Origin of the sequence: Kosakonia sp. HypNH10 (assembly GCF_029850615.1) — a bacterium.
Lineage (GTDB): Bacteria > Pseudomonadota > Gammaproteobacteria > Enterobacterales > Enterobacteriaceae > Kosakonia > Kosakonia cowanii.
On sequence record NZ_JAOTIU010000003.1, the window covers coordinates 461,372 to 647,824 of the forward strand.

A 186,453-nucleotide genomic window follows, 5' to 3' on the forward strand; every position below is an offset into this window, starting at 1 on the left:
CGCAGTGCGGATGGCAGAAGTCGGCCATCTGCTACGCTCTTATCTAAAATAAGCAACACCGTATACATAAAAAGGAAAGCGAGATGAAATCACGTGCAGCTGTAGCCTTCGGGCCAGGCCAACCCCTCAAGATTGTCGAAATCGACGTTGCGCCACCGAAAAAAGGGGAAGTGCTGGTACGCATTACGCACACCGGTGTTTGCCATACCGATGCCTTTACCCTTTCCGGTGACGATCCGGAAGGCGTTTTCCCGGCGGTACTAGGTCATGAAGGCGGCGGCATCGTTGTGGAAGTGGGCGAGGGCGTCACCAGCCTGAAGCCAGGCGATCATGTTATTCCTCTGTACACCGCCGAGTGTGGCGAGTGCAAATTCTGTAAATCGGGCAAAACCAACCTCTGCCAGGCCGTGCGCGCCACGCAAGGTAAAGGACTGATGCCGGACGGCACCACCCGTTTCTCCTATAACGGTGAGCCGATTTATCACTACATGGGTACCAGCACCTTCAGCGAATACACCGTTTGTGCTGAGATCTCGCTGGCGAAAGTCAACGAGGAAGCGCCGCTGGATAAGGTCTGCCTGCTGGGTTGCGGCGTTACCACGGGTATTGGCGCGGTGCACAACACGGCGAAAGTGAAAGAGGGCGATACGGTTGCCATCTTTGGTCTCGGCGGTATCGGGCTTGCGGCCATTCAGGGCGCGGTACAGGCAAAAGCGGGCCGCATCCTGGCTATCGATACCAACCCGGATAAATTCGCGCTGGCGAAAGAGATGGGCGCGACCGACTTTATCAACCCGAAAGATCACGATCGCCCGATTCAGGAAGTGATTGTGGAAATGACCGATGGCGGCGTTGACTACAGCTTTGAGTGTATCGGCAACGTCAACGTTATGCGCGCAGCGCTCGAGTGCTGCCATAAAGGCTGGGGCGAAAGCGTGATTATTGGCGTTGCGGGCGCAGGCCAGGAGATCAGCACCCGTCCGTTCCAGCTGGTCACCGGTCGCGTATGGCGCGGTTCCGCATTCGGCGGCGTTAAAGGCCGCAGCCAGCTGCCGGGCATGGTGGAAGATGCGATGGCGGGCAAAATCCGTCTCGACCCGTTTATTACTCACCGCCTGCCGCTGGATAAAATTAACGAAGCCTTCGATCTGATGCATGAAGGTAAATCGATCCGCACCGTTATCCATTTCGGCGAAAAGTAATCTCCCTTCGCGCCAGCAGGCCCTCCGCTGGCGCTACCAAACTCCAAATCTGTGACCGCCGTTGCGCTTTTCACCATAAGAAAAATCCAATTATTGCCGATGCCTATATATCATTCCTTTGTACTTAGCAGACTAATACGAGAGTCGACGCCATGGATAACAAAGCAGCAATGCAACAAACACAAGGCATTGGTTTTATGCACAATATTCGCCTGGTTCCCCTTTTTTCCTTTATCCTTTCCGGCATTCTGGTGCTATTTGCCTTAAGTTCCGGTTTGGCGGGTTACTTCCTGATGCAGGCCGACCGCGATCAGCAGGATGTGACGCAGGAGATCCAGGTGCGCATGGGATTATCTAACAGCTCCAACAACCTTCGCGTCGCCCGAATTAAATTGATTCACGCAGGTGCTGCAAGCCGTATCGCCGAAATGGAAGATGTGAAAACCAACATCGCCGAAGCGGAAAAACGCATTAAACAGTCGCAGGAAAACTTTAAACAATATATGGATCGCCCGGTGAAAACCGAGGCCGACCTGACGCTGGATAACGATCTCACTGCCCGTTTTGACGCCTACACCGCCGGGCTGCAACCCATGCTGAAGTATGCCAAAAACGGCATGTTTGAAGCGATTATCAACCATGAAAGCGAGCAGGCGCGCCAGCTGGATGACGCCTACAACGCCGTATTGTTGAAAGCGATTGAGATCCGCACCGAGCGTGCGCAGCACCTGAAAGAGCAAGCCCACAGCCGCACGCAGCTTGGCCTGATCTTTATGGCCGCCGCGTTTGCTTTTGCACTGGTGCTGACCATCATCACCTTTACCGTACTGCGTCGTGTGGTCATTAATCCGCTGCAACGCGCTGCCCAGCGTATTTCACGTATCGCCTCCGGCGATCTGACGCTGCCGGACGAACCAACAGGCCGCAGCGAGATTGGGCGTCTGAGCCACGACTTACAAGCCATGCAGCACTCTCTGGTTACTACCGTCGCCACGGTGCGCCAGGGTGCGGAAGAGATCTACCGCGGGACCAGCGAAATCTCCGCCGGTAACACCGATCTCTCTTCGCGTACCGAGCAGCAAGCGGCAGCGATTGAAGAGACCGCCGCCAGCATGGAGCAGCTTACCGCAACCGTGAAGCAGAATGCCGATAACGCGCATCACGCCAGCGGTCTGGCGCGCGACGCGTCGGGCAAAGCGACGAAAGGCGGCCAGATTGTCTCCGGCGTCGTGCAGACAATGGGCAATATCACCACCAGTTCGCGCAAAATCTCTGAAATTACCGCCGTGATCAACAGCATCGCCTTCCAGACCAATATCCTGGCGCTCAACGCGGCGGTGGAAGCCGCGCGCGCCGGTGAGCAGGGTCGCGGCTTTGCCGTCGTTGCCAGCGAAGTACGTACTTTGGCAAGCCGCAGTGCTCAGGCGGCGAAAGAGATCGAAGCGTTGATCAGCGAGTCCGTCAGCCTGATTGAGCAGGGCTCCGGCGAAGTGGTTTCCGCCGGGGAAACGATGGATGAGATCGTGACTGCCGTTAAACGCGTCACCGATATCATGCTGGAGATTGCCGCGGCATCGGATGAACAGAGCAAAGGCATCACGCAGGTAAGCCAGGCGATCACCGAAATGGATAATGTCACGCAGCAGAACGCCTCGCTGGTTGAAGAAGCCACAGCCGCAGCCACCTCGCTGGAAGAGCAGGCCGCACGTCTGACCCAAGCGGTTGGTGCATTCCGGCTGAATGGCGCAGAGGCGCAGCGCCAGAACAGCGCGACACCGACGGCAAAACCCTTTACCCCGCAGCGCCCGGCACTGGCGAGCGGTGATAACTGGGAAACCTTCTGACCTTGAGATAAATGTTGAGATAAAAAAAGAGGCCGGATAATCCGGCCTCTTTTATTACATCCTTTTCCAGCCTGACTTCAAACGAACATTAACACTGATTAAGATTCATCGTATTAATCATGTTGTTGAAGTTTTGCATCAAGTCTCTGGTGTCATTATTTATACTGTTATTCGTTGACATCCCAAATGGGTGCGCCCGTTTGGCTTCTTCTTCGTAGCGGCCCTCTTCAGTGTGCTTTATCACATCGCGACCTGTAGATAGATAAGCGTTCGCTTTAAAGATCATATTCGAACAGCCCACTTTATTTCTTTCACGCATTTTGGTGTCATACGAGGTCATCATGGCATTGAACTGATCAAGAGAGGTTTTAAAGGCCTCTTTCTTATCGCCCAGGCCCTCGCCGTTAAGAAAACCACTTGCGGCATCCATGCTCTCTTTAAGGTAATAGATAGAGCCGATCCGGTAGTACGCAAGGGAATCTTTTTCCGCTTTGTCAAATTCCGCTTTGATACGTGCGCGGTCTTTCGCGTCGATAGCATTCAGGTAGTTTGCCTGCGCAACCACAAGTTTTTCCATGCTGCTAAGATAAGCTGGCTGCAATTCGCGGCCTTTTGCCCCGTTGTCGCTACTATAGGATTTTGAATTGATATAGTTTTCTAAATCACGAATAACAGGCGTGGCTTTAGCCACTGCATCGCTGTAATCACGAGCAGGCTGATCCAGTTCAGGCATCGGCGGTTTCATTGCGATAGCTTTATCCAGGAAATCCTGAAGGGTCGTCATCGCGCTACTTGAACCGGATGAGTAGAGCTCTTCCAGCGGTTTTTTACCATCGAGTTGCGGCTGATTATATTTCTTATACTTTGCCAAATCTTCGCCGAAAGAGTATGTAACATAGTTCGCTGCTTCGACATGCGCATTGTATTTCGCGATTCCATCCTGCTCGGCAGTACTTTGTGACTCTTGTGGCTGTTCAGCCTTTTTGTTGTCATCACAGGCCGACAGTGCAAACAAGCACGCCGCAACGGCCAGTGAACGAGCGATCTGTTTTACGAACATCCCATTCTCCATGTCCAAAAAGTATAAAAGTTATTTTATTCTCACCGAAGCGTGAGAGCCGCGTAGCGTAGCATCAATATCCGTTGCACTTAATGCAGCCTACCCAATTTGGTAGGAATGGGAATCAAGCACAGAAACAGACAAAAGTGGAGTTTTCATATGAGATCGCCCGGCAACTTTTAGCCCAACTTCATCACAATGTTATAAGCAATAATGGCTAACTCAGAAGAGGCGAGCTGGCCGGATAGCTGCGGTGCTATCCGGCGCAGGAAGTGATTTAAGCGTTAAATAAAGCTGTCGTCATCGTTACTGAAATCGTCACTGCCGAAATCATCATTTTGATAATCGCTGACGCTGTCTGCCTGGTAAGGATCGCTATTGTCGAGAAAGTGCGTGTCGGAAGCGTTATTAAATGCATCGGAATTAAACGCATCATTTTGCGTGACGTCGCTTGCGGCGGCGGCTGGCTCTTCGATGATATTAACGATCTCTTGCGGCTGGGAGTGGTGAAACATACTGGTCAGCATATCGGCGATCACCACACCGCCCGCCACGCCCGCAGCGGTTTGCAGTGCGCCCGCCATAAATCCGCTCCCGCGCGACGCAGTAGGTGGCTGGGAAGCATACTGCTGCGGTTGTTGTTGCACCGGTGGCGCGCCCCAGTTTTGCGCGGGCTGAACAGGCTGGTTTTTATTACCGCCAAACAGACCGCTGAGGAAGCTGCCGCCGCCGGATGAGTGCTGGCTCTGCTGCTGCGCCAGCTGATTTTCCAGCTCCTGCACACGCGCCTGCATGCGTTTTAATGCCGCTTCCTGGATCAGCATCGATTGCGCCATATAGTAGGGCGCAGCCGGCTGCTGCCTGACCAGTTCGGCAATCTGGCGCTCGGCTTGCGCATCGCGCTGGCCGTTTTGTTGTTCAGCCTGTTTCAGGCGCTGAAAAAGCCCATTGATAAGCTGCTGTTCATCATATTGCATAACAATGATCTTCCTCTTGCTGTCGTGAGTACCTTTGAGTCTATCAGCGCCTTTCGCTGGCGTCCTCGTGCTGAAATGTTTGTTTAAGATTGGTTTCAGGTAAAGGTAAACAAGCCTTTTTCACAGCGAATTTAGAGCAGAGAAGCATCAATCGGGCAGCGTTTTACGGATATAGCTTATTAAGGTGAGCGCCGCCGGCGAGAGCGGGGCGTCAACGCGGGTGATAATGCCAATCGGATCGCCGATGCCCAGCGGTGGAATAGGGAGCGCCACCAGGGAGCCAAGGCGCAAATCGTCTTTCACCGCCCCGGATGGAACAAACCAGACATAGTCATATTCAACGGTCAGCTGCCGCGAAAGGGAGGCTGAGAGAGTTTCAATACAGCCTGTCGGCAGGGTGCAGTTCTGGCTGGCGAGGAGTTCCTCGGCGTTCTGTCGCGGCACCGTGCCCTGCGGCAGCACCACCACCGGCCACTCCAGCACCCGGCTCAGGGTGACGGTGCTCTGCAACAGCGGGTGGCGCGGGCGCACCACCAGTTTAAGCGACTCCAGAAACAGCAGCTCATAGTGCAAGCCGCACATCAGGTCAGGATCGGACATGCGCCCGATACCGACATCCAGCTCGCCGGTCTTCAGCCCGGCCAGCAGCATCGGGTTATTGGCGGTCGCTACCTGGATGGTGATATCCGGCTGCTGCTTGTGCAACTGACCAATCACCGCCGGTAAAATACCCAGCGCCGCTGTCGGCAGCGCGCCGACGCGAATCAACTCACAGTTTTTCTCTTCCTGATCGCTTAGCGACTGCCCGGCAATATTGACCGCGTCCAGCACCCGCACCGCATGGCTTAAAAACTGCTCGCCAACGTGGGTAAGCTGCGCGCCCATGCGTCCACGCTCAAACAGCCGTTTGCCGGTAAGCTGTTCAAGTTCGTTTAAGGTCTTTGAGAGAGCAGGCTGGCTCAGGTTAAGGGTTTCCGCAGCGCGACCCAATGTTCCTTGTTGCGCGACCGCGACGAAAGTATGCAGGTGGCGCAGTCGGATGCGCTGTGAAAAGAGAGCGTTTTTTTCCATAAGATAATGTTAAAACCGAGTGGCGAAGGTGGCTCGCAGATTTGTTTAATTTTGATAACCAGTTTGCAAAATATTATTAACATCCAATCCTTTTGAGTTACAAACACATTCTGCCCGCAATGTGACGAAACCAGCATGTTTCCAGGGTTTTGTCCGCGCTGCGTTCCATAATCTTTTGTTATGTTCGATTGCGAGCAGCGGACGCGCGTTTTTTGCCACGATCACACTTTGTAAATTTCCCCGCACGGGCGCGTGCAGGCTTCTCTACACTCCAGAGATAACAGCGTGGAGAGAGAAGACTATGACGTACAGCATCACGGCAGATGAGATCAGGGAACAATTTTCACAGGCGATGTCGGCCATGTACCAGCAGGAAGTCCCGCAATATGGCACCTTGCTGGAGCTTGTGGCTGATGTGAACATGGCTGTACTGGAACACAATCCACGTCTTCACGAACAGCTGGTGAATGCCGATGAGCTTGCCAGGCTGAACGTTGAGCGCCACGGCGCGATCCGCGTCGGCAGCGCGGAGGAGCTCTCCACCCTGCGGCGCATGTTTGCGATTATGGGGATGTTCCCGGTCAGCTATTACGACCTCTCCCAGGCCGGTGTGCCGGTTCACTCCACTGCCTTTCGCCCAATCGATGATGAAGCGCTATCACGCAATCCGTTTCGCATCTTCACCTCACTGTTACGCCTGGAGTTGATTGAAAACGAGACGCTGCGCGACCGGGCGGCCGCGATCCTGGCGAAGCGTGACATCTTCACGCCCGCCTGTCGGCAACTGATTGAAGTGCATGAACTGAACGGCGGCTTTACTGCTCAGCAGGCAGAGCTGTTTGTCAAAGAGGCGCTGGAGACGTTCCGCTGGCATCGCCATGCCACCGTCGATGAAAAAACCTATCAGGCGCTGCATGACGAGCATCGCTTAATTGCCGATGTGGTCTGTTTCCCCGGCTGCCATATCAACCATTTAACCCCGCGCACGCTGGATATTGATCGGGTACAGGCGCTGATGCCGGAGTATGGCATTGAGCCAAAAATCCTCATCGAAGGGCCGCCGCGCCGCGAAGTGCCAATCCTGCTGCGCCAGACCAGTTTCAAAGCCCTTGATGAGCCGGTGCTGTTCAGCGGCGAGCATCACGGTACCCACACGGCGCGCTTTGGTGAGATTGAGCAGCGCGGCGTCGCGCTGACGCAGAAAGGGCGCGAACTTTACGACCGGCTGCTGAATAGCGCCGGGACGGGCAAAGATAACCTCACGCATCAGCTCCATTTGCAGGAGGTGTTTAAAGCCTTTCCCGACAGCGAGATGCTGCTGCGCAAGCAGGGGCTGGCCTGGTTCCGCTACCGCCTGACGCCGACCGGGGAGGCGCACCGCCAGGCGATTCGCCCCGGTGACGATCCGCAGCCGCTGATTGAGCGCGGCTGGGTCGTGGCGCAGCCCATCATCTATGAAGACTTCCTACCCGTCAGCGCCGCCGGGATTTTTCAGTCCAATCTCGGGAATGCTACCCAGGCGCGCAGCCATGGCAACGCCAGCCAGCAGCAGTTTGAAGCCGCGCTCGGCTGCCCGGTGCTTGATGAGTTTGCCCTTTATCAACAGGCTGAAGAGCGCAGCAAACGCCGTTGCGGTCTGCTGTAAAAACGGTAATCTGCCAGAATTCAATATGTTCTGGATATGATTATGGAAAATGCATCAACCCCGATTGTGAATACCCGACAGGGCAGCGTAATGGGGTGTCGCGAAGAGGGGATTGACGTCTGGCGCGGCATTCCCTTTGCCGCGCCGCCCACGAGCGATCTGCGCTGGCGCGCGCCGCAGCCGGTTGAGTCCTGGCAGGGCGTGCGCGACGCGACGCGTTTTTCCGCCTCAAGCTGGCAAAATAAAGAGTTCTGCCGCCTGCTCGGCGGTGGCGATCCCGGCACCTTCTCGGAAGATTGTCTCTATCTCAACGTCTGGTCGCCTGTTTCTGCGCCACAAAAAAAACCGGTGATGGTCTGGCTGCACGGCGGCGGCTTTGCCATCGGCGCGGGCGGGTTGCCGCCTTACGATGGTAAAGCGCTGGCAGCGCGCGGCGTGGTGCTGGTGACCGTCAATTATCGTCTCGGTCATCTTGGCTTCTTTGCCCATCCGGCGCTGGAGGCAGAAGCCGGAGAGCGCATCTACAACTTTGCCTTGCTCGATCAAATCGCCGCCTTGCAGTGGGTTCAGGAAAATATCGCCGCGTTCGGCGGGGATGCCGACAATGTGACGCTGTTTGGCGAATCGGCCGGGGCGCGCAGCGTGATGTCACTCATGGCTTCGCCGCTGGCAAAAGGGCTATTCCATAAAGCGATCGTACAGAGCAACTACACCTTACCGGATACGCCGCGTAAGGCTGCGCTGGCAAAAGGCGAAGCGATTGCGGCGCACTTTGGCCTGGAAAATGCCAGCACGGAACAGCTGCGAGCGATCCCGGCGGAGGCGTTCTGGCCGCTCGATACCCCGTTTAAAATCGATCCTGTTCCTGTCGCGGGCGATATCGTGCTGCCGGAACCGGCGCTTGATACCTTCTTTGCCGGTCGTCAGCACCCGATGCCGGTGATCGTCGGTTCGAACAGCGATGAAGCGAGTGTGATGGCGGAGTTTGGCGTCGATCTGGCAGGGAAAATCGGCGAGTTGCGCCGCAAGCAGCGTTTCGGCCTCGGGCTTATCCGGCTGCTCTATCCGGGCGTGCGCGGCGACACCGAACTGGGCCGCCAGGTGTGCCGCGATATGGCGTTTACCACCCTTGGCCTGGTGGTGATGCAGGCGCAGCAGCAGGTAAATCAGCCATGCTGGCGTTACTGGTTCGATTACGTCGCCGAAGCGATGCATGACACCTACATCAACGGTGCCTGGCACGGAAATGACGTGCCTTATGTGTTCGACAACCTGCGTCTGTCGGAGCCGTCATGTGATTACGTCAATGAGCGCGATCTCGCCTTTGCCGCGCAGGTTGCCGATTATTGGGTCCATTTTGCCACCCATGCCGGTTCGGCAACGACAGCGTTGCCCGGCCCGGTGACGTGGGAAGCCTGTACCGGCGGGCGCGATCGCCTGCTGCGCATTGGTATTAATAAGCAGGCCGGTTTTCGCCTGGAGAAGCGCTTTATGCGCGCGCGGTTAGGCTTCTTTCGCCGGGTGATGCGCCATCATGTCAATCTCGATTGATCGCAGTGCAACATGTTCATACACAACTTTACGCACTTTTCAGGCTGCTCCTAAAGCCTGGGAAAATTTCGCGATTTGCTCAGATAATCAGCGGCCAACAATTGGATTCTCAATGAATTTTGTCTAGAGTGGTGCCTTCATCAGTCATACGCTTTTGCCGCTGTTTCGCGATATCGCGAAATGCCATTTTACGACCAGAAGGACGTGTTACCAGGCATGAACCGCAGACGATTTATTCAAGCATCCATGGCCCTCGCGGCAACTTACGGCACCACTGGCGTTGCCTCGCTCTTTTCGCGAGCGGCATCTGCAGCGCAGACCGACATCGCCGATGGTCAAAGCCGCCGTTTCGACTTCTCCGTGCTGCAATCCATGGCGCACGATCTGGCCGAACAGCCATGGGGAGGCGCGCCGAAAGCGCTGCCGCCGACGCTGGCTAACCTGACGCCGCAAGCCTATAACAGCATTCAATATGATGCGCAGCACTCGTTATGGAATAACGTTGAAGGCCGCCAGCTGGATGTGCAGTTCTTCCATGTCGGCATGGGTTTTCGCCGCCGCGTGCGCATGTTCTCGCTGGATCAGGCGACTCACCAGGCACGTGAAATTCACTTCCGTCCGGAGCTGTTCAACTACCACGACGCAGGCGTTGACACCAAACAGCTTGAAGGGCAGAGCGATCTCGGCTTCGCCGGTTTCCGCGCCTTTAAAGCCCCGGAGCTGGCGCGCCGCGACGTTGTCTCGTTCCTCGGTGCGAGCTATTTCCGTGCGGTAGATGACACCTTCCAGTACGGCCTCTCCGCGCGCGGCGTGGCGATTGATACCTTTACCGATACGCCGGAAGAGTTCCCGGACTTCACCTCCTTCTGGTTCGAAACGGCGAAGCCGGGCGATACCACTTTTACCGTCTATGCGCTGCTCGACAGCGCCAGCCTGACCGGCGCCTATAAGTTCGTTATCCACTGCGAGAAGAGCCAGGTGATCATGGAGGTGGATAACCGCCTCTATGCCCGTAAGGCGATTAAACAACTGGGCATCGCGCCGATGACCAGTATGTTCAGCTGCGGCAATAACGAGCGCCGCGTCTGCGATACCATCCACCCGCAGATCCACGACTCCGACCGCCTGGCGATGTGGCGCGGCAACGGCGAGTGGATCTGCCGCCCGCTGAATAACCCGCAGAAACTGCAATTCAACGCTTTCCAGGATGAGAACCCGAAAGGCTTTGGCCTGCTGCAGCTCGACCGCGATTTCAGCCACTATCAGGATGTGATGGGCTGGTACAACAAACGCCCGAGCCTGTGGGTAGAGCCGCGTAATAAGTGGGGCAAAGGCGCGGTGAGCCTGATGGAGATCCCGACCACCGGCGAAACGCTGGATAACGTGGTCTGCTTCTGGCAGCCGGAAAAACCGATCAAAGCCGGAGATGAACTGGCCTTTGAGTATCGCCTCTACTGGAGCGCGCAGCCGCCGGTGCGCTCACCGCTGGCAAACGTCTATGCAACGCGAACCGGCATGGGCGGCTTCCCGGAAGGCTGGGCACCGGGCGAGCACTATCCGGAGAAGTGGGCGCGTCGTTTCGCCATCGATTTTGTCGGCGGCGATCTGAAAGCCGCCGCGCCGAAAGGGATTGAGCCGGTGATTACGCTCTCAAACGGGGAAGCAAAACAGGTAGAGATCCTCTACGTCGAGCCGTTTGACGGTTATCGCATCCAGTTCGACTGGTATCCAACCAATGCGTCAACCGACCCGGTTGAGATGCGCATGTTCCTGCGCTGCCAGGGGGAGGCGATCAGTGAAACCTGGCTCTATCAATACTTCCCGCCCGCGCCGGAGAAGCGGAACTACGTAGACGACCGCATCATGCGCTAAGCTTTTTAATCGCCCCCGAATGGGGGCGATGTTTTTAAGGAGGAACGATGTTAGAGGAACCGACTTGCCCGGATGCGGTGATTAAGGTTGACGATCACATCACGCTTGAGATGATTGATGAGTGCTTTGTTCACGATCTGCACCAGTTAATTGTCAAAAACCGCGACAGCTTACAGCGCTATCTCGACTGGCCGCAGTATGTCACATCCATTGAAACCACCCGTAAAACCGCCCAGAGCAACCGGCTGTTACATCAGCGCGGCTACGCGAAGATGTTCCTGATCCTGCGCGATCACCTGCTGGTCGGCGTTCTCTCCCTCAATGCCATCGAGCCGACCAACAAAGCGGCCTACATCGGCTACTGGCTGGATGAAGCGGCGCAGGGGCAGGGGATTTTGTCCCGCGCGATGCAGGCGATGATGCGCTTTTACGCCGAACGCGGCGATATCCGCCGCTTTGTCATCAAATGCCGGGTTGCTAACGAGGCCAGTAACCACGTCGCAGAGCGTAACGGCTTTACCCTCGAAGGGTGCCAGAAAGAGGCCGAATTTCTCAACGGCCGCTTCGACGATCAGAATATCTGGGGCAAAATCGTCACGCTCAATGATGAATAAGCCTTAGCTGTTTGCCTGCGAAACCGCTTTTCGCAGCCCGTTTACCGCCGGGGCGTTCAGCGGCGTGACCAGCGCATAGTTGTAATGGTCATCGCTCCAGTACTGCGTCATCACATCCTCAGCCTTGCGCTCACCGTGGGGTAATTTCCCCGGGCTTAAGGGGCGGATATACCAGCCAACCCGCGTGCCGCGCGGATCCTGATACATAATCAGCGCCGCCGGGCCCTGCGCCGTGGCAACAAGCCGTGCGCCGACCAGCGTAAAGCCATACTGCTCCAGATTTGGCGGCTGATTGCCGTTAATAAAGTAGCGCCCGACCCAGTGGGTAAGCTCCGTTTGCTGCGTCGTCGCCACATCCATCGGGGTGATAGCGGTATTATCAAACAATTTGTAGGCCTGCACCGCGTCCTCCATCGGCGCGTGGGCCAGCACCATCTGAGACTCTTTCAGTTGCCAGCCGGTAAAACCACCGATGCCGAGCGCCATCACCAGCGCGAAGGCCGTTGCCAGCTTCCACTGCCGCAACTGACGCTGCTGGCGGCGCAGCGCGCGGGGTTCCGGCATCTCAAGCGAAACAGTATGGCGATCCATTGCCTGCCGCAGGCGCTGCGCATCCTGCCGCCAGCCTGCAACCTGGCGGGCGGCCTGCGGGTTCTGCGCCAGGTAATGTTCGATGCGTGCTGAGGTCGCCTCATCGGTCTCGCCATCAAGCCAGGCGTGCAGATCGTGTTCATCCGGTGGCAACGTCATTTCAATCTCCTTAACGCTAACGGCGTTGGCTGGCCTTCCAGTTTTTCATGCAGCATTTTGCGCGCCCGTGACAGGCGTGACATCACCGTGCCGGGCGGAATGTCGAGGGTTTGCGCCACCTCTTTATAACTCAGCCCTTCAACGCTCACCAGCAGCAGCACGGCGCGATACTCCGTCGGCAGCGTGGCAAAGAGGGCAAGCGTATCATCGGCAATAGCCAGCGACTCGGTGGTAAGCCCGCCAGGTTCTTCGCCGGTGAAAAAGGTGAGCACTTTCAGGTAGCGTTTGCGCCGCCGTTCACCATCGACAAACTGACGATAGAGAATGGTGAAGAGCCAGGCGCGCAGGCTCTGCCCGCTATCACGCTGCCGCGTCAGGGCTTTAGCCAGACAGCTTTGCACCAGGTCTTCTGCGGTGTGCGGGTTACGCGCCAGCCACAAAGCAAAGCGGTAGAGATGCGGCATCACCTCGCGGATTTCATCATCGTTCATCGTCTGCGGCTTCCCGACATGCTCTCAAACACCCCATCGCGCAGCACCAGCGCATGCAGCAGCGCGGCGGCGAGGTGTGCCATTACGGTGACAAACAGCGCCAGCGCTACCACAGAATGCAACGGACGCAGCAGCGCATACCAGTCATTATTCACCGGAACTATCGGTGGCAGCACAAATCCGCCGCCGAGCGTCACCGGATAACCGGCCGCCGAAAGCATCGCCCAGCCGATCAGCGGTTGCGCCAGCATCATCGCATACAGCGCCCAGTGCGAAAGATGCGCCATCGCGCGTTGCCAGACCGGCAGCGAGGCAGGCAACGGTGGCGTGGCGGTATAGAAGCGTAACCACAAACGCACCAGCGCCAGCACAAGGATCATCAAACCCAGCGGTTTATGGATCGTCAGCAGCAGGCTGTGCAGCGAGGAGACCGTGGAGACCATCACGACGCCGATAAACAGCATCGCAATAATGGCGGCGGCCATCAGCCAGTGAACCGCGCGCAGCAGCGGGTGGAAATAAGCGACCTGTTTCATCAGTGGGCTCCGGCTTGTTCGCGGGTGCGAAGGTTGTAGGATTTGGCATACGCGGATGAACGGGCATTCAGCAGCGGGTCGTTCGAGGCGGCGATACCGTCCGGCAGGATCAGCGGATCGTAATTGATGTCATTGCAGTCACCCTGCGCCTGCTCAACGGCGCGGTTCAGCACCAGCGTACCGGCATTGATGGTTTGCCGCCCGGCAGGCCAGGCCCGCGAGGCATCGCTGCCGTCATCCTGCGCGCTGGCGACGGTGATCACCATCTCCCACTTCAGCGGTGCCTGATCGAGGCGCTGGTGCAGATCGCGCTGTAAAAAGTTTTTATCCTGCTTCTGCTCTGCGCTGATGGGTTGATAAGGCGTCTGCGGCACCATGCTCCAGCGCACCAGTTTCTCGTTGCCTGTTTTATCGATCATGCGAAAGGCATTGAGGCTGTTAAAGCGGTCGCTGGCCCAACTGCCGGAGGGCACGTTCGCTTTTGCCCACGCGAAAAAAGGCGCGGCTTCCGGGTGCTTCTCAAGAAACGCTTTTACCTTTGCCGGGTCCGGTTTGCCGGTGGCCGGATCGGGGCGCGTTGCCAGCTGCATATCATAAAAACCGTCGACGCCACGTACCGGGAAAAAGGGCATCGCGTTCATGCCGGTGCGCCACTGCTCGCCGTCCGGGAGTTCAAAGGCCAGCGCCAGGCTGCGCACCGGCACGGCGTAATCTGGCGCAGCGGGGTTGCCGCCCGCAATGGCAAAACGGCCAATCACCGGCGTAGTTCCCGGCGCAAACAGCGCGGCGCGAGAGATCACGCTTGCCTTGCCGCTGGAGATAAACTCGCCGCTGACGCAGATCCCTTTGGCATGGTTGCGGCGAAAGCCGGGGTGCTCGCCACCGGACTGCTGTAACGCATTAACGAGTTTGTCCGAAGTGAGCCGTTCGGGCGTCAGCCAGCCGCCGCCCCAAAGAAACAGCAGCATAACCAGAAGTGGCACCAGGCCAATCAGCGCAAGGCGCACCGTTAGCTGCGTGGAGGTTAAAGGAGTGTTGTTCATCATTCGCTCATCCTGCTCATAGTGAGCAGATAAGACGAAGGGCGCGGCGCTTTATTCCCGGCGGATGAAAATAAATTTATGGGTGCTTGTCAGAGTGAGCCGACCAGCGGGGTGCGGGTGATGTGTTGATCGCCGTTAACTACTTTCGGGCCGCGCAGCAGCAGGCTGTCATCTTCTGTGGCAATAATCACAGCATTGTCGGCGATCTCCACCTCATGCGCGATAAGCACATTCCCTTCGATGCGCGCGTTGCCCTGAATCACCACCTTTTCATCGAGCTGTAGTGGCCCGCCGCGCAGCTGCGCATGGCCGCCAACTAATACGTGATGTTTCAGTACACAGTTGCCCTCGACGCGGGCATTTTCCGCCACCTGAGCGCTGTAACGAAGGGTGGGGATCTCATCCTCCTGGCGTCCGGCAATCACCCGGGCGTGCCCATAGACTTTCGCGCAGTCGCACACCCAGACATCGTTAATCTCATTGCCGTCGAGGAGGGCAAAATCAAACACCTCGGCGCGGTGCTCAATAAAGGCGTAATTGACGATGGCATCGCCATAGATTTGCGCCTGGTGAACCACACGCGAATGGCTGACCGTCGCGCGATCGTAAATTTGCAGCACCTGTTCGCGCTCCTGAGTTAATCCGCGCGCAGCGATGATATCGCAACCGCTAAGAATGCGTGCCTCACCGCGCAACTGGCAGACGCCGCGCACGGTAGAGGATTGCACCGTGACGTTGTCACGTAAAATCGCGCCGTGGCTTAGCTCGCAGCCATCTACCCAGGCGTTATCGCCGATCTCGACATTCAGGCAGATGACGCACGATCCCGTAATGCGCGCGTTGCCCCGGATACGGCAACCATCAAACACCATGCTGTTTTCATCGTAGATCCAGCAGTTTGCCTCCTGATCGAGCACCTGCTCATCATCAACCCAGCCGCCCGCGCTGCCGGCGGTGACATCATTAAAATCGCGCAGGGCGATAATCTGGCGCAGCGCAACGCTCTTTTTCTCGCCGCCCAACTGATAACTGAAGAGGCGCGTCTCATCACTGAGGCGGTATTTGCTCATGCTTATCTTCTCCGGGTGTCATCACTTAACCGTAGCAAATATTTGGGCGCTGGCTATCAACGGGTGAAATTCATAAAATGCATGCAAAATACCAATTAAAGGCTGTGAATAATGACCATGCGTGATGAGAACTACTTTACTGAAAAATATGGGATGACCCCGACGCACTCGGAAGTGCTGAACGCGATGAATTACATCACGCCAGGCAAGGTGCTCGATCTCGGCTGCGGTAACGGTCGCAACAGCCTCTACCTGGCAAATAAAGGTTTTGATGTCACGGCCTGGGATAAAAACCCCAACAGCCTGAGCAATCTCCAGCGCATCCGTGAAGCGGAAGGGCTGAATAACCTGCATATCGACAGCGTCGATTTAAACAACCTCACTTTCGACGGCGAATATGACTTCATTCTCTCCACCGTGGTGATGATGTTCCTCGAAGCGAAAACCATTCCGGGGCTGATTGCTAACATGCAGCGCTGCACCAAACCGGGCGGTCATAACCTGATTGTCGCGGCGATGGATACCGCCGATTACCCGTGCAATGTCGGCTTTCCGTTTGCCTTCAAAGAGGGTGAACTGCGCAACTACTACGCGGGCTGGGAGTTGCTGAAATATAACGAAGAGGTGGGGGAACTGCACCGCACCGATGAGCAGGGCAACCGCATCAAACTGCGCTTCGCCACGCTGCTGGCGCATAAACCTACGTGATAAAAAAAGCAGCCCATTGCCGGGCTGCATTATCTTAACGGGCCGCCAGCAGGCAGAGCTGCAACGCCACGTTGTAGGAGGCTTCAAACGCGCGCAGGGGTAAAAACTCAAAGCGCGAGTGGAAGTTGTGCGCGCCAGTAAAGAAGTTTGGCGTTAACAAACCCTTAGCCGAGAGCGCCGCACCGTCTGTACCGCCGCGCATCGGCGTCGGTTTCGGCGTAATGCCGAGCGTTTCCATCGCTTCGAACATCAGGTCGATGGCGCGGCGGTCCTCACCAATCGCGTTGCTGATATTGCTGTAGATATCGCTGACGCGGTACTCGACTTTTGCCGTCGGGTATTGCGCGCCAATCATCTCAGCTACCTCGCCAATCTGCGCTTTACGGCGGGCGAAACTCTCTTTATCGAAATCACGAATGCTGGCGCTCAGGCTGGCATGTCCCTGAACGGCTTCCATGCCGTTAAACCAGATATAGCCTTCGCGGCCTTCGGTATTTTCCGGCGTCTGCTGGCGGTCGAAATGGCTGATGTAATCCATCGCCATTAGCAGCGGGTTAACCAGCACGCCTTTGGCCGACATTGGGTGCGCAGTCACGCCGGTAAAATCGATCTGCGCGCTGGCGGCATTGAAGTTCTCGTAAACAATCTCACCCAGCTCGCAGCAGTCGATAGTCCACGCGAAATCGACGTCGAAACGCGCCAGATCCAGCGCTTTCGCGCCGCGCAATCCAACCTCTTCATCGGGAACAAAGGCCACCACAATATCGCCGTGGCGTTGCTCTGGTGTCAGGTTCTCCAGCAGCGTCATCACCACCGTTACTGCGGCTTTGTTATCCGCGCCGAGCACGCTGGTGCCGTCGCTGAAAATAATCTCCTCCCCGGGATAGGCGAGGATCTCCGGGTGCTCCTGCACGCGCAGCCAGATATCTTCTTTGGCATTGAGGCAGAGATCTTCTCCCTCAAAACGCAAGATCTGCGGATGAATATGCGGCGATAAACCGACATCAACGGTGTCGATATGGGTGATAAAACCGATGCGCGGCGCGCCTTCAACGTTACCTTTTTTCACGGCGGTAACGGTGGCGCAATCGTCGATAACAATCTCCTCAAGACCGAGGGATTTCAACTCGTTGGCCAACTCGCGGGCCATATCAAACTGGCCGGGCGTAGTGGGAAGGGTGGTGGCATTTGCGTCGCTTTGACTGGTGATACTCAGGTAGCGAAAGAAGCGCTGCGTTAATTGACTGGCTAGCGGCGAGGGCATAGTGATTCCTTCTTTATTCGTATTATCAGGTGTTTGCAATTTCACTTTAATGTTATTTATGAGCAGGCAAACAACAAGCATTAAAAATAAAACAACAGGAAACACTATGATTAGCAAACCGACAACACTTGCTCTGGCGTTGACCACGTTGATAGTCACTTCTTCTGTGGCGGCGAAAACACTGGTTTATTGCTCTGAAGGCTCACCGGAAAACTTTAACCCACAGCTTTACACCTCCGGCACCAGCGTGGATGCCAGCGCGGTTCCGGTCTATAACCGGCTGGTCGATTTCAAAGCCGGTACCACCGAGTTACAGCCGAGCCTGGCCGAGCGCTGGGAGGTCAGCGAAGATGGCAAGGTCTACACCTTTCATTTGCGAAAAAATGTGAAGTTTCAGAGCAATAAATACTTTAAGCCGACGCGGGACTTTAATGCTGATGATGTGATTTTCTCGTTTATGCGGCAAAAAGATGCGAAAAACCCCTATCACAACGTCTCTAACGGCACCTACTCCAACTTTGAAAGCCTCGAGTTTGGCTCACTGATTACCGCCATTGATAAAGTCGACGATCATACGGTTCGCTTTACGCTGGCGCACCCCGAAGCGCCGTTTGTCGCCGATCTGGCGTGGTACTTCGCCTCGATCCTCTCCGCCGAGTATGCCGATGCGATGTTAAAAGCCGGTACGCCGCAGCGCGTCGACAGCGATCCGGTCGGCACCGGGCCGTTCCGCCTGGCGCAGTACCAGAAAGATTCCCGCATTCTCTTCACCGCTTTCGATGACTACTGGCAAGGGCGATCAAAAATCGACAGGCTGGTGTTCAGCATCACGCCGGATGCCTCGGTGCGCATGGCGAAGCTGGAGAAAAATGAGTGCCAGGTGATGCCGTTCCCGAACCCGGCCGATCTGCCGCGCCTGAAAGAGAACAAAGATATTACGCTGATGAGCAAAGCGGGGCTCAACACCGGTTTCCTTGCCTTCAACACGCAAAAAGCGCCACTCGATAATGTCAAAGTGCGCCAGGCGCTGGCGATGGCAATTAACAAACCGGCGATCATCAAAGCGGTCTTCCAGGGCACCGGCACGGCGGCGAAAAATCTGCTGCCGCCGGGCGTCTGGAGCGCGGACAGCGAGCTGAAAGATTACGACTACGATCCGGAAAAAGCGAAGGCGCTGCTGAAAGAGGCCGGGCTGCCGCCGGGCACCACCATCGATCTCTGGGCGATGCCGGTTCAGCGCCCCTATAACCCGAACGCCAAACGCATGGCGGAGATGATCCAGGCGGACTGGGCAAAAGTCGGCGTGCAGGCGAAAGTGGTGACCTACGAATGGGGCGAATATCTGAAACGGGTGAAGGGCGGCGAACACCAGGCGGCGTTAATGGGCTGGACCACCGCCACCGGCGACCCGGATAACTTCTTCGGCCCGCTCTTTACCTGCACTGCCGCTAACGGCGGATCTAACTCGGCGAAGTGGTGCTACAAACCCTTCGATCAGCTGATTGCTGAAGCGAAGGCGACCACCGATCACGACAAACGCGTCGCGCTCTACAAACAGGCGCAGCAGATGATGCACGACCAGATGCCGGCGGTGATGATTGCTCACTCGACGATTTTCGAGCCGGTGCGCAAAGAGGTGCAGGGCTATGAGGTCGACCCGTTTGGTAAACACCTCTTCTGGCAGGTGGATCTGAAAAAGTAAACGTTTTGCCGCCTGTTCCGCAGGCGGCATTCGCTTAACAGAGTGACGGTTTGCGCCGCACGAACCACGTCTCCGGGCGGGTAAACATCACCAGGTTGCCCGTCAGGATCAGCCCCAGCCCCAGCACGCCCTGCGCATGCCACTGGTAGCCTTCATAAAAGGTTGAAACGGTCAGCGCCACCAGGGGAAAGAGCAGGGTGCTGTATGCCGCTTTGCCGGGGCCGATGCGGCCAACCAGCGTAAAGTAGGCACCGAAGCCAATCACCGAGCCAAACAGGGCAAGATAGACCAGCGCGCCAAGATAGCTGACGCTCCACAACGGCGTAAAATCCTCGCCGCGCAGCAGCGCAACCGCCCCCATAATCAGCGTACCGTAGAGCATCGCCCAGCTATTTGTGGTGGCGATCTCAAGCCCCTTACGTTGATGGCGCAGGCTGATCATATTACCAAACGAGAAGCCGAGCGTGCCGAGCGCCGACAGCGCAATGCCCAGTAACACGCTGCTGCTCCAGCCGCTGGCCACCAGATCCTGCCAGAAGAGGGTGACGATCCCGCCCAGCCCCATCAGCGCGGCGGCAAAAAAGCGCGCGGGCGGTCTCTGGCCGAAGAAGAGGAAGCTGTTGACGGCGTTAAACAGTACCGCCATCGAAAAGATCACCGACTCCAGCCCGGTGTTAATCCACGCCGCGGCGGTATAAAAGCACCAGAAGTTGAAACCAAAGACGCACGCGCCCTGCAACAGGCAGAAGAGGTGATCGCGCCGCGACAGCGCACGCAGTTTGCCCCGCGCCAGCAGCACCAGCATCATCACCGTGGTCGCCAGCGCAAAGCGCCAGAAGATCGACACCGGTGCCGCAACCGGCCCCTGCTGCAAAAATATGGCAATCCACGTTGTGCCCCAAATCACCACCACCAGACTATAAAGTAATGCGTTCATATCGCTTCCCGTTCGCTTTCATGAACGCCCATTGTCGTCAGGCACGGCAAGCCTTGCTTGCACCCGCTTGCGGGCGACTTGCATATTCTTGCGCTTTTCTTTACACAACGCTGGCTTCTGCGATTCGCTCTTCATAGACTGGGGTTCTGGTGGAGAAACGATAAGTGCCGCGAATGACTGATAGCTATGACGCCTTTGAAAACCTGCGCAAACACAACGCCGTGCTGCATAACTCGGTGGCGCTGCACGACGGGATTCAGCTGGCAGCATGGTCCAACAAGCGCGATAACATCACCCAGTATTGCAACCACCACACCCTCAGTCTTTATATTGCCGACGGCTATGAGAGCTACCACAAAACCGCCTCCGGCTGGAAAAACGGCGGCGGGCCGGATCGCTTCTGTTTGATGCCAAAAGAGAGCGAGTCGGTGTGGGATATTCGCGACAATCTCGCCTTTGTGCACCTTTACTGCACCGATGAGCATCTGCGCGAGGTGGGGGAGAAAGTGTGGGATCGCAGCCCGGCAACCTTCACCCTCGATGAAAAGACCTTCTCCCAGGATGCGCGCATCACCGCGCTCTACCGCCAGTTTCTGCTCGGCTGCGACTGGCAGCAAAACGCCAACCAGCTGACGCTCAGCACCGCCTCGACGCTATTGCTGACGCACCTGGTTCAGCACTACAGCAATGTGCAGTGGCAGTTGCCGACGGTCACCGGCGGCCTGGCGCCCGTCGCGCTGCGCAATGTGCTGGAGTATATCGAGTCGCACCTTGGCGAGCCGCTGCTGCTCTGCGATCTTGCGGCACAGGTTTCGCTCAGCGAGTACCACTTCGCGCGGATGTTTCGCCAGTCGATGGGCGTGGCGCCGCACCAGTTTGTGATGCAGCGCCGCATGGCCCGCGCGAAGGCGCTGCTGCTGAGCAGCAATCAGTCGCTAACTGATATCGCGCTGGCCTGCGGTTTCAACTCTGCCAGCCACTTCAGCAACCGCTTTAAAGCGGCGAAGGGCATCACGCCCTCGCAGCTTCGCGCGACGCAAAAGCGTTAATTAGCCTCCTGCGCTGCGGGCGTTAACCCGCGTCCCGGCAGCGTGCGGCAGGCTCCGCCTTGCGCAGACGGCGCAGTATCCGGGTAGATGCCATCTGGCGTGATATAGACCTGGCTTGTCGCCACAAATCCATCGCTGAAGGTCGCTTCCACAAATGTTGCCTGCCACCCATTTTCCGGTGGCGTCAGCGCTACGCTGAGGGTAGTGCCTGACATCGCGGGCGGCGGGGAGGCTTCATATCTGATGCCGCAGGCATAACGGAAATCCCGTGCCAGCGGGTTGTTCGCGCGCCAGACGACCACTTTTTCCGGCTGCCCGGAGAAATGGAGTACCAGCTTATCTGAACCCTGGCGGCGCTCGGCAATGGCGGGCAGGGATTTACGCGCCTGGAAACGGTTAACGAAGGCAATCAGCGATGGCTCGGCGACCGAAAGAACCGCCTCATGGGATGCGTTCGCCACCACTCTAAGCGACTTCTCGCCGGGTAAGCGCGGGTAGTAGAAGCGGCTGTTGTCCGGCGTGTAGAAGTCATCTCCGCTGGCATTAATCACGTACTTCTTAATTTTCAGCCGCTCGCCCGCTTTGCTGCGCAAATAGGCCAGCGGATCCAGCACGCGTATCAGCCGGGCGAAATTGTCGGTGTCGATCTGTTGATCGATTTGCTGACGATAGTAGGGATAAAACGCGACAGGCCAGTTGTTGCCATAGGAGCGATACATATGATCCAGCGCGGCGCGGGTGTTAAGCAGATCGACGGCAAACGGCACCACGGCGACCACATCCGGGTCGGATATCGCTGCAAGCCAGGCGGCCCAGCCGCGCTTTGACGCGCCGGTGACGATAAACCTGGCGATTTTCTGTTGCGAAAGCTCCCTTTTCACCAGCCGGAATGCCTGAGAGACCGACGCTGACATCGGGATCTGTAGCGGCGCATCGCCATTCTTAAGAAAGCGTTTCCAGCTGTAGGCAACGCTGTCATCTTCCGTCAGCGGCGTTGAATTGCCCTGATAGTGCAGCGGCTGATTCGGCACATTGCTGACCGAGACCACCACGGTGTGGGTGGCAAGCGCAATGCGTGCCAGCGACGCTTCATTGAAACTGGTCGCTTTACCGGCATCGTTATTCACTACCATCAGCGCAACGGTCGGTTTGGCGGCATCAGGAAGATAGATATCCACCTGGTGCTCCCAGCGTATCGGGCGTACCGCATCTTGCGGTGACCAGTTTTGCGAATGGAGCACATAGCGCTGCACCTTTACGCCGGGCAGTTCGCGGGTATCCATCCGCACATAATTGACCGGCTGAGACGCAAGTGACTGACGATAATCAGAGAGAGTATCGGCAAGCGACGAGGGAAGTGGGGTCGCAAGCGAGAGCATAAAAAACAAGGTGGCAATTTTCACCGCAAGACTCCTTTCATTAATTCATTACAGATCCGCTGTAGGGCGAGGTCATCTCATAACTTAACGGAATGCCTCTGTACGAATTATGATCAGGAGCGATTAAAAAGTCACCTGTTTCATTGCTCAGGCTTTAGGTGCACGGCTGAAGGTGAAATAGCATAGACCGCCGAGAACCAGCCCCCAGAAGGCCGATCCCAGCCCGAGCAGCGTAATGCCGCTGGCGGTAACCAAAAAGGTGACAATTGCCGCATCGCGTTCGCGCGGGGCGTTCAGCGCCTGGTGCAGGCTGCCGCTAATGGTGCCGAGCAGCGCAAGGCCCGCCAGCATCTGCAACCAGCTTGCGGGCAATGCCGCCAGCAGCGCGGTAATCGAGCCGCCAAACAGCCCGGCCAGCAGATAGAACACCCCGGCAGCGGCAGCGGCTAACCAGCGCTTGCTGGCATCCGGGTGCGCATCCGGGCTTTGACAGATCGCGGCAGTAATGGCGGCAATCGACACCGAAAAGACGCCAAACGGCGAGAGCAGCAGCGCCAACGCGCCAATAAAGATCATTAACGGCGACACCGCAAGCTTGAAACCTGCTGCCTGCATGGTGGCGAAACCGGGCGCATTCTGCGACGCCATGGTAACCAGAAAAAAGGGCAGGCCAATGCTGACCAGCGACGCCCAGTGAAAGACAGGTGCGGTAAACTGCGGCGCAACGGGGGCGAGACTAATGGCTTGCGGCGTCACGTTCCCGCTCAGCCAGGCGACCAGCGCGCCAATCAGCAGCGTGGCGACAATCGCGTAGCGCGGCGCAAGGGCTTTGGCGATAAGCCATGCCAGCAGCATCGATCCGCCGAGCACAATATCCCCCTGAAGGTGCGAGAACGCCTGCAAACCAAAACGCAGCAGGATCCCCGCCAGCATCGCGGCGGCAAGCGTCGGCGGAATAATCTTCATCAGGCGGGCAAACAGGCCAGTCACGCCGCACAGCACAATTAGCCCATTGGCGAAGATAAAGATGCCGACCGCCTCATTAAGTGAAACGCCCTGCAAACTGGTCGCCAGCAGCGCCGCGCCCGGCGTCGACCAGGCGGTTAACACCGGCATGCGATACCAGACGCTTAGCACCAGCGTACTGATACCCATCGCCACGCCGAGGGCGGTCATCCAGCCAGCGATCTGCGCAGGCGTTGCTCCCGCAACAGATGCCGCCTGCCAGATGATGGCTGCGGAGCTGGCATAACCGACCAGCACAGCGACAAATCCTGCCAGTAGGGTGTTAAAGGGAAGAGAGGAGGAGAGTGAGAGTGTGGCCGGGCGCATGTGGGTGCCTTGTGCGTTATAACATCCGCACAAAGTAGCACCGTGCGCTATAGCGCACAAGATAGTGGCAGGCATTTTGTCTATGCGCCAGAGGTAAAAATGTGAGCCATCTCCGCTCCTGAGGGCGATAGCAGATTTCTCAATGTTGCTAGCAGCTAATTTCATCCGGCCCGGAATTTTCTGCGTTATGTTTCCGGTAACAATGAGGAGAAGCTGATGGATAAATTACTGTTTGGTGCCGCCTATTACCGCGAATATTTGCCGATGGAACGCCTGCACGAAGATATTAAATTGATGAAAGAGGCGGGTATTAATTATGTGCGTATCGCCGAGAGCACCTGGAGCACCTTTGAGCCGCAGGAAGGGGAGTTTGATTTCAGTTCCGTGCTTACCGTACTGGATGAAATGCATAAAAACGGTATTGCCGTGATTATCGGCACACCGACCTATGCCTTACCGGCATGGCTGGCAAAAAAATATCCGGATGTGATGGCCACCACCAGTAGCGGGAAAAATGTCTACGGTCACCGGCAAAAGATGGATATTACCCATCCCGCTTTTTTATGGTACGCCGAGCGCATTATTCGCGCCTTATTAGCGGCAACCGCGAACCATCCGGCAGTCATTGGCTTTCAAATCGACAACGAAACGAAATATTACGACACCTGCTCAACCGGGGCGCAAATCGAGTTCGTGAAATACCTTAAAAAGCAGTTCAACAACAGTACAGAGGAGATGAATCACGCCTTTGGGCTGGATTACTGGAGTAACCGCATTGATGCCTGGGAAGATTTTCCGCCGATTGAAGGGACGATTAATGCCAGCCTCGGCTGCGCCTTTAAACAATTTCAGCGCTCGCTGGTGACGCGTTTTCTCGGCTGGCAGGCTGAGATTGTGAAAGGCTATAAAAGCGATGCGCAGTTTATTACCCACAACTTTGATTTTGACTGGCGCAACTGGTCGTATGGTATTCGCGCCGAGGTCGACCATTTTAAAACCGCCAGCGTGCTGGATATTACCGGCGTGGATGTTTATCACCCGAGCCAGTTTCAACTCACCGGTGCGGAAATTGCCTTTACCGGCGATCTTGCTCGGGTGACAAAAGACCAGCCCTATTTTGTGCTGGAAACCCAGGCGCAGGCCTTTAAAGAGTGGACCCCTTTCCCGGGGCAGCTGCGCCTGCAAGCCTGGAGCCATGTTGCCAGCGGCGCAAGGCTGCTGGGTTACTGGCACTGGCACTCCATTCACAACTCCTACGAAACCTACTGGAAAGGGTTGCTCAGCCACGATCTGCAACCCAACCCGGTCTATCACGAGGCCTGTACGATCGGCGCGGAGTTCAACCAGCACGCGGCAACCGTAACGCGCTTCGCACGCCGCAGCCGGGTGGCGCTGGTGATCAGTAACGAATGTTTAACCGCCATCGACTGGCACCCTTTCCACGGACATCAGTTTAGTCGCGATGCGCTGCACCAATATAACGACCTGTTCCGCGACTATTACGACACGCTCTATAAGATGAATATCGAAGTGGATATTATCGCCGTCGACGATGCGCGCCTGTTCCGTTATGAAATGCTGATCTTCCCGTTGCTCTACAGCGTTAGCGACGAGCGCTTACAGCAGATTAATCGTTATATTGAACAGGGCGGCCATGCCATTTTCTCCTTTAAATCCGCCTTTGCCGACGAGCATATGAAAGTGCGCACCTGCGTACAGCCGGGAATTATCAGCGAAGCGATCGGCGCTCACTATCAACTCTTTGTTGATCCTGACCGCACCTTATTGCATTCAGAAAGCCTCGATCTTTCTGTCGACGAGGCGCAAATCAGCGACTGGATGGAGTTAATCACTCCTGATGAAAACACCGAGGTGCTGGCGCGTTACGACCATCCTTACTGGCAACACTATGCGGCAATCACACACAATCGGTACGGGCAGGGAACCGCCACCTATATTGGCTGCCATATCACCCCCGCAGCACTGGCAAAAGTTTATCGCCATGTTCTGCGCGACACGCTTTATCAACACGACACAATGCCGACGGAAACCTTCCCGGTAATTATTAAGCGCGGCTTTGATAAAGATGAAAATATCCTCCTCTACTACTTCAACTACAGTAGTGAGCCGCAAGCCGTCACGTTTACTAAGCCTGCCGGGCGAGAGATGTTTAGCGGAAAAACCCTCAGGCAGAATGAGGTAATAACGCTCAAGGATTGGGATGTGCAAATTATTCTCGTGGAGAGTACAAAATGAGTGCATTAACGATTGAAGAGCAGCAAAGCGAAACCAGCACGCCCGGTTTTCGTGAGCGTTTCGCCTTTGGCCTGGGCGATTACGGTACGAATTTAACCTATACGCTGATGGTGACCTTCCTGGCCTACTTTTATACCGACGTGGTCGGTATTTCAGCGGTGCTGGTTGGTTCACTGATGTTTTTCGCCCGCGTTATCGATGGCGTTATTTGTGTCTTTGTCGGGATCCGCATCGATAAAACCGATACCCGGCTGGGTAAAGCGCGGCCGTGGGTATTATGGACCGCCGTACCGTTTGGATTGTCAGCATTTTTAATGGCAACGGTGCCCGGCATCAGCGATAGCGGCAAGATTATCTATGTTTGCGTCACCTATTTACTGGCGAACATCTTTTTCACCGCCAACAATATTGCCTATGGTTCGCTGCTGGCGTTGATAACCCGCGATACCTATCAGCGCGGTATTTTAAGCGTCTTCCGTAAAGGCTTATCAACCTGCGGTTCGCTGACGGTAGGCGCATTTACGCTACCGCTGGTCGCCGCCTTCGGAAATAGCCATACCTCATGGGTAATTGTGTTCGCTATTTTTGGTTTCTTTACTGCGTTGTGCCTGTTATTAACCGCCGCCTGGACGCGCGAGCGCATCAAACCGGTCAATAAGGAGAATCGCAACAATATCCGTGCGGGGGTGGTCGCCGCCTCGATGCTGAAAAACCGCTACTGGCTGATGATCTTCTTTTATCTGCTGATCACCTTTACCAGCTTAACGGCGCTCTCAACCACCAGCGTCTACTACTCGCGCTATATTTTGCAGGATGTCTCAATGATGTCGTGGATTAGCGTGGCGCAATATCTGCCGGGGCTGATCACGCTATTGGTTATTCCTTATCTCATCAAGCGGCTGGGTAAACGCAATTTAGCGCTGCTCGGGCTGACCATTTGCAGCATCGCCTATTTACTGCCGTTGATTGATAAAACCAGCTCGCTGTTTGTCATTCTCGCCACCGTGGTGCGCAGCATCGGTTTTTGCGGCATTGGTGCCACGATGTTCGCCTTTCTTGCTGACACCATTGATTACGGCGAGTGGAAAACCGGGCTGCGCATCGAGGGGATCTTATTCAGCGCCGGAACGTTAGGCCAGACGCTCGGCATGGGGCTGGGCAGCGCGAGCGTGGGCTGGATCCTCGGTGCGGCTGGTTTTGTCAGCGGCGGCAACGTCCAGCAGTCAAAACATGTGCTTGATATGATTGAGTTCTTGTTTATTTTCTTCCCGTTTATCCTCGCCATGCTGAATATGGTGTTGATCTGGTTTTATAAACTGGATGGTTTTTATGACCGCGTGGCGGCCGATCTCTCGCGTGGTGTATTCGCCAAATAAATGACTCGCCGCAGGCGGCTGCGGCTTTTCCTCTTTGCCTGTGCTAGCGTAAGGACGCTCAATAATGTGGCCGCAAACACTTCCCATGAATGACGTTGATGATGAATTGCTGATCTACTCGCCTTTAATGCGTAGTTTTACCTTTAACGCCTATCTGGTGGCGGGTTATACGCCTATCGTCAAAGGCAATAAGCTGGACTTTTTTATTAACCGCCAGCAGGGAATGAAAGGCTATATTTTAAATATCACCCTGCGTGGCGCAGGGGTAATTCACCGTAATAACGAGACGTTTATCTGCCGGGAAAACGATATTTTGCTTTTCCCACCCGGCTGCCCGCATCACTATGGCCGTGAAACGCAAAGCGCTTACTGGGATCATTTGTGGATCTATTTTATTCCACGACCTTACTGGATTGACTGGCTGAAATGGGATCGTAACTGGCATCAGATTGGCCTGACGCAAAGTGCCGATTTGCTTTTTGTCGAGCAGTTAAAAACAGCGGTAAAAGAGGTGATTCGGCTTAACTCCTCACCAGACCGCGTGGATAAGATCCTCGCCATGAATAGCCTGGAAAAAGCACTGCTTTACTGTTTCAAACAGCAACCGGCGAGTAATCGCGCCTCGGTCGACCCGCGCATTAACGCTATTTGCCAATATCTGGATGAGAATCTGGCGGCCAGACTGACGATTAGCGAACTGGCGGCGAAAGCCTATCTTTCAACCTCAAGGCTGGCGCATCTTTTTCGCCAGGAAATTGGCATGACGATTTGGGGCTGGCGGGAGAAACAGCGGATGAGCCGGGCGGCGATGCTATTACAGCATACGCAGCTGACTATTTCGCAAATCGCCCAGGTGGTGGGTTATGACGATGCGCTCTATTTTTCGCGTCTATTTCATCAGCAATACCATGTCGGCCCGCGCGAATACCGCAAACGTTATGAGCAGTTGCATTCGCTTTAGTTTCGCTCTCTAAAATAGAAACGCTGCGCTATACTCGCTGCGTTTTAATTTCCCGGAGGCGGTATGAATATCGCGGATTATCTGGCAAAAACCCTGAAAATGCTGCGTCAGGCGCGGGGCTGGAGCCTCTCAAAACTTGCAGAAGAGACCGGCGTGTCTAAAGCGATGCTTGGGCAGATCGAACGTAACGAGTCGAGCCCGACGGTGGCGACGCTGTGGAAAATCGCCACCGGCTTAAATGTGCCGTTCTCAACCTTTATTGCGCCGCCGCAGAGCGACACGCCGCAGGCCTACGATCCCGACAGGCAGGCGATGGTGATCACGCCGCTTTTCCCGTGGGATGAACAGCTCCATTTCGATCTCTTCTCCATCACCCTTGCGCCGGGCGCGCTGAGTGAGTCAACGCCTCACGAAAAAGGGGTGATTGAACATGTGGTGGTCATCAATGGGGTGCTGGATATGCAGCTTAACGGCGAGTGGCAAACCCTGGAAGCGGGGAGCGGCGTGCGTTTCGCGGCGGATCGGGCGCATGCCTATCGCAACAGCACCGCGCAAACCGTGCATTTCCACTCATTAATCCACTATCCAAAAGAAAAAGCCGCGAGCGAACCCGCGGCAAAAAACGACGACGATTAATACCCCATAACATCCACACCGTGACGATTTCTGTTCCTGTCACCACACTAACGCGCCAGCGACGCCGGGGGAAATAGCGATTTCGGCATAGCATTGTCGCCTGGCGCAAATTCCCGGCACGACAGGTGGTGTAACGCCCCGGTTCTGACTACAATAGCCGCCATTTTGCACATAATGGATAACGACGATTGTATGCGCCTGCACCCTCATCATCTTGAACTGCTCAGCCCGGCTCGCGACACCGCCATTGCCCGTGAAGCGATCCTTCACGGCGCGGACGCAGTCTATATTGGCGGCCCCGGCTTCGGCGCCCGCCATAACGCCGGCAACAGCCTGCGCGATATTGCCGAACTGGTGCCGTTCGCCCATCGCTATGGCGCGAAGGTGTTTATCACCCTCAACACCATTCTTCATGATGATGAACTGGAACCGGCGCAGAAACTGATCGGCGATCTCTACCAGGCCGGTGTTGATGCGCTGATTGTGCAGGATATGGGCGTGCTGGAGATGGATATCCCGCCGATTGAGCTGCATGCCAGCACCCAGTGCGATATCCGCAGCGTTGAAAAAGCCAAATTCCTCTCCGACGTCGGCTTCAGCCAGATTGTGCTGGCCCGCGAGCTGAACCTTGAGCAGATCCGCGCCATTCACCAGGCGACGGACGCGACCATTGAGTTCTTTATTCACGGTGCGCTCTGCGTGGCCTACTCCGGGCAGTGCAATATCTCCCACGCGCAAACCGGCCGCAGCGCCAACCGTGGCGACTGCTCGCAGGCCTGCCGCCTGCCTTACACTCTGAAAGACGATCAGGGCCGTGTGGTGGCCTATGAAAAGCACCTGCTGTCGATGAAAGATAACGATCAGACCGCTAACCTGGCGGCGCTGATCGACGCGGGCGTGCGCTCCTTCAAAATTGAGGGGCGTTACAAAGATATGAGCTATGTGAAAAACATCACGGCTCACTATCGCCAGATGCTCGATGCGATTATCGACGATCGCCCGGAGCTGGCGCGCGCTTCCGCCGGGCGCACCGAGCACTTCTTTATTCCCTCGACGGACAAAACCTTCCATCGCGGCAGCACCGACTACTTTGTTAACGCGCGCAAAATCGATATCGGCGCGTTTGACTCACCGAAGTTCGTCGGCCTGCCGGTGGGCGAAGTGCGGAAAGTGGGCAAAGATCATCTCGACGTGGAAGTGACCGAACCGCTGGCCAACGGCGACGGGCTGAACGTGCTGGTGAAGCGCGAAGTGGTTGGTTTCCGTGTTAACGTCGCGGAGAAAACCGCCGAAAACCGCTACCGCGTCTTCCCGAACGAGATGCCGGATGCGCTGAAAACCCTGCGTCCGCACCATGCACTCAACCGCAACCTCGATCACAACTGGCAGCAGGCGTTGCTGAAAACCTCCAGCGAGCGGCGCATTGGCGTCGATATTGAGCTGGGCGGCTGGCAGGAGCAGCTGGTGCTGACGCTGACCAGCGAAGATGGCGTCAGCGTGACTCATACGCTGGATGGTCAGTTTGATGAAGCCAATAATGCGGAAAAAGCGCTCGATAACCTGAAGGATGGCCTGGCGAAGCTGGGGCAAACCCGTTACTACGCGCAGAAGGTCGACATCAACCTGCCGGGGGCGCTGTTTGTGCCGAACAGCCTGCTCAACCAGCTGCGCCGCGAAACGGTGGAGATGCTGGAAGAGGCCCGTCTGGCGAGCTATCAGCGCGGCAGCCGTAAAGCGGTGGCGACGCCTGCGCCGGTCTACCCGGAAACCCATCTCTCGTTCCTCGCCAACGTCTACAACCATAAAGCGCGTGAATTCTATCACCGCTATGGCGTGCAGTTGATTGACGCGGCGTATGAAGCCCACGAAGAGAAGGGCGAAGTGCCGGTGATGATCACCAAACACTGCCTGCGCTTTGCCTTTAACCTCTGCCCGAAACAGGCGAAGGGCAATATCAAGAGCTGGCGCGCGACGCCGATGCAACTGGTACACGGCGATGAGGTGTTAACCCTGCGCTTCGATTGCCGCCCGTGTGAAATGCACGTGATCGGCAAGATGAAAAATCACATCCTCAAGATGCCGCTGCCGGGCAGCGTGGTGGCCTCAATCAGCCCCGACGATCTGCTGAAAACCCTACCGAAAAACAGATAACCCGCAGGGTGGCGCAATGCCACCCTGTTTTGTTTATGGCGCTGAGTTGTAGCGCCAGTAGGGGGGCGATCCGAAACTCGCCAGCAGAAAGTCGATCACCGTGCGCGTATTCAGTGACGGGTATTTTCCGCCCGGGTAGAGCATCCACAGCGACTGCTCGCCCGGCGAATAGGAGGCGGTGTACTCCGGCAGCAGGGCAACCAGCTCGCCGCGATTAAGCAACTCGCCCACCTGCCAGTCCGGAAAAAGTAGCATCCCCGCGTCGTTGCGCGCCGCCTGCAACAGCAGCTCCGCATTATCCGAGAGAATTTTCGCCTGCGGCGAGAAGGCGAAATCCTGCTCACCGCGCTGAAAGCGCCAGCGCTGCAACCCGGTTTTCCCGCGATAGGCCAGCAGGCGGTGTGTCAGCAGATCTTCGGGCGAGGCGGGCGCGCCGTAGCGGCGGAGATAGTTGGGCGTCGCCACCAGGTGGCAGGTCTGTTTTGCAATCAGCCGCCCATGCAGCTCCGAGTTTTTCAGCGAGGCGATACGCACCAGCAGATCGGTACCGTCGGCAAAGGGGTCGATATAGTCATCGTTAAGATTGAGTTCAATCTGCAAGGCGGCGTAGCGCTCGCTCAGTTCGCTGATGCGTGGCCCGATATGGTTCAGGCCAAAGGAGATGGGGGCATTGATGCGGATACGGCCGCCCGGTTCGCCGCGCCGCTCGCCGACCTGCGTCTGCGCATCGCTTAGCTGCTGCAACATCGCGCGGAAGGTTCGGGCATAAATATGCCCGGCATCGGTGGCGATCACCGCGCGGGTGTTGCGATAGAGCAACTGGGTTTCCAGCGCCTGCTCAAGTTGCTGAACCACGCGCGATAAGGACGAGGCGGCAAGCCCCTCGTTGCGAGCGACTTCCGAGAGATTGCCTTCGCGTACGATGGCAAGAAAGAGGTGCATCGATCGGGCGCTAATCTGGCTGAGGTTTTTCATCTGTGCGTAATCCGCAAAGGTCCATGGCGCATTGTACTGTTTTTACGCACGGAGTTCATCGCTAAGATACGCCGACACTCAGCACGGAGACTATTTATGAGTACGCCTGTTTTAGCTTTCGATGAAACCGTCCGCCAGCGCACCTCGGTACGCGCCTTTTTGCCCACGCCGTTGACGGATGAGCAGATCCACGCCGTCCTGGAGGACGCGCAATACGCGCCCTCCAACTGCAACACCCAACCCTGGCATGTGCATGTTGTCTCTGGTGAAACCAAAGATCGCCTTGCGCAGTTGATGATCGAGAACGATATTGCCGGCAAACAGACGCCGGATTTCACCTTCGCCTATGAGGATTTCCACGGCGACTATTTTGACCGCAGCCAGCAGCAGGCGAAGCTCTATTACGAAGCGCTGGGTATTGCGCGGGATGACAAAGAGAAACGCCGTGAATACTACCTGCGTAACTACCGCTTTTTCGATGCGCCGCACGCGGCATTTCTGTTTATGCCGACCTTTGGCGATAACGTTCGCGTGGCGTCGGATATGGGCATGTACGGGCAGACCTTTTTGCTCTCCTTAGCTGCCCGCGGCTTTGCCGGTATTCCGCAGACGCTGCTCGGTTTTCATGCCGATCTGGTGCGTGAAGCGCTGGGCGTGTCGGATGAGTACCGCCTGCTGTTTGGTATCTCGTTTGGTTACGCCGACACCAGCAATATCGCCGCGACGCTGCGCATGCCGCGTATTCCGGTGGAAAGCAGCGTGGTGATGCACAAGTAGGGGTGATTTGCCGGATGGCGCTTACGCTTATCCGGCCTACAACACCGCTCGATCCGCGTAGGCCGGGTAAGGCGGAGCCGCCATCCGGCAAAAAACCAGAAAAAAGGCCGGAAACATTAACGTGTTTCCGGCCTTTGTACTTAATGGGATTTAAACCCGGCGGCTGACATCAACAGCCGGAACACCATGCTGACGGCAGCCAGCGCCAGTACGCTTCCGCCCCAGATGACGACCAGCCACATCAGCCGTTTCCATAGCGGTTGTTTCATCAGTGATACCCCTCGCCATGCTGGATTTTGCCGCGGAACACGTAGTAGCTCCAGAAGGTGTAAACCAGAATGATAGGGATGATCAACAGCGCGCCAACCAGCATAAAGCCCTGGCTCTGCGGCGGTGCCGCCGCCTGCCAGAAGCTGATATCCGGCGGGATAATGTTGGGCCAGATACTGATCCCAAGGCCGCTAAAGCCGAGGAAAATTAACCCCAGCGTCAGCAGGAACGGGCGTCTGTGCACCTCTTCATTGCCGAGGCAGCGCCACAGCCAGATGCTAAGCGCAATCACCAGCAGCGGCACCGGCGAGAAGAAGAGCAGGTTCGGCATGCTGAACCAGCGATCGGCAATCGCGCCGTGGGAGAGCGGCGTCCACAGGCTGATAACGCCCATCACCACCAGTAACGCCAGCAGCAGTTTTTTCGCCGCCGCGCGCATTTTGCCCTGCAACGGTTCGCCACTCTTCATCACCAGCCAGCTTGCACCCAGCAACGCATAAGCGATCACCAGACCAAGGCCGCAGAAGAGGTTAAACGGCGTCAGCCAGTCCAGCGCGCCGCCGCTGAAAGTGCGGCCGGTCACTTTAAAGCCATTGATAAACGCGCCAACCACCACGCCCTGCGAGAAGGTCGCCAGCAGCGAGCCGGAGAGGAAGGCTTTATCCCAGAAGGGACGGTGCGCTTCGGTCGCTTTAAAGCGGAACTCAAAGGCCACACCGCGGAAGATCAAACCAATCAGCATCAGCGTCAGCGGAATGGTCAGCGCGTCGGTAATGACCGCATAAGCCAGCGGAAAGGCGCCAAACAGCCCCGCGCCGCCCAGCACCAGCCAGGTTTCGTTCCCATCCCACACCGGCGCGACGCTGTTGACCATCACATCGCGATCGTGGCCGTCACGCGTCACCGGGAAGAGGATGCCGATGCCCAGGTCAAAACCATCCATCACGATATACATCAGGGTCGCGAAGACGATAATGACAAACCAAATTAACGGAAGATCGATACCCATTATTTATCCTCATCAGCCGGAAGACGTTCACCTGCCGCTGAAAGCGGACGTGCCGGAGTGCCCTGCGTGGTGTTTTCATCGTGCGGCTGCGGCCCTTTGGTGATCAAACGCACCATATAGAGATAGCCGACGCCAAACACCGAGCAGTAGACGATAAAGAAGGCCAGCAGGCTGAGGCTCATCTGCAAATCGCCGTGACCGGAAACCGCATCAGCGGTGCGCAGCAGACCGTAAACCACCCACGGCTGGCGACCCACCTCGGTAGTCACCCACCCGGCGAGAATAGCGATCAGCCCCGCAGGCCCCATCCAGAGCGCAAAGTGCAGGAAAGGCCGCGACTCATACAGCCGCTTGCGATAACGCAGCCACAGCGCCATCACGCCAAGACCAATCATCAGCATGCCCAGCGCCACCATGATGCGGAACGACCAGAAGACGATCGGCGAGTAGGGGCGCTCATCTTTGGGAAACTCCTTCAGCGCCGGAACCTGCTTATCGAGACTGTGGGTCAGGATCAGGCTGCCGAGCGCCGGGATCTCCACTGCGTAGCGGGTGCGCTCCTGCTCCATATCCGGCAGGCCGAACAGCAGCAGCGGCGTCGCTTCTCCCGGCGGGTTCTCCCAGTGGCCTTCAATGGCAGCAATCTTCGCTGGCTGATGCTCCAGCGTATTCAGGCCGTGCATATCGCCGACCATCGCCTGAATGGGTGCCACAACCAGCGCCATCCACATCGCCATGGAGAACATTTTGCGGATCGCCGGCGTATTGTTGCCGCGCAGCAGGTGCCAGGCCGCAGAAGCACCGACAAACAGCGCGCTGCTGAGGAAGGCGGCAATCGACATATGGAACAGGCGATAAGGGAAGGAGGGGTTGAAGACAACCTTAAACCAGTCCACCGGGATCACCTGGCCATTCTCAATGGCAAAGCCCTGCGGGGTATGCATCCAGCTATTGGAAGCGAGGATCCAGAAGGTCGACATCAGCGTGCCGAGCGCCACCATACAGGTGGAGAAAAAGTGCAGCCCGGGGCCGACTTTATTCCAGCCAAACAGCATCACGCCAAGGAAGCCAGCTTCGAGGAAGAAGGCGGTTAACACCTCATAGGTGAGCAGCGGGCCGGTAATGCTGCCCGCAAATTGCGAAAATCCGCTCCAGTTGGTGCCGAACTGATAGGCCATCACTAGACCAGAAACTACCCCCATGCCGAAGTTAACGGCAAAGATCTTCGACCAGAAGTGGTAAAGGGTTTTCCAGTCCGGGTTCCGGGTTTTCAGCCACAGACCTTCCAGCACCGCGAGATAACTGGCAAGGCCAATGGTTATCGCCGGAAAGATGATGTGGAACGAAACGGTGAAGGCGAACTGTATCCTCGCCAGGTAAAACGCATCTAAACCAAACATGCACATCCTCAGAATCAATGGTGTGGCGTCAATGTTAATGACTACGCCCGCCGACTTGCAGAAACAGTTGACAGCAATTTACATATAACAGTCCCTTACAAGGGTACGGCAGGTTGCGGGATAGTCCAGGCGAAACGGGAAATATTCACCAGAAAGTCATGGTTGTAACTGTCTATAACAGTTCGGCGCATTGCGCACTTTTTCTAAACTGATATAGCGGGATCGCTATTAGCGTGCCATCATGACGTACTCTTCGGTCACGTGAACAACCATGAAAAAATATCAGCGCCTGGCGCAGCAAATCGTTGAACAAATTGAACTTGGCGTCTGGCGTCCGGGTGAAAAGCTGCCGTCGCTGCGCGAACAGGTGGCGAGCAGCGGGCTGAGTTTTATGACCGTCGGGCATGCGTATCAGCTGCTCGAGAGCCAGGGGCGGGTGATTGCGCGCCCGCAGTCGGGCTATTTTGTCGCACCGACGCCGGGGTTGACGCGCGCACCTGCGCCACAGGTGATGCGTGACGAAGCGGTTGATATCAACACCTATATATTTGATGTATTGCAGGCGAGCTGCGATGCCTCGGTGCTGCCGTTTGGCTCCGCGTTTCCCGATCCAAAACTCTTTCCGATGCCGCAGCTTAACCGCTCGCTGGCGAAGGTAAGCAAGAGTGCAGGGGCGATGAGCGTGATTGAGAACCTGCCGCCGGGCAACAGCCAGTTACGCCATGCTATCGCCCGGCGTTACGCCCGCCAGGGAATGAATATATCGCCGGATGAGATTGTGATTACCGCCGGTGCCCTCGAAGCGCTAAACCTCAGTTTGCAAGCCGTCACCGAACCGGGCGACTGGGTCATCATTGAGAGCCCCTGTTTTTACGGCGCGTTACAGGCGCTGGAGCGGCTGAAGCTGAAAGCGCTCTCGGTGCCGACGGATGTGAAAGCCGGTATCGATCTCGACGCCCTTGAGCAGGCACTGACCGAGTACCCGGTAAAAGCCTGCTGGCTGATGACCAATAGCCAGAACCCGCTCGGCTTCACTCTCAGCCCGGAGAAAAAGGCGCGGCTGGTTGAGTTGCTGACCGCGCACAACGTCACGCTGATTGAAGATGATGTCTACAGCGAGCTCTATTACGGCCGTGAACAGCCGCTGCCCGCCAAAGCCTGGGACAAGCAGGATATGACCCTGCACTGTTCCTCCTTTTCAAAATGTCTTGTCGCCGGGTTTCGCGTCGGCTGGGTGGCGGCCGGGCGTCACGCGCGGCGCATTCAGCAACTGCAATTAATGAGCACGTTATCCACCAGTTCGCCGCTACAGCTGGCGCTGGTTGATTATCTCTCCACCCATCACTACGACGCGCACCTGCGCCGCTTACGCCGCCAGCTGGCGGAGCGCAAGCATCTCGCCTGGCAGGCGCTGCTGCGCCATCTGCCGCCGGAGGTGAAAATCTACCGTAACGAGAGCGGCTATTTTTTATGGCTGGAGTTGCCGAACGGCCTGGATGCGGGCGTGCTCAGCCAGCAGGCGCTGGCGCACCACATCAGCATCGCGCCGGGCAAGATGTTTTCCACTTCCGATAACTGGATCTCCTTCTTTCGCTTTAACTGCGCCTGGGCGTGGGGCGAGAAAGAGGAGCGGGCGGCGATGCGCCTCGGCGAGCTGATACGCCAGATGATGCAATAGCCTTTTGCCGCTGCGCTGACCGCTATTCATAGGAAATGTGAATAGCAACACAGATCGGCACTGGCTGCCCACCCGTTCTCTCTGCGCGCCGTCTATTTTTAATAGAGTGGGGGCCTTGCGGCTAATCCGTAAACAGACTTATTGACCGGGCAGAGGGAACGCAATGCAACATCAACTGTTTATTAATGGCGAACTGGTTAACGGCGAAGGTGAAGAGCAGGCGGTCTACAATCCCGCCACCGGCGAGGTGCTGCTGTCGATCGCCGAAGCGTCACATGCGCAGGTCGACGCGGCCGTCGAGGCAGCAGACCGGGCCTTTGTCGAGTGGGGGCAGACTACGCCAAAAGCGCGCGCCGAGGCGCTGCTGCAACTGGCGCAGGTGATTGAGGATAACGCAGAGATGTTTGCGCGCCTCGAGTCTCTCAACTGCGGCAAGCCGTTGCACTGCGTATTAAATGATGAACTTCCGGCGGTGGTGGATGTTTTCCGCTTCTTCGCCGGTGCCGCCCGCTGCCTGAACGGGCTGGCGGCGGGCGAGTATCTGGAGGGGCACACCTCAATGATTCGCCGCGATCCGTTAGGCGTGGTGGCCTCTATTGCGCCCTGGAACTATCCGTTGATGATGGCGGCATGGAAACTTGCCCCGGCGCTGGCAGCGGGAAACTGCGTAGTCATCAAACCCTCCGAAATTACACCGCTGACCCTGTTAAAGCTGGCGGAGTTAGCGCAAGGCATCTTCCCGGCGGGTGTGCTGAATGTGCTGTTTGGCCGCGGGCAGAGCGTTGGCGATCGCTTAACCGGCCATCACAAGGTGCGCATGGTTTCGCTGACCGGATCGATTGCCACCGGTGAGCACATCATTTCTCATACCGCTTCCTCTATTAAACGCACCCATATGGAGCTCGGCGGCAAAGCGCCGGTGATTGTGTTTGATGATGCCGATCTCGACGCGGTGGTCGAAGGGGTGCGCACCTTTGGCTTCTATAATGCCGGGCAGGATTGCACCGCTGCTTGCCGCATCTATGCGCAAAAGGGCATTTATGATGCGCTGGTTGAGAAGCTGGGCGCAGCGGTGGCGAGCCTGAAGATGGGCGAGCCGAACGATGAGTCCACCGAGCTTGGGCCGCTCAGCTCGCAGGCGCACCTTGAGCGCGTGGCGCGCGCCGTCGAAGAGGCAAAGGCGCTCGGGCATATCAAAGTGGTGACCGGCGGCAACAGGCAGCCGGGGGCGGGTTATTACTATCAGCCAACCTTGCTGGCCGGGGCAAAGCAGGAAGACGCCATCGTGCAGCGCGAAGTGTTTGGCCCGGTGGTCAGCGTTACGGAGTTTGATGACGAAGCGCAGGTGCTCGCCTGGGCCAACGATTCCAACTACGGCCTCGCCTCATCGGTATGGACAAAAGATGTCGGACGCGCGCACCGCATCAGCGCGCGGTTACAGTATGGCTGCACCTGGGTCAATACCCACTTTATGCTGGTCAGCGAAATGCCGCACGGCGGGCAAAAACACTCGGGCTACGGCAAAGATATGTCGATTTACGGCCTGGAGGATTACACGGTGGTGCGGCATGTGATGATCAAACATTAATATTTATCGTCGCCAGGGACGATAGTAAATTACTTACAAATAATGTCATTACCCCGTCACAAAAAGCGGTAATAATAGCTGGCTTTTTGAATAATCAGGCAGGGGAATTAAATCATAATGAGTAAAATCGTAGTCGTACTGATTCCCGGGCGTGCTGCCGAGTTTCTGACGGTGGATGACGGCGACACAACTATCTCTTCAACACTATCAAATGGCGCAATGCCGATTGAAAGTTACTGGTGTGAAGGAGAGGAATTTTATTTTGCCCGCGCACAGCTGGCGCTAACAATGGAATGTGGCGTGGTGGCACAGTAATAAAAAAGGGCTCAGTTGAGCCCTTTTTTATCGCGTAATTTAACGGCGGAGAAACGCTTCATTTTCGCGCGGTGCCCAATCTTTCTCTGAAAAATCGTAGGTAGGTAGCGCCTCATCTTTAATGCCCTGCGAGCGCAGCACGGCGCGGACTTCCGTCGGTAAGTTTTCGTCGCGGAACAGCTCGGCCAGCACAAACAGCGTGTCGATAAAGGAGAGCTGTTTCACTTCAAATGGCTTCCAGCCGGTGCGTTTAAAGATTAAATGGTAGAGCGCCTCCTCACCGGCGAGGGGAACAAAGTTACAGGCATACTTTTCACGATGGCGCGCCAGCAGGACTTCGAGGATAAAAATTTGCGCGATGCGCTGCCTCGCAGCATGGCCCCGCACGCTATCCGTGGTCCAATCGTTAAGCGTGATGTCATTATTTTCACGCACCCGAACTTCAATGGCTTGCCACAGATCGTCATATTTCTGCATAAACTTACCTTGTTTCACCTTTTCTTTGCCTGTTAAAAACAATAACAGAGAAGATTCTGGCTCGCCAAATATAGCAGTACTAAATTACTGGCTTTCGCTATTAATAATCAGACTTAAGTTAAATCTCACGTGGAAATGCTCATGGATGGGTCGGGTTGTTTTTAATCAATATCCAACAGGCATAATAAGAATATTTTTATGATTCATACCTTCACGGGATACGAAAATGAAAATAGCGACGTGGTTGGCAGGCTTTATTGTGGTTTGCAGCGTGATGATGGCACCGCAGGGAGTGGCAAAAGGGCAGGCGCTAAGCGATGCGCAGGTGAAACAGGCGATTATTGAAGAGTCGATCGCTGAGTATCCGGGCACCTGCGCCTGTCCGTTCAATCGCGCACGGAACGGCAGTTCATGCGGGCGGCGTAGCGCATGGAGCAAAGCAGGGGGCTATGCGCCCATTTGTTACGCTAATGAGGTGACGAAGGAGATGATCAGGGCGTGGCGCGAGCGCCAACAATAACCAGAAAAGAGACGTCCGCTGACGCTGCGTTTATCCTCCCCATCAAGGATTACTCCTGGCGGACGTTTATCAGTAGATTCAGCCCGTTAGATCAAAATAGCGACATATAGCCTCTTTTGAGAAACTATTTAAACTTGATAAAGGTCAATTAAAAGAGCATATTGCGCACGTTTTGTTACTTCTGGGTTAATGTTTGTTATGTCCTTATACCAAAAAATGTTGGTGTTCTATTGTGTCATGGCGTTGATCTGCGCCTTTATCACCTGGTTTCTGTCGCACGATCGTAAACGCATCCGCCTGCTGAGCGCTTTTCTGGTCGGTTCCACCTGGCCGATGAGCTTTCCGGTGGCGCTGCTGTTCTCCATTTTCTGATCTCTGCCTGACCGCTAAAGCAAAGCGTGACCGCCCCGACAGCATGCGGGCAAAAAAGGGAGCAGCATAGAGAGTGCACGTTGGCCTATGGACAGGAGAAGGTGGATGGATCTCTACACAAAACTGCTGATTTTTTACGGGGTAATGGCGACGATTTGCGCGCTTGTCACCTGGTTTCTCACCAAAGAGAAGCGCACCATGCGCTTGTTGAGCGCGCTATTAGTCGGTGCAACATGGCCGATCAGCTTCCCGGTGGCACTTCTCATTTCACTCTTTTGAAATCGCTCGCAATCTTGCGCTGGAATGCTGTATAAAATACCAGTATCACGCAAGAGGGGGAGCAAATGGACGAACTCTATTCACATCACGCGCAGTGCCGCGTTCGCTGGCATGCCTTACCGGGCGAAGGCGATCCGGTGGTCTTTATTCACGGCCTGGGCTGCGCATCATCGTTTGAATATCCACGCATTATTACCGACCCGGCACTCGCCGGACGACGCGCAGTACTTATCGATCTGCCCGGCAGCGGCTACAGTGAACGACCCGCCAGCTACGCCTATCGCACCACCGATCAGGCAAACGTCGTAGTCGAAGTGCTCGATCACCTTGGACTGGATGCCTTCTGGCTCTACGGTCACAGCATGGGCGGCAGCATCGCCATTGAGGTCGCCTCACTTATTCAATCTCGTCTTAACGGACTTGCCGTTTCCGAGCCTAATTTTTACCCCGGCGGTGGGCAGTTCAGCCGCGAGGTGGCCAGCATGGACGAAGGGGATTTTGTCACCTGCGGCTATGCGGCGATGCTGGCGCGGGAGACCTCGCCGTGGGCGGGCAGTTTGCAGAGCACTGCGCCCTGGGCGATGTGGCGGGAAGCGAAAAGCCTGGTTGAGGACATCACGCCCGGCTGGATGAAGCTGTTTGTCGACCTGCCGCGCCCGAAGACGCTGATTTTCGGCGCACACTCGCTGCCGGATAACGACGCCGATGAAGTTCGCCAGCAGGGGATCGATCTGCGCATTATCGCCGACGCCGGTCACTCGATGTCGTGGGAGCAGCCAGCGGCGCTGGCGCTGGCGATAGGATCGTTTATCGCGCAGCACGAATAAAAAACCCGGCGGAGTTCGCCGGGTTGTGGGTTAAGGCAGCAGCGCTTTGAGCGCGGCGCGCGCCTCAGGGGTGACATCGAGCGGGTGGCGGTAGCCGATATTCTCAATCGCCCGGTTGTAGAGCGCGACCAGCCAGTCGTAGACGTAGCGGGTTGCGGCGTGCACCGGCTGATCGCCGAGACGCGTCAACCGCTCGCCGCCCACTTCAATCACCGCGGTAGCAAAAATGGTGCTGCCTTTCTGCACGCGGCTGGCCGGGCGGCTCTCCGGCGGAAGATCGGCATAGCCGAGCCAGGCAACAAAGTTGCCAATGGCCGCATGCAGCTGCGCTGCGCAGGCGGTGTCGCGCTGCATGATTTGTTGCAGGGTTTCCGGCAGGCGCAGGCGGTAGCTGCTGATAATCACAATCTCCGCCATCTGGCGCAGCGTCGCCGGGCTGACGCCCAGGCGCACGGCATTGTCATCGTTGCGGCTCCACTGGCGCACGTGGTTAACCCACAGCGCGTGCGCCTGCTGACCGACGTCTTTCGCCATTGCCTGCGGCTCGGCGTTCTCAGCCGATTCAGCAAACAGATCGATCGACTCGTTAAACAGGCCGCTCACTTTCTCTTCACGCGGCTGCTGTACCTTCCAGAGCGTATCGAACTGCTGCATATCCGGCATCAATCCTTCCAGCAGTTCACCGTGGCGTGAAGCCTGAACCTGCAATTCGCGTACCACGGACTCCGCCCGTTTACGCTGCTCATCCGCATCCTGTTCCGGGCTGACCACCCATGCCTGCAACAGATCGCGCAGGGCGCGCTGCTGGCGTTCGCTCAGCGCTTTCAGCCGCTGCTGGCGCAGGGCGGGCGCTGTGGCTTGCGCCAGCCACTCGAGCAGACGCTGCAAACTGCTGGCATCCAGCGCCTGCAATGTGCCCCAGTGCTGGCCCGGTTTGCCAATCAGTTGCTGGACGGTTTCATCCAGATTTTGCGCCAGCGTAAAGCGGGCATCCTGCGGGGTGATTGCCCAGACCAGGCCCGGCAGCGCCGACTCCTGGCCCGACTGCGTCTCTTTAACCCAGTTAAGCAGCGCGCGTGCGATTGTCGCAGTTTCCGCGCGTTCCAGCGTGGCGTTGCAGATCATCAACACATCCGGTTGCAGGCGCTGGCGGTAGTTCTCCAGCAGCCAGCGGCATTTACTGCGCCACAGCGGCTGGCCTTCACGCGGGCCGGGGGCGGGGATATCCAGAATATCGACGCCCGGTAACAGGCTGTTTTCCACCGGCAGCACCAGCTCGCGGGTGATCAGCGCCAGCGTCGCCAGCGGAATGCTGACCGCATTTTGCAGCTGCTCATTGGCCCACGGGTGGACTACGACTTCATCCTGGATCGCCTCTTCCTGCTCAACCGCCGGGGTTAAAAAACCGTCGGTCGGCAGCGCGAAGGTATCCACCAGAATGCTCAGTGGTGCTGCGATTTCGGTGGCATTACCGGTCTGGTGCAGGGTATGCGCAAGGGCAAACCACTGCTGGGTTAACTCTTGCTGTTCCCCCCACAGGAGCGACCAGGCGCTGGCGCGTGCAGTCAGATCAAGGGAGGGCAGCAGGGCGGCGAACTGATACCAGAGCGCATCATCCATCTGCTGCTGCGCAGCGGGGACGACCGAACGCCAGAAGCGGGCGATTGCGCCAATCTCCTCGGCGGTAATTCCCGGCACGGCGTTAGGCTGGCGCAGCGCGCGCCATTTCGCGACCCGATCCTCAATCACCGCTTTATCAACCGTACGCACATCCAGCTGCTGATGCGCATGGGCGATAAACAGCTGGACCAGCTCCGCTTCGCTGAGAATGCGCAGGCAGAGCGGGAAGCCCTCATCCATAAACGGCACGCGCTGGCTAAAACGCAGCGCCATGCTGGTCAGGGCGTGGCCAGGGTTAATGTGGCTGAAGTAATCCAGCGTCTTTTCGCCAGGACGCACATGCATGCGGCCATTGCCGCTGCCGCACAGGGCGGCAAGCAGATGCGCTTTTGCCGCCTGCGAGCGACCATACAGCCCGACGGTGCAGGGAGCATCAGCCACCTCCGTCAGCGCCTGTTCATCAGCCGCGGCGGCGGTAACGCGCGCCAGAAGGGCATCGGCGTCATCATCGAGCAGCGGTGAGTGCTGACGGTTGTTAGTGATCCATGCAGTTAAGGCTTGGGTGGTTTTTACGCTCGCACTCATTTCAGGTACACACTCCCGCTGTCGATCCAGTAATGGCTTCCGCTGTGTCGGCGGTCGGCCAGCGTATTCAATTTAAACGTTAACGCATCGGCAGGAACCGGGGTGCCATCCTGCAACCAGGCTTCGCTCAGGATAAACGCCTCCGGGCCGTGGTGTTTATTGCCGCCGCTAAACTGTAGCCGCACATTCAGCACCCCGTCACCGGCGATGGTTTTCGCCAGCTCCTGCGAGTTGATACTCAGCGTATAGAGCGGCGTCGCCGGCCAGCGGGCGTTCGCCAGTTGGCGGAAACCGAGCGTGACATTGCCGCGCAGCGGGAAGTGCAGCCGCGCATCCAGCTTGGCACCGGGTTTATCCAGATCGATATCGTGATACCAGATGTTCTCATCGCGCAGGGTGTTAACCACGTTATCGAGCACACCGAGGTAGCGCACCGTCGAATAGGCACCAATATCTGCCGCTTTAAAGTTGAAGCGCGGCAGGCGCAGATCGAGCGCCAGGCTGCACAGCATCGCGCCAACGGCGGCGGTCGATTTCGGGTTGCCGATTTTGCCCTGCTGGCTGAAGGGGTACCACTCATGCACGCGGTACTTATCCAGCCACACCATGCGGTTGACCGGCACCGGTTGCAGGTGGCGAATCAGCGCCTGCACGCCCGGCAAGCAGCCCGGGCGACCGGTGATCAGCAGCACGTCACAGTTGTAGTGGCTGATCGCTTCGCACACCGCATGCAGCGGGGCGGTAAGCGTAAACTGCCCAGCCAGCATCGCCTCCTGCAGATCGCGGAAGGTGATTTGCAGCGGGACCGACAGCACATCAAACTCCGCTGAACCGGCAGGCAGGGCGTGATCGATCGCCTGCTTCAGGTAGTTCATCACGTTGCGCGTCGGTGTCTGCTTCAGCAATTCGCCAAAGGTCGCATAGAGACCGGCCAGCGGATCGTTAATGTCGCTCTCTTCCCACGCCGCCAGAATCGCATGGCCGACAGGCATAAAGAGTTGCAGCGTGGTTTGCTGGCGCAGCACCGCCTGGGTGTCGATACGCCCGGAGTCGCCAAACAGCGTTGCCATGATCGCCGCCGCGTCGGTGATACCCGCTTTCTGCATATGCGTTTGCAGCGCAGGCAGCACGCAGCGCTGGATGACATCTAACAGAATGTCATCGCCCGCCACTTTAAACCCTTCACGGAAGAGCAACTGCGGGGTGATTTTGACATTGCTGCCGGTACCATCATCCAGCTGATAGTGGGTGATCGCCATATCGGTGGTGCCGCCGCCGATATCGACGGAGGCCACGCGCAGCGAGCGTCCCGGCACCGCGCCCGGCGCTTCGGTGCGATCCGGGCGGGCGAGGGAGGCAAAAAAGGTTTCGGTCTGCCCGGCAAAGCGGGAGATCGCTTCGTTATAGAGCCACACCAGCTGGCCGCAGCTTGCTTCGTCCCACTCCATCTGGATATAGGGCACCGGCACCACGCTCTTTTCCTGCTGCTTACGCTGGGCAAAATCCTCATCCTGCGGATGCCAGCCCATCGCTTTCCACACCAGGGCAATCGCTTCAAACATGCGGCGGCGGAAGATCTCGCGCTCCTGCTTTGGCATCGCCGACGGCAGAGTGAGAATAATGGTGCGCAGCTGGCGCGGCGAGGCCGGGAAGCCAAGGCGCAGGCGGGTCGCGACGCTGTTGATCTGCCCGAGCGCCTGCGAAAGCAGCTCGCACAGCATATGGGTCATCAACGTGCTGCGGCTGTACTGCGGCGAGAAGACCGGCAGACGCTCATCCAGCGGCAGGCTGTAAAGCGGCTGGCCTTCGTCATTCATCAGGTTCATCAGCGGGAAGGCGGTCGCCAGCGGTTCACGCTGCGTTTTGCTGTTCATCTGGCTGAAGCGCCAGTCCTGCAACACCGGGGTTTCATCCCACAGATAGCGACGCGGGCTGGAGATGCCGCTGTTGCCTTCGGTACCGATACGCTGCATCGCCAGCTTGCGTGCTTCATCGCCGACGCGAACAATCGACGGCCAGATAAAGGCATCTTCACGCCCGCTCTCGACCGAAAAGTGCTGCTTGCCGAAGCGCGCTTCGGAAAACTCAAGCCGGCTGGTAAACAGCGGCTCGTTAAGAAATTGTGGCTCGCTGAGCGAGCGGACTTGCAGTTCGGCGGTCTGGCGCAGGCCATCGTTGGCGTCGCCATGATCTTCAATAATCACGCCACAAGTGTGCGTATTACCGACATCAAGGATCAAATCAACCGGAATGGCCGGGGTGCTGAGCGTATGGGTGACGATTTTCACTTCCGGCACCTGAATCTGCATGCCGAGCAGCGACATCAGGTTCAGCCAGTGCGCCTGGTACTCAAAGCCGCGCAGGGCCTGATGGATTTCGCGCTCGCTGCGGCTTTCATGCTGGGTAATAAAGTGCAGAAACGCTTCACGCAGCCAGCCATCGACCCACGTTTGATCGAGAAAATCAGCCACTTCATCATCGCGCCAGGCGAGCGAAAAGCGGGTGCCGTTGAGAATGTCATTCTCCTGCGGCGCGAGTGCAGCAGGCGAGTTGCCGTTGATCTGGCTGTCGAGCGCCAGCGCTACGCGATGCGTATTGCCGGCGCTGTCCGGCGCCGGCAGTTTGCGGATCTGCACGCGCGCCCAGTTATCCGGGCCTTCAACGAAGGTACGCGGCGGGTTGAAGCGCAGAAACGGGATCGGCAACCAGACGCCGTCGAGGATCGATAAAGAGTATTGCAGCGGATGTGTGCTCTCGGGTTTGACCACTTCCGGCTGACCGCCTTCGCGGTTGGGCAGGGTGTAACGCTCATTCACTACATCGAAATCGAGGCGCAGCAGCGGCCCGTTCGCCGTTTTACGCACAAAACGGCCGCTGTTCGCCGAATCCTGCGGCGTCAGACCGAAATCGAGAAACTGCACGCCGCTATTGGCGATCAGCGTGACGCTCTGTTTGTAGTCGCAAAGATTAACCAACATAAATCAATCACCTGTGTTTCTGAACGTCACCGGAACGGTGGTTTTTGCGTCAAAACGCGCGCTGCACTCCGCCACGTCGTTGGTGCCTGCTTTACAGGAAATATCCGGCATCGGGTAGCGCGTCCCGTCGCTGCAACGCGCATTACCGCGGCTCTTGATCAGCAACTCGCCCGTCTGATGCAGGCCGGAGAAGAGATCGGCGCGGCAGGTGACGTTCTTGCCCATCACAATGCGGGCGCTGCCTTTATTATTCTGAATCTGATAACGCACGTTCGGCGCTTTGCCGGTGACCGGATCTTTAATATCCATCGCCAGTCGCCAGCTGCCGTTAAGGAATTTGGTCGAGCCCATTTTGACCTGCTGGGCATCCATCACCATTGCCCCTTTCGGGATCGGCATAATCACCACCGGCTCGTTTTCCGCCGTTTTTTCTTCTGGAGCTTTCACTTCAGCCGGTGAAACCGCGGCCTGATGCAGCGGCAGGTTGGCGGAAAGCGCCGGGATCGGTTCTGCCTCAATCGGCTTCGGTGCAATGGCGACCGGTTTTGCCGGCTCGGCAACCGGCGCGGAAGCGGTTTCTGCCTTCTGCTGCTGCTGTTTGAGCACAACCGGCACGGCAACCGCGGCGGCGACAGCGGCCGCTAATGGCAGCAGCCACAGCGCGGTGCGGCGACGTTTTTTCGTTTTCGGTGCGGGCGCGGCGGCGGGCTCTTTCGCCGGAGCAGGCTCCTGATCGGCATCCTGCACCGCCTGATAGATCGGCGCGACATTCACCGGCTGCGGTTTAACCGGCGGCGGTGGGGTTAAAAGTGGGGCATCGGCCTGGCTGAAGCTCGCTTCCGCGACAGGTTCACTCTGCGCTTCTTTTTCCGGCTCTGGCTCGGGTTGCGGCTCTGGCTCCGGTTCCGGCTCGATAATAATCTCCGGCACTTCCGGCTCAGGCTCGTAGAGACACTCAAGCACATTTTCGCGCGCGCTTTCATTCAGATTGACGAAGCCCCAGAAGGTGATGACCGGTTTGCCATCAACGAGAAAAACATGGTTTTCGCCGGGGAATTGCAGCGCTTTTTCCAGCAGCGAACCGAAGAGTTGCTGTGCGGTTTTTGGCGACTGCATACATTTACGGCTCAGGGCGGCCGCGCTATCGAGCGTGCTTTCAAGGAAGCGCAGGGCGCGGGCGCGCGCCTCCGGCTCAGCCGCTTTCCATGAGCGGGAGTGTCCGTCGATGGGCGAGTACCAGTCGACGCGATCGCCTTCATCATTAACCTGCGGTATTGCCAGGCAATCCACTAACGCCTGCTGTTTACGCAGACGCAGCGCTTCCCGAATTTGTAGTGCCGAATCGAATACGGCCTGACCGCCGCCGCCAACGGCCTGGAAATCATCCAGATCGCCGCTGCGCAAGAGTGTTTTTGCCACGTTTTCATCCCATAGACTTCTTCACGCGTCTACTATACGCGTTCCCGCCGCCAGTAAAAGGCAGAGGAAAGCGCAAAACCATTGAATTCTCGACGCATTGAGCGCATCGAGACCTTATGACGGTCAAAATACGCCCTACAGTAAATTTTCTTATTAAGCATGGTGGATATTTCAGCAAAAACAACCGCTTTAGCATAACTTGATAGAGATTGGTTATTTGCCAGTTCGCCCGGCCTGTGCTGAGATTAGAATTCCATATAAAAAAAGAAGGCTCCTGCACATGACCACAGGGAAAACACTGCTCGCGCTGGCGTTGAGCACACTCTTACCGGCAAGCGCCGCATTTGCGGCTTCCAACGACACACTGATCTACTGCTCCGAAGCCTCACCGGAGTCCTTCAACCCGCAAATTGCCAGCTCCGGCCCGTCGTTTGTCGCCAGCTCGCAGGTGCTTTATAACCGCCTTGTCACCTTCGATCCGGTAAAAAATACCCCGGTGCCGTCGCTGGCGACGGAGTGGAAAGTCTCCGACGATGGCAAAACCTGGACCTTTACGCTGCGCCAGGGCGTCAAATTCAACAGCAACAAATATTTCAAACCGACGCGCGACTTTAATGCCGATGACGTCATCTTCTCCGTGATGCGCCAGATGGATGCCAAACATCCGTACCACAACGTCTCAAAAGGCAACTACGAATACTTCACCGATGTCGGGCTGGATAAGCTGATTAAAGAGGTGAAGAAGGACGATGATTACCACGTTCAGTTCGTGCTCAATGAACCGAACGCCGCCTTCCTTGCCGACTGGGGAATGGATTTTGCCTCGATTCTTTCGGCCGAGTATGCCGACGCGATGCTGAAAAAAGGCACGCCGGAGAATGTTGATAACTGGCCAATCGGAACCGGCCCCTACGCCTTGCAGCAGTACAAAACCGATGCGCTGATCCGCTATATCGCTAACCCGAACTACTGGGATGGCCCGGTGCCGACTAAGCACCTGATCTTCTCCATCACCCCGGATGTGCAGACGCGTCTGGCGAAACTGCAAACCAACGAGTGCCAGATTATTCCCGCCCCGGCCCCAGTGCAGTTTGAGCAGATCAAAAAGAATAAAGATTTAACTCTTCACACGGTTGAAGCGCTGAACGTCGGCTATCTGGCGTTTAACACCGAGAAAAAACCGTTTGATAACGTGCTGGTGCGTCAGGCGCTGAACTACGCCACCGATAAAAAAGCGATTGTGAATGCGGTGTTCCTGGGCTCCGCCAGCGTGGCGAAATCGCCGCTGCCGCCCAACATGCTCGGCTACAACAAAGACCTGCCGGAGTACAGCTACGATCCTGAAAAAGCAAAAGCGCTGCTGAAACAGGCGGGGCTGGAGAAGGGCTTTGAAGCGACGCTCTGGTCGATGCCGGTGCAGCGCCCCTATAACCCGAACTCGCGCCGTATCGCCGAGATGATCCAGAGCGACTGGGCGAAAGTGGGCGTGAAAGCGAAGATTGTCTCCTACGAATGGGGCGAGTATCTTTCCGGCATGCGCAAAGGCGAGCACGATACCGCGCTGTTTGGCTGGATGTCCGATAATGGAGATCCCGATAATTTCGCCGATACGCTGCTCGGCTGCGACAGCGTGAAGACCGGCTCCAACGCCGCACGCTGGTGTGACAAGCCCTACGACGATCTGGTGAAAAAAGCGAAGCTGGTCAGCGATCCGGCCGAGCGCGCGAAACTTTACGGCCAGGCGCAGGAGATTTTCTATAAGCAGGCACCGTGGATCCCGCTGGCAAACGGCAAAACCTTCTACGCGACGCGCAGCAATGTCACCGGCTACAGCGTCAGCCTGATGGGCAGTGATTTTTCCAAAGCGAAGCTGAATTAAGGAGAGGATATGTCACATCTTGATGAGGTTACCGCCCGCGTCGACGCCGCCATTGCCGACGGGGCAATTATCGGCATGAACGAACTGCTGGTTATCCTGAGCGATGATGGCGAACTGAGCCGCGAAGCGCGTTACGAGCAGCAGCAGCGTCTGCGTAACGCCATCGCCCATCATGGTCGCCAGCATAAAGAGGATGCGGAAGCGCGGCGCGAGCAGCTCACCAAAGGTGGCGAGATTCTCTGATAGTGCACTGACAAAACGGGCCAAACGGCCCGTTTTTATATCCCTCAAAACTGCCGCCGGGCGACCAGCCAGGCACCGATCACCAGTAACACCGCGCCGCATACCGGGCCAATCAATGCCCGCAGCGCCACACCTTCGCTCTTCACCACATCCATCACCAGGCCGCCGATAAGCTGGCTGGCGATCAGCACGGCGATGGTGGTTGCCGCGCCGACATTTTGATAGCCGCTGATGCTGGCGAAAACAAAGAAGGAGCCGAGCAGGCCGGGGATCAGCGTCCACCATTTGACGCTGCTAACCAGCTCCTGAAAGCCGCCGACGCCCTGTTTGATCAGCAGAATAGAGACAAACAGCACAATGCCGACCAGCGAGTTGAGCAGCATGGCGATCAGAATGGTGGAGGAGGACTGGGTAATGCGCACCATCAACGTGTTCTGGATAACCAGCCCAATACCGGCGGCAACCAGAAAGGCGAGGGTCAGGGACTGGTTCATGCCGGGGCGTCCGGATCGGTGCGGTTATCGAGCTGAAGCTGCATAAAAGTAAGATCCAGCCAGCGGCCAAACTTAGTGCCGACCTGCGGCATCTGCCCGGTAATGGTAAAGCCGAGCTTCTGGTGGAGATGAATCGAACCCTGATTTTGCGCTTCGATACCGGCAACCATCACATGTTTACCGATGCGCCTCGCTTCCTCAATCAGCCGCACCATCAGCGCCAGGCCAAGGCCTTTGCCCTGGTGATCCGGGTGGATATAGACCGAGTGTTCAACCGTGTGGCGAAAGCCGTCGAACGCGCGCCAGTCGCCGAAGGAGGCGTAGCCCGTGACAACGCCATGCTCTTCGCTCACAATCACCGGATAGCCGAGCAGGGCGCGCGCCTCAAACCATGCAATGCGGTTATCGGCATCCACCGTTTGATCATTCCAGATCGCCGCCGTATTAATCACGGCGTGGTTATAAATAGCGGCAATCGCCGCGCAATCCTCTTTCACGGCATAACGAATCGACATGGTTGAACCCCTGATCTGTACACTATAGTATGACGTTATGAATACTATCTCAGACAATATAAATCAACGGATCAGTGCGCGAATTCGCCTTGAGCGCGAGTCGCGCGGCTGGTCGCTGACGGAACTCGCCGAACGCGCGGGCGTGTCGCGGGCGATGATCCACAAAATCGAGCGCGCGGAGAGCAGCCCAACGGCAACGCTGCTGGCGCGCATCTGCGGCGCGTTTGCCATTAGTATGTCGACGCTGATTGCCCGCGCCGAGATGCAGGAGGGCAAACTGCTACGCTTCGTCAGCCAGCCGGTGTGGCGCGATCCGCAAACCCACTATCTGCGCCGCCATGTTTCGCCGCGCAGCGACCTGCCGATCGATCTCGTGCAGATTGAGCTGCCGCCCGGCAGCGATATCCCGATGCCTGCCTCCTCTTATGCGCTGGCGCGTCAGCTTATCTGGTTACAGGAGGGCAGCCTGGTGTTTCTTGAAGGCGAGACGCGCCATGAGATGCAGCCTGGGGATTGTCTGGAATTGGGCCCGCCGAACGACTGCCGATTTATCAACGAAACCCTTGCGCCGTGCCGTTATCTGGTGGTGCGCCTCAACCATGCCGCCACGTAATGCCAACGCGCGGGGGACGTTAACCGTCTACTATCATTAGTCAGTCCATACTGCACAGGAGAGCAAAATGAACCAACATTCACACCGCAACCGCCGCTGGGTACTGGCTTCGCGTCCGCATGGCGCGCCAACCACAGAGAATTTCCGGCTGGAGGAGGATGAGGTCGCCTCACCGGGCGAAGGCCAGGTGCTGCTGCGCACGGTCTATCTCTCTCTCGATCCCTATATGCGCGGACGCATGAGCGACGCGCCATCCTACTCGCCGCCGGTAAAAATCGGTGAAGTGATGTGCGGCGGCACCGTCAGCCGCGTCGTCAAATCGCAGCACCCGGACTTCGCCGAGGGCGACTGGGTGCTCGCCGGTAGCGGCTGGCAGGATTACGACATCGCCAGCGGCGACGATCTGGTGAAACTCGACAGCAACATTCCGCATCCGTCCTGGGCGCTGGGTATTCTTGGCATGCCGGGCTTTACCGCCTATATGGGTTTGCTGGATATCGGCCAGCCGAAAGAGGGCGAAACCCTGGTGGTTGCCGCAGCTACCGGGCCTGTTGGCGCAACGGTCGGCCAGATTGGCAAAATTAAAGGCTGTCGCGTAGTCGGTGTTGCGGGCGGCAGCGAGAAGTGTCGTCATGCCGTGGAAGTGCTCGGTTTTGATGAGTGTATCGATCACCATGCCGACGATTTTAGCGAGCGTCTGGCGAAGGCCTGCCCGCAGGGCATCGATATCTATTATGAGAACGTCGGCGGCAAAGTATTCGATGCCGTGCTGCCGTTATTAAATACCTCAGCGCGCATTCCGCTCTGTGGCCTGGTGAGTGGTTATAACGCCACCGACCTTCCGGAAGGCCCGGATCGCGTTCCATTATTAATGGCGACGATTCTGAAGAAGCGTATTCGATTGCAGGGGTTTATTATCATGCAGGATTATGGTCACCGGCTGCATGAATTCCAGCAGGAGATGGCAAGCTGGCTGAAACAGGATCGCATTCATTACCGTGAGCAGGTAACGGAGGATCTTGAGCAGGCGCCAGAGGCGTTTATCGGCTTACTTGAAGGGAAAAACTTCGGCAAAGTTGTAGTAAAAGTAGCCTCAGAAAACTAAATAAAAAAATGGCGGTAAAAACCGCCATTTTAAATTGGGCATTTTTGTGAAAAACAGCTTTAATTATACATGCATAAGGAATTGTTGACCTTGTGGAGGCAGTTCCTGGTGGTCGTGCATAATAAATAACTTTTTGTTCTAACTTTACGCAATAACCCAATACCAGGCATGCACTTATAAAATATATCTTTAGGCATAACCATATGGACACGCTACCAGGCTGAGAAAATAAAGAATTTATACAGGATGCAAACATGCTTGATTTGGAGAAAGCGCAGCGAACGAGTCTTACCATGCAGGTCGAGGCAAGTTTAAAGAGCGCGCTTATTGTCGGTGCCCTGAGACCCGGCGCCAGACTTATCACGAAGGAAATCGCCGATCAACTGGGTACGAGCATTACCCCGGTTCGTGAAGCGTTGCTGCGATTGGTTTCCGCAGGTGCGCTGCATGCCACACCGGCGCAGGCTTTTCTCGTGCCGGAGGTCAGTGCGGAACGCTATAACGAAATCAATCAGATTCGTAAAAACCTCGAAGGCATGGCCGCGCGAGCTGCCAGCCAGAATATGACCAGCGATAAGCTGCGTGAGCTGCGTACGCTGGCAATTAATGTTGATGAAGCGATGAAAAGCGGCAACACCGAGCAGGCGTTACAGGCCAATCGCGTGTTTCGTTTTAGCGTTTATGCCCACGCTGGCATGCCGACGCTCAGCGCTTTAATTGAGCAGCTATGGGTGCGAATTGGCCCTTGCTATAACTACTTATATCCGTCATCTGAACACCTGATGCGCGTGCAGCATTACCACGATCTGCTCTGTGCATTAGAAGAGGGCGATGCTTTTGCCAGTGAGCGCGCCGTGTGGCGAGCCATTGATGAAGGCTCAACCATTGTGCACAGACAATTTGAACGCTAAGTGATAATTCTCTGACTCAATAATTTCATGAGAAATATTGATGCACCCCGGTAATAATTTGCGAATGGGGCGCATCAATATCACACTTTTAATCTATAACCTCTCCGCTACCTGAATCTGCTTATTTTCCTGCCGATAACTTGTCGCGTGCGCAGTCGGGCACTCACTATGGACGTTAGACAAGGGGAAAAAATGTCAATTAGCCAACGGGTAAGCAATATAAAAATTAGTCGAAAGCTGTCGGTCGGATTCGGTGTAGTTCTTTTTCTGGTCGCGTTTGCCACCATTCTCAGCGTGCTGCGCTTTAAAGAAATTCGCGACGTCTATGAAAAAACAAATTTGATGTACAACATCAATATTGAAGTATTCCAGGCAAAAATTAATCGGCTGAAATATTTTTATGGCGATGATAAATCAGGCCAGGTGATGGCGAACTATGTCCGTCACTCCTCCGAACTGACCGCCAGCGCCGACGCGCTCAGCTGGTCAAGCAACGAACGTAAAATCATTAATGATGTTGCCCGCAATTTAGCGACCTTTCAGGCCAGCATTGGCGAGATGCAAAAAGCGACCGGCGATCTGCGCGCCCTGCGTGAAAGCCTCGATAAACTGAGCACCGAAGATCTTTCCGCTCGCTATACCACGCTGGTACGTACCCCGGTGGCCGACCCGGCGGTAATGGCGCAAATCTACGAGCAACTTTTTGCCATCAGCAGCGTGCGCGATGCAGCGCTGGTCGTGCGTTACAGCCCGGACCCAGCCACGCGCGATCGCCTTGAGCAGCAGTTCGCCGCCACCGCAAGCCACGTGCAGGCGCTGAACAGCCAGTTGCCGGGCGAGCTGCAAGCGCCGTTACAAGCCATCTGGGACAACACCGTCAGCTATCGCAGCCAGGCGCTGAGCTACTTTACCGCCTGGCAAGCACTGAAAGCGGCGGAAGATAAAGTCAAAGTGGGCGGCGACGCCAGCAGCGCCTCGCTGCGTGACATCATCGCGCTGGTGAAAGCCCACAACGAAGAGCTGGCCTACACCTCCAGTTCGATTACCGCCATCACCGGCGCGATTGCCATTCTGCTCGGCATGCTGGTCTCATGGTGGGTCATTCGCCAGATCACCCGGCCGGTTCACCGCAACCTGGCGCTGGCAGAACGCATTGCCAGCGGCGATCTGAGCTCACAAATCCGCGCGCAAAGCCGCGACGAGCTGGGGCAGTTAACCGGCGCGATGGGACGGATGAATGATCGGCTGCGCGATATGATCCATGAAGTGCGCAACAGCGTTACGCAGCTCTCCCGTGCGGCAACCGAGATTGCTGATGGCAACACCGATCTCTCGTCGCGCACCGAACAGCAGGCCGCCGCGGTAGTGCAAACCGCCGCCAGCATGGAGCAGTTAACGGCCACGGTGAAAAACAACGCCGATAACGCGCGCAACGCCAGCAGCCTGGCGGCGCAGGCATCGAAAACGGCCAGCGAAGGCGGGACGGTGATGCGCCAGGTGGTGGATACCATGGGCGATATCAACACCAGTTCGAACAAGATTGCCGACATTACCGCGGTGATTAACAGCATTGCCTTTCAGACCAATATTCTGGCGCTGAACGCGGCGGTGGAAGCGGCAAGGGCGGGCGAGCAGGGGCGCGGTTTTGCGGTGGTTGCCGGTGAAGTGCGTAGCTTGTCCCAGCGCAGTTCGCAGGCGGCGAAAGATATTGAACAACTGATCAACGAATCGGTTTCGCGCATCAATATTGGCAGCAAACTGGTGGTCAAAGCGGGCGAAACGATGGATCAGGTGGTGCAGTCGGTCACGCGCGTCAACGATATTATGGGCGAGATCTCCTCCGCTTCCGAAGAGCAGAGCCGCGGCATTGAGCAGATTGCCCGCGCGGTCGGCGAGCTTGACAGCACCACCCAACAGAACGCCTCGCTGGTAAGCGAATCCTCCTCCGCCGCGGGTTCGCTGGAGGAGCAGGCGCGCCTGCTGGAAGAGCTGGTTGCCGCCTTCCGTCTCGCCAGTGATGAGGCAAAACCGGCGAAGGTTCAGGGCGGTAAAAGCACGCTTATCCCGCCAACGCCGCGTGCAGCGACACTCGCCGAAGAGGGCTGGACCACCTTTTGATGGCCTGAAGCGATAAAAAAGCCCGGCGCATGATGGCCGGGCTTTTTATTGCCTGCGGTGTGGCTTAATTAAACTGGTAGGCCACCGATAAGCCAACGCCGTAGTTACGTCCCGGAGCCGGTTCGTAGTAACGGTTATTGGATTCGTTGACGATCACCGACCCGACATAGTTACGGTCGAAGAGGTTATCGACGCGGCCAAAGAGATCCATCATCCAGTTGCCGTAGTTGAACTTATACCCGGTATTCAGCCCGGCGACGGTGTAGGAAGGGGCTTTGGCGCTGTTCTCATCATTAGCCATGATATTGCTCATATAACGCACGTCCGCGCCAGCATACCAGCCTTCCTCCGGCATCCAGCCGAGTGAAGCAAAGCCCATATTGCGCGCGATGCCCGGAATGCGATTGCCTTCGCAGGACGCGTCACCACACACTTCGCTGCGGTAGGTTGCGTCCAGCCAGGTCCAGGCCGCTTTCGCACGCCAGTTACCGGCGAACTGCTGATCGACAGAGAGTTCGACACCCTGGCGACGCGTTTTACCGGCGTTTTTATAGCTGGTGCGTCCGCCGCTGCTGCTGTCGGCAACAATTTCATTATCCGTATCGGTGCGGAACAGCGCCGCCGTCAGCAGACCGTTACCGATGCGGGTTTTGCTGCCGATCTCCAGCGTGTCGTTGGTGGCTGGTTTCAGCGCGAAGTTCAGCCCGCTCTGATCGCCGGAGCGGTAAGAGAGCTCGTTAATGGTCGGCGTTTCAAAACCGCGCCCGGCGGCGGTGTAGAGATTCCACGCCGGGGTGACGGCATATTTCAGCGAGGCGGCCGGGAGCCACTTGTGATAACTCGCATCACCGCTGTCATCGCCATTCTGCGCGGTGACATAGTGGTCGTTGGAATCAAACCAGACCGAGCTATAGCGCACGCCCGCATCCAGGGAGAGTTTGTCGGTGAGCTGCCAGGCGGTTTGCAGATAGGGATCGACGTTCCACATCAGGTTGCGCTCGTTACGACGCAGGTTGCCTTTCTGCCCGTACTCCGGCGTGGCGCCACTCATGATGAAGTTTTCGTAGCCTTTACGCTCTTCACTCATGTTTTCGTAGTTCAGCCCGGCGGTGAAGGTCATCGGCACGCCCAGTTCGCCTTTGTGCGTCCAGCGCGTATCAATGCCCTGGTAGTGGCGGCTCAGGTTGATCACTCCGCCAGCGTGGGTCGGTTTGAGCTGCGGCGCGCGGGGAATCGACTGGTACTGCGTAGTTTCGCGCTCACCGGCATACATCATCACGCTGAGATCGTCGCGCTCGGTCAGTTGACGCTCATAACGCAGGCCCGCCTGGGTCTGTTTGATGGTTTTGCGCGTGTGAAACGCATCGGCGCGCGGTGACTGGCGCGGATTGGCCCGCCACTCTTCGCGGCTCAGCCCGCCGGCATCGTCCGCTTTAATATCAACGCTGTTAAAGATGAGGTTCAGTTTGCTGGCCTCATCGATGCGCACGCCCAGTTTGGCGTTAGCCAGATTTTTGCGCGCGCCGCTGCGGTCGCGATAGCCGTGAGTTACAAAGCGAGTAGTCGAGGCTGTGTAATCCACATCGCCCGCGTGGGTGCCATCGCCCATTGCGCCGGTGGCTTTCATGCCATAGCGCCAGCTGCCAAAGCTGCCGTAATAGCTGCTCGCTTCGACGGTGGCCGGTTCGCGCCCGGTCTGCGTCGTCACGTTCATCACGCCGCCAGAAGCATTGCCGTAGAGAGCAGAGAAGGGGCCGCGCAGCACATCAATATGCTCGACGCTGTTGAGATCGATATTCGAGGTCTGCCCCTGGCCATCCGGCATGGTGGCGGGAATACCATCGACATAGAGGCGAATACCGCGCACGCCATAGGTTGAGCGCGAACCAAACCCGCGAATGGAGAGTTGCAGATCCTGGGCGTAGTTCTGGCGGTTCTGCACCTGTAACCCGGGGACACTGCCCATCGATTCAGAGAGATTGACGCGCGGCGCGGCCTGGCGAATATCGTCGCCCTGAACCACGCTGACCGCGGCGGGGCTATCCAGCTCCGAGACCGCCTGCGGCGCAGCGCTGACGATCATGGTTTGTTCACCAGAGGCCGCCCAGGCGGAGGTAGAGAGTGCAACAGGCAGCAGCAAAACGGGCAGCGTGACCTTTGTAACTGAAATGATTTTCATGACGGAACCGAGTTGAAAGAGGAGCAAAAAAAGAAAAATGCGGCAACATGTTAATGGATATGTAAATTATTTGAAAATGTTGAACGCACGTTAGGTTAAGAATGAGCGTACAGGGCGACAGAAATTTTGCCACACCCGGCGATTAAGGCTCCACTTTATGAACATTAATGATTATTATTCTCACCTAAAACAATAAACGAAACCACAGTTTCGTGCACTGGACGCGTGTGAAAACGTAATCATCATTTCAACAAAGGGAGTCGTTATGTCTTTAGCTCAATTTTCCCCGTCACGCCTGCACCGCGCGCTGTTCCTCGGTTCGCTGCTGCTGGCAGGCTCATTCAGTGCCCACGCTGCCGAAGAGATGCTGCGCAAAGCGGTCGGTAAGGGTGCGTATGAGATGGCCGTCAGCCAGCAGGAGAACGCCTTATGGGTTGCCACCTCGCAAAGCCGCAAAACCGACAAAGGCGGGGTGATCTATCGCCTCGATCCCGCCAACCTTGATATCACCCAGGCCATTCACAGCGATGTGAAACCGTTTGGCGCGGCGATCAACCAGCAGACGCAGACGCTCTGGTTCGGCAATACGGTGAATGGTTCAGTCACCGCCGTCGATGCAAAAACCGGTGATATCAAAGGCCGCGTAGTGCTTGATGCGCGTAAACGCTCCGACACGGTGCGTCCGCTCAGCCCACGCGAACTGGTAGTGGATGACACCACCAATACCGTTTACGTTACCGGCGTGGGTAATGAGAGCGCGATCTGGGTAATTGACGGCGCGGCGATGACGCTGAAAAACACGATCGCCAACACCGGCACGTACAGCACCGGTCTGGCGCTGGATGCAGCCGCGAAACGCCTTTACAGCACCAACGGCGATGGCGAACTGCTGACCATTGATACCGCGACTAACAAGATCATCGACCGCAAGAAGTTGCAGGATGACGGAAAAGAGCACTTCTACCTCAACCTGAGCCTTGATACCGCCGGTCACCGCGCCTTTATTACCGACTCGAAAGCGGCGGAAGTGCTGGTTGTCGATACCCGCTCCGGCAAGGTACAGCAACGCATCGCCGCACCGGAATCGCTGGCGGTGCTGTTTAACCCGGCGCGCAACGAAGTCTATGTCACGCACCGCGAAGCGGGTAAAGTGAGCGTTATCGATGCGAAGAGCTACAAGGTCGTGAAGACCTTTGATACGCCGACGCACCCGAACAGCCTGGCGCTGTCGCCGGACGGCAAGACGCTCTACGTCAGCGTAAAACAGGCGTCGAGCCGCGAAAAAGAGGCCACCCAGCCGGACGATATCATTCGTATCGCGCTGTAACAGCCAGATGCAAAAAAACTCCCTGCGGGGAGCTTTTTTATCATAGGGGAACAATGCGTAAGGCTGTCATCGCCGCTGCGGTGACTCTGCTCACTCTTGTAGCCGCCATTTACCTGCGGCTGACGGCGGTTGATATAGCTCGCGAAGCGCAGCACGTGCCTGTGCCCCTTAAACAGGACGCGCATCATTTAAGCGACACTCTGCTACTGCCAAAAGAGGTTATCTCCCAAATTGCCCGCACGGTTGGCTGGATAAATGACGGGAAATGTCTCCCTTAACCCATGATACGAGGAACAACTATGGCTATCGACAGAATGGACTGGCACTACGGCGGCGAATATCCGCAGGAGCTCCCGACCGAAAACGGCGGCACGCATATTGGTTTTTACCTTGCATGGATCATCAATAACCACCTCGAAGGCGAAGATCATCAGGATGAGTCTGCCGACGAACTGGCGGCGGTGCGTAAACGCACCCTCAGCGGACGCGAGTTTCTTATCGACATGTGCGATGAAAAATTTTGGGACCAGGATTTAAACGAAGAGGGACGGGCGTTTACCGCGCACTACTACCACACCGAGCCGGGCGGCTATTTTGACGATTATGAGCGCATCCTTGCGCAGGATCTGCCCTCGGTCTACCACGTTAAAGATAGCTGGGAAAATTACGACAAGCTTGCGCCAGCGATCGATGCCGCCTGGCAGCAGTGGAAAGCCCAGCGCTAAACTTACACGCCGATAAAATGGCTGACCCGCCCCTGCGGGCCGATGTCGTGAAGCATCAGCGAAACCGGATCGGTTATCGGCGGAACGTTTTTCTCATCCAGCAGAAGCGGATTCGCCGGGCAGATGGAGCCGCAGCAGTAGGCAGCCACGCCAGCGAAGGTCGCTGCCATCGCGCGGTGTACATGCCCGCAGCAAATCGCCAGCGGCGCGTGCGGCAGGCGGTGAATCAGCGCTGCCAGCGCCTTGTCGCCTTCGCACATTGCAACATCCAGCGGCGCAATACCGCTCGGGAAGAGGTGCTGATGCAAAAAGAGCATTGCCGGGTGCGCCGCCTCGCGCAAAGCCTGCTCCAGCCACGGCAGATGGGGCGTAATATCGCCGCCGCTCTTCCCGGCAACCGTCACATCCACACCAATCAGCGAAATTCCTTCAACCGTTTCATTGAAATGGAGTGGTTCATCGGCTGAATATCCCGCCAGCTGCGGCATCGTCGCGCACATCACCGCTTTATCATCGGCATTACCCGCCAGCAGCAGGGTGCGGCAGGGCAAACGGCTGAGCTGTGCAGCAATATCGCGATACCCCTCAGCCCAGCCATCGTCCACCAGATCGCCGCTTACCACCACGATATCGGGCGGGAAGGCGAGAAGCCACGCAATGGCGGCACGCAGGCGGGCAAGGTTGTCATTATCCGCTGCGGCGTGAATATCGCTAAGTTGAGCAATGCGCATCGTGTCCCCGGATGAGGTTAGTTATCAATCAGCAGTATGGCAGCGCTGCGCCATCAGGCATAATCCGGCAGATATAATATTCATTCCACGACAAGGATTATCGCTATGCATCTGCCTGCTAAATCATTTCTCGCGCTGCTGCTGCTCGGCGCCTCTGCCGCCAATGCCGCTACCATCGATGCGGCAACCCTCACCGCCATTGCCCGTTTGCAGGAGGAGAAGCTGCACGCGCGCATCGGTATCGCGGTGATCGACACCGCCTCGGGTAAGAGCGTCAGCTACCGCGGTGATGAACGTTTTCCGCTGAACAGCACCCATAAAGCGCTGCTCTGCGGCGCGCTGCTCAGCAAGGTCGACCAGGGCGAGTTCGCCCTCAGCGACACCACGCAGTTCAGCAAAGAGACACTGGTGGACTATTCGCCGGTAACCAGCAAATTTGTCGCGCCAAAAAGCATGAGCTGGCAGCAGGTGTGCAGCGCGGCGATTAGCTACAGCGATAATACCGCCGCTAATCTGGCGGCGCAGAAACTGGGCGGCCCGCAGAAGGTCACCGCCTTCTTTGCCGGTTTAGGTGACAACGTCACGCGACTGGATCGGAAAGAGCCGGAGCTGAACAGCGCCGTGCCCGGCGATCTGCAGGACACCACCACGCCGCTCGCCGTCAGCCGCACGCTGGAGAAACTGACGCTCGGCGACGCGCTCAAACCCGAAAGCCGTGCGCAGCTGGTGCAGTGGATGCGTGATGATAAAGTCGCTGACGCGCTGCTGCGCGCCTCTCTGCCGTCCGGCTGGAAAATCGGTGATAAGACCGGCGCAGGTGCCCACGGTTCACGCTCAATTATCAGCGTCGTGTGGCCGAAAAAAGGGCAGCCAATAATCGTCTCTGTTTATATTACGCAAACAGAAGCGACGCTGGTGCAAAGTAACGATGCCATTGCACGCATCGGTAAAAGCATATTTGAGGCAACGCGCTAAATAGACGGGCAGAGATAAAACCGGCTTAAGTTAAATCTTATCTCTGCCTCGACAAGATGAACGACGGCCCGTTCCCGACCCATCAAATTGCCGATTGGCACCTACCCGCTGCGCCCGCAAGTGGTTTCCAGCCCGCTGGCAAGGATCTTTGCCAGTGACCGAAACAAAATGGGCAACGCGGAAACATTTTCCTATGTCGCCACCACTTACTCGATTACCGAGCTGTTACGCCACTGGACGATGATGCTCGCCATCCTCGTGCATATCTACATGGCCTTCTGGGTGAAAGGCTCAATCACCGGAATGATTGAGGGGAGAGTGAGCCGCCGCTGGGCTAAGAAGCACCATCCGCGCTGGTACCGTGAGGTCGAAGCGCAGGAGGACAAGCAGAGACAATAACTCCTATCGCCCGGTATACAGTGCTGTACCGGGCGACGTACACCGCCGACCAGTGCCCATCGGGTTGCCAATTATCGTCTATGATTGTTCATCGTGGCATTGTGGAGAGGTAATTGCATGGCGACCAAAACGTTTTCAAAAACATGGGGTGCAGAACGACTGGCCGACGGCGCGGTTCGCTTCCGTTTGTGGGCCACCGGTCAGCAGAGCGTAACGCTGCGTCTTGACGGGCAGGAGAAGCCGATGACGCGCAGCGAAGAGGGGTGGTTTGAAACCACCGTCTCCCGCGTTAATGCAGGCGCGCAGTATCAATTTGTCCTCGCCGACTGTATGGCGATCCCCGATCCCGCCTCGCGCGGCCAGCTGGCAGAGGTTAACGGCCCGTCGCTGGTTGTCGATCCTGACAGCTATCAGTGGCAACACGCTGACTGGCAGGGCCGCCCGTGGGAAGAGGCGGTGGTTTACGAATTACACATCGGCACCTTTACGCCGCAGGGCACCTTTCAGGCGGCCATCGAAAAATTACCCTATCTCGCCGAGCTTGGCGTCACCATGGTTGAGGTGATGCCGGTCTCGCAATTTGGCGGCACCCGCGGCTGGGGCTACGACGGCGTGCTGCTCTATGCGCCGCACTCCGCCTACGGCACGCCGGATGATTTCAAAGCTTTTGTTGACGCTGCCCACGGCTACGGCCTGTCGGTGGTGCTCGATATCGTGCTTAACCACTTTGGGCCGGAGGGCAACTACCTGCCGCTGCTGTCGCCTGATTTCTTCCATAAAGAGCGGCAGACGCCGTGGGGCGCGGGCATCGCGTATGATGTCGACGCCGCGCGCGCCTATATTGGCGAAGCGCCGCTCTACTGGCTGCATGAGTACAACCTCGACGGCCTGCGTTTCGACGCTATCGACCAGATCGAGGACACCAACGAGCCGCATATTCTGGTTGAGATCGCCAAACGCATTCGCCAGGAGATCACCGACCGTCCGATCCATCTCACCACCGAAGACAGCCGCAATATCGTCTCGCTGCATCCGCGCGATGAGTCCGGCACCGCCACGCTCTTTACCGGCGAGTGGAACGATGATTTCCACAACGCGGTACACGTCTTCGCCACCGGCGAGACCCATGCTTATTACGAAGATTTTGCCGACAGCCCGGAAAAATGGGTGGCGCGCGTGCTGGCTGAAGGCTTTGCCTACCAGGGCGAAGTGTCGCAGCACGCGGGCGAAGCGCGCGGCGTCGACAGCACCCAGCAGCCGCCGGTGGCGTTTGTCGACTTTATCCAGAACCATGACCAGGTGGGCAACCGCGCGCAGGGCGATCGCCTGATCTCACTGGCCGGAGCCGATCGCACCCGCGTGATGCTCGCAACGCTGCTGCTGTCGCCGCATATTCCGCTGCTGTTTATGGGCGAAGAGTATGGCGAAACCAACCCGTTCCTCTTCTTTACCGATTTCCACGGCGATCTGGCAAAAGCGGTGCGCGAAGGGCGCACGCGCGAATTTGAAGGCCACGCCGGGCATGAAGGGGAAGATGTGCCCGATCCGAACGATCCGGAAACCTTTACCCGCTCCCAGCTCGACTGGACGCGTCCGCACAGCGTGGAAGGACAGCGCTGGCTGGCGTTTAGCCGTGAACTGCTCGCCCTGCGCCAGCAGCACATTGTGCCGCTGCTACGCGGCGCGACCCGCCAGCAGGGCGAGATTATCGCCACCGCGCCCGGTTTTATCGCCGTGCGCTGGGCGCTGCCGCAGGGCACGCTCTCCATGGCGCTGAATATCGGTACGGCCAGCCAGCCGTTACCGGAACTGCCGGGCGAAACGCTTTTTGCCTGGCCTGAGGCGGGTGCCGAACTGGCGCAGAATGCCATTATTGTTCGTTTATCGCAGGGAGAAGCCGAGTGAGCACGCCAACCGCAACCTACCGCCTGCAGTTTCGTAACGGCATGACCTTTGAGCGCGCCGTAGCGCTGGTGCCCTATATCAAAAAGCTGGGCATCAGCCATCTTTATGCTTCACCGATTTTTACCGCCACTTCCGGCTCCACGCATGGATATGACGTCACCGATGCTAACGAGATCGACCCGACCCTGGGCGGTCGGGAAGGGTTCGACAAGCTGGCGCAGGCACTAAAAGCCGCCGGGCTGGGGCTGATCATTGATATCGTGCCGAACCATATGGCGGCCTCGCTGGAGAACGCCTGGTGGCGCGATGTGATTGCGAAGGGCGAAAAGAGCCCGTGGGCGCGCCATTTTGATATCGACTGGTCGCGCCGCCTGACGCTGCCGTTCCTCGGCGACGATTTTGACGCCGTGGTGGAGAAAGGCGAGCTGAAAGTGGAAGCCGACCCGCAAACCGGTAAACCGGCATTTGTCTATTACGAGAGCGTCTACCCGCTGGTGGAAGAGAGCTGGCAGGGGCGCGAGCAGGAGATTATTGGCCTGACCGATGCGGCGAAAATCGCTGAACTGCACGCGCAGCAACCCTGGCGGCTGATGAGCTGGCGCGATGCGGCAAGCGATCTCTCCTATCGCCGCTTCTTTGAGATCACCGGCCTGGTCGGGATGCGCGTGGAAGATGATCAGGTGTTTGATGACACCCACAAACTGATCCTCGAACTGGTGCACAGCGGCGCGGTCGATGGCCTGCGCGTCGATCACGTCGACGGCCTTGCCGACCCGCGTGGTTACCTGATGCGTCTGCGGCAGAAAGCGGGCGATGAGTGCCATATCACCGTTGAGAAGATCCTCGGTAAAGGTGAGCATCTGCCCGAGGACTGGCCGGTCTCCGGCACCACCGGGTATGAGTTTATCGCTGCGCTCTCCGATGTGCTGGTTGATGATGAGAATCTCGACGGCCTGCGCGAGGCCTACGATCAGGTGGTCGGTAAACCGGTCGACATGAAAGCGGAGCTGCGCGCGGCGAAGCTGCTGATGGTCGATCGTAACTTTGCCGGTGAGTTCAGCGTGCTGCTGCGCCTCGCCGGTGAGATCGCCGCACATGAGGCCTCCGCGCCGACAGAAGGCGCGCTGCGCCAGGCGTTGCGCGAGTTGCTGATCGCTTTCCCGGTCTATCGCACCTACGGCACGGCGCAAGGTCTGCCGCCTGCCGACCTGGCGCTGCTGCAAAAAGTGGTCTCGAAGGTAAAAGCCAGTAGCTTTGCTCCGGAGCCGACTGCACTCGATTTTATCACCCGCATTCTGACCGGCGATCTGCCCGACAGCGCGCGTGATGACGCTGCGCGTTTCCGCACCCGCTTCCAGCAGTTAACCGGGCCGCTGATGGCGAAGTCGGTGGAAGATACGCTCTTTTTCCGCCAGAACATGGATCTCGCCCTTAACGAAGTGGGTGCCGAGCCGTTACGCCGTAACTTTTCTCTTGCCCGTTTCCATCAGGAGATGCAGACACGGCTTGAGAAACAGCCCGATGCGCTCTCCGGTACCTCGACCCACGACACCAAGCGCGGCGAAGATGCGCGCGCCAGGCTCTACACCCTGACGGAAGCGCCCGCACGCTGGGCCGAGTGCGTTACCCGCTGGCGTGAAATGAACAAAGAGAAAGTGAGCATGCTGGAGGATGGCCCTGCGCCGCGTCCGGCGGTGGCATGGATGATCTACCAGGCGCTGGCAGGCGTCTGGCCGGTGACGTTGCAGCCGGACGATGCCGAAGGGCTGAAAGCGCTGGAGGGGCGTTTTGTCGAGTTTGTCGAAAAGGCGCTGCGCGAAGCGAAACAGCGTACCGACTGGGTCGACAGCAACGATGCCTATGAAAGCGCGGTGCTGGACTACGTTCGCCACCTGCTTTCGCCGGATAATCAGCCATTTTTACAGGATTTCACCACATCTTTACTGCCATTTATCCGCGCCGGGCTGGTGAATAGCCTGACCCAGACGCTGATCAAACTGGCCGCGCCGGGTGTACCGGATATCTACCAGGGCAGTGAAGCGCTTAATTTCAGCCTCGTTGACCCGGACAACCGCCTTGAGCCGGACTACCCGGAACTGGAGCGTCTGCTCGATGCCCAGGAGCACGCCGACCCGCGTTTGCAGGAGGGGTGGTCGAGCGGTCAACTGAAGCAATCCTTTATCGCGCGCCTGCTGCACCTGCGTCAGGAGAAACCGGCGCTGTTCCGCCACGGTGAGTATTTGCCGCTGAACGCCGACGGCGAGCAGGCGGATAATGTCATCGCCTTCGCGCGAGTTGACGAGGACGACGCGCTGATTGTGCTGGCACCGCGCCTGCTGTTTGGCGCGCTGGATGGCAGCCTGAACGGCGCGGTGATCCCGTTACCGGAGCGGCTGGCGCATCGCCATTACCGGGATATGCTTAGCGGAGAGGATGTGTTGCTCAACGATCGCGTCAACTTGCGTTCGATTGGCGGTTTTACGTTTGCAGTACTGGTCAGCGCATAAAACGACTTTATGCGTCTGGTTGGGTTAAGTCAGGTGACGCTCTAAATAAGAGAAAGAGGGATCATGTCTAACGGTAAGCCTTATCACATCACGGCGGGGCACGGCCAGCAACTCGGTGCGAATTACGACGGTGAGGGCGTGAACTTTGCGCTCTTTTCAGCTCACGCTCATCGCGTGGAACTCTGCTTATACGATCCGAGCGGCAAACAGGAGATTGCCCGCCTGGAACTGCCGGAATATACCCATGAAATCTGGCACGGCTATGTGCCCGGCCTAAAACCCGGTGCCCTCTATGGCTACCGTGTGCATGGCCCGTACGACCCGGAAAACGGCCATCGCTTCAACCCCAACAAACTGTTGGTTGACCCGTATGCGCGTGAACTGGTTGGCGATATCGAGTGGAACGAAGCGCACTTCGCCTACGATCTGCTGCACGAAGATAAAGATTTAACCTTTGACGAGCGCGACAGCGCGCCGTTTACGCCGAAGTGCCGGGTTATCGATCCCAACGAGTTTGAGTGGCAGGATCAAAACCGCCCGGATATCGCCTGGCCGAGCGCCATCATTTATGAAACCCACGTTAAGGGCTTCACCCAGCTCAATCAGGCTATCCCGCAGGATCTGCGCGGCACCTTTGAAGGGATGGGGCACAAGGCGACGGTCGACTATATCAAGAGCCTCGGCATTACTTCTGTTGAACTGCTGCCGGTGCACTGGTTCCCGGACGATCAGCACCTGCTCGATAAAGGGCTGCACAACTTCTGGGGCTACAACACCCTCGGTTTCTTTGCGCCTGCCTCGCGTTACTACGGCCCGCGCGGCATCCAGGGTTTTCGCGACATGGTGCGCGCCTTCCACGATGCGGGCATCGAGGTGATCCTCGACGTGGTTTATAACCACACCGCCGAAGGCAACGAACTCGGCCCGACGCTCTCCTTTAAGGGCATCGATAACTTCTCTTACTACCGCACGCTGCCGGATCAGCATCGTTACTACATCAACGATACCGGTACCGGCAACACGGTGAACACCTCCCATCCGCGCGTGCTGCAGATGGTGACGGACTCCCTGCGCTACTGGTCGGAATCGATGCATATCGACGGTTTCCGCTTCGACCTCGGCACCATTCTTGGCCGCGAGCCGGAAGGGTTTGACCAGCGCGGCGGCTTCTTCGACGCCATCACCCAGGATCCGGTGCTCTCAAAGCTGAAACTGATTGGTGAGCCGTGGGATATCGGCCCCGGCGGCTACCAGGTTGGCGGCTTCCCGCCGGGCTGGGCAGAGTGGAACGATAAATACCGCGATACGCTGCGCGAATACTGGAAGGGCGATAACGTCTCGACCGATTTCGCCGCCCGTCTGCTCGGCTCCGGCGATCTCTACGATCTGCGCGGGCGTCGTCCGTGGGCGAGCGTCAACTTCATTACCGCCCACGACGGTTTTACGCTTAACGACCTGGTGTCGTATAACGAAAAACATAACGAGGCGAACGGCGAAGATAACAATGACGGTCACAACGACAACCGCTCCTATAACTACGGCGCGGAAGGCCCGACCGACGATGAAGGCATCAACGCCGTGCGCGAGCGCCAGAAACGCAACTTCCTCGCCACGCTGCTCTTCTCCCACGGCACGCCGATGCTGCTGGCGGGCGACGAGTTTGGCCGCAGCCAGTCCGGGAATAACAACGGATACTGCCAGGATAGCGAGATCTCCTGGATCCACTGGGACACCTTAAACGGCGCGAATGAAGCGCTGCGCGAGTTTACCCGCCAGGTGATTGAACTGCGCGCCGCGCAGCCGCTGCTGCGCCGCGAAAACTGGCGCGACGGGATGGAGATCAAGTGGTACAACGCCGGCGGCGGCGAGCAGCTGCCGGAGCAGTGGGAAGAGGGAACTACCCTCGGCGTCTATATTGGCCGCGCCGATCTGCAAGAGGAAGAGGGCATCTGGCACGACGTGCTGATGCTGTTCAACCCGTTTGAAGGCAACGTACCGTTCCGCATTCCGCAGTTTGGCGAAGGCGGCTGGGTGCTGGAGCTGACCACCTCCGATACGGTGAAACGCGGGATCGTTATCACCAAAGAGAAGGATTTCGAGTTGGAAGGCCGCAGCATCGCGCTGTTCCGCCGCCCGTAATCGTTTCCTGTTACTCCGCAATTTTTCAGGCGCACTCGTTGCGCCTGTTTTTTTATTTCACTTTTTTAGCAATATTTCCCGCGCTCATTCGTCTACTTCATCACAGGCATTTATTCGCTAATCTGATGAGGAAGAAAAACAATGAGAGATTTTCATATGAATGAACGGCAGCACGGTTTTGGTCGCCATCGCGGCGCGAAGCCGCTGATCATTGGCGCCGCGCTGTTTGTGGTGCTCGGTCTGGTGGTGATGTCGCTGTGGAACGCGCTGCTGCCAGCGATCCTCGGCGTGAAAAGCATCGGCTTCTGGCAGGCGCTCGGGATCCTGGTGCTGTCGCGCATTCTCTTTGGCGGTCTCGGTTTTCGCCCCGGCATGTTCGGCATGGGGCGCGCCCACCGTCGTATGCATGAGCGCTGGATGGCGATGACGCCGGAGCAGCGCGAAGAGTTTGTTGAGAAGCGCCGCGAAGGTTTTCGTCGCCACGGCCACTGCGGCTGGCACGAACGTCGCGGTGAGCCGGAGCAGCAGCGTCCGAACGCGGGTGAGCGCGATGACCCGCGTCATGACGACTGAGTCCGCACTTATCACGGCGCTGAACGCCTGCCGCTCAAAGCTGAAAGCCTTTATCCGCAGCCGCTCACCGGTGAAAGAGGAGAGCGAAGATATCCTCCAGGAGATCAGCTGGCAGTTAATGAAGGTCGAGCAGCCGGTGGAGAATGTCGCCGCCTGGCTGTTTCGCGCCGCGCGCAACGAGATGACCGACCGGGCGCGTAAAAAGCGCGAAGTGCCGTTATCGGGTCTGTTTGCTGACGGTGATGAGGAGTCAGACTTCGTTGAAGATGAGGTGGCCGAAACGCTGTTCGGCATCGCCCAGACGCCGGAGGAGGAGTATCTGAAGGGGCTTTTGTGGGAGGAGCTGGGCCAGGCGCTGGCAGAGCTGCCGGAGGCGCAGCGCGAGGTGTTCGAAAAAACCGAGTTGCAGGGTTACACTTGCAAAGCCCTGGCGCAGGAGCTGGGCGTCAGCGTGCAGACGCTGCTGTCGCGCAAGCATAAAGCGGTGCTCTATCTACGCACGCGGATGCAAACGCTCTATGACGCGCTGACCGGGGAGTAACTGAAGGCCACCAGTAAGGAGAAGGGCGTGACGAATGAGGAGCTCACTCGGCTCGTGCATGACAAAAGCGACTACCGCAAGCGGCTGGATCTGATTGCCCGCCTGCAACAGGAGCAGAGTGCGCGCAGCACACAAGCGCTGGTCACGCTGGCGAAAGAGGATTTTGTCTTCGCCGTGCGCCACGCGGCATGGGAAGTGCTAAGCGAGCGGGGCGTGGCACTCAAGGAGCCACGGCTACGCTCGCGCTTTGCGGACTGGCTGGAGAGGATTATCGACAAAACAGCACGTGTAATACGCTTTCTTGGCGATTTTTACTGGAAATGGATCCCGTAATTACCGCCCCCAGCGCCCCTGTAAATAGTCCACCGCCTGGCGGGTCTGCGGCTGCGTCAGGTAACCTTCGCGGAACAGGATCGTCCCCGCAATGCCCGGCAGGGTTTCATTCATCTCAATCTGCTTTCTCAGCTCCGGCACGCCGCCGTCGCGCGTCCACTCCGGCTCCATTCTGGACGGCTCACCCACTTTATAGAGCGCCACGCCAATATAGAGCTTTGTATTTGTCGGTTTCACCACCTGCGCCCACCACTTCGCCAGCACATCGTAGCGCGCGGCATCGCGGGTAAAGGGCCAGTAGATCTGCGGCGCAATATAGTCGAGCAGCCCCTGCTGCACCCAGCGGCGGGTATCGGCAAAGGACTCGTCATAGGCCGCCGCGCCGCGCGTCTCTGAACCTGCCGGATCGAACGAGCGGTTACGCCAGACGCCCGCCGGGCTGACGCCAAACTGTACGTTAGGATTCAGTTGCTTGATGGTGCGCGACACCTGCTCAATCAACAACTGGGTGTTGTGCCGCCGCCAGTCGGCTTTGGCGACAAAACCTTGCCCGTACTGACGAAACGTCTGGCTGTCATTCAGCGCTGAACTGGCCGTTTCGCTGTAGAAGTAATCATCAAACTGCACGCCATCCACCGGGTAGCGCGCTACCACCTCGGCGACAATACTGGTGATCCAGTCGCGCACCTCCGGAATACCGGGGTCGAGCACATAACGGTCGCCCGCCGTGCGGATCCACTCCCGGTGCAGAACAAAAATCGACGCCGGGCGCAGGGAGAGGGTGCGGTTAAGCTCCGCGACCGTGGAGGGTTTGGTATTGGTCGAGACGCGGTAAGGGTTAAACCAGGCGTGCACCTTCATGCCGCGCTGGTGCGCCTCATCCAGAATAAATTGCAGCGGATCGTAACCCGGATCCTGACCAATCACCCCGGTAAGCGTGTCTGACCACGGCAAAATTTTTGACGGCCACAGCGCGGTAGCGTCCGGTTTCACCTGGAAGAAGACGGTGTTAATGCCGAGGCGTTGCAGCTTATCGAGCTTCGCGGTTAGCGCCGCTTTCTGCTGCTCTGCGCGCAGCGCCGGGCTGAGGGTCACCGAGTTGATCGGCGGCCAGTCGAGACGGGAAACCGTCGCCAGCCAGATGCCGCGCATGGTTTGCGGCTGGCTCAGCCCGCCATCGGGCAGCGGCTGTTTGCTCACCGGCGGGTTCGGCGTCACAAGAGATTTCGGCGGTTTCGACGCGCAGCTGGCAAGCAGCAAAGCAGCCATCAGCACGGCCATCTTTTTCAGGCGGCCTGTGCGGGTAACACAACGCGGGTGTGTGGTCATAGGTTTCTGTTTTTTCAGCGAGATACGGGGCAAATACATTCTGGTCGGATTACCGGCTAAGTCAAACAATTCGGTGAGTGAATCTATCTAGCGAATGCTAAAGGTCTCGTGAACACGTTTCAGGGTGCCGTCCGGCCTCTCCTCGTAACTGGTTTCACCAAAGCTATAAACGGTTTTCTTGCCGGGATGGATGAAAATCAGCATCACCATCTCTTTATAGATGCAGTTTTCCGGCGCGCTGATATCGGTAAAGCAGTTGTAGTCGTCAATACTGCCGTCGCGGGTGCCTGTCGGCAGGCGATCGTAGCGATCGAAGTTCATGATCATCACCACGGCTTTACCGGGGCGCACCAGCAGGGGAAACTGCTTTTGCAGCGCTGCGCGATTGTCGCGCCACCAGTTCACTTTGCCTCTATCGCTGAACGGCAGGTTTTTCACGTAGAGCGCGCTGTCATCGGCTCTGATTACCTGCGGCGGGTGCAGAAAGAGCCACGCCAGCCAGACCACGCCGATAAGTAACAGCAATGCCACCGTTTTCTTCACCATATCCTGACCCTCTCCCTGTGATGTGAGTGGCATTCTCACCCGCCTGCGCATGATGTCAATCGCGGCGGCACACTTCTTGCTTCAGTAAAGCTACGGTTTTCTGGATAAGGGTGTGCGATGACGCTTTCAGCTCTCGATTTTGTGCTCGCCTCGCGGCGCAGCGAAATCACCGGCCTGCAACAGCTGTTGCAGATGGGCAAGCTGGTCGGCGCGGTGAGCCAGCTTATTCATCTGCTGCAACGCGAGCGCGGCACGGCCAATATTTTTCTCTGCTCGCAGGGGAAAACCTGGGGCGGGCGGCTGCGCGAGCGGGCAGAGCAGGTGGAGCGCGCCGCGCAGGCGGTGCATCAGCAGCTGGCAACGCTCGATCAGGAGGGGCTGGCGCGGGGCAACGCTGCGCGGCTTTTTAGCCGCATCGCCAGCGTGCTGCACAGCCTGAGCACGCTGCCGCCGCTGCGCGAGCAGGTGCAGCAGCTCGCCATTGCCCAGCCGGAAGCGATGCAGCGCTACAACGAGGTGATCCGCTGCCATCTGGCGCTGATCGTGGAAACCGCTGACACCTCCGGCGATCCCAGCGTCTCACGCGCATTGCTGGCGCTGTTCAGCTTTATGCAGGGCAAAGAGCTGGCCGGGCAGGAGCGGGCGCTGGTGGCGGCAGGCTTTACCATTGGTTCGGTTGATGAGTCAGCAAGCCAGCAACTGGTGGAGCTGATTGATGCCCAGGAGCGCTGTTTCCACACCTTCAGCGAGTTTGCCGATGCCGCAAGCCTCGGGCTGTGGCAGCAACAGCAGCAGGAGGAGAGCCGCGAGCTGGAGCGCTTTCGCCGCCTCGCCTGTAGCCGCACGCTGCCGCCGGGCGAGCCAACGGAGGCGGCGCTGCGCTGGTTTGAGGTCACCACAATGCGTATCGATGCCATGAAACGTATTGAAGATGCGCTGGAAAAAGGGGTGATGCAGTGTTGTCGCCAGCGCATTGCTGCCGCACAGCGCGACGCCGAGCAGCAGCGCCAGGAGATCGCCCAGTTGCCGCAGGCTGAGGATCACTTTACAGCGCTGATCCCGCCGCAACTGAGCCGCGCGGTGCTGGAGCTGGTCGAGCAGCAGTCCCGCCAGTTGCAGGCGCTGGATTCCGAACTCGCCGGGCTGCGCGCCACGCTTGCCGAGCGCAAGCTGGTGGAGCGGGCGAAAAGCCTGCTGATGCAGCACCACGCGATGAGCGAGCCGCAGGCGCACAAAACCCTGCGCGAGATGGCGATGCAGCAGAACAAGAAGCTGGCGGAGATCGCCGACGCGATGCTCTCCGTCGCCGCCGTGATGGGCAAAAAGCCTCTCTAACCCCAAAGGAGTAGCTGCACCGCAGGTGTGCATTTCGCCGCCCGTTGCGGTGCAAATTTTGTGAGCCAAATCGCTAATCGCCTGTTTTTACAGGCATCAAAAACCTGGCACACATTCTGCTTATCTTATACACGAAGGTGCTGGCTAATGGCGGTCAGCATCACTTCCCGGATAAAGGCGTCCGTTAGCGTTCAGGAGACTGAGCGCTAACCGGACGCTTTTTTTTGCCCCTTTTTAACTGACAGGATGCCGCAATGACGCAAGATGATGACAACACCGTGGGGAAATTTTCGCGCCGCCGCTTTCTGGCGGGCAGTGCGGCGCTGGGCGGCAGCCTGCTGATCCCGGGCCTGATGAACAGCGTATGGGCCGCAGGTTCAGACGCGCCGGAGAAGAAGACCCTGCGCGTCGGCTTTATCCCGCTCACCGACTGCGCGCCGGTGGTGATGGCGGCGGTGAAGAAGTTTGATGAGAAGTACGGCATCACCATTATCCCGAGTAAAGAGTCGAGCTGGGCCTCGGTGCGCGACAAGCTGCTCTCCGGCGAACTTGATGCCGCCCATGTGCTTTACGGCATGGTCTACGGCTTACAGCTTGGCGTGGCTGGCCCGCAGCGCGAGATGGCGGTGTTGATGACGCTCAACAACAACGGCCAGGCGATCACCTTATCGAATCAACTGAAAGCAGCGGGTGTTACCGATGGCGCATCGCTGAAAAAGGTGATCGCCGCCAGCCCGCAGGGAACCTACACCTTTGCGCAGACCTTCCCGAGCGGCACCCACGCCATGTGGCTCTACTACTGGCTGGCGAACGCCGGGATCGATCCCTTTGCCGATGTGCGCAATGTCGTGGTGCCGCCGCCGCAGATGGTGGTGAACATGAAGATTGGCAATATGAGCGGCTACTGCGTCGGCGAGCCGTGGAACCAGCGCGCCATTATCGACGGCATCGGCTTTACCGCCGCCACCAGCCAGCAGATCTGGCCCGATCACCCGGAAAAAGTGCTCGGCACCACCTCGGCGTGGGTCTCGGAAAACGGCAATGCGGCGCGCGCCTTGACCGCCGCAGTGCTGGAGGCCTCGCGCTGGATCGACGCCTCCGATGAAAATCGCCGCGAAACGGCAAAAACCATCGCCGCACGCGCCTATATCAACACCGCCGTTGAGACCATCGAAGGCCGGATGCTCGGCCACTATCAAGACGGATTAGGGAAGACGTGGCAGGACGCCCATGCGATGCGCTTCTTCAATGATGGCGCGGTGAGCTACCCGTGGCTCTCCGACGGAATCTGGTTTCTGACCCAGCAAAAACGCTGGGGCCTGCTGAAAAGCGATCCCGACTACCTCGCCGTCGCGCGCCAGATCAACCGCAGCGAACTCTACACACAGGCCGCGACGGCGGTGGGCGGCATCAGCGTACCCACCAGCCAAATGCGCAGCAGCACCCTGATTGACGGAAAAGTGTGGGACGGCAGCGATCCTGCGGCCTACGCCAACAGTTTTGCCATCCACCGCTAAGTGAGGCCGAGAATGTCTGCGAACACCCAACCGAAAGTGATCCCGCTGGAGCCAACGCCGCAGAGCGCGGCGATTGTGCCGCTGAAAACCCCTGCGCCACAGGCTGCACCTTTAGTGGCAAAACGCGCGCCGGTAAACCGCCTGCGCAGTATGCTGCAACGCTTTATTACCGCCGCGATCCCCGGCCTGCTTGGCGCAGTTGTGCTGATCGCCCTCTGGCAGGTGGCGGCGCTCAACAGCAAAGGCTTTCCGACGCCGCTGCAAACCTGGGAAGCGGCGAAAACCCTCTTCGCCGAGCCGTTCTATATCGACGGGCCAAATGATATGGGCATTGGCTGGAACGTGCTCGCCTCCCTTGAGCGCGTGGCGCTCGGCTTTGGCCTGGCGGCGCTGGTCGGCATTCCCGTTGGCTTTCTGATTGGCCGCTTCCGCTTTATCGCCCGCATGTTTGGCCCGCTGATCGCGCTGCTGCGTCCGGTCAGCCCGCTGGCGTGGTTGCCGATTGGCCTGCTGCTGTTTCAGCGCGCCGAACCGGCCTCAACATGGACGATTTTTATCTGCTCCATCTGGCCGATGATCCTCAACACTGCCGAGGGGGTGATGCGTATTCCGCAGGATTACCTCAACGTCGCGCGCGTTTTGAAGCTCAGTGAGTTCACGGTGATGCGCAAAATCCTCTTTCCCGCCGTGCTGCCGCACATCCTAACCGGCGTGCGCTTATCGATCGGTATCGCCTGGCTGGTGATTGTCGCCGCCGAGATGCTGACCGGCGGCGTCGGCATCGGTTTCTGGATCTGGAATGAGTGGAACAACCTCAATGTGCAAAACATCATCATCGCCATTCTGCTGATTGGCGTGGTGGGGATGGCGCTGGAGCAGGGGCTGATGGCCATTGCCCGCCGTTTTAGCTACGACACTCGCCGGGAGTCATAAATGAAAAAGACGCACGCCATTATCCGGGTCGAAAACGTGACCCAAACCTTTGCCACCGCCAGCGGGCCGTTTGTCGCCCTTGATGATGTCAGCTTTACCATCTCCCAGGGGGAGACGGTGAGTCTGATTGGTCACTCCGGCTGCGGGAAATCAACGCTCTTAAACCTGATTGCCGGGCTGAGCCGCCCGACGCAGGGGGTGTTGTTGTGCGATAACCAGGAGATCGTCGGCCCCGGCCCCGAGCGCGGGGTGGTGTTTCAAAACCACTCCCTGCTGCCGTGGCTGACGGCGGCGGAGAATGTCGCGCTGGCCGTACACCAGGTGTTTAAAGGCGAGATGAGCAAAAGCGAGATGCAGGCGTGGATCGCCCACAACCTTGAACTGGTGCATATGGGGCATGCGATGAACAAGCGCCCCGGCGAGATCTCCGGCGGCATGAAGCAGCGCGTTGGTATTGCCCGCGCGCTGGCGATGAAGCCGAAAGTGCTGCTGATGGATGAACCTTTCGGCGCACTCGATGCCCTGACGCGCGCCCATTTGCAGGATGCGGTGATGGAGATCCAGACCCAGCTCAACACCACCATTGTGCTGATCACCCATGACGTCGACGAAGCGGTACTGCTCTCAGACCGGGTCATGATGATGACCAACGGCCCGGCGGCGAAAGTGGGCGAGGTGCTGGAGGTGACGCTGCCGCGTCCGCGCTCACGGCTGGCGCTGGCTAACGATGCGCAGTTTCATCACTACCGCCAGCAGGTGCTGCACTTCCTGCATGAAAAACATAAAGCCGTGGCCTGAGGAGTACGCCGATGGAGAAACCGCGTCTGATAGTGATTGGCAACGGCATGGCGGGTGCGCGGCTGGTCGCACAGCTCTGCGAACGCGCGCCTGACCGCTTTCACATTGTGCTGATCGATGAGGAGGCTAGAGCGGCCTATAACCGCATTCTGCTGACGCCGGTGCTGGCGGGCGAGAAAACCTTCGATGAGATCCTGACGCATGACGAGGCCTGGTATGCCCGTCACGGCGTGACGTGGCTTGCAGGCCAGCCGGTGACGGCGATCGATCGCGCCTCCCGCACCGTGCGCCTCGGCGGGGAATCACTCGCTTACGACCAACTGGTGATTGCCACCGGTTCACGCCCCTTTATGCCGCCGTTTCCCGGCATCGACCTGCCCGGCGTATATGCCTTTCGCCAGCAGGCAGATGTCGAGGCGATGCTGAGCCAGCTCAGCGCCGGAGAGACGGCGGTGGTGCTGGGCGGCGGGGTGCTGGGAATTGAAGCTGCGGCGGCGCTGGCGCAGCGCGGTATTCACAGCGTGATTGTGCATCGCGGCCCGCACCTGATGGATCAACAGCTGGATGCGCACGCGGCGGGGCTGCTGCAAGCGAGCCTCAACGCGCGCGGCATCGACACACTGCTGGCGGTTGAGACCCGCGCCTGCTGCGCCGATGCGCAGGGTCGGGTTTGTGCGGTGGAGTTGCAGGATGGACGGCGGATCCCGGCGCAGGCCGTGGTGGTCTGCGCGGGCGTGCGGCCCAATATCGCCCTCGCGCAGGCCGCCGGGCTGGCGTGCGATCGCGGCATCCTGGTGGATGGTCACTTGCGCACCAACGATGCGGCGATTTCAGCGATCGGCGAGTGCTGCCAGTTTGGCGAGATCACCTTCGGGCTGGTTGCACCCTGCTGGCGGCAGGCGGAGACCCTTGCCGCCAGGCTTCTCGGTGAAGCGCTCGCGCCGTTCGCCCTTGAAGAGGTGCCGCTGCGCCTGAAAGTGAGCGGCCTCGACCTCTACTGCGCCGGGGCGCGCGAGGGCGATGCGGTCTACACCGCAACCGACCCGTTTACCGGCGATTACCGCCGCCTGGTGATGAGCAATAACCAGCTGCGCGGCGTGCTGCTGTGGGGCGATATCAGCGACGGGCCGGGTTACTTCGCCCGGCTCAATACCCCCGGTCAGCCGGGCCTCTTTACCCCTGAAGAGGATCTTCCCCCCATTCTGAACCAGCCGTTATCCACTGAGATAGCGAGGAGCGATGTGATGTCAAAACCCGTTTTAGTTGTCGCCGGACACGGCATGGTCGGCCACCACTTTCTGCAACAGCTGGTGGAGCGTGAACTGCATCTGCGCTATCAGGTGATTGTCTTTGCCGAAGAGTCGGTTCCGGCTTATGACCGCGTGCATCTCTCGGCCTGGTTCTCCGGGCGTAGCGCCGCGTCGCTGTCGATGGTGGAAGAGGGCTTTTTCGAGGCCACCGGCATTGAGTTGCGCCTGAATCAGGGCATTACGCAGATCGACCTTCAGCACCGTTTTGTCGTCGATAAACTGGGTCGCCAGACGGCGTGGGATCGGCTGGTGCTGGCTACCGGCTCGTCGCCCTTTGTCCCGCCGATCCCCGGTAACGATGCACCAGGCTGCCTGGTCTACCGCACCCTTGACGATCTGGTGGCGATCAAAGCTTGTGCCGACGAGGGCAAAACGGGCGTAGTGGTGGGCGGTGGTCTGCTGGGGCTGGAAGCGGCGAACGCGCTGCAAAACCTCGGCCTGCAAACCCATGTGGTGGAGTTTGCGCCGCGACTGATGGGCGTGCAGCTGGATGAAGGCGGGGCGGCAATGCTGCGGCGCAAAATTGAAGCCCTTGGCGTGCAGGTGCATACCGGCAAAGAGACGCGCGAAATCGTTGCCGGAGAGAGCAGCCGCTATCGCATGAACTTTGCCGATGGCACCTTTCTTGAAACCGATCTGGTGCTCTTCTCGGCAGGCATTCGCCCGCGCGACAACCTGGCGCGCGACTGCGGGCTGGCGATTGGGCCGCGCGGCGGCATTGTGATTGATGACCAGTGCCGCACCTCCGATCCGGACGTCTTCGCCATTGGCGAGTGCGCGCTGTGGAACGGGCAGATTTTCGGCCTCGTCGCGCCGGGTTACCAGATGGCGCGAACGCTGGCGGAGACGCTGGCCGACGGCGAGGCGAAATTTACCGGCGCGGATATGAGCACCAAGCTGAAGCTGCTCGGCGTTGAAGTCGCCTCGATTGGCGATGCCCACGGCCGCACGCCGGGGAGTGAGAGCTACAGCTGGGTCGATGGCCCGGCGGAGATCTACAAAAAAATTGTCGTCTCAGAAGATGGCAAAAAGCTGCTTGGCGCGGTGCTGATTGGTGACAGCGAGTCTTACAGCACGCTATTGCAGATGATGCTCAATGAGATGCCGCTGCCCGCGAGGCCCGAGACGCTGATCCTGCCTGCCAGCAGCGGGGAGGCAGCGCCAACGCTTGGCGTTGCGGCGTTGCCCGACAGCGCGCAGATCTGCTCCTGTCATAACGTCAGCAAAGCGGATATCTGCGGCGCGGTGAATAGCGGCTGTAGTGATATGGCAGCGATCAAATCCTGTACCAAAGCGGCGACCGGCTGCGGCGGCTGCGCAGCGCTCACCAAGCAGGTGATGGAGTTCGCGCTTGAAGAGATGGGCGTCGAAGTGAAAAAGGATCTCTGCGAACACTTCCCGTACTCGCGCCAGCAGATCTACCACCTGGTGCGGGTGGGCAATATCCGCACCTTTGACGAGTTGCTGGCGAAACATGGGCGCGGGCACGGGTGCGAAATCTGTAAACCGCTGGTTGGCTCGGTGCTCGCCTCCTGCTGGAATGAGTATCTGCTGAAGCCGCAGCACCTGCCGTTGCAGGATACCAACGACCGCTTTTTTGCCAACATCCAGAAAGATGGTACCTACTCCGTGGTGCCGCGCATTCCCGCAGGGGAGATCACGCCGGACGGGCTGATTGCCATCGGGCAGATCGCGCGGCGTTATAACCTCTATACCAAGATCACCGGCGGCCAGCGCGTTGACCTGTTTGGCGCACGCCTCGAGCAGCTACCGGAGATTTGGCAGCAGCTGGTTGAAGCCGGTTTTGAGACCGGGCATGCCTATGGCAAATCTCTGCGCACGGTGAAATCCTGCGTCGGATCCAGCTGGTGCCGCTACGGCGTGCAGGACTCCACCGCGCTGGCGCTGCAACTGGAACACCGTTACAAAGGGCTGCGCTCGCCGCACAAAATCAAGATGGCGGTCTCCGGCTGCACCCGCGAATGCGCCGAAGCGCAGAGTAAGGATGTCGGGGTGATCGCCACCGAAAAGGGCTGGAACCTCTATGTCTGCGGCAACGGCGGCATGAAGCCGCGGCACGCCGATCTGCTGGCGCAGGATTTGAGCACCGAGGCGTTAATCCGCACCGTCGATCGCTTTTTGATGTTCTATATCCGCACCGCCGACCGCCTGCAACGTACCAGCACCTGGATGGATAATCTCGACGGCGGCATGGCTTACCTGCGCGAAGTGGTGCTGGAGGATAGCCTGAACATCGCCGCCGAGCTGGAGAGCGAGATGCAGACGGTGATCGACGCTTATCAGTGTGAGTGGCAAACCACGCTCGCTGATCCGGATCGGCTGGCGCTGTTCCGCCCGTTCGTCAACAGTGACCAGCCCGACGAAGGGGTAGTGATGGTGCCGGAGCGCCAGCAGATCCGCCCGGCAACGGCGCAGGAGCGCGCCGCGCTGCCTTCTTCTGGACACAAACCGCTGCCGCAGGGCTGGGTCGATCTCTGCGCATTATCGGAGATCCCGCACCATGCGGGGATGGCGGCGCGGCTCGGCCATCAGCAAATCGCGCTCTTCCATCTGCCGGATCACCCGCAGCAGGTGTTTGCCCTCAGCAACCATGAACCGGATAGCGAGGCGAATGTACTGGCGCGCGGGCTGCTGGGGGACGTTAACGGTGAACCGGTGGTGATTTCGCCGCTCTATAAGCAGCGTTTTCGCCTGCGCGATGGCCGCAGCCTCGATGATGAGCAGACCGCGCTCAGCGTCTGGCCGGTGAAAGTGGAGGGCGGGCGCGTGTGGGTGCTGGCGCAGCCGCAAAGCGTCGCGGCAGGGCGCGAACAGCGCATCGCCACGGTGAGCCTGTGACGGGCGCGGCGGTTTCTACCACCTGCGCTTACTGCGGCGTCGGGTGTGGCGTGCGCATGCAGCCCGAAGGGCAAGGGTTTAGCGCCCAGGGCGATACGTTGCACCCGGCGAACCACGGGCGGCTCTGCGTGAAAGGCAGCGCGCTGGGTGAAACACTGGATCTCACCGGACGACTGTTGCAGCCGGAGATCGACCAGCAGCCGGTAAGCTGGGAGCGCGCGCTGGATGCGGTGGCGGAAGGGTTGCAGCGGGTGATTGCGCAGTTCGGCCCGCAGGCGGTGGCCTTTTACGGCTCCGGCCAGCTGCTGACGGAGGATTATTATGTCGCCAATAAGCTGATGAAAGGCTTTATCGGCAGCGGCAATATGGACACCAACTCGCGCCTCTGTATGGCCTCGGCGGTGGTGGGCTATAAACGGGCGTTTGGTGCCGATGCGGTGCCGTGCAGCTATGAGGATCTGGAGCTTGCAGAGTGCGTGATCCTCACCGGCTCAAACACCGCCTGGGCGCACCCGGTGGTCTATCAGCGGCTGGCACAGGCCAAACAGGCGCGGCCAGAGATGCGTATTATCGTTATCGACCCGCGCATCACCGCCACCTGCGATCTCGCCGACCTCCACCTGCCATTGCGGCCCGGTAGCGATGCGGCGCTGTTTTGCGGCGCGCTCCATTTTATGGCGCAGCAGGGCAAACTCGACAGGGAGTTTCTCAATCATTACACCACTGGCGCAGAGGAGACGTTGGCGGCGGCAGAGAACTGGACAGTTGAGCGCACCGCCGACTATTGCCAGCTGCCGCAGGAGGCGCTGCTGGCCTTTTACCAGATGATTGCCGCCAGCGACAGGCTGGTGACGCTCTACTCGATGGGCATTAATCAATCCACTTCCGGCGTTGATAAGTGCAATGCCATTATCAACCTCCACCTGGCGACGGGGAAAATCGGCCGGGCTGGCTGCGGGCCTTTTTCGATAACCGGTCAGCCAAATGCGATGGGCGGGCGGGAAGTGGGCGGGCTGGCGAACCAGCTGGCCTCACATATGGGCTTCTCGCCGCAGGAGGTCGACCGCGTCGGACGCTTCTGGAAGAGTGACAACGTCACAAAAAATCCCGGACTGAATGCCGTCGATCTCTTTCGCGCCGTGGAAAAAGGCGAGATAAAAGCGGTGTGGATTATGGGCACCAACCCGCTGGTCTCACTGCCGGATGCTGACCGCGTGCGCGCCGGGCTGGCGCGCTGCGAGCTGGTGATTGTCTCCGATGTAATGCGCGACACCGATACCACTCGCGCAGCGCATATCCGCCTGCCGGCACTGGCCTGGGGCGAGAAAAATGGCACCGTTACCAACTCTGAGCGCTGCATTTCCCGCCAGCGCGCCTTTTTACCCACGCCGGGCGAGGCGCGCGCCGACTGGTGGATCGTAAGCCAGGTGGCGCAGCGCATGGGGTTTGCCGACGCCTTTAGCTGGCAGCATCCGTCGGAGATCTTTTGCGAACATGCCGCGCTGTCGGGGTTTGAAAATGAGGGCACGCGGGCGTTTGATATCAGCGGCCTGGCGACGCTCACCCGCCAGCAGTGGGACGATCTTAAGCCCATTCAGTGGCCGGTGAATGGGCTGCATCCCCACGGCACGGCGCGCTTATTTACCGATAACCGCTTCTTTTTTGCCGACGAGAAGGCGCGCCTGATTGCCGTGACGCCGCGTCTGCCCGCCAACCCGCCGACGCCGCGCTGGCCGCTGGTGATGAACACCGGGCGCATCCGCGATCAGTGGCACACCATGACGCGCAGCGCTAAATCCCCTCGGCTGATGCAGCATATCAGCGAGCCGTTTTGCCAGTTTCACCCCGACGATGCGCCGCAAATCGGCGCCAACGATCTTGTGCGTGTTTCATCAACGCACGGCTGGCTGCTGCTGCGTGCGCAGCCGGATGCGCTGCAACCGCGCGGCAGGGTGTTTGTGCCGATGCACTGGAACAGCGCCTTTAGCCAGCAGGCGCGGGTCGATGCGCTGATTGCCGCCGAGACCGATCCCCTTTCCGGTCAGCCGGAGAGTAAACAGATGCCGGTCAATATTCAGCGCTGGCAGGCCGCCTGGCAGGGCGAGCTCTTTCTGCGTGAAGATACGCTTTCAGCACCGAAAACCGCCTACTGGAGCCGCATTACTCAGCCCGGCGTCACGCACTTTGCGCTCGCCGACAGTGCGTGGCCGACTTCGTGGATGGCGTGGCTGCACGAGCATTTTCTGGCCGACGCGTGGATGTGCCAGCCTGCCACTCTTGGCGACGAGGGGTTTAATCTGCTCGCCTGGGCGGATGGTGAACTGCAACTGGCCTTTTACGCGCAGCGCCAGCGCCCGCAGCCGGACCGGGCAGCGGTGATCGCCGCATTTGCCCAACCGCCGCAAAACGCCGCACAACGGCTGGCATTGCTGGCCGGGCGCAGCGCCAGCGGCAAAGCGCCTGCCGGTGCGACAATCTGTAGCTGTTTTGCTATCGGTGAGCGGGCGATTAGCGAGGCGATTCAGTCCGGGTGCGACAGCGTGTCGCGCCTTGGTGAAAAGCTTAAGTGCGGCACCAACTGCGGCTCCTGTATTCCCGAACTGAAAAGGTTGATTGCCCGCCCGCAGTGACGCGCGTCTGCTATCTTTTGAAGGCATAAACTGCTTTCAGGAGAAGCACTATGTCAGCCAGTCAACCGCTTCGTTTTGCCATCAATTTAGGCAATGCCGTGCTTGCCCGCCAGACCGCGGCGGATGAGCCTGCCGGGATCACCGTTGAACTTGCCCGGCGGATTGCCGCCGATATGAGAAAAGAGGCGCAGTTCATTACCTATCCGACCGCCGGAAAAGTGGTGGAGGATGCAGAGAACGGCGTCTGGGATATCGCTTTCCTTGCCGTCGATCCGAAACGCGAAGAGACATTACGCTTTACCCAGCCCTACATCACGATTCAGGGCACGGCGCTGGTAAAGGCGCAAAGCCCGTGGCAGAGCGTGGCGCAGATGGATAAACCCGGCGTAGTGATAAACGTCGGCAGGGGGGCGGCGTACGATCTCTACTTAACCCGCGAGCTTGATCACGCCACGCTCAATCGCCTGAGTTCATCGCAGGCGGCGATCGAGGCCTTTCTTCACGGTGAGGGGGATATGGTCGCCGGGATCCGCCAGCCCCTTGAGCAAACGGCGGCAGAACACCCCGGCTACCGCGTGCTGGAGGATGATTTTATGCAGATCGCCCAGGCGATTTGCCTGCCGCGCCAGCAGGATGCGCTCTTTCACACGGTAGTGGAGAAGCTGACGCGCTGGCAGACAGAGGGGGTGGTTAAAGAGATAATCGACAGTGAGTTGATTGCTTCGAATAATTCAGGAACCCAATGAATGACATCACTATTGCGCCAGCCCGCACCGGGCATCTCGCCGCGCTAAGAGAGATTGAGCTTGCCGCCTTCGAAACGCTGCGGACAGCCGGGGCGGTGAGCGGCGAACCGGCCGCCTCCAGCCTTGAGGATCTCGAACACTTATCTCACAACGGTCTGCTGTTGGTGGCGTTGACTGCCGACCAACAGCCGGTCGGCTTTGCCGGGGCGCAGATCGAGGATAACTGGCTGCATATCGCCGAAATGGATGTCCACCCAACGTGGCAACGCAAAGGGATTGGTCGCCAGCTGCTGCATGCGCTGCTAAGCGCAGGAGAGAGGCGCGGTTTAGCGGGCGCGTCGCTGACCACCGATCGCTATGCGCCATTCAACGCCGCGTTTTACGCTTCGCTGGGTTTTGAGGAGATCAAAGAGGAGGCGCTTTCGCCACGGCTTAAAAACCTGATTGCCGCAGAAGCGGCAAGCGGGCTGGATGCAAGCCGACGAATTGCGATGCAGCGTGATTATTAAATCGCAGGCAAAAAAATGCCCTCACGGGAGGGCAGCAGAGTCAAAATACTATTTTTGCTTTTAGTACATCATCAGTTTTGCTCAGTCACGAGCGGGTCTTGATTAGGCAGGAGACACCGTCAAGACAAGAGTAAATATCGCATAAAAATAGTGTCGATCAACAATAATTGCCTACCATAATTAATGGTTTTGCAATGATCTGAGATTTATCTGTGCCCGAAAAGCGTGTTAACACATACTTTTTTACATTGATAAACAATCTGTTATGTCCACAGGCTTTACGTCACCATCTCCACCTCGGGCTGCCCGGCGCCGTTATTCCAGCTAAACAGCACCAGATGCCAGAGACCCGGCGCTTTGCGCGAAGGGTCAATTAAACCCGCCGCACCCAACGTTTCCAGCTGCTGGCGCACGCGCCAGGAGGAGGGCGTACCGCCTGCGGCGACAATCTCCTGCCACGGCGCAACGGCATCAGCAAGATCGATACCGGCGGCCGTTAACGCAGCAGCGTTGCGTAAATCGAAAATGCGGGCGGCCTGAACGCGCAGTTGAATGATCTCCTGCTGCGCGCTGCGGTTCGCTTTATGCGCCTGCATCGCCGCGTCGACGCCCTCGGGTGAGGAACTCAGGTAGAGCGTCGGTTGATCGGCCCGCGAATATCTGCCCGCATTTCGCGACCCCGCCAGTGCCAGATCGCGGTAAGCAGGATCGATTGCCCGATAAAAAATGCCACTGATGGTGGTAAGCGTTGGCAGCATGATGAACTCCATGAAAAAAAGCAGGCAAAGGCTGCCTGCCGTTGATGTTAATCAGTTGGAAAGGAGCTGAACTACCACAAGCCTGCCGCCTTCTTCCTGGGAGAGAACGAACTGCGCGTTGTCCGTCAGCTCGATTTTGTCGCCAATCGGGATGATCTTTTTATCCGGGAGCGACATCAGCCCCTCAATCCCTTCATTCACCAGCCACCACTGATCGTTATGGTAAACAAAGTAGCCAACACGCTTTTTCTGCTCCGCGGTGGTGCGCTCGTTTGGCGCAATCAGCCGGTTCACATGCCAGGCGTAAAGAGATTGACCGCTCCAGACCATTAAGCGGTGATCGTCAGGCCGGAAGCTGCCTGCCTTACGGGAGGAGTAGAGGTTGAGAATCGGCAGTTTCCCGCTATAGGGCGTTCCGCAGTAAGGGCAGACCGGTTTGGTTTTCCCGGAGAAGACATACCACTTCTGATCACAGCTGCTGTTCTGGCAGGGCTGGATCAGATCCACGGTTTTCACCAGTGCGCTTTCCCACTCATCAGCGGTCGGGCGACGGGTGGGGTTATGTAACCCCTCGATAAAGGCACGATCGAACAGCGGCGTCAGATGGGGTCCCATAATGGTATAGGGAATTTTCTCCGGGTCGGCCCAGGGCAGCGCAAACGGGGAGATCTGGTTAAGCTTAACGGCATTGCTTCGGTCCGTCGGGTGTTCGATAAACAGCGCCCGCTCGCCCATCGCCAGCGTTTCGTCCCGTGTCTCATCATCGAGATCGTGGATTTTTCCGCCTCTGAGCGGGTGGCGGAAAAAGAGGTACATATAGATCAGCACCGCCAGTGCGTGGCGATCCGTCGCGATGCTCGGCAGCACGCGTTTAGGATCCTCCTTCGCAAGATGGCTGGTTTCCACCACTTCCGGCGCGATAAAATCAGGGGTACCGACCACATCAGGCGGATATTTTCCCGGTACCACCAGCCCATCGACGTCGATAATACAGGCGTGACCCTGCTCGGGATCGACGAGCACGTTTTTGTAGCTCAAATCACTGTGGCAGAGGCCTGCGGCATGCATCCTTCTTACCGCGCGGGTCAGCAACAGGCACACCTTCAGATAGGTGAGGGTGTTGCCGCGTTCGCGCGGATCGAGGAATTTGTTCTGGTTACTGGCGCTGGCGAACCATTTCCCCTCTTTTTCGCGCCCTTTGATGCCGAGGAAGTCATCATTCTTCGAGCCATACTTAAAGAAGAAGTGCTGCTGATAGACGGGAACGACAATACCGATTTTGTTGTTGTGCTCCACGACATGCGTCGGCCAGCAGAAGAGATCTTTCCAGTAGTCACCACCCGCCTGCTCAAAAATATTCTGCCGGTAGCGCCCGGTGATCATATCAATCCGCTCTCGCGCCTGGGCGTTTTGCGGCTTGTGGTAGAAGGCCACCACATAGGACTTGTCCGGCGAGAAGTAGACATCTTTCATCGAACCGGATCCGATGACTTCGTCGACGTACTGCACCGTCTGCCCATCTTTTGTTGTACATGTAACGATATTTGCCATATTCAGTCACCCGTAACGCGTGTCAGTCACCATGCCAGCACAAGGGTGCGGTCATCATGGTTGCCTGGGGAGAAAAAGTTGAGCCACTCGGCGAGACGTTCCGGTGCCTGCCCGGCATCCGCAAGCAGGGGTGAAAGCTCGTTGACCAGCTGCGTCCACTTCTCGTCGCTGCGCAGGCCGTTATCCGTTTCAAAGCGCGGATCGGAGACGCCATCGGTCATCAAGATAAGATGCGAGACATCCTGCCACTTGCCGACGCTGATGCGCCCGGAAAAAGCGGGATCGGCAATGATCGAGGCATCGAGAAAGCGCGTCTGCCCGGCGTACTCGCCGCTGTCAGGATTGCCCAACACGCGCACTTTGCCCGAGGGGCTGTAAGCGGCAATTGCGCCGTCGCCCAGCCAGAACGAGGCGGCAAACAGTTGCTCGCCGAGCCGCAGTGAGACGGTTGCCAGCAGTGTGGTGGAGTAGGATTTTACCGGCTGCTCCGCGCGAATAGCCTCATTCGAGATGCTGTTAACCGCAAGGGTTGCCGCCTGCTTAAAGTGGTGCAGCATCGCGTTAATGGTGTTTTGCTGCTCCTCTGTGCCCCAGCGCGCGATCTGCTGCTTTAACTCCGCGCCTCGCGGCCCGCGTAGCTGGCTGAAGAGATACTCCCCGGCCACTTCGGCGGCAATTCGCGACCCTTCGCGGGAGTTTGCCGCGCTGCCTGCGCCATCGGCCACCAGCATCACGCTCCAGCCCGTCTCTTCGCTGTGGTTGAGGTAGAAGTCATCATCGCGGAAACTGCCCGCATGTTCATGGGAGCGCCCGCGGCGGCTCGCCCCGGCAATCTTCACGCCATCGCGGACAATCCCTTCATGTTCGACATGCGCTTTCGGGTAGGGGGCATCCGCCGGTGGCTCAATAATTTTCCACAGGCTGCGCGGATCCGGGTTCACCACAAACAGCAGCGGCGTTTCACCATTGGCGTGCGAAGCGCAGGACCAGCGCACCAGCATCTCAATATCACCGCTCTGCGACGGTACGCCGCTCAGCACTTGCTGCACTTTGTCGAAATGAAGCCCACACGCGTCAGGGGTCACGACATCGTTAATGGTTGCTGTCTGCCCATCATCAAGGGTGATCACCAACGGCGCACAAAAAGCTTCGCCTGCGCGGGCATTCGGCACGCTGATGCGTGCGCAGGGCGCTGGACGCGGTCTTGGCGTTTCAGCGGATCGCGCTGGCGGCACCTGGCCTGGTTTCAACACCGGCGGCGTTGGCTCAAGGGTCGCTTTTGCCGGGGTCTCAAATTCGTAATAGGGCATTAACTTCCACAACTCCGGGCGCGGTGCGGGTTGCTCAGCGTCGGGCTCTGTTACCGTTTCGTCTGGCGGTTCGATCGCTTCAGCGCGCTCCTCAGCCTGCGGTGTTGTGGCGTGATCCCCGACGGTCGCCAGCTGGTTCTCCAGCTCGGTTAATAACGCGTCGAGTTTGTCCCGCAGCGCAGGCTCCCCGGATAACGCGGTTAACTCTGCCTCGCCGACTTCATGCCCGCGCGACTGCAGAATAAAGCCGATAATCTCTTTTTCAACGCTCATTAGCCTCGTCCTCTGCTCACGTCAAAATCGGAATCTCCGCCGTTATCTCTGAAGGAGAGCACTCTTTCGCACCAGGGGCAGACAACCTCATCAGGCCCATCGATGCAGAGCAGTTTGCCGCAGGCGCACATAGCAAACGCGCTGGCGTTGCCGCAGTGGGGGCAGCCGGGCACGCCGTGCAGATCGCGGGTATTCACCTGCACGTTGTAGGTCGATGCATCAGACCAGTCGAAATACTCTTCATCGATAGGGTAGCAACCGGCAATATTGAAGTTGTTCAGGTTAAGACGGAAATCGAGACCGGAGACGTTCACCGGCGGGCGCTCATATTTCATCAGATAGGGGCGGCGGGTTTTACTACACCGCCCGGTGAGCGTCACGCAGTTCTCATCATAGGCGCGGATAACGTCCTCTTTCGCCAGCCGGACGATATACTCCGTCTGGTTGAGTTCGGGCGGTTTCTCTTCACCCACGCTGCGGCTATGGGCGGTGACGGAGGCGGTGATCCACTTAATAAAGCGGGTAAAGTCACCTTCGCGGGACTCGGTAAACAGCATCACATTTTCTGTCAGCTGCCTGAGGATGTTGAGATCTGCCGAGGGGCCGAGACCGACCGCGATAAGGTTAACTTTGCGGGCGTAGTGCTCTTTCCAGCGTTTGATCTCCGCGCTGGGATCATCCGTCGGGCGGCCGTCGGTCAGCAGGTAGACAACCGGTTTCCAGTCCCCTTTAACTTCATGGGTGGTGACCCTCACCTGGGTGTCGATCTGCACGCTTAGCTCCCGTAGCGCGGCACCAAGGTGCGTGCCGCCGCCAATCGGCAGGCGCGGCGGATAAAACGAGGCGATCTCATGGAGCGGAACAATGGTGCGCGCAATGCCTGCAAAGGCGATGACCGAGACCCAGGCGGTCTCCAGCGCATGGGGATCCTTTCTTAAATCGCTGACGATCATTTGCAGACCATCGTTCATTTTTTTCAGGTTTTCACCAATCATGGACTCTGAGCAGTCCAGGACAAAAAATACCGGAAGGCGTCTCATGTCTTATCCTCGTGAGGGCCGTGTAACGCGAACAAAAGGGGAGTGGCAGAGAGGCGCAGCACGGCAGCGCGTTACCTCTCCTGTTCCTTACAGCACCAGCTGGATCTCCGGCGGTGGCGGCGGAAGGTTATCCGAGTCGTTATTCACGCCCGCGCTGGAGCTGCCCGATGAGACGCTCGCCGAGACCCATTTAAAGAAGCCCGCGAAGGCCGTTGAGTCGAGGGTTTCGAGCGACACCACTTTATCTGTCAGCTGTTTGAGGTGCTCGTGGCCCGCTTTCGGGCCAACCGCACAGGCGATGATCGAGCCAAATGCGCGGCTGCGAATCGCTTTCACTGCTTCACCATAAGCGAAGGCATCTGAAGGCGTGCCGTCAGTCATCAGAAAGACCAGCGGTCGCCAGTCACCTTTCTGGTCGCCATCGGCGCGACGCACATCCCGGTCGACGCACTCGATCAGGCACTCCAGCGCCGCACCGGTAAAGGTGGCACCCGCGCTTGGCACCACGATATCGGCGAACTGGAAATCCTCCAGTGGCGTCAGCGGAATAAACTCACGCGCTGCGTTATCGAAGGTGATGATGGAGATATGGACGCTTTCAAGGGCGTAGGGATCCTGACGAAGGGCGCTCAGCATCGCCTGGATACCGACGTTAACGGCGTGAATTGACTCGCCGCGCATCGAGCCGGAGGTGTCAATTACCAGGTAAACGGGTAAGCGGCGCATCACATATAGTTCCTCAGGTGGGCGACAAAGGAGTCTGAAGGGGACGGCTCGCCGATGGCATTCAGCTTCCAGCCGGTCGGTTCACGTACCAGCTCGGCAAAGACCATTGAGCGCTGGTGCGTAAAGTTCGGCCCGCCGGAGAGGTCAAAGCGCGCCATCTCAACGTTACGGGCATCAACGGCACGGATAAATGCGTTCTGCACTTTACCGAAGTGCTGCTGCAATTTTTCCCCGTTATAGATCTGCACGATAAAGACAATTTTTTCATATCTGGCGTCCAGCGCATTCAGCTTGACGATGATCTGCTCATCGTCGCCGTCCCCCGCGCCGGTGCGGTTATCGCCCGTCAGCCAGATATCGCCCGATTTGTGGCGCAGGCTGTTGAAAAAGATAATGTCGCCATCGACCAGCGTCGGTTTGCCATTCTCCACCTTGCCGAGATCGGTCACCTTACCGGCGGCGTTACAGAGGAAGGCGATCACATCAAGGTCATACTCCTCCTCTTTCTTACCAAACAGCCCGCCCAGTAAGCCTTTCTTCTCTTCGTTGATATCCCAACCGAGGCCAATGGTGACGGAGGAGAGATCGTGCTCATTTTTCTTCAGGCTCACGCCCTGGCCTTTGCTCAGACTGACAGACATAACGTCCCCTTAATCAAAGATTTATAAAACGACATTCACTTCCGGCGGCGGTGGCGGCAGATCATCGAGGCCAATCACCTCTTTTTTGCTGGATTCCACCTTCTGGCTGCCTACCGAGATGCTGGCGCTGACCCATTTGAAGAAGGCTTTGATGGATGAGCTGTCGGCGGTATCAAGCTGCAGCACCACTTCGGTGATCTCTTTCAGCACGCTGGTGTCCGCATCATGACCCGCTGCGCAGGCGACGACGACGCCGGTGCGCGCCGATTTAAAATCCTGCAACCCTTTGCGCCAGTCGTCGGTGGGGGAACCGTCGGTCATCAGAAACACCAGCGGTCGCCAGTCACCTTTGGTATCTGCGGTGGTTTTCTGCACTTCACTGCTGATAGCGCTGGCGGCAAGAGAGAGCGCTTCGCCAAGGGAGGTTGTACCGCTGGCGGCAAGCGTCGGTAACTGGAAGCTCAGCAGATCGGTCAGCGGAACCGCCTGGCGTGCCGATGAGTCAAAGGTGATCACCGAAACATAGGCGGTTTCCAGAGCGTAGGGATCTTGCTTAAGGGTGGTAAGGAGGGTCTGCACGCCGTTTTTGACGGCTTCGATCGGTTCGCCATGCATCGAACCAGAGGTATCAAGCAACAGATAAACGGGTAGTCTTCGCATTATCTAATCCTGTTAGAGGTATGAAAGGTTTGTATCCAGCAATAGCAGAGAAAGCCGGGAGAGACTGTGAATTGCAGCGAAGCGCAGGAAAAAAAAGAGAGCCTTAAATGAAATTTGCGCTTTTTCAACAACTAAATAGCGTTATGCCGCGCGGCCTCTGCGAAGTTTAGTCCGCATTCAGCGTGGCGACCATGCGCAATGCGTGTCAAGACGCCAACTTTCATAGGCATCAACAGGGAAAGATGAGGAGAGGGGCAAAAAGAGGCGCCCGGCCTGCTGCCGGGGCACGGGTATTAACGGGCGAGCTTTTTGGCGTTGAACTCTTTAATCAGATCGTCGACGGCGCGTTCAGCCAGTTTTTCCACCGCTTCACTGCGCGTCGTGCCGCTGAGATTCGCCAGACGATCGATTTTGCGCAGGATGCGCATACGCAGCGAGAGCGAGACGGCGGTTTTTTTATTCTTATCGAGATAAACTCTGCCGCCCGTTTCGCTGGTTTTCAGCTCGGCGTGCGCCGCGAGGGCTTCATTCATACGACGCAACGTCTTCTTATCCAGATGCCCCGGATTAACAAGATGGTAAGAGTGCGCCGCCTTGCTGTACTTGATCTCCGCGGAGTAGGATTCACGCAGCTCTTTCAGTGCCCGGGTGAGCGTCGGCTCCGAGCATTCAAGGCTGGTGATAATATCAGCCGCGGCGACGGGTTTACCGGAACCCAGTAAATTGGCGAGCTTAAAAATCCTTTCCTGTCTGGTGTTTAATTGCATCGTTAGGTTTAGCCTGCCTCAAAGGTAGTGGATCAATTGCGTTCAAACGTCTGACATTAACGTTGCGCTATTCTTCTCTCAGTTCGCTTCCCTGAACAAAATGGCCATCAATGCTAGCAGGCCGATCCTCAATATGAGCTAAATCACGCGCGCCTCAGCCTTATTGATGCTGAGAGGCGGGAAGCAGCCTGATGCCATCTGCGCTTTGCTCATTCACCAGACCATACACCTGCGCGCGTTCAAGGATACCGGCGGCCCAGCGACGGTGCGTGGCCGGTTCGCACATCGATCCCTGGGATTTAAAGACCGCCTGGGTCGAGTTGAGAATGCGCAGGGCGTCGGAGTGCTCTCCCTGAGTGACCATCAGCGCTCGCTCAATAACCGCAATCTGCCGTGGGTGGATCGCCGTTTTACCGACCAGGCCGTGCGCCATATCCAGCGCCAGCTCGCGCGCCATCACTTCATGATCGTCAATGTGTTCACAAACGGGCGCGGTCAGCGCGAAATCACGCGGTGCAAAAACTGACACCAGCATTTTGATCACGTATCCCATCGGGCTGTCGTAGAGCGTCAGATCGCGCGGACGACGCAGGGAGACCACGTTCATCAAATCGTTGCCGCCGATGCGCAGCGCAATAATGCGGCCGTGACAGGGGTGAGCAAGCAGGGCGATAGCCAGCTCGCGCATCTGAACGACGTCAAATACCTCTTCGGTTTCAAGGGTAGGCATCATGCAGAGGTGCGTATTGCCTATGATCTCCCACCACTCCGGCAGTGCGCTGAGGGTGAATTTTGGCAGCACAAACCCGTCAACGGCGGAGAGATCGAAGTGCTCCGTCAGCCATTTCCCCATTTGAGGGTGGCGCGGGCGAATGAACACCAGCGGCCACTCCGCATTGCCGCCGGCCTGTTTAGCGTCGTTGAGAGTGTGTAACAGCTGCGCAAGGTTAGCGAGAGCATCCGGCATATCCGTTTCGCTGACCGCGTCTTCCAGACAGATCACCAGCGAGCGCAGGCCGGGGATCTTCCCTTCGAGGATCGCCCCGGCAATATCGTTACGTGTCGCGGGCATGTAGAGCGTCGCGCCCAGATGCCAGGGTGAAAGGCGTGTAGTCATCAGAGTACCTTCTTGATTATCGTGACGGCCCGGTACTGCCCGAGCTGCTCGCCCATCTCAGTAACGGCAATGCCTTTTTCGTGCGCCAGCCCGACGAGCAGAGCAACGTCCGGATCGTCGGTTGCACGCACAAAGACGTGATCGGGTACGCGGCGCAGCACCGCGCGGGTCGCTTCCGCAATCCCGGGTTTGATCCGGTTGACGCTGTCGACGTTAAACTGCTCAGCAAGAGCGGCGATCACCTCGCGGCTTTTTTGCCATAACGCCTGCGCGGCATCCAGATCCCAGTGCAGGGCAGGGAGGCTCGCGGGTTGCAGCGTTTTACGAAACTGCGCAACGGTATCGGCCAGCATGCGGCTGCACTCATACTCGCGCAGATGATCGCAGACGACACAGCCGTGTAGCCCCGTTTCAGTCCACACCGAGCGGGAGATAAGACCCGATACCGGCGCACCCATAATACCAAAGGGGATCAGCCAGTCATCGTCGCTCGCCGCCAGCCATGAACAGCCGCAGGGATCGGCCAGCACCACCAGACGCGGCTGCGGCGGATAACCCTCGCGCCCTTTGAGGGTGCGAATCAGCTCCCCGGTGATGGCGCCTTTACCGGTCCAGCCATCGACAAACACAATGCCGCGCGTGCCGTGCTGACGCTCGATAATCTTCAGCGCTTCGCCGTCGATGCCACGGTCACGGATGATACTGATGCCGTAGTGAAAAGAAGTTTTGCCCATATCGCGCAGTGCCTGGTGCAGCATCACGCCGAGCGGGACGCCCGCGCGAACAAGGCTGACCAGAATAACCGGTTCGTCGCCAAAACGTGCCGCCAGTTCGCGGGCAAGCTGCGTGACCTCTCTGGCAAGCCGTTCAGCACCGCTGTCGAGCGCCCGCTTAAACAGATCGAGGTGCCACGGTGTCGGGGCAGGCTCCTGGCTGAGCATGTCGGAGTAGTGCTTTTTGCCTGACTGGATCAACGCCTCTTTTTGATCGACCGGGGTCATCTCCATCTCAACAGGCTGAAGCAGGAACTCCACGTCACCGGGTAAGTAGGAACCGGAAAATCTCTCTTGTGGCTGCATGTTAACCCTCATTAAAAATGCGCTGCGCAATGGCGTCGGCAAACTGGCTCTGACGCGGCATGCCAAACCAGCTGCAAAGCTGCATAAAACGGTGATCGCTCAGGCTGTCGCCGAGGCCCAGCACCGGGAAAATGCCGCGCTCGGCGCGCAGCTTCTCCAGCAGCCAGCTCACGGCCAGCCCTTTTTCGACGGGCTGCGGAAGCCACGCGACATTGTTGCTGTTGCGGTGAATGTAGAAGCCGTCGGTCGGGAACTGCTGCTCGATCTCATCGGCAATCGCATTCAGCTCATCAAGGCGCGTGCTGTCCCGGTGTTTCATCACCATATAGACCGGCGTGCCGTCGTACTCATAATTGAGTCTCGCCCAGGCGTTAATACCCTTTGCCTCCATCATTTCGGTGATAAGGCGCTGCATGGTGACCAGTCTCTCCCCATAGGCGGACAATTTATCGAGCATATGGGCTTTCCACTCCTCATCGGGCTTGCCCTCTGGCGTCAGGATCACCGCGCCATGGGTGGTAATGGCCCAGGAGCGGAAAGGGATCTGCACGCGGCTAATCTCTTCCGTTCCCCTGGCGGTGACCGGAATAAGCTCGGCCTGCTCCAGCAGCCAGTCCACTAACATCGCCTGCTCTTCGGTCATAAAACTGCGTGGCGACAGCGAGCGGTCCACGGCACCGGTGCGAAAAGGCTCCAGCGCCAGCTCATCGACCATTTTGCGGCGCGTCTGGAACAGGGTGTCATCAAGATCGCTCAATACGACGGGCTTATTCATAGGTAACAACCTCAACAACAGGGGCAACATCCGCCAGCGCCTTCAGCAACAGGGGATCGATACTTTCAGCCGCCGTCTCGGTGCAGAGCAGCACGCGGTCAAAACGCTGGTGGCCGACGTTATAGACAAAATTGGCAATGCCGAGACCATAGTTGTCGGTAAAGGAGATGACCGACTCGATGGCAAAGCCGAGCGCAATCGGGGAGCGGGTCGTGGAGCTGTAAAAGGCCTGCGCGCCGGCGTTTTCAAGACGCTCCGCCAGCAGGAACGGCTCCCAGACAAACTCACCGCTGCCAAGAACCAGCACGCGTTCACCCGGCGCAACGCGAATCTCGCGGCCCAGATCGGCAGCAGGCGCGATCATCCCGAGACGGCCCCAGCTCTGTTTTCCGGTAATGTCCCACGTGCCACGTGAGGTGACATTCACGGCGGGCATGACGGGTACAGGCGCATCGGGAAACGGTGTCCAGCTCCATTCGCCGCTGACAAGGGAGATCGCCGTGACCGGCAGCGGGCAACGCGCCGGTAAGGCATTGTTGCTCCAGTCGGTCAGCGTAATGGCAACCACCTGCTCCAGTTGCGGCAGGTGACCAGTTTCACGGAGCGCCGCCAGCAGGTTAATGAAGGTGTTACCGGTTGTCGCTTCGTCATCAATCATCACCAGCGTGCGCGCGTCGCTCACCCGGCGGCGCTTCTCTTCATCATCCGGCCAGTAGATCAGATGGTCGGTGGCATGGCTGTGCTCCTCTTTAAACTCGCAGAGCAGTTCGCCCTCGACAGGGTGGCGGGTCGAGGTGAGATAAACCGACTCTCTATAGGTATGGCGCAGTTCGTCAAATACGCCAGCGCCCAGACCGACGGCGGTTTCCGCCATGCCGATAAAGAGCACCGGGCCCGGCAGATCGGCCGGAAATTGACTGGCGAGCTGTCTGTAAGCCTGGCGCATGATGGCAGGCGAAACGGGAATATGGCGGCCGAGCACCTTACTGACAAAGAGAAACGCCCGTTTAGGGTTGCGTCGCTCGGCGATTTCAAACAGGTTTTGCAGCGCGATCTCTCCCTGGTTGCGCGTCACCTGGATGACGCCGCAGGAGAGCGTACGGCGATAGAGTGCATCTTCAGGCACTAAAGACATAATCCAGCCTTAGTTCAGTCGGTTAGAGAGGGTCTGCGGATAGAGCAGCACGTCTGTCACCGCTCTCACGGCGACGGAGGAAAAGGCGGATGCTGCACGCCCAGTGACCTCATCTTTTGTCAGCAGGCCAAGCTTAAAGGCCGCAAACAGGCCCGGTAAGTTGACGCCGCTATGTTGGGTATAGCCGATGCCGCCGGAAGGGCGCATGTTAATCTCCAGCAACAGTGGCGTTCCCTGATGATCGTTGCGTGTCTGCACGTTAACCAGCCCGTCGGCTTTCATCACGCGGGCACACTCACAGGCCAGTTCGAAGGCGGCACCTTCATTAACCAGATACTGAATCGCGCCCTCTTTTCTGCGACCAACGGCCGCGAGGATTTCGCCGTTGTCGGCAAAAATATCGACGGAGTACTCCGGGCCTGGCAGGTAGGGCATCAATACCAGCGGCTTAAACGACTCTGCGCTGGCGAGCGCAGCAAGATAGTGCTGCGGGTTAACCGTGCGGTTTTCGGGATGGTTAAAGAGATCCATCGCCGATGCGGTGTCATCAAAGCGCCAAAAACCCATGCCATAAATGCCGGTTACCGGTTTTACGCAGATCGGGCTGTCAGAGAAGGGCGGCGACGCGAGATAAGTTTGCAGATCGCTCACGGAATCAATCCGCCATGAGGGGACGACCGGCAGCGCGTGCTGTTGCATCAGCCCGGCAAACGCGACTTTATCTTCGGCTAATGCGAGCCACTCTGCGCTGGTGGATCCGGTAGTGAGAGTGACGCCGGTGGCCTCAATGGCGGCGCGGTTCTCTTCAAACCACAGGGTGTTGCGGCCGGCGTGGATATGGTGAATGCCGTGTGTCGCCACATTATCGGTGATAAACGACAGGCGCTCAGCGGCCTCTTGTGGCTCGATCAGCGCGTGGTCGGCAACGGATAAGATCTCATTGCGCTCATGGCGGTGTGAAGCATACACGGTGAGCTGAAGGTGATGAGCTGCGGCGAAGGCTTTAATTCCCTGAATAATATCTTTTTGGGATGACAAACCTTCCATGAGCCAAATTTTGTTATTCATATTTTTTATTACCCGAAAAAGCATGCGCCAGGAGGTGATGGGTGAGTCTAAGAATGTCATCAGAGCATGTCAATCATAATATGATGAGTAAAAGTGGCATCAGAGTGCGCTTTGCTAAAAAATTTATCTGAAAAAATAAATATTATTTTCAGTAAGTTAATCATGTAAAACAGGCCAGTTGCAGAGCAGAGATTTTGCCTTTTCGCCAAAACCTACCAATATTTACCTTGTCAGAGAACTTCATCATGATATGATTTTTTTCGTTCGCGATTAGCCTACCTTTGATTGTCATGACCATTACCAATTTAAGGAACAAAGCATGGTTTCATTAACGAAGAACCAGACGGTATCACTCAGCAAACAATCCTCGGCACTCAGTCAGCTTCAGTTTGGTCTCGGTTGGGATCCGATTAAGAAAAAGGGCCTGTTCGGCGGGCTGTTTAGCGGCAGCGACTCTATCGATCTCGATGCGGGCTGCGTATTGATGGACAGCATGGGCAATACCATCGACACCATCTGGTTTCGCAAACTGACTTCCAGCTGCGGCTCCGTCGTTCATAGCGGTGACAACCTCACCGGGGAAGGCGATGGCGATGATGAGGTCATCACCGTTAATCTCACCCGGTTACCTGCCAACGTTGAATACCTCGCCTTCACAGTAAACAGCTTTCGTGGCCAGACGTTCAATGACGTTGAAAATGCCTTCTGCCGCGTGGTCGATCAATCTGGCAAAGAACTGGCGCGCTACAAACTGACCGAGCAGGGCTCCCATACCGGCATTGTTATCTCCTCGCTGCGCCGTAACGGCGGTAACTGGGACTTTACGGCCCACGGTCACGCCTGCCGCGGTCGCACCATTGACGATATGCATACCGATATCGTCGCAACGGTCGTACGCTAATGAACCTGACGCCGGGGGGCAATGCCCCCGTTCCAGCACAGGAGCTTCGGGTTCGCGTCACCTCTGGCGGCGCGGTTGATGCCTCAGCGTTTCGCCTCTATGCCAGCGGCAAAGTGCAGGACGATGCGGATATGGTCTTCTATGGCCAGCCGCGCAACGACGATGGCTCAATCAGCCTCGCCAGCGAAAGCCAGTACTCCACTTTTACTGTGGCACTTAATCGCCTGAAGCCTGATGTACAGAAAGTCGCTTTTACCGTCACCTGTGACGGCGGGCAGACGGTTGCCGGGCTGCGCACGCTGACTATTGATGTAGAGCAGGGCGCAACCAGCCTGGTGAGCGGCGTTGTCGATGTCAATGGTCGTCAGGAAGCCGCGCTGATCCTGGGCGAATTCTATCGCCGTAACGACGAGTGGAAATTCCGCTTTGTCGCGCAGGGTTTTAACGGCGGCCTGAAACCGCTGGCAGAGCATTTCGGTGTCAACATCGCCGACGATCCTGCGCCTGCGCCTGTTTCACCACCACCCGCGCCGCCTGTGGCGCCTCCGGCACCGCCGAAAGAGAGCAAAATCAGCCTGAGCAAAGTGTCACTCACCAAAGAGAAACCGGCGATTAGCCTGACCAAACGGGATAACTTTGGCGAGATCCGCATTAACCTCAACTGGCACCGTGGTAACGGGAAATCGGGTCTGGCCGGCATTTTCGGCGCTAAGGGCATCGATCTCGATCTTGGCGCGTTTGTTGAGTTGCAGGATGGCTATAAGTCGGTTATCCAGGCGCTCGGTAGCGCGTTCGGGAACTATCACGGCGAGCCGTACGTTCAGTTGCAGGGCGACGATCGTACCGGTGAAGTGTCGGATGGCGAGTGGTTACACATTAATGGTCGTGAATGGAAACAGATCCGTGAAGTCCTGATCTACGCTTTTATCTACCAGGGCGTGCCGAGCTGGGATAAGACGGATGGTGTTGTCACGATCCATATGCCGGATCAACCTCCCATTGAGACGCGTCTTACCGAAGGTGAGAACCGCCGCACACTGTGCGCTATCGCCAGGCTGGTAAACGAAAACGGTGCAATCAAAGTCGAGCGAATTAACCAGTACTTCAAAGGCCAGGACGAGATGGACCGGGCATTTGGCTGGGGGTTTCGCTGGAGTGCCGGCTCTAAATAACACAGTAATAAAGGAAACCGCTATGAGTTTTTTTGACAAAGTAAAAGGCGCCATCAACTCCAGTCGTGATGAACTGACCCGACAAGTTGGCCGCTTCAAAAACAAAAAATTTATGCAGGGCACCGTGGCAGTATGCGCGCGGATCGCCGTCTCCAGCGACGGCGTGAGCTCTGAAGAGAAGCAGAAGATGATGGGCTTTCTGCGCGCTTCCGAAGAACTGAAAGTCTTCGATACCAATGAGGTGATCGATTTCTTTAATAAACTGGTCTCGAGCTTTGATTTCGATATCGAAATCGGTAAAGGCGAAACCATGAAATACATCCTGGCGTTAAAAGATCAACCGGAAGCAGCGCAACTTGCTCTGCGTGTTGGTATTGCCGTTGCGAAAAGTGACGGCAACTTTGACCAGGATGAGAAAACTGCCGTGCGCGAAATTGCTCTCGCGCTGGGCTTCGACCCGGCTGAATTTGGCCTCTGATCTGCATCCCTAAGGGTAAATTATGGTTTCAACACACATCGGTTTTCCGACTGAAACAGTTATTGTTTTTATCGCGCTCTCAGTCGGTGCCATCTTTATTGACTTGTTTATGCACCGTGACGACAAGCCAATATCCCTGAAGAGTGCCGCGCTCTGGTCACTCTTCTGGGTTGCGGTTGCGATGGCATTTGCCGGTTTCCTCTATATTCATCACGGCGCGGAAGTCGCCAGCCTGTTTGTGACCGGTTACGCGCTGGAGAAAGTGCTCTCCGTCGATAACCTGTTCGTAATGATGGCCATCTTCTCCTGGTTCGCCGTGCCGGATCGTTATCGTCACCGCGTGCTCTACTGGGGCGTGATTGGTGCCATCGTGTTCAGGGGTATTTTCGTTGCGATTGGTACCAGCCTGCTGAGCCTCGGGCCATACGTTGAAGTGGTTTTCGCCATTATTGTGGCCTGGACTGCGGTGATGATGCTGAAAAGCGGCGACGACGATGATGAAATCGAGGACTACTCCCAGCATCTGGCGTACCGCATGGTAAAACGCTTCTTCCCAATCTGGCCAAAGCTGAAGGGTCATGCCTTCCTGCTTAATCAGAAGGAAGTGGATGCGGAACTGGCAAAACCAGAAAACAGTGATGTGACCATCGGCCGCGGTAAGAAAGCCGCCCTGTATGCAACACCGCTGTTCCTGTGTGTGGCCGTCGTTGAACTTTCGGATGTTATGTTTGCATTCGACTCTGTCCCGGCCATTATTGCTGTTAGCCGTGAACCACTGATTGTTTATAGCGCCATGATGTTTGCTATCCTCGGCCTGCGTACGCTCTACTTCGTTCTCGAAGCGCTGAAGCAGTACCTGGTTCATCTGGAGAAGGCGGTTATCGTTCTGCTGTTCTTTATCGCAGTGAAACTTGGCCTCAATGCCACCGACCACATCTGGCACCATGGCTACAGCATTTCGGCGACGACCAGCCTGTATGTTGTACTGGGTGTGTTGGCGCTGGGGATCATTGCCAGCGTGATGTTCCCGGCAAAACCCGATTCAGAGGAAAAGGGGAGTTAATCCCCTCACGAATTACGCTAAATCCACAACAATTTGAGAGGTTATTTTATGAGTGTTTCTCTTTCCAAAGGTGGGAACGTATCCCTGAGTAAAGCCGCGCCGTCAATGAAAAATGTCCTGGTGGGCCTTGGCTGGGATGCGCGCTCGACTGATGGTCAGGACTTTGACCTGGATGCGTCAGCTTTTCTGCTGGCCGCTAACGGCAAAGTGCGCGGTGACGCCGATTTCATTTTTTATAACAACTTAACCTCTTCTGACGGCTCCGTAACCCATACCGGTGATAACCGCACCGGTGAGGGCGACGGTGATGATGAATCGCTGAAAATTAAACTGGATGCGGTGCCGTCTGACGTCGACAAAATCATCTTCGTGGTGACAATCCATGACGCGCAGGCGCGTCGCCAGAGCTTCGGCCAGGTTTCCGGCGCGTTCATTCGCCTGGTTAATGATGATAACCAGACTGAAGTGGCTCGCTACGATCTGACCGAAGATGCCTCAACCGAAACCGCGATGCTGTTTGGTGAACTCTATCGCCACAATGGCGAGTGGAAATTCCGCGCGGTCGGCCAGGGTTATGCTGGTGGCCTGGCATCCGTTTGTGCTCAGTACGGCATCAACGCATCTTGATCTCATACATGGGCTGATTATTCAGCCCAAACACAACTGTTAGCAGGAGCTAAAAATGGCAGTTTCTCTCGTTAAAGGCGGTAACGTATCTCTGACTAAAGAAGCACCTACCATGAATATCGCCATGGTCGGTCTGGGTTGGGATGCACGTGTAACTGACGGTCAGGGTTTCGACCTGGACGCCTCCGTATTCGCAGTTGGTGATGACGGTAAAGTGCTGTCAGACGCCCATTTCATCTTCTTCAATAACAAAACCAGCCCTGACGGCGCAATCGAGCATCAGGGTGACAACCGTACCGGCGAAGGCGACGGCGACGACGAGCAGGTCAAAATCGATCTGACCAAAGTCTCTGCTGACATCAAAAAACTGGTGTTCGCAGTAACCATCTATGAAGCCGAAGCGCGTAAGCAGAACTTCGGTATGGTGAGCAACAGCTTCATGCGCGTTTACAACAACGACAACGGCACTGAAATTGCTCGCTTCGATCTCTCTGAAGATGCGTCAACTGAAACAGCAATGATCTTTGGCGAACTCTATCGCCACGGCGCAGAGTGGAAATTCAAAGCCGTTGGTCAGGGCTTCGCGGGTGGTCTGGCCGCGCTTGCTTCTCAACACGGCGTTAATATCTAAGCGATATAAAAATATAAAACCCCGGAGAGTAAGCCGGGGTTTTTTATTTGCTTCTTATATTTAAAGCATTGCCGCATTTAAAATTTTTATGGCGATTGTGGCATCCGCGCTATCACTTCCTTAACGATGCAAAAGAGATGAATCCGCTTCAGCGCTTCAGGCACACGCATGTCTGAGGGCAGGGAGCTGGGTTATTGATAAGGACAACACCTATGAGATTACAACCGGGACAAAACACGCCGCTGGCGGAGAACTTCATCACCCTGAACCTCAACTACACGGGACGGGCAGGGTTTAAGAGCGAAGTCGATACCTGTCTGTTTATGCTCAATGCCCAGGGAAAAGTGAGCGGCGATGCCGACTTTATCTTCTTCAATAATCTCACCTCTGCGGAAGGCGCGGTCAAACTGGCGCTCGGCCAACAGCAATCCAGCGTAACGATCGCGCTCGATCGTGTTCCCGCCAGCGTCAGCAAGATTAGCATCACGGTCGTCATTGACGGCAGCGAAAGCATTGATGCCCTGAGCCGGTTAAGTATTGAGGCTCAGGGCATTGCGGACTTTCACGTTGAAACCGCAGGACGCAGCGAAAAAGCGATCATTCTGGCGGAAGTCTATCGTCACAGTAGCGCCTGGAAATTACGTGCAATGGGGCAGGGGTTCAACGGCGGGCTTGAACCGTTAGCCGTCAGCTATGGTGTGGAGGTTGCCCAGCCTGCTGCACAACCTTCAGCGCCGGCGCCGACGCGCATTAGCCTTGAGAAAAAACTGCAAGATAAATCGCCGCGGCTGGTTAGCCTGGCGAAGAAAGCCACGGTCAGCCTGACGAAGAATAAACTGGATACGCTACAGGCAAGCGTTGCGTTTGTGCTTGATGCTTCTGGCTCAATGAGCGGGCAATTTAACAAAGGTAACGTTCAGGCGGTACTCGATCGCATCGCGGTGCTTGCCGTTCAGTTTGATGATGACGGCGAGATGGATCTGTGGGCGTTCGGTAAGAAACATAAAAAATACCCGAACGTCACGCTGGATAATCTTGACGATTACATTGAGACAATACGCAAGAACGGCAAGCGTACGATGTTTGAGATCCTGCCGGGGCTGGGCGGTGTGAATAATGAGCCGCCGGTGATGGAAGAGATCGTCGACTATTTCAAAGAGACCAAACTGCCGGTTTACGTGGTCTTCATTACCGATGGCGGCATCAGTAAGACGCGCGAAATTAAAGAGGCGATTCGCCGCTCCGCAAACTATCCGATCTTCTGGAAGTTTGTCGGCCTTGGCGGGTCGAACTACGGCATTCTTGAAAATCTGGATGACTTTACCGATCGCCGGGTAGATAACACCGATTTCTTTGCGATGGATGATTTCGGCACCATGAGTGACGAAAAACTCTATGACAACTTGCTGCAAGAGTTCAGACCCTGGATCGATGAGATCAGGAAGATGGGGATTCTCTGACGATACGCATAAAAGAGCCGGGGATCCTCCCGGCTTTTTTTATGGTGGCGTTTTCCACGGCAGCGGTGAGGCTGATTTAGCAAAGAGAAGCATCTTTATTAATGGAGTGCGTAACCCGTCGACAGATATGAGGTTTGCTCATTGCCGACCATAAGAATGAGTCGAGCAGGGAACAACATGGCCGGGGCGCGAAGGCTGAGATAACAGAGAGTCTGGATGGATAACCAAATATGGCATTTAACATAATATACATTATGCGCACCAAAGGTGTGGTAGCTAAATGCTAATGTTTAATACTGCCTAGATGGTAATGTTTATTCTACAGTTAACAAGTCCTAGGTTCCGCTTCACTCATGGTTCTCACTCAGACTTCATGCAGAGGTGCGTTATGCCTATGGCAGAATTTGGTATCTTCACTATGAAAGAAGTCGATCGCCTCAGAATCCTGCAGGACGTGATTGATAGAAAACTGCGCCCAGGGCAAGCCGCCAGACAGATTGGCGTGACCGCAATTCATTTCAGCAGACTGCTTCGTAGCTACCGTGAATTTGGCTCATTAGGTATGAGTAATCAGCAGCGTGGAAAACCTGGTAACCGTAAAACACCTGCGCATATATATGAGCAAGTTGTGAAATTTCTCAGTCAGAAAGGCTACTCCGATTTTGGCCCCACCTCTTTGCAGGTGAACAACTTTCGAAAGAACTTGGGATTCAGCTTAGTAAAGAAACACTCAGGAAAATGATGATCCATGCCGGTTTATGGGTACCACGTAAACTCCGGGCGCCGAAAATTCAGCAGCCGAGATATCGACGTGCCTGTACCGGTGAGCTTATACAGATTGATGGCTGCGACCATCACTGGTTTGAAGATCGTGCAAGACCGTGTACTTTACTTGTTTATGTGGATGATGCTACGAGTCGTCCGATGCATCTGCGTTTTGTTCTTTCCGAGTCAACGTTCTCCTATTACGAGGCTACACGGGGTTATCTGGAAAGTTAGTTTGTTCATCCAACGCGGAACAGACCCGTGAGACGAACTTCGACGTTATACTCCTTACTATGAAACTCAACTATATGTAGGTCAGCCACAATTCAACTCAAGCTTAGAGGTTCAAGTTAACATGTTAGATGATCGTGAAGAGTTATTGAAACTCAAACTGTCATCACTTACTGTGGAGTTGCTGGATGGTTAAGAAGAGCGGCTATTAACATAGCCGCTTCTAATTTACCATTCTCCACCCGTACGACAGGTGATCCATTGTTCAGGCTCATAAGAACGAGCTCCTAACTTCTCTAGGCCGAATACAATCGTTCCATCGTCCTTTACAGTGATACCTATTACTTTGTTGAATTGAGTCATTGCCCCCCCTTGTGGTTTAACCAACTCTCCCTTTACAACTTCATCAGCTCTTTTTCGGATGAACGTAGCCTTTTCACCAGTCGAATTTTGCGCACAAATCTGGATGAACTCACCACAGTCAGGGCATTTCCAGTCGGCTTTTACGTCGTCGTAAGCTTGTGGATTTCCATTACCAGGACACTTATAAATTTCACCAGGAATACGGGTGACAACTTGCGTTTTTTTCTTAGCCATAATTACTCCGATTCGGCTCTAAGTTTTTCATACTCACTAATATAGAGTGATTCCATAATCATAAGAGAAGTATGGCGAATGAAATTTTCTAATGTGTTATTGAAGGCAAGGAAACCATCATCTTTAACTTGGGCAACTATTTTCCCAAAGTTCATGTGGAAAACATCAACCAATGATTCGCTGTTTTCCTCTTCAGATATTGCTGCTGCAATATTATTGTAATGCTTTTCAAGCGTTAATTTTTTATTTTCATCATACTGATTGTTACTATGCGCTTGATTATTTCTAATGAAGTTCAAGAATCCCCATGAATGCATTAAGACTTGTTTGTTAATAAAAAACTTACTTCGTTCGTGAAGATTTTCATAAAATGGGTTCGTTATTGCCTTTGCCTTTAATATTTCTTTTAAACAGTGCTCAATAATAATCCCACCAGTGACCACAGCAGGTGAATTAGGTTTAATTTCACGATAAATATCTTCAATAGTGCTTTCAAATAAACTAAAATATGAGAAGTAGGCACTGGCGTTTAAGGTTCGTATTACGTGAATACGATTACTAATTTCCAGATTTCTTGATTTTGTTTTAAAGTAGTCAGTTACGAAAGATCTATTCTCTGAGTTTTGTACAAGTTCGCCTTGATCATAACCAAGTATAACACTAGACACAGGGAACATTTTCCTTACTCGCATTGCACCATCAGTGAGTTCATCTATAAACTCATCTACATGAGTATCAAGAAACACTACCGATTCCTGAAACATTTTCTCGTCAAAATTCCCCTGCGATACGATGGCAGAAACAGCTATCTCACTGAACTGGGATATAAACCTATCGTAATGAGGTGATTTGAGTTCTTTTTTAGGAGTAAAAAAATCACATAAGCTCGATGTAACCAATAATATTGGGTGCGGAATGTCCATTTTAAAATCCCCTTAAGTTAATATCGCTGTTGCGAAGTTTATTGTATTTTCTAATTAATAGCTCACTAGAAATTTAATTAGGTTGAAAAAACGCTGATAAATACCTTCATCTGCAGCATCTTTTGCATAGTATCATTATAAGAACCGTTTATCCATCAATGATATTCTCACGCACTAATATTTCCCGCGCATCATGAAAGACTGCCGATATTCGACCTTTTGGAAATCTTAACAGCCCAACACGAATTTATATTCGTAAACTCTCAGCAACCATCTTCTAGTAATAAAATAGCTCTATCAAAACCTAATCTACCCTGAAACAAACCAACCTCATCAATGACATTCATTCTAGCTTGTCTATTGCCATCAGCCTTCTCATCCTCCACGGTCATTATAATAAAAGCGATGCAAGCGTTATCTAACATTTGAGAAAATCGGGCAATATTTGTTACTCCAGCAATAGCAACCCGGTTAAACTCATCATAAGGAAGATGTAACGTTTCTTATACGAAGTCTTTTAGCTCTCGCCACATTAATGAGCGACCGTGTCCAATAAAGATATTCGTTCCTATGCGTTCCGACATGATGGCTTTTCCTTCGATATTATTGATATGACTGTAGAATTTTACTAAGTTTTTTCTTAGTTCGTCACAAGCTCCATATGGTTCTTGTAAAGCTATTGCCTTTACTCGTACGGCCAAATGGGGTGGCGTTAACAAACCTTGAGAAACAGCCAGATGGTCAGCACAACGGAACTTTCCTTTGGGGCTACTGACATTTACGAAATCACTTCCGGAGAATATCTGAATTTTCTCTATTTTTTCAATTGAAGTGGTTTACTGGATTTATCACCTGATGGAAGATTTTTCATGTTGTGACCTGCTCCCCGTTGATTAACACTCCGCAATGTTAGTAATGCGACTATCTGGCTGCGAAACCAACTGCGAACTTTCTCGCCTCGCTCACAGCAGACATCACGGTACTTCAGGCGGTACGCTTCGTGCCAGAAGAAGAAGTTGCTACCAACCATCTGTGTTGTTCAACGAATAGCAGGTCAGCGGGGCTTCCAGAATGAAGAATCTCTGGACACTCATCCTAGGCTGCGATAGAAATCATGATTTCGTATTCGACTTCAGTAGCCTGCCTATATGACGGCAGAAACTCAACAAGGATTTTTAATGAGACTGGTCCATCGCCCTGAGTGCCCTTCATTCTTACTCCCCTACTTGGCACTTGTGGATGCAGAGAGAAATCAAACTAGGGAAATCGGCCGACTTCAGCAGCCTCGCCCTATGCCTTACTCAAAGTTATTTAGCAGAAACGATTATTCTAATTTAGTAGAAATGCTGAGGCATATATTTGAATACAAGTGTTGCTATTGTGAATCGCAGCTAGGATTGTCAAGTGAAGGTGAAATTGAACAGTTCAGGCCCAAAGGCCCGGTATTGGATAGAGAAGGAGGACATTCTCATCGCTACTGGTATTTATCGGCCGACTGGAGAAACCTATATTTAGCCTGCCCGGTATGCAATCGAAATAAAAGCGCGCGCTTTCCGTTAAAGGGTGAGTCTGCTCAAGAAGGCTGGAGCTATGACAAGGTCATTGCTTTTGAACAACCACTGTTACTTGACCCCTGCAATGATGATCCCGATGAACATCTTGCCTTGGCGTCCGATGGCAAACTGATTGGATTGACCGAGCGAGGACTCGCAACCATTGAGACGCTGATTCTGAACAGAGAAGCACTGGTTCTCGCCCGCAAAATGGAAATTGAAAAATTTCAGGAAGCTACATCAATAACCCGAGCTGAGAATGCAATTAGATCACCCTATTCTCTCGTCTGGCGGCAGCTTCTTTCAGGAAAATCGCTCGAAGAACGTATGCAGGGTGATGATCAACAACTGATCAGGCAACAGGAAGGTTACGAAACTTCGCTTTCCAATTTTTCAACTGAAAGCGCCAGTGAAGAAGATAAAGAAAAATATCGTGCGAAGGCACGCTATATAGAAAAAATTTCCATCATCAATTTCGGTCCTGTTGAGAAACTGACCCTTGATCTGAGCGCGCCCAATGCCAGCAGAATTCCTTGTTTTGCCCTTTTGGGTGAAAATGGGGTTGGGAAAAGTACTGTGCTTCGCGCGATCGCCATGACTCTTAGCGGTAAAAATTATCTTAGAAAGTTAAAACTTACTAGTAATCGTTTTCTCCCTCATCGTGCCTATAGTGGGGAGGTTAAGGTGACTTGTGCTGATAACTCAGAATATGTGATGACCTTAACCAGAAACAAACCCATTTCACTCAGTCATGAGAGGCCTCAATCGCTTCTTCTGGCCTACGGTGCCACACGCCTTCTGCCGTCAAAAAACCGCAAAAGCAAGTCCGGGGAAGCATTTGCAAAAATAGATAACCTTTTTGACCCCTTCCTGCCACTGACAGACCCTAAAGCCTGGTTGCTTGAACAGGATGAGGGCCGGGTTACTGACATCAATGCGGTTCTGAACAACCTGCTGCCAGCAGATCAACAGCTTGAATTGCAAATTAGTGGTGATAAGGAAGTCAGGATCTCAATATGCAACGATCCCTATCGCGAATTCAGTGAACTGAGCGATGGATATCAGGGTATGCTCGGTATCGCCGTCGACATGATGAAAATACTCTATGATGTCTATGATTCCATGGCGTCTGCACAGGGAATTGTATTGATTGATGAGTTAGGGAATCACTTCCATCCAGCTTGGCGTCTTCAGCATGTTACCGCCTTACGCAATGCCTTCCCAAATATTCAATTTATCTATAGCACGCACGACCCTCTCTGCCTCAGAGGATTGCAGGAAGGGGAAGTTGCGGTACTGCTACGCGATAAATCCAGGCGAGTTTATGCATTAGAAGATCTCCCTCCGGTTGACAGATTCCACGTTGAGCAACTACTCAAATCTGAGCATTTTGGCCTGCGCAGTACGGTTGATCCTTCTCAGGAAGAGAGAATTAAGGAATATGAAGGCCTACTCTCCGTTACATCAAGAGATGTAGAGCAGGAAACACGCCTAGATGAGCTTATTCGCGAACTCACAGATGAACGTTATCTTGGCGAGACACGGCGAGAGCGCTTGGCGCTCAAGCTTATAGACATGGAATCAGCAACAGCTGTTCCTTATCAGTCGTCAGTTAGCGCCAGAGAGTTATCAGAAGGAACAATTTCTAAACTTCGTCGTATCATGAATGAAATAGATAACAGGGTGGGGAAATATCATGATTAAAATACAACGCCCGGATGGGTCTGAGCCCGCTGAATTAAGAAAGGATGCTGCTAAGGAGCTACGAAGTAACCGCAAAAAATACAGAGATGGCAAAAATCTTAGTTTCAGTGTCTATTCGCAACTTTATGTCAAAAACGCGCTCAATGAGATATTTCAGCTAAAGTGTGCCTTTTGTGATTCCAGACTAAATGGAGCCGGAGACGTTGAACACTACCGTCCTAAAGGTAAAGTGCATGTTAAAGTTGATACAGGTGTGAAAAAAATTGAGGGATATTACTGGCTGGCAGCGGACTGGGACAACCTCCTCATCTCCTGTGTTGACTGTAATCAACTCAGAAAACAGCTGCATGCAGATGGAGTGACATGGAGTCTGACCGGTAAAGGTTGCTTCTTCCCACTTGTAAATGAAGATGCGCGTGCAAAAAGCCGCCGCAGTATTAATCTTGAACAGCCACTTTTAATTAATCCCTGTTTAACAGATCCAGAACAGCACATCAAATTATTGGAAAACGGTAGTATCGAACCAGTTCAGCTGAATGGTTCTCCCAGCCCTCAGGGAGAGTCAACGATAGAAATATGCGGATTGACACGTGTGGAACTTCTTACGTCCCGTGCGGAAAGAGCTATATTTATTAAATCTACCATCAGACATATCATTCGAAATATTGAGGAAGGAAACGATCCTACTGACGATCTCAATGATCTGCTCATTATGTTGGACAAATCAGCGCCTTATCTGGCATTAGCACGCAGCCTTACTAGAGATAAGCTGGGACCCTACATTAACTCACTGGGTTTAGCACCGTTATTATGACCGTAATTACCCTCCCTTAGTTTCCACATTACGTACGCTAGGTGCTTTGCCCGCAATTAGGAAAACGCGGGCAAACTAAATTCCCCTGCCCTGAGCGCATTCCCCTAGTCACGCTGCTCATGGTATATCCCAGATCATCCCAGTCAGAGAATCACCACGCCAAGTGCATTACAGCTTTCAGTTCTAACGCTTGAATAGTTATCAAAATCCATCTGGCTGGATCACAACATTTGGTCATCTGAAACTAGTTTCTGGATGTGTCTGTGAAATATTTCTTGATGTCAGACTCTCAGCCAAACAGTTCTATAGGCGAGCTGGATTCAGACAAGAAGCTCATCCTTTTTTCAAAACCATATTGTGTACATAAGAATGACTCAACACTTACGAACTCACACTAAAAAAGCATTAAACTTCAATAAATCATGAATGGGGGATTATAAATTTAGAGTCTGCCCCTCTTGTAAGTAACGCCTCATCTTTACGCATGGATGTTAATTGTACGTATAATGCGTAAACTTTACATTCAACACGTACAATCGAGCGCAATACGTACTATAATCTATATATCTTATCTGGTCACGCTGAGTATCATATACATATAATCGTTGCTCTTTCATCTAAGAATAAACATTTCTATTTAGCCAGCGAATAAACATTTCTATCTAGCCTTGACAAAAGGAACTAAAAGCCCAATCCAGCATTTCCCGGCCATAATCCGCTTGCTCAAACGCGCTGCTCAACACGCCTCTGGCGTACCCTGATGAAACTGCATTTGCCACGCTTCACCCGTTATTATCCATATCGATGCGCGCAGCGTTGGCCTGGCGATCTCGCCTTGTGCATCAAAGGTAAAACTGCGATACGTCAACAACGCACATCCTTCGCTCAGCACCGTGACTGCGAAATCCTCCGCGTGGATTTCATCTTCCGGCGCGTCGTTGATCAGCGCATCAACAACCTGCGCTCTGTCGTAACGTCTTCCGGAGCGACCAATCTCAAAAAACTGTTCATGCAACAATTCGTCGACCACGCTGTGTTGATTACGGGTTTCCGGGCAATGCAACTGCCGCTCACGTTCGCTAAGCTTCGCGCACAGCGTTTGGTTGTCGTCCATAATCTGCTCCAGTTTCGTAAAACGCTACGTGGTTTATAAAAACCAGTTATTACATTCACTGATTTCTGCGAAGCTGAAAATCAGCAGTAACCAGGCTGCTGCGGGAAGCGATCCCGCAGCGCCTTTTAGCCTTAATGCTCGCTCTTGTCGCCCTTCTCTTTGGCTTCCCCGAGCTCCTCGCGGCTCAAAACCCGATAGCGGTTAAATTTATCGCCAGTGGTGCATCTTACGACTACGCCGTGTAAATCCCCGTCCGTCAGGAAAAAGCCTCGGTACTGATTTATACCCACCGCTAAATAATACGGCCGCCCCCCTAATTAAGGGAGGCCAGGTATTATCTTAAGGCGTTACTGACTATACTTCGCTGCTTGCCTGAAACAGGTGTTATAGAGAGATATGAGGAAGAGATGCATACTTTAGGAATGATTTGCGGTGCACTGATTGTCATTTTTATCGTTATGGCGATGAAAAAGCGTAAGCGTTAATCGCTCACGCCAGCGCCGCTTTGCTGCGGCGCTTGTGCGCTTAAGCCGCCGCTCCTCCACGAACTTCCCACCACAAGATTAATGGCTTTCCCCCTTCAGCTTTCGCCATAAACTCATTTTGCTGATGCCAAGCGTAGCCGCGGCTTGCTCCTGATTCTGCTCATACCGGTCAAGATAAAAACGTATCACCTGGCGCTCCACATCTTTGGTGATCTCTTTCAGAGAGCCTTTTGTCAGATCGACATGCAACGATGCGTTGGGTTGCAGCACTGGCGCAGCGGAAAAAGCCGAGCCGGTGAGCGAGAGCATCTCCGGCAATGAGTAATGTGGAAAGCCGACAGAGAGCAGCGCCAGCCGCTCAATGATAAACCGCATCTCGCGCACGTTGCCCGGCCAGGAGTAAGCCGCGAAAAAATCGATAAACTGCACGAGCAGATGTTCTGCCGCCGCGTCACACAAAAACTTACTCGCCAGGTAACGGAAATCACCTGCGCGCTCGCGCAGCGGCGGCACGGTCAAAGGTAAAACATTGAGCCGGTAAAAGAGATCGCGGCGAAAACTTCCCTCCCCGGCCATGCTGGAGAGCGCGCGATTGGTCGCGCCAATAATTCTCACATCAACGGGAATAATATCTTTCCCGCCGATATGCATGATTTCATACTCCTGCAGAACGCGCAGCAGCCGGCTCTGGATCGGCAGCGGCAGCTCGCCAATCTCATCGAGAAAAAGCGTGCCCTGATGCGCCAGCTCAATCAAACCCTCCTTCCCTTCCCGCTTTGCGCCGGTGAACGAGCCGCCCTCATAACCAAACAGTTCGCTCTCCAGTAAACTCTCCGGAATGGCGGCGCAGTTGATGGCCACAAACGGGCCGCTTTTGCGGTGACTGTGGTTATGAATACTTTGGGCAAACAGCTCTTTGCCGGTGCCGGATTCGCCATAGATCATCACCGGCGAATCGGTTCGCGCATACACCTGCGCCAGCTTTTTCACTGCCTGCATTGCACTGTCGGCAGTCAGGATATGATCGAAGGTATAGCGGGCATGAAAGCCCTTCTTCTGTAATTTGCCGCGAATAATGCGCTCAACTTTCTGGATCTGCGGCGTATCGGTAAATGAGCAGACCACGCCAATGCAGGCTTTCCCCATAAACATCGGTACGCGGCTGGTTATGATCGAGGTGTTTTCCAGCTCCTGCAGTTCGCGGATCTCTGGCGATTTCGATAACAACACCTGATTAATGCGCGTGTTTTTAATGATGGCGTCAATCTGTTTTCCCAGCGCCTGCGGAGCGGTTATGCCAATGATATTTTCAGCCGCTTTATTGAATAGCTGAATGTCATTATTTTCATTGGTGACGATAATCCCCTCAGTGATAGAGGACAAAATGATCTCCAGCCGCGTCATATCCAACATTTTGCGTTTGGTCGTCTCAACGATGGCCAGCGCCTCTCGCAGTGCGCTGTTAACTGACTCCACGCCGTTTTCAATCAAAATCCCCTGCATCTGATAGTGCCGTGCCGTTTCGGTCACCGGGCAACCGCCCGCCACGATGGTGTAGTGCCTGGCATAACACTGCTCCAGTTGTGACGTCATATCCTCATGAGAAATAAAGACAAACTCATCAATAACGATATTCAGGGAGGATGCCAGCAACACAACATCGGGTAAATAGCGCTGGTAATTAAAAAAGGCAATCGGTCGCTGACAATCCCGAACTGGAATTAATGCTTTCAGTAAATCAGAAATCGACATTTGAATAGTGACGACAGGAATATCCGTCGCGCGGGCAATATACTCTGCGGTTCCGCCCCGGCTCAGGATCACATCGTAATACTCTCTATCAAGCGTGCGTGCGATAGTCGCCGCTTTTTCCAGGCTGCCATGATAAACATGACAATTAAATAATCCGGTGCACTGTGCAATTACGACATTTGCTAAATAAGGATAAGGGGTAATTAACGCCAGGTTGGGCAATGATTTATGTTTCATATTTCCGATCTGCTTTGTTGTTATCTTATTAACTGAATAACATATTTGAAATTGCTAACACAATTGCTATAAAACCATTACGCCACACAGATCATTAATAATCATAAAAATATATAACTATCAATAAGTTAAATATAAAACTTACGCACAACATTTCTGGCACACATCTTGATTACTCTTTAACGGGTGCAATAAATGCCCACATATTCATTGTTAACGTTAAAGGAGTAATTTATGAGTCATCAGTCAGGTGTATTATCCGGCGTGCGGGTTCTCGATTTAACGCGCGTATTAGCCGGTCCCTATTGCGGTATGATGCTGGCGGACTTTGGTGCCGATGTGATTAAAGTTGAATTGCCGGGCAGAGGCGATGATTCACGCGCTAATGCACCGCAAATAAATGGCGAAAGCGCCTATTTTATGAACTTAAACAGAAATAAGCGCGGCATCACACTTAATTTAAAATCAGAGGAAGGCCGTACTATTTTCCTCGAGATGGTACGTAATAGCGATATTGTGCTTGAGAATTATCGCCCCGGCGTAATGGAAAAGCTCGGTCTCGGTTACGAAGATTTGCGCAAAGTTAACCCGGCGATTATTTATGGCGCCGTCTCTGGGTTTGGTCATACCGGTCCCTACTCCAGGCGCGCGGGTTACGACATTATCGGCCAGGCAATGAGTGGCCTGATGAGCACCACCGGCTGGCAAGACACACCTCCAACCCGCACCGGCACGGCCATTGCGGATGTTGTAGGCGGCATGAGCTGCGCCATCGGCGTGCTGGCGGCCTATGCGAACCGCCTGAAAACCGGCGTTGGCGACAAAGTCGATATTGCGCTGGTTGATTCCATGGTCTCTTCCCTTGAGATCATCAATATCATCTACCTGAATACGGGGCGTATTCCGACGCGTATCGGCAACCGTTATGAAGCCATCTACCCCTACGACTCCTTCGAAGCGCAAGATGGCTACGTCATCATCGCCTGCGGTAACGACAAGCTCTATGGCCTGCTAAAACAGACGCTCACTATTCCGGCGCTGGAAGATGAACAATTCCGCACCAATATCGATCGCGTCACTCATCACGCGGAGCTAAAAACAATTATTGAGGCCTGGACGCGCACGCTGCCTATTGACAGCATCGTTGAGCGCCTGCTGGAGGCCGGTATCCCCGCCGCGCCGATCAATACCATCGATCGCGTCACGCAAGATCCGCATATTGCCAAAGCGCGCGAGATGTTCGTCGATATTGACCATCCGGTCGCCGGAAAAATCACCATGACCGGAAACCAGGTCAAATTCACTAATAAGAAAGCCTCGATTCGCTTCCCTGCCCCAACTCTCGGTCAGCACAACCACGAAGTATTAAAAGAGCTGCTGGGCTACTCCGATGAAAAAATCGCAGAGCTTATTCAGACAGGCGTTTTATAAGGAGATAACGATGCCAACAGCTATTCAGATTACCGAAGTAGGCCCGCGCGATGGTTTTCAAAATATTAAATCGTTTATCGACACCGATTTAAAAACGCTGATCATCGACAAACTCGTTGACGCAGGATTAACCCAGATTGAAATAACGTCGCTGGTCAGCCCAAAAGCGATCCCGCAAATGGCAGATGCCGCTGACGTTATTGCGCATGTGCTGGCTAAACATCCGCACATTACGCCCTGGGTATTAGTGCCTAACAGTAAAGGCGCGCAGTTAGCGCATCAGCATCAGATTAAGCACATCAACTATGTGATATCGATCAGCCCGGCGCATAACAGGGCCAATATCAATCGCAGCCATCAGGAGTCGCTGGCGGATCTCTGTGCGATTCGCCACCGCTGGCCGGAGTTAACTATCACGCTGTCGCTGGCGACAGCATTCGGTTGCCCCTTTATTGGCGCAACGGATAGCAACACCCTGCTGGAGATCATCGACTCCGCCCATCAGCTGGGCATCCGCCGCGTCACCCTGTGCGACACCATTGGCGTTGCCAACCCGCGCCAGACCGCGCAGGTGCTGCAAACGGTGCAGCTGCGTTTCCCGAATGTCGATTTCGCCCTGCATATGCACAACACCCACGGCATGGCGCTCGCCAATATGTTGGTGGGGTATCAGAACGGGATCAGGCGCTTCGAAACGGCGGCGGGCGGGCTGGGCGGTTGTCCTTTCGCTCCCGGTGCAGCCGGGAATTGCGCCACGGAAGACGCGGTAAATATGTTTAACCGCATGGGCGTCAACACCGGTATCTCTCTCGAAGCACTGTTAACCGTTGCCTCAGGCATACGGGAAACCATTGAGCCGCAGCTATTAAGCGCCCTTTCCCGTGCGCGTCCTTACAGCGAATTTGATTTTTGCGGCGATAAAAAATAATAAACCCTACGGAATTACCTATTATGGATAACAAAACAGTCAGACCTAAAATGACGCACTACAGATGGTGGGTGATGAGCTTTATTTTTGTCATCTACACCGTCGCCAATGCGGATCGCGCCAATATTGGCTTTGCCATCCCTTTTATTCAGGAGGAATTTAACCTCTCTAACACCATGGCAGGTGTACTTATCAGCCTGTTCTTTGCCGGTTATGCCTTCTTTCAAATTCCCGCCGGTTATTTAATTAAACGCTATGGCATGCGCAATATTTTCGCCCTCGGCATGCTGCTCACCTCGATATTTACCGGCTTGATGGGCGTGGTAAATAATGTCTGGCTGCTGAAGCTGCTGCGCTGCCTGGTGGGCATCAGCGAAGCGCCGGTGGTAATTGGCTCCACGGCCACCATCAATCAGTGGTTCCCGGCGAAAGAGAAAGGCACGGCAACCGGGCTGTTTCTCGCAGGCTCCAAGTTCGGCCCACTGATTGTGCCCGCTCTTTGTGCCTGGATAATCATGACCTGGGGCTGGCGCTATATCTTTGTCTTCTTCGCCATTCCCGGCATTCTGCTCTCGCTGTTCTGGTATCTCATGGTGCGTAACAAGCCGGAAGAGAGCCGCTTCGTTAATGCACAGGAGGTGGCCTATATTCGCGAAGAGTCGACGGCAGTCGCCCAGAGTGCGCAACAGGAGACGCTGAAATATGGCTGGCTGGATAAGCTGATTCGCACCAGGCAGGTGGATAAACTCACCACCTCAAAACAGGTGTTTCGCTGCTGGGATATCTATGGCGTGGCGCTGGGCTACTTTTCGATGGTCGGCATTGTCAGCGTGCTGATGTCCTGGCTGCCCAAATATCTGATCACCGAACGCGGTTTCGACTTAACCAGCTCCGCCGTGCTGGCAGCGGCACCCTTCCTTGGCACGGTATTAGGCAATTTTCTCGGCGGCGTGCTATCGGATCGGATGTTAAATAAACGTCGCAAGCCACTGATGCTGCTGAGCGCCGGTGCCACTATCTTCACCATGTATTCGCTGGTCTATGCGCCGGAGAGCAAAATAGTCCTCTCGCTGATGCTCTTTATGCTGGGGCTGATGCTGTCGCTGGGCTACTCGGCCTACTCCGTTTACGCCATGGGCCGCGCCAGTAAAGAGATCTACCCGGTGGCCTACAGCGTTATCAATATGGGCGGGCAGCTCGGCGGGATGTGCATGCCGCTGCTGGTCGGCGTGATTCTCGATACGTGGAACTGGGACGCGGTATTTATTGCAATGACCGGCTTCTGCGCGCTCTGCTTTATTATGGTATCGACGGTGATTGAGCCACTGTCAAAGAGCATAAAAATCATCAGATAAGCGTCAGGGGTGGAAACGCCCCTTTTTTCCACTTACGCCTGACGCTGCGCCAGCCAGACGGAATGCCCGGTGCAGTGCGGATCGTTTAGCACCACATCCACCACTTCAAAGCCTATTTCCGCCAGCAGTGTGCGATACGTCTGCGGTGCAAGGCTGGCATGATAGAGCGTTTCGCCCTCCATCTGGCCGAGTGCCTCGCCCTCTTCCGGCCCGCTGGTAAACATCAGGACGCTGCCTGCCTGGCTGTGCTGTTCAAAGCGGGTGAACATCTGCTTTTGATCGTCGCGCGTCAGATGAAAAAAGCTGTCCCAGGCGATAAGCCCGTCAAAGGTTTCACCCAGCGCCAGCTGGCGCATATCCTGCAACAGCCAGCGTTGATGCGGGAAATCCGCACTGGCACTATCGATCATCGCGGGCGCGCCATCGACGCCTGTTAACTGAAAACCCTGCGCAATCAGCCAGCCCGCGATGGGCTGACCATTCCCGCAGCCGATATCCACTACTCGCGCCCGGGGCGGTAACAGAGCTGCGAACTTCTCCAGCCACATTTTTTCAAACAACGCCCGTGAACGCCGCTCTGCAAAGACCGCGGCATGGCGCTGATAGAGCGCAAGAATCTCCTCTGCGGCGTTGTTACTCATCACTACTCTCCTTTCAGGTGATAGACCATATCCATACAGCGCAGATCCGCTCCCGCCAGCTTCGAGTGGTAAACACTCTCCCGCACTACCGTGAACCCGCGCTTTTGATAGAAGTTGCAGGCATTGGGGGTTGCCGCAAGCGTCAGACGGCTAAAGCCACGTCTGAGCGCCTCCTGTTTCAGAGTATTCACGATGCGCGTCGCCAGCCCGTGGCCTTCCCACTCCGGCAGGGTAAAAATTGCCTCAATGCTGCCGGTGGCAATATCGAGAAAGCCGGTCGCCACCGGCTGCCCCGCTTCAGATAGCGCGATATAAAAGGGATTCTCGATAATCATCGCGACCTGCCCCTGCGGCATCGCCTCCGGCGTCCAGGCAGCAATAACCTCATCGGCGTAGACTCCCTTGCAGCCGTGGCGGATCGCCGCATTGCGAACGCGCCAGATAGCCGGTGCCTCATTGGGTTGTGCCAGCCTGATCTCCATCCTCTCTCCTTACGTATTCTCCGATTCCATCCGCATGCTCTGCACGCGCGCGATGGGCTGCTACAGTTTTACGGTAGTGATTCGAAACGCGAGGCGCATCTGCCGCGATACGAACATTAATGAATAACCAGCAAGAATGTGTCACCACTCAACAATGAGGTAAGGCAATGAGTACTATCAAAACGCAAGATGGAACGCAGATCTACTACAAAGATTGGGGTTCAGGTAAACCGGTGCTGTTCAGCCACGGCTGGCCGCTCGATGGTGATATGTGGGACAGCCAGCTCAACTTCCTTGCCGAGCGAGGTTACCGGGTTATCGCCTTTGACCGTCGCGGCTTTGGCCGTTCTGAGCAGCCGTGGAACGGCTATGACTACGATACTTTTGCCTCCGACATCAACGATCTGATCACCGCGCTGGATCTGCACGATGTCACGCTGGTCGGCTTCTCCATGGGCGGCGGCGATGTGGCGCGCTACATTGGCCGTTATGGCACCTCGCGCGTGGCAGGCCTGGCGCTATTGGGCGCCGTCACCCCTATTTTTGGCAAAACGGACGACCATCCAGAAGGCGTCGACAAAAGCGTGTTTGATGAGATCAAAGCGGGTCTGCGTAAAGATCGCGCGCAGTTTATCAGTGATTTCGCTACCCCATTTTATGGGCTTAACGCCGGGCAGAAGGTCTCTGATGGCGTACTGACGCAGACCCTGAATATCGCCCTGCTGGCGTCGCTGAAAGGGACAATTGATTGCGTCACCGCGTTCTCAGAAACCGACTTCCGCGAAGACATTAAAAAAGTGGATGTGCCGACGCTGGTGATTCATGGCAGCAATGACCAGGTGGTGCCGTTCGAAGCGACCGGTAAGCTCTCAGCCGAGATGATCCCCGGCGCCGAACTGAAGGTTTACGACAATGGTCCGCACGGCTTTGCCGTTACCCATCAGGATCAGCTTAACAACGATCTGCTGGCGTTCTTGCAGAAGATTTGAGTTACACACTCCGTAGGCCTGATAAGACGAAGTCGCCATCAGGCATTGCTTGCCGGGTGGCGCTGCGCTTACCCGGCCTACAACTGCAACTCCCCGTAGGCCTGATAAGGCGTAGCCGCCATCAGGCATTTCTTGCCGGGTGGCGCTGCGCTTACCCGGCCTACAATTGCGATCCCCGTAGGCCTGATAAGACGGAGTCGCCATCAGGCATTCTGCCGGGTGGCGCTGCGCTTACCCGGCCTGGGACTGCGATCCCCGTAGGCCTGATAAGGCGAAGCCGTCATCAGGCACTGCTTGCCGGATAGCAATCTGACAAAAGCCCGGCGACATCATTGTCACCGGGCTTTCTCGTTACTTCTTATGGAACAACTGACTGGCGGTATCGCTAATCACCTGCACCGCGCCGCGATCCCCTTTCGCCATCGAGGCCATAAAGGCTTTCGCTTGCTTAAAGGTAATATGCGGCGGCAACGGTGCCACTTCCGGGTCCGTCTTCACCTCCAGCACCACCGGGCGGTCGGACTGCAACGCCTGCTGCCAGGCGGTTGAGAGCGCATCCGGGTTATCAACAAAAATCCCGCCCAACCCCAGCGATTGCGCAAACTCGGCATAACGCACATCCGGCAGCTGCTGGGTTGCTTCAAAGCGTGGATTACCCTCCATTACCCGCTGCTCCCAGGTTACCTGGTTAAGATCCTGGTTATTGAAGACGCAAATCACCAGCCGCGGATTCGCCCACTGCTGCCAGTACTTCTGAATGGTGATCAGCTCTGCCATATTGTTCATCTGCATTGCCCCATCGCCCACCAGCGCGACAACTACCTTCTCCGGCGCGGCAAATTTCGCTGCAATTGCATACGGCACCGCCGCCCCCATACAGGCCAGCCCGCCGGAGAGCGACGCGCGCTGCCCCTGCTTAACGCGGTAATCGCGGGCAAACCAGTTGGCGCACGAGCCGGAATCGGAAGTGACTATCGCGTCATCCGGCAGCAGCGGCGACATCTCCCACACCACGCGCTGCGGGTTGACCGGGTTTGCCGGTGCCATCGCGCGCTGCTCCATCAGCTCCCACCAGCTCTGCACATTTTTAGCAATCGACTCCTGCCAGCTGCGGTCGGTTTTCTGCTCCAGCAGCGGCAGCAAGGCGCGTAACGTCTCTGCTGAGTCGCCGTGAAGATTAACTTCGCAGGGATAACGCAGCCCCAGCATCGCCGGGTCGATATCAATCTGCACGGCGCGGGCGCTGCCTTCCGCCGGCAAAAATTCGGTCCACGGGAAACCGCTACCGATCATCAGCAGCGTGTCGCACTCCTGCATCAGTTTCCAGGAAGGTTCGGTGCCGAGCAGGCCAATCGAGCCGGTAACAAACGGCGCATCGTCGGGAAGGACATCTTTACCGAGCAGCGCTTTCGCCACGCCGGCACCCAGCACATTCGCCGCCTGCACCACTTCCACCGCCGCATTGCGCGCGCCAGCACCAATCAGGATCGCCACTTTTTTACCGGCATTCAGCACGTCAGCGGCGCGCTGCAGATCGACCTGATGAGGAATAACGCGCGGGCGCTGATAGCCCGAACCAGAGTGGGTAAAGCCGTGAGCGTGTTGCGGAGCCTGCCAGGGTTCATCCTGCACATCTTTCGGGATAATGACTACCCCGACGCCATTCTGCGCCATCGCCACGCGCACACCGCGATCCACCAGATGACGCACCTGGGCAGGCGTTGCCGCCTCCTGGACAAAGTTGGCGACATCAGAGAAGACCCGATCGAGGTTCATCTCCTGCTGATAGCTCGCCCCGCGCGCGGTGGTCTCTGCCTGGCCGGCAATCGCCAGCACCGGGGCGTGATCCATCTTCGCGTCGTAGAGGCCGGTCAGCATATGCGTCGCCCCCGGGCCGCCGGTTGAGAGACAGACACCCAGTTCGCCGGTAAATTTGGCATGACCCACAGCCATAAAAGCCGCCATCTCTTCATGGCGAACCTGGATAAACTCAATGCCGTCGCCGGATTTATTCGCGCGCTGAATAGCCCCGAGCACGCCGTTGATGCCATCTCCCGGGTAACCATAAATGCGTGTAACGCCCCACTCTTTCAGGCGCTGAACGAAGAAATCGCTGGTTTTCATGCTCATCGTGCTCTCTCCTTGCAGCTTCATTAGAAACATTAAGGGTAGTCGATGATGATGCAGGTATTGGATTTGGAAGCTGTAGGCCGGGTAAGCGCAGCGCCACCCGGCAAGGACTTATATCAGGAAGCGGACAGCGCCCGGTCGCGCCCGTCGATTTTCGCCTGGTAGAGCGCCTTATCCGCCCCCTCTTTCAGGCGAATGGCGTCATCATAATTTTGGTCGGCAACCAGGCTATAACACCCGGCGCTGATGGTGACAATGCTCTGCTGCGCGCTGGTCTTAACGTGCGGGATCTGCGCATTGCGCACCGCGGTCACCGCCTGACGGGCAACAAACAGCGCCGCTTCAGGCCCGGTATCCGGCAGAACAATCGCGAACTCCTCGCCACCGTAACGGGCAATCAAATCATTCGGCCTGAGTTTCAGCTTTTGCAGGATCTCGCCCACCATCCGCAGACAGTTATCCCCGGCAACATGGCCGTAAAAATCGTTATAGCGCTTGAAGTAGTCAATATCGATCATGATCAGCGCCACCGGTTTTTGCGTCAGCGCAGAGGCCTTCAGGCTTTTATTTAAAAAGAGATCGAACTGGCGACGGTTCGCAAGCCCGGTCAGGCCATCGGCCAGCGCCATCAGTTGCAGCGTATGGTTGATACTGGTCAGCTCATCACGCAGCACCGCAAGCTCGGTCTGATTTCGCACGTTGAGCCGCACCTGGCGAAAAATAATCGACCCCATCAACAGAGTGCCGAGCAGCAGCATGCCGTTAAGCACCAGATCCGGCAGGCTCTCCTGCAACCATCTGTTCCACAGCGCCGGTCTGTCATAACCGGCAGCAACCACCAGCGGATATCGTTCAAGCCGGGCAAAGCCGTAGGTGCGTTCAACGTGATCGAGCGCGGAGACCCAGGTACCGTTACCGCGATCTTTTCGCGCCAGCTCCCGGGTAAATAGCGGGCTGGCAGAGAGATTGCGGTTGATGATCTCGTCACCATAGGGGCGCACATAGAGCGCGGTGCCGTCAATATTCAGCAGCGCCAGCATGTCGCGATTACCCAGCTCAAAATAAGCGTAAAAATGGCGGAAATAGTCGATTCTCACCGTCGCCAGCAGGATGCCTTCAAAGCCGCCCGCTTTGTCGCTGATGCGTAACGACACCGGGATCACTAAATCGCCGGTTGTGCGGCTACGGATCACATGACCAATGTGGACGCTACCGTGACCATTACGGCGGTGATAGATGAAATATTCGCGGTCGCTGTTGTTCGACATCACCGGGATTTTGCCAAACGACGTCGATTTCATATTGCCCTGAGCGTCATAGACCATCAGGCCATGCAGTTGCGGCAGGCGGGATTTCAGATCGGCGAGATAGATATCAAACTGTGGTGCATTGATCTGGTCAACGTTCTCGACCGGCAGATTACGGCGAATGTCGCGCAGCACCAGCTCCGCCTGAAGAAAGGTATCTTCCGCTTGCCGCGCCTGTGAGATCGACAGGTTAACCGCATCACGCTCGATATCCTCGACCGCGCGCTCCCAGGAGCGTGTCAGTGTCCATGTGGTTGTCGCCACTCCGGCCAGCAGCAATGCCACGATAAAAAAGGTGATACTGCGCCCCAGCGAAGATTCGAGAGCCAGTTTCCGTGCGAGCTGCTTTCTAAATTTCATCCACGCTCCTTTTGTCACATCCACTGTCGATACGTTAAGCATAGAAGCACGATGATCCATAAGCCAAACCGGTTAAGCGTTTCGTGCTATGAGGGTTTCTTGTTAACAGGAATGCGCTCAGGCCAGTTAATCGCCGGGACACCATTTAACATCGGGCGGGCAAACAAGAAGCCCTGAAAACGCTCGACGCCGACGGCTTCAAGCCAGCACCACTCTTCCACCTTCTCCACCCCTTCCGCGACAACGCTAATTTGCAGCTCGGCGCAGCACTCGAGAATGGCTTTAACAATCGCCTGTTTCGGGCCATGAAGATGAATATCGGTAACGATAGTGCGGTCGATTTTCAGCTTATCGGGCTGAAACTTCGCCAGCAGCGACAGGCCGGCGAACCCAGAACCGAAGTCATCAATCGCCAGGCCAATCCCCGCTGCACGCAGCTGGCGGATCGCCCAGGTGAACTCGTCATAGCTGGAGATCACCTCATCTTCCGTCACTTCGACAATAATCTGCCCGGGGCTGAGCTTATTACTCGCAATGTGCCCAAGGAGCATATCCACCGCGCCCGGGATCTTGACCAGCGACATCGGCAGCAGGTTAAGGGCGATTTTGTGATTGCCGATGCCAATACGACGCGCCATTGCCAGCGCCCACGCTTTGGAGGCGAGGTCCGCTTCGTGCAGTTTCTCCGGTGCAATGGTCGCGAAATAGTCCTGCGGGCTGCCGCCGTCCGGCCCGCGGATCAGCGCTTCCAGCGAGGAGATTTTGCCGCGCAGTGGTTCGATAATCGGCTGAAAGGCAAACTGACAGGGCTGCCCTTCGAGCATGGGCAGCGTCTCCTGGCTAAACGGCGAGGCTTTGCGGGTAAAGCGCCACTCGTCGGGCGAAGTATTGCGCACCCCGCCGTTGTTATTGGCAGAAGAGATAAAATTGCGGATAAATTTGTAGGCCCGATCGCTGCTCGCCTGGTTGTAGCGCACCATGCCAAAGCGCAGGACGGCGCGTAACACCGCCGCAGGTTGCACCGTTCGCAGATCAAACAGCACCATACCGCGATCGACAAAGCGGCGGCGCGGCGCAAAGTCCCGCAGCAGTTCGACGATATTACCGTGGCGAATATCGTTGTTGATGCGCTCAAAAACGCTGTTAACCGACTCCAGCGGTCCTTCAAGAACCTGCAAAAAGTACTCGCCGTCGAACAATAAGATACCCGTCACCTGCAACGTTGCGTTGCTTTGGTTTGCTCGCTCGACAATAGCAGTCAGTTGAGAGGGGATTAATGCCCGATTCAGTCGGCTACGGTATATCAAAGTCGCTAACACGCGATGCTACCCTCAAAATGCCCACAAAGAACCCGAATGGATGATGCCATCGCGGGAGTCTAGCAATAGTCTGCCCATCCCGTTGGCTGAACAGAGGCCAATCTGTTAGCGTGATCGCAGATTAAAGTGACTTTATGGTACACATTCCTTCACGCCCCCTTCGCAGCCCAATGTTAAGACCTCCTTTTCGCCGCTGCGTTTTTTTGTCCCCTCCCTACATCGCCAGCTATCAATTTGGCTTAAGGGTTTACTTAATGCTAGCTGATATTTCGCAGCGCATTTTTATTTTTCAAAATAATAACAATTATGATCATCACTCGTTAAGCGCCACTTAAAAAATAATTAACCCAACCGCTTTTCGTGTCGCATAACTTCATGGAAAATGACGGAGTAAAAACAATAACGGTATTCCCGTAAGAAAAATGAAAATGCTATTTGCGCTTGCGACAATAACTGGCGCGATCCAGCGTGGGATCATTATGAAAATCAACACACCCGTTACACAAAATGAATATTTGCTTAACGAAGGCTCGACATTATTGTCGACGACCGATACGCAGAGCCATATTACTTATGCCAATACGGCTTTTATTGAGGCCAGCGGTTTTACGGAAGAGCAGCTGAAGGGTCAGCCACACAATATTATTCGCCATCCGGACATGCCGCCCGCCGCCTTCGGCGATATGTGGTTTACCCTGCAGCAAGGCGACAGCTGGACCGGGATCGTCAAGAACCGCCGTCAAAATGGCGATCACTACTGGGTGCGCGCCAACGTCACGCCGGTCTACCAGCACGGAAAATTAACCGGCTATATTTCGGTGCGTAATATTCCGGCACGCGAGGAGATTGATGCCAGCGCGGCGCTTTATCAGCGTGTTAATGAAAATAAAATTAAAGGTTATAAATTTTATAAAGGATTACTGGTTCGCCGCGGTTTACTTTCATTTTTATCTTTATTTCAGCGCATCGGCGCGGCCGGACGCATTTATTTCAGCATCATCCCCTCTGCTGCTCTGTTAGTGGCATTGCAATTCATCTATTTTAATGCCGTAGAAAAATCCGCAGCGGTGTTAATTATTTTCGCCCTCCTCACGATCTTTTTGCAGCAGCAATTTTCCCGACCGCTGAAAATTGTACTCGCGCAAATGCAGCGCGTCGTTTCCGGGCGCAAAGCCGATTACCAGCACTTTAATCGCGTCGATGAAATTGGGCTTCTGATGCGCCTGGTTAATCAGTCCGGGCTTAACCTCAATTCGCTGGTCGGCGATGTCTCGGCGCAAATTGCGGGTATTCGCGAAGTTAGCGAGCAGATCGCCCGCGAAGGCGACGCACTGCACAGCCGCACGGCAGAAACCTCCGCCGACCTGCACCAGACGGCGGCAGCGGTAGAGGAGATTGCCAGCGCGGTGAAACAGACGGCGGAAACGGCGGCGGCGGCCATGAGCCGGGCGGACGAAACCAGCGCCAGCGCCGTGAAGAGCGGAGAGGCAACGAAACAGGCCATCGCGACGATGCAGGCGGTCTCGGCAGATAACAGCAAGATCGTCGACATTATCGGCGTCATCGACAGCATTGCTTTCCAGACCAATATCCTCGCTCTCAACGCTGCGGTGGAGGCCGCGCGCGCCGGTGAGGCGGGTCGCGGGTTTGCCGTGGTGGCCGCCGAGGTGCGTAACCTGGCCCAGCACTCCGCCTCAGCGGCGCGGCAGATCCAGACGCTGATTGAACACAACGTGGCTAATGTCAAAAGCGGTGTCGGAATGGTCGCCAGCACGGAGAGCCACCTGACGGCGATGATCGACAATGTCGTTACCATGTCGACGATGATTAAAGAGATCGGTACCGCCACCCATGAACAGACGCTGGCGCTGGCGCTGATTAACGACTCGGTCTCCCGCGTGGGCGGCATGACGCAAAACAACAGCGGCATGGTTGACCATGTCACCCAGGCGGCGGAAAACCTCTCTGCGCGCGCTGCCCGCCTGCACCGTGCGGTGCACGTTTTTGGCGGCAGCTGAAAAACAAACGACCATGCTATAGTCCCCCTTCCAGTAGCGGAAGGAGAACGTAGCATGGTGTTTCTGCGCGCAGGGCTGATCTTTATCCTCTTTACCGCGGCAACGATGGCCGCCCCTCTTGTCCCGCCCGCAGGCTTTACGCAGCCTCCGGCAACGCACGCGCTGGCTAAAACCGTCTCCTGCCCCGACGCGCCGCCGCCTTTTACCGGCGCGCTCGACTTTCGCAGTAAATATGAAGGCTCAGACAGCGCCCGCGCCACGATTAATCCGCAGGCGGAAGCGGCGTTCCACCAGCAAACCCGTGCCATCGCGGATATGGAAAAATTTGTCAGCGCGCAAATCACGGCCTGGCACCGTAGCGGCGATGCCCGCGATGTTTCCTGTGTTGTCACCGCGCTCAATCGCTGGGCAACGGCCGGGGCGCTGCTTGGCGAGGCGCAAAACCACACCGGCAAATCGATGCGCAAATGGGCGCTGGCAACCTTCTCATCAAACTGGATACAGCTGCAATTTTCAGCGAGCCATCCGCTGAACGCCTGGCCCGCGCAGACGCAAAACATCACCCGCTGGCTGGGCGAAATGGGGGAGTTAACCGCCAGCGAGTGGCGGGGTTTGCCGCTTAGCAAGGTGAATAACCACAGCTACTGGGCGGCCTGGGCATTAATGGCTACCTCGGTGGCAACCGGGCGGCAGGATCTCTTTGACCAGTCACTGGCGATCTACCGCACTGCCATGCAGCAGATTGATGCCGACGGTTTCCTGCCTAATGAACTGCGTCGCCGCCAGCGCGCGCTGGCCTACCATAACTACGCTCTGCAACCGCTGGTGATGATCGCCCTTTTCGCCCGCGCCAATGGCGTCGATATGCATCAGGAGAATAAGGCTGCGTTACAGCGGCTTGCCACGCAGGTAATTGCCGGGCTGGATAACCCGCAGCCCTTCACCGACAGAAGTGGTGCCGGACAGGATATGGCCTTCTTGCAGCAGCCGACGAATCTCGCCTGGCTTGAGGCCTGGTGCCAGATCTCAACCTGCGATAACGATTTACGCACGCGGCTGGCCAGCCTGCGACCACTGCAAAACAGGCGTCTCGGTGGTCCGCTGACGCTGTTACTCGGGCCAAAAGCGTGATGCGGCGCACAGGTCAGCGAGACTGTTCTTAAAAGTGCCTGCCAGGGTTGAGATTTACGCAACGATAGCCGAGGATAATCTTTCGGTATGGAAACATACTTTGCAATGATGTGATTGTATTTCGCCCGGCCATTTACCGGGCTTGTCCTTGAAACACGCAACTGGATTAAGGAGTAAGCATGAAATCGAACCGTCAGGCACGTCATCTTATGGGACTGGATTACAAAGTGTCGAACACCCGTAAGGTTGTCACCAAAGACAACAACGAGGAGACCGTTGTCTCCCACCGCTCCGGCCGTCATCGCCGCGCGGGTTAAGACCCACTCCCACACCACCCTGCGGGGTGGTGTTTATCCCAGGTTTGCTTCGCACGACTCCCTCTTCTGTTTTATGCCCCCAGCATGACATTTCAGCTCCCCATACGCCGCTTACCAGGAAAGTTGATAAAAATTCAATCAACGAATAGGTCAATCGGGAAGTATTTGCTCATTCAATGCTTTATAATTGCGCCCGCCGCTGTACCCGCGTGCGACCTCACCCCCCGTGCGCGCGTTCGTTTCTCAAGGAGCTGTTAGATGAATGCCAAACATAATAAGAATCGGTCACTGTATATCCCCTACGCAGGACCCGTATTGCTCGAGTTTCCCCTGCTGAACAAAGGTAGCGCCTTCAGCGTTGAAGAGCGCAGCAGTTTCAACCTGCTGGGCCTGCTGCCGGAAGTGGTGGAAACCATTGAAGAGCAAGCCGAGCGCGCCTGGTTGCAGTATCAGGGCTTCAAGACCGATATCGATAAACACATTTACCTGCGTAACATTCAGGACACCAACGAAACCCTCTTCTACCGCCTCGTCGAAAATCATCTCGAAGAGATGATGCCGGTGATCTACACCCCGACGGTCGGCTGGGCGTGCGAACGCTTCTCAGATATCTACCGCCGCGCGCGCGGTGTGTTCATCTCCTGGCAAAACCGCGGCAGCATGGATGACATCCTGCAAAACGTGCCGAACCACAATATCAAAGTGATTGTGGTCACCGACGGCGAGCGCATCCTCGGCCTTGGCGACCAGGGCATTGGCGGGATGGGCATTCCCATCGGTAAGCTGTCGCTCTACACCTCCTGCGGCGGCATCAGCCCGGCTTACACCCTGCCGGTGGTGCTGGATGTCGGCACCAACAACCAGCAGTTACTCAACGATCCGCTCTATATGGGCTCCCGCCATCCGCGCATTACCGGCGATGAGTATTATGCCTTTGTGGATGAGTTCATCCAGGCGGTGAAACAGCGCTGGCCGGACGTGCTGTTGCAGTTCGAAGATTTCGCCCAGAAAAACGCCATGCCGCTGCTGAACCGCTACCGGGATGAGATCTGCTCCTTTAACGATGACATTCAGGGCACGGCGGCAGTCACCGTCGGGACACTGATTGCCGCCAGCCGCGCGGCGGGCAGCCAGCTCAGCGATCAGAAAATTGTCTTCCTCGGGGCCGGTTCCGCTGGCTGCGGTATCGCCGAGCAGATCATCGCTCAGACCCAGCGTGAAGGCCTCAGCGAAGAGGCTGCCCGCCAGAAAGTCTTTATGGTCGACCGTTTTGGTCTGCTGACCGACGGCATGCCGAACCTGCTGCCGTTCCAGACCGGATTAGTCCAGAAGCGCGAGAACCTGCAAAACTGGGATATCAACGTGCAGAACGAAGCGATCTCCCTGCTTGATGTGGTGCGCAACGTGAAGCCGGATATCCTGATTGGCGTCTCCGGCCAGACCGGGCTGTTCACGGAGGAGATCATCCGTGAGATGCATAAACACTGCCCGCGCCCGATCGTAATGCCGCTCTCTAACCCGACCTCGCGTGTGGAAGCGACGCCGCAGGACATTATCAGCTGGACCAACGGCATGGCGCTGGTTGCCACCGGCAGCCCGTTTGCCCCGGTGCAGTGGCAGGATAAAGTCTTCCCGATTGCCCAGTGCAACAACGCCTATATCTTCCCGGGCATTGGCCTTGGTGTGATCTCCTCCGGCGCGTCGCGTATCACTGACGATATGCTGATGGCGGCAAGTGAGACGCTGGCCGAGTACTCGCCGCTGCTGCTTAACGGCGAAGGGCTGGTGCTGCCGGAGCTGAAGGATATTCAGGTGGTGTCGCGCGCGATTGCCTTTGCCGTCGGCAAAATGGCGCAGCAGCAAGGCGTGGCGGTGAAAACCTCCCCTGAAGCGCTGAAGCAGGCCATTGATGACAACTTCTGGGAGCCGCAGTACCGCAACTATCGCCGTACCTCGATCTGACTCTCCCCGCAACCCGGAGCACGCTGCTCCGGGTTTTTTATTGCTGGTAAATCATTCACCTCCTCGCTAAACTCCTTTTTACCCATCAACTTACTGAATATAAAAAAGGAGGCTACCTATGCTGTATTGTGAATTGTTTGACTATTCACATGCATTTGGCGATCGCGCCAGCTCAAGCGTTACCGGTATCGTGCTGCGATAACCTCTGCTTGAGCGAAGCATAACTCTCCCTTCCCTCGGGCTTACCGGGTTGTCGTCAGCGATGTTTGACGAGGCGTTTTCACGCCTGTAACTCTTGAGTAAGCAATGAGCACACTACTATCTGCACAATCAATCCGTGTTGAGACCGCCTTCGGTCCGCTGTTTTCCGACCTCTCCTTTACCCTGAAAAAAGGCGATCGCCTTGGGCTTATTGGCGACAATGGCTGCGGCAAAAGTACCCTGCTGAAGGTGCTTGATGGCACAATCTCCCCCCTTTCCGGTACGGTGACACAGGCGCATCACTGCCTGCTGGCGCGCGTGGAGCAACATCTGCCCGATGAATTGCTGGCGATGACGCTGCTTGATGCGGTGCTGGCGCAGCTCCCCTCTGCTGAACGGGACACTCAGCGCTGGCGCGCAGAAACGCTGCTCGCCACCATGGGGCTGAACGAGCAGGAGATTACCTTAACGGCGGCGACGCTGAGCGGCGGACAACATACCCGCCTGCTGCTGGCGCGGGCGCTGATCCGCGAACCCGACCTGCTGTTACTGGATGAGCCGGGCAACCACCTCGATCTGCCCACTCTGCTGTGGCTGGAGCAGTTTCTGCAAAGCTGGTCCGGCAGTTTTGTGATGGTCTCTCATGACGCCGCGCTGCTGGATGCCGTCACCAACGGCACCTGGATCCTGCGCGACCACACGCTGCACGGTTTCGCCTTACCCTGCACTCTGGCACGAAAATCGCTTGAGGAGCGGGATGAGAGCGATGCCCTGCGCCACAAAGCGGAGCAGAAGGAGATTGACCGCGTGACCGCCAGCGCCAAACGGCTGGCAACATGGGGTCGCGTCTACGACAACGAGGACCTGGCGCGTAAAGCAAAACAGATGGCACGCCAGGTGGATCGCCTGAAAGCGAGCCAGACGGCGCTGACCGACGGTAGCCAGTGGCGGCTGGCGCTGCATGGCGAACCCTTAGCGGCTGACCGCTTGCTGGAGATGGAGAACCTGGCGGTCTCCCCCGCGCCGGGGCTGCCTGCGCTGTTCCGCATCCCGCTTGCCCGCCTGAAAAGCGGCGATCGGGTGGCAGTGCTTGGGCGCAACGGCTGCGGGAAATCCTCCCTGCTGAGGCTTATCTGGCAGGTTTACCACCAGCCGGAACATGACGCCCTGCGCCTGCATCCGCGGCTGCATGCCGGATATTACGATCAGAGCCTGCACCAGTTGCCGGACGAGTCGACCCTGTTCGACGCGCTGGAGCCTTTCGCCCCGGCGCCAGATGACAGGAAAATGGCCTTGATCAGCGCCGGTTTTGCCTTTCCTCGCCATGGCCAGCGCGTGGCAACACTCAGCGGCGGCGAGCGCTCGCGGCTGCTCTTTGTCGGGCTGTCGCTGGCGCGCTTTAACCTGCTGATGCTCGATGAGCCGACCAACCATCTTGATATGGCGGGCAAAGAGGCGCTGGCGCTGGCGTTAACGCAGTTCAGCGGCGGCGTGCTGCTGGTGAGCCACGACCGGCAGCTAATCAGCCAGAGCTGTAACCGATTCTGGCTGGTGGAAGATGGCGAACTGAGCGAGTGGCATGATGCCGACGCGGTGTTTGGGCGTCTGCGTGAACGCGCTGGCTCGCCGGTTGCGGCGGTTGACGCGCAATCCCTCGGCGCTGCGGCACCAGATGATGATGACGCTCTGCTGGAGCGGCTAATCGATCTGGAAACGCGGCTGGAGGAGGATCTGGCGCGCAAAGAGAGGCATCAAAAACCGCAGTTGCAGGCGCAGTGGCGCGACGAGATTGCGCGTCTTCGCTTACTGCTGTAGACGTTTTATCTCTCCTTCAAAGGCACCGTAAGGTGCCTTTTTTTGCATATTCACTACACATTCAACACATCTATGCAGCACGTTTTGTAACCACGTTAACCGACTGATTACTAACCATTTACCCTACCTGATATAAGGGTAATGGCGGCAAAGTATGTCATTCTGTTGCCAGGCTATTGAATCCCTTTGCTAAACCATTAACTCTTAAGGGGTATTGAGGGATGAGGCGATAGCGCTTCACCGTACTTTTGCCAGCAAGGAGATAAAGATGAAAGCTGCCGTTGTTACTCAGGATCACCAGGTCGCTATTGCAGAGAAGACGCTGCGCCCGCTTAAACATGGCGAAGCGCTGCTGAAAATGGAGTGTTGCGGCGTATGCCACACCGATCTGCATGTCAAAAACGGTGATTTTGGCGACAAAACCGGGGTGATCCTCGGTCATGAAGGGATTGGCATCGTCACCGAGATCGCCGAAGGCGTCACCTCGCTGAAACCGGGCGATCGCGCCTCTGTTGCGTGGTTTTTCCAGGGCTGCGGCCACTGCGAATATTGCAATAGCGGCAATGAAACCCTGTGCCGTGAAGTGGTGAACGCCGGTTATACCGCCGATGGCGGTATGGCGCAGGAGTGCATTGTGGTAGCGGATTACGCGGTAAAAGTGCCGGACGGCCTTGGTTCCGCGGAAGCCAGCAGCATCACCTGCGCGGGTGTGACAACCTATAAAGCGGTAAAAGTGTCGCAGATTAAACCGGGCCAGTGGATCGCGATTTATGGTCTGGGCGGCCTCGGCAACCTGGCGTTGCAGTATGCGAAAAATGTCTTCAATGCCAAAGTGATCGCCATTGATGTGAATGACGAGCAGCTTAAGCTCGCCGCCAGCATGGGTGCCGATCTGACCATCAATTCGCGCAACGAAGATGCGGCGAAAGTGGTGCAGGAGAAAACCGGCGGCGCGCATGCGGCCGTGGTTACCGCCGTGGCGAAAGCGGCCTTTAACTCGGCGGTCGACGCCGTGCGCGCCGGTGGACGTGTGGTCGCCGTCGGCCTGCCGCCGGAAGCGATGAGCCTCGATATTCCGCGTCTGGTGCTGGACGGCATTCAGGTGGTGGGTTCGCTGGTCGGCACCCGTCAGGATCTTACCGAAGCATTCCAGTTCGCCGCCGAAGGGAAAGTGGTGCCGAAAGTGGCGCTGCGCCCGCTGGAAGATATCAACGCCATCTTTAAAGAAATGGAACAGGGCCAGATCCGTGGCCGTATGGTGATCGATTTACGCCATTAATCTGCGTAGCCGGTAAACAAATGTCGGATGGCGCTGCGCTTATCCGACCTACGGAACCATGCAATCTTTCATCTCCCGTAGGCCGGATAAGGCAAAGCCGCCATCCGGCATTTATCACCGCACCTCCCCCCCAAACCGGCCCCGTAGGCCGGATAAGGCAGAGCCGCCATCCGGCATTTCATCACCGCACCTCCCCCAAACCGGCCCCGTAGGCCGGATAAGGCAAAGCCGCCATCCGGCATTTATCACCGCACCTCCCCCCAAACCGGCACCCGTAGGCCGGATAAGGCGGAGCCGCCATCCGGCATTTCATCACCGAGCCTCAACCCCTCACATCGGCATTGCGTTACACCGTCACCACTTCTGCCTGATGTCTGGTGATACGACGGTTATAAATCAGCAGCGAGGTCAGCGCGGCGAAGGTCAGCACCGCCGCCGGCAGCGCCAGATAGTTATAGGTAAAGCCAAAAGCGATAATCAGCCCGCCAAACCATGCTCCTACCGCGTTACCGAAATTAAACGCCATCTGCCCACCTGCGGCACCCAGCATTTCGCCCCCCTTCGCATTTTGCAGCAGCATGATTTGCAGCGGCGCAGAGAGCGCAAACAGCCCGGCGCAGCAGATGAAGCCCAACGAGAGCGCCCCCGCTTTGCTGTCACCGAGGAAAAACAGCGCCACCATTGCCAGCATGATCACCAGTTCGGTCGCTGCCGCGATGCGTATCGGGCTGAATCTCGCCGATACTCTGCCGCTGAACATGTTCCCCAGCACCATCCCCAGACCCATCAGCATCATAATCAGCGTCATGGCGTTTTGTGAAAAGCCGGAGACGCTCACCATAAAGGGCTTCACGTAGCTGAACCAGGCAAACACCCCGGCATTGCCGAACATGGTGGCGGCAAAGATGAGCCACGGCTCCGGTTTCTTCAGAAAGTGAAACTGTTCGCTCAGGCGGGTCGGCGCAGTGTCATACAGGCTCGGCACCCAGAAAATGACCGACACCAGCACCAGCACGAAAAAGAGCGAGATCAGCACAAAGGTGTAGCGCCAGCTAAAGAGATGACCGATCCACGTGCCGAGTGGAATACCAATCAGGTTAGCGACGGTCATCCCGGCGATCATCCCGGCCACCGCCATCGTCACTTTCCCCGGCGGCGCGATTTTCGAGAGGATAATGGCACCGACGCCAAAGATAGCGCCATGTGGAAAGCCAGAGATCAGCCGGCCAATCACCAGCATCGGGTACGCGCTGGAGAAGGTGAAAATCGTATTGCCGACAAAGCAGAGCGCCACCAGAAAGAGCAGCACATTTTTCAGCGAGAAGCGGTTGGAGAACATCGCCATGATCGGTGCGCCAATCACCACACCCGCAGCATAGGCGGAGATCATATGCCCCGCCGACGGAATGGAGATCCCGACGTTATTCGCAAGTTCGGTCAACACGCCCATAATACCGAACTCAGCCATCCCAAGACCAAAGGTCGCAAGTGCCAACGAAAAAACCGTTTTTTTCATACCACTAACCACTTGTTAAAAGTTTGCGACGGGCATTATTGACCATTCGCGTAAGGCAGACCAGTTGAAACCTGCCCACTGACGTTTTAATCCATGAATACAGTTTTTCTGCCCCTGCTTAATCAACGGGGCTTTGCAGCCCCTGCTGCAAAAAATCAATCAACGCCCGCGTTTTGACCGGCAGATAGCGACGGCTGGAGTAGATCGCAACCAGACGCAGCGGCGCTGCGGCCTGCGGGAAGGCGATCTCCACCAGACGCCCCTCGTTAATCGGCTGCTGGCAGGCCTGTTTTGACAGGATGGCAAATCCCACTCCCGCCAGCGCGGCTTTAAAGGCCATCTCACCACTGTTGACTCGGTAATGCCCTTTCACATTGACCACCTCATGCTTACCCACGGCATCGACAAATTGCCAGGCCGCGCCGTTCAGCGCACTGACGGTGGTAATGCAGGGTAAGGTTTCAAACTGGCGGACGGAAACCGGCATGCCGTAGCACTCAATTAACGCAGGCGCAGCCACAATGATGCAGGGAAAGGTCGCCAGAGGCCGGGCAATGTAGTCGCTGTCATCCAGATCGCCACGGGTGACGATAACGGCGACATCCACCTCTTCGCGCAGGGATTCGAAGCCGGATAAATTGGTTATGCAGCTTATCTCCAGTTCCGGGTAACGGCAGGCGAAATCCGCCAGCAGATCGCCGAGCAGCGCCGGTCCCATCTCGCTCGGAATGCAAATGCGCAGCGGCCCTTTGAGCTGCACCTGCCGCGACATCAACTCCGCCTCCGTCTGCTCCAGCGACTCAAGCAGCGGCTTTGAGCGCGTATAGAGAAGTTGCCCGGAGGGTGTCAGTTTCCGGTGCCGCGTTGTACGCTCGATAAGTTGCACATTGAGCATCTCTTCAAGCCGGGCAACCGCCCGGCTGACATTCGATGTCGGCATGGTCAGCGCCTTCGCCGCCGCCACAAAACTCCCTTTATCTACCACCGCACAGAAAATCTTAAGCGCGGTGAAATCCAGCCCTGTCCGCATGTTTATCCCACTTTTGATAACAATGATGGTCATTTTTACCGGCTTATTCTCAAAACCGCCAGGTATTAGAGTGCCTGCTCCTCTTTTTTACAGGTTTAACTCGTTGCTTATGTCACAACAAAACGCATCTCGTACACTTGGCACCCTCGCCCTCGTTGTCTCCTTTATCCAGTTCGCTAACGCGCTGGAATATATGGCCTTCAACCCAATATTCGCCTTTATGGCCCCGGCGTTTGCAGTGCCACTCGCCTTCTCCGGCTATGTCTCTGCCGCCTACACGTTCGCAGCGATGTTCTCTGGAGTGATCGCGTTCTACTTCATCGGCGCAATCAATCAGAAGCGTTTTTTACTAAGCAATATGGCGCTACTGTGCATGCTGACTGCCATGACGACTCTCACTACCCACTTTGGCGTGCTGCTGGCGCTGCGCTTTTTTGCCGGGCTGGTCGGCGGCACGACTATGGGGGTGGCAACCAGCCTGCTGATCAACGCCGCGCCAGCACAGCTACGCGGCAAGATGGTGTCGACGGTGATCGCCGCGTTTTCCATGATCAGCATTGTCGGTATGCCAGCGGTGCTGTTTATCTGCTCCCGCTGGGGATGGAAAACCTCACTGCTCTCAATCAGCGCCTGCTGCCTTGTGGCGCTGGTGCTGATTGTGTGCGTCATTCCCGCCCAACAAGTCTGCTCAGGCTCACGGCAGAAGATCACCCTTGATGCGCAGACGCTGCTCTTCGCCTCCGGCAATGCGCTGGTGCAGTTCAGCCCGATGCTGCTCATTCCTCTGCTGGTGCCGCTGTTGCAACTGCTTGGCGCAACGGTCACAGAGCTTGCCTGGCTCTTTTTTGCCGGTGGCTTCGCCGGGTATCTCGCGACCCGGTTTACCGGTCTGCTCACGCAACGCTATACCGCCCTGACGCTGGCGCTGACCTCCAGCGCCCTGTTCGTCGCCAGCCTGCTTATTCCGGCGCTGCACTACGCTAATCCCTGGCTTTTTATGGTGCTGTTTCTTGCGGCTGCCTATAGCCGCCTCGTCTCCTCATCGGTGCTCACCCTGCAGTTCCCGGATAATGCACAACGCGCAGGATTTAGCTCCTTGCAAACGGCGCTAATGCACCTCGCCACAACCGCCGCATTTTCACTCTCTTCGTGGCTGCTCTCCGCCCGGGCACTGACCCTCGACGCTCTGCAACCGTTACTGATAGTTTGCGCCCTCAGTGCCCTTCTTTTTCCTCTGCTGGTGCCGCTGTTGCAGAGGAAGCTGGCATTGCGCAGCGCAGCGTCACACCCATAACGTAAAGCGCCCGGCACGCTCTTCGCCGGGCGCAATCATCACCATAACGGCGCGCGTCGTCACCAGGAAAACCAAAGGGAATGCAGGATTCTGGAAGATGCCTCGCAAAGATTTTCACCGTTTGCATGGCGTTGCTTTATTCAGGAAGCGACCTCGCATTTTCTGCACAAATCTGAAGAAAGGACGTTGTTTGCAGGGGGGCGGATTGCTAATTTTCGCAGCGCATAACCAGGGAGATGATGCGTATGGATGGAAGAAAAAGAGGGATTAATTGCATTGATGCACGCAGCGAAACAGGAATGAATCGTCATAAGGTGCAGCTAAAAAACCGCTCCGGACACGATGCCGGAGCGGTAAACGCATTACTTAATGCCTTCCGTACTCTCTTTTTTCGCTTCGAGACGTTCGACGTCGCGATACCAGCGCGGATGGTGCTTCATCGCCCACCGGCGGCTCACTTTGCCTTCGATCATGCCTTTGATCGAGCCTTTCACCCAGAAAGCCATATACATATGGATCAGAATGGCGTGGATCAAAATAATCGCCGAGGTCGCGTGCAGCAGCAGGCTGTAGCGAATGACCTGTATCGGAAAGTAGTGGGCAAAGTATGGACGCCAGATCACCACACCGGTAACCAGCAGCACGGTCATCATGCTCATGATGGTCCAGAACATCATCTTCTGCCCGGCATTATATTTGCCGACCTTCGCCACTTTGTGCTCGTTGCCCTTCAGTACCTCAACGATATTTTTTACCCACGGCCAGTCTTTCTTGTCCGGGATGTTGTGATGCACAAAGCGCACGAACATAAACATCAGCGCCAGGAAGATCACCACACCGAAGAAGGGATGCAGGATGCGCCCCATCTGTGGCGTACCGAAGGTTTCCGTCAGCCACTGCAGCGTCGGAAAGAAGAAGGAGATGCCGGAGAGCGCCACCAGAAAGAAGCAGATCACCACCGTCCAGTGACAGGCGCGATCAATAAATTTAGTGCGCACAATCATTTTCGACTTACTCATGATGATCTTCCTCTTCGTCATCCACCTCTTTATTGGGGCCAATGCCAATGTAGTGGTAAATCAGCCCGGCGAACGTGGCAAGGAAGCCCGCCGCCGACAGCGGTTTCAATACCCCTTTCCACAGCCCAACCGCCGTGTCGATATGCGGATCGTTGGGCAGCTCGTGATAGAGCGCTGGCTTATCGGCATGATGCAGCACATACATCACATGGGTGCCGCCCACGCCCTGCGGATTATAGATACCCGCATGGCTGTAACCGCGCGCTTTCAGCTTCTCAACGCGCTGCTCGCCAAGTTCCAGCATCTCCTTTTTGGTGCCGAAATGAATAGCGCCAGTCGGGCAGGTCTTCACGCAGGCGGGCTCCTGGCCGACGCTGACGCGATCGACGCAGAGCGTACATTTATAGACCCGGTTATCCTCTTTACTGAGGCGCGGGACATTAAATGGACACCCGGCGATGCAGTAGCCGCAGCCGATGCAGTTCTCCTGCTGGAAGTCGACGATACCGTTCGCGTACTGAATGATTGCGCCAGCAGAGGGGCACGCCTTCAGGCAGCCCGGCTCCGCGCAGTGCATGCAGCCATCTTTGCGGATCAGCCACTCCAGCTTGCCGTTCTGCTCGGTTTCGCTAAAGCGCATCACCGTCCAGGATTTGGCGCTGAGATCGGCGGGGTTGTCATAGACCCCGACGCAGTGCCCCACCTCGTCGCGGATGTCGTTCCACTCCGAGCAGGCCACCTGGCAGGCTTTGCAGCCCACACAGGTGGAGACATCGATAAGCTTGGCGACCTCCGCTTTATAGTCACGCGCCCTCGGTGGTGGCGTGACGGGGTTGGTCGCAGAGCGTTTGATAATGTCCTGAGTTTCCATAGCCATAATGTCGCGCCCTTACGCCTTCTCGATATTAACCAAAAACGCTTTATATTCCGGCGTTTGCGAGTTCGCATCGCCGACGTTAGGCGTCAGGGTGTTGGCGATATACCCCTTCTGCGCTACGCCTTCAAAGCCCCAGTGCAGCGGAATGCCCACGGTCTCAACCTGCTGACCGTGCACCTGCAGGGTTTGCAGACGCCTTGTCACTACCGCTACCGCGCGAATAAAACCGCGCTGGCTGCTGACCTTAACGCGATCGCCATTGCGGATGCCTTTTGCCGCGGCCAGCGTTTCGCTGATTTCAACAAACTGCTCCGGCTGGGCAATGGCGTTAAGCCGCGCGTGCTTGGTCCAGGTGTGGAAGTGCTCCGTCAGACGATAGGTAGTGCCGACATAAGGGAAGTGCTCTTTTTTCCCCATACGCTTCACATCCTCTGCGTAAATGCGTACCACCGGGCTGGAGACCACGTTCGGGTGCAGCGGGTTAGTGCCGAGCGGCGTTTCCACCGGTTCATAGTGTTCCGGGAACGGCCCTTCGGCGAGTTTATTGAGCGCAAACAGACGCCCCATCCCTTCCTGCTGCATGATAAACGGCCCGGTGTTGCTTCCCGGCGGCGCGGTGTTGTAGTCCGGAATGTCATTCCCGACCCACTTCGTACCGTTCCACTGGATCAGCATCCGTTTCGCATCCCAGGGTTTACCCAGGAAATCCGCCGACGCGCGGTTATAGAGCACCCGGCGGTTCATCGGCCACGCCCAGGCCCAGCCGAGCGTGTTGCCCAGCCCCGATGGATCGGCGTTATCCCGGTTTGCCATCTGGTTGCCCTGCTCGGTCCAGCTACCCGCATAGATCCAGCACGACGAGGCGGTGGAGCCATCATCACGCAGCAGCGCAAAGCTGTTCAGCAACTGGCCTCTCTTCGCCAGAAGTTGACCGTTGGTGTCATAGAGATCTTCCAGCGCGTAGCCGTTGTTCTCTTTTGCCACCTCTTCGGAGTGCGGGTTATGCGGCTGGCTGTAGTGCCAGGACATATTCAGCAGCGGCTCCGCGCCTTTACCGCCTTCCGTGCGGTACATTTCGCGCATCCGGTGGTAAATACCCGCCAGGATCTCACCGTCGTTAAGCGCTTCGCCCGGCGCATCCTGCCCTTTCCAGTGCCACTGCAGCCAGCGCCCGGAGTTGGCAATCGAACCATCCTCCTCCGCAAAACAGGTGGAGGGCAGACGGAACACTTCCGTTGCAATGGCCGACGGGTCAACGTCGTTCATCTCGCCGTGGTTCTGCCAGAAGCTGGAGGTCTCGGTGACCAGCGGATCGATCACCACCATGTACTTCAGCTTGCTCAGGGTGCTGACAACCTTGTTCTTATCCGGGAAGGAGGCCACCGGGTTGAAGCCCTGGCAGATGTAGCCGGTCACTTCACCTTTCGCCATCATGTTGAAATATTTGATGACGTCGTAGGATTGATCCCACTTCGGCAGCCAGTCGAAGCCCCAGTCGTTCTCTTTTTGCGCCGCATCGCCATAGAAAGATTTCATCAGGCTGACGAAGAACTTCGGATAGTTGCTCCAGTAGTTCACCTGATCGGGCAGCATCGCTTTCGGCGTATTTGCTGCAAGATACTGTTGCAGATCGGTCTGTTTTTCCGACGGCAGCGTCAGGTAGCCCGGCAGGCTGGTCGAGAGCAGACCCAGATCCGTCAGCCCCTGAATGTTGGAGTGGCCGCGCAGGGCGTTAACCCCGCCGCCAGCCATGCCCATATTGCCGAGCAGCAGCTGGATCATCGCCATGGTGCGGATGTTCTGCGCACCGACCGTATGCTGCGTCCAGCCCAGGGCGTAGAGGAACGTCGTGGTTCTGTCTACGGCGCTGGTCGAGGCGAGCACCTCGCACACCTTCAGGAAGTCCGCTTTCGGCGTGCCGCAGATATTCTCCACCGTCTCCGGGGTGTAGCGATCGACATGCTGTTTGAGCAGGTTCCAGACACAGCGCGGATGGGTCAGTGTCTCATCGCGTTTTGCATAGCCGTTGTCATCAAACTGGTAGTTCCACGTCGTTTTGTCGTACTGCCGTTTTTCAGCATCGTAGCCGCTGAACAAGCCCTCTTCGAAGGCAAAGTCATCCCGCACCAGCAGGCTGGCGTTGGTGTAGTGCCTGACGTATTCCGCGTTGATCTTGTTGTTTTCAATCAGGTAGCGCAGCACGCCGGAGAGGAAAGTAATATCCGTTCCGGAGCGGATCGGCGCATAGATATCCGCCACCGACGCCGTGCGCGTAAAGCGCGGGTCGACAACGATAAGCGTTGCGTCATTGTTGTTTTTGGCTTCCATCGCCCAGCGGAAACCGACCGGGTGGGCTTCAGCGGCGTTGCCGCCCATCACCATCACCACGTTGGCGTTTTTGATATCAACCCAGTGGTTGGTCATCGCACCGCGACCAAATGTTGGAGCAAGACTTGCTACCGTTGGTCCGTGTCAGACGCGCGCCTGGTTATCCACCGCCAGCATGCCGAGAGAGCGCACAAATTTTTGCGTCAGCATGCCCGTTTCATTGCTTGCCGCCGAGGCGCACAGCATGCCGGTGGAGAGCCAGCGGTTAACCTTCACTCCGGCGTCGTTGGTTACGACAAAGTGCGCATCGCGATCCGCTTTCATCAGGCGAGCGATACGGTTAAACGCTTCATCCCAGCTGATGCGCTGCCATTTATCCGAGCCAGGCGCGCGGTATTCGGGGTAACGCAGGCGGTTTTCACTGTGGACATAATCGAGCAGCCCCGCCCCTTTCGGGCAGAGCGCGCCCCGGCTGACCGGATGATCCGGATCCCCTTCGATATGGTAAATCGCTTCTCTGGCGTTCTTTGCGCCATCGCCGAGGCTATACATTAATAGCCCACAACCCACGGAACAGTATGTACAGGAGTTTCGGGTCTCTTTTGCGCGCAGTAATTTATAATTTCGCGTCTGAGCCAGTGCCATCTTCGGGGCGAACCCTAAAGCAGCGACCGTGGTTCCTGCCATCCCGCCCGCGCAGATACGAAAAAACTGTCTGCGGTTGACGTTCATTGCTTTCCTCAATAATCAATCTTCGCTTGCGGCGGGAAAACTAAACATTTCGCGGGGTTTAATAATTGCGGTAAATCAATAACGCCGGGAGCCTGACACCTAATAGTCGCTGCCGTTGCGTTTTAGTGCCTCCTAAGAGGTAGGAGAGTTCCGGCCGCCCGGAAGATGACAACGTTTTCGCAATCCGTGTCAGGTATCAGGTACAAAAGGTGAATCTATTGCGAGGAATTAGAGGGATGGGCGCCCCGCTCTTTTACTGCTGGCGGTGCGCCCTGTTGCGGTGAAGGGATCAGCTTTTCTCAACGCGTGCGAGGCTAAACCACATCCCTATTGCCAGAACCACTAACAGCATGCTGGCGGTGCTGAGCGCGACGCTGTGCGAGTGGGTAAATGCCGTTTTTGCTGCGGCAATAATACCCTCGGCCAGCGCCGAATCGGACTCGCGCGCCAGGCGGAACGCTTCACCGATGGATGACGACGCCTGTGCCGCCGCTTCGGCGCTCAACTGCTGTGGCAGGTTAATGGTCGCGGAGAATGTACGGCTTAAAATCAGGCCGAACACCGCAATACCGAGACCCGCGCCCAGCTCGTAGGACATGGTTTCAATCGCCCCTGCCGCTGCCGCTTTCTCCTTCGGCGCGGCGGCCATAATGGCCGCCGTCGAGGCCAGCAGCGCGCTGGCGGCGCTAAAGCCGAGCAGCGCCATCAGCACCGCCGCCTGCACCGGCTGGGTCGAGAAGTTGGTCAGCGACAGCCCAAAGAAGCTAATTGCGCTGAGCGCCATCCCGCCTGCCGCCACGTAGCGTAGCCCCAGTTTTGAGACCAGCACCCCGGCAATCGGGCCACTAAAGCCGCTGGCAATCATCACCGGCAGCATAAAGACCCCGGCGGCGAAAGGCGTAAAGCCGTGTACAAATTGCAGCTCCTGCGCCATCAGCAGCTCGAAGCCCACCAGCGTCACCATGGCCATGATCGCCATCAGCGCGCCGCTGAGGATCACGCGGTGCGTAAAGAGCCGCATGTCGATCATCGGGCGGCTCGCCGCCAGCTGGATGCGCACAAAACCGGTGAGTAGCAGACCACCAATCAGCAGCGTGCTGGTGACCAGCCACAGCGGCACCGTCCCTTTCATGGCGGTTTTCGCACTCCACACCAGCAGCAAGATGGCGGCAATCAGCGCCAGCGCCTGGTTGAGGTGCAGCGGCTGATCGGCACGCCCTTGCTGGCGCGGAACATACCGGGCGGTAAGCGCCATCACGACCAGCACAATCGGCACGTTGATGAGAAATACCGAGCCCCAGTAAAAGTGCTCAAGCAGCATACCGCCAATCAGCGGGCCAAATGCCGCGCCGCCGGAGCCAATCGCCGCCCAGACGCCGAGCGCGGTGTTGCGATGGTGCGCCTGAGAAAAGGTGGTGCGGATCCCGGCAAGCGTGGCGGGAACAATCATTGCCGCACCCACGGCGAGCAGCGCACGGGTGGCAATCAGCCAGCCTGCGGTGGGGGCGAATGCCGCCAGCAGCGACGCGCCGCCGAACAAACCGCTGCCAATCAGCAGCAGGCGCTTAAAGCCGATTTTATCGCCCAGTGCGCCCATCGGCAGCACCATCCCTGCCATCACCAGCGAATAGATATCGATGATCCAGAGCAGCTCATTCCCGCTGGCATCTAGCGCGGTGCTGAGCGTCGGCGCGGCAACATGCAGCACCGTCGCATCAATCGCCACCGGAATATAAACCAGCACAATGATGACCAACGTTAACCACTGACGAAACATAACTTCTTCCTCTTTTATCCGTTCTGGACGCCTGTCCAGAAATGCGATCCTACGGATTGTTGAACACATGTCCAGCTTTTTGTTACACTGCGCGGCACGTTTTAAGGGGAAAATATTTCATGAGCTATTTAAATCGGGACGATCGCCGGGAAGTTATCCTGCAAGCCGCCATGCGTGTCGCGCTGGCAGAGGGCTTTTCCGCCATGACGGTTCGCCGCATCGCCAGTGAAGCCGGAGTGGCAACGGGCCAGGTGCACCACCATTTCATCTCGTCAAACGAACTCAAATCGCAGGCCTTTATCCGGCTGATCGATGAATTGCTGGAGGTTGAGCTGGTTCCGGAAACCGCACCGTGGCGCGAGCAGCTGTTCGCGATGCTCGGCAGTGATGAAGGCGGGCTGGAGCCCTATATTCATCTGTGGCGCGAAGCGCTGCTGCTGGCGAATAAAGATCCGGAAATCAAAGGTGCCTATCTGCTGACCATGGAGATGTGGCACGTCAAAGTCGTCGGGATTATCGAACAGGGCGTAGCGGCGGGTGAATTCACTCTGCGCGATCCAGCGGCGGATATTGCCTGGCGGCTGATTGCGATGGTCTGCGGCATGGACGGGATTTGCATCCTCGGCATGCCAGATGTCGATGAAGCGGCCTTCAAACGCCATCTGACACGAATGATTGAGAAAGAGCTCTGCTAGCGCTTGCCGCTTTGCAGATCAAAGCCGTCCATCACGGTTTGCAGCTGTTGCAGGGTAAAGCCCGACTGCGCATCGCTCACCCCCAGCCCGAAGCGGTGCTGTAGCGTTTCATACAACGCGGCAACATCGGGCAGATGCGTCTCCTCCACCACTTTGCCCTGCTGCCAGTGGGTGAAGTGGAAGTTGGTGAGGGTCATTTTGCCACCGTCCGGCAGATGGCGGCACATCAACAGATGGTGGCGAAAATGGGAGGTCGGCCAGTGCGCGGAGTGGAAGTTGCCCAGCACGTAATCCGCCTGGTACTGCTCCCCCATCTCAAACTGATACATCGTCTGCCAGTGCTCATGATGACGGAACTGCAACTGCCAGTTTTCACCCGCGCGCAGCAGGCGATAAAGGCCGTGCGGCGTCGCCTGCTCAATCTCTTCTTGCAGGCGGATTGGCGCGGTCAGGCTCTGGCCGCCGAAGCCGACATCGGCGATCCACGGCTCTCCGTCAAGCTGCACCAGCAGCAGGCGGTGGGTGCGCGGCGGCATCTGCTCCGGGTTGGCGAGCAGCACGCGCGCCAGCAGGCTGCGCACCTCAAACCCCATCTCGCGCAGCGCGCGCTCAAAAAGGCCATTCTGCTCAAAGCAGTAGCCGCCGCGCCGGCCCACCACCAGCTTGGCGAAAATCGCCTCATCGCTGAGATCGATTTCACGCGGCAACACCACGTCGATGTTTTCGAACGGGATCGCGGCGTTATGGTGCAGATGCACGGCGCGTAAGGTTTCAAGGGTGGCATCCGGCGTGTGATGCCAGTCAATGCGGTCCAGATAAGCGCTTAAAAACGGGGTCATACAGGCTCCTTGCGTGTAGTGTCCATTGGTTATAACCCATATTTTTCCGGCCACTGGCGTTTTCGTGCCCTCACTTTATCCCTTTGTGCTCCGCTGCATGATGGCCAGCGCCGTCAGCATCAAGCCCAGCCCGGTAATCAGCGTCAGCGTCGCCATCGCCATCCCCTGACCCACCGAGCCCTGCTCAAACTGCCGCCAGATAAAGACCGCCACGGTTTGCGTGCCCGCAGGCGACAGCAGCAGCGAGGTGACCAGTTCGCGTGAGGCAATAGCAAAGACCATCAACATCGACGCGAGCATCGCCGGGAAAATCAGCGGCAGCACAATAAAGCGCAGCGCCTGAAACGCGCTGGCACCATGCACCCGCGCCGCCGGTTCAAGGTTACCGCCCAGCTGCCGCATGGCGCTGCCGATGTAGCGCACCGGCCAGGGCAGTAACAGACAACAGTAGGAGAGCAGCAAAATCGCCCACGTGTTATAGGGTGAAACCGGCCAGAAGGCGCGGTTCCACAGCAGGATCAACCCGACCCCGACCACCACCCCCGGCAGCGCGGCGGGCATAAGCGACAGCGCATCGATAAGCGCGCGCCCTTTTATCTTCTGCATCACCACCAGCCAGGCGGCGCATAACCCGAGCAGGCCGGTAATTAGCGCCGCCGCAAACGCGAGGGAAACGCTGGTGCCGAGCGCAGGCAGCGCATCACCGCGCTGGGCAAAGAGTGCCGCAAAGTGAGCGCCGGTGAGATTGTCCCACGCCAGCCCGCCAGAAAGTGTGGCGCTAAAACCCGTCACCGCCATCGACAGCCCTGGCAACACCACCGCGATAAAACCGATCATCGCCATCACCAGTACCACCGGCGTGGTAAACAGCCCCAGTTTTGCGCCGACATGCGCGGCGGGTTTGCCGGAGACGCTGGTGACATCGGTGCCGCCGGTCAGTTTGCGTTGCAGCGCCCAGCCGCCGAGGGCGACCGTAATCAGCACCAGCGACAGCAGCGAAGCGCCGGGCAGATCGATCGGCCAGTCGGCGAGCTTCTCCTCAATGCCGACCGTCAGCATCACCACGCCTGAACGGGTGCCCAAAGCCGCCGGCACGCCATACTCCTCAATCGCCAGCGTGAAGGCCAGCAGCATGCCTGCTGCTAATGCGGGTGACAGCAGCGGCAAAGTGATGTGGTAGAAAGCCCGCCACGGCGTGGCGCCATGCACCCGCGCGACCAGCGCCAGCCGCTGACCGCTGGCAAGCAGGCTCCGCGAGACGGCAAAATAGACCACCGGGAAGATATTGAGCGTCATCACCAGCACAATGCCGATCTTGCTGAAGAGCAGATTATTGAGATCCAGCCCGGTGAGCTGCATCAGGTAGCCCTGGGTTTGCAGCACCAGCATCCACGAGAGCGCGGCAATGTAGGGCGGCGTGAGAAACGGGATGAGAAACAGCAGATCCCACAGCTTCGGACACGGCAGATCGAACAGCCCGCGCGCGACGCCAAGCGGCAGGCCAATCACCGCGCTGAGCAGCGCCACGCCAAGCGCGATTTGCAGCGTGCCGCTGAACATCGCCGGCAGCTGCGGCTCGGCGAGCAGGTGCGGGATCGCCGAGAATGCACCGCTGAGCGAGCCTGCGCTGAAGTGGGGAAAGAGTGCCTGCAAAACAATAAAGAGTAACGGCAGCGCCACCAGTATCACCAGCAGCGCCGTGGTTATCCGGGCGATAACGGTCTGATTCACGGCAAGGGATCCTGAAAGCGGGGTTGCCCCCGCGATGGGTTTTACTGGGCAAACAGCGTGTTGAAGCGCTTAAGGATCTCGCCACGCTCGGCACCGTTGTCGCTCTGGGTCGGCAGCAGTTTCAGCTCGCTTAACAGCGGGCGTTTGGCGGCAACATCGGTACGGGCCGGCATCAGCCAGGCGTCGGCGACCATTTTCTGCCCTTCCGGCGACAGCACATAGTCGATAAAGGCTTTCGCCTCCTGCTCATGCTGGGTGGACTTGAGGATCATCATCGGGCGCGGCGCAATCACCGTGCCGCTGGCCGGGAAAATGACCTTCAGCGATTCGCCCTGCGCAATATTGCCGTAGGTGACGTAATCCACCGCGCCGAAAACCGCCGCTTTTGCCCCCTGCATCACCGGCGTCACCGCCTGCGCGTTCGGGCCGCTCACAACCATGCCGTTCTTTTTCAGATCGTCAAACAGCTGCCAGGCGTTATCGCCCATGCCATTTTGCAGCCCGATCAGCAGATCGAGCGACGCACCAGAGAGCGCCGGGTCGGGCGTGGTGACTTTATCCTTGAACGCAGGCGCGGTCAGATCGCGCCACTCTTTCGGCTCCGGGGTGCCGCTTTTGCTGTTCCAGACAATGCCGAGCGCCGAAATACCCTGCGCCACATAGTCCGCGCTTTTCAGCGTCTGCGGCACTTTTTCCGCATTGGCGCTGGTAAATGGCAGCAGCCAGCCACGTTTGTGCAGATCTTCCGCCGTCTCCCACGAAGCGGAGATCAAAATATCCGCCTGCGGATTGGCCTGCTCCGCCTCGAGGCGCGCCATCACTTTGCCGGTGGTGGCCTGGAAGATATTCACTTTTACCCCGCTCTGCTGCTCGAAGCCGCTGGCGAGATTTTTCGCCAGCGAGCCCGGCCCGGCGGTGTAAACCGTCAGCGCATGCGCGCTGGAGATGATCATCGATGACAGCGCCATAGCGAGGGCGACTCCTTTTTTCACGGACAGTAAGCCTTTCATGCAGATTCCCCTGAGGTTGACGTAACGGTGCGAACAGACTCCACCTCGCCGGAGGCGAGATGAACAATGCGGTCGGCGAGCAGCTCTGCTTCACGGCGATCGTGGGTGACATAGACGGCAGTGGTACCAAGCTGGCGCAACAGGCGCGCCATCTCATGGCATAACGCTTCGCGCAGCGCGGTATCGAGATTGGAGAGCGGCTCATCAAACAGCAGCACGCCCGGCTCGGCGACAATCGCCCGCGCCAGCGCGACGCGCTGCTGCTGGCCGCCAGAGAGCCCGGCGGGTTTGCGCTGGGCGAACTCCGCCAGTCCGACGCGGGTCAGCGCCTGCACCACGCGCGCATCACGCTCGCCGCGCGGCACAGCGCGCATTTTCAGCGGAAAGGCGACGTTTTGCGCCACGCTCATGTGCGGCCATAGTGCGTAATCCTGGAATACCATGCCGATATCGCGCGCTTCGGGCGGTAATGACCAGCCCGCTTTCGCCACACAGCGATCGCCAAACCAGATGTCGCCAGCGGCCGGCTGCGCGAGCCCCGCCAGCAGGCGCAGCAGCGTGCTTTTGCCGCAGCCGGAGGGGCCGAGCAACGCGACGATGGTGCCCGCCGGAATGGATAAGTCGATTCGATTGAGAACGGTGTGCGCGCCAAAAGCGTACGAAACGCCTTGCAGCCGGATGTCAGTGAATACGCTCATCGACGCCCTCCTGTTTCAGGAAGCCGTGCGAAACCCGCGGTCTGCATCCGCAGGGCGCATCCACCTGAGCAGAAGTCAGGGGAGCAAACATCTTGTTATCCTCTTTGGGATTTGATTGCGGCTGACTATAGGCAGGGAGTGTGACGGTGAAATGACACTGATATTGCGCCTTGATTTTTAAGGAATGTCTACACTGAAAAGAACGCTGTTTTTAACCGAAAAGGGATGCCCGTGCGGATCGCCACGATAACCAATTTTGCCTATATCGCCACGGTGGTGTTAACGCTCAGCTCCGGCGTCGCGCTATTTCTGGCCTCCAGCGCGGAACACAATGAGCGCGAGGCGGTGACGCAAAGCCGTCTCTTCGACACCCTCACCGATTCGCTGGAAAAAGAGGCCTGGGCATTAAGCGAGCTGGCGCGCGAAGCGGTGATCAAAAAACAGCCGGAAACCCTCCAGAGCTGGAAGACCCGCGCGGAGCAGGATATTGATCTGGAGAATCATCTCGCCGCGCTGCGGGATAATGGTGCCTCCGATGAAGAGTTGCTTATTCTGCGCGACGGCCTTACGACCCTCGATCAGCTGGAAGATGAGCAGCGGATCGCCATCAGCGACGTTGAGGCGGGAAAAACCGATGAGGCGATGAATCTACTCTTTAGCACCAGCTATGAAGAGCGCCTTTCAGAAACCGAATATCGCTTCGCGCACTTTCGCAGCCTGATCGATCAGCGCACGCAAAGCGCTATCGCTAACGCCACTGACCTCTCCCTGCGCCTGCGCACCCTCTCTGAGATCATGGTCGGCCTGACCGCCCTGCTGTTTCTGTTTGTGCTTGGTTTTATTATCAAACACCGCATCCTGCGTCCGGTAGTGACGCTAAGCGACGTGGTGAACCGGCTGGCAACGCAGGATTACAACGTCGAAGCGCCGGTGCTGGCGCAGGTCGATGAGATTGGCGATATGGCGCAGGCGATCCGTATTTTTCGCGAGAACGGGCTGGCTCGCCAGCGCCTTGAGCTGGAGCGCGATGCGGAATGGGCGACGCGCACCCTGCTGGCGCGCATGACCCAGCGCTTGCAGGGGTGCGACTCTTTGCAGGCGATTGTGCGGGTGGTGAGCCGTTTTGCGCCGCAAATCATTCCCGATATGGGCGCGCGGCTCTATCTGCTGGACAGCAACACGAATCGTATGAATTGTGTCGCCCGCTGGGCGCTGCCGCCTGGCGAAGATGCACCTTTCGCCCCGGAAAGCTGCTGGGCGCTGAAGCGTGGCCAGCTGCACAGCCCCGGTAACGGCGACGTCGATATGCCCTGCGATCATGTGGTGCCGGAGATCGCAGCGCGCGCCATCTGCGTGCCGCTGAATGCGCAGAACAAAAGTATCGGCCTGCTCACTTTTGACAACTACACGCCGGGCAAAGAGCCACCCTATATCTATCTTGAACTGCTGGCAGAAACCCTCGCGCTGGCGTTAGCCAACCAGATGCTGCGCGATACGCTCACCGAAAAAGCGACCTATGACTCCCTGACCGGCCTGCGTAACCGCCACAGCCTCGAAGAGACGCTGCGCAATATGATCGATCAGGCGATGGTCGACAATACGCTGCTGAGCTGCCTGATGCTGGATGTCGACTACTTCAAAAAGCTCAACGATCTGCACGGGCATGACGCGGGTGATAAAGTGCTGCGCGAGCTGTCGCGCATTATTACCGACACGCTCGGCGAGTGCGGCGTCGCCTTCCGCTACGGCGGCGAGGAGTTTTTACTGATCCTGCCGGGTAAGAGCGAAACCGAAGCGAAAATGCTCGCCGAGCGGCTGTTAAACACCATACTTAAACACCCGATGCGCTATGAGTCGCAGGATATCGGCCCGGTGTCGGTCTCCATCGGCCTCGCCACCTGGCCGCGCCACGCCAGGGCTGATAACCTGGTGCGTGCCGCCGACCTCGCGCTCTATATGGCGAAGGAGCAAGGCCGCGGGCAGATTGTGGTTGCCCGCCACGCCGGGTAGTTGCGGAAATTTTGCTAAAGGAGAGGTTATGAGCCATTTTCGCCCGGTGGCGTTAGAGCACGCCAGCCGCCTGTTAAACCACGGCCCGACCGTGATGATCACCAGCCGCGATGAGCAGATCGACCGCCGCAATGTGATGAGCGCCGCCTGGTCGATGCCGGTCGAGTTTTCACCGCCGCGCATCGCCATTGTGGTGGATAAAAGCACCTGGTCGCGCGAACTGATTGAGCGCAGCGGCATGTTCGGGATAGTCATCCCCGGTGTCGCCGCCGCTAACTGGACCTATGCCGTCGGCAGCATTACCGGGCGCGATGAGGATAAGTTCAACTGTTACGGCATTCCGGCGATTGCCGGGCCGGTGCTCGGCCTGCCAGTGGTGGAAGAGAAGTGTCTGGCGTGGATGGAGTGTCGCCTGCTGCCGCCGACGGCCGCGCAGGAGAAATATGACACGCTGTTTGGCGAAGTGGTCTCTGCCGGCGCCGATGAGCGCGCCTTTGTGCAGGGACGCTGGCAGTTCGATGATGATCAGTTAAACACAATTCACCATCTCGGCGGCGGTACCTTTGTCGCCAGCGGCAAAAGGATGGTTGCCGGGCAGTAACACCTGCCCGGCCAGCAGTCACATGCTGTAGCCGGGCTTTTTAATCAGCTTCTCCATCTGCGGCGCAATCTCTTTATCCCAGGCGTTCACCTGCCACTCTTCCGGGGCGATCTCGGTGAGCGCCACGCTGATGGAACTCTCTTTGCTGTTGAGATGGCGAATAATCACCTCGGTGATATCCGCCGCCAGCGCACTCTTCTGCTCGTCGTTCAGATCGCGGGGAAAACATTTGATATCAATATGCGGCATGGTCTGCTCCTTGTTTTTAATAAAAAAATGACGATAACACAGCGGTCAAAGCGTGCTAGCCGATAATGTCGTTACGCCGCAGCACCGCCTCCAGTTTTGGCAGCACGCAGACGGCATCGGCAATGGCGTTTATCTTCGGCGTGTTGCTGGCAAACCACGCCTGGCGCGGCCCCCAGTTGCGCATCACGCAGAGATAGATATCCAGCAGCGTAAGCTGTTCACCGAAGGCGTAAGGCGCGGCCTGCAACTGACTTTCCAGCCACCGATAGAGGGTTTTGCGATAAGCGATGCAGCTCTCTTTCAACTGCTCCGCCGCGTCCGGCGCCCAGCGCTCAGGGTAATCGGCATAGGTAAAGGTCGGGTAGACATTCGCCACCAGCCATATCAGCAGCCGCCAGAACTGCTGGCGCTCCGGCGTCCCTTCTGGCGGAGCCAAATCAGGACGACTGTCCAGGATCATCAGCGCCACGGCAGCGGATTCGGTCATCACGCTGCCATCCTCCAGTTGCAGCGTCGGCACCTGGCAGAGCGGGTTGAGCTTGCGCAGCCTCTCCTGCTGCGGGCCGGGCTGGTCAAAGCCTGCGACATCGTGAAACTGATAAGGGATATCCGCCAGCGTAAGCATCGCTTCGCTGATGGCCGATCCAAAGCCGGGTACGCCATAAACGGTGATCATCGGGTTACCTCGCACGTCATATGAGGCTTAAGCTTAGGTCAGAGTGGCGAGAAATTCGTCAGCCTGCTGCGGCGAGGTCAGGCGCACAAAGCGCAGGTGCTGGTAATGCGGATCGGCCATATCACGCGCGTAACGCACGCGGTTGCTGCGCCAGGTCTTGATGGTCCAGAGAATGATCGACTCGCGGCTCAGGAAGGAGCGGCGAAAGCTTTCGCAATTGCCGGTGCCGGGCCACAGCTCCTGTTTGTGCCACGCGCGTTTTATCGCCCGCAATACCGCCTGGCGCAGGGTGCGCCAGAAGCCGTAATCGATCCAGATAATCAGATCCACATTGCGCCATTTGATATCGCGGCTGCGGTTATAGTTGCCGTCCAGCACCCAGCCCGGCTGTTGCAGGAGCTGTTCAAGTTTCGCGTAGAGCTCTTCGTCCGGCGTGCCCTGCCAGTTGGGCCGCCAGTAAAGGGTGTCCATATCGATATAAGGGACGTCAAGCTGGCGCGCGAGACGCTTACCCAGCGTCGATTTGCCGCTGCCGCTGGTACCAATAATGTTGATTCTCATCTTTTTACGCCGATTCCCGCTCAGTCAGGTGAAAGCCAATATCGATAATCTGCTCGCCGTCGCTGCGCCCTTCGATGCGATTAGCCACCAGTGTCGCCGCCCGCGCGCCAATGGCGTGACGGTCGAGAGCAATAGTGGTAATGGAGGGCACATTTGCCGCCGCAAAGTCGAGATCGCCAAAGCCGGTTACCGCCACATCCTGCGGCACGCGCAGGCCGCGCGCCTGAAGCTCGCTAATCGCCCCCTGCGCGAGGGTGTCGGAGCTACAGATAATCACATCTAATTCTGTGGTTTCCAGCAGCTGCGCTGCCCCCGCCCGACCATCAGCAAAGCGGGCAGGCAGTTGCGACTCAACACAAGGTATGTCGGTAATGCCGTGTCGCGCCAGCCCTTCGTACAGCCCGTTTTTACGCTGCGCAGCCGTTCTCTCTGTCGTCCATACCAGCCCCGGACGCCGGTAGCCTTTGCCGAGCAGATACTCTGCCGTTGCCAGGCCCGCTTTCTCATGGGAGAAACCGACCAGCATATCGATGGGCGTTGGCGTGATATCCCACGTCTCCACCACCGGCACGCTGGCGTTGAAGATGATCTTTTTCAGATCATTACTGTGATGGATGCCGGTGAGCACAATGCCGTCCGGGCGGCGCGACATCAGGGTCGAAACCAGCTCGGTTTCCGTTTGCGGCGTGTAACCGGCGCTGCACAGCAGCATCTGATAGCCGCGCTGCGAGAGGGTTTCCCCCATTGTCTGAAGCGTATCAGCAAACAGCGGATCGTTGAGGTGGGGCACCAGCACGGCAACCAGTTTGCTGCGCCGTGAGGCCAGCCCACCGGCCAGCGCGTTGGGAATGTAGCCCGTCGCTTTGACTGCGGCGAGCACCTTTTTCACGGTTTCCGGCCGTACCTGGTCCGGCGTGTTAAGCGCCCGACTGACGGTCATCGAGGAGAGCCCGGCGGCGCGGGCAACGTCATCCAGCGTCGGCGCACGGGAGATAACAGCACGAGAAGGTCTTGCCATCTTCACTCACAGAGCCCGCAGAGGCGTTAGCATTGGCTACGTTATATTTTGTAGTATAACTATAACTCCAATCAATACCTCTGTTCACTTTTAAATCAGTGCATTACCTCGCCATTTTGCTTAAAAAATGTTAGCGCTAACATTAAATAACACGCCAGTTACCGCTGAGCTGATACCCTCCTGACGGACATTTTTGCAGCCGATCGCATTTTCACTTTTTGTACAAGTTTGGTGCACTAAACAACCTGCAAAAGCCAACCATAATCATGTTAGCGCTATCATTTTTTACCAGTTCACGCCCGGCGGATTGACCTGCGAAGTTTCAACCCCTTCGCCCTGCTCACCCCAGCGCGCCAGCACCTGTTGATACTCGCCGCGCGCGATAGCGCCGTTGATCGCCGCCTGCAAAGCCAGCACCAGGCCGTTACCCTTTTTGCTGGTGGTCGCCACCCAGGTTTTCTTCGGCCCCAGGCCGACCACTTTTGTTGTACCGTTCAGCGCCGCTTTATATGCCGCGACCGACTGCGGACCAAACACCACGTCCGCGCGCCCGGACTGAATATACAAATTGCCGGAAGCGTCATCCGTCAGGTAGATCGGTTTTGCCGCCTCGCGCCCGGCTGCGCGGTTCTCCTCATTCCAGCGCAGCAAGATCCGCTCCTGATTGGTGCCGGAGCCAACAATTACCCTGCGCCCGGCCAGGTCGGCTGGGCCGCTAATCGCCTTTATCGGGCAGGTGGCTTTCATTGAAAAAGCGAGTGAGTCGGCGCGATAAGTGGCGAAGTCAAACTTCTGCTTACGCGCCTCGGTGACGGCAATATTGACCAGCGCCACATCGTAGCGCCCGGAGGTGATGCCGAGCGGCCAGTCCTCCCAGGCGGTCGGTACCAGTTTCAGCTTGAGACCGAGACTGCTTGCCAGCAGCCTGGCGATATCCGGGTCGCTGCCAATACGTGTGCGGTTATCACTCGCCAGTAAAGCCAGCGGCGGCGAGTTAAGGGCGGAGATAGCAACCGTCAACGTGCCCGGCTCGACAAAACGGTAATTCGCCGGGATTTTGGCGATCGCCGCCTCATCCCGTTTGGCCACAATCGGCTGCTCGTTGGCGCGCAGATCGATCTGCCCGGCCACAACCGGGCCTGCGCTGAACAATATCAGCGCCAGTAATGCCTTTTTCATACGCACTCCCTACAGCACTTTGGAGAGAAACTGGCGCGTGCGGGCGTGCTGCGGCTGGTTCAGCACCGCCTCACTACTCCCCTGCTCCACAATTTTGCCGTCGACCATAAACACCACCTGGTCGGCGACTTCCCTGGCAAAACCGATCTCATGGGTCACTACCACCAGCGTCGATCCGGCCCGCGCCAGCTTTTTGATCACATCCAGCACCTCGCCCACCAGTTCCGGATCGAGCGCGGAGGTCGGCTCATCAAACAGCATCACGCGCGGGCGCAGCGAGAGCGCACGGGCGATGGCGATACGCTGCTGCTGGCCGCCGGAGAGATGACGTGACCAGGCATCGGCTTTGTTGCGCAGCCCAACCACATCCAGCAGTTCGAATGCCTGCTCGACCGCCGCTTTGCGGCTCAGCTTTTTATGGGCAATCGGCGCTTCAATCAGATTCTCCAGCACCGTCAGGTGCGGAAAGAGATTGAAGTTCTGAAACACGTACCCGACGTTGACGCGCTGGCGCAGGATCTCCTTCTCTTTCAGCTCGTAGAGTTTGTCCCCCTGCTGGCGGTAGCCGATGTACTCGTCGTCGATACGGATAAAGCCCTCGTCGACGCGCTCAAGGTGATTAATGGTGCGCAGCAGCGTCGATTTGCCGGAGCCGGAGGGGCCGAGGATCACCGTCACCGTGCCGGGCGGGATCTCCAGCGAGACGTTATCCAGCGCTTTATGGCGGCCAAAATATTTGCTGACGCCGCTAATCGAGATATGGCCTTCAGGAGAGATGGGCATGAGCAGGCTCCGTGGCGTGTGAAGTGTGAGTTGTCGCTGCCGCACGGTAAACGGACGGATTGATAGCCGAGCGGCGTTCACTGCGCGCCAGCCAGCGCTCAACCAGATACTGGATCGCCGACAACACGCTGGTGATCACCAGATACCAGGCGGCGCCAACCATCAGCAGCGGGATCACCTCCTGGGTGCGGTTGTAGATCATCTGGATGGTGTAGAAGAGCTCCGGCATCGCCAGCACGTAAACCATCGCCGTGCCTTTGGCGAGGCTGATAATTTCATTGAACCCCGAGGGTAAAATAGTGCGCAGCGCCTGCGGTAAAATAATGCGCACCGTGCGCCGCCAGGCGGGAAGCCCAAGCGCGGCAGCGGCTTCATACTGACCGTGATCGACGCCAAGAAAGCCGCCGCGAATGATCTCTGCGGTATAGGCGCTCTGCACCAGCGTCAGCCCGACCACCGCCGTGGCGAACTGGCCGAGCACATTAATCGTCTCGTAGCGCGCCCACTCAATGCCGGTAAAGGGGATGCCGATGGCGAGCGAGTCATAGAGGTAGGAGAAGTTATACAAAATGATCAGCACCACAATCAGCGGCAGCGAGCGGAACAGCCAGATATAGCCCCAGGCGAGGCTGCTCAGCAGCCACGACGAGGAGAGCCTCGCCAGCGCCAGCAGCCCGCCGAGTATGACGCTCAACACCGTGCCGACCAGCGTCAGCAGCAGCGTTTGCCCTAACCCTTCGAGGATCACCGGGTCGAAAAACCAGCGGGCAAAAACGCCCCACTCCCAGCGCGGATTGAAAGCCACGGACTGGATCACCGCCGCCAGCACAAACAGCGCAACGATGGCCCCCACGGTGCGCAGCGGGTAGCGGGCCGGCACCACTTTGATCGTTTCGGTACTTTTCATGGTCGCTCCTCAGGCAGTTTTGCTCAGACGGGCCGATGACAGCACTTTGCTGAAGCGCAGCCGACCATCAAACGGCGGCAGGCTGTACTCTTCCGCATCGCGCGTCAGGTCGAAGTGCGGCTGATAGCCCTGGCTCAGGTAGAGCCGTACCGCTTCCGGCTGGCGAAAGCCGGTAGTCAGGTAGATCTGGCTATAACCGGCAAGCTCGGCGCGGCGCTCCAGCTCCTGCACCACGCGCGCCGCCAGCCCCTGCTGGCGCAGCGAGGCGTCGGTCCAGATGCGTTTGATTTCGGCAGTGCGCTGATCAAAAGGTTTGTAAGCGCCGGTGGCGATAATCTTTCCCTCGCGCTCCAGCACGATAAACAGCCCCTGCGGCGGCAAGTACCACTCGGTCAGCTCCACCTCGGCGTCACGGGAGAAGTAGTCGCCGTAGCGGGCGGCATACTCGGCAAACAGCCCGGCGAGGATCGGTTGCAGCTCGTCGTCTTCGGGTGAGACATCACGGAAACGTTCGTTCATCCTCTGCTCCTTAATCGCCAAGGCCTGGCGGGTTAATTTCTGATTGCGCGATACGCTCTACCACTTCACCCCAGCGGTTGAGTACCTTGTCGTAATCGCCGCTCGCCATTGCGCCATTCAGCGCGCTCTGCACCGCCGGTGCCAGGCCGCTGCCTTTACGCAGCGTCACGGCAATATGCGCCGCTTTTGGCCAGCCGCCGTCGACGCTACCCACCAGCCGGGTTTTGCCGGTCAGCGCCGCTTTCCAGGCACCAATCACGTTGGGGCCGAAGAAGGCATCCGCGCGGCCCGATTGCAGCGCCAGCGTTAGGGCAGCGTCATCTTTGGTGTAGATCGGCGTAAAGGGTTTAAGCCCCTTCTTCAGGTTTTCCGCGTTCCAGGCCAGCAGGATCGCCTCCTGATTGGTGCCGGAGCCAACAATGATGCGCAGCCCGGCGATATCCGCTGCCTGCTGAATCTGTTTGATGGGGCTTGCGGTTTTGACATAAAAACCGAGGGAGTCTTTGCGGTAGGTGGCGAAATCAAACTTTGCTTTGCGCGCCTGGGTGACGGTGATATTGCTGATCGCGGCATCATATTTGCCGGAGGTCACCCCCAGCGGCCAGTCCTCCCAGGAGGTCGGCACCACATTCAGTTCAAGACCGAGGCTGTCGGCGACCAGCCGGGCGATATCCACTTCGCTGCCGAGCAGGGTTTTGTTATCGGCGGCAAACACCGTCAGCGGCGGCGAATTAAGCGCGGCGACCGCCACGGTGAATTTACCCGGCTGCACAAAGCGGTACCCTTGCGGCAGCTGGCTTATCGCCTGCGGGTTTTTCGCCGTATGGATCGGCGTGGAATTGGCCTCAAGGCTGACGCCGGTGCCGTTGATGGTCACGTCGCTGGCCTGCGCCAGCGGCGTCAATGCAAGCGTTGCCGCCAGTAAAAGGGTGCGTCTCTGCATACGTTCTCTTCTTCTATTGTGTTGACCGGGGATGTTCGGGCAGCGCCAGACCTAAACTTTCGCGCAGGGTTGTGCCGGGGTAGTCGGTGCGGAACAGACCGCGCGCTTGCAGGATCGGCACCACTTTTTTGACGAAGCGCGGGAAGGTATCCGGCGTGCCGCCCTGGATGATGAAGCCGTCGGCGGCGCGGCTCTCAAACCACGCCTGCAAGCCGTCGGCCACCTGTTCGGCGGTGCCGGAAAAACGCGGACGCGGCGAGGCGCTCTCCAGTGCCACCTGGCGCAGCGTCAGCTGGCGTTCGCGGGCGTTGCGTTTGATCTCATCAGTGGTGCTGCGAAAGCTGTTCTGCCCTAAATCGCCAATCTCCGGGAAGGGTTCATCGAGCGGATACTGGCTGAAGTCGTGGTGCTCGAAGTAGCGCCCGAGGTAGTTGAGCGCATCATTAATGGAGACCAGCGCGGCGGTGGTTTGATACTGCTGCTCGGCATCCGCTTCGCTGTCGCCCACAATTACGCTGACGCCCTGGAAAATGTGCAGTTCGTCGTGACGCCGCCCGTGCTGTTCCAGCTGCTGTTTCACGTCGCGGTAGAAGTCCTGCGCCTCCGCTAAGGTTTCATGGTGAGTAAAAATGGCATCGGCATGGCGTGCCGCCAGTTTTTTGCCATCCTCCGAGGCACCCGCCTGGAAAATAATCGGCCTGCCCTGCGGCGTGCGGCCAATGTTCAGCGGGCCTGCGACCTGGAAAAAGTCGCCGTGGTGGTTGAGGGTATGCAGTTTTGCCGGGTCGAAAAATTGCCCGCTGGCTTTATCACGGATAAAGGCGTCCTCCTCCCAGGAGTCCCACAACCCTTTCACCACATCGAGATACTCATCGGCAATGCGGTAACGCAAGGCGTGATCCGGGTGCTTTTCACGGGAGAAGTTTTTCGCCGATCCCTCCAGCGGTGAGGTGACGACGTTCCAGCCTGCCCGGCCATGGCTCAGGTGATCGAGGCTGGCGAACTGCCGTGCCACGGTAAAGGGTTCGCTATAGGAGGTTGAGAGCGTGCCCACCAGGCCAAGATGCCGGGTGACGCTCGCCAGCGCAGACAACACCGTCAGCGGTTCAAAACGGTTTAAGAAGTGGGGGATCGATTTTTCATTGATATATAAGCCGTCAGCGACAAATAAGAAATCGAGTTTCCCCTGCTCCGCGAGACGTGCTGTCTCCTGCACAAAGTCAAAATTGATGCTGGCGTCGGCGACCGCCGCCGGATGTCGCCAGGCGGACATATTTCCCGATGCGCCATGCAAAATGGTGCCAAGCCGCAATTGTCGTGCTGTAGACATACTCCCTCCGGAATTCAGGCAACAGGTGGCCCGGAGCCACCGCCCCAGGTCATTTCAGGTTTCGTTAAGTGTGCTGTAAGGCTTTTTCTGCCAGGCGTGCAAAGTAGCGCGCCGCCTCATCAATCAGCCCTTCATCAGGATTGAACGCCGGGTGATGCAGACCGTACGGGCTGTCGCTGCCAATACTGACAAACGCGCCGGGTATCTTCTGGAGATAGACGGCGAAATCCTCCCCGCCCATGTGCAAATCCGCCTCTGCGGTACGGTATCCGTGTTCGTTGGCGACCTCGCGGGCGAAGTCCGCCCACTGCGGGTGATTGACCAGCGCGTCCGGGCCATCAAACCAGGTCACGGAGATAGCGGCATCAAAGGCCTGCGCCAGCCCGGCGGCTATCGCCTCAACGCGTTTTTTCACCTGCGCGCGAATAGCCGCATCGTGGGTACGCAGGGTTCCCTCCAGCTCGACATGCTCCGGCAACACGTTCCAGGTATTACCCCCCTGAATACGCGTCACGCTTAACACCACCGATTCGAGGGTGTTGATGTTGCGGCTGGCGATACTTTGCAGCGCCACAACCAGCTGGCTGGCGAGCAGAATGGCGTCGTTGCCCTCATGCGGCCGCGCCGCGTGTGCGCCCTTGCCGCTCACCTTCAGGCTGAAGCGATCGACATTGGCGTAAAACGCGCCGCCGCGGGTGGCAAACGCGCCGACCGGCAGGCCGGGTTCGTTGTGCATGCCAAATATCGCGCTCACATTCTCGAGCGCACCGGCCTTAATCAGCCGTTTCGCGCCGCCAAAACTCTCCTCCGCTGGCTGAAACAGAATGCGCACCCTGCCCGGCAGCGCCGCTTCCCGCTCTTTTAACAGCAGCGCCGCGCCGAGCATGACACTGGTATGAATATCATGCCCGCAAGCGTGCATCACGCCGGGGTTGCGCGAGGTAAACGGCGAGTCGACCGCCTCCTCAATCGGTAACGCGTCGATATCGGCGCGCAGCGCGATCACCTTCTCGCCGCTTCCCACTTCCGCGACCACTCCGGTCGGCAGATCGAGCGGCAACAGGCGCAGCCCGGCATGCTCCAGCCAGTGGCGAATGCGCCGCGTGGTTTCAAACTCCTCGAGCGAAAGCTCCGGGTGCTGATGCAGCTCGCGCCGCCACGCAATTAACTGTTCGGTAAAGCTCATCCCGCCACCTCCTGTAGGGTTTGCGTCTGCGCGACCGCCTGCGCCAGCAGCAGGAGCGAAGTTAAGCGCGCGCGTCCTTCCGCCACCGGCGTGTCGATAATAAATTCGTCAATGCCAAACTGCTGATGCAGCCCATCCAGCCCGGCCCGCACCTTTTCTGGCGTACCAGCAATGATGGCGCTTTCGCGCCGCGCAATGCGTACCGCCGGGCTACCTGCCTGGCGGGCAAAGGCCTGCCCCTGCGCTTCACTCGCCACGCTCACTTTCTGCCCATTCGCCAGCTCAACGCCCCACACTTCAACCTGCTGCGCCAGCGTGTCAGCCTGCGCCTGGGTTTCTGCCACAATCACCTGCACGGCAACCAGCGTGTCGCGGCGGCTTAGCTGCTGCCATTTCGTGACAACGTCACGTAAAAGGGTTTTGTCGCCGTTGAGATGCGCGGCGTAGACAAAGTGCCAGTCGAGGGATGCCGCAAGCGTTGCGCTCTCAAGGCTGGCACCGAGCAGGAAACGCTCTGCCTGCACTGGCGCAAGCGGCGTCGCCAGGAGGGATTCCTGGGCATTTTCATCCGGGGCCAGCGACAACCAGTTGTCCAGCTGCGCCAGCTGATCGGCAAAACGCCCCTTCTCTTCGGGGTTGACGCCCTGCTGTAAAGCGCGGGTGGAGAGCGGTAATCCGCCGGGTGCTTTGCCCACTCCCAGGTCAACGCGACCCGGGGCGAGGTTTGCCAGCAGGTTAAAATTCTCCGCCACTTTATAGGGGCTGTAGTGTTGCAGCATCACGCCGCCGGAGCCGACGCGGATGCGCCGCGTCTGGCCGAGTATCCAGGCAATCAGCAGTTCTGGCGACGGACTCGCCAGCTGTGAAGTGTTGTGGTGTTCCGCTATCCAGAAGCGGTGATAGCCCCAGTTTTCCGCCTGCTGCGCCAGTTGCAGCGTGCGCAGGAGCGCGTCCTGCGCGGTTTCATGCTCCGCGATGGGGCTTTTGTCCAGCAAACTCAGTCGGTAAGACATGGCACGCTCTCGTGTCAGAGAAGATGGGCCAATACTGGAGCGTGCTGAATCTGCTGTGAAACAATTAATTTACATTTGGTAAGCAAAAAATTTGCAAAGTCAGCGTTGCCAGGCGCTCACGCTATTTGTTTTGCAAATGGATGATGCCGAATGCCGGTGCAGACCGGGTAAAACACCGTTTTATGCTTGTGGTTTTTTCTGTTGCATTTTTCACCATCCTGAATCATTTCCTCTGCTTGATGGAGTTGACTTCACAATTTCGACTAATAGTGTGCTGTTTACGGCTGGGTATGTTTTGCGTCAGTAAACGATTGCGGTTACGATGCTGCGCCATGTTTTCCCTTATCCATACACAGAAACAATGGAAAGAGAGAACGTGTAGCCGACGGTGCAAATCGTGTGGTTTTTGTGCTGCGGCTTGAGACATTCCGCAAGGTCAGACAGGTCAACAGGGTAATGCAATGAAAACAGAGAACAACAACACCACGGAGCATCACGCGGCGAAACGTCGCTGGCTGAACTCTCATGAAGAGGGCTACAGCCAGGCGATGGGTAACCGCCATGTACAAATGATCGCCATCGGCGGCGCAATCGGTACCGGTCTTTTTCTCGGTGCCGGCGCGCGTCTGCAAATGGCCGGGCCATCGCTGGCTATCGTCTATCTCGTTTGCGGTATCTTCTCGTTCTTTATTCTGCGTGCGCTGGGCGAACTGGTATTACACCGCCCTTCCAGCGGCAGCTTCGTCTCTTACGCCCGTGAGTTCCTCGGTGAGAAAGCGGCCTATGTCGCCGGCTGGATGTACTTCATCAACTGGGCGATGACCGGCATTGTCGATATCACCGCCGTTGCGCTTTATATGCACTACTGGGGTGCCTTCGGCGACGTGCCGCAGTGGGTCTTTGCCCTTGGTGCGCTGGCGATTGTCGGCACCATGAACATGATCGGCGTGAAGTGGTTCGCCGAGATGGAGTTCTGGTTTGCGCTGCTGAAAGTGCTGGCGATTGTGCTGTTTCTGGTGGTCGGGACGGTTTTCCTCGGCACCGGCAAACCGCTCGACGGCAACAGCACCGGCTTCCACTTGATTACCGATAACGGTGGCTTCTTCCCACACGGCATGATGGCCGCGCTGGTGCTGGTGCAGGGCGTGGTCTTCGCCTTCGCCTCTATTGAGCTGGTCGGTACCGCCGCAGGCGAATGTAAAGAGCCGAAAACTATGGTGCCGAAAGCGATCAACAGCGTGATCTGGCGTATCGGTCTGTTCTACGTGGGCTCGGTTGTGCTGCTGGTGCTGCTGCTACCGTGGAACGCTTACCAGGCGGGACAAAGTCCGTTCGTCACCTTCTTCTCGAAGCTTGGCGTGCCGTACATTGGCGACGTGATGAATATCGTGGTGTTGACCGCCGCGCTCTCCAGCCTCAACTCTGGCCTCTACAGCACCGGGCGTATTTTGCGCTCGATGTCGATGGGCGGTTCCGCACCGAAGTTTATGTCGAAGATGAGCCGCCAGCAGGTGCCGTATGCCGGTATTCTGGCGACAATCTGCGTCTATATTGTCGGCGTGTTCCTGAACTACCTGGTGCCGTCACAGGTGTTTGAGATTGTGCTTAACGTCGCGTCGCTGGGGATTATCGCCTCGTGGGGCTTTATCGTGGTGTGCCAGATGCGCCTGCGCAAAGCGATCCGCGAAGGCAAAGCGGAAGATGTCAGCTTCAAGATGCCCGGTGCGCCGGTGACCTCCTGGCTGACGCTGCTGTTCCTGCTCAGCGTGCTGGTGCTGATGGCGTTCGACTATCCGAACGGTACCTTCACTATCGGCTCCATTCCGCTGATCGCCGTTCTGCTGGTTGCCGGCTGGTTTGGCGTGCGTAAGCGCGTGAACGAAGTGCATGCCACCGCGCCGGCTGAACAGACGCCGCGTACTTAATCCCGCGCCTTTGGCGCTGCGCCATGCCGGACAGCGATTTTGACTGTCACGCAGGTGCAGCGCCTGTTTTATCCCCTGCCTCGCTTACGCTTTCCTGCATATTTGCCGTTTTTTACAGCGTGATGCTGCTACTTTGAGCGGTTACGCTTAAGAATATCCTCATTACCTGTACACTTACCGCTTTGCTGGCCTATATTTTTAGCGCTAAAGGTCACTTTTTTAGTATCAGGCGCACGCTTCAGCTATTCAGGGTGTGTTATAAGCTTATATATTTGTAATACTTATACAAAAGTACACGGTGTACGGGGTGGTGAATGTTTTCTTTTGTGGCCAGACAGGCGATCTTTGATAACCAACTGAACACCGTCGGTTACGAACTGCTGTTCCGCAATAGCATGGATAACCGCTTTCCAGAGATCTCTGCCGAGCAAGCCACGACCCAACTGATCGAAGAGCAGTTCCTCAGTGCGCCTGTCGGACGTAAGAACGATCTGACGACGGTGTATGTCAATTTCCCCTACCAGTTACTGATTGACGGCCTTGCCGAAACGCTGCCGAAAAACCGCGTGGTGATCGAAGTTCTCGAAGATGCGCAGCCGGACAAGCAACTGCTGGAGACGGTAAAACGTCTGCAGAACCTCGGCTTTCGCGTTGCCCTCGACGATTTCGCACCCGGCAACCAGTGGGACGCCTTCTTGCCCTATATCGATGTGATTAAGTTTGATATCAGACGAAGCTCACTGGAAGAGATCGATGCCTGGGTCAACGCCAACCGCGATGCGCTGCGCCACGCGGTGCTGCTGGCGGAAAAAGTGGAAACCTATGAGGAGTTTGAAGCTTATAAGAAACTGGGTTTTCGCCTCTTCCAGGGCTATTTCTTCAGCAAGCCGGTGGTCTCGAAGCGCAATAAGCTGGTGCAGAACCGCGCTTTTGCGCTGCGGTTGATGCAGGAAGTGAACGTCGAGTCGCCGAACTTAAACCGCATTGAAGAGCTGTTGAAACGCGATGTCTCCCTCTCATTTAAGATCATGCGTTACGCGCAGAACATCTTATATAACACGCGCGGGATTAGCGGTTTTCGTAACCAGTCCTTACGCGACATTGTGGTCTACCTCGGCATCAACGAGATGCGCCGTTTTGTACTGGTGGCCTGTCTGACGTCGTTTGAGCACGTGACCAATACCGAGATCTACTATCTGAGCCTGATCCGCGCTAAGTTTTGCGAGCTGGTGGCGGCGCGCACTTCCAGCAATAATGTCGCCAATGACGCTTTCCTGGTGGGGCTCTTCTCCCTGCTGGATGTGATCCTCGGCCTGCCGCTTGAGGAGCTGATGGAGCAGATCTCCGTCTCGCCGGATGTGGCAACAGCGCTGGAGAAAGAGAGCGGAGAACTCTACCCCTATGTTCATCTTGCCCGCGTCTATGAACAGCGTTTATGGGACGAGACCAACGCGATTGCAAATAATATTGGCCTGCCTTACTCCGCGGTATCGGAATTAATGACGCAAGCCACCAAATGGGCAGATGAACTGCCGCTGAGTCTTAAAGGTTAATTCTTCGCGCACGGCCTGCGTGCGCGAAAATAGTCATCTCTTTAAGTGAAATATTATTTCAATTAATTAACACACCTTCCCGATCTTATTTAACACCCTCGCCTGCCTTAAATAAAACTGATGCCACTCGTAAGATATTTGCCCACATATCAGTGCGATATGTGATCAAGATCGAACTTTAACCTCAATCTTTCTACGGTTTATGCCGTTATTACCATTACCACTCTTTTTTATAACTTCAGGATCATGAAAAAATTTGCGCACGCGACCGTATTAACGAAACTGCTGGTTGGTTTCTCTACTCTTATTGTGATGATGTTAATTGTTGGCATCGTCTCGATTTATCAGCTTAACGCCAGCAAACAACAGATCGATAAATTCCGTCAGGAGCGTATGCCGGGCGTTCGCTACACCCTTGAGATGCGCGGCGTATTAGCGGAAATGCGCTTACAACAGGTGCAGTACATCTCCTCAACAACCCCTGCCTCCCTCGATCAGCATCGCAATGAACTGCTGCAAAATCAGGAGACGTTCCTCAATGCCCAGCGGCAGTACGCAAAAATCTCTGCCGGTGCGCCGCCAGAGATGAACGCGCTGTTTGTAACTGTGGTCGATAACTTCAAAAACTTTATCGACGTCAACGCGAAAGTGATTGAGGCGATGAACCACGGTGACGCGGCAGAGGCGGCGAAGATCAGCGGCGTGGTGTCGGCGAAATACCGCACGCAGCTGATGAAAGACCTGGCGACGCTGGTGGATATGGAAGTGGCCATTGGCGAGCGCATGGGCGAAACGACGCAGGCGAATTACAACCACGCGCTCTATGTGCTGATTGGCTTACTGCTGCTGGCGCTGATCGCCACAGGCGTGAGCGCGCTCTTTATCTCGCGCAGCCTGGCGCGCCAACTTGGCGGCGAGCCGGATTATGCGATGTCGATTATGCAGGCGGTGGCCGCCGGCAAGCTGGAGACGGCGGTCGATCTACGCGAAGGCGACAGCAATAGCCTGCTGGCGACGATTAAATATATGAACAGCCAGCTGGCGGAGATTATTCGCGGCATTATTGATGGCAGCGAATCGATCTCCCATGCCGCAGGCGAAATTGCTGAAGGTAACAATGACTTGTCGCAGCGCACCGAGGAGCAGGCCGCGTCGCTGGTGCAGACCTCTTCGAACATGCAGCAGATCACGGAAAACGTGAAGAGTAATGCGGAGAACGCCCGCAAAGCGAGCGAGCTGGCGCGCCAGACCTCAGATACCGCGCTTAAGGGCGGTAAAGAGGTTAACGACATGCTGACGCGCATGCATGAGATCTCCGCCAGTTCGCAGAAGATTGTCGACATTATTTCGGTGATTGAGGGGATCGCGTTCCAGACTAATATTCTGGCGCTCAACGCCGCAGTAGAAGCTGCGCGCGCCGGTGAACAGGGCAAAGGGTTTGCGGTGGTCGCAGGCGAAGTGCGTAATCTGGCGCAGAAGAGCGCCGATGCGGCAAAAGAGATTAAGCAGTTGATTGAGGGGACGGTGGAAAAAATCACCGACGGTTCGCGTTTTGCCGATACCGCCAGCCGTGCGATGGAGGAGATTGTCTCGTCGGTGAATAAGGTGACGGATATTGTCGCTGATATCTCCGCCGCCTCAACCGAGCAGCATCAGGGGATTAAAGAGATTAGCGTCGCCATCGATCAAATGGACCAGGTGACCCAGCAGAACGCCACGCTGGTGGAACAGGCTGCGGTAGCCGCGCAGTCGATGACCGAGCAGAGCGAGGCGCTGCGTAACTCGGTGCGTTTCTTCCAGCTGGCGCATTAATGGTTGCGTCATCGCTTTCCGGATGCGAATACAGTACCCCGGTTCATTGAGCCGGGGAGTATTGCCGGATGGCGCTGCGCTTATCCGGCCTACGAAACTGCACGGCTATTCGAGATTCGCGCGATCGAGGCCGTAGGCTTTATCCAGCGCGCCCGGTGCGGTTTGCGAGACAATCATCAAACGGTTCCAGGTGTTGATAATCGAGATAGCAAACGCCAGTTCTGATAACGCCACTTCATCAAAATGCTCGCGTGCCGCGTCATAAATGGCATCGCTCACCCCTTCAGCAGCGGGCCGGGTCAGGGCTTCGGTCAGTGCCAGCGCCGCCTTCTCTTTCGCGGTGAATAACGGCGATTCGCGCCAGATGGCGACATGATGCAGCCGTAACTCCCGCTCACCCAGAATCCGCGCCTGTTTAATGTGCATATCCAGACAGAAAGCGCAGCCGTTTAGCTGCGAAGCACGAATATCCACCAGATTTTTTAACATGCTATCCAGACCGCTGTGGTGCGAGGCCTGGCTGGCTTCGGAAAGGGCTTTGATCAGGTCAGGAACGCGCTGGAAGAGATTGATGCGGGTGCTCATATTATTTGCCTCGTTTATTGTTTCAACGGGGGCTATATTACGCGTCAATGTCGCAGGAAAAAGATGCAAAACAGCAAGAAAAAGGTAGGACATGAAGCCGGGATACAGGGCTATTTATTCGCAATATCGCGAGAGCATCACACAGGGTTTGCTTAAGCCCGGGGAGAAAGTCCCTTCGGTGCGCGTGCTGGCCAGCGAACTGGGCGTAGCGCGAAAAACCGTGGAGACCGCGTGGTCGATTCTGGTCGGCGAAGGGTTTCTGGTCAGCGATGGCGCGCGCGGCACACGCGTCAATCCTGAACTGGTGCTGTCGCCGGTGAAGCGTAAGGCGTGCGATAAAACTCCCGTAACGGCGACGTCAGCGTTTGGCGACGCCGAGCGTAAACAGAGCGGTTTCTTGCGCCTCGGCATTCCGGCACTTGATGCCTTCCCGAGCAAAAAATGGCTGCTGCTCAGCGCTAAAGCCCTGCGCGCACTGCACCCGAGCGAAATGCTTACGCCGCCATTGATGGGCTACGCTCCTCTGCGTGATGCTATCGCTCACTATCTGAATGTTTCGCGCGGGCTCGCCTGCAGCCCGGAACAGGTGGTGATTACCGGCGGGTATCAGCACAATTTGCGGCTGATCCTCACCCTGCTTGTAGGCCCTCAGCAGAAAGTGGTGTTTGAAGAGCCGGGCTACTTTTTAGGCCAGCGCATATTGCAACATTCAGTCCAGAACCTGCATAGCGTACCGGTCGATAACGACGGCCTGGATATCAATTATCTGCTGCGCCATCACAACGACGCCCATCTGCTATTTGTGACACCGTCACACCAAAGCCCGCTGGCAGTTACCCTCTCCCTGCCCCGCAGACAGCAGCTGCTGGCGTGGGCAGCGCAGCGCAATAGCTGGATTGTTGAGGATGATTACGACGGCGAGTTTCACTACACGCGCAAAGTGGTACCTGCGCTGAAGAGCCTTGATAGTGATGACCGGGTTATCTATATGGGCACCTTCAGCAAAACCATGTTGCCCTCCTTACGCACCAGTTATCTGGTGCTGCCGCGCGCGCTGCTTGCGCAGTTCAGGCAAACGGCCGAACTCACCGAAAGTGGCCAACCGCTGTTAACGCAAAAAATTCTCGCCGCCTTTCTCAGCGAAGGTCACTTTTATAAACATCTGAAGAAGATGCGTAACCTCTACTCTGCGCGGCGCGGGTTCGTGCTGGCGGCGCTGGCGCAGATCTATCCGCAGATATTTGATGTGGAGGTACGCGATGGCGGCATGCATATCATCGCCTTTTTGCGGGAAAGCACGCAGGATGTGGCGCTGGCACAGCTCTGGCAACAACACCAGTTGCAGGTGAGCCCGCTTTCAGAATGGTACAGAGGTGATGCGCCACGCTACGGTTTGATTATCGGTTACACCAATGTCGCGTCGGCTGAAGAAGCGATTGCACTGTTGCAGCGCCCGGTGCAAAAGACACAGGCGCTGCTGGCAGATGGCTCACGGCAGGCTGCTAAAGAGTGAGATATCCCATGCCGTGGCGAGCAGTGACAGGCCAACGATAAACGTCAGCGCGAACGAGAAGGTTTTATCGGACTTTTCCATCGCATGTCCCTCTTGTTAGATGACATGAGCCAAGAGAGTGAAAAAATCTTACGGCTTACGCCCCTGTAAGTTTAGGTCAACTGGTAATTTTTGTCCGGTGTCAGTTTCACCGGCAGATCGTCGGCGTCCACCATTTGCAGCAGATCGATTTCAATCGCGTTGCAGTAGGCATCCAGCGGCAGGTCGTTATCCTCTTCGCCAAACGGATCTTCCAGCTCTTCCGCCAGCGTATCGAGCGAGATAAAGGTGTAGGAGATAAGCACTGAGATAAAGGGCGTCATAAAGTGCAGATCCACCACCAGCGCAAACGGCAGCATGATGCAGAAGAGATAGACGGTGCGGTGCAAAATCAGTGAATAAGCAAAAGGCAGCGGCGTATTAAAGATACGCTCGCAGCCGGCCTGCACCGCGGACATATCGTGTAAGCGCTGAGTAATGCTGTGGAACATAATATCCGACAGCGCCCCTTGCGCCCTGCGCTCGCCCAGCCACTGGCCCATCATCAGCAGAATACGGTTTGCTGGCGAGTGAGCATTTAAGACCTGGCGTAACTCATCGGCCGAGAGATATTTTGACAGCACGTCGCCCTGCGGTTTGCGTCGCAGCGTCATGCGCAGCGCGTGGGCAAAGGCGAACTGTAGCTGCATAAAATGGCGCACGTCGCTCTCGTCAGGCAGCGTAGTTTTCACTTCCCGCAGCAGCGAGCGCGAGGCGATCATCAACTGCCCCCACAACAGACGCGCTTCTGAGTAGCGGGCGAAACAGGCGTTGTTGCGAAAACCGAGGAAGATAGCAATGGCTACCCCGAGAATGCTGAACGGTGCCACCGTTAGCTTGATGCCCAGCGATGTGTACCACGGCAGCATCCAGATGACGGCGACCGAGAGCAGGAAGTTCATGGTCAGGCGTGAAGCGATTTTCGGCAGTACGGAACCGTGCCAGACGAAGAGACGAGCAAGCCAGTGTTTTTCAGGACGGACAATCATAATTATTCAGGGGGAAAAGGAGCGCAGCGGCTATTAAACGTGATCGATGTCACAGTTGCAAGTTTGCTAATGGATTGTGACGCAATTTCGCCCTGCCAGACAAGGTATTGGCGCAGAGGTTGCTGAAACCTGTTATACAACTTAATTACAGTATGTTGTAACTATAATGCTTGCTTTCAGCTATTGCTGCTTTGCCGGATGGCGGCTATGCCTTATCCGGCCTACGGGATCGAATGGAGCGCGGGAGTGCCGGATGGCGGCTGCGCCTTATCCGGACTACGGGATCGAATGGAGTGCGGGAGTGCCGGATGGCGGCTTTGCCTTACCCGGCCTACGGGGATCGAGTGGATTGTGGGTGTGGGAAATGTAGGCCGGATAAGCGCCAGCGCCATCCGGCATTTTACAGGCACCTGTCAGCAGAGCGGTTTTACCGCTTCGCGCATGCCGCGCAGCAGAATGGCGTCCAGATCGAGCGTCACCTGCTCCACCAGGCCCGGCACCTTGCTCAGATCCTGCTCCCAATGATCGCTCACCGACAGCACCGCCCTCACCAGCTCACTGGTGCTGATTTGACGGTCACCATGCTGGCTCCACAGCTGTTGGTAACGCTCAATCCAGTGCGCATCATCCTGCACCGGGTAACTTTTCCCGTCACGCTCACCGCGATAAAACGCAATCAGCGCCGCCAGCGCAAACGTCAGGCGCGCAGGTAATTCACCGCTGGCCTGCTGCCCTGCCAGCAGCTGCGGCAGAATGCGGGTGCGGTATTTGGTCATGCCGTTCAGGGCGATGGAGAGCAGTTGGTGTTTGATATAGGGGTTACGGAAACGCCCGGTCACCGCGCTGGCGAAAGACTCAAGCTCGTCGCGCGGCAGATCCAGCCCCGGAATGATCTCTTCGTAAATCGCTTTCTCGACAAACGCACAGATCTCGGTATCACTCATCGCTTCGCCAACCGTATCGATACCCGCCTGGAATGCGACTGGCACCAGTGCCGTATGTGCCCCGTTGAGGATCGCCACCTTACGCTCTTTGTATGGCTTGATGTCGTCTACAATCAGCACGTTCAGCGGGTATTTATCCAGACGCAGCTCAGCGGCCAGCGATTTAGGCCCCTGAATTACAAACAGATAGAAATGCTCGGCGGTATCGAGGAAGGCATCCTGATAACCCAGCTCCGCTTCCAGTTTCGCCACTTCATCACGCGGATAACCGGTAACAATGCGGTCAACCAGCGTCGAGCAGAAGCTGTTCGCCGTCTCAAGCCACTGAATAAATTCCGCGCCCAGCGCCCACTCGTTGGCATAACGCAGCACCAGTTCACGCAGCGCGTCGCCGTTATAATCGATCAATTCACAAGGGATAATGATCCAGCCTTTATCCTGCGCACCGGCAAAATGGCGGAAGCGTTCAAACAGCAGGCGGGTCAGTTTTGCCGGGTAGCTTACCGCCGGGGCATCATCGAATTTATCCCCGGCGTGGTAGCTGATACCCGCTTCAGTGGTATTGGAGAAAACGAAGCGGATATCCGCATTGTGGGCCAGCTTAAGAAACTCGTCATACTGCGTGTAAACACTGATTTCGCGGTTAACGGAGCGGATAAGACGCGCGTCGCTCACCGCTTCGCCCTGCTCGTTGAGGCCGCGAATAATGGTGGTGTAGAGACCATCCTGCGTGCTCAGAGAAGGCGGGAAATCACTCTCGATTGGGCGAACCACCACCACACCGGCGTTAAGGTCGGTGTGCTCATTCAACAGATCGATTTGCCAGTCGATAAAAGCGCGCAAAAAATTCCCTTCGCCAAACTGAATAATACGTTCTGGATAGTCAGCCCCGGGAAAATTGCGACGGTTTAATGTGTTCACAGTGGGTTCCTTTTTTAGATTAGTCATACAACCTTGGGAGATTGGTGTAATAACTTATCAGACTTTACGACCATGAAACCCTGTTTTGATCAAACTGGCGCGGCTTATTGGCGCCAGTTATATGAACTTGTAAAAAAGTGTCGTCGCCGTCACATTTCCATCCGGCATCAGCGCGTAACGCGGGATCTCACCCACCCGCTGCCAGCCGCAGGCGGTGTAGAAGTTCTCCGCTCCGCTGCCGGTCGCTGTATCCAGCACCAGCACGCTTTTCCCGTGCGCCTGCGCCTCACGCTCAAGGGTTGTCATCAGGCGACGCGCCAGCCCCTGACGTCGCGCTTTATCATGCACCAGTAATTTCGAGACATCGGCGCGGTGCGGCTGGTTTTCCGGCTGATCGAGCACCACCTGAACGGTGCCGACAATCTCACCCGCCTCATCCTGCGCCGCCAGCACAATGCGTTCACCGCGCGTTACGCTTGCGGCAACGCCGGACCAAAATTGATGGGATTTTTCCCGCGAGAGCGGATGCATAAAGCTGACGGAGGCGCCGCCGGCAACGCAGTTTTCCAGCACGTCGCACAGGCTGTCGATATCGGAGAGGATCGCCTCACCAGAGAGGCGATTGATATGATAAGCGGTCATTTAGCTTCCTTGTAAAATGACCACTATTCAACGCGGGGCGGGCTAACTCAAGCACCGCGCTCATACAATTTTATTATGGTTTAGCGTCCGCGATTGTTGCGGGATTTCATGGCATACATCTTCTCATCCGCCTCTTTCATCCAGCTGCGCAGATCGTCACTGCCATCGTGATTAAACTCGCTGACGCCCCAGGAGAAACCGAGCTTCCACGGTTTGCCCGACTGCTGGTTCCAGGCCTCAACCTGTTCGACCAAATGCTGCATCGCAATCCATGCGCCCTCTTCATTGGTATCAGAGAAGACAATCGCGAACTCGTCGCCGCCGTAGCGAACCCGCAGATCCGCTTCACGCAGGCTGGCGGTCATCACCTCCGCCATCGCCTTCAGGGCTTCATCCCCTTCGCCGTGGCCGTAGGTATCATTAATCTCTTTGAAGTTATCAAGGTCGATCCACGCCAGCGTCAATGGCTGCGCGCGGCGGCGTGCGCCAACAATCGCGAACTTCGCCAGGTTATCGAAGCCACGGCGGTTAAAGAGGCCGGTTAACTCATCGGTGGTCGCCGCGCTCATCACCGCGAACTCATCTTCGACGATCATGGCGAAATCTTTCAGGGTGTCGACTTCCGAGCCAGAAAAGCCGCGCGCCGCTTTATCAATCACGCATAGCGATCCCACCAGCGCACCGTCCGGCAGGCGCAGCGGGTAACCAGCATAAAAACGAATATACGGCTCGCCGGTGACCAGCGGATTATCAGTAAATCGCTCATCAAGATGGGTATCTTCGATGATCATCGCCGTTTCAGACAGAATGACGTGACCGCAAAAGGAGATGTTGCGCGGCAGTGTCTGGGCTTCTGCCGGATCACCGCCGGTGGATTTAAAATGGAGCGTATCTTCATCAACCAGCGTAATCAACGCCGCCGGGACATTGAACATCCGTTGCGCCAGGCGCGTTAAGCGGTCTAAACGGGCGTTGACGCCACCCTCCAGCAGGCCGGAGTCATGCAATGACGCCAGGCGCTGTGCCTCATTTGCGGGAATCGCAGGTGTTTTCATAGAGTGCCGATCTCATCATTCTCAGTCTGGACCGCCGCGCTCGGGCAAACGGGCGAGTAGACAACGGTTTACAGCATTAAGCGTAGCCTATTCGGCACGTTTGTCAGGGTGAGCGAATCCGCAGCTTGCGACCGCGCGACGTTAATCATATTGGTCTCAAAAATCAGCCGCAAGATATTTATAAGTTATTAATATTTATTGTGTTGCTTATTTCACGTTGCGGGCGAGATAGTGACTTCCGGCTCGCCGCTGTGGCTATCCGTGGTGCAGTTTCTGCCGTGCCTCTTCGAGCGGTAGAGATGCTCATCGGCCTCGGCCAGCAGATCGTTGAAACCCTCTGTTAACTGGCGCGGGTCGGGCGTGCCGTGCCCGATGCCGACGCTCATCGTCAGATGTAACGTCTGCTGCCGCCATTTAAAGGGATGGTTTTCCACTGCACAGCGCAGCGCCTCCGCAAGTCTCTTCCCTGCTGTTGCATCTTTTGTGACGGCGACCACCACAAACTCCTCGCCGCCCATACGCGCCACCAGCCCGCGCTCGCCAAGCTCCTGCTGCACTTTTTGCGCGAACGAAGTCAGCACCCGGTCGCCACACTCGTGACCATAGCTGTCATTGACGCTTTTGAAGTAGTCGATATCCATCAGCATCACGGAGAGGTGTTTGCCGGCAAAACGCTTCTCCTCTTTGCGCAGGGCTTCATACAGCCCTGAGCGGGAGTAAACGCGGGTGAGAAAATCAAAATCAGCGCGCAGCGACACCTGGCGCATCAGGCGATTAATGGCTTCAACGCTGACCGACACGATCACCGGGCAGATCGCCATCGTCGCTACGCCGAGCCGCGCCGAGAGCATCTGCGGAATATCAAACGGCGAGTGAACGTGAATATCGATCTGCCCGCTGGAGACCAGCATAATCTCCAGCCCGCCGGTGATAAGCGTCACCAGGCAGGTTAACGGCAGTGAACAGCGCACCGCGCACCAGATCAGCGCCGGTAGCGGAAACGCCAGGCTTCCGGCACCGCCAATCACCACCGAGGCGGCAACCGACACCGCCAGCGCGAGGATCGGCATCACCTGCGGCAGTGAAAAGCCCTTAAGCACGCGCGGGCGCGTCATGGTCAGCAGACACGGCAGGATCAGCACGCCCGTTGAGAACTGCTCGCCAAACCAGTCCGCCAGCAGCGGCCAGAAACCCTGATCGTTAATCCCAACCGATCCGAGCGCGCCAAAGAAAGCGCAGAGCAGCGCTGCCACCAGACAGTAACTAAAGAGTTTCAGCGCATTAATCGGCTGTGGCGTCTTCACCATCTGGCGGCGCTCACGACCGATAAGCTGCGCCATGGTGATGATAAACACCATATTGGAGAAGTTGATGATCAGCGACGCCGTGCCCCAACTGGTGGTAATCGCATCATAGGCCAGCATCGCGACATAGCTGATTAAGTAGTAGTGCCAGCGGTGCAAAAACGCGTAGCGGGCGAAGACCCCGGCCATCACCGCATTCAGCGGCCAGAAGAGCGACAGCTCCTCGACCAGGCGCATCATCGCGCCGATAAAATAGAACAGCGTGGTCAGCGCAAAAATCATCCCCGCATTCATCAGCGGGGTCTCTTCCCTGAACGGACGCCAGGAGAACAACAAAGCTCGCATCAAATCTCAATTCCTGTCGCGGGCGGCAGTAGCTGCCCGAAGTAGCGTCGGAAATAGCCTAAAGCTTAGCATGCTTGTTTTCCGCTATAGAATGTTGCGCAACCGCCCTCAGCGCGGCGAGTTCATCTGGACAACCAGCCAGTGATAAATCACATCAACAACATACTGCTGCTGCGCGGGCGACAGCGGCTGGCCCGCCGCAATGGCGTGCCACTTTGCAAGGCAGCCACGACAGCAGGTGGCGGTGGCATGCTGGGCGATAAATACCGGGTGACCGCGCATCGGCGTCTGTTTGCCGTCATTATTAGGCAGCGCAGGCGCAAGGCGCTGAGCGACAAAATCGGCGGCGTGGGCAGCAATGACTTCTGCCCCCTTCTCTTCGCAGTAGTGCCGCTCCTTAGCGCCTAAGCGAAAACGGGAGCGAAAGGTAGAGCGCCCAAGGCGGGCAAACAGCGCATCGAAATCCGCCATCAGTAGACCGATCTGCCAAGACGCTGGCTGAGCGCTTCCAGCAGCGCGACGCCCGCCAGTGAGTTGCCCGCGTCATCCAGCTCCGGGCTCCAGACGGCGATCGCCATCTCATGAGGCACAATCGCCACGATCCCGCCGCCAACGCCCGACTTCGCCGGCAAGCCGACGCGGAAGGCAAACTCCCCGGCGTTCTGGTACATGCCGCTGGTCGCCATCAGGGCATTGATCTGCCGCGCCTGCATCGGCGTCACTACCGGCTGGGCGAGATTCACCGCCTGCCCGCTCTGAGCTAAAAAGAGAAAGGTGCGCGCCAGCTCAGCACAGCTCATCTTCAGCGCGCAGTAGTGGAAGTAGTTTTGCAGAACCGTAGTGACATCATTGTGGAAGTTGCCGAAAGATTTCATTAGCCAGGCGATAGCCGTGTTGCGCGCAGCGTTATCGAACTCCGATCGCGCCACCGCCGTGTCATAGACGATATCGTCGACACCTGCGAGCTTGCGCACAATTTCCAGCATGCGCTGGCGCGGCGCGCTAAGGCGGCTTTGCAGCATATCGCACACCACCAGCGCCCCGGCGTTAATAAAAGGATTGCGCGGCTTGCCCTGCTCAATCTCAAGCTGCAGCAGCGAGTTGAAGGGCTGGCCGGAGGGATCTTTACCGACGCGCTGCCAGATCTCCTCCTCGCCGTAGTGGTTCATCGCCACTACCAGGCTAAGCACTTTTGAGATCGACTGAATCGAGAAGCGCTCATCGGCATCACCTGCCTGATAGTGCTCCCCATTGACGGTGCTAATCGCGATACCCAGTTTATTGCCGCTGACTGCCGCCAGCGCCGGGATATAATCCGCGACCTTCCCGCGTCCCAGCAGCGGGCGTACCTGAGCGACTATCGCCTCCAGCACGCCATTATCCATCACCGATGCCACTTTCACTCCTCGCCCACAGGCCAAATCGGGCTGCGAGTATACCAGAGCTGTTTTGTCGCGTCAGGCGCTGAGACGAAAACGCGCAACCGCTTGCATCAATACCTGCGAATCGTGATAAAGCTGCTCGGAGGCCGCGGCTGCCGTGGTCACCAGTTCGCCGGTGCGCCGTGCCACGCTGTTGAGTGAGTGGAGACGTCGGGTCATCTTATGAATGCTCTCTCCCTGACTTAGCGTTGCAGCTGAGATTTCACTCAATACTCCGCTCAGATGCCCGACCAGGCCGGTCACCTGTTGCAGGTTATCTTCAAGACGGTTCACCGCCTGGGTGCCATCATTGATCCCCTGCAATGAGTGGTTAATCAGTTGCTGAATGGTTTGCGTCGAGTGGCTGCTCTTACGCGCCAGCAGGCCCACCTCTTTCGCCACCACCGCAAAGCCGCGCCCGTGGTTGCCCGCATGCGCCGCTTCGATGGCGGCATTCAGCGCCAGAATGTTGGTCTGAAACGCCACGCCGTCAATCAGCGAGACGATATTGCGCATCTCGGCGGAGCGGTCAACAATCTCGCGCATCGACTGCGTCACCGTCTCCATCATCCTGTCGCCGCCCGCCGCCACTTTACGCGCTTCATCCGCCTGCTGGCGCGCCTCTTCGGCAAAACCGGTATTGCCCTCGACGTGCGACTCCAGCGTGGCGATATGTTCAGTGACATCGTTCAGCTCCTGCGCCTGCTTCGCCGACTGCTGGTTTAGCGACTGGTTGCCTTCCGCCAGGCTGCCGATGGTGCCAATCATCGACGCGGTGGCGTCGCTCACCTGCATCACCAGCTGTTGCAGCCCCTGCTGCATGGTGCCGACGCTGTGGCTAAGCTGGTTGATTTCGCGGTTGAAGCGCTGCACTGGCGGCAACGGCGTGCCGAGATCGCCAGCGGCAAGAATATTGATATGGGCAATCAGTGTGCGCAGCGGCGTGATGACCCAGCGCGACATGCCGAACCACACCAGCAGCGCAATGACCACCAGCAGAGCCGGGATCAGCATAAACACCTGCTGCAAACGGCTAAGGCTGGCAAGCAGCGACTGCCTTCCCTGCTCGGCGTGCTGCGCGCCAGCCTGCTGGAAACGGGCATAGTTATCATTGAAATCGGCCTGGAATGCCTGCGCTGGGACGGCAAAAAAGGCATCGATCGACTGGGTTTTTACCAGCCCGTCGGCCTGCTCTTTCAGCGCGCCATAAAAGAGCTGGTAACTGTTGACCAAGCCTTCATCTTTTGGCGGATTGAGCGCCTGAAAAGCAAGCCAGGCTTTATTGGAAGCCGCCAGCGCCTGCTGGGTTTCATCCATCAGGCTGTGCCAGCTGCCGTCCGAACCGGTCGCTTTATCCTGCATAAAGTAGACACCGGCGCGGTTGAGCAGATCGCTTGCGGTAAGGAGCGCAATGCGCGCTTCATCCGCCCGCACCTGTTGCAGATGCGCCTGTTGATTCAGGCTCTCATCGTGCTGCGCGCTGCGAAGCGAAGCGGTAAGGAAAAAGGAGGAGGCGATTTGCAGGGCGGAAAAGAGCGCGATGATGCAGAAAATCCCGGCCAACAAACCAAACTGCTGCGGTACGATACGCCGAAAAACTCGGCGAAAAATTTGTGTTAAGTTCATGATATTCTTCTGTAACCACTAAGTTGCGGTGAGTCTACAAAAGGATCATGACACATCCATGACAGCCAGAGCTGACGCGCCCCACAGGGGCGCGTTTAGCTTACAGGCGATCTTTCCACACGGTCTGAACGTTGCAGAACTCATGCAAACCAAAGTGGGAGAGTTCGCGCCCGAAACCGCTCTTCTTCACGCCGCCGAAGGCCACGCGCGGATCGCTGGCGCTAAAGCCATTGATAAACACGCCGCCGCACTCGAGATTATCGGCAAACCACTCGGCCTGCGCGCTGTCGGCGGTGAAGACCGTTGCCGAGAGACCAAAGTCGCTGTCGTTGGCCAGCGCCAGCGCATGCTCTGCATCGCGGGCGGTGCTGATCGCGGCAACCGGGCCAAACAACTCCTGACGAAAGGCTGTCATCTGCGGCGTAACGTTGGTCAGTACGGTGGCCGGATAGTAGTTGCCGCTGCCCGGCGTCTTCTCACCGCCGAGTCGCAGGGTGGCACCCTCTTTGATGCTCGCCTCAACCTGGGCGTGCAGTTCGTCGCGCAGATCGAAGCGCGCCATCGGCCCAAGGTAGTTCTCCTCTTTTTCCGGCGCGCCCTGCTGTAGCGCAGCCGCGGCGGCGACAAATTTCTCGGTGAACGCTTCGGCGATCCCCTCTTCAACAATGAAGCGTTTCGCCGCGGCGCACACCTGCCCGGTGTTCTGGTAACGCCCGGCAACGGCGGCTTTCACCGCCAGATCGAGATCGGCATCGTTGAGCACGATAAAGGGATCGGAGCCGCCCAGTTCGAGCACGCACTTTTTCAGCGCCGCACCAGCCTGCGCACCGATTGCCGCCCCAGCACGCACGCTGCCGGTGACGGTCACCGCGGCAATGCGCGGATCGTTAATCGCCTGGCTGACGCCTTCGTTCGTCGCGTTGACCCAGCCAAAAACGCCCGGCGCAAACCCGGCTTCGCTGAACAACTCGCCGATCAGCGCCGCAGAACCCAGCACATTCGGCGCATGTTTTAACAGATAGCTGTTGCCCGCCAGCAGGATCGGCACCGCGCCGCGCAGCACCTGCCACAGCGGGAAGTTCCACGGCATCACCGCCAGAATCGGCCCCAGCGGGCGATATTCAATGCGCGCGCGCTGCGCTTCAACTTGCGTGGCTTCGCTGCCGAGCATCACCGGGCCATGTTCGGCGTACCAGTCGCACAGCGCGGCGGATTTCGCCACTTCTGCCCGCGCCTGTAAGATCGGTTTGCCCATCTCTTCACTCATCATCTGCGCCATCTCTTCTGCGCGGTTACGCAGCACGACGGCCAGATCGCGCAGCTTCTGCGCACGGTCATTAACGCTGGCGTTGCGCCACAGGCGGTAGCCGCTATCGGCCAGCGCCAGCGCGCGATCAACCTCTTCGCGGCTGGCCCACGGCGTGGCGCGTAGGGTTTCGCCCGTTGCCGGGTTAATGGAGAGTGCATGGGTGGTTGCGGTCAGAGACATTATTTTTCCCCTCAATGATTTCAGAACTTGCATTAGGGTGACGCAGTTTGTTATTTCTGAAAACTGAATAATATTAACTTCACCATTCACGTTACGAGAACAACATGGATTTAACCCAGCTTGAGATGTTTAACGCCGTGGCGCAGACCGGCAGCATTACCCAGGCCGCGCAGAAGGTGCACCGGGTACCCTCAAACCTGACGACGCGCATTCGCCAGCTGGAAGCGGATCTCGGTGTCGATCTCTTTATCCGCGAAAATCAGCGCCTGCGCCTGTCGCCTGCCGGACACAGCTTTTTACGCTACAGCCAGCAGATCCTCGCGCTGGTTGATGAGGCGCGGATGGTGGTGGCGGGCGATGAGCCACAGGGGTTGTTCTCGCTGGGCGCGCTTGAGAGCACCGCTGCGGTGCGTATTCCGGCGACGCTCGCCGCCTATAACCAGCGCTACCCGCGTATTCAGTTCGATCTCTCCACCGGCCCTTCCGGCACCATGATTGACGGCGTGCTTGAGGGAACGCTGAGCGCAGCATTTGTCGACGGGCCGATTATGCACCCGGGGCTGGAGGGGATTCCGGTCTATCGCGAGGAGATGATGATTGTCGCCCCGGCGGGCCATGAGCCGATTACCCGCGCTTCGCAGGTGAACGGTGCCAGTATTTATGCCTTTCGCGCCAACTGCTCCTACCGCCGCCATTTTGAGAGCTGGTTTCAGGCCGACCGCGCCACGCCGGGGAAAATTCACGAGCTGGAGTCCTACCACGGCATGCTGGCCTGCGTGATCGCCGGTGCCGGGCTGGCGCTGATCCCACGCAGTATGCTGGAGAGCATGCCCGCCCATCAGCAGGTCAATGCCTGGCCGCTGGCGGAAGAATGGCGCTGGCTCACTACCTGGCTGGTGTGGCGACGCGGCGCGAAGAGCCGACACCTTGAGGCGTTCATTGCGCTGTTGCCGTAGCGTTTTGGCTGCGTGCGGTTTGTTATGCCGGATGGCGCGTTACACGCTTATCCGGCCTACGTGAACAGAGCCACTGAAACCGCGGCTGATTGCCGGATGGCGGCTTCGCCTTATCCGGCCTACCAAAACGCGCTTTCAGCGATACCGGTGCGGTTTTTATCTGCAATATGACAGCGAGGGGGTTGTGTCCCCGCTGAAATCGGCGAACCGAAGCGTGAATGACAAGGTCTGGACGCCATGGATGGCGGACAGAGGCGAACCGAGACAGGATGTCGAGTCGAGCCGGCCGCAGTCAGGCACGCGGGAGGTGAGCGCAGTGCGCAGCACCGATTTCCTTGCGGGGCCGCGGGGATTGACAAGGGGAGCGCGGCCGCTTCCCTTATCCCGTTCACCGCACCGGTGATAAAAATATTCCGCCACACGCCTGGTGAACGGAACCCTTCCACCAGTGCCAACATGCAACTCCTGTTGCCGGATGGCGGCTATGCCTTATCCGGCCTACAGAACCCCTTCCACCGAGGCAACGTGCCGCGCCGATTGCCGGATGGCGGCTACGCCTTATCCAGCCTACGCTCGCAACGCCTTTTGCATAAACACACTTAACGGGTCGGGAGCATACGGCGCAAACGCCTCGCAAATCTGGTATCCGCAGCGCTGGTAAAGTTTCACCGCCGCGTGCTGCTCGACGCCCGTCTCCAGCCGCAGCGTGTGGCACCCCTTCTCGCTCGCCGCCTGCTCAAGCGCGGCAATCAACTGCTCGCCCAGCTTCTGCCCGCGGTGCGTCGGGTCGATAAACACCCGCTTCATCTCCGCGCTGCCATCCTCATTAAGCAGCACCGCGCCGCAGCCAACGGCATCCTGCTGATGCACGATTTTACGCAGGATCAGCGTCTCTTCGGGAAAAGAAGCCAGGTCAACCAGATGGTTGCTCTCTGCCGGATAAAGCGCGGTCTGGTAGCGGTCGAGGGCGGCGATGAGGGCAATCACCTCCGGCTGCGTCGCGGTGGCATCAACAATACGGTACATAGCGGCTCCTTATAGTTATCGCATTGTTAAATTAGCGAAAATTCCGCCGCTTAACTCATATGAATAACCTATAGATCCGCGACAATATTGCACGCCAGCAATAACAGGCTGTACTTTACGCAAGAGAATATTCTGACAAGGGAATCGCCATGAATACAAAAGCTCGCAAAGTGATGATTATCGGCACCGGTAATGTTGGTGCATCTGCCGCTTACGCTCTTTTAAACCAGAACATTTGTGAAGAGCTGATCCTGGTGGATGTTAACGCCCCGCGCGTAGAGGGACACGCGCAGGATCTGGCGGATGCCGCCGCGTTTATGCCGGGGATGATGTCTATCTCCACTCGTTCCATCGAGGCGTGCGCGGATGTTGATATCGCGGTAATTACCGTCTCCGGTGGCGCGCTGAAGCCTGGCCAGACGCGGCTGGATGAGCTTGGCAACACCGCGCGCATTGTTAAAAACATTGTGCCCACTATGATGGCAAACGGCTTTAACGGCATTTTTCTGGTGGCGACTAACCCTTGCGACATCATTACCTGGCAGGTGTGGTCTCTCTCCGGCCTGCCGCGCAACCAGGTGATCGGCACCGGCGTCTGGCTCGACACTACCCGTCTTCGCCGTCTGCTGGCGCAGGCGCTGGATATCGGCGCGCAGAGCATTGACGCGTTTATTATGGGCGAACATGGCGATACGCAGTTCCCGGTGTGGTCGCACTCATCGATTTATGGCTCGCCCATCGCCGACGTCTATCAACAGAAAACCGGCCAGCCGCTGGATGCGGATGCGCTGGCGGATCGCGTGCGCCGCCACGGCTTTGAGATCTTTGCCCGCAAAGGCTGCACCGAATATGGTATTGCCGGCACGATTGCCGAGATCTGCCGCAATATCTTTACCGGTAGCCACCGCGCGCTGGCGATCTCCTGCATTCTTGACGGGGAATATGGCGCGCACAATGTGGCAATTGGCGTGCCGGCGGTGCTGACCCACAGCGGCGTGGAGCAGATTATCGAACTGCACTTAACCGAGGACGAAGTGGCGAAGTTCAACCACTCTGTTGAGGTGATCAAAGCCAATATCGCGCGCTTGCCGTAATAAGCGCGCTGCGGGGGCGCTATCGCCCCCGGTCATTGTGCTAGCGCAAATAGACTTTGCCGATCAAGTAGAGCGTTGCCTGGCCGCCAATCAACACCCGATCGCCCCGCCACTCGCAGCGCAGATCGCCGCCGCGCGCGGAGACCTGGCGCGCCTGCATCACCGTTTTGCCGAGCTTCTCGCCCCAGTAGGGGATCAGCATGCTGTGCGACGAACCGGTAACCGGATCTTCGGCTACCGACTCGCCCGGGCAGAAGAAGCGGCTGACAAAGTCATACTCCTCCCCCGGTGCCGTGACGCAGACCATTTTCCCCAGCGGCTTCATGGCGGCGATATCGGGCTGCAAGGCTTCGACCTGCGCCTGGTTCTCCAGCACGACCATGTAATCGCGCCCTTCATACACCGCCTGCGCCCTGGCAATGCCCAGCGTTTCCAGCAGCAGCGGCGGCGGATTTTCAACAGGTTGGGTTGCCCATGCCGGGAAATTGAGGGTCAGCCAGTCGCCGTTGCGCGCAACGGTTAACTCGCCGACAAAACGGGTGCTGAAGCGGATCTCAGTTTCTGGATAATCGAGGTATTCGAAGATAACGTGAGCGGCGGCAAGCGTCGCGTGACCGCAGAGGTTGATCTCATCCTGGGTGGTGAACCAGCGCAGCTCGAAACCGCTATCGTTGCGCACAAAAAAAGCGGTTTCCGATTGGTTATGCTGCTGCGCCATTTTCAGTAACAGATCGTCTGGCAGCCATTCGGTGAGCGGACAGACCGCGGCGGCGTTACCGCCGAAGGTGTGGTCGCTGAAGGCATCGACCAGATAGAAGTCAATTGTTTGCATTGTTTTTCCTCATCTTTTCTTTTGTTCTGACGGCAAACTTTCAGCGGCGCAACCGCTATTTTTTTGCTGAATGAAAAATGAGATCTACATCACAAAAAGTTTGTCTTTCCGTCGGCAAAAGCATTAAGATCTTCGCCTCTTCTTCTCTTCAACCAACCCAAAGCACTCTTATGATGACGAATACTGTTTCACGTAAAGTCGCGTGGCTACGGGTGGTTACGCTTGCCGTTGCCGCTTTTATTTTCAACACCACCGAATTTGTGCCGGTGGGGTTGCTCTCTGATATCGCCCAGAGCTTCGATATGGAGACCCCGCAGGTCGGGATCATGCTGACCATCTACGCGTGGGTGGTGGCACTGATGTCACTGCCCTTTATGCTGCTAACCAGCCATATTGAGCGGCGAAAACTGCTGATTGCGCTGTTTGTGCTGTTTATCGCCAGCCACGTCCTCTCCTTCCTGGCGTGGAATTTCGAGGTGCTGGTTATCAGCCGTATCGGTATTGCCTTTGCGCATGCCATCTTCTGGTCGATCACCGCTTCACTGGCGATCCGTCTGGCTCCCGCGGGAAAACGCGCCCAGGCGTTAAGCCTGCTTGCCACCGGCACCGCGCTGGCGATGGTGCTCGGCTTGCCGATTGGCCGCATCGTCGGGCAGTACTTTGGCTGGCGCACCACCTTCTTTGTGATTGGTATGGGCGCGCTGGTGACGCTGATTTGCCTGGTCAAATTGCTGCCGACGCTCAACAGCGAGCACTCCGGCTCGCTGAAAAGCCTGCCGCTGCTGTTTCGTCGCCCGGCGCTGGTCAGCATCTATGTGCTGACGGCGGTGGTGGTCACCGCCCATTACACCGCGTACAGCTATATTGAGCCGTTTGTGCAGAATGTGGCGGGCTTTAGCGCCAATTTCGCGACTATCCTGCTGCTGTTGCTTGGCGGTGCGGGAATTATTGGCAGCGTGCTGTTCGGTAAGCTCGGCAACCGTCACGCCTCCGGGCTGGTGTGCAGCGCCATCGGGCTGCTGGTGATTTCGCTGGTGATGCTGCTTCCCGCTGCCGGGAGCGAAAGATCCCTCGCCGTGCTGAGCCTGTTTTGGGGCGTGGCGATTATGATTATTGGCCTCGGCATGCAGGTGAAAGTGCTGGCGCTGGCACCGGATGCGACCGACGTGGCGATGGCGCTCTTTTCCGGGATTTTCAATATCGGTATCGGCGCAGGCGCGCTGGTGGGCAATCAGGTTAGCCTGCACTGGTCAATGAGCACCATCGGTTATGCCGGTGCCGTCCCGGCGATTGCTGCGCTGGTGTGGGCGGTGGTGATTTTCCGCCGCTGGCCGGTGCAGCTCGAGGAGCAGCCGGTTTAATTGTTGCCGCTGCAACGGCGTAGGCCGGATAAGCGTGTAACGCGCCATCCGGCAATGGGGTTTGCATGTGGCTTTGGTGGAATGATTCCGTTCACCATA

Annotated in this window: 157 protein-coding genes and 4 pseudogenes (1 of these 161 running past the window's edge); 78 read left to right on the forward strand and 83 right to left on the reverse strand. The window is 56.9% G+C overall.

What is annotated here, in order from left to right; all coding sequences use genetic code 11:
• The 3 genes from N7V53_RS11590 to N7V53_RS11600 form a co-directional block, all read left to right on the forward strand.
• Positions 1-52, forward strand: the 3' portion of a protein-coding gene (locus tag N7V53_RS11590; RefSeq protein WP_023478742.1) for a metal/formaldehyde-sensitive transcriptional repressor. It extends 224 nt beyond the left edge of the window; 52 of the gene's 276 nt are visible here — the last part of the coding sequence; its start codon lies beyond the left edge, outside the window; it ends in the stop codon at positions 50-52.
• A 31-nt stretch (positions 53-83) separates the two neighbouring features.
• Complete coding sequence (locus N7V53_RS11595) at positions 84-1,202, forward strand: S-(hydroxymethyl)glutathione dehydrogenase/class III alcohol dehydrogenase (protein ID WP_023478640.1); 1,119 nt, start codon at positions 84-86, stop codon at positions 1,200-1,202.
• A 152-nt stretch (positions 1,203-1,354) separates the two neighbouring features.
• Complete coding sequence (locus N7V53_RS11600; RefSeq protein WP_279793444.1) at positions 1,355-3,046, forward strand: methyl-accepting chemotaxis protein; 1,692 nt, start codon at positions 1,355-1,357, stop codon at positions 3,044-3,046.
• Between the two features lie 88 nt (positions 3,047-3,134).
• On the opposite strand, the gene N7V53_RS11605 is transcribed toward N7V53_RS11600, so the two are convergent.
• The 3 genes from N7V53_RS11605 to N7V53_RS11615 all read right to left on the reverse strand — a co-directional run bounded on the left by N7V53_RS11605 (position 3,135) and on the right by N7V53_RS11615 (position 6,154).
• Positions 3,135-4,106, reverse strand: coding sequence for a YiiG family protein (locus tag N7V53_RS11605; protein ID WP_279793445.1), 972 nt, complete (start codon positions 4,104-4,106; stop codon positions 3,135-3,137).
• A 284-nt stretch (positions 4,107-4,390) separates the two neighbouring features.
• On the reverse strand, positions 4,391-5,083 hold the full coding sequence (locus tag N7V53_RS11610; RefSeq protein ID WP_279793446.1) for a DUF2076 domain-containing protein: 693 nt from the start codon (positions 5,081-5,083) through the stop codon (positions 4,391-4,393).
• Positions 5,084-5,230: 147 nt separating this feature from the next.
• Positions 5,231-6,154, reverse strand: a complete 924-nt coding sequence (locus N7V53_RS11615) for a LysR substrate-binding domain-containing protein (protein ID WP_023478834.1) — start codon at positions 6,152-6,154, stop codon at positions 5,231-5,233.
• A gap of 301 nt (positions 6,155-6,455) precedes the next feature.
• Between N7V53_RS11615 and N7V53_RS11620 the strand changes: the two genes are divergently transcribed.
• The 4 genes from N7V53_RS11620 to rimL all read left to right on the forward strand — a co-directional run bounded on the left by N7V53_RS11620 (position 6,456) and on the right by rimL (position 11,836).
• Positions 6,456-7,799, forward strand: coding sequence for a VOC family protein (locus N7V53_RS11620; RefSeq protein ID WP_279793447.1), 1,344 nt, complete (start codon positions 6,456-6,458; stop codon positions 7,797-7,799).
• A gap of 42 nt (positions 7,800-7,841) precedes the next feature.
• Positions 7,842-9,350: a carboxylesterase/lipase family protein gene (locus N7V53_RS11625; protein WP_279793448.1), complete on the forward strand. Its 1,509-nt coding sequence runs from the start codon at positions 7,842-7,844 to the stop codon at positions 9,348-9,350.
• 216 nt (positions 9,351-9,566) lie between these two features.
• Positions 9,567-11,222 (forward strand): glucan biosynthesis protein, encoded by a 1,656-nt coding sequence (locus N7V53_RS11630; RefSeq protein ID WP_023478908.1) that lies wholly within the window; start codon positions 9,567-9,569, stop codon positions 11,220-11,222.
• A gap of 47 nt (positions 11,223-11,269) precedes the next feature.
• Entirely contained in the window at positions 11,270-11,836 is a 567-nt protein-coding gene (gene rimL, locus N7V53_RS11635) for a 50S ribosomal protein L7/L12-serine acetyltransferase (protein ID WP_279793449.1), read from the forward strand.
• 3 nt (positions 11,837-11,839) lie between these two features.
• Here rimL and N7V53_RS11640 read toward each other — a convergent pair whose 3' ends face one another.
• From N7V53_RS11640 to ydcK, 5 genes are all read right to left on the reverse strand, one after another.
• Positions 11,840-12,586 (reverse strand): anti-sigma factor, encoded by a 747-nt coding sequence (locus N7V53_RS11640; RefSeq protein ID WP_279793450.1) that lies wholly within the window; start codon positions 12,584-12,586, stop codon positions 11,840-11,842.
• A complete protein-coding gene (locus N7V53_RS11645; RefSeq protein ID WP_279793451.1) occupies positions 12,583-13,077 on the reverse strand; it encodes an RNA polymerase sigma factor in 495 nt (164 codons plus the stop codon). Before N7V53_RS11645 ends, N7V53_RS11640 begins: the two co-directional genes overlap by 4 nt.
• Positions 13,074-13,613 carry a cytochrome b/b6 domain-containing protein gene (locus N7V53_RS11650; protein WP_023478617.1) on the reverse strand — a complete coding sequence of 180 codons (540 nt, stop codon included), beginning with the start codon at positions 13,611-13,613 and terminating at the stop codon, positions 13,074-13,076. The genes N7V53_RS11645 and N7V53_RS11650 overlap by 4 nt, the downstream gene beginning before the upstream one ends.
• Entirely contained in the window at positions 13,613-14,656 is a 1,044-nt protein-coding gene (locus tag N7V53_RS11655; protein ID WP_279793568.1) for a catalase family peroxidase, read from the reverse strand. Before N7V53_RS11655 ends, N7V53_RS11650 begins: the two co-directional genes overlap by 1 nt.
• Before the next feature lie 89 nt (positions 14,657-14,745).
• Positions 14,746-15,726: a YdcK family protein gene (ydcK, locus tag N7V53_RS11660; RefSeq protein WP_279793452.1), complete on the reverse strand. Its 981-nt coding sequence runs from the start codon at positions 15,724-15,726 to the stop codon at positions 14,746-14,748.
• A gap of 111 nt (positions 15,727-15,837) precedes the next feature.
• Between ydcK and tehB the strand changes: the two genes are divergently transcribed.
• Positions 15,838-16,434 (forward strand): tellurite resistance methyltransferase TehB, encoded by a 597-nt coding sequence (tehB, locus tag N7V53_RS11665; RefSeq protein ID WP_279793453.1) that lies wholly within the window; start codon positions 15,838-15,840, stop codon positions 16,432-16,434.
• A 34-nt stretch (positions 16,435-16,468) separates the two neighbouring features.
• Here tehB and pepT read toward each other — a convergent pair whose 3' ends face one another.
• Positions 16,469-17,698 carry a peptidase T gene (gene pepT / locus N7V53_RS11670; protein ID WP_279793454.1) on the reverse strand — a complete coding sequence of 410 codons (1,230 nt, stop codon included), beginning with the start codon at positions 17,696-17,698 and terminating at the stop codon, positions 16,469-16,471.
• Positions 17,699-17,804: 106 nt separating this feature from the next.
• Between pepT and N7V53_RS11675 the strand changes: the two genes are divergently transcribed.
• Positions 17,805-19,400: an ABC transporter substrate-binding protein gene (locus N7V53_RS11675; protein ID WP_279793455.1), complete on the forward strand. Its 1,596-nt coding sequence runs from the start codon at positions 17,805-17,807 to the stop codon at positions 19,398-19,400.
• Between the two features lie 34 nt (positions 19,401-19,434).
• On the opposite strand, the gene N7V53_RS11680 is transcribed toward N7V53_RS11675, so the two are convergent.
• Positions 19,435-20,337 carry an EamA family transporter gene (locus N7V53_RS11680; protein ID WP_279793456.1) on the reverse strand — a complete coding sequence of 301 codons (903 nt, stop codon included), beginning with the start codon at positions 20,335-20,337 and terminating at the stop codon, positions 19,435-19,437.
• A gap of 173 nt (positions 20,338-20,510) precedes the next feature.
• Between N7V53_RS11680 and N7V53_RS11685 the strand changes: the two genes are divergently transcribed.
• Positions 20,511-21,386 (forward strand): helix-turn-helix domain-containing protein, encoded by an 876-nt coding sequence (locus N7V53_RS11685; RefSeq protein ID WP_279793457.1) that lies wholly within the window; start codon positions 20,511-20,513, stop codon positions 21,384-21,386.
• On the opposite strand, the gene N7V53_RS11690 is transcribed toward N7V53_RS11685, so the two are convergent.
• Positions 21,383-22,789, reverse strand: coding sequence for a PhoPQ-activated protein PqaA family protein (locus tag N7V53_RS11690; protein ID WP_279793458.1), 1,407 nt, complete (start codon positions 22,787-22,789; stop codon positions 21,383-21,385). The genes N7V53_RS11685 and N7V53_RS11690 overlap by 4 nt on opposite strands.
• Positions 22,790-22,912: 123 nt before the next feature.
• On the reverse strand, positions 22,913-24,097 hold the full coding sequence (locus tag N7V53_RS11695; protein WP_279793459.1) for a benzoate/H(+) symporter BenE family transporter: 1,185 nt from the start codon (positions 24,095-24,097) through the stop codon (positions 22,913-22,915).
• Between the two features lie 216 nt (positions 24,098-24,313).
• Between N7V53_RS11695 and N7V53_RS11700 the strand changes: the two genes are divergently transcribed.
• The 5 genes from N7V53_RS11700 (at position 24,314) to N7V53_RS11720 (ending at position 31,477) form a co-directional block, all read left to right on the forward strand.
• Positions 24,314-26,353 (forward strand): beta-galactosidase, encoded by a 2,040-nt coding sequence (locus N7V53_RS11700; protein WP_279793460.1) that lies wholly within the window; start codon positions 24,314-24,316, stop codon positions 26,351-26,353.
• Entirely contained in the window at positions 26,350-27,729 is a 1,380-nt protein-coding gene (locus tag N7V53_RS11705) for an MFS transporter (RefSeq protein WP_042718215.1), read from the forward strand. The genes N7V53_RS11700 and N7V53_RS11705 overlap by 4 nt, the downstream gene beginning before the upstream one ends.
• Positions 27,730-27,793: 64 nt before the next feature.
• On the forward strand, positions 27,794-28,690 hold the full coding sequence (gene araC, locus N7V53_RS11710; RefSeq protein ID WP_279793461.1) for an arabinose operon transcriptional regulator AraC: 897 nt from the start codon (positions 27,794-27,796) through the stop codon (positions 28,688-28,690).
• 63 nt (positions 28,691-28,753) lie between these two features.
• Positions 28,754-29,326, forward strand: a complete 573-nt coding sequence (locus N7V53_RS11715) for an XRE family transcriptional regulator (protein WP_124968294.1) — start codon at positions 28,754-28,756, stop codon at positions 29,324-29,326.
• Positions 29,327-29,518: 192 nt separating this feature from the next.
• Complete coding sequence (locus tag N7V53_RS11720; RefSeq protein ID WP_279793462.1) at positions 29,519-31,477, forward strand: U32 family peptidase; 1,959 nt, start codon at positions 29,519-29,521, stop codon at positions 31,475-31,477.
• A gap of 33 nt (positions 31,478-31,510) precedes the next feature.
• Here the strand turns inward: N7V53_RS11720 and N7V53_RS11725 are convergent, their stop codons facing one another.
• On the reverse strand, positions 31,511-32,452 hold the full coding sequence (locus tag N7V53_RS11725; RefSeq protein WP_279793463.1) for a LysR family transcriptional regulator: 942 nt from the start codon (positions 32,450-32,452) through the stop codon (positions 31,511-31,513).
• A gap of 96 nt (positions 32,453-32,548) precedes the next feature.
• On the opposite strand from N7V53_RS11725, the gene N7V53_RS11730 reads away from it, so the two are divergent.
• Complete coding sequence (locus N7V53_RS11730) at positions 32,549-33,229, forward strand: nitroreductase (protein ID WP_279793464.1); 681 nt, start codon at positions 32,549-32,551, stop codon at positions 33,227-33,229.
• 140 nt (positions 33,230-33,369) lie between these two features.
• On the opposite strand, the gene N7V53_RS11735 is transcribed toward N7V53_RS11730, so the two are convergent.
• Genes N7V53_RS11735 through N7V53_RS11745 form a run of 3 tightly spaced genes read right to left on the reverse strand, consistent with a single transcriptional unit; the run spans position 33,370 to position 35,908 of the window.
• Positions 33,370-33,498, reverse strand: coding sequence for a DUF2474 domain-containing protein (locus N7V53_RS11735; RefSeq protein ID WP_023478887.1), 129 nt, complete (start codon positions 33,496-33,498; stop codon positions 33,370-33,372).
• Positions 33,498-34,508 carry a cytochrome d ubiquinol oxidase subunit II gene (cydB, locus tag N7V53_RS11740; protein WP_042718231.1) on the reverse strand — a complete coding sequence of 337 codons (1,011 nt, stop codon included), beginning with the start codon at positions 34,506-34,508 and terminating at the stop codon, positions 33,498-33,500. Before cydB ends, N7V53_RS11735 begins: the two co-directional genes overlap by 1 nt.
• Positions 34,508-35,908: a cytochrome ubiquinol oxidase subunit I gene (locus N7V53_RS11745; RefSeq protein WP_124968297.1), complete on the reverse strand. Its 1,401-nt coding sequence runs from the start codon at positions 35,906-35,908 to the stop codon at positions 34,508-34,510. Before N7V53_RS11745 ends, cydB begins: the two co-directional genes overlap by 1 nt.
• Before the next feature lie 271 nt (positions 35,909-36,179).
• Here N7V53_RS11745 and N7V53_RS11750 point away from each other — a divergent pair, with 271 nt between their 5' ends.
• From N7V53_RS11750 to N7V53_RS11760, 3 genes are all read left to right on the forward strand, one after another.
• Entirely contained in the window at positions 36,180-37,586 is a 1,407-nt protein-coding gene (locus N7V53_RS11750) for a PLP-dependent aminotransferase family protein (RefSeq protein ID WP_279793465.1), read from the forward strand.
• A gap of 163 nt (positions 37,587-37,749) precedes the next feature.
• A complete protein-coding gene (gene patD / locus N7V53_RS11755; protein ID WP_279793466.1) occupies positions 37,750-39,174 on the forward strand; it encodes an aminobutyraldehyde dehydrogenase in 1,425 nt (474 codons plus the stop codon).
• Positions 39,175-39,291: 117 nt separating this feature from the next.
• Positions 39,292-39,489: a hypothetical protein gene (locus N7V53_RS11760; RefSeq protein WP_279793467.1), complete on the forward strand. Its 198-nt coding sequence runs from the start codon at positions 39,292-39,294 to the stop codon at positions 39,487-39,489.
• 39 nt (positions 39,490-39,528) lie between these two features.
• Here N7V53_RS11760 and N7V53_RS11765 read toward each other — a convergent pair whose 3' ends face one another.
• Positions 39,529-39,984, reverse strand: coding sequence for a hypothetical protein (locus N7V53_RS11765; RefSeq protein ID WP_279793468.1), 456 nt, complete (start codon positions 39,982-39,984; stop codon positions 39,529-39,531).
• Between the two features lie 256 nt (positions 39,985-40,240).
• On the opposite strand from N7V53_RS11765, the gene N7V53_RS11770 reads away from it, so the two are divergent.
• From N7V53_RS11770 to N7V53_RS11785, 4 genes are all read left to right on the forward strand, one after another.
• On the forward strand, positions 40,241-40,486 hold the full coding sequence (locus N7V53_RS11770) for a hypothetical protein (RefSeq protein ID WP_051372086.1): 246 nt from the start codon (positions 40,241-40,243) through the stop codon (positions 40,484-40,486).
• A 198-nt stretch (positions 40,487-40,684) separates the two neighbouring features.
• Positions 40,685-40,858 carry a GhoT/OrtT family toxin gene (locus N7V53_RS11775; RefSeq protein WP_071789450.1) on the forward strand — a complete coding sequence of 58 codons (174 nt, stop codon included), beginning with the start codon at positions 40,685-40,687 and terminating at the stop codon, positions 40,856-40,858.
• Between the two features lie 105 nt (positions 40,859-40,963).
• Positions 40,964-41,137, forward strand: a complete 174-nt coding sequence (locus N7V53_RS11780) for a GhoT/OrtT family toxin (protein WP_023478687.1) — start codon at positions 40,964-40,966, stop codon at positions 41,135-41,137.
• 65 nt (positions 41,138-41,202) lie between these two features.
• Positions 41,203-41,964 (forward strand): alpha/beta hydrolase, encoded by a 762-nt coding sequence (locus N7V53_RS11785; protein ID WP_279793469.1) that lies wholly within the window; start codon positions 41,203-41,205, stop codon positions 41,962-41,964.
• A gap of 30 nt (positions 41,965-41,994) precedes the next feature.
• On the opposite strand, the gene N7V53_RS11790 is transcribed toward N7V53_RS11785, so the two are convergent.
• Genes N7V53_RS11790 through N7V53_RS11800 form a run of 3 tightly spaced genes read right to left on the reverse strand, consistent with a single transcriptional unit; the run spans position 41,995 to position 48,566 of the window.
• Positions 41,995-44,169 carry a virulence factor SrfC family protein gene (locus N7V53_RS11790; protein ID WP_279793470.1) on the reverse strand — a complete coding sequence of 725 codons (2,175 nt, stop codon included), beginning with the start codon at positions 44,167-44,169 and terminating at the stop codon, positions 41,995-41,997.
• A complete protein-coding gene (locus tag N7V53_RS11795) occupies positions 44,166-47,147 on the reverse strand; it encodes a virulence factor SrfB (RefSeq protein ID WP_279793471.1) in 2,982 nt (993 codons plus the stop codon). The genes N7V53_RS11790 and N7V53_RS11795 overlap by 4 nt, the downstream gene beginning before the upstream one ends.
• 3 nt (positions 47,148-47,150) lie before the next feature.
• The gene (locus tag N7V53_RS11800) at positions 47,151-48,566 is read right to left on the reverse strand and encodes an SrfA family protein (RefSeq protein ID WP_279793472.1); all 1,416 of its coding nucleotides are present in this window, start codon (positions 48,564-48,566) and stop codon (positions 47,151-47,153) included.
• 280 nt (positions 48,567-48,846) lie between these two features.
• On the opposite strand from N7V53_RS11800, the gene N7V53_RS11805 reads away from it, so the two are divergent.
• Positions 48,847-50,445, forward strand: a complete 1,599-nt coding sequence (locus N7V53_RS11805; protein ID WP_279793473.1) for an ABC transporter substrate-binding protein — start codon at positions 48,847-48,849, stop codon at positions 50,443-50,445.
• Positions 50,446-50,454: 9 nt separating this feature from the next.
• On the forward strand, positions 50,455-50,688 hold the full coding sequence (locus tag N7V53_RS11810; RefSeq protein WP_023478778.1) for a YdcY family protein: 234 nt from the start codon (positions 50,455-50,457) through the stop codon (positions 50,686-50,688).
• Positions 50,689-50,732: 44 nt separating this feature from the next.
• On the opposite strand, the gene N7V53_RS11815 is transcribed toward N7V53_RS11810, so the two are convergent.
• Together N7V53_RS11815 and N7V53_RS11820 are read right to left on the reverse strand one after the other, a co-directional pair.
• On the reverse strand, positions 50,733-51,182 hold the full coding sequence (locus N7V53_RS11815; RefSeq protein WP_279793474.1) for a DMT family transporter: 450 nt from the start codon (positions 51,180-51,182) through the stop codon (positions 50,733-50,735).
• Entirely contained in the window at positions 51,179-51,697 is a 519-nt protein-coding gene (locus N7V53_RS11820; RefSeq protein ID WP_279793475.1) for a GNAT family N-acetyltransferase, read from the reverse strand. Before N7V53_RS11820 ends, N7V53_RS11815 begins: the two co-directional genes overlap by 4 nt.
• Before the next feature lie 37 nt (positions 51,698-51,734).
• Between N7V53_RS11820 and N7V53_RS11825 the strand changes: the two genes are divergently transcribed.
• The 4 genes from N7V53_RS11825 to N7V53_RS11840 all read left to right on the forward strand — a co-directional run bounded on the left by N7V53_RS11825 (position 51,735) and on the right by N7V53_RS11840 (position 56,444).
• Positions 51,735-52,310 carry an XRE family transcriptional regulator gene (locus N7V53_RS11825; RefSeq protein WP_279793476.1) on the forward strand — a complete coding sequence of 192 codons (576 nt, stop codon included), beginning with the start codon at positions 51,735-51,737 and terminating at the stop codon, positions 52,308-52,310.
• 67 nt (positions 52,311-52,377) lie between these two features.
• The gene (locus N7V53_RS11830; protein ID WP_279793477.1) at positions 52,378-53,415 is read left to right on the forward strand and encodes an NADP-dependent oxidoreductase; all 1,038 of its coding nucleotides are present in this window, start codon (positions 52,378-52,380) and stop codon (positions 53,413-53,415) included.
• 254 nt (positions 53,416-53,669) lie between these two features.
• On the forward strand, positions 53,670-54,326 hold the full coding sequence (locus N7V53_RS11835) for a GntR family transcriptional regulator (protein ID WP_042716634.1): 657 nt from the start codon (positions 53,670-53,672) through the stop codon (positions 54,324-54,326).
• 192 nt (positions 54,327-54,518) lie between these two features.
• The gene (locus N7V53_RS11840; RefSeq protein ID WP_279793478.1) at positions 54,519-56,444 is read left to right on the forward strand and encodes a methyl-accepting chemotaxis protein; all 1,926 of its coding nucleotides are present in this window, start codon (positions 54,519-54,521) and stop codon (positions 56,442-56,444) included.
• A gap of 64 nt (positions 56,445-56,508) precedes the next feature.
• On the opposite strand, the gene pqqU is transcribed toward N7V53_RS11840, so the two are convergent.
• Complete coding sequence (gene pqqU, locus N7V53_RS11845) at positions 56,509-58,623, reverse strand: TonB-dependent receptor PqqU (protein ID WP_279793479.1); 2,115 nt, start codon at positions 58,621-58,623, stop codon at positions 56,509-56,511.
• Positions 58,624-58,888: 265 nt separating this feature from the next.
• Here pqqU and N7V53_RS11850 point away from each other — a divergent pair, with 265 nt between their 5' ends.
• The gene (locus tag N7V53_RS11850) at positions 58,889-59,950 is read left to right on the forward strand and encodes a YncE family protein (protein ID WP_279793480.1); all 1,062 of its coding nucleotides are present in this window, start codon (positions 58,889-58,891) and stop codon (positions 59,948-59,950) included.
• 299 nt (positions 59,951-60,249) lie between these two features.
• On the forward strand, positions 60,250-60,675 hold the full coding sequence (locus tag N7V53_RS11855; RefSeq protein WP_279793481.1) for a hypothetical protein: 426 nt from the start codon (positions 60,250-60,252) through the stop codon (positions 60,673-60,675).
• A 2-nt stretch (positions 60,676-60,677) separates the two neighbouring features.
• Here the strand turns inward: N7V53_RS11855 and N7V53_RS11860 are convergent, their stop codons facing one another.
• Entirely contained in the window at positions 60,678-61,406 is a 729-nt protein-coding gene (locus N7V53_RS11860) for a metallophosphoesterase (protein WP_279793482.1), read from the reverse strand.
• A 105-nt stretch (positions 61,407-61,511) separates the two neighbouring features.
• Between N7V53_RS11860 and bla the strand changes: the two genes are divergently transcribed.
• The 8 genes and pseudogenes from bla to N7V53_RS11900 all read left to right on the forward strand — a co-directional run bounded on the left by bla (position 61,512) and on the right by N7V53_RS11900 (position 70,778).
• Positions 61,512-62,381, forward strand: a complete 870-nt coding sequence (gene bla, locus N7V53_RS11865) for a class A beta-lactamase (RefSeq protein WP_279793483.1) — start codon at positions 61,512-61,514, stop codon at positions 62,379-62,381.
• 240 nt (positions 62,382-62,621) lie between these two features.
• Positions 62,622-62,780: pseudogene (locus N7V53_RS11870) on the forward strand (formate dehydrogenase cytochrome b556 subunit); the annotation flags it as partial.
• 117 nt (positions 62,781-62,897) lie between these two features.
• Positions 62,898-64,685 carry a malto-oligosyltrehalose trehalohydrolase gene (treZ, locus tag N7V53_RS11875; protein WP_279793484.1) on the forward strand — a complete coding sequence of 596 codons (1,788 nt, stop codon included), beginning with the start codon at positions 62,898-62,900 and terminating at the stop codon, positions 64,683-64,685.
• Positions 64,682-67,192, forward strand: a complete 2,511-nt coding sequence (treY, locus tag N7V53_RS11880) for a malto-oligosyltrehalose synthase (protein WP_279793485.1) — start codon at positions 64,682-64,684, stop codon at positions 67,190-67,192. The genes treZ and treY overlap by 4 nt, the downstream gene beginning before the upstream one ends.
• A gap of 63 nt (positions 67,193-67,255) precedes the next feature.
• Positions 67,256-69,331 (forward strand): glycogen debranching protein GlgX, encoded by a 2,076-nt coding sequence (gene glgX / locus N7V53_RS11885; protein ID WP_270220919.1) that lies wholly within the window; start codon positions 67,256-67,258, stop codon positions 69,329-69,331.
• Positions 69,332-69,472: 141 nt separating this feature from the next.
• Positions 69,473-69,904: a hypothetical protein gene (locus N7V53_RS11890; protein ID WP_124968321.1), complete on the forward strand. Its 432-nt coding sequence runs from the start codon at positions 69,473-69,475 to the stop codon at positions 69,902-69,904.
• Positions 69,894-70,445 (forward strand): RNA polymerase sigma factor, encoded by a 552-nt coding sequence (locus N7V53_RS11895; protein ID WP_279793486.1) that lies wholly within the window; start codon positions 69,894-69,896, stop codon positions 70,443-70,445. Before N7V53_RS11890 ends, N7V53_RS11895 begins: the two co-directional genes overlap by 11 nt.
• Positions 70,446-70,472: 27 nt before the next feature.
• A complete protein-coding gene (locus N7V53_RS11900; protein ID WP_279793487.1) occupies positions 70,473-70,778 on the forward strand; it encodes a hypothetical protein in 306 nt (101 codons plus the stop codon).
• On the opposite strand, the gene N7V53_RS11905 is transcribed toward N7V53_RS11900, so the two are convergent.
• The gene (locus N7V53_RS11905; protein ID WP_279793488.1) at positions 70,779-72,107 is read right to left on the reverse strand and encodes a glycoside hydrolase family 10 protein; all 1,329 of its coding nucleotides are present in this window, start codon (positions 72,105-72,107) and stop codon (positions 70,779-70,781) included. It abuts the gene before it with no gap.
• 87 nt (positions 72,108-72,194) lie between these two features.
• Positions 72,195-72,686, reverse strand: a complete 492-nt coding sequence (locus N7V53_RS11910) for a DUF943 family protein (RefSeq protein ID WP_279793489.1) — start codon at positions 72,684-72,686, stop codon at positions 72,195-72,197.
• Between the two features lie 84 nt (positions 72,687-72,770).
• On the opposite strand from N7V53_RS11910, the gene N7V53_RS11915 reads away from it, so the two are divergent.
• The 8 genes from N7V53_RS11915 to N7V53_RS11950 all read left to right on the forward strand — a co-directional run bounded on the left by N7V53_RS11915 (position 72,771) and on the right by N7V53_RS11950 (position 85,290).
• Positions 72,771-73,988: a nitrate regulatory protein gene (locus N7V53_RS11915; RefSeq protein WP_279793490.1), complete on the forward strand. Its 1,218-nt coding sequence runs from the start codon at positions 72,771-72,773 to the stop codon at positions 73,986-73,988.
• A 254-nt stretch (positions 73,989-74,242) separates the two neighbouring features.
• Entirely contained in the window at positions 74,243-75,505 is a 1,263-nt protein-coding gene (locus N7V53_RS11920) for a CmpA/NrtA family ABC transporter substrate-binding protein (protein WP_279793491.1), read from the forward strand.
• 12 nt (positions 75,506-75,517) lie between these two features.
• Positions 75,518-76,438 carry a nitrate ABC transporter permease gene (ntrB, locus tag N7V53_RS11925; protein ID WP_279793492.1) on the forward strand — a complete coding sequence of 307 codons (921 nt, stop codon included), beginning with the start codon at positions 75,518-75,520 and terminating at the stop codon, positions 76,436-76,438.
• Positions 76,439-77,236, forward strand: a complete 798-nt coding sequence (locus N7V53_RS11930; protein ID WP_279793493.1) for an ABC transporter ATP-binding protein — start codon at positions 76,439-76,441, stop codon at positions 77,234-77,236. It begins immediately after the preceding gene.
• An 11-nt stretch (positions 77,237-77,247) separates the two neighbouring features.
• Positions 77,248-81,405: a nitrite reductase large subunit NirB gene (gene nirB / locus N7V53_RS11935; protein ID WP_279793494.1), complete on the forward strand. Its 4,158-nt coding sequence runs from the start codon at positions 77,248-77,250 to the stop codon at positions 81,403-81,405.
• Positions 81,402-84,035, forward strand: coding sequence for a nitrate reductase (locus N7V53_RS11940; RefSeq protein WP_279793495.1), 2,634 nt, complete (start codon positions 81,402-81,404; stop codon positions 84,033-84,035). The genes nirB and N7V53_RS11940 overlap by 4 nt, the downstream gene beginning before the upstream one ends.
• Positions 84,036-84,085: 50 nt before the next feature.
• Entirely contained in the window at positions 84,086-84,781 is a 696-nt protein-coding gene (locus N7V53_RS11945; protein WP_279793496.1) for a transporter substrate-binding domain-containing protein, read from the forward strand.
• A complete protein-coding gene (locus N7V53_RS11950) occupies positions 84,778-85,290 on the forward strand; it encodes a GNAT family N-acetyltransferase (protein ID WP_279793497.1) in 513 nt (170 codons plus the stop codon). Before N7V53_RS11945 ends, N7V53_RS11950 begins: the two co-directional genes overlap by 4 nt.
• A gap of 278 nt (positions 85,291-85,568) precedes the next feature.
• On the opposite strand, the gene N7V53_RS11955 is transcribed toward N7V53_RS11950, so the two are convergent.
• The 13 genes from N7V53_RS11955 to N7V53_RS12015 all read right to left on the reverse strand — a co-directional run bounded on the left by N7V53_RS11955 (position 85,569) and on the right by N7V53_RS12015 (position 98,190).
• On the reverse strand, positions 85,569-86,048 hold the full coding sequence (locus N7V53_RS11955; protein WP_279793498.1) for an RES family NAD+ phosphorylase: 480 nt from the start codon (positions 86,046-86,048) through the stop codon (positions 85,569-85,571).
• 51 nt (positions 86,049-86,099) lie between these two features.
• A complete protein-coding gene (locus tag N7V53_RS11960; protein WP_279793499.1) occupies positions 86,100-87,599 on the reverse strand; it encodes a lipopolysaccharide kinase InaA family protein in 1,500 nt (499 codons plus the stop codon).
• Between the two features lie 26 nt (positions 87,600-87,625).
• Complete coding sequence (locus N7V53_RS11965) at positions 87,626-89,182, reverse strand: protein phosphatase 2C domain-containing protein (RefSeq protein ID WP_279793500.1); 1,557 nt, start codon at positions 89,180-89,182, stop codon at positions 87,626-87,628.
• Complete coding sequence (locus tag N7V53_RS11970; RefSeq protein WP_279793501.1) at positions 89,182-90,222, reverse strand: TerY-C metal binding domain-containing protein; 1,041 nt, start codon at positions 90,220-90,222, stop codon at positions 89,182-89,184. Before N7V53_RS11970 ends, N7V53_RS11965 begins: the two co-directional genes overlap by 1 nt.
• Before the next feature lie 87 nt (positions 90,223-90,309).
• Entirely contained in the window at positions 90,310-90,948 is a 639-nt protein-coding gene (locus N7V53_RS11975; RefSeq protein WP_042716801.1) for a VWA domain-containing protein, read from the reverse strand.
• Positions 90,948-91,589 carry a TerD family protein gene (locus N7V53_RS11980; protein ID WP_023478766.1) on the reverse strand — a complete coding sequence of 214 codons (642 nt, stop codon included), beginning with the start codon at positions 91,587-91,589 and terminating at the stop codon, positions 90,948-90,950. Before N7V53_RS11980 ends, N7V53_RS11975 begins: the two co-directional genes overlap by 1 nt.
• A gap of 21 nt (positions 91,590-91,610) precedes the next feature.
• Positions 91,611-92,249: a VWA domain-containing protein gene (locus N7V53_RS11985; protein ID WP_023478652.1), complete on the reverse strand. Its 639-nt coding sequence runs from the start codon at positions 92,247-92,249 to the stop codon at positions 91,611-91,613.
• A 293-nt stretch (positions 92,250-92,542) separates the two neighbouring features.
• On the reverse strand, positions 92,543-93,016 hold the full coding sequence (locus N7V53_RS11990) for a tellurium resistance protein TerW (RefSeq protein ID WP_279793502.1): 474 nt from the start codon (positions 93,014-93,016) through the stop codon (positions 92,543-92,545).
• A 160-nt stretch (positions 93,017-93,176) separates the two neighbouring features.
• Entirely contained in the window at positions 93,177-94,133 is a 957-nt protein-coding gene (locus N7V53_RS11995) for an HpcH/HpaI aldolase/citrate lyase family protein (protein ID WP_279793503.1), read from the reverse strand.
• Complete coding sequence (locus N7V53_RS12000) at positions 94,133-95,212, reverse strand: cysteine protease StiP family protein (RefSeq protein WP_279793504.1); 1,080 nt, start codon at positions 95,210-95,212, stop codon at positions 94,133-94,135. Before N7V53_RS12000 ends, N7V53_RS11995 begins: the two co-directional genes overlap by 1 nt.
• A gap of 1 nt (position 95,213) precedes the next feature.
• Complete coding sequence (locus N7V53_RS12005; protein ID WP_279793505.1) at positions 95,214-95,987, reverse strand: hypothetical protein; 774 nt, start codon at positions 95,985-95,987, stop codon at positions 95,214-95,216.
• The gene (locus N7V53_RS12010; RefSeq protein ID WP_279793506.1) at positions 95,980-97,122 is read right to left on the reverse strand and encodes a phosphoribosyltransferase domain-containing protein; all 1,143 of its coding nucleotides are present in this window, start codon (positions 97,120-97,122) and stop codon (positions 95,980-95,982) included. The genes N7V53_RS12005 and N7V53_RS12010 overlap by 8 nt, the downstream gene beginning before the upstream one ends.
• A 9-nt stretch (positions 97,123-97,131) precedes the next feature.
• Positions 97,132-98,190 (reverse strand): ATP-grasp domain-containing protein, encoded by a 1,059-nt coding sequence (locus N7V53_RS12015; RefSeq protein WP_279793507.1) that lies wholly within the window; start codon positions 98,188-98,190, stop codon positions 97,132-97,134.
• A gap of 319 nt (positions 98,191-98,509) precedes the next feature.
• On the opposite strand from N7V53_RS12015, the gene N7V53_RS12020 reads away from it, so the two are divergent.
• From N7V53_RS12020 to N7V53_RS12055, 8 genes and pseudogenes are all read left to right on the forward strand, one after another.
• Positions 98,510-99,091: a tellurium resistance TerZ family protein gene (locus N7V53_RS12020; protein ID WP_279793508.1), complete on the forward strand. Its 582-nt coding sequence runs from the start codon at positions 98,510-98,512 to the stop codon at positions 99,089-99,091.
• Positions 99,091-100,263, forward strand: a complete 1,173-nt coding sequence (locus N7V53_RS12025) for a TerD family protein (RefSeq protein ID WP_279793509.1) — start codon at positions 99,091-99,093, stop codon at positions 100,261-100,263. The genes N7V53_RS12020 and N7V53_RS12025 overlap by 1 nt, the downstream gene beginning before the upstream one ends.
• A 22-nt stretch (positions 100,264-100,285) precedes the next feature.
• Positions 100,286-100,741, forward strand: a complete 456-nt coding sequence (locus N7V53_RS12030; protein ID WP_023478888.1) for a tellurite resistance TerB family protein — start codon at positions 100,286-100,288, stop codon at positions 100,739-100,741.
• A 22-nt stretch (positions 100,742-100,763) separates the two neighbouring features.
• A complete protein-coding gene (terC, locus tag N7V53_RS12035; RefSeq protein WP_124968343.1) occupies positions 100,764-101,804 on the forward strand; it encodes a tellurium resistance membrane protein TerC in 1,041 nt (346 codons plus the stop codon).
• A 48-nt stretch (positions 101,805-101,852) separates the two neighbouring features.
• Positions 101,853-102,431, forward strand: coding sequence for a tellurium resistance membrane protein TerD (terD, locus tag N7V53_RS12040; protein WP_000116676.1), 579 nt, complete (start codon positions 101,853-101,855; stop codon positions 102,429-102,431).
• A 55-nt stretch (positions 102,432-102,486) separates the two neighbouring features.
• Positions 102,487-103,062, forward strand: a complete 576-nt coding sequence (locus tag N7V53_RS12045; RefSeq protein WP_023478842.1) for a TerD family protein — start codon at positions 102,487-102,489, stop codon at positions 103,060-103,062.
• A gap of 212 nt (positions 103,063-103,274) precedes the next feature.
• Positions 103,275-104,522 (forward strand): VWA domain-containing protein, encoded by a 1,248-nt coding sequence (locus N7V53_RS12050; protein WP_279793510.1) that lies wholly within the window; start codon positions 103,275-103,277, stop codon positions 104,520-104,522.
• A 388-nt stretch (positions 104,523-104,910) separates the two neighbouring features.
• Positions 104,911-105,515 (forward strand): annotated as a pseudogene (locus N7V53_RS12055) (helix-turn-helix domain-containing protein); the annotation flags it as partial.
• Positions 105,516-105,746: 231 nt separating this feature from the next.
• Here the strand turns inward: N7V53_RS12055 and N7V53_RS12060 are convergent.
• The 3 genes from N7V53_RS12060 to N7V53_RS12070 form a co-directional block, all read right to left on the reverse strand.
• Positions 105,747-106,115 (reverse strand): hypothetical protein, encoded by a 369-nt coding sequence (locus N7V53_RS12060; protein WP_279793511.1) that lies wholly within the window; start codon positions 106,113-106,115, stop codon positions 105,747-105,749.
• Between the two features lie 2 nt (positions 106,116-106,117).
• On the reverse strand, positions 106,118-107,038 hold the full coding sequence (locus N7V53_RS12065; protein ID WP_279793512.1) for a hypothetical protein: 921 nt from the start codon (positions 107,036-107,038) through the stop codon (positions 106,118-106,120).
• A gap of 263 nt (positions 107,039-107,301) precedes the next feature.
• Positions 107,302-107,463: a TIR domain-containing protein gene (locus N7V53_RS12070; RefSeq protein ID WP_279793513.1), complete on the reverse strand. Its 162-nt coding sequence runs from the start codon at positions 107,461-107,463 to the stop codon at positions 107,302-107,304.
• A 723-nt stretch (positions 107,464-108,186) separates the two neighbouring features.
• Between N7V53_RS12070 and N7V53_RS12075 the strand changes: the two genes are divergently transcribed.
• A complete protein-coding gene (locus N7V53_RS12075) occupies positions 108,187-110,295 on the forward strand; it encodes an AAA family ATPase (protein WP_279793514.1) in 2,109 nt (702 codons plus the stop codon).
• Entirely contained in the window at positions 110,288-111,109 is an 822-nt protein-coding gene (locus N7V53_RS12080; RefSeq protein WP_279793515.1) for a hypothetical protein, read from the forward strand. Before N7V53_RS12075 ends, N7V53_RS12080 begins: the two co-directional genes overlap by 8 nt.
• 736 nt (positions 111,110-111,845) lie before the next feature.
• Here N7V53_RS12080 and N7V53_RS12085 read toward each other — a convergent pair.
• The 3 genes and pseudogenes from N7V53_RS12085 to N7V53_RS12095 all read right to left on the reverse strand — a co-directional run bounded on the left by N7V53_RS12085 (position 111,846) and on the right by N7V53_RS12095 (position 114,697).
• Entirely contained in the window at positions 111,846-112,223 is a 378-nt protein-coding gene (locus tag N7V53_RS12085) for a DUF4440 domain-containing protein (protein ID WP_279793516.1), read from the reverse strand.
• Between the two features lie 131 nt (positions 112,224-112,354).
• Positions 112,355-112,540 (reverse strand): annotated as a pseudogene (locus N7V53_RS12090) (hypothetical protein); the annotation flags it as partial.
• 246 nt (positions 112,541-112,786) lie between these two features.
• Positions 112,787-114,697, reverse strand: coding sequence for a sigma-54-dependent Fis family transcriptional regulator (locus N7V53_RS12095; RefSeq protein ID WP_279793517.1), 1,911 nt, complete (start codon positions 114,695-114,697; stop codon positions 112,787-112,789).
• Positions 114,698-114,931: 234 nt separating this feature from the next.
• Here N7V53_RS12095 and N7V53_RS12100 point away from each other — a divergent pair, with 234 nt between their 5' ends.
• The 3 genes from N7V53_RS12100 to N7V53_RS12110 are packed head-to-tail and all read left to right on the forward strand — an operon-like array spanning position 114,932 to position 118,411.
• Positions 114,932-116,128, forward strand: coding sequence for a CoA transferase (locus N7V53_RS12100; RefSeq protein ID WP_279793518.1), 1,197 nt, complete (start codon positions 114,932-114,934; stop codon positions 116,126-116,128).
• 10 nt (positions 116,129-116,138) lie between these two features.
• Positions 116,139-117,056 carry a hydroxymethylglutaryl-CoA lyase gene (locus tag N7V53_RS12105; RefSeq protein WP_279793519.1) on the forward strand — a complete coding sequence of 306 codons (918 nt, stop codon included), beginning with the start codon at positions 116,139-116,141 and terminating at the stop codon, positions 117,054-117,056.
• 23 nt (positions 117,057-117,079) lie between these two features.
• A complete protein-coding gene (locus tag N7V53_RS12110) occupies positions 117,080-118,411 on the forward strand; it encodes an MFS transporter (RefSeq protein WP_279793520.1) in 1,332 nt (443 codons plus the stop codon).
• 32 nt (positions 118,412-118,443) lie between these two features.
• Here the strand turns inward: N7V53_RS12110 and N7V53_RS12115 are convergent, their stop codons facing one another.
• The gene (locus N7V53_RS12115) at positions 118,444-119,052 is read right to left on the reverse strand and encodes a class I SAM-dependent methyltransferase (protein ID WP_279793521.1); all 609 of its coding nucleotides are present in this window, start codon (positions 119,050-119,052) and stop codon (positions 118,444-118,446) included.
• Positions 119,053-119,054: 2 nt separating this feature from the next.
• A complete protein-coding gene (locus N7V53_RS12120) occupies positions 119,055-119,534 on the reverse strand; it encodes a GNAT family N-acetyltransferase (protein WP_279793522.1) in 480 nt (159 codons plus the stop codon).
• 167 nt (positions 119,535-119,701) lie between these two features.
• Here N7V53_RS12120 and N7V53_RS12125 point away from each other — a divergent pair, with 167 nt between their 5' ends.
• Complete coding sequence (locus N7V53_RS12125) at positions 119,702-120,523, forward strand: alpha/beta hydrolase (RefSeq protein WP_023478895.1); 822 nt, start codon at positions 119,702-119,704, stop codon at positions 120,521-120,523.
• Between the two features lie 351 nt (positions 120,524-120,874).
• On the opposite strand, the gene N7V53_RS12130 is transcribed toward N7V53_RS12125, so the two are convergent.
• From N7V53_RS12130 to N7V53_RS12140, 3 genes are all read right to left on the reverse strand, one after another.
• Positions 120,875-122,653, reverse strand: a complete 1,779-nt coding sequence (locus tag N7V53_RS12130; RefSeq protein ID WP_076769835.1) for a thiamine pyrophosphate-requiring protein — start codon at positions 122,651-122,653, stop codon at positions 120,875-120,877.
• A gap of 116 nt (positions 122,654-122,769) precedes the next feature.
• Positions 122,770-124,320 carry a sensor domain-containing diguanylate cyclase gene (locus N7V53_RS12135; RefSeq protein ID WP_279793523.1) on the reverse strand — a complete coding sequence of 517 codons (1,551 nt, stop codon included), beginning with the start codon at positions 124,318-124,320 and terminating at the stop codon, positions 122,770-122,772.
• Positions 124,321-124,406: 86 nt separating this feature from the next.
• Positions 124,407-125,639: a diguanylate phosphodiesterase gene (locus N7V53_RS12140; protein WP_279793524.1), complete on the reverse strand. Its 1,233-nt coding sequence runs from the start codon at positions 125,637-125,639 to the stop codon at positions 124,407-124,409.
• 479 nt (positions 125,640-126,118) lie between these two features.
• Here N7V53_RS12140 and N7V53_RS12145 point away from each other — a divergent pair, with 479 nt between their 5' ends.
• From N7V53_RS12145 to adhP, 6 genes are all read left to right on the forward strand, one after another.
• The gene (locus N7V53_RS12145; protein WP_279793525.1) at positions 126,119-127,657 is read left to right on the forward strand and encodes a PAS domain-containing methyl-accepting chemotaxis protein; all 1,539 of its coding nucleotides are present in this window, start codon (positions 126,119-126,121) and stop codon (positions 127,655-127,657) included.
• Between the two features lie 54 nt (positions 127,658-127,711).
• Positions 127,712-128,788 carry a mannuronate-specific alginate lyase gene (locus N7V53_RS12150; RefSeq protein ID WP_279793526.1) on the forward strand — a complete coding sequence of 359 codons (1,077 nt, stop codon included), beginning with the start codon at positions 127,712-127,714 and terminating at the stop codon, positions 128,786-128,788.
• Between the two features lie 179 nt (positions 128,789-128,967).
• Positions 128,968-129,105 carry a stationary-phase-induced ribosome-associated protein gene (sra, locus tag N7V53_RS12155; protein ID WP_023478646.1) on the forward strand — a complete coding sequence of 46 codons (138 nt, stop codon included), beginning with the start codon at positions 128,968-128,970 and terminating at the stop codon, positions 129,103-129,105.
• A gap of 258 nt (positions 129,106-129,363) precedes the next feature.
• On the forward strand, positions 129,364-131,067 hold the full coding sequence (locus N7V53_RS12160; RefSeq protein WP_023478914.1) for an NAD-dependent malic enzyme: 1,704 nt from the start codon (positions 129,364-129,366) through the stop codon (positions 131,065-131,067).
• A 306-nt stretch (positions 131,068-131,373) separates the two neighbouring features.
• Positions 131,374-133,083 (forward strand): ABC-F family ATP-binding cassette domain-containing protein, encoded by a 1,710-nt coding sequence (locus tag N7V53_RS12165; RefSeq protein ID WP_279793527.1) that lies wholly within the window; start codon positions 131,374-131,376, stop codon positions 133,081-133,083.
• A gap of 268 nt (positions 133,084-133,351) precedes the next feature.
• Entirely contained in the window at positions 133,352-134,362 is a 1,011-nt protein-coding gene (gene adhP, locus N7V53_RS12170) for an alcohol dehydrogenase AdhP (protein WP_023478595.1), read from the forward strand.
• 346 nt (positions 134,363-134,708) lie between these two features.
• Here the strand turns inward: adhP and araJ are convergent, their stop codons facing one another.
• Together araJ and N7V53_RS12180 are read right to left on the reverse strand one after the other, a co-directional pair.
• Positions 134,709-135,878 carry an MFS transporter AraJ gene (araJ, locus tag N7V53_RS12175; protein ID WP_124968357.1) on the reverse strand — a complete coding sequence of 390 codons (1,170 nt, stop codon included), beginning with the start codon at positions 135,876-135,878 and terminating at the stop codon, positions 134,709-134,711.
• A gap of 118 nt (positions 135,879-135,996) precedes the next feature.
• Positions 135,997-136,908, reverse strand: a complete 912-nt coding sequence (locus tag N7V53_RS12180) for a LysR family transcriptional regulator (protein ID WP_279793528.1) — start codon at positions 136,906-136,908, stop codon at positions 135,997-135,999.
• 109 nt (positions 136,909-137,017) lie between these two features.
• Between N7V53_RS12180 and N7V53_RS12185 the strand changes: the two genes are divergently transcribed.
• A complete protein-coding gene (locus N7V53_RS12185; protein WP_279793529.1) occupies positions 137,018-138,202 on the forward strand; it encodes an MFS transporter in 1,185 nt (394 codons plus the stop codon).
• A gap of 362 nt (positions 138,203-138,564) precedes the next feature.
• On the opposite strand, the gene fdnI is transcribed toward N7V53_RS12185, so the two are convergent.
• The 4 genes from fdnI to N7V53_RS12205 all read right to left on the reverse strand — a co-directional run bounded on the left by fdnI (position 138,565) and on the right by N7V53_RS12205 (position 144,935).
• Complete coding sequence (gene fdnI / locus N7V53_RS12190; RefSeq protein ID WP_094419853.1) at positions 138,565-139,221, reverse strand: formate dehydrogenase-N subunit gamma; 657 nt, start codon at positions 139,219-139,221, stop codon at positions 138,565-138,567.
• Positions 139,214-140,098 (reverse strand): formate dehydrogenase subunit beta, encoded by an 885-nt coding sequence (fdxH, locus tag N7V53_RS12195; RefSeq protein ID WP_279793530.1) that lies wholly within the window; start codon positions 140,096-140,098, stop codon positions 139,214-139,216. The genes fdnI and fdxH overlap by 8 nt, the downstream gene beginning before the upstream one ends.
• 12 nt (positions 140,099-140,110) lie before the next feature.
• On the reverse strand, positions 140,111-143,158 hold the full coding sequence (gene fdnG / locus N7V53_RS12200) for a formate dehydrogenase-N subunit alpha (protein WP_279793531.1): 3,048 nt from the start codon (positions 143,156-143,158) through the stop codon (positions 140,111-140,113).
• A gap of 289 nt (positions 143,159-143,447) precedes the next feature.
• Complete coding sequence (locus N7V53_RS12205) at positions 143,448-144,935, reverse strand: SmvA family efflux MFS transporter (RefSeq protein ID WP_279793532.1); 1,488 nt, start codon at positions 144,933-144,935, stop codon at positions 143,448-143,450.
• Positions 144,936-145,054: 119 nt separating this feature from the next.
• Between N7V53_RS12205 and N7V53_RS12210 the strand changes: the two genes are divergently transcribed.
• The gene (locus tag N7V53_RS12210; protein WP_279793533.1) at positions 145,055-145,630 is read left to right on the forward strand and encodes a TetR family transcriptional regulator; all 576 of its coding nucleotides are present in this window, start codon (positions 145,055-145,057) and stop codon (positions 145,628-145,630) included.
• Here N7V53_RS12210 and N7V53_RS12215 read toward each other — a convergent pair.
• From N7V53_RS12215 to N7V53_RS12230, 4 genes are all read right to left on the reverse strand, one after another.
• On the reverse strand, positions 145,627-146,469 hold the full coding sequence (locus tag N7V53_RS12215; RefSeq protein WP_279793534.1) for an arylamine N-acetyltransferase: 843 nt from the start codon (positions 146,467-146,469) through the stop codon (positions 145,627-145,629). The two genes, N7V53_RS12210 and N7V53_RS12215, sit on opposite strands and share 4 nt — an antisense overlap.
• A gap of 75 nt (positions 146,470-146,544) precedes the next feature.
• Positions 146,545-148,200, reverse strand: coding sequence for an iron ABC transporter permease (locus N7V53_RS12220; protein WP_279793535.1), 1,656 nt, complete (start codon positions 148,198-148,200; stop codon positions 146,545-146,547).
• Positions 148,201-148,241: 41 nt separating this feature from the next.
• Positions 148,242-149,210: an ABC transporter substrate-binding protein gene (locus N7V53_RS12225; protein ID WP_279793536.1), complete on the reverse strand. Its 969-nt coding sequence runs from the start codon at positions 149,208-149,210 to the stop codon at positions 148,242-148,244.
• Positions 149,207-149,908, reverse strand: a complete 702-nt coding sequence (locus N7V53_RS12230; RefSeq protein ID WP_279793537.1) for an ABC transporter ATP-binding protein — start codon at positions 149,906-149,908, stop codon at positions 149,207-149,209. Before N7V53_RS12230 ends, N7V53_RS12225 begins: the two co-directional genes overlap by 4 nt.
• Positions 149,909-150,139: 231 nt before the next feature.
• On the opposite strand from N7V53_RS12230, the gene N7V53_RS12235 reads away from it, so the two are divergent.
• Positions 150,140-151,918, forward strand: a complete 1,779-nt coding sequence (locus N7V53_RS12235) for a diguanylate cyclase (protein WP_279793538.1) — start codon at positions 150,140-150,142, stop codon at positions 151,916-151,918.
• A gap of 28 nt (positions 151,919-151,946) precedes the next feature.
• Positions 151,947-152,519, forward strand: coding sequence for a flavin reductase family protein (locus N7V53_RS12240; protein WP_279793539.1), 573 nt, complete (start codon positions 151,947-151,949; stop codon positions 152,517-152,519).
• An 18-nt stretch (positions 152,520-152,537) separates the two neighbouring features.
• Here the strand turns inward: N7V53_RS12240 and pptA are convergent, their stop codons facing one another.
• From pptA to N7V53_RS12295, 11 genes and pseudogenes are all read right to left on the reverse strand, one after another.
• On the reverse strand, positions 152,538-152,768 hold the full coding sequence (gene pptA, locus N7V53_RS12245) for a tautomerase PptA (protein WP_023478779.1): 231 nt from the start codon (positions 152,766-152,768) through the stop codon (positions 152,538-152,540).
• A gap of 55 nt (positions 152,769-152,823) precedes the next feature.
• Positions 152,824-153,444 (reverse strand): glutathione S-transferase family protein, encoded by a 621-nt coding sequence (locus N7V53_RS12250; protein ID WP_279793540.1) that lies wholly within the window; start codon positions 153,442-153,444, stop codon positions 152,824-152,826.
• Positions 153,445-153,477: 33 nt separating this feature from the next.
• Complete coding sequence (locus N7V53_RS12255; protein ID WP_279793541.1) at positions 153,478-154,005, reverse strand: shikimate kinase; 528 nt, start codon at positions 154,003-154,005, stop codon at positions 153,478-153,480.
• Between the two features lie 4 nt (positions 154,006-154,009).
• Positions 154,010-155,023: a LacI family DNA-binding transcriptional regulator gene (locus N7V53_RS12260; protein ID WP_279793542.1), complete on the reverse strand. Its 1,014-nt coding sequence runs from the start codon at positions 155,021-155,023 to the stop codon at positions 154,010-154,012.
• Positions 155,024-155,308: 285 nt separating this feature from the next.
• Positions 155,309-156,202: a transporter substrate-binding domain-containing protein gene (locus N7V53_RS12265; protein ID WP_279793543.1), complete on the reverse strand. Its 894-nt coding sequence runs from the start codon at positions 156,200-156,202 to the stop codon at positions 155,309-155,311.
• Between the two features lie 9 nt (positions 156,203-156,211).
• Positions 156,212-156,985 (reverse strand): amino acid ABC transporter ATP-binding protein, encoded by a 774-nt coding sequence (locus N7V53_RS12270; protein ID WP_279793544.1) that lies wholly within the window; start codon positions 156,983-156,985, stop codon positions 156,212-156,214.
• On the reverse strand, positions 156,969-157,892 hold the full coding sequence (locus tag N7V53_RS12275) for an amino acid ABC transporter permease (protein WP_279793545.1): 924 nt from the start codon (positions 157,890-157,892) through the stop codon (positions 156,969-156,971). The genes N7V53_RS12270 and N7V53_RS12275 overlap by 17 nt, the downstream gene beginning before the upstream one ends.
• Positions 157,893-157,901: 9 nt before the next feature.
• Positions 157,902-158,411, reverse strand: coding sequence for a GNAT family N-acetyltransferase (locus N7V53_RS12280; protein WP_279793546.1), 510 nt, complete (start codon positions 158,409-158,411; stop codon positions 157,902-157,904).
• 10 nt (positions 158,412-158,421) lie between these two features.
• A pseudogene (locus tag N7V53_RS12285) lies at positions 158,422-160,684 on the reverse strand (NtaA/DmoA family FMN-dependent monooxygenase).
• 64 nt (positions 160,685-160,748) lie between these two features.
• Positions 160,749-161,870, reverse strand: a complete 1,122-nt coding sequence (locus N7V53_RS12290; protein ID WP_279793547.1) for a M20 peptidase aminoacylase family protein — start codon at positions 161,868-161,870, stop codon at positions 160,749-160,751.
• Entirely contained in the window at positions 161,867-162,883 is a 1,017-nt protein-coding gene (locus tag N7V53_RS12295; RefSeq protein WP_279793548.1) for an MsnO8 family LLM class oxidoreductase, read from the reverse strand. The genes N7V53_RS12290 and N7V53_RS12295 overlap by 4 nt, the downstream gene beginning before the upstream one ends.
• A gap of 461 nt (positions 162,884-163,344) precedes the next feature.
• On the opposite strand from N7V53_RS12295, the gene ansP reads away from it, so the two are divergent.
• The 3 genes from ansP (at position 163,345) to N7V53_RS12310 (ending at position 168,173) form a co-directional block, all read left to right on the forward strand.
• A complete protein-coding gene (gene ansP, locus N7V53_RS12300; protein WP_124968377.1) occupies positions 163,345-164,808 on the forward strand; it encodes an L-asparagine permease in 1,464 nt (487 codons plus the stop codon).
• A gap of 314 nt (positions 164,809-165,122) precedes the next feature.
• Complete coding sequence (locus tag N7V53_RS12305) at positions 165,123-166,361, forward strand: EAL domain-containing protein (RefSeq protein WP_279793549.1); 1,239 nt, start codon at positions 165,123-165,125, stop codon at positions 166,359-166,361.
• 246 nt (positions 166,362-166,607) lie between these two features.
• On the forward strand, positions 166,608-168,173 hold the full coding sequence (locus tag N7V53_RS12310) for a methyl-accepting chemotaxis protein (RefSeq protein ID WP_279793550.1): 1,566 nt from the start codon (positions 166,608-166,610) through the stop codon (positions 168,171-168,173).
• Positions 168,174-168,278: 105 nt separating this feature from the next.
• Here the strand turns inward: N7V53_RS12310 and N7V53_RS12315 are convergent, their stop codons facing one another.
• Entirely contained in the window at positions 168,279-168,758 is a 480-nt protein-coding gene (locus tag N7V53_RS12315; protein ID WP_279793551.1) for a carboxymuconolactone decarboxylase family protein, read from the reverse strand.
• Between the two features lie 91 nt (positions 168,759-168,849).
• On the opposite strand from N7V53_RS12315, the gene N7V53_RS12320 reads away from it, so the two are divergent.
• The gene (locus tag N7V53_RS12320) at positions 168,850-170,271 is read left to right on the forward strand and encodes a PLP-dependent aminotransferase family protein (RefSeq protein ID WP_279793552.1); all 1,422 of its coding nucleotides are present in this window, start codon (positions 168,850-168,852) and stop codon (positions 170,269-170,271) included.
• 152 nt (positions 170,272-170,423) lie between these two features.
• On the opposite strand, the gene N7V53_RS12325 is transcribed toward N7V53_RS12320, so the two are convergent.
• The 9 genes from N7V53_RS12325 to sad form a co-directional block, all read right to left on the reverse strand.
• A complete protein-coding gene (locus N7V53_RS12325) occupies positions 170,424-171,338 on the reverse strand; it encodes a bestrophin family ion channel (RefSeq protein WP_279793553.1) in 915 nt (304 codons plus the stop codon).
• 413 nt (positions 171,339-171,751) lie between these two features.
• A complete protein-coding gene (locus N7V53_RS12330; protein ID WP_279793554.1) occupies positions 171,752-173,203 on the reverse strand; it encodes a tagaturonate reductase in 1,452 nt (483 codons plus the stop codon).
• Positions 173,204-173,320: 117 nt separating this feature from the next.
• Entirely contained in the window at positions 173,321-173,845 is a 525-nt protein-coding gene (locus tag N7V53_RS12335) for a GNAT family N-acetyltransferase (RefSeq protein WP_279793555.1), read from the reverse strand.
• Positions 173,846-173,925: 80 nt separating this feature from the next.
• Positions 173,926-174,900 (reverse strand): sensor domain-containing diguanylate cyclase, encoded by a 975-nt coding sequence (locus N7V53_RS12340; protein ID WP_279793556.1) that lies wholly within the window; start codon positions 174,898-174,900, stop codon positions 173,926-173,928.
• 212 nt (positions 174,901-175,112) lie between these two features.
• Entirely contained in the window at positions 175,113-176,549 is a 1,437-nt protein-coding gene (locus N7V53_RS12345; protein WP_279793557.1) for a sensor domain-containing diguanylate cyclase, read from the reverse strand.
• A 108-nt stretch (positions 176,550-176,657) separates the two neighbouring features.
• Positions 176,658-177,020, reverse strand: a complete 363-nt coding sequence (locus tag N7V53_RS12350) for a DUF4186 domain-containing protein (RefSeq protein ID WP_023478835.1) — start codon at positions 177,018-177,020, stop codon at positions 176,658-176,660.
• Positions 177,020-177,946: a glutaminase B gene (glsB, locus tag N7V53_RS12355; RefSeq protein ID WP_124968387.1), complete on the reverse strand. Its 927-nt coding sequence runs from the start codon at positions 177,944-177,946 to the stop codon at positions 177,020-177,022. Before glsB ends, N7V53_RS12350 begins: the two co-directional genes overlap by 1 nt.
• A 60-nt stretch (positions 177,947-178,006) precedes the next feature.
• Complete coding sequence (locus N7V53_RS12360) at positions 178,007-179,596, reverse strand: methyl-accepting chemotaxis protein (RefSeq protein WP_279793558.1); 1,590 nt, start codon at positions 179,594-179,596, stop codon at positions 178,007-178,009.
• Positions 179,597-179,696: 100 nt separating this feature from the next.
• Positions 179,697-181,085, reverse strand: coding sequence for a succinate-semialdehyde dehydrogenase (gene sad / locus N7V53_RS12365; protein ID WP_279793559.1), 1,389 nt, complete (start codon positions 181,083-181,085; stop codon positions 179,697-179,699).
• A gap of 104 nt (positions 181,086-181,189) precedes the next feature.
• Between sad and N7V53_RS12370 the strand changes: the two genes are divergently transcribed.
• On the forward strand, positions 181,190-182,041 hold the full coding sequence (locus N7V53_RS12370) for a LysR family transcriptional regulator (protein ID WP_139964810.1): 852 nt from the start codon (positions 181,190-181,192) through the stop codon (positions 182,039-182,041).
• A gap of 567 nt (positions 182,042-182,608) precedes the next feature.
• Here N7V53_RS12370 and N7V53_RS12375 read toward each other — a convergent pair.
• Positions 182,609-183,067: a GNAT family N-acetyltransferase gene (locus N7V53_RS12375; RefSeq protein ID WP_279793560.1), complete on the reverse strand. Its 459-nt coding sequence runs from the start codon at positions 183,065-183,067 to the stop codon at positions 182,609-182,611.
• Positions 183,068-183,216: 149 nt separating this feature from the next.
• On the opposite strand from N7V53_RS12375, the gene N7V53_RS12380 reads away from it, so the two are divergent.
• The gene (locus N7V53_RS12380) at positions 183,217-184,161 is read left to right on the forward strand and encodes an L-lactate dehydrogenase (RefSeq protein WP_023479024.1); all 945 of its coding nucleotides are present in this window, start codon (positions 183,217-183,219) and stop codon (positions 184,159-184,161) included.
• A 40-nt stretch (positions 184,162-184,201) separates the two neighbouring features.
• Here N7V53_RS12380 and N7V53_RS12385 read toward each other — a convergent pair whose 3' ends face one another.
• Entirely contained in the window at positions 184,202-184,993 is a 792-nt protein-coding gene (locus tag N7V53_RS12385; protein WP_279793561.1) for a PhzF family phenazine biosynthesis protein, read from the reverse strand.
• A 170-nt stretch (positions 184,994-185,163) separates the two neighbouring features.
• Between N7V53_RS12385 and N7V53_RS12390 the strand changes: the two genes are divergently transcribed.
• Positions 185,164-186,354 carry a sugar transporter gene (locus N7V53_RS12390; RefSeq protein ID WP_279793562.1) on the forward strand — a complete coding sequence of 397 codons (1,191 nt, stop codon included), beginning with the start codon at positions 185,164-185,166 and terminating at the stop codon, positions 186,352-186,354.
• Positions 186,355-186,453: the final 99 nt, after the last annotated feature.

Bases quoted from the DNA above. Each gene is read 5' to 3' on its own strand.
- N7V53_RS12280 (WP_279793546.1), bottom strand. From the start codon at position 158,411: ATGAACGAACGTTTCCGTGATGTCTCACCCGAAGACGACGAGCTGCAA.
- N7V53_RS12385 (WP_279793561.1), bottom strand. From the start codon at position 184,993: ATGCAAACAATTGACTTCTATCTGGTCGATGCCTTCAGCGACCACACC.
- N7V53_RS11930 (WP_279793493.1), top strand. From the start codon at position 76,439: ATGAAAAAGACGCACGCCATTATCCGGGTCGAAAACGTGACCCAAACC.
- sra (WP_023478646.1), top strand. From the start codon at position 128,968: ATGAAATCGAACCGTCAGGCACGTCATCTTATGGGACTGGATTACAAA.
- N7V53_RS12075 (WP_279793514.1), top strand. From the start codon at position 108,187: ATGACGGCAGAAACTCAACAAGGATTTTTAATGAGACTGGTCCATCGC.
- N7V53_RS12115 (WP_279793521.1), bottom strand. From the start codon at position 119,052: ATGAGTAACAACGCCGCAGAGGAGATTCTTGCGCTCTATCAGCGCCAT.
- N7V53_RS12160 (WP_023478914.1), top strand. From the start codon at position 129,364: ATGAATGCCAAACATAATAAGAATCGGTCACTGTATATCCCCTACGCA.
- N7V53_RS12290 (WP_279793547.1), bottom strand. From the start codon at position 161,870: ATGAGCTTTACCGAACAGTTAATTGCGTGGCGGCGCGAGCTGCATCAG.
- N7V53_RS11890 (WP_124968321.1), top strand. From the start codon at position 69,473: ATGAGAGATTTTCATATGAATGAACGGCAGCACGGTTTTGGTCGCCAT.
- sad (WP_279793559.1), bottom strand. From the start codon at position 181,085: ATGTCTCTGACCGCAACCACCCATGCACTCTCCATTAACCCGGCAACG.
- N7V53_RS12165 (WP_279793527.1), top strand. From the start codon at position 131,374: ATGAGCACACTACTATCTGCACAATCAATCCGTGTTGAGACCGCCTTC.
- N7V53_RS11600 (WP_279793444.1), top strand. From the start codon at position 1,355: ATGGATAACAAAGCAGCAATGCAACAAACACAAGGCATTGGTTTTATG.
- N7V53_RS11810 (WP_023478778.1), top strand. From the start codon at position 50,455: ATGTCACATCTTGATGAGGTTACCGCCCGCGTCGACGCCGCCATTGCC.
- N7V53_RS12255 (WP_279793541.1), bottom strand. From the start codon at position 154,005: ATGAGAATCAACATTATTGGTACCAGCGGCAGCGGCAAATCGACGCTG.
- N7V53_RS12045 (WP_023478842.1), top strand. From the start codon at position 102,487: ATGGCAGTTTCTCTCGTTAAAGGCGGTAACGTATCTCTGACTAAAGAA.
- adhP (WP_023478595.1), top strand. From the start codon at position 133,352: ATGAAAGCTGCCGTTGTTACTCAGGATCACCAGGTCGCTATTGCAGAG.
- terC (WP_124968343.1), top strand. From the start codon at position 100,764: ATGGTTTCAACACACATCGGTTTTCCGACTGAAACAGTTATTGTTTTT.
- N7V53_RS11760 (WP_279793467.1), top strand. From the start codon at position 39,292: ATGAGTAAAATCGTAGTCGTACTGATTCCCGGGCGTGCTGCCGAGTTT.
- N7V53_RS11640 (WP_279793450.1), bottom strand. From the start codon at position 12,586: ATGACGTTGCCACCGGATGAACACGATCTGCACGCCTGGCTTGATGGC.
- N7V53_RS12320 (WP_279793552.1), top strand. From the start codon at position 168,850: ATGAAGCCGGGATACAGGGCTATTTATTCGCAATATCGCGAGAGCATC.
- N7V53_RS11680 (WP_279793456.1), bottom strand. From the start codon at position 20,337: ATGAACGCATTACTTTATAGTCTGGTGGTGGTGATTTGGGGCACAACG.
- N7V53_RS12050 (WP_279793510.1), top strand. From the start codon at position 103,275: ATGAGATTACAACCGGGACAAAACACGCCGCTGGCGGAGAACTTCATC.
- N7V53_RS12250 (WP_279793540.1), bottom strand. From the start codon at position 153,444: ATGATCACCGTTTATGGCGTACCCGGCTTTGGATCGGCCATCAGCGAA.
- N7V53_RS12260 (WP_279793542.1), bottom strand. From the start codon at position 155,023: ATGGCAAGACCTTCTCGTGCTGTTATCTCCCGTGCGCCGACGCTGGAT.
- N7V53_RS12185 (WP_279793529.1), top strand. From the start codon at position 137,018: ATGTCACAACAAAACGCATCTCGTACACTTGGCACCCTCGCCCTCGTT.
- N7V53_RS12270 (WP_279793544.1), bottom strand. From the start codon at position 156,985: ATGCCCATCTCTCCTGAAGGCCATATCTCGATTAGCGGCGTCAGCAAA.
- N7V53_RS11695 (WP_279793459.1), bottom strand. From the start codon at position 24,097: ATGCGCCCGGCCACACTCTCACTCTCCTCCTCTCTTCCCTTTAACACC.
- N7V53_RS12025 (WP_279793509.1), top strand. From the start codon at position 99,091: ATGAACCTGACGCCGGGGGGCAATGCCCCCGTTCCAGCACAGGAGCTT.
- N7V53_RS11985 (WP_023478652.1), bottom strand. From the start codon at position 92,249: ATGCGAAGACTACCCGTTTATCTGTTGCTTGATACCTCTGGTTCGATG.
- N7V53_RS11595 (WP_023478640.1), top strand. From the start codon at position 84: ATGAAATCACGTGCAGCTGTAGCCTTCGGGCCAGGCCAACCCCTCAAG.
- N7V53_RS11950 (WP_279793497.1), top strand. From the start codon at position 84,778: ATGAATGACATCACTATTGCGCCAGCCCGCACCGGGCATCTCGCCGCG.
- N7V53_RS12225 (WP_279793536.1), bottom strand. From the start codon at position 149,210: ATGAAAGGCTTACTGTCCGTGAAAAAAGGAGTCGCCCTCGCTATGGCG.
- N7V53_RS12125 (WP_023478895.1), top strand. From the start codon at position 119,702: ATGAGTACTATCAAAACGCAAGATGGAACGCAGATCTACTACAAAGAT.
- N7V53_RS11610 (WP_279793446.1), bottom strand. From the start codon at position 5,083: ATGCAATATGATGAACAGCAGCTTATCAATGGGCTTTTTCAGCGCCTG.
- N7V53_RS12230 (WP_279793537.1), bottom strand. From the start codon at position 149,908: ATGAGCGTATTCACTGACATCCGGCTGCAAGGCGTTTCGTACGCTTTT.
- N7V53_RS12180 (WP_279793528.1), bottom strand. From the start codon at position 136,908: ATGCGGACAGGGCTGGATTTCACCGCGCTTAAGATTTTCTGTGCGGTG.
- N7V53_RS12070 (WP_279793513.1), bottom strand. From the start codon at position 107,463: ATGTTAGATAACGCTTGCATCGCTTTTATTATAATGACCGTGGAGGAT.
- N7V53_RS12120 (WP_279793522.1), bottom strand. From the start codon at position 119,534: ATGGAGATCAGGCTGGCACAACCCAATGAGGCACCGGCTATCTGGCGC.
- patD (WP_279793466.1), top strand. From the start codon at position 37,750: ATGCAACATCAACTGTTTATTAATGGCGAACTGGTTAACGGCGAAGGT.
- N7V53_RS11960 (WP_279793499.1), bottom strand. From the start codon at position 87,599: ATGGCAAATATCGTTACATGTACAACAAAAGATGGGCAGACGGTGCAG.
- N7V53_RS12110 (WP_279793520.1), top strand. From the start codon at position 117,080: ATGGATAACAAAACAGTCAGACCTAAAATGACGCACTACAGATGGTGG.
- N7V53_RS11685 (WP_279793457.1), top strand. From the start codon at position 20,511: ATGACTGATAGCTATGACGCCTTTGAAAACCTGCGCAAACACAACGCC.
- N7V53_RS12335 (WP_279793555.1), bottom strand. From the start codon at position 173,845: ATGACCGCTTATCATATCAATCGCCTCTCTGGTGAGGCGATCCTCTCC.
- N7V53_RS12350 (WP_023478835.1), bottom strand. From the start codon at position 177,020: ATGGCGGATTTCGATGCGCTGTTTGCCCGCCTTGGGCGCTCTACCTTT.
- N7V53_RS11965 (WP_279793500.1), bottom strand. From the start codon at position 89,182: ATGAGCGTTGAAAAAGAGATTATCGGCTTTATTCTGCAGTCGCGCGGG.
- N7V53_RS12340 (WP_279793556.1), bottom strand. From the start codon at position 174,900: ATGAAAACACCTGCGATTCCCGCAAATGAGGCACAGCGCCTGGCGTCA.
- N7V53_RS11945 (WP_279793496.1), top strand. From the start codon at position 84,086: ATGTCAGCCAGTCAACCGCTTCGTTTTGCCATCAATTTAGGCAATGCC.
- N7V53_RS11745 (WP_124968297.1), bottom strand. From the start codon at position 35,908: ATGTTTGGTTTAGATGCGTTTTACCTGGCGAGGATACAGTTCGCCTTC.
- N7V53_RS11980 (WP_023478766.1), bottom strand. From the start codon at position 91,589: ATGTCTGTCAGTCTGAGCAAAGGCCAGGGCGTGAGCCTGAAGAAAAAT.
- N7V53_RS12005 (WP_279793505.1), bottom strand. From the start codon at position 95,987: ATGAATAAGCCCGTCGTATTGAGCGATCTTGATGACACCCTGTTCCAG.
- glgX (WP_270220919.1), top strand. From the start codon at position 67,256: ATGTCTAACGGTAAGCCTTATCACATCACGGCGGGGCACGGCCAGCAA.
- cydB (WP_042718231.1), bottom strand. From the start codon at position 34,508: ATGGGTATCGATCTTCCGTTAATTTGGTTTGTCATTATCGTCTTCGCG.
- N7V53_RS12370 (WP_139964810.1), top strand. From the start codon at position 181,190: ATGGATTTAACCCAGCTTGAGATGTTTAACGCCGTGGCGCAGACCGGC.
- N7V53_RS11675 (WP_279793455.1), top strand. From the start codon at position 17,805: ATGATTAGCAAACCGACAACACTTGCTCTGGCGTTGACCACGTTGATA.
- N7V53_RS12060 (WP_279793511.1), bottom strand. From the start codon at position 106,115: ATGGCTAAGAAAAAAACGCAAGTTGTCACCCGTATTCCTGGTGAAATT.
- N7V53_RS11785 (WP_279793469.1), top strand. From the start codon at position 41,203: ATGGACGAACTCTATTCACATCACGCGCAGTGCCGCGTTCGCTGGCAT.
- N7V53_RS12085 (WP_279793516.1), bottom strand. From the start codon at position 112,223: ATGGACGACAACCAAACGCTGTGCGCGAAGCTTAGCGAACGTGAGCGG.
- N7V53_RS11835 (WP_042716634.1), top strand. From the start codon at position 53,670: ATGCTTGATTTGGAGAAAGCGCAGCGAACGAGTCTTACCATGCAGGTC.
- tehB (WP_279793453.1), top strand. From the start codon at position 15,838: ATGACCATGCGTGATGAGAACTACTTTACTGAAAAATATGGGATGACC.
- N7V53_RS12135 (WP_279793523.1), bottom strand. From the start codon at position 124,320: ATGAAATTTAGAAAGCAGCTCGCACGGAAACTGGCTCTCGAATCTTCG.
- N7V53_RS11725 (WP_279793463.1), bottom strand. From the start codon at position 32,452: ATGAAAAACCTCAGCCAGATTAGCGCCCGATCGATGCACCTCTTTCTT.
- N7V53_RS11750 (WP_279793465.1), top strand. From the start codon at position 36,180: ATGAAAAAATATCAGCGCCTGGCGCAGCAAATCGTTGAACAAATTGAA.
- N7V53_RS12295 (WP_279793548.1), bottom strand. From the start codon at position 162,883: ATGTCTTACCGACTGAGTTTGCTGGACAAAAGCCCCATCGCGGAGCAT.
- N7V53_RS11830 (WP_279793477.1), top strand. From the start codon at position 52,378: ATGAACCAACATTCACACCGCAACCGCCGCTGGGTACTGGCTTCGCGT.
- N7V53_RS11730 (WP_279793464.1), top strand. From the start codon at position 32,549: ATGAGTACGCCTGTTTTAGCTTTCGATGAAACCGTCCGCCAGCGCACC.
- N7V53_RS12345 (WP_279793557.1), bottom strand. From the start codon at position 176,549: ATGCGAGCTTTGTTGTTCTCCTGGCGTCCGTTCAGGGAAGAGACCCCG.
- N7V53_RS11850 (WP_279793480.1), top strand. From the start codon at position 58,889: ATGTCTTTAGCTCAATTTTCCCCGTCACGCCTGCACCGCGCGCTGTTC.
- araC (WP_279793461.1), top strand. From the start codon at position 27,794: ATGTGGCCGCAAACACTTCCCATGAATGACGTTGATGATGAATTGCTG.
- N7V53_RS12020 (WP_279793508.1), top strand. From the start codon at position 98,510: ATGGTTTCATTAACGAAGAACCAGACGGTATCACTCAGCAAACAATCC.
- N7V53_RS12150 (WP_279793526.1), top strand. From the start codon at position 127,712: ATGGTGTTTCTGCGCGCAGGGCTGATCTTTATCCTCTTTACCGCGGCA.
- N7V53_RS12275 (WP_279793545.1), bottom strand. From the start codon at position 157,892: ATGAAAAGTACCGAAACGATCAAAGTGGTGCCGGCCCGCTACCCGCTG.
- N7V53_RS12080 (WP_279793515.1), top strand. From the start codon at position 110,288: ATGATTAAAATACAACGCCCGGATGGGTCTGAGCCCGCTGAATTAAGA.
- N7V53_RS11970 (WP_279793501.1), bottom strand. From the start codon at position 90,222: ATGAGACGCCTTCCGGTATTTTTTGTCCTGGACTGCTCAGAGTCCATG.
- N7V53_RS11895 (WP_279793486.1), top strand. From the start codon at position 69,894: ATGACGACTGAGTCCGCACTTATCACGGCGCTGAACGCCTGCCGCTCA.
- N7V53_RS11780 (WP_023478687.1), top strand. From the start codon at position 40,964: ATGGATCTCTACACAAAACTGCTGATTTTTTACGGGGTAATGGCGACG.
- N7V53_RS11650 (WP_023478617.1), bottom strand. From the start codon at position 13,613: ATGAAACAGGTCGCTTATTTCCACCCGCTGCTGCGCGCGGTTCACTGG.
- N7V53_RS12030 (WP_023478888.1), top strand. From the start codon at position 100,286: ATGAGTTTTTTTGACAAAGTAAAAGGCGCCATCAACTCCAGTCGTGAT.
- N7V53_RS11955 (WP_279793498.1), bottom strand. From the start codon at position 86,048: ATGCTGCCAACGCTTACCACCATCAGTGGCATTTTTTATCGGGCAATC.
- araJ (WP_124968357.1), bottom strand. From the start codon at position 135,878: ATGAAAAAAACGGTTTTTTCGTTGGCACTTGCGACCTTTGGTCTTGGG.
- N7V53_RS11820 (WP_279793475.1), bottom strand. From the start codon at position 51,697: ATGTCGATTCGTTATGCCGTGAAAGAGGATTGCGCGGCGATTGCCGCT.
- N7V53_RS11645 (WP_279793451.1), bottom strand. From the start codon at position 13,077: ATGAACGATGATGAAATCCGCGAGGTGATGCCGCATCTCTACCGCTTT.
- N7V53_RS12065 (WP_279793512.1), bottom strand. From the start codon at position 107,038: ATGGACATTCCGCACCCAATATTATTGGTTACATCGAGCTTATGTGAT.
- N7V53_RS11770 (WP_051372086.1), top strand. From the start codon at position 40,241: ATGATGGCACCGCAGGGAGTGGCAAAAGGGCAGGCGCTAAGCGATGCG.
- N7V53_RS11775 (WP_071789450.1), top strand. From the start codon at position 40,685: ATGTCCTTATACCAAAAAATGTTGGTGTTCTATTGTGTCATGGCGTTG.
- N7V53_RS12095 (WP_279793517.1), bottom strand. From the start codon at position 114,697: ATGAAACATAAATCATTGCCCAACCTGGCGTTAATTACCCCTTATCCT.
- N7V53_RS12210 (WP_279793533.1), top strand. From the start codon at position 145,055: ATGAGCTATTTAAATCGGGACGATCGCCGGGAAGTTATCCTGCAAGCC.
- N7V53_RS12265 (WP_279793543.1), bottom strand. From the start codon at position 156,202: ATGAAAAAGGCATTACTGGCGCTGATATTGTTCAGCGCAGGCCCGGTT.
- N7V53_RS12215 (WP_279793534.1), bottom strand. From the start codon at position 146,469: ATGACCCCGTTTTTAAGCGCTTATCTGGACCGCATTGACTGGCATCAC.
- N7V53_RS12375 (WP_279793560.1), bottom strand. From the start codon at position 183,067: ATGTACCGTATTGTTGATGCCACCGCGACGCAGCCGGAGGTGATTGCC.
- N7V53_RS11805 (WP_279793473.1), top strand. From the start codon at position 48,847: ATGACCACAGGGAAAACACTGCTCGCGCTGGCGTTGAGCACACTCTTA.
- terD (WP_000116676.1), top strand. From the start codon at position 101,853: ATGAGTGTTTCTCTTTCCAAAGGTGGGAACGTATCCCTGAGTAAAGCC.
- N7V53_RS11915 (WP_279793490.1), top strand. From the start codon at position 72,771: ATGACGCTTTCAGCTCTCGATTTTGTGCTCGCCTCGCGGCGCAGCGAA.
- N7V53_RS11825 (WP_279793476.1), top strand. From the start codon at position 51,735: ATGAATACTATCTCAGACAATATAAATCAACGGATCAGTGCGCGAATT.
- N7V53_RS12360 (WP_279793558.1), bottom strand. From the start codon at position 179,596: ATGAACTTAACACAAATTTTTCGCCGAGTTTTTCGGCGTATCGTACCG.
- N7V53_RS11625 (WP_279793448.1), top strand. From the start codon at position 7,842: ATGGAAAATGCATCAACCCCGATTGTGAATACCCGACAGGGCAGCGTA.
- N7V53_RS11840 (WP_279793478.1), top strand. From the start codon at position 54,519: ATGTCAATTAGCCAACGGGTAAGCAATATAAAAATTAGTCGAAAGCTG.
- N7V53_RS11705 (WP_042718215.1), top strand. From the start codon at position 26,350: ATGAGTGCATTAACGATTGAAGAGCAGCAAAGCGAAACCAGCACGCCC.
- bla (WP_279793483.1), top strand. From the start codon at position 61,512: ATGCATCTGCCTGCTAAATCATTTCTCGCGCTGCTGCTGCTCGGCGCC.
- N7V53_RS11615 (WP_023478834.1), bottom strand. From the start codon at position 6,154: ATGGAAAAAAACGCTCTCTTTTCACAGCGCATCCGACTGCGCCACCTG.
- treZ (WP_279793484.1), top strand. From the start codon at position 62,898: ATGGCGACCAAAACGTTTTCAAAAACATGGGGTGCAGAACGACTGGCC.
- N7V53_RS12000 (WP_279793504.1), bottom strand. From the start codon at position 95,212: ATGCAGCCACAAGAGAGATTTTCCGGTTCCTACTTACCCGGTGACGTG.
- ntrB (WP_279793492.1), top strand. From the start codon at position 75,518: ATGTCTGCGAACACCCAACCGAAAGTGATCCCGCTGGAGCCAACGCCG.
- N7V53_RS12100 (WP_279793518.1), top strand. From the start codon at position 114,932: ATGAGTCATCAGTCAGGTGTATTATCCGGCGTGCGGGTTCTCGATTTA.
- N7V53_RS12310 (WP_279793550.1), top strand. From the start codon at position 166,608: ATGAAAAAATTTGCGCACGCGACCGTATTAACGAAACTGCTGGTTGGT.
- N7V53_RS11995 (WP_279793503.1), bottom strand. From the start codon at position 94,133: ATGACTACACGCCTTTCACCCTGGCATCTGGGCGCGACGCTCTACATG.
- ydcK (WP_279793452.1), bottom strand. From the start codon at position 15,726: ATGAGCAAATACCGCCTCAGTGATGAGACGCGCCTCTTCAGTTATCAG.
- N7V53_RS12205 (WP_279793532.1), bottom strand. From the start codon at position 144,935: ATGTTTCGTCAGTGGTTAACGTTGGTCATCATTGTGCTGGTTTATATT.
- N7V53_RS12380 (WP_023479024.1), top strand. From the start codon at position 183,217: ATGAATACAAAAGCTCGCAAAGTGATGATTATCGGCACCGGTAATGTT.
- N7V53_RS11720 (WP_279793462.1), top strand. From the start codon at position 29,519: ATGCGCCTGCACCCTCATCATCTTGAACTGCTCAGCCCGGCTCGCGAC.
- N7V53_RS11860 (WP_279793482.1), bottom strand. From the start codon at position 61,406: ATGCGCATTGCTCAACTTAGCGATATTCACGCCGCAGCGGATAATGAC.
- N7V53_RS11910 (WP_279793489.1), bottom strand. From the start codon at position 72,686: ATGCCACTCACATCACAGGGAGAGGGTCAGGATATGGTGAAGAAAACG.
- N7V53_RS12325 (WP_279793553.1), bottom strand. From the start codon at position 171,338: ATGATTGTCCGTCCTGAAAAACACTGGCTTGCTCGTCTCTTCGTCTGG.
- N7V53_RS11715 (WP_124968294.1), top strand. From the start codon at position 28,754: ATGAATATCGCGGATTATCTGGCAAAAACCCTGAAAATGCTGCGTCAG.
- rimL (WP_279793449.1), top strand. From the start codon at position 11,270: ATGTTAGAGGAACCGACTTGCCCGGATGCGGTGATTAAGGTTGACGAT.
- N7V53_RS12145 (WP_279793525.1), top strand. From the start codon at position 126,119: ATGAAAATCAACACACCCGTTACACAAAATGAATATTTGCTTAACGAA.
- N7V53_RS11700 (WP_279793460.1), top strand. From the start codon at position 24,314: ATGGATAAATTACTGTTTGGTGCCGCCTATTACCGCGAATATTTGCCG.
- N7V53_RS11920 (WP_279793491.1), top strand. From the start codon at position 74,243: ATGACGCAAGATGATGACAACACCGTGGGGAAATTTTCGCGCCGCCGC.
- pptA (WP_023478779.1), bottom strand. From the start codon at position 152,768: ATGCCGCATATTGATATCAAATGTTTTCCCCGCGATCTGAACGACGAG.
- N7V53_RS12105 (WP_279793519.1), top strand. From the start codon at position 116,139: ATGCCAACAGCTATTCAGATTACCGAAGTAGGCCCGCGCGATGGTTTT.
- fdxH (WP_279793530.1), bottom strand. From the start codon at position 140,098: ATGGCTATGGAAACTCAGGACATTATCAAACGCTCTGCGACCAACCCC.
- N7V53_RS11620 (WP_279793447.1), top strand. From the start codon at position 6,456: ATGACGTACAGCATCACGGCAGATGAGATCAGGGAACAATTTTCACAG.
- N7V53_RS12315 (WP_279793551.1), bottom strand. From the start codon at position 168,758: ATGAGCACCCGCATCAATCTCTTCCAGCGCGTTCCTGACCTGATCAAA.
- N7V53_RS11655 (WP_279793568.1), bottom strand. From the start codon at position 14,656: ATGAACAACACTCCTTTAACCTCCACGCAGCTAACGGTGCGCCTTGCG.
- N7V53_RS11735 (WP_023478887.1), bottom strand. From the start codon at position 33,498: ATGAAACAACCGCTATGGAAACGGCTGATGTGGCTGGTCGTCATCTGG.
- N7V53_RS11605 (WP_279793445.1), bottom strand. From the start codon at position 4,106: ATGTTCGTAAAACAGATCGCTCGTTCACTGGCCGTTGCGGCGTGCTTG.
- fdnI (WP_094419853.1), bottom strand. From the start codon at position 139,221: ATGAGTAAGTCGAAAATGATTGTGCGCACTAAATTTATTGATCGCGCC.
- nirB (WP_279793494.1), top strand. From the start codon at position 77,248: ATGGAGAAACCGCGTCTGATAGTGATTGGCAACGGCATGGCGGGTGCG.
- ansP (WP_124968377.1), top strand. From the start codon at position 163,345: ATGAAAACAGAGAACAACAACACCACGGAGCATCACGCGGCGAAACGT.
- N7V53_RS12010 (WP_279793506.1), bottom strand. From the start codon at position 97,122: ATGTCTTTAGTGCCTGAAGATGCACTCTATCGCCGTACGCTCTCCTGC.
- N7V53_RS11790 (WP_279793470.1), bottom strand. From the start codon at position 44,169: ATGAGTGCGAGCGTAAAAACCACCCAAGCCTTAACTGCATGGATCACT.
- N7V53_RS11815 (WP_279793474.1), bottom strand. From the start codon at position 51,182: ATGAACCAGTCCCTGACCCTCGCCTTTCTGGTTGCCGCCGGTATTGGG.
- N7V53_RS12390 (WP_279793562.1), top strand. From the start codon at position 185,164: ATGATGACGAATACTGTTTCACGTAAAGTCGCGTGGCTACGGGTGGTT.
- N7V53_RS12240 (WP_279793539.1), top strand. From the start codon at position 151,947: ATGAGCCATTTTCGCCCGGTGGCGTTAGAGCACGCCAGCCGCCTGTTA.
- pqqU (WP_279793479.1), bottom strand. From the start codon at position 58,623: ATGAAAATCATTTCAGTTACAAAGGTCACGCTGCCCGTTTTGCTGCTG.
- N7V53_RS12015 (WP_279793507.1), bottom strand. From the start codon at position 98,190: ATGAATAACAAAATTTGGCTCATGGAAGGTTTGTCATCCCAAAAAGAT.
- N7V53_RS11975 (WP_042716801.1), bottom strand. From the start codon at position 90,948: ATGCGCCGCTTACCCGTTTACCTGGTAATTGACACCTCCGGCTCGATG.
- pepT (WP_279793454.1), bottom strand. From the start codon at position 17,698: ATGCCCTCGCCGCTAGCCAGTCAATTAACGCAGCGCTTCTTTCGCTAC.
- N7V53_RS11795 (WP_279793471.1), bottom strand. From the start codon at position 47,147: ATGTTGGTTAATCTTTGCGACTACAAACAGAGCGTCACGCTGATCGCC.
- N7V53_RS11630 (WP_023478908.1), top strand. From the start codon at position 9,567: ATGAACCGCAGACGATTTATTCAAGCATCCATGGCCCTCGCGGCAACT.
- N7V53_RS12130 (WP_076769835.1), bottom strand. From the start codon at position 122,653: ATGAGCATGAAAACCAGCGATTTCTTCGTTCAGCGCCTGAAAGAGTGG.
- N7V53_RS11905 (WP_279793488.1), bottom strand. From the start codon at position 72,107: ATGACCACACACCCGCGTTGTGTTACCCGCACAGGCCGCCTGAAAAAG.
- N7V53_RS11855 (WP_279793481.1), top strand. From the start codon at position 60,250: ATGGCTATCGACAGAATGGACTGGCACTACGGCGGCGAATATCCGCAG.
- N7V53_RS11990 (WP_279793502.1), bottom strand. From the start codon at position 93,016: ATGCAATTAAACACCAGACAGGAAAGGATTTTTAAGCTCGCCAATTTA.
- N7V53_RS12305 (WP_279793549.1), top strand. From the start codon at position 165,123: ATGTTTTCTTTTGTGGCCAGACAGGCGATCTTTGATAACCAACTGAAC.